This is a genomic window from Desulfosporosinus youngiae DSM 17734, assembly GCF_000244895.1.
GTDB classification, from domain to species: domain Bacteria; phylum Bacillota; class Desulfitobacteriia; order Desulfitobacteriales; family Desulfitobacteriaceae; genus Desulfosporosinus; species Desulfosporosinus youngiae.
Genome location: NZ_CM001441.1, coordinates 1,326,445 through 1,557,130, shown reverse-complemented (window position 1 = coordinate 1,557,130; position 230,686 = coordinate 1,326,445). Strand labels below are relative to the sequence as shown.

205 protein-coding genes, 9 pseudogenes, 2 riboswitches and 2 other annotated features (2 of these 218 running past the window's edge) are annotated in these 230,686 nt (G+C 44.5%); of the genes and pseudogenes, 64 read left to right on the top strand and 150 right to left on the bottom strand.

Features of this window, described 5'->3' with window-relative positions; genetic code table 11:
• The 11 genes from DESYODRAFT_RS07435 to DESYODRAFT_RS07390 all read right to left on the bottom strand — a co-directional run.
• A protein-coding gene (locus DESYODRAFT_RS07435; protein ID WP_007781357.1) for a molybdopterin-dependent oxidoreductase crosses the window boundary here: on the bottom strand, window positions 1–438 show its start. The gene continues 2,367 nt to the left of window position 1, outside the view; the window shows 438 of its 2,805 coding nt (coding positions 1–438); its start codon is at window positions 436–438; its stop codon lies beyond the left edge, outside the window.
• A complete protein-coding gene (nrfD, locus tag DESYODRAFT_RS07430) occupies window positions 435–1,475 on the bottom strand; it encodes an NrfD/PsrC family molybdoenzyme membrane anchor subunit (protein WP_007781355.1) in 1,041 nt (346 codons plus the stop codon). Before nrfD ends, DESYODRAFT_RS07435 begins: the two co-directional genes overlap by 4 nt.
• Window positions 1,475–2,071: a 4Fe-4S dicluster domain-containing protein gene (locus DESYODRAFT_RS07425; protein ID WP_007781353.1), complete on the bottom strand. Its 597-nt coding sequence runs from the start codon at window positions 2,069–2,071 to the stop codon at window positions 1,475–1,477. The genes nrfD and DESYODRAFT_RS07425 overlap by 1 nt, the downstream gene beginning before the upstream one ends.
• Before the next feature lie 275 nt (window positions 2,072–2,346).
• On the bottom strand, window positions 2,347–3,003 hold the full coding sequence (locus DESYODRAFT_RS07420; RefSeq protein ID WP_042338323.1) for a response regulator: 657 nt from the start codon (window positions 3,001–3,003) through the stop codon (window positions 2,347–2,349).
• A gap of 18 nt (window positions 3,004–3,021) precedes the next feature.
• Window positions 3,022–4,476, bottom strand: coding sequence for a HAMP domain-containing sensor histidine kinase (locus DESYODRAFT_RS07415; protein ID WP_007781350.1), 1,455 nt, complete (start codon window positions 4,474–4,476; stop codon window positions 3,022–3,024).
• Window positions 4,477–4,499: 23 nt separating this feature from the next.
• Window positions 4,500–5,441 (bottom strand): substrate-binding domain-containing protein, encoded by a 942-nt coding sequence (locus DESYODRAFT_RS07410; protein ID WP_007781347.1) that lies wholly within the window; start codon window positions 5,439–5,441, stop codon window positions 4,500–4,502.
• A 691-nt stretch (window positions 5,442–6,132) separates the two neighbouring features.
• On the bottom strand, window positions 6,133–6,579 hold the full coding sequence (locus tag DESYODRAFT_RS07405; RefSeq protein ID WP_242833557.1) for a DUF2703 domain-containing protein: 447 nt from the start codon (window positions 6,577–6,579) through the stop codon (window positions 6,133–6,135).
• Between the two features lie 553 nt (window positions 6,580–7,132).
• The gene (locus tag DESYODRAFT_RS07400; protein ID WP_007781345.1) at window positions 7,133–7,402 is read right to left on the bottom strand and encodes a helix-turn-helix domain-containing protein; all 270 of its coding nucleotides are present in this window, start codon (window positions 7,400–7,402) and stop codon (window positions 7,133–7,135) included.
• A 4-nt stretch (window positions 7,403–7,406) separates the two neighbouring features.
• The gene (locus tag DESYODRAFT_RS29875; protein WP_427854310.1) at window positions 7,407–7,856 is read right to left on the bottom strand and encodes a type IV secretory system conjugative DNA transfer family protein; all 450 of its coding nucleotides are present in this window, start codon (window positions 7,854–7,856) and stop codon (window positions 7,407–7,409) included.
• Window positions 7,816–8,724, bottom strand: a complete 909-nt coding sequence (locus DESYODRAFT_RS29870; RefSeq protein WP_427854309.1) for a type IV secretory system conjugative DNA transfer family protein — start codon at window positions 8,722–8,724, stop codon at window positions 7,816–7,818. The genes DESYODRAFT_RS29875 and DESYODRAFT_RS29870 overlap by 41 nt, the downstream gene beginning before the upstream one ends.
• Window positions 8,725–8,735: 11 nt before the next feature.
• On the bottom strand, window positions 8,736–9,020 hold the full coding sequence (locus tag DESYODRAFT_RS07390; protein WP_157137127.1) for a hypothetical protein: 285 nt from the start codon (window positions 9,018–9,020) through the stop codon (window positions 8,736–8,738).
• Between DESYODRAFT_RS07390 and DESYODRAFT_RS29055 the strand changes: the two genes are divergently transcribed.
• From DESYODRAFT_RS29055 to DESYODRAFT_RS07375, 3 genes and pseudogenes are all read left to right on the top strand, one after another.
• Entirely contained in the window at window positions 9,001–9,519 is a 519-nt protein-coding gene (locus tag DESYODRAFT_RS29055) for a hypothetical protein (protein WP_242833555.1), read from the top strand. The genes DESYODRAFT_RS07390 and DESYODRAFT_RS29055 overlap by 20 nt on opposite strands.
• The gene (locus tag DESYODRAFT_RS29050; RefSeq protein ID WP_052315248.1) at window positions 9,519–9,953 is read left to right on the top strand and encodes a topoisomerase DNA-binding C4 zinc finger domain-containing protein; all 435 of its coding nucleotides are present in this window, start codon (window positions 9,519–9,521) and stop codon (window positions 9,951–9,953) included. The genes DESYODRAFT_RS29055 and DESYODRAFT_RS29050 overlap by 1 nt, the downstream gene beginning before the upstream one ends.
• A 76-nt stretch (window positions 9,954–10,029) precedes the next feature.
• Window positions 10,030–10,446, top strand: a pseudogene (locus DESYODRAFT_RS07375) (arsenical pump-driving ATPase); the annotation flags it as partial.
• Window positions 10,447–10,697: 251 nt separating this feature from the next.
• Here the strand turns inward: DESYODRAFT_RS07375 and DESYODRAFT_RS26570 are convergent.
• From DESYODRAFT_RS26570 to DESYODRAFT_RS26555, 8 genes are all read right to left on the bottom strand, one after another.
• Window positions 10,698–11,240, bottom strand: coding sequence for an RNA polymerase sigma factor (locus tag DESYODRAFT_RS26570; RefSeq protein WP_007781339.1), 543 nt, complete (start codon window positions 11,238–11,240; stop codon window positions 10,698–10,700).
• A 178-nt stretch (window positions 11,241–11,418) separates the two neighbouring features.
• Complete coding sequence (locus DESYODRAFT_RS07365; protein WP_007781335.1) at window positions 11,419–12,651, bottom strand: MFS transporter; 1,233 nt, start codon at window positions 12,649–12,651, stop codon at window positions 11,419–11,421.
• A gap of 108 nt (window positions 12,652–12,759) precedes the next feature.
• On the bottom strand, window positions 12,760–13,008 hold the full coding sequence (locus DESYODRAFT_RS07360; RefSeq protein ID WP_007781334.1) for a carboxymuconolactone decarboxylase family protein: 249 nt from the start codon (window positions 13,006–13,008) through the stop codon (window positions 12,760–12,762).
• A gap of 226 nt (window positions 13,009–13,234) precedes the next feature.
• The gene (locus tag DESYODRAFT_RS07355) at window positions 13,235–14,149 is read right to left on the bottom strand and encodes a DNA adenine methylase (protein ID WP_007781332.1); all 915 of its coding nucleotides are present in this window, start codon (window positions 14,147–14,149) and stop codon (window positions 13,235–13,237) included.
• A 4-nt stretch (window positions 14,150–14,153) separates the two neighbouring features.
• Window positions 14,154–14,357 (bottom strand): hypothetical protein, encoded by a 204-nt coding sequence (locus tag DESYODRAFT_RS07350; protein WP_007781330.1) that lies wholly within the window; start codon window positions 14,355–14,357, stop codon window positions 14,154–14,156.
• Window positions 14,358–14,445: 88 nt separating this feature from the next.
• Complete coding sequence (locus DESYODRAFT_RS26565; RefSeq protein WP_157137125.1) at window positions 14,446–14,814, bottom strand: hypothetical protein; 369 nt, start codon at window positions 14,812–14,814, stop codon at window positions 14,446–14,448.
• A gap of 68 nt (window positions 14,815–14,882) precedes the next feature.
• The gene (locus tag DESYODRAFT_RS26560; RefSeq protein WP_052315246.1) at window positions 14,883–15,338 is read right to left on the bottom strand and encodes a hypothetical protein; all 456 of its coding nucleotides are present in this window, start codon (window positions 15,336–15,338) and stop codon (window positions 14,883–14,885) included.
• Complete coding sequence (locus DESYODRAFT_RS26555) at window positions 15,311–16,321, bottom strand: antirestriction protein ArdA (protein ID WP_052315245.1); 1,011 nt, start codon at window positions 16,319–16,321, stop codon at window positions 15,311–15,313. Before DESYODRAFT_RS26555 ends, DESYODRAFT_RS26560 begins: the two co-directional genes overlap by 28 nt.
• Window positions 16,322–17,222: 901 nt before the next feature.
• On the opposite strand from DESYODRAFT_RS26555, the gene DESYODRAFT_RS07330 reads away from it, so the two are divergent.
• A complete protein-coding gene (locus tag DESYODRAFT_RS07330; protein ID WP_007781328.1) occupies window positions 17,223–17,738 on the top strand; it encodes a DUF4352 domain-containing protein in 516 nt (171 codons plus the stop codon).
• A gap of 169 nt (window positions 17,739–17,907) precedes the next feature.
• Here DESYODRAFT_RS07330 and DESYODRAFT_RS07325 read toward each other — a convergent pair whose 3' ends face one another.
• The 4 genes and pseudogenes from DESYODRAFT_RS07325 to DESYODRAFT_RS07315 all read right to left on the bottom strand — a co-directional run bounded on the left by DESYODRAFT_RS07325 (window position 17,908) and on the right by DESYODRAFT_RS07315 (window position 20,247).
• Window positions 17,908–18,636: a hypothetical protein gene (locus tag DESYODRAFT_RS07325; protein ID WP_007781326.1), complete on the bottom strand. Its 729-nt coding sequence runs from the start codon at window positions 18,634–18,636 to the stop codon at window positions 17,908–17,910.
• 77 nt (window positions 18,637–18,713) lie between these two features.
• Window positions 18,714–19,253: a hypothetical protein gene (locus DESYODRAFT_RS07320; protein WP_007781324.1), complete on the bottom strand. Its 540-nt coding sequence runs from the start codon at window positions 19,251–19,253 to the stop codon at window positions 18,714–18,716.
• Window positions 19,254–19,372: 119 nt separating this feature from the next.
• Window positions 19,373–19,608 (bottom strand): annotated as a pseudogene (locus tag DESYODRAFT_RS29045) (TIGR01777 family oxidoreductase); the annotation flags it as partial.
• 12 nt (window positions 19,609–19,620) lie between these two features.
• Complete coding sequence (locus tag DESYODRAFT_RS07315; protein ID WP_007781322.1) at window positions 19,621–20,247, bottom strand: cysteine peptidase family C39 domain-containing protein; 627 nt, start codon at window positions 20,245–20,247, stop codon at window positions 19,621–19,623.
• 358 nt (window positions 20,248–20,605) lie between these two features.
• On the opposite strand from DESYODRAFT_RS07315, the gene DESYODRAFT_RS07310 reads away from it, so the two are divergent.
• Genes DESYODRAFT_RS07310 through DESYODRAFT_RS07295 form a run of 4 tightly spaced genes read left to right on the top strand, consistent with a single transcriptional unit; the run spans window position 20,606 to window position 23,911 of the window.
• Window positions 20,606–21,520 carry a helix-turn-helix transcriptional regulator gene (locus DESYODRAFT_RS07310; protein WP_007781319.1) on the top strand — a complete coding sequence of 305 codons (915 nt, stop codon included), beginning with the start codon at window positions 20,606–20,608 and terminating at the stop codon, window positions 21,518–21,520.
• A gap of 44 nt (window positions 21,521–21,564) precedes the next feature.
• Window positions 21,565–22,455, top strand: coding sequence for an ABC transporter substrate-binding protein (locus DESYODRAFT_RS07305; protein WP_007781318.1), 891 nt, complete (start codon window positions 21,565–21,567; stop codon window positions 22,453–22,455).
• A gap of 38 nt (window positions 22,456–22,493) precedes the next feature.
• The gene (locus DESYODRAFT_RS07300; RefSeq protein ID WP_007781316.1) at window positions 22,494–23,195 is read left to right on the top strand and encodes an ABC transporter permease; all 702 of its coding nucleotides are present in this window, start codon (window positions 22,494–22,496) and stop codon (window positions 23,193–23,195) included.
• Window positions 23,195–23,911 (top strand): energy-coupling factor ABC transporter ATP-binding protein, encoded by a 717-nt coding sequence (locus tag DESYODRAFT_RS07295; RefSeq protein ID WP_007781314.1) that lies wholly within the window; start codon window positions 23,195–23,197, stop codon window positions 23,909–23,911. Before DESYODRAFT_RS07300 ends, DESYODRAFT_RS07295 begins: the two co-directional genes overlap by 1 nt.
• A gap of 107 nt (window positions 23,912–24,018) precedes the next feature.
• Here DESYODRAFT_RS07295 and DESYODRAFT_RS07290 read toward each other — a convergent pair whose 3' ends face one another.
• The gene (locus DESYODRAFT_RS07290) at window positions 24,019–25,182 is read right to left on the bottom strand and encodes an iron-containing alcohol dehydrogenase (RefSeq protein ID WP_007781313.1); all 1,164 of its coding nucleotides are present in this window, start codon (window positions 25,180–25,182) and stop codon (window positions 24,019–24,021) included.
• A 490-nt stretch (window positions 25,183–25,672) separates the two neighbouring features.
• Here DESYODRAFT_RS07290 and DESYODRAFT_RS07285 point away from each other — a divergent pair, with 490 nt between their 5' ends.
• Window positions 25,673–27,661 carry a heterodisulfide reductase-related iron-sulfur binding cluster gene (locus DESYODRAFT_RS07285; RefSeq protein ID WP_007781311.1) on the top strand — a complete coding sequence of 663 codons (1,989 nt, stop codon included), beginning with the start codon at window positions 25,673–25,675 and terminating at the stop codon, window positions 27,659–27,661.
• Window positions 27,662–27,727: 66 nt separating this feature from the next.
• On the opposite strand, the gene DESYODRAFT_RS07280 is transcribed toward DESYODRAFT_RS07285, so the two are convergent.
• The 5 genes from DESYODRAFT_RS07280 to DESYODRAFT_RS07260 all read right to left on the bottom strand — a co-directional run bounded on the left by DESYODRAFT_RS07280 (window position 27,728) and on the right by DESYODRAFT_RS07260 (window position 33,773).
• Complete coding sequence (locus DESYODRAFT_RS07280) at window positions 27,728–29,635, bottom strand: molybdopterin biosynthesis protein (protein WP_007781309.1); 1,908 nt, start codon at window positions 29,633–29,635, stop codon at window positions 27,728–27,730.
• A gap of 38 nt (window positions 29,636–29,673) precedes the next feature.
• Complete coding sequence (locus tag DESYODRAFT_RS07275) at window positions 29,674–30,915, bottom strand: molybdopterin molybdotransferase MoeA (RefSeq protein WP_007781307.1); 1,242 nt, start codon at window positions 30,913–30,915, stop codon at window positions 29,674–29,676.
• A 29-nt stretch (window positions 30,916–30,944) separates the two neighbouring features.
• Window positions 30,945–31,631 carry a HesA/MoeB/ThiF family protein gene (locus tag DESYODRAFT_RS07270; protein WP_007781305.1) on the bottom strand — a complete coding sequence of 229 codons (687 nt, stop codon included), beginning with the start codon at window positions 31,629–31,631 and terminating at the stop codon, window positions 30,945–30,947.
• On the bottom strand, window positions 31,632–31,856 hold the full coding sequence (locus DESYODRAFT_RS07265) for a MoaD/ThiS family protein (RefSeq protein WP_007781302.1): 225 nt from the start codon (window positions 31,854–31,856) through the stop codon (window positions 31,632–31,634). It lies immediately after the preceding gene.
• Window positions 31,857–31,979: 123 nt separating this feature from the next.
• On the bottom strand, window positions 31,980–33,773 hold the full coding sequence (locus tag DESYODRAFT_RS07260) for an aldehyde ferredoxin oxidoreductase family protein (RefSeq protein ID WP_007781299.1): 1,794 nt from the start codon (window positions 33,771–33,773) through the stop codon (window positions 31,980–31,982).
• A 414-nt stretch (window positions 33,774–34,187) separates the two neighbouring features.
• On the opposite strand from DESYODRAFT_RS07260, the gene DESYODRAFT_RS07255 reads away from it, so the two are divergent.
• Window positions 34,188–36,056, top strand: a complete 1,869-nt coding sequence (locus DESYODRAFT_RS07255) for a sigma-54-dependent Fis family transcriptional regulator (protein ID WP_007781298.1) — start codon at window positions 34,188–34,190, stop codon at window positions 36,054–36,056.
• A 358-nt stretch (window positions 36,057–36,414) separates the two neighbouring features.
• On the opposite strand, the gene DESYODRAFT_RS07250 is transcribed toward DESYODRAFT_RS07255, so the two are convergent.
• The 12 genes and pseudogenes from DESYODRAFT_RS07250 to DESYODRAFT_RS07210 all read right to left on the bottom strand — a co-directional run bounded on the left by DESYODRAFT_RS07250 (window position 36,415) and on the right by DESYODRAFT_RS07210 (window position 44,482).
• Window positions 36,415–36,756, bottom strand: a complete 342-nt coding sequence (locus tag DESYODRAFT_RS07250) for a HesB/IscA family protein (RefSeq protein ID WP_007781296.1) — start codon at window positions 36,754–36,756, stop codon at window positions 36,415–36,417.
• An 18-nt stretch (window positions 36,757–36,774) separates the two neighbouring features.
• A pseudogene (gene fdhF, locus DESYODRAFT_RS07245) lies at window positions 36,775–38,409 on the bottom strand (formate dehydrogenase subunit alpha); the annotation flags it as partial.
• Window positions 38,382–38,474 carry a hypothetical protein gene (locus tag DESYODRAFT_RS28635; RefSeq protein WP_242833663.1) on the bottom strand — a complete coding sequence of 31 codons (93 nt, stop codon included), beginning with the start codon at window positions 38,472–38,474 and terminating at the stop codon, window positions 38,382–38,384. The pseudogene fdhF and the gene DESYODRAFT_RS28635, both read right to left, overlap by 28 nt.
• 338 nt (window positions 38,475–38,812) lie before the next feature.
• The gene (locus tag DESYODRAFT_RS27115; RefSeq protein WP_042338316.1) at window positions 38,813–39,004 is read right to left on the bottom strand and encodes a hypothetical protein; all 192 of its coding nucleotides are present in this window, start codon (window positions 39,002–39,004) and stop codon (window positions 38,813–38,815) included.
• A 27-nt stretch (window positions 39,005–39,031) separates the two neighbouring features.
• Window positions 39,032–39,157, bottom strand: coding sequence for a hypothetical protein (locus tag DESYODRAFT_RS29865; protein ID WP_427854321.1), 126 nt, complete (start codon window positions 39,155–39,157; stop codon window positions 39,032–39,034).
• Between the two features lie 45 nt (window positions 39,158–39,202).
• Window positions 39,203–39,382 carry a DUF3102 domain-containing protein gene (locus tag DESYODRAFT_RS29860; protein ID WP_052315244.1) on the bottom strand — a complete coding sequence of 60 codons (180 nt, stop codon included), beginning with the start codon at window positions 39,380–39,382 and terminating at the stop codon, window positions 39,203–39,205.
• Between the two features lie 101 nt (window positions 39,383–39,483).
• Window positions 39,484–39,951, bottom strand: a complete 468-nt coding sequence (locus tag DESYODRAFT_RS07230; RefSeq protein WP_007781294.1) for a hypothetical protein — start codon at window positions 39,949–39,951, stop codon at window positions 39,484–39,486.
• A 437-nt stretch (window positions 39,952–40,388) separates the two neighbouring features.
• Complete coding sequence (locus tag DESYODRAFT_RS07225) at window positions 40,389–40,835, bottom strand: hypothetical protein (RefSeq protein WP_007781292.1); 447 nt, start codon at window positions 40,833–40,835, stop codon at window positions 40,389–40,391.
• A 348-nt stretch (window positions 40,836–41,183) separates the two neighbouring features.
• Window positions 41,184–41,348: a hypothetical protein gene (locus tag DESYODRAFT_RS28630; RefSeq protein WP_007781290.1), complete on the bottom strand. Its 165-nt coding sequence runs from the start codon at window positions 41,346–41,348 to the stop codon at window positions 41,184–41,186.
• 527 nt (window positions 41,349–41,875) lie between these two features.
• The gene (locus tag DESYODRAFT_RS07220; protein WP_007781288.1) at window positions 41,876–43,018 is read right to left on the bottom strand and encodes a DegT/DnrJ/EryC1/StrS family aminotransferase; all 1,143 of its coding nucleotides are present in this window, start codon (window positions 43,016–43,018) and stop codon (window positions 41,876–41,878) included.
• 60 nt (window positions 43,019–43,078) lie between these two features.
• Complete coding sequence (locus tag DESYODRAFT_RS07215) at window positions 43,079–43,849, bottom strand: DeoR/GlpR family DNA-binding transcription regulator (protein ID WP_007781287.1); 771 nt, start codon at window positions 43,847–43,849, stop codon at window positions 43,079–43,081.
• 381 nt (window positions 43,850–44,230) lie between these two features.
• Window positions 44,231–44,482, bottom strand: coding sequence for a hypothetical protein (locus DESYODRAFT_RS07210; protein ID WP_042338315.1), 252 nt, complete (start codon window positions 44,480–44,482; stop codon window positions 44,231–44,233).
• A gap of 349 nt (window positions 44,483–44,831) precedes the next feature.
• Here DESYODRAFT_RS07210 and abc-f point away from each other — a divergent pair, with 349 nt between their 5' ends.
• Entirely contained in the window at window positions 44,832–46,757 is a 1,926-nt protein-coding gene (abc-f, locus tag DESYODRAFT_RS07205) for a ribosomal protection-like ABC-F family protein (protein ID WP_007781284.1), read from the top strand.
• Between the two features lie 217 nt (window positions 46,758–46,974).
• Here the strand turns inward: abc-f and DESYODRAFT_RS29855 are convergent, their stop codons facing one another.
• Window positions 46,975–47,157 carry a toxic anion resistance protein gene (locus tag DESYODRAFT_RS29855; RefSeq protein WP_042338312.1) on the bottom strand — a complete coding sequence of 61 codons (183 nt, stop codon included), beginning with the start codon at window positions 47,155–47,157 and terminating at the stop codon, window positions 46,975–46,977.
• A 75-nt stretch (window positions 47,158–47,232) separates the two neighbouring features.
• On the opposite strand from DESYODRAFT_RS29855, the gene DESYODRAFT_RS07195 reads away from it, so the two are divergent.
• Window positions 47,233–47,424 (top strand): hypothetical protein, encoded by a 192-nt coding sequence (locus tag DESYODRAFT_RS07195; protein ID WP_007781282.1) that lies wholly within the window; start codon window positions 47,233–47,235, stop codon window positions 47,422–47,424.
• A gap of 9 nt (window positions 47,425–47,433) precedes the next feature.
• A complete protein-coding gene (locus DESYODRAFT_RS07190) occupies window positions 47,434–47,802 on the top strand; it encodes a hypothetical protein (RefSeq protein ID WP_042339441.1) in 369 nt (122 codons plus the stop codon).
• A gap of 122 nt (window positions 47,803–47,924) precedes the next feature.
• Here the strand turns inward: DESYODRAFT_RS07190 and DESYODRAFT_RS27990 are convergent.
• From DESYODRAFT_RS27990 to DESYODRAFT_RS07140, 10 genes and pseudogenes are all read right to left on the bottom strand, one after another.
• Window positions 47,925–48,053: pseudogene (locus DESYODRAFT_RS27990) on the bottom strand (toxic anion resistance protein); the annotation flags it as partial.
• Between the two features lies 1 nt (window position 48,054).
• Window positions 48,055–48,603, bottom strand: a complete 549-nt coding sequence (locus DESYODRAFT_RS07185) for a PaaI family thioesterase (RefSeq protein WP_242833553.1) — start codon at window positions 48,601–48,603, stop codon at window positions 48,055–48,057.
• 204 nt (window positions 48,604–48,807) lie between these two features.
• A complete protein-coding gene (locus DESYODRAFT_RS26545) occupies window positions 48,808–49,947 on the bottom strand; it encodes an L-2-amino-thiazoline-4-carboxylic acid hydrolase (RefSeq protein WP_169315911.1) in 1,140 nt (379 codons plus the stop codon).
• 65 nt (window positions 49,948–50,012) lie between these two features.
• The gene (locus tag DESYODRAFT_RS07175) at window positions 50,013–51,116 is read right to left on the bottom strand and encodes a hypothetical protein (RefSeq protein WP_007781271.1); all 1,104 of its coding nucleotides are present in this window, start codon (window positions 51,114–51,116) and stop codon (window positions 50,013–50,015) included.
• Between the two features lie 339 nt (window positions 51,117–51,455).
• Complete coding sequence (locus DESYODRAFT_RS07170) at window positions 51,456–53,657, bottom strand: catalase (RefSeq protein WP_007781269.1); 2,202 nt, start codon at window positions 53,655–53,657, stop codon at window positions 51,456–51,458.
• Window positions 53,658–53,885: 228 nt separating this feature from the next.
• Window positions 53,886–54,641 carry a formate dehydrogenase accessory protein FdhE domain-containing protein gene (locus DESYODRAFT_RS07165; protein ID WP_007781266.1) on the bottom strand — a complete coding sequence of 252 codons (756 nt, stop codon included), beginning with the start codon at window positions 54,639–54,641 and terminating at the stop codon, window positions 53,886–53,888.
• A 23-nt stretch (window positions 54,642–54,664) separates the two neighbouring features.
• Complete coding sequence (locus DESYODRAFT_RS07160; protein WP_007781264.1) at window positions 54,665–55,366, bottom strand: formate dehydrogenase subunit gamma; 702 nt, start codon at window positions 55,364–55,366, stop codon at window positions 54,665–54,667.
• On the bottom strand, window positions 55,366–56,148 hold the full coding sequence (locus DESYODRAFT_RS07155) for a 4Fe-4S dicluster domain-containing protein (protein WP_007781262.1): 783 nt from the start codon (window positions 56,146–56,148) through the stop codon (window positions 55,366–55,368). The genes DESYODRAFT_RS07160 and DESYODRAFT_RS07155 overlap by 1 nt, the downstream gene beginning before the upstream one ends.
• Before the next feature lie 2 nt (window positions 56,149–56,150).
• The gene (gene fdnG / locus DESYODRAFT_RS07150) at window positions 56,151–59,183 is read right to left on the bottom strand and encodes a formate dehydrogenase-N subunit alpha (RefSeq protein ID WP_007781258.1); all 3,033 of its coding nucleotides are present in this window, start codon (window positions 59,181–59,183) and stop codon (window positions 56,151–56,153) included.
• A 173-nt stretch (window positions 59,184–59,356) separates the two neighbouring features.
• Window positions 59,357–60,508, bottom strand: coding sequence for a cache domain-containing protein (locus DESYODRAFT_RS07140; protein ID WP_007781255.1), 1,152 nt, complete (start codon window positions 60,506–60,508; stop codon window positions 59,357–59,359).
• A 190-nt stretch (window positions 60,509–60,698) separates the two neighbouring features.
• On the opposite strand from DESYODRAFT_RS07140, the gene DESYODRAFT_RS07135 reads away from it, so the two are divergent.
• Entirely contained in the window at window positions 60,699–61,154 is a 456-nt protein-coding gene (locus DESYODRAFT_RS07135; RefSeq protein ID WP_007781252.1) for a YbjN domain-containing protein, read from the top strand.
• A 206-nt stretch (window positions 61,155–61,360) separates the two neighbouring features.
• Here DESYODRAFT_RS07135 and trhA read toward each other — a convergent pair whose 3' ends face one another.
• Window positions 61,361–62,011, bottom strand: coding sequence for a PAQR family membrane homeostasis protein TrhA (gene trhA, locus DESYODRAFT_RS07130; RefSeq protein WP_007781249.1), 651 nt, complete (start codon window positions 62,009–62,011; stop codon window positions 61,361–61,363).
• Window positions 62,012–62,223: 212 nt separating this feature from the next.
• Between trhA and DESYODRAFT_RS07125 the strand changes: the two genes are divergently transcribed.
• Window positions 62,224–62,430, top strand: coding sequence for an alpha/beta-type small acid-soluble spore protein (locus DESYODRAFT_RS07125; protein WP_007781248.1), 207 nt, complete (start codon window positions 62,224–62,226; stop codon window positions 62,428–62,430).
• Window positions 62,431–62,529: 99 nt separating this feature from the next.
• Here DESYODRAFT_RS07125 and DESYODRAFT_RS07120 read toward each other — a convergent pair whose 3' ends face one another.
• The 4 genes from DESYODRAFT_RS07120 to DESYODRAFT_RS07105 form a co-directional block, all read right to left on the bottom strand.
• Window positions 62,530–62,727 carry a hypothetical protein gene (locus DESYODRAFT_RS07120; RefSeq protein ID WP_007781246.1) on the bottom strand — a complete coding sequence of 66 codons (198 nt, stop codon included), beginning with the start codon at window positions 62,725–62,727 and terminating at the stop codon, window positions 62,530–62,532.
• Between the two features lie 199 nt (window positions 62,728–62,926).
• Window positions 62,927–63,127, bottom strand: a complete 201-nt coding sequence (locus DESYODRAFT_RS07115; protein ID WP_007781245.1) for a CopZ family metallochaperone — start codon at window positions 63,125–63,127, stop codon at window positions 62,927–62,929.
• 200 nt (window positions 63,128–63,327) lie between these two features.
• Window positions 63,328–66,108 carry a heavy metal translocating P-type ATPase gene (locus tag DESYODRAFT_RS07110; RefSeq protein WP_007781243.1) on the bottom strand — a complete coding sequence of 927 codons (2,781 nt, stop codon included), beginning with the start codon at window positions 66,106–66,108 and terminating at the stop codon, window positions 63,328–63,330.
• Between the two features lie 29 nt (window positions 66,109–66,137).
• Window positions 66,138–66,482 carry a metal-sensitive transcriptional regulator gene (locus DESYODRAFT_RS07105; RefSeq protein WP_042338310.1) on the bottom strand — a complete coding sequence of 115 codons (345 nt, stop codon included), beginning with the start codon at window positions 66,480–66,482 and terminating at the stop codon, window positions 66,138–66,140.
• A gap of 148 nt (window positions 66,483–66,630) precedes the next feature.
• Here DESYODRAFT_RS07105 and DESYODRAFT_RS27095 point away from each other — a divergent pair, with 148 nt between their 5' ends.
• Complete coding sequence (locus DESYODRAFT_RS27095; protein WP_083842136.1) at window positions 66,631–66,843, top strand: hypothetical protein; 213 nt, start codon at window positions 66,631–66,633, stop codon at window positions 66,841–66,843.
• Between the two features lie 183 nt (window positions 66,844–67,026).
• Here the strand turns inward: DESYODRAFT_RS27095 and hutH are convergent, their stop codons facing one another.
• From hutH to DESYODRAFT_RS07075, 6 genes are all read right to left on the bottom strand, one after another.
• Window positions 67,027–68,586: a histidine ammonia-lyase gene (gene hutH, locus DESYODRAFT_RS07100; protein WP_007781238.1), complete on the bottom strand. Its 1,560-nt coding sequence runs from the start codon at window positions 68,584–68,586 to the stop codon at window positions 67,027–67,029.
• Between the two features lie 157 nt (window positions 68,587–68,743).
• Window positions 68,744–69,184 (bottom strand): histidine utilization transcription antiterminator HutP, encoded by a 441-nt coding sequence (hutP, locus tag DESYODRAFT_RS07095; RefSeq protein WP_007781236.1) that lies wholly within the window; start codon window positions 69,182–69,184, stop codon window positions 68,744–68,746.
• 115 nt (window positions 69,185–69,299) lie between these two features.
• Window positions 69,300–71,450, bottom strand: coding sequence for a heavy metal translocating P-type ATPase (locus DESYODRAFT_RS07090; RefSeq protein ID WP_007781234.1), 2,151 nt, complete (start codon window positions 71,448–71,450; stop codon window positions 69,300–69,302).
• A gap of 550 nt (window positions 71,451–72,000) precedes the next feature.
• A complete protein-coding gene (locus tag DESYODRAFT_RS07085; protein WP_007781233.1) occupies window positions 72,001–72,507 on the bottom strand; it encodes a spore coat protein in 507 nt (168 codons plus the stop codon).
• Window positions 72,508–72,557: 50 nt separating this feature from the next.
• Window positions 72,558–73,895 (bottom strand): methyl-accepting chemotaxis protein, encoded by a 1,338-nt coding sequence (locus DESYODRAFT_RS07080; protein WP_007781231.1) that lies wholly within the window; start codon window positions 73,893–73,895, stop codon window positions 72,558–72,560.
• 5 nt (window positions 73,896–73,900) lie between these two features.
• Window positions 73,901–74,803 carry an MBL fold metallo-hydrolase gene (locus DESYODRAFT_RS07075; RefSeq protein ID WP_007781228.1) on the bottom strand — a complete coding sequence of 301 codons (903 nt, stop codon included), beginning with the start codon at window positions 74,801–74,803 and terminating at the stop codon, window positions 73,901–73,903.
• Between the two features lie 435 nt (window positions 74,804–75,238).
• On the opposite strand from DESYODRAFT_RS07075, the gene DESYODRAFT_RS07070 reads away from it, so the two are divergent.
• The gene (locus DESYODRAFT_RS07070; protein ID WP_007781226.1) at window positions 75,239–75,469 is read left to right on the top strand and encodes a hypothetical protein; all 231 of its coding nucleotides are present in this window, start codon (window positions 75,239–75,241) and stop codon (window positions 75,467–75,469) included.
• Window positions 75,470–75,514: 45 nt separating this feature from the next.
• Here the strand turns inward: DESYODRAFT_RS07070 and DESYODRAFT_RS07065 are convergent, their stop codons facing one another.
• The 4 genes from DESYODRAFT_RS07065 to fadR all read right to left on the bottom strand — a co-directional run bounded on the left by DESYODRAFT_RS07065 (window position 75,515) and on the right by fadR (window position 81,667).
• The gene (locus DESYODRAFT_RS07065; protein ID WP_007781223.1) at window positions 75,515–77,287 is read right to left on the bottom strand and encodes an acyl-CoA dehydrogenase family protein; all 1,773 of its coding nucleotides are present in this window, start codon (window positions 77,285–77,287) and stop codon (window positions 75,515–75,517) included.
• A gap of 182 nt (window positions 77,288–77,469) precedes the next feature.
• Window positions 77,470–78,627: a thiolase family protein gene (locus DESYODRAFT_RS07060; RefSeq protein ID WP_007781220.1), complete on the bottom strand. Its 1,158-nt coding sequence runs from the start codon at window positions 78,625–78,627 to the stop codon at window positions 77,470–77,472.
• A gap of 12 nt (window positions 78,628–78,639) precedes the next feature.
• A complete protein-coding gene (locus tag DESYODRAFT_RS07055; protein ID WP_007781219.1) occupies window positions 78,640–81,027 on the bottom strand; it encodes a 3-hydroxyacyl-CoA dehydrogenase/enoyl-CoA hydratase family protein in 2,388 nt (795 codons plus the stop codon).
• A gap of 40 nt (window positions 81,028–81,067) precedes the next feature.
• The gene (gene fadR / locus DESYODRAFT_RS07050) at window positions 81,068–81,667 is read right to left on the bottom strand and encodes a fatty acid metabolism transcriptional regulator FadR (RefSeq protein WP_007781218.1); all 600 of its coding nucleotides are present in this window, start codon (window positions 81,665–81,667) and stop codon (window positions 81,068–81,070) included.
• Window positions 81,668–81,912: 245 nt separating this feature from the next.
• Between fadR and DESYODRAFT_RS28620 the strand changes: the two genes are divergently transcribed.
• From DESYODRAFT_RS28620 to DESYODRAFT_RS07035, 4 genes are all read left to right on the top strand, one after another.
• Window positions 81,913–82,083 (top strand): hypothetical protein, encoded by a 171-nt coding sequence (locus DESYODRAFT_RS28620; protein WP_007781217.1) that lies wholly within the window; start codon window positions 81,913–81,915, stop codon window positions 82,081–82,083.
• Between the two features lie 162 nt (window positions 82,084–82,245).
• The gene (locus tag DESYODRAFT_RS07045; RefSeq protein WP_007781215.1) at window positions 82,246–82,974 is read left to right on the top strand and encodes a (Fe-S)-binding protein; all 729 of its coding nucleotides are present in this window, start codon (window positions 82,246–82,248) and stop codon (window positions 82,972–82,974) included.
• Window positions 82,971–84,386, top strand: coding sequence for a LutB/LldF family L-lactate oxidation iron-sulfur protein (locus tag DESYODRAFT_RS07040; protein WP_007781212.1), 1,416 nt, complete (start codon window positions 82,971–82,973; stop codon window positions 84,384–84,386). Before DESYODRAFT_RS07045 ends, DESYODRAFT_RS07040 begins: the two co-directional genes overlap by 4 nt.
• Before the next feature lie 5 nt (window positions 84,387–84,391).
• Window positions 84,392–85,081, top strand: a complete 690-nt coding sequence (locus DESYODRAFT_RS07035) for a LutC/YkgG family protein (RefSeq protein ID WP_007781209.1) — start codon at window positions 84,392–84,394, stop codon at window positions 85,079–85,081.
• Here the strand turns inward: DESYODRAFT_RS07035 and splB are convergent.
• The 4 genes from splB to DESYODRAFT_RS29850 form a co-directional block, all read right to left on the bottom strand.
• A complete protein-coding gene (splB, locus tag DESYODRAFT_RS07030) occupies window positions 85,078–86,121 on the bottom strand; it encodes a spore photoproduct lyase (RefSeq protein ID WP_007781206.1) in 1,044 nt (347 codons plus the stop codon). The genes DESYODRAFT_RS07035 and splB overlap by 4 nt on opposite strands.
• A gap of 41 nt (window positions 86,122–86,162) precedes the next feature.
• The gene (locus DESYODRAFT_RS07025; RefSeq protein WP_007781205.1) at window positions 86,163–87,842 is read right to left on the bottom strand and encodes an ABC1 kinase family protein; all 1,680 of its coding nucleotides are present in this window, start codon (window positions 87,840–87,842) and stop codon (window positions 86,163–86,165) included.
• 126 nt (window positions 87,843–87,968) lie between these two features.
• Complete coding sequence (locus DESYODRAFT_RS07020; protein ID WP_007781203.1) at window positions 87,969–88,259, bottom strand: phasin family protein; 291 nt, start codon at window positions 88,257–88,259, stop codon at window positions 87,969–87,971.
• Window positions 88,260–88,794: 535 nt separating this feature from the next.
• Window positions 88,795–88,872, bottom strand: a complete 78-nt coding sequence (locus DESYODRAFT_RS29850; protein ID WP_427854320.1) for an HNH endonuclease — start codon at window positions 88,870–88,872, stop codon at window positions 88,795–88,797.
• Between the two features lie 540 nt (window positions 88,873–89,412).
• On the opposite strand from DESYODRAFT_RS29850, the gene DESYODRAFT_RS07015 reads away from it, so the two are divergent.
• The gene (locus tag DESYODRAFT_RS07015; protein WP_007781201.1) at window positions 89,413–89,904 is read left to right on the top strand and encodes an RNA polymerase sigma factor; all 492 of its coding nucleotides are present in this window, start codon (window positions 89,413–89,415) and stop codon (window positions 89,902–89,904) included.
• A 177-nt stretch (window positions 89,905–90,081) separates the two neighbouring features.
• On the opposite strand, the gene DESYODRAFT_RS07010 is transcribed toward DESYODRAFT_RS07015, so the two are convergent.
• The 3 genes from DESYODRAFT_RS07010 to istA are packed head-to-tail and all read right to left on the bottom strand — an operon-like array spanning window position 90,082 to window position 92,741.
• A complete protein-coding gene (locus DESYODRAFT_RS07010; RefSeq protein ID WP_007781200.1) occupies window positions 90,082–90,462 on the bottom strand; it encodes a hypothetical protein in 381 nt (126 codons plus the stop codon).
• A 1-nt stretch (window position 90,463) separates the two neighbouring features.
• Window positions 90,464–91,231, bottom strand: a complete 768-nt coding sequence (gene istB, locus DESYODRAFT_RS07005; protein WP_007781198.1) for an IS21-like element helper ATPase IstB — start codon at window positions 91,229–91,231, stop codon at window positions 90,464–90,466.
• Window positions 91,221–92,741 carry an IS21 family transposase gene (gene istA, locus DESYODRAFT_RS07000; RefSeq protein WP_083842239.1) on the bottom strand — a complete coding sequence of 507 codons (1,521 nt, stop codon included), beginning with the start codon at window positions 92,739–92,741 and terminating at the stop codon, window positions 91,221–91,223. Before istA ends, istB begins: the two co-directional genes overlap by 11 nt.
• Window positions 92,742–93,048: 307 nt before the next feature.
• On the opposite strand from istA, the gene DESYODRAFT_RS06990 reads away from it, so the two are divergent.
• The gene (locus tag DESYODRAFT_RS06990; protein ID WP_007781193.1) at window positions 93,049–93,801 is read left to right on the top strand and encodes a DUF4367 domain-containing protein; all 753 of its coding nucleotides are present in this window, start codon (window positions 93,049–93,051) and stop codon (window positions 93,799–93,801) included.
• Between the two features lie 1,275 nt (window positions 93,802–95,076).
• Here DESYODRAFT_RS06990 and DESYODRAFT_RS06980 read toward each other — a convergent pair.
• On the bottom strand, window positions 95,077–95,511 hold the full coding sequence (locus DESYODRAFT_RS06980) for a hypothetical protein (RefSeq protein ID WP_007781192.1): 435 nt from the start codon (window positions 95,509–95,511) through the stop codon (window positions 95,077–95,079).
• 590 nt (window positions 95,512–96,101) lie between these two features.
• Complete coding sequence (locus DESYODRAFT_RS06975; protein ID WP_007781190.1) at window positions 96,102–96,305, bottom strand: hypothetical protein; 204 nt, start codon at window positions 96,303–96,305, stop codon at window positions 96,102–96,104.
• A 383-nt stretch (window positions 96,306–96,688) separates the two neighbouring features.
• Between DESYODRAFT_RS06975 and DESYODRAFT_RS06970 the strand changes: the two genes are divergently transcribed.
• The 5 genes from DESYODRAFT_RS06970 to DESYODRAFT_RS06950 all read left to right on the top strand — a co-directional run bounded on the left by DESYODRAFT_RS06970 (window position 96,689) and on the right by DESYODRAFT_RS06950 (window position 102,508).
• Entirely contained in the window at window positions 96,689–97,534 is an 846-nt protein-coding gene (locus DESYODRAFT_RS06970; RefSeq protein ID WP_007781188.1) for a hypothetical protein, read from the top strand.
• A gap of 306 nt (window positions 97,535–97,840) precedes the next feature.
• Window positions 97,841–98,026, top strand: a riboswitch (cobalamin riboswitch).
• 137 nt (window positions 98,027–98,163) lie between these two features.
• Window positions 98,164–99,129, top strand: coding sequence for an ABC transporter substrate-binding protein (locus DESYODRAFT_RS06965; RefSeq protein ID WP_007781186.1), 966 nt, complete (start codon window positions 98,164–98,166; stop codon window positions 99,127–99,129).
• 284 nt (window positions 99,130–99,413) lie between these two features.
• Window positions 99,414–100,457 carry a FecCD family ABC transporter permease gene (locus DESYODRAFT_RS06960; protein ID WP_007781184.1) on the top strand — a complete coding sequence of 348 codons (1,044 nt, stop codon included), beginning with the start codon at window positions 99,414–99,416 and terminating at the stop codon, window positions 100,455–100,457.
• The gene (locus tag DESYODRAFT_RS06955) at window positions 100,454–101,245 is read left to right on the top strand and encodes an ABC transporter ATP-binding protein (protein WP_007781182.1); all 792 of its coding nucleotides are present in this window, start codon (window positions 100,454–100,456) and stop codon (window positions 101,243–101,245) included. The genes DESYODRAFT_RS06960 and DESYODRAFT_RS06955 overlap by 4 nt, the downstream gene beginning before the upstream one ends.
• A gap of 537 nt (window positions 101,246–101,782) precedes the next feature.
• The gene (locus tag DESYODRAFT_RS06950) at window positions 101,783–102,508 is read left to right on the top strand and encodes a C40 family peptidase (RefSeq protein ID WP_007781179.1); all 726 of its coding nucleotides are present in this window, start codon (window positions 101,783–101,785) and stop codon (window positions 102,506–102,508) included.
• Window positions 102,509–102,697: 189 nt separating this feature from the next.
• Here the strand turns inward: DESYODRAFT_RS06950 and hprK are convergent, their stop codons facing one another.
• Window positions 102,698–103,588, bottom strand: coding sequence for an HPr(Ser) kinase/phosphatase (gene hprK / locus DESYODRAFT_RS06945; protein WP_007781176.1), 891 nt, complete (start codon window positions 103,586–103,588; stop codon window positions 102,698–102,700).
• Between the two features lie 198 nt (window positions 103,589–103,786).
• Here hprK and DESYODRAFT_RS06940 point away from each other — a divergent pair, with 198 nt between their 5' ends.
• Together DESYODRAFT_RS06940 and DESYODRAFT_RS06935 are read left to right on the top strand one after the other, a co-directional pair.
• The gene (locus DESYODRAFT_RS06940) at window positions 103,787–104,074 is read left to right on the top strand and encodes a UxaA family hydrolase (RefSeq protein ID WP_007781174.1); all 288 of its coding nucleotides are present in this window, start codon (window positions 103,787–103,789) and stop codon (window positions 104,072–104,074) included.
• A gap of 85 nt (window positions 104,075–104,159) precedes the next feature.
• The gene (locus DESYODRAFT_RS06935) at window positions 104,160–105,317 is read left to right on the top strand and encodes a UxaA family hydrolase (RefSeq protein ID WP_007781173.1); all 1,158 of its coding nucleotides are present in this window, start codon (window positions 104,160–104,162) and stop codon (window positions 105,315–105,317) included.
• A 100-nt stretch (window positions 105,318–105,417) separates the two neighbouring features.
• Here the strand turns inward: DESYODRAFT_RS06935 and DESYODRAFT_RS06930 are convergent, their stop codons facing one another.
• From DESYODRAFT_RS06930 to trpB, 4 genes are all read right to left on the bottom strand, one after another.
• A complete protein-coding gene (locus DESYODRAFT_RS06930) occupies window positions 105,418–106,665 on the bottom strand; it encodes a mechanosensitive ion channel family protein (RefSeq protein ID WP_007781171.1) in 1,248 nt (415 codons plus the stop codon).
• A gap of 174 nt (window positions 106,666–106,839) precedes the next feature.
• Window positions 106,840–108,051: an NADP-dependent isocitrate dehydrogenase gene (locus DESYODRAFT_RS06925; RefSeq protein ID WP_007781170.1), complete on the bottom strand. Its 1,212-nt coding sequence runs from the start codon at window positions 108,049–108,051 to the stop codon at window positions 106,840–106,842.
• Window positions 108,052–108,309: 258 nt separating this feature from the next.
• On the bottom strand, window positions 108,310–109,113 hold the full coding sequence (gene trpA / locus DESYODRAFT_RS06920; RefSeq protein WP_007781167.1) for a tryptophan synthase subunit alpha: 804 nt from the start codon (window positions 109,111–109,113) through the stop codon (window positions 108,310–108,312).
• A complete protein-coding gene (gene trpB / locus DESYODRAFT_RS06915) occupies window positions 109,106–110,290 on the bottom strand; it encodes a tryptophan synthase subunit beta (RefSeq protein ID WP_007781166.1) in 1,185 nt (394 codons plus the stop codon). Before trpB ends, trpA begins: the two co-directional genes overlap by 8 nt.
• A 43-nt stretch (window positions 110,291–110,333) precedes the next feature.
• Window positions 110,334–110,583 (bottom strand) — a binding site (T-box leader).
• Window positions 110,584–110,859: 276 nt separating this feature from the next.
• Here trpB and DESYODRAFT_RS06910 point away from each other — a divergent pair.
• Complete coding sequence (locus DESYODRAFT_RS06910; RefSeq protein WP_007781163.1) at window positions 110,860–111,432, top strand: xanthine phosphoribosyltransferase; 573 nt, start codon at window positions 110,860–110,862, stop codon at window positions 111,430–111,432.
• A 171-nt stretch (window positions 111,433–111,603) separates the two neighbouring features.
• Here DESYODRAFT_RS06910 and DESYODRAFT_RS06905 read toward each other — a convergent pair whose 3' ends face one another.
• From DESYODRAFT_RS06905 to DESYODRAFT_RS06835, 15 genes and pseudogenes are all read right to left on the bottom strand, one after another.
• On the bottom strand, window positions 111,604–112,005 hold the full coding sequence (locus DESYODRAFT_RS06905; RefSeq protein WP_007781161.1) for a TIGR02328 family protein: 402 nt from the start codon (window positions 112,003–112,005) through the stop codon (window positions 111,604–111,606).
• A 170-nt stretch (window positions 112,006–112,175) separates the two neighbouring features.
• Window positions 112,176–112,892, bottom strand: coding sequence for a M48 family metallopeptidase (locus tag DESYODRAFT_RS06900; protein ID WP_007781157.1), 717 nt, complete (start codon window positions 112,890–112,892; stop codon window positions 112,176–112,178).
• A 143-nt stretch (window positions 112,893–113,035) separates the two neighbouring features.
• The gene (locus DESYODRAFT_RS06895) at window positions 113,036–113,623 is read right to left on the bottom strand and encodes a Uma2 family endonuclease (protein ID WP_007781153.1); all 588 of its coding nucleotides are present in this window, start codon (window positions 113,621–113,623) and stop codon (window positions 113,036–113,038) included.
• A 72-nt stretch (window positions 113,624–113,695) separates the two neighbouring features.
• Window positions 113,696–114,055 carry a DUF2695 domain-containing protein gene (locus tag DESYODRAFT_RS06890; RefSeq protein WP_007781150.1) on the bottom strand — a complete coding sequence of 120 codons (360 nt, stop codon included), beginning with the start codon at window positions 114,053–114,055 and terminating at the stop codon, window positions 113,696–113,698.
• Window positions 114,056–114,267: 212 nt separating this feature from the next.
• Window positions 114,268–115,603: pseudogene (dsdA, locus tag DESYODRAFT_RS06885) on the bottom strand (D-serine ammonia-lyase).
• Window positions 115,604–115,721: 118 nt separating this feature from the next.
• A complete protein-coding gene (locus tag DESYODRAFT_RS06880) occupies window positions 115,722–116,654 on the bottom strand; it encodes a DMT family transporter (protein ID WP_007781144.1) in 933 nt (310 codons plus the stop codon).
• A gap of 156 nt (window positions 116,655–116,810) precedes the next feature.
• Window positions 116,811–117,059, bottom strand: a complete 249-nt coding sequence (locus DESYODRAFT_RS06875) for a hypothetical protein (RefSeq protein WP_007781140.1) — start codon at window positions 117,057–117,059, stop codon at window positions 116,811–116,813.
• Window positions 117,060–117,278: 219 nt separating this feature from the next.
• On the bottom strand, window positions 117,279–117,476 hold the full coding sequence (locus DESYODRAFT_RS06870) for a YjfB family protein (RefSeq protein WP_007781137.1): 198 nt from the start codon (window positions 117,474–117,476) through the stop codon (window positions 117,279–117,281).
• An 18-nt stretch (window positions 117,477–117,494) separates the two neighbouring features.
• Window positions 117,495–117,731: a hypothetical protein gene (locus DESYODRAFT_RS06865; protein ID WP_007781134.1), complete on the bottom strand. Its 237-nt coding sequence runs from the start codon at window positions 117,729–117,731 to the stop codon at window positions 117,495–117,497.
• A 47-nt stretch (window positions 117,732–117,778) separates the two neighbouring features.
• Window positions 117,779–119,638, bottom strand: coding sequence for a putative ABC transporter permease subunit (locus DESYODRAFT_RS06860; RefSeq protein ID WP_007781132.1), 1,860 nt, complete (start codon window positions 119,636–119,638; stop codon window positions 117,779–117,781).
• Between the two features lie 3 nt (window positions 119,639–119,641).
• On the bottom strand, window positions 119,642–120,415 hold the full coding sequence (locus DESYODRAFT_RS06855) for an ABC transporter ATP-binding protein (protein ID WP_007781128.1): 774 nt from the start codon (window positions 120,413–120,415) through the stop codon (window positions 119,642–119,644).
• A gap of 322 nt (window positions 120,416–120,737) precedes the next feature.
• A complete protein-coding gene (locus DESYODRAFT_RS06850; RefSeq protein WP_007781126.1) occupies window positions 120,738–121,565 on the bottom strand; it encodes a dimethyl sulfoxide reductase anchor subunit family protein in 828 nt (275 codons plus the stop codon).
• A gap of 16 nt (window positions 121,566–121,581) precedes the next feature.
• Entirely contained in the window at window positions 121,582–122,154 is a 573-nt protein-coding gene (locus DESYODRAFT_RS06845) for a DMSO/selenate family reductase complex B subunit (RefSeq protein ID WP_007781124.1), read from the bottom strand.
• 12 nt (window positions 122,155–122,166) lie between these two features.
• Window positions 122,167–124,563, bottom strand: a complete 2,397-nt coding sequence (locus DESYODRAFT_RS06840; protein WP_007781121.1) for a DMSO/selenate family reductase complex A subunit — start codon at window positions 124,561–124,563, stop codon at window positions 122,167–122,169.
• Between the two features lie 175 nt (window positions 124,564–124,738).
• Window positions 124,739–125,410, bottom strand: coding sequence for a TorD/DmsD family molecular chaperone (locus DESYODRAFT_RS06835; RefSeq protein WP_007781119.1), 672 nt, complete (start codon window positions 125,408–125,410; stop codon window positions 124,739–124,741).
• A 303-nt stretch (window positions 125,411–125,713) separates the two neighbouring features.
• Between DESYODRAFT_RS06835 and DESYODRAFT_RS06830 the strand changes: the two genes are divergently transcribed.
• The 7 genes and pseudogenes from DESYODRAFT_RS06830 to DESYODRAFT_RS27080 form a co-directional block, all read left to right on the top strand.
• Window positions 125,714–126,307 carry a DUF3793 family protein gene (locus DESYODRAFT_RS06830; protein ID WP_007781117.1) on the top strand — a complete coding sequence of 198 codons (594 nt, stop codon included), beginning with the start codon at window positions 125,714–125,716 and terminating at the stop codon, window positions 126,305–126,307.
• 22 nt (window positions 126,308–126,329) lie between these two features.
• On the top strand, window positions 126,330–126,533 hold the full coding sequence (locus tag DESYODRAFT_RS06825) for a hypothetical protein (RefSeq protein WP_007781115.1): 204 nt from the start codon (window positions 126,330–126,332) through the stop codon (window positions 126,531–126,533).
• A gap of 332 nt (window positions 126,534–126,865) precedes the next feature.
• Window positions 126,866–127,411, top strand: coding sequence for an NADH peroxidase (locus DESYODRAFT_RS06820; protein ID WP_007781113.1), 546 nt, complete (start codon window positions 126,866–126,868; stop codon window positions 127,409–127,411).
• Window positions 127,412–127,830: 419 nt separating this feature from the next.
• A complete protein-coding gene (locus DESYODRAFT_RS06815; protein ID WP_007781110.1) occupies window positions 127,831–128,313 on the top strand; it encodes an RNA polymerase sigma factor in 483 nt (160 codons plus the stop codon).
• Window positions 128,307–128,678 (top strand): zf-HC2 domain-containing protein, encoded by a 372-nt coding sequence (locus DESYODRAFT_RS26535; RefSeq protein WP_007781107.1) that lies wholly within the window; start codon window positions 128,307–128,309, stop codon window positions 128,676–128,678. The genes DESYODRAFT_RS06815 and DESYODRAFT_RS26535 overlap by 7 nt, the downstream gene beginning before the upstream one ends.
• A 272-nt stretch (window positions 128,679–128,950) precedes the next feature.
• Complete coding sequence (locus tag DESYODRAFT_RS06805; protein ID WP_007781099.1) at window positions 128,951–129,787, top strand: prohibitin family protein; 837 nt, start codon at window positions 128,951–128,953, stop codon at window positions 129,785–129,787.
• 271 nt (window positions 129,788–130,058) lie between these two features.
• A pseudogene (locus DESYODRAFT_RS27080) lies at window positions 130,059–130,230 on the top strand (DUF3102 domain-containing protein); the annotation flags it as partial.
• Between the two features lie 245 nt (window positions 130,231–130,475).
• Here DESYODRAFT_RS27080 and DESYODRAFT_RS06800 read toward each other — a convergent pair.
• The 7 genes from DESYODRAFT_RS06800 to DESYODRAFT_RS06770 all read right to left on the bottom strand — a co-directional run bounded on the left by DESYODRAFT_RS06800 (window position 130,476) and on the right by DESYODRAFT_RS06770 (window position 137,801).
• On the bottom strand, window positions 130,476–131,114 hold the full coding sequence (locus DESYODRAFT_RS06800) for a phosphoribosylanthranilate isomerase (RefSeq protein ID WP_007781097.1): 639 nt from the start codon (window positions 131,112–131,114) through the stop codon (window positions 130,476–130,478).
• Window positions 131,111–131,902 carry an indole-3-glycerol phosphate synthase TrpC gene (trpC, locus tag DESYODRAFT_RS06795; protein WP_007781096.1) on the bottom strand — a complete coding sequence of 264 codons (792 nt, stop codon included), beginning with the start codon at window positions 131,900–131,902 and terminating at the stop codon, window positions 131,111–131,113. Before trpC ends, DESYODRAFT_RS06800 begins: the two co-directional genes overlap by 4 nt.
• Window positions 131,899–132,915, bottom strand: coding sequence for an anthranilate phosphoribosyltransferase (gene trpD, locus DESYODRAFT_RS06790; RefSeq protein WP_007781094.1), 1,017 nt, complete (start codon window positions 132,913–132,915; stop codon window positions 131,899–131,901). Before trpD ends, trpC begins: the two co-directional genes overlap by 4 nt.
• On the bottom strand, window positions 132,905–133,492 hold the full coding sequence (locus DESYODRAFT_RS06785) for an anthranilate synthase component II (protein WP_007781092.1): 588 nt from the start codon (window positions 133,490–133,492) through the stop codon (window positions 132,905–132,907). The genes trpD and DESYODRAFT_RS06785 overlap by 11 nt, the downstream gene beginning before the upstream one ends.
• Complete coding sequence (trpE, locus tag DESYODRAFT_RS06780) at window positions 133,492–134,958, bottom strand: anthranilate synthase component I (RefSeq protein WP_007781090.1); 1,467 nt, start codon at window positions 134,956–134,958, stop codon at window positions 133,492–133,494. Before trpE ends, DESYODRAFT_RS06785 begins: the two co-directional genes overlap by 1 nt.
• A 396-nt stretch (window positions 134,959–135,354) precedes the next feature.
• Window positions 135,355–135,607, bottom strand: a binding site (T-box leader).
• Window positions 135,608–135,924: 317 nt separating this feature from the next.
• A complete protein-coding gene (locus tag DESYODRAFT_RS06775) occupies window positions 135,925–137,292 on the bottom strand; it encodes an MATE family efflux transporter (protein WP_007781088.1) in 1,368 nt (455 codons plus the stop codon).
• 62 nt (window positions 137,293–137,354) lie between these two features.
• On the bottom strand, window positions 137,355–137,801 hold the full coding sequence (locus tag DESYODRAFT_RS06770; protein ID WP_007781085.1) for a MarR family winged helix-turn-helix transcriptional regulator: 447 nt from the start codon (window positions 137,799–137,801) through the stop codon (window positions 137,355–137,357).
• Between the two features lie 336 nt (window positions 137,802–138,137).
• Between DESYODRAFT_RS06770 and DESYODRAFT_RS06765 the strand changes: the two genes are divergently transcribed.
• The gene (locus DESYODRAFT_RS06765; protein ID WP_007781083.1) at window positions 138,138–139,208 is read left to right on the top strand and encodes a branched-chain amino acid aminotransferase; all 1,071 of its coding nucleotides are present in this window, start codon (window positions 138,138–138,140) and stop codon (window positions 139,206–139,208) included.
• Window positions 139,209–139,440: 232 nt separating this feature from the next.
• Window positions 139,441–139,590, top strand: coding sequence for a hypothetical protein (locus DESYODRAFT_RS27980; RefSeq protein ID WP_007781081.1), 150 nt, complete (start codon window positions 139,441–139,443; stop codon window positions 139,588–139,590).
• A 65-nt stretch (window positions 139,591–139,655) separates the two neighbouring features.
• Here DESYODRAFT_RS27980 and DESYODRAFT_RS06760 read toward each other — a convergent pair whose 3' ends face one another.
• Window positions 139,656–139,928 carry a hypothetical protein gene (locus DESYODRAFT_RS06760; RefSeq protein ID WP_007781079.1) on the bottom strand — a complete coding sequence of 91 codons (273 nt, stop codon included), beginning with the start codon at window positions 139,926–139,928 and terminating at the stop codon, window positions 139,656–139,658.
• A 266-nt stretch (window positions 139,929–140,194) separates the two neighbouring features.
• On the opposite strand from DESYODRAFT_RS06760, the gene DESYODRAFT_RS06755 reads away from it, so the two are divergent.
• Window positions 140,195–141,517, top strand: a complete 1,323-nt coding sequence (locus DESYODRAFT_RS06755; protein ID WP_007781076.1) for a radical SAM protein — start codon at window positions 140,195–140,197, stop codon at window positions 141,515–141,517.
• Window positions 141,518–141,764: 247 nt separating this feature from the next.
• Here DESYODRAFT_RS06755 and DESYODRAFT_RS06750 read toward each other — a convergent pair whose 3' ends face one another.
• The 7 genes from DESYODRAFT_RS06750 to DESYODRAFT_RS06720 all read right to left on the bottom strand — a co-directional run bounded on the left by DESYODRAFT_RS06750 (window position 141,765) and on the right by DESYODRAFT_RS06720 (window position 150,525).
• Entirely contained in the window at window positions 141,765–142,601 is an 837-nt protein-coding gene (locus DESYODRAFT_RS06750) for a dimethyl sulfoxide reductase anchor subunit family protein (protein WP_007781074.1), read from the bottom strand.
• A 21-nt stretch (window positions 142,602–142,622) separates the two neighbouring features.
• Window positions 142,623–143,171, bottom strand: a complete 549-nt coding sequence (locus tag DESYODRAFT_RS06745) for a DMSO/selenate family reductase complex B subunit (RefSeq protein ID WP_007781073.1) — start codon at window positions 143,169–143,171, stop codon at window positions 142,623–142,625.
• Window positions 143,172–143,187: 16 nt separating this feature from the next.
• On the bottom strand, window positions 143,188–145,755 hold the full coding sequence (locus tag DESYODRAFT_RS06740; RefSeq protein WP_007781071.1) for a molybdopterin-dependent oxidoreductase: 2,568 nt from the start codon (window positions 145,753–145,755) through the stop codon (window positions 143,188–143,190).
• 36 nt (window positions 145,756–145,791) lie between these two features.
• The gene (locus DESYODRAFT_RS06735) at window positions 145,792–146,508 is read right to left on the bottom strand and encodes a TorD/DmsD family molecular chaperone (protein ID WP_007781069.1); all 717 of its coding nucleotides are present in this window, start codon (window positions 146,506–146,508) and stop codon (window positions 145,792–145,794) included.
• A 160-nt stretch (window positions 146,509–146,668) separates the two neighbouring features.
• A complete protein-coding gene (locus DESYODRAFT_RS27075; protein WP_007781066.1) occupies window positions 146,669–147,205 on the bottom strand; it encodes a 4Fe-4S dicluster domain-containing protein in 537 nt (178 codons plus the stop codon).
• A 2-nt stretch (window positions 147,206–147,207) separates the two neighbouring features.
• Complete coding sequence (locus DESYODRAFT_RS06725) at window positions 147,208–149,259, bottom strand: molybdopterin-dependent oxidoreductase (RefSeq protein WP_007781064.1); 2,052 nt, start codon at window positions 149,257–149,259, stop codon at window positions 147,208–147,210.
• A 42-nt stretch (window positions 149,260–149,301) separates the two neighbouring features.
• Complete coding sequence (locus DESYODRAFT_RS06720; RefSeq protein WP_007781063.1) at window positions 149,302–150,525, bottom strand: PucR family transcriptional regulator; 1,224 nt, start codon at window positions 150,523–150,525, stop codon at window positions 149,302–149,304.
• Window positions 150,526–150,810: 285 nt separating this feature from the next.
• On the opposite strand from DESYODRAFT_RS06720, the gene DESYODRAFT_RS06715 reads away from it, so the two are divergent.
• A complete protein-coding gene (locus DESYODRAFT_RS06715) occupies window positions 150,811–151,692 on the top strand; it encodes a hypothetical protein (protein ID WP_007781060.1) in 882 nt (293 codons plus the stop codon).
• 83 nt (window positions 151,693–151,775) lie between these two features.
• On the opposite strand, the gene DESYODRAFT_RS06710 is transcribed toward DESYODRAFT_RS06715, so the two are convergent.
• The 5 genes from DESYODRAFT_RS06710 to DESYODRAFT_RS06690 all read right to left on the bottom strand — a co-directional run bounded on the left by DESYODRAFT_RS06710 (window position 151,776) and on the right by DESYODRAFT_RS06690 (window position 158,322).
• Window positions 151,776–152,903, bottom strand: a complete 1,128-nt coding sequence (locus DESYODRAFT_RS06710; protein ID WP_427854319.1) for an MBL fold metallo-hydrolase — start codon at window positions 152,901–152,903, stop codon at window positions 151,776–151,778.
• A 67-nt stretch (window positions 152,904–152,970) separates the two neighbouring features.
• Window positions 152,971–153,174 carry a DUF3006 domain-containing protein gene (locus DESYODRAFT_RS06705; protein WP_007781056.1) on the bottom strand — a complete coding sequence of 68 codons (204 nt, stop codon included), beginning with the start codon at window positions 153,172–153,174 and terminating at the stop codon, window positions 152,971–152,973.
• A gap of 133 nt (window positions 153,175–153,307) precedes the next feature.
• Complete coding sequence (locus tag DESYODRAFT_RS06700; RefSeq protein WP_007781053.1) at window positions 153,308–155,077, bottom strand: DUF2357 domain-containing protein; 1,770 nt, start codon at window positions 155,075–155,077, stop codon at window positions 153,308–153,310.
• Window positions 155,061–157,136 (bottom strand): McrB family protein, encoded by a 2,076-nt coding sequence (locus DESYODRAFT_RS06695; protein WP_007781050.1) that lies wholly within the window; start codon window positions 157,134–157,136, stop codon window positions 155,061–155,063. The genes DESYODRAFT_RS06700 and DESYODRAFT_RS06695 overlap by 17 nt, the downstream gene beginning before the upstream one ends.
• Window positions 157,123–158,322, bottom strand: a complete 1,200-nt coding sequence (locus DESYODRAFT_RS06690) for a hypothetical protein (RefSeq protein ID WP_007781048.1) — start codon at window positions 158,320–158,322, stop codon at window positions 157,123–157,125. The genes DESYODRAFT_RS06695 and DESYODRAFT_RS06690 overlap by 14 nt, the downstream gene beginning before the upstream one ends.
• A gap of 133 nt (window positions 158,323–158,455) precedes the next feature.
• On the opposite strand from DESYODRAFT_RS06690, the gene asnB reads away from it, so the two are divergent.
• Window positions 158,456–160,342 carry an asparagine synthase (glutamine-hydrolyzing) gene (gene asnB, locus DESYODRAFT_RS06685; protein ID WP_007781045.1) on the top strand — a complete coding sequence of 629 codons (1,887 nt, stop codon included), beginning with the start codon at window positions 158,456–158,458 and terminating at the stop codon, window positions 160,340–160,342.
• A gap of 75 nt (window positions 160,343–160,417) precedes the next feature.
• Here asnB and DESYODRAFT_RS06680 read toward each other — a convergent pair whose 3' ends face one another.
• The 4 genes from DESYODRAFT_RS06680 to DESYODRAFT_RS06665 all read right to left on the bottom strand — a co-directional run bounded on the left by DESYODRAFT_RS06680 (window position 160,418) and on the right by DESYODRAFT_RS06665 (window position 165,034).
• Window positions 160,418–161,731 carry a hemolysin family protein gene (locus tag DESYODRAFT_RS06680; RefSeq protein ID WP_007781043.1) on the bottom strand — a complete coding sequence of 438 codons (1,314 nt, stop codon included), beginning with the start codon at window positions 161,729–161,731 and terminating at the stop codon, window positions 160,418–160,420.
• 117 nt (window positions 161,732–161,848) lie between these two features.
• Entirely contained in the window at window positions 161,849–163,156 is a 1,308-nt protein-coding gene (locus DESYODRAFT_RS06675) for a hemolysin family protein (RefSeq protein ID WP_007781040.1), read from the bottom strand.
• A gap of 274 nt (window positions 163,157–163,430) precedes the next feature.
• Complete coding sequence (locus tag DESYODRAFT_RS06670) at window positions 163,431–163,928, bottom strand: hypothetical protein (protein ID WP_007781039.1); 498 nt, start codon at window positions 163,926–163,928, stop codon at window positions 163,431–163,433.
• Window positions 163,925–165,034: a ParM/StbA family protein gene (locus DESYODRAFT_RS06665; RefSeq protein ID WP_007781037.1), complete on the bottom strand. Its 1,110-nt coding sequence runs from the start codon at window positions 165,032–165,034 to the stop codon at window positions 163,925–163,927. Before DESYODRAFT_RS06665 ends, DESYODRAFT_RS06670 begins: the two co-directional genes overlap by 4 nt.
• Window positions 165,035–165,245: 211 nt before the next feature.
• Window positions 165,246–165,423, top strand: a riboswitch (cobalamin riboswitch).
• A gap of 113 nt (window positions 165,424–165,536) precedes the next feature.
• Here DESYODRAFT_RS06665 and cobT point away from each other — a divergent pair.
• From cobT to DESYODRAFT_RS06615, 11 genes are all read left to right on the top strand, one after another.
• Window positions 165,537–166,616, top strand: a complete 1,080-nt coding sequence (gene cobT, locus DESYODRAFT_RS06660) for a nicotinate-nucleotide--dimethylbenzimidazole phosphoribosyltransferase (protein WP_042339418.1) — start codon at window positions 165,537–165,539, stop codon at window positions 166,614–166,616.
• Between the two features lie 32 nt (window positions 166,617–166,648).
• On the top strand, window positions 166,649–167,284 hold the full coding sequence (gene cobU / locus DESYODRAFT_RS06655; RefSeq protein WP_007781033.1) for a bifunctional adenosylcobinamide kinase/adenosylcobinamide-phosphate guanylyltransferase: 636 nt from the start codon (window positions 166,649–166,651) through the stop codon (window positions 167,282–167,284).
• Entirely contained in the window at window positions 167,284–168,018 is a 735-nt protein-coding gene (gene cobS / locus DESYODRAFT_RS06650) for an adenosylcobinamide-GDP ribazoletransferase (protein ID WP_042338295.1), read from the top strand. Before cobU ends, cobS begins: the two co-directional genes overlap by 1 nt.
• Before the next feature lie 127 nt (window positions 168,019–168,145).
• Entirely contained in the window at window positions 168,146–168,286 is a 141-nt protein-coding gene (locus DESYODRAFT_RS27975; RefSeq protein ID WP_157137122.1) for a hypothetical protein, read from the top strand.
• Window positions 168,287–168,523: 237 nt separating this feature from the next.
• Window positions 168,524–170,152, top strand: coding sequence for a spore germination protein (locus tag DESYODRAFT_RS06645; RefSeq protein WP_007781030.1), 1,629 nt, complete (start codon window positions 168,524–168,526; stop codon window positions 170,150–170,152).
• Window positions 170,153–170,173: 21 nt separating this feature from the next.
• A complete protein-coding gene (locus tag DESYODRAFT_RS06640) occupies window positions 170,174–171,370 on the top strand; it encodes a Ger(x)C family spore germination protein (protein WP_007781028.1) in 1,197 nt (398 codons plus the stop codon).
• Between the two features lie 6 nt (window positions 171,371–171,376).
• The gene (locus tag DESYODRAFT_RS06635) at window positions 171,377–172,462 is read left to right on the top strand and encodes a GerAB/ArcD/ProY family transporter (protein ID WP_007781026.1); all 1,086 of its coding nucleotides are present in this window, start codon (window positions 171,377–171,379) and stop codon (window positions 172,460–172,462) included.
• A gap of 37 nt (window positions 172,463–172,499) precedes the next feature.
• Window positions 172,500–172,718, top strand: coding sequence for a hypothetical protein (locus tag DESYODRAFT_RS06630; protein WP_007781024.1), 219 nt, complete (start codon window positions 172,500–172,502; stop codon window positions 172,716–172,718).
• Window positions 172,719–172,828: 110 nt separating this feature from the next.
• Entirely contained in the window at window positions 172,829–173,545 is a 717-nt protein-coding gene (locus DESYODRAFT_RS06625; protein ID WP_007781022.1) for a putative ABC transporter permease, read from the top strand.
• Between the two features lie 44 nt (window positions 173,546–173,589).
• On the top strand, window positions 173,590–174,132 hold the full coding sequence (locus tag DESYODRAFT_RS06620; RefSeq protein WP_007781020.1) for an HD domain-containing protein: 543 nt from the start codon (window positions 173,590–173,592) through the stop codon (window positions 174,130–174,132).
• Window positions 174,133–174,195: 63 nt separating this feature from the next.
• Window positions 174,196–174,846, top strand: a complete 651-nt coding sequence (locus DESYODRAFT_RS06615; protein ID WP_007781018.1) for a TVP38/TMEM64 family protein — start codon at window positions 174,196–174,198, stop codon at window positions 174,844–174,846.
• A 26-nt stretch (window positions 174,847–174,872) separates the two neighbouring features.
• On the opposite strand, the gene DESYODRAFT_RS06610 is transcribed toward DESYODRAFT_RS06615, so the two are convergent.
• A complete protein-coding gene (locus DESYODRAFT_RS06610; protein ID WP_007781016.1) occupies window positions 174,873–175,490 on the bottom strand; it encodes an SGNH/GDSL hydrolase family protein in 618 nt (205 codons plus the stop codon).
• Between the two features lie 138 nt (window positions 175,491–175,628).
• Here DESYODRAFT_RS06610 and DESYODRAFT_RS06605 point away from each other — a divergent pair, with 138 nt between their 5' ends.
• Window positions 175,629–176,591 (top strand): cation diffusion facilitator family transporter, encoded by a 963-nt coding sequence (locus DESYODRAFT_RS06605; protein ID WP_007781013.1) that lies wholly within the window; start codon window positions 175,629–175,631, stop codon window positions 176,589–176,591.
• A gap of 579 nt (window positions 176,592–177,170) precedes the next feature.
• Entirely contained in the window at window positions 177,171–177,365 is a 195-nt protein-coding gene (locus DESYODRAFT_RS06600; RefSeq protein WP_007781010.1) for an aspartyl-phosphate phosphatase Spo0E family protein, read from the top strand.
• 23 nt (window positions 177,366–177,388) lie between these two features.
• Here DESYODRAFT_RS06600 and DESYODRAFT_RS06595 read toward each other — a convergent pair whose 3' ends face one another.
• On the bottom strand, window positions 177,389–178,672 hold the full coding sequence (locus tag DESYODRAFT_RS06595) for a [Fe-Fe] hydrogenase large subunit C-terminal domain-containing protein (protein WP_007781007.1): 1,284 nt from the start codon (window positions 178,670–178,672) through the stop codon (window positions 177,389–177,391).
• A 215-nt stretch (window positions 178,673–178,887) separates the two neighbouring features.
• Window positions 178,888–180,639: a cell wall-binding repeat-containing protein gene (locus DESYODRAFT_RS06590; RefSeq protein WP_007781003.1), complete on the bottom strand. Its 1,752-nt coding sequence runs from the start codon at window positions 180,637–180,639 to the stop codon at window positions 178,888–178,890.
• 299 nt (window positions 180,640–180,938) lie between these two features.
• On the opposite strand from DESYODRAFT_RS06590, the gene DESYODRAFT_RS06585 reads away from it, so the two are divergent.
• Both DESYODRAFT_RS06585 and DESYODRAFT_RS06580 read left to right on the top strand, forming a co-directional pair.
• Window positions 180,939–182,015 (top strand): DUF3231 family protein, encoded by a 1,077-nt coding sequence (locus DESYODRAFT_RS06585; protein WP_007781000.1) that lies wholly within the window; start codon window positions 180,939–180,941, stop codon window positions 182,013–182,015.
• A gap of 149 nt (window positions 182,016–182,164) precedes the next feature.
• Window positions 182,165–182,593, top strand: a complete 429-nt coding sequence (locus tag DESYODRAFT_RS06580) for a hypothetical protein (protein WP_007780997.1) — start codon at window positions 182,165–182,167, stop codon at window positions 182,591–182,593.
• Between the two features lie 455 nt (window positions 182,594–183,048).
• Here DESYODRAFT_RS06580 and DESYODRAFT_RS06575 read toward each other — a convergent pair whose 3' ends face one another.
• From DESYODRAFT_RS06575 to DESYODRAFT_RS06510, 14 genes and pseudogenes are all read right to left on the bottom strand, one after another.
• Window positions 183,049–183,444: a hypothetical protein gene (locus DESYODRAFT_RS06575; protein ID WP_007780994.1), complete on the bottom strand. Its 396-nt coding sequence runs from the start codon at window positions 183,442–183,444 to the stop codon at window positions 183,049–183,051.
• Window positions 183,437–184,060: a GTP-binding protein gene (locus tag DESYODRAFT_RS06570; protein WP_007780991.1), complete on the bottom strand. Its 624-nt coding sequence runs from the start codon at window positions 184,058–184,060 to the stop codon at window positions 183,437–183,439. The genes DESYODRAFT_RS06575 and DESYODRAFT_RS06570 overlap by 8 nt, the downstream gene beginning before the upstream one ends.
• A 168-nt stretch (window positions 184,061–184,228) precedes the next feature.
• On the bottom strand, window positions 184,229–186,037 hold the full coding sequence (locus DESYODRAFT_RS06565) for an ASKHA domain-containing protein (RefSeq protein WP_007780988.1): 1,809 nt from the start codon (window positions 186,035–186,037) through the stop codon (window positions 184,229–184,231).
• A gap of 36 nt (window positions 186,038–186,073) precedes the next feature.
• A complete protein-coding gene (locus tag DESYODRAFT_RS06560) occupies window positions 186,074–187,102 on the bottom strand; it encodes a methylcobamide--CoM methyltransferase (RefSeq protein ID WP_007780984.1) in 1,029 nt (342 codons plus the stop codon).
• A 25-nt stretch (window positions 187,103–187,127) separates the two neighbouring features.
• The gene (locus DESYODRAFT_RS06555; protein WP_007780981.1) at window positions 187,128–187,787 is read right to left on the bottom strand and encodes a corrinoid protein; all 660 of its coding nucleotides are present in this window, start codon (window positions 187,785–187,787) and stop codon (window positions 187,128–187,130) included.
• A 51-nt stretch (window positions 187,788–187,838) separates the two neighbouring features.
• Window positions 187,839–188,912, bottom strand: coding sequence for a uroporphyrinogen decarboxylase family protein (locus DESYODRAFT_RS06550; protein ID WP_007780976.1), 1,074 nt, complete (start codon window positions 188,910–188,912; stop codon window positions 187,839–187,841).
• 210 nt (window positions 188,913–189,122) lie between these two features.
• Window positions 189,123–190,001 carry a uroporphyrinogen decarboxylase family protein gene (locus DESYODRAFT_RS06545; protein ID WP_007780972.1) on the bottom strand — a complete coding sequence of 293 codons (879 nt, stop codon included), beginning with the start codon at window positions 189,999–190,001 and terminating at the stop codon, window positions 189,123–189,125.
• Window positions 190,002–190,439: 438 nt separating this feature from the next.
• Window positions 190,440–191,066, bottom strand: a complete 627-nt coding sequence (locus DESYODRAFT_RS29710) for a YcdB/YcdC domain-containing protein (protein WP_345788219.1) — start codon at window positions 191,064–191,066, stop codon at window positions 190,440–190,442.
• Window positions 191,067–191,615: 549 nt separating this feature from the next.
• Window positions 191,616–192,044: pseudogene (locus DESYODRAFT_RS29705) on the bottom strand (YcdB/YcdC domain-containing protein); the annotation flags it as partial.
• 165 nt (window positions 192,045–192,209) lie between these two features.
• Complete coding sequence (locus DESYODRAFT_RS06535) at window positions 192,210–192,761, bottom strand: Uma2 family endonuclease (RefSeq protein WP_007780969.1); 552 nt, start codon at window positions 192,759–192,761, stop codon at window positions 192,210–192,212.
• Between the two features lie 306 nt (window positions 192,762–193,067).
• Window positions 193,068–193,859 carry a DUF3102 domain-containing protein gene (locus DESYODRAFT_RS06525; RefSeq protein ID WP_007780961.1) on the bottom strand — a complete coding sequence of 264 codons (792 nt, stop codon included), beginning with the start codon at window positions 193,857–193,859 and terminating at the stop codon, window positions 193,068–193,070.
• A 160-nt stretch (window positions 193,860–194,019) separates the two neighbouring features.
• Window positions 194,020–194,532, bottom strand: coding sequence for a hypothetical protein (locus tag DESYODRAFT_RS06520; RefSeq protein WP_007780959.1), 513 nt, complete (start codon window positions 194,530–194,532; stop codon window positions 194,020–194,022).
• 114 nt (window positions 194,533–194,646) lie between these two features.
• Window positions 194,647–195,870, bottom strand: a complete 1,224-nt coding sequence (locus tag DESYODRAFT_RS06515; protein ID WP_007780957.1) for a hypothetical protein — start codon at window positions 195,868–195,870, stop codon at window positions 194,647–194,649.
• Window positions 195,871–195,895: 25 nt separating this feature from the next.
• Complete coding sequence (locus DESYODRAFT_RS06510) at window positions 195,896–197,131, bottom strand: hypothetical protein (protein WP_007780956.1); 1,236 nt, start codon at window positions 197,129–197,131, stop codon at window positions 195,896–195,898.
• A gap of 445 nt (window positions 197,132–197,576) precedes the next feature.
• On the opposite strand from DESYODRAFT_RS06510, the gene DESYODRAFT_RS06505 reads away from it, so the two are divergent.
• The 3 genes and pseudogenes from DESYODRAFT_RS06505 to DESYODRAFT_RS29845 all read left to right on the top strand — a co-directional run.
• Window positions 197,577–197,774, top strand: coding sequence for a helix-turn-helix transcriptional regulator (locus tag DESYODRAFT_RS06505; protein WP_007780955.1), 198 nt, complete (start codon window positions 197,577–197,579; stop codon window positions 197,772–197,774).
• Between the two features lie 2 nt (window positions 197,775–197,776).
• The gene (locus DESYODRAFT_RS06500) at window positions 197,777–198,190 is read left to right on the top strand and encodes a DUF2178 domain-containing protein (protein WP_007780952.1); all 414 of its coding nucleotides are present in this window, start codon (window positions 197,777–197,779) and stop codon (window positions 198,188–198,190) included.
• Between the two features lie 121 nt (window positions 198,191–198,311).
• Window positions 198,312–198,403 (top strand): annotated as a pseudogene (locus DESYODRAFT_RS29845) (DUF255 domain-containing protein); the annotation flags it as partial.
• A 244-nt stretch (window positions 198,404–198,647) separates the two neighbouring features.
• Here the strand turns inward: DESYODRAFT_RS29845 and DESYODRAFT_RS06495 are convergent.
• The 8 genes from DESYODRAFT_RS06495 to DESYODRAFT_RS06455 form a co-directional block, all read right to left on the bottom strand.
• Window positions 198,648–199,274 carry a response regulator transcription factor gene (locus DESYODRAFT_RS06495; RefSeq protein WP_007780950.1) on the bottom strand — a complete coding sequence of 209 codons (627 nt, stop codon included), beginning with the start codon at window positions 199,272–199,274 and terminating at the stop codon, window positions 198,648–198,650.
• Window positions 199,271–200,356: a sensor histidine kinase gene (locus DESYODRAFT_RS06490; RefSeq protein ID WP_042339415.1), complete on the bottom strand. Its 1,086-nt coding sequence runs from the start codon at window positions 200,354–200,356 to the stop codon at window positions 199,271–199,273. The genes DESYODRAFT_RS06495 and DESYODRAFT_RS06490 overlap by 4 nt, the downstream gene beginning before the upstream one ends.
• A gap of 521 nt (window positions 200,357–200,877) precedes the next feature.
• Window positions 200,878–201,657: a F0F1 ATP synthase subunit A gene (gene atpB / locus DESYODRAFT_RS06480; RefSeq protein WP_042338288.1), complete on the bottom strand. Its 780-nt coding sequence runs from the start codon at window positions 201,655–201,657 to the stop codon at window positions 200,878–200,880.
• A 209-nt stretch (window positions 201,658–201,866) separates the two neighbouring features.
• On the bottom strand, window positions 201,867–202,349 hold the full coding sequence (locus DESYODRAFT_RS06475; protein WP_242833661.1) for a glycosyltransferase family 2 protein: 483 nt from the start codon (window positions 202,347–202,349) through the stop codon (window positions 201,867–201,869).
• A 116-nt stretch (window positions 202,350–202,465) separates the two neighbouring features.
• Entirely contained in the window at window positions 202,466–203,365 is a 900-nt protein-coding gene (locus DESYODRAFT_RS26525; RefSeq protein ID WP_007780943.1) for an alpha/beta fold hydrolase, read from the bottom strand.
• A gap of 66 nt (window positions 203,366–203,431) precedes the next feature.
• The gene (locus DESYODRAFT_RS06465) at window positions 203,432–204,532 is read right to left on the bottom strand and encodes an ABC transporter permease (RefSeq protein ID WP_007780941.1); all 1,101 of its coding nucleotides are present in this window, start codon (window positions 204,530–204,532) and stop codon (window positions 203,432–203,434) included.
• Entirely contained in the window at window positions 204,529–205,653 is a 1,125-nt protein-coding gene (locus DESYODRAFT_RS06460) for an ABC transporter permease (protein ID WP_007780938.1), read from the bottom strand. Before DESYODRAFT_RS06460 ends, DESYODRAFT_RS06465 begins: the two co-directional genes overlap by 4 nt.
• 13 nt (window positions 205,654–205,666) lie before the next feature.
• Window positions 205,667–206,596, bottom strand: coding sequence for an ABC transporter ATP-binding protein (locus DESYODRAFT_RS06455; protein ID WP_007780937.1), 930 nt, complete (start codon window positions 206,594–206,596; stop codon window positions 205,667–205,669).
• Between the two features lie 334 nt (window positions 206,597–206,930).
• Here DESYODRAFT_RS06455 and DESYODRAFT_RS29495 point away from each other — a divergent pair.
• A pseudogene (locus DESYODRAFT_RS29495) lies at window positions 206,931–207,108 on the top strand (DUF255 domain-containing protein); the annotation flags it as partial.
• Between the two features lie 186 nt (window positions 207,109–207,294).
• On the opposite strand, the gene DESYODRAFT_RS27970 reads toward DESYODRAFT_RS29495, so the two are convergent.
• From DESYODRAFT_RS27970 to DESYODRAFT_RS06430, 4 genes are all read right to left on the bottom strand, one after another.
• Entirely contained in the window at window positions 207,295–219,903 is a 12,609-nt protein-coding gene (locus tag DESYODRAFT_RS27970; RefSeq protein ID WP_007780933.1) for an RCC1 domain-containing protein, read from the bottom strand.
• A gap of 116 nt (window positions 219,904–220,019) precedes the next feature.
• The gene (locus DESYODRAFT_RS06440; protein WP_007780931.1) at window positions 220,020–220,265 is read right to left on the bottom strand and encodes a hypothetical protein; all 246 of its coding nucleotides are present in this window, start codon (window positions 220,263–220,265) and stop codon (window positions 220,020–220,022) included.
• Between the two features lie 316 nt (window positions 220,266–220,581).
• Window positions 220,582–221,448, bottom strand: a complete 867-nt coding sequence (locus DESYODRAFT_RS06435) for a response regulator (RefSeq protein ID WP_007780929.1) — start codon at window positions 221,446–221,448, stop codon at window positions 220,582–220,584.
• Window positions 221,445–223,385 carry a sensor histidine kinase gene (locus DESYODRAFT_RS06430; protein WP_427854308.1) on the bottom strand — a complete coding sequence of 647 codons (1,941 nt, stop codon included), beginning with the start codon at window positions 223,383–223,385 and terminating at the stop codon, window positions 221,445–221,447. The genes DESYODRAFT_RS06435 and DESYODRAFT_RS06430 overlap by 4 nt, the downstream gene beginning before the upstream one ends.
• 138 nt (window positions 223,386–223,523) lie before the next feature.
• Here DESYODRAFT_RS06430 and DESYODRAFT_RS30060 point away from each other — a divergent pair, with 138 nt between their 5' ends.
• Together DESYODRAFT_RS30060 and DESYODRAFT_RS06425 are read left to right on the top strand one after the other, a co-directional pair.
• Window positions 223,524–223,604: a DUF255 domain-containing protein gene (locus DESYODRAFT_RS30060; RefSeq protein WP_486599014.1), complete on the top strand. Its 81-nt coding sequence runs from the start codon at window positions 223,524–223,526 to the stop codon at window positions 223,602–223,604.
• Between the two features lie 355 nt (window positions 223,605–223,959).
• A complete protein-coding gene (locus DESYODRAFT_RS06425; protein WP_007780923.1) occupies window positions 223,960–225,225 on the top strand; it encodes an ATP-binding protein in 1,266 nt (421 codons plus the stop codon).
• A gap of 101 nt (window positions 225,226–225,326) precedes the next feature.
• On the opposite strand, the gene DESYODRAFT_RS06420 is transcribed toward DESYODRAFT_RS06425, so the two are convergent.
• Window positions 225,327–230,686 carry the 3' portion of a cell wall-binding repeat-containing protein gene (locus tag DESYODRAFT_RS06420; RefSeq protein ID WP_007780920.1) on the bottom strand. It continues 5,479 nt past the right edge of the window, so only the last 5,360 of its 10,839 coding nucleotides appear in the window; its start codon lies beyond the right edge, outside the window — the gene reads right to left on this strand; the stop codon is at window positions 225,327–225,329.

Genomic DNA, 230,686 nt, shown 5'->3' with positions numbered 1-230,686 from the left:
ACTGATGGCTTGCCATTTGTTTTCACCGCGTTTACCAACCCTCTTAAGGGGTTGTTGAACTCGTAAAGGATCATATAAAAGCTGTAACCCCGCTTGACCTCTGGAGCATAGTTTACCGGCAGCTTTGCGAGCTTCTTGAGGATCGGCAGCATAGGGCAATGGATTATCCAGGGTCATCTGGCTATAGGGATTCCCATCAAGCTTTAAGAGGACACCGTCTTTAAGCTTAGCGCGAAGACTACAGTCGCTGCGGCAGCCTAAACACGTGGAATAGACTAATTGAACGCCGGGATCGGTATCTAACGTATCACTTACTGGGGAACCTTGTTTCCAACTGGGAATATCCGAATCCGACTTGGCAAAGGCCAATGGAGCAACGGCTAAGGAGGCACCTAAAGCAGCGGCTCCCTGTAAGAACTTACGGCGTGTGACAATCATTGAGAAACAACCCCCTTCTTGGTATTCGAGATGGTCGATTGCTTATTTGCGACGAAGGTTTTAAGAAGTATACCTATCGCGCCAAGTCCCACAATTGCCAAAACAATCGCAATAATAAGGTGGCTGGACTTAAGAGAGTATTCCATCAGCGAATTGCCCGTCATGGGGAGTGTTTGACCTCCGACGACAAAGGTAATTCTCATAACCAAAGCGCTTAAAATGACTAAAACAGCCGATACATTGACAAAGGACTTTTTTGAAGAACCAAGTGAGAGAAGAACAAACGGTAAAAGCAGACCAATCCCGTTTTCTAAGCCAATAAATGTAAGACCTTCTTGGTGAAGGAGATAGTATGCATTGGCATATTGAGCATCGTTTCCGTTAAGAAGAACAATGACAAGGATAACCATCAGTAAAAGATCTGCAAGAGTAAACCACTTGAAAAATTGGGCTAAGGTTTTTCGTTCATTCGCCAGGGAACTTCCTGACGTTCTTTCATAGAAATTCAGAACAACAAGAACCATTGCTGTCCCTGAAGCGAGAGCAGAGAAAAGAAAGATCACAGGCATTAACGCGGTATTCCAAAGGGCGTGAGCCTGGACGTTACCAATGAGGAAACCGGTGTATGCTTCTATGCCTAAAGCTAATACGAAAGAAGCCATACCAAAGGTTTTGATATTCTTTTCATTCCCTTGCTTCAAGTTCAAAAGATAGAAGAGTAACGCAATTCCATAAAGAAGGAGAATAAAGACTCCGTAGGACATAGGCGAAGTCGCATGGAAATTAAACAAGAGACTAATAAAACGTTGCGGCTGCTCCAAGTCGAAGATCAAATGAATCGGAGCAATGATGAGTAAGGAGAGTCCAATGATGGCACCGACTTGAGCCGTTTTCTTCAGCTCCTTGACCCCAAAGACAGGTCCTAAACTCGTAACTAATACCGCACCGGCACTAATTCCCGTGTAGAAAAGGTACATGGCGATCAGTAAGCCCCAAGGCATCTCATGGGTTATCTGGAACAAATGAATAGTAGGCATTATCTATTACCTCCCACTATCTCAGTATAGTTAGGACGAATCGCTTTTTCATCGGCCCCAATGTAATAGGTTTGAGGAGCGTTGTTGGTTTCCGGTTTTAAGACTTTCACCGGCTGGGTAGCGACTAATTTGGCAACCTCACTGGTCGGGTCATTTAAGTCACCGAAAACACGAGCCCCACCGATACACGTATTGACACAGGCGGGAAGCAACCCTGCTTCTAGCCGGGCGTAGCAGTAGTCACATTTTTCAGCTGTTTTTCTCTCAGGATTGATAAACCTTGCATCATAAGGGCAGGCTGCGATACAGTATTTGCACCCGATGCAACGACTGTAGTCAATAACCACCGTTCCGTCCTCTTTTTGTGTTGTGGCATTCACCGGACAAACCTTCACACAGGACGGGTTCTCACAGTGGTTACAGAGGCGGGGCAGACGATGGCGGGAGACATTGGGGAATTTGCCGGTCTCAAGCTCATCAACCCAGTTACGGAAGACGCCAAGGGGTACATTATTCTCGCTCTTACAAGCCACTTGGCAGGCGTGACAGCCTACGCATCTGCGCAGGTCAATCACCATAGCATACCGTTTTCCCATTTTCTCAACTCCTTAAGTTTTTTCGCCACCTTCGCCAAATACGGGCAGGCACAAAACCTTGATTTTGCACCCTATCGGCTCATTTCTACATTCGTTGAAATGAACTCGGAGGCTGATGAATGTTCTCATCAACCCTTATTCTAAATTTTTCTGTAGAGTTATGTAGCAGGTAAACTCCTATAAAAAGTTCCCCTTCTCCCGATAAAAAAAAGCGCTTAATGTCAGGTATTTCCCTGATATTAAACGCTTTTCCTGACTCGAACAGGACATTGCACTTATTCGATAATTCCATGATCTATCGCATAGCGTACCAAATCAGCACGCTTGCGCATTTCAAGCTTTTCCATAAGACGGGCTTTATACGTTTCGACCGTTTTAACACTCACATGAAGCAAGTCGGCGATTTCCTGATTGGTATGCCCCAAAGCTAGATACCGCAAAACCTCTTCCTCCCGTTCACTCAGCTGCTTGAGCTTCTTATCTTTCCTTTTCGGTTCAGCCGGGCCGACTAGCTGGCGATACATAAAAGCGGCTGCCATCGTAGGGTAAATAAACATTTCGCCACGAGCGACGGTACGAATGGCGGATAGAAGTTCGACATCTGCGGCCTTTTTTAAGACATACCCTTTTGCACCAACTCTTAGCACCGCCTTAAGGTATTCTTCATCGTCGTGCATCGTGAGTACTAAAATCTTCAGCTCCGGATGTTTCTTAACAAGGGTTTCAATGCACTCCACTCCGTTTAGCTTCGGCATCGTCAAATCCAGAAGCAGCAGGTCCGGTCGCAGCGCCTCCACTTGAGCGATTGCTTCCTCTCCATCAGCCGCTTCTCCAATCACTTGAAGATCCGGCTCGGCATTGAGAAGAACCTTTAAGCCAGCCCGAAGCACCGCATGATCATCTGCTAAAAGGATTCTCAATTTTTTATCCATCCTCATATCCCCTTTCCGCTACTCAGCAAGGTCGGCCTTGACAGGAATCTTGATAAAAACCGTGGTTCCTGCGCCGGGCTGCGATTCTATTTTTAGAGAGCCTCCTAATAAGGACGCACGTTCTTGCATGCCGAAAAGCCCTAATCCATGACTGGGACTCGATGTCACATTTCCCGGATCAAACCCAACCCCATCATCTTCGATAATGGCCGTAACCCAGTTTTCTCTCCAGTTTAAGAGGACGGAAATCGATTGAGCCTTCGCGTATTTGGCTGCATTGGTCAGAGCTTCTTGAATCATCCGATAGAGAGCAACCTCAGCAGGGCCTGAAACTCTCTGTCCCTCAAAACCGGTTGTATGGAAGTCCACCTCTGTGCCGTACTTCTGTGCATAATCCCGGATATAGCGTTCAAGCGCCGGAACAAGACCCATATCATCTAAAATACTCGGTCGAAGCTCACGGGCCAGATGATGAACCTCCTCCAACGTCTGAGAAACAACTTGCCGCATCTCTTGAAGCCGCTCACCCACTGACCGCAAAGTAGCTTCGGATTCAAGCACTTTTAAACTGACCATTAACGAAGTCAGTGCCTGACTCGTTTCATCGTGAAGTTCACGGGAGATTCGCTTTCGCTCTTCTTCCTGCGCTGTCATCACTTTTTCCAGAAGTTGAACCCGCATCTCCTCTTTTTCTCTAAGCTGTTGGAGCAGTTCCTCACGTTCTTGGTCGTTTTCACTTAAGCTTGCCGTCATCTGATTAAAGGCTTTCGTCAAAACGCCGATTTCATCTACCGAATGCACAACACCTTGAACCTTTAAATCGCCCTGAGCAACCTTTTGAGTGAGAGAAACCAAATTATGAATTGGATGGGTTAAAACCCGTGTTAAAATAACCGCTGCCATAATACCCACAGCCGACACAAATAAGGCAATGGCCAGGAAACTCCAAACCATCGATAAAACGGCCTTGCGCAGCCCAGCCTCTTCCATCCCCACCCGGGCTATCCCTAACTTTCCGTTAAGAATCGGAACCGCGACATCCCGTACAACCCCGACTTCCGTCTGAAAAGCCGTTAGGTGATATCTCTCTTGTAAATCCACGGGGTTGGCTTTCAGTAGTTCTGCCGGAAAAGCCTCCCCATAAGTATGGGCTAGAACATTTCCCTGAGGATCAACAATAAAAATATACAGAACGTCCTGATTGTTTTTAACAGTTTCTTTAATCATCTCATAGACCGAATACGTATTATTAATGAGCAAATCGTTAGTCGCCCGGGCAGCTACATCACTCCCAATTGAAACGGCCCGTTTATCCAGTTGATCCCGCAGATTCGTCGTTAAAACATTTCCCATTTGCCAAACCATCATAGTTGTTAAAAGCACAACAACCCCAACCACTAAACCGAGAATTTTATATTGAATTTTTATTTTCATCAAAAATTGAATTACTCGTTGAGTCATTCGTTGTTTCATACATCAACTTATCCTTTCGGCTCCTATTGAGCAAGGGCAGGAATGGCATTAACCATTGTTTCAATCGGCTCATAAGCCTTAGGGTTGGGGAGAACGAACCGATCATATATCAGTGCTTTTAAAGCCTTCCGCCCGATTGGATCACTATCCATCTGGAGTAAGGCTTCCTGTAAGGCTGTTTTAAGATTGGGGTCAATTTGATGATTCACGACAACAGGAGGACTCCCCACTTCCGGTGACTCACCGATAATCCTCAATTTGTTCTTTAGCGTTGGATCCTTGCTCACGGCATACTGATAGACTAAGGAATCCACCCCTGCCGCGCTTACGACATTATCTAAAACGGCTTTAATCGAATTATCATGACTGTAGGTATAAACAACTCGGCCAAAAAAGTCCTGAGGCGTTGTTTTATGCTGAGTAACCATATAAGTGGGAGCAATGGTCCCGGAAAATGAAATCGGATCAGTAAAACCAAAAACTTGACCTTTTAAATCCATAATTTGCTGGATCGAGCTATTGGCATTCACAATAATATATGATTGATAGGTTGATTTACCGTTTACTTCCGGGACTGCGAGCAACTCCAGATTATCCTTTTCCCCGACAACATAGGCACCCGAACAAATGAAAGCAACATCTACCTGTTGGTTCTTGACTAATTCATTAATTTCTTGATACGTCTGACGCTGCACCAATTGAACCGTACGTCCAATCTTTTTTTGGAGATAATCCGCAAAGGGTTGATAATTTTCAACCGTTTCTCTCGGCGAAAGTACGGAGGATATCCCCACCTTCAAGACATCCTTATTTTCAAGCGGTTGTGGATTCGTTTGGGAATGATCGGAGGGCTTAATACTCACTTGCGGCAAATTCGCCGTTCCTTGACAACCAGATAGAGTCAACATCGAAAAGACAAGCAGAATAACGAGCTTGACATAGAAACCGGATCTGCATTTATTCACCGGTACCAACCTTCTTTCTAGAACAGGCTTTAGCCGAGCCTTTATAAAGATTCTTTCCTTCTTCATAATACTTTCACAACAAGTATATCATTCTTTTTAGGCCTTAACTATTTGTAATGATAGGATACCAAACAGGGTCACAATTAACTCCGTGTAGTAAAGAACCCGAACCCAGTAGTTAGCTACGAGGCTCGGGCCGATCATCCTGTTTTTCAGCTCGCTACATTGTCATTTTGATCTTGCTGCTTATCTTTCATTTCATTTTTCAAAGCGTTTTCCCCATTCGGTTCAGCTTTGAACTCCTTAATTCCCCATCCTAAGGCCTTTCCAACATCGGAAAGCTTTTCAGCTCGCTACAAGGTTCTTTCTTTGTTCCGTGCCAATATCACAAGGGTATTTTAACGGATTTTTCTTCATTTAACAATTAGGGAAAAACCTGTCATGTCAGGATATCCCCTAATTCAATAAAGGCGATTTTTGATCAGTCTTAGTAATAAAAATAGCTGCCCTAGTGATGACACAAACCACTACTTTGCGTTTTCTATTATCTTGACAATATCTTTAGGTTTTAAACCTTCCTTTACGATACAACTTTTTTATTAATGCCGAGAGCATATTGTGCATACTGATTGACCTGCTCCGCTGATACGGTCAGCCAAGCGACAGCCACTTCCGTATCGGTTATAAATTTCTATTTATTCTTCATTGCTTCAACGATCATTGCTTTAGGTGGAACCGCATATTCCTTTCCTTGATATACCCAAACCCGGCAGTCAACATCTTCACCGCATAAATCGCCGCAAGATTCGCATAAACTCTCTTTGACCTCCATTTGAATATCATGACCGTTCACTCGAATGGTAGGGGAACTGACGAACTTATATTGCTTAGCGAGCTCTTCAGTATTTACATTTATTTTATTTACAACCACTTCAACATCCGTTGCCTTAAGAACCGTTGATACTTCTGAAAGAGCTTCATCAAGGCTTGTATCTGTTCCCTGACAGCGTGTACAGACACTTACATCAAGAAACAATGAATCTATTATGATGCGTCTTTTTCCCATTTTGACGTCTTTTGAGGCATCACAACAACTAGGGCCACAGCCACAGCTTGTGGAACCATTGCTCTTTAACACATGAACCAGCTCCTTGTATTATTTATTTTTATATGACGACACAGCAAAAGTAAACAGGACGCAAGTAATTTCTATTTTCCAAAACCTTCAATTATTGCAATTTCTCTTATAGCCGATTATTTATAATTGGTTTCCAATAAATTTCACCTCACATCTATTTCTATCGATATGTTATAGTATATGCTTCATATCGATCTTCGTCAATATGCTTTCTGCTTTTGTATTTGACTTAGATTATCTTAATAAAAAGCAATCCCCACTCTATTGCCTTTACCAACGTATGCAGAGTGACCTTTGTATTCCCGATTTCGATATGATTGGGGTTGTAATCAGGCAGAAAAAGAGGAGAGCATCTCCATCTATCTAAATATTACAGGGGTGGCGTCCATTAGGGAAAAAGCTAATCTCTAATAATCTACCTTTTATTATTCTTTTTCCGCTGATAAAATATCGTAAAGTGAGCGGTTCACCTTCACGGTTCATCGTGAACCCTTCCTTAGTTCACTTACAAGTCAGACCTTCCTCTTGACGGGAAGGTCTGTATTTTACCCGCCTACCCAGAATCTGGCCGCTTCAAATAGTACATATTACTGCTCTTTCCACCGTTTTCGCGCCACCGCTGCTCTTTTTGAAGATATCCGCTCTTCTCTAGGTCGGCAATGGCACGCTTGACGGTGCTCCGGGACAGCTTCAGCTCCCTGGCGATGGTACCAATCGCCGGATAGCATTTGCCTTCCTTGCCGGAGCGGTCGGAAAGATACATATAGACGGACCTTGCGCGGTGCGGCAATTCGGAGGAATAAAGCAAGGTAAAGTACCCCATAGCGTCACCTCCTTGTGGACTTCTGCTTTTGAACAAACGGATCGAGATTGATCGCTGGTCCCGGCGTATGAGGCATTCCACCTGACCCGGACTCAGTAGTTTTTGACTCTTTCGGCCCGTCATCATAGACGGCGTGGCGCCGGATGATTTCTTCCTCTAGGGTGAACCGGTCGGCGTACTCCACTTTTCGGGCGGATTGCTCCGCAATCTCATAGGGCTTGCCGAAGACGATCCCCCATGCAAGGAAGAGCTTTAGCCGTGTCCGCATTGGATAGGCCCCTGTTTTAGTCACGATAAAATGACCCTTGGGCATAGATTTCAGCTCGTCGGAGGTCATCAGCGGTCGTTCGATCATCTGCAGGGATTGGCTGGGATCGTTCTTCCCGCGGCTGACAGAGCCGCTCATAACCGTCTTACTGCCGAGGGCCTTCGATAATATCTGTGCCGATTTCATCAAGGAACATCATCACCCGGTTAGGGAGCTTGCCGCCATACTCGTCGTCTACCGAGAGAATTTCCCTGTAGAGCTGCTGAACGATCAGACTGATGATGAAATACTTCGTGTTATCTCTTCTGGCATAACTAGAAAAATAGCACTTTTTCAGTACAAACCTTTCAGGGTCGATGGCCGTATCAAAACACAGCACCTGCTCCAGTTCGGAGTCCAGAAAGGCGTTGAGCCTTGAAAGGGCAGTAGAGAGGACGCTCTGCATGGCCTGTTCCGCAGAATTAAGAGCCGCGCCTGCAAACCATTTGGTTTTGTGTTCGTCCGGCAGGTGAGCCAGAAGGAGCTGGAACAGGGTGCGTCCCTTAACGCCGCTGGGTGCCAGCAGATCCTGAATGAGCTTGAACACAGACACAATGTGCCGCTGCTTTGGTTCGCAGTATTCAGCAATCAAAAGAATGACAGATGTCAGAAGCCCTTCCGCCGCATCGTAGAAGAATGCGTTTTGCCCTGCGGACGCCACATCAAAGCCTCCGGAGTTGATGATGGTTTTGGCGGTGATCTTGGCGTATTTTTCTGCTCTGGCTTTGTACGCCAGATTCTGAGGATTGGTAAGGTACAGATCCATGTACCGGTTGACGAGATGGAGAAGATTATTGCCGTCCGAGCGGGTGGGGTTTCTCAGGTCAATGACGGCCACCTGGTAGCCATAAAGCTCCTCGGCAATGCTACCGTAATTGCGGTAGAGGTCACCTTTGGTATCCGTCGTGATAAAACTCATGCCGCAGGCACAGGTATATTCCAGGGATAAAAAGCCGATCACGCCGAACATGGTCAGCGCCACGACGACCAGTGTAATGATTTGGGATACCTGCACGGTGCTCCCCCTTACATTGTCATGGTTAAATTTCGGGTTTGATCTTGTTTCGGCAGCATAACCTGTGGTTCCCGTTCAATGAACATCCTCGTCCCAACACAGTCCAAAGCAAGACGAAGATAGGAACTGGCAAGGTACCGCTGATCTTCCACTCCCCGAATTCCAGGCTTATGTGCGATACGGTCTATATCTGTTAGATCCCGTCGTATATCCTCCATCCGGGTGCGCAGCCACCCCCTGTCCACATGGGGACGGTAGCTGGACTGCAGTTTTTTAATGAGCTGTTCTGCTGTCACAGGACGCCCCATCTGCCGGCATAACTCCTTGGCCAAAAGCAGCTCTAAGCATCAAAGTAATGCCTGTCCAGCCAGAGAGGTAAGCAATTATCGGATAAGAAACATAGTTTATGAAGGTTTTTATAATAGCCAACCCGACCATGATTATCAAAATGTCATTGAGAACTGCAAAAAACATCTCATTGAAATGAAGTACATACCTTTAGCACAACAGGGACAGGACGATTATATTTTTGTGGACAAGCCTTTGGACTTCCTCCTTCCCGGAGAACATGAAGCCTATTTAAAGAAATTTGGGATTGAGGAGCGGAGTCATTCAAAAGCTCAAGTACCTTATACTATTCAATACCACGCAATAACCGATAAAGACGTAGCGGCGCCTTGCTCAATCACATGTTTGATCCAGAGCATTATGACGATCCTTTTGAAGAAATGCACCCATCTGCCGCCGCTCCATCCAAGAATTTATCATGCGAACTGTGTGACGGGCACTATGTAGTGAGGCACGGGACGCATGGCGCTTTCTTCGGCTGCAGCAATTTTCCCCGATGCCGAAGCACGAAGACCATTGAAGAGCAAACATATGCCTGGTTTAAGGAGCAAGGAATTCGTATCTATGAGGTCGAACAGCCCTGCTGGAAATGTGGGAAACCGATAAAACTTCGCAGCTACTTTCCCCATCTTGATCTTCTGTTGGATCAGCCTGAACTGGCTCAAAAACTGGATTTAAGCATCATTCGGCTGAGTATTGTTGATACATTGGATGAGTATCTTTCCTCTAAGTACCAAGAAATATATTCGAGGTTCAGCAAGAAATTTGATGGCGAGTATGTGGCAAATAATTGCCCCTATTGTCACAGCCTACAAGGCAATACTATGTCACTCAAAACTGCCTATAACTATTTGACTGAGCGGATTAGAAAACGTCAGTGATGATAAGAGCGTTTTGATTTTGATCCTCTATACAAACTAAAGCACTCTTTCGTTCCAAGTGAAACCAAAGAGCACTAACAACGAAACAATCCGGACTGAGCAAATTCCCCCGCTCAACGATGTGATCGAGGATCTTGATCGTACGGGCAAAAAGGTCCACCTGACCACCACTGATCCCTCCGCCCATCTCAAATTCGTGCTTGATGAGAGCAGTGGTATCACCATGAGCCATATCGATGAACAGGCTGAACTGGCCAAGTATCAGGAAGAGGTTCTGGCCAAAGCCCGGGAAACCATGTCTGAGGCGGATATCACCTATATCGAAGAGGATTTGCAGCGAGCGGGAATTGCAACAAAGTGGTGGCTGATCAATTCTTCCCTTTACCGGACCGGTACCAGCAATCAGCTGTTGTCAGCCAAAGCCGGCCATGAAGTTAAGTGGATCAACAAAGTCGCTGAGCATTCAAACGGGCACTTTGCAGTTATTGCCTGAAGTGCTGATGAGATTAAAGGAGATAAACTGCTCAGTCTGTAAACTACAACCAATGCTTCCTCTTTGTTATGAGACCGGAAACGGTCTCTTTTTGCATATCCACCATCAATACTCTGACATAGAGCTGCAGGGAGAGTTACCCGGGTGTCTGGGTCAGATGTATTTAAAAATGATGAAAGCGGCCCAACGGCCGCCTTTCACTTTCTACTCTTCATCATATTAAATTATTTTATATTTCAGCGACCTGCTCCCTACTTCTTTTGAGAGCAGCATAGAACATTTCTTTCATCATAGTACATATTGCAATCATCATCCAGAATCTCTTTGATCTTTTTCTTGGCACGGTGTAATCGGATTTTGGCATTGTCCAGGGAACAATTAAGGATTTCTGCGATTTCCTGATTGCTATAGCCATTGATATCCAGATACAAAGGAGTGCGGTAATTTTCACGTAACAGCTGGATTTTGCTTCTAATACATTCCGACATCAGTTTTTGTTCTACTTCTTCAGCAGAGCTGTCTTCCGTAATCACTTGCCCCTCAAAGTCATCGATCAAAATGGGATTTTTCTTCCGCACGTGATCCAGAAACAAATTGTAGCCAATTCTGTTTAACCAAACGATGATGCTGGCTTCATGTCGGAACGTATCCAGCTTATTCAGCGCTCTGATAAAAGTCTCCTGAACCAGATCCTCAGTAAGAACAGGATCATTTGTGGCATTTAACAGAAATGAAAAAACCTTGGGGTAATTCTCTTGATAAAGCTCTGTAACCTTGGGGTCCTGCATGCTCATTGGATCTCACTCCTACTCTTCTCAGAAGCTCAGGTCCTACTCATCCAAACTTTTACCTGTGGGCATTAGTTATTTTCTCAATTGTATCATATAGAGCTTGTAGGCTACCATCTTTTGGGTCATCACATTTTTGAGCTTTATGAATTCATGACGTTCCATTAACTCCAGCACCAGTTGCTTATGCATTAGCCTCATTGCTTTGCTGACTCTCTGTTTTCAGCTCCGAGATTGGTCTTTCTTTAACTGGCAAATAACTGAGTGCAGCAACAAAACTCAAAAGTATTGCCGTTATCCAGATCGCCTGATATGAGCCGGTCCGATCGAACAGCACTCCCCCCAACCAGCCTCCGGCAAAGCTGCCGATCTGATGCATGACAAAGATTAGGCCCGAAAGGGTGGAAAGGTATTTGACCCCAAAGATAGTCGCTAAAGTCCCATTGGTCAGAGGTACCGTTCCCAGCCAGATCAGCCCAATCGCACCTGAGAACAGATACACCGTAGTTTGACTGATCGGCGTTAAGATAAATATCAGGATAATTATTGCCCGGAGAAAAAAGATGGCGCTGAGCAAATAAGGTTTGGGAAACTTGCCTCCCAAATATCCGGCCAGTAAAGAACCAAGCATATTAGTAAACCCAATGATCGCCAAGGCGTTTACCGCAACGGTTTGCGTAAGTCCCTGGTCTTGAACATAGGCCGCTAAGTGCGTAAGCATAAAAACAACCTGAAAACCGCAAACGGCAAACCCAATACCTAATAACCAGAAATCCCGATGCTTAAATGCCTCACTCAATGCTGAGCCTGTATCCCTTTTTTCCTGAAGCGGCTTCTTCTCCTCAATCAGCCCTATGGAGAGCACGAACATTAGGATACAGGTCATGGCCAGTATAATGATCGTCTTAAACCAGCCAAAAGAGTTGATCAATGACTGTGCAGAAGGGGGAACCACGAACATACCAAAGGATGCACCCATTCCTGCAATACCCAGCACCAGACTCCTTCTTCTCGCTTCAAATGCCCGGCCCAGTGCGCCAAAAATAACCGCAAAGCTGCTTCCGCCCAGTCCTATCCCGATCAGCACCCCAGCGCTGAGGGTTAGCCCTACACCAGTTGAAGAGTAGGCCATAAATGCCAGTCCCAGTACATAAGCTAAGGCTCCAATCAGCAAAGCCTTACTGGTTCCATATTTGTCGGCAATCCAGCCTGTAAAAGGCTGAGTAATTCCCCAAACCAAATTCTGTAGTGCCAATGCCAAAGAGAACGTCTCCCTACCGTATCCCAAATCGCCGGTCATAGGTTTTAAGAAAATCCCAAAGCTTTGCCGGAAGCCCAAAGCCAGGGCTAATATAATACTGCCGCATATCAACATCATGAGAGGTGATGCTGCAAAAGTCCGTTTATTATCCTTCATGCTCTTTCTTCTTTCTTTTAGAAATCATCCAGTATCCGCATGACTGAAATACTCCAGCCATGCGGACAGAATCTGCAGAACAATTTGCTTTCATTGGTCTCAAGTGATCTAGCAACATTTGCCGCTGCTTTTTGCCGGGTTGGCAATAAGCTCCGCAGGGTTTGAAACCAGTTTATCCATACTGTTAGCTGCCCCGCTTCTCACTGTTCTTCCGACTTCAATCGCCTCTTTGATTTCCTCTTCTGTAAGTCCAGCCTTTAAACCCTTATTGACATGGGTCTGGATACAGGGATGACAATTTGCTGCCACAGAAGCGCCTATGGCAATCAGCTCAACTGTTTTAACATCAAAGCTCATTTTCAATACACCTCCTTTTACCCTTATAGACGAAATAGAAATTAAAAGGATACACCCCAAAAACTGATCCATAAAAAGAACAGAGGAATGCAGCTTTTGTTACATTCCGGCTGGAAGGATGATCCGCCCTTCGTTATCTACGACAGCTTTCATTCCAATAATCTTCATAGAGATTTCCTCCTTAAAATTGACCCCCAGAATGGGGTTAGAGTTGCTAGTCAAATAACTAGTCGGCATCGAAAAGATTGATTTGGGATGGCATATCCCGGATCCGCTCTCCGGTGTCATAATTGGAAATCAGGACTTCAGCATATTCACTGCCGTTCTCGTAGCGCTGGGCCAGGTTATTGATGCGGCTGACCGCCTCGATGCTGAAGTCCTGATACAATTCCCTGATGAACTCGCAATCATTGTAGCTGAGCAGCCATTTCCCCTGGCAGCCGGCCAAGGTATCCCGCAGCCTGGCGTGATCTTCTTTCTTGAATTCCACAGCGTAATGACCTTCCGTCTGGTAATAGGGAGGATCACAATAGATGAAGGCGCTCTCCCGGTCGTACTGGCGAATGAGTTCTGCAAAGTCTTTGTTCTCGATCACCGTATTCTTGAGTCTCCGGCTTCCCTGCCAGAGCAGATGGAATGTTTTCCGGATATCAAAAGGCTGGCAGCTGTAACTGGTGTAACCGCTGCCGTAGCTGTAACGGATCAGTTTATAAAAGGCGGCAGCGCGTTTGACGTCGTTCATCTGAGCGTTTTCCAAAAGGATCGGCTTGATTTCCTCAAACTGCAGTTCTGAAAGATGCCGCTCGGCAAGCTCCAGTTCCTCCTGCAGGTACGGGTTGGTGAATTCATCCTTCTCCAGATATTTTTTCAGGACACTGAATTCATCACGGCCATTGAGAGGAAAGAAGTTCAGTTCCTTTAAGAAAGCCAGGGGACGGTCACGGACACAGCGGAACAGGTTGGCCAGGTCAGAATTAAAATCGTTGTAGACTTCCATAGGTGTGTTGGGCGGTTTGCCAAAGATCACCCAGCCACCGCTGCCGAACACCTCAATGTACCGTTCAAATTCTTTGGGCATGCGCTGATAGATCAGATCCCGTAGGGCTTTCTTACCGCCTACCCAGCTGATGATGCTGTTCATTCCATCACCTGCCTTCGCTTCGGCGGCTGATTTTCTCCACTTCGGTTTTCAGGCAGGAGCCGCCAGGACTCCAGCAGATAAAACCGACACTGGGATAGGAGCAGCCCTCACAGCAGGCAGGATTTTGGGGCTGGGGCACGGTGCATTTGTTGGGCGGACCAATCGTTCCTTCGCTGGTTCTTGCTTCTGGGGTTACATCATGGTTCATGATTCAGCTCCTTTCTCGGAAAAACAAAAAAGGCGCTGCCTTTTTTGTAAAGACAGCGCCTTCTCGTTCTTTAATTGAGTTGTATGGGCTACAGCATCTGCTGACCAAGCTGTGAATTGGAATACTCCAGCATCATCTCCCGGTCGTTACGACAAATGACGCCATAGTCTGTTGCGTGGACATTGGTTTCCCGCATCCATTTGAAACCGGAGCGGAAAAAGTCAATGAGCTTTAGCTCAGGAGCATCTTCGGGTATCTGATAACGATTCAGGAATTTCTGCATTGCATAATCCTCCAAGGAGGATAGCTCTGGATAAAAGTCAAAGCAGTCAAGGTTTTGGGTAAGGTCAAGCACATAATCGATGCCTTTGCCATAAGCAATTTCAAACACGGCTTTAAACTTCGGAAATTCACCCCTATGCTCCAGCTCACGAATGCGTTCTGCGAGCAAATTCATTTTATCGATATCCTCACTGAGAGAAAGGGCATACTCCAAAGAAGGGAAGGGACTCTCACATTGACAAATCACACACTCCTCAAGAGACTCACGCCTAGCTGTTCTATGGCCACAATGATTTCTTTTTCAGCAGCCGGCAGAAGAAGCGATACGGTATGCTCGAAATCAGGAACAGCGGGAGTTAAGGCGGCATCCATAAGCCGGAGCTTTAAAACATAGGGAGGCTCCTCCGGCAGATCAGGCAGATGAGTACCATCATAAACTTCATTCCAACCTCCGGACCCTTTTACTACATAGCATCCCTTGTAATAAATACCGCCCTCCGCTTCCCTCTCACGACGGCCGATTTTCTCGTAATCCAATAGTTCCAGCATCTCTTCTTGATATTCAGGAGGTATATGGTTGATTGCATCAATGAAGTCGTTGTATACGTAGAACTCTCCAAGTTCACGGTCATTCCTTGCCGAAATCACATGGACCTCGCCTAAATTGTAGGTCAGATTGATAAGGTCACGCATTCCCATTCTTTCATCGCCCTTGATGACGCATCCGGCAAAGGCGATCCTTTCATACTCATCCATAGTACTGATGCGCCAAGATAAACATTAAGCTTGAAAATATATTCTTTGTCATCGGCGGGACCAAGCTGTATTTGCATATTGCTTCTGGGATCAGGGGCCGTGTGTGGTTTCAGCTCCTGCTCGGACTTAAGAACGTGCTTGCCACTGTTCCAGAAGCTGACGGAGGTTTCATCGTCCTGTGTTTTGATGGGACGCTGCCCGGCTACTTCACTTCGGCCATCTGCATTTTGACCGATCACAAAATCCCGAGGCTTGGCTGTTTCCTCATCGGAAAAAGATGCTCTTAACCTAGCGGTCACAGCTCGCCACAATTCGCTGTCGATAATCCCCACTGACGGGCACACTCTGTAGTCCTTTTCTTTGAGAGTACCTCCGCCAATTTGTTCTTCTTCTGAAATGGTTTGAGTAGGATTGCTATCGTTTTTCACCACATATCCAAGGAGAGTATATGCTCCGCCATGGTTGGACTCGTATACCGCTGCCACCTTTTCATAATCCAGATAGGGCCACGCGCTATCATGAATATCAATGTCACCGCTTTCCACAAGGTAGATGCCCAGCTCTCTCGGAGTAGTGACATCCTGAAAGAATTTATAACTTTGCAGATTGCCTGTAATTCTCATAAGATCTTCAATCCCATTCACCGATTCCAAGTCCAGCGCGGCGGAGAAGATGGCCGCATCCCTATCGGACATTTTATTAATCACCGTTGCCAGGGTATCTAACTGTGCAAGGGAATCATCTTCATGAATGTACCTTTTCAAGTTGGAAACGGAAGATATGGTTGCCGATATGCGAGTGTTCAGGTTTTCTGAGTCAATGCCATCCAGTACTGCATGGACTTCGCCCATCTCTGCGGGAGATGTGGGCAGGTCAAGCCAGACACCTTGCCCTTGGTTACCCCTGGTCAGAAATACTTTTAACATGTTGGTTCCTCCAATTATTTTTTATTGAGTTCTTAAAAAAGGCATAAAAAAACGGGCATATCTTCGTTGCGAAAATATGCCCGCTCCTTTTGCTGTGTTTTCTATATTCAGTTGTTTGCGATGGAGCTGATGTCATCTATAAAATGGGCTAAAAATAGAGGCCAAAAAATGCGTTTTTTGGCCCCCATTTTTGCCTGTTTTTTGCTCCCCAAACGCTATATATGGTGTCTGAACCGTCTTATTTGCCCCTTTGGCCACTAGACGTCATCATTATTGTACTCTCAACGTGCTGTGCTTTTAAAAGGATATCCATGCTCCCATGTAGAGAGCGGCTATTACGGATCTTCTTTCTAGTGGAGTTGTTACAATTTCAATCCACGCTCCCGTGTAGAGAGCGACATAGGTACCTGGCGTTCCGCGATACTCCATGCCCGATTTCAATCCACGCTCCCGTGTAGAGAGCGACAGCAAAAACTAATAAAAACCGTCTTATTTCAGATAGTCTTACCCTATTTTATTCCGTTGTTCACCAAAAACCCAGCCATTCCCTAATAGTCTCTACATATTTCAGTAAATTCTCACACGCTTCGCGGTGCGAACCCCCCAGGAATTTTATGTTCACTACACATTCGCACTAAAATAATGCGTATATCCTCAATCTCCTTTTCTTGATATACCTTCGACCTAAATATTAGAAAAGACAGCGTTTTTATTTTAGATGCGAATGCATTTTTTACTCAATTAGAGCCACGCACTTGGAGAGAATAGTTCGTTTTATAATTAGTAAGGCCAATAGAAAACACCTCTTTTATTTGGTATAGTGGGTTTGACTAGAACACTGATTGGAGCTGCAAAAGTTGAATTATTAATGAAGCAACTACCCGAAGGGGGCACTATAAATATGAAAAGAAAATTAATCAACTGGATAATATTGGTCGCAGCAATTGGGATGATGCAATTTGTTATTTATCCCACATTTATTGCTCCATATACACCGATAAATACCGGCGATGGAAGTAGTAAGATTGGTGATACTGTGACCGTTGATAACCTGGAATATACTATTAACCAGACTAAATCCGATGCCTATTCTGGTGGGACTTTAGCCTATATTTTAGGAACTGGCAAGAAAACAGTCCATGTATCTGTAACAATTAAGAATTCCACGAAAAAGGATTATAGTTTTAATGTCAATCTCCATTTTGTGGTTATCGGTGCTAAGAAAGATTCTATCCCAATTCCTTTATCTACTACAAATTTAAATCAGACTATCCTGGCAGGAGGAACTATTCAAGGCGAATTTTCCTATGAAGCCCAATCTAACCACAAATATTTTATTATGAATATATTAAAGAACACAAATGATGAATTTGATCCTTCAGCAGAAATAGCCCTGATCAATTTAGTAACCCCATAGAATTCCGGCCGCAGCCCGAGCAGTTTCTCAAACTCCCGAACTTCAACATCAACCTGATAAATTTTCCGGAAAAATAAAATCCCTTTCTTCTCGCACCCTATAAAAAGGATGCTGCCTTCCGTCACAATCCAATATTATCTACAGAACAAAGGATTTACGAACTCGTCATTTAGACAGGCAAAACCGAAATAATATAGCCGCCGGCTATTAAGCTCAGAACATTGGCCGCAACAACATAAATCCTGACCCGGCAGGGGGAATGTTCCCGGATGAGATAAGCAAGGCCTATAAGTTCAGCCGCAAAGACAAAGAACTCGCCAACGATCAGATTGATCAGCAAATAACTGGGCAGCAGCGAACCCCCATAATTCAGCCAAATATTCAAGGCCCCTTGGGTCACCAGATTGACAGCCAGAAAGATCAGCCAGCTTCTCCCGCTTCTAAAGCCAAACAGCCAAAAGACAGCCCCTTCTATCATCAGGGTAAGCACCACCCTGATTGACACCAAAATCCCCCGGCGAAAAGGATATTGGCCGAGGGTAAGCTTTTGTTCCCCTAAATCTAAAGTGAAGACGTTATTGTAACCCGCCAGGGGAGTATCCAGACTGCATTCAAAACTGTTCCCCTCCGCTGGGACCTTGAACCTGTAGTTATCACCGGCCTGCATATCCCGGGAGTAGAAAACGTAATACCCTTCCCAGGCAGCCCTCCGCACCGAGGCTTCAGGTTTATTGTCGTTAGATACCATTACAATCGAAAGATCATCCGGCGGATTATTGATAAGAATAACCAGTGACGGCGGCTCCGCAGAATTTGCCAAAGCTGCCCCAGGCAGAATGGATATCAGCAACGCACATAATGCCATAACCAATAGGAAATATTTGCTGGATTTGTTCATCTCAAAACCCCTTATAAAAATCCTGCCTTGGGAAAACACCTGAGCTTTAATTCCGAAAAACCCAGAAATAGTTATTGTTAAGATATAGCCATACTAATTAAGTTGAGCTGCCACTTTCCGCCTGTAAATACTGCCTCATAGCTGGGAAAAACCGCTCCTGTATTTCCAAACCAGGATACTCCGGTTATTTTCGCCTTATCCTCATCATATTCCTTTATTTCTACCCACAACAAGGAACCGTCCAAGGTTCTTATTAACCTGCCGTCAGCATCAACTTCAAAGTGGCTATTATCGATCTTATCTTTATCAAAGCCGTAGACATTCTCGGACAGACTCTTTAACTTATTTAACACCTCTGATTTTGCCTCATCACCCAGCCCGGCCAAGGTATCTAATTTTACGGCAATAAATCCGTTGCCGCCATTCTCCTCTCGAAAGGCACCTTCCATCACGGCCAGGTATAAATCCATTCGCTTTCTTTCATCGGCACTGACTTTTTGATCAAAAACTTTATTGCCCTCATTATTGGCATTTTCCTCAGCCGAACTGCAGCCGGCAAGCAACCCGGTAATGACCGCCGTCATAATAATCAGCCCTATAAAAAGCCTTCGTTTCATTTCCTCACCCTTTTCACGTCATTTCTTAATATAGACGGAAACCGAGGCGAGTTTCTTCTGTCTTAATTTCATAATTTCAGCTTAACGTTCGAAATAGTCACCAGCCACTTCGAAAAAGCTTCCCACTTCCGGCAAACTTCAGCCGGAAAATCTTCTCCCGGAGCCTCACTCTCGGTTATCACTTCGTCCTGGTGAGGCCCATAGTATCCTACCGCTGAGGCGTTAAGGAAAACCTTCGGCTTTATTATCCCTCATTAATGGCCGTAACAAGCGAGCACGTACTCTTAATCCTGCTGTTCACGATCTCCTGCTTCACTGACTCACTCCAGCGGCGATTACCGATGGACTCACCGCTGTGGTCCCAGTCTCAAAGGCTTTTCTCCGTTGTTATGAAAATATGATTAAAAACAGGCAAACCGTTGCTCCACCATGTTTGGAAATAATCCTCTGTCATTGTCCTATTCCCTGAAAGGTCGGCATTTTCATCCCCATCCCTGCCGGAATCAAAAAAATACAACTCCTGTTTAACATCGTCATAACCTACCAATGTCATATAGTGCTGCCAGAATAGTCCATTACCCACCAGAACGATCAGCGGCTTATTCCCCTGCACAAGCCTCGTCTTTAAAGAATTGAGATCTCCTTGATAAATAGCCGGCTGATATCCCTGAGAGCGAAGATAGGTTATGATTCCCTTGGGCAAAACATAGCCTGAAACCGGAATTTTATAAGGAATGTCCGCATAGACCTCCGCTCCCCCAAGGTTTTGACCCAGATTTCTTAGAACAAAAGCAGTGGAAAATGCCGCACACTGACTTTTTCCCTGGCGTTCAAATCCGGTATTGATGGGTACCGCAAATTGAGTGGGCAACTTGTCCTCCGCTGTCAATTCTTTGGTCGGAAAAGGTGTCAGAACATGAATGATTCCAGCCAGGAGCAAAAACAGTATACCTACCAACAGCCATTTTATGCCCTTTTTCTTTTTTAATCTCATATCAGCCTCCAAGCTTTCGCTTCTGGTTGTTTTCTAAGTCTCCTTAATTATCCATCACGCAAAAAATGGTCCATCCCTGGGAATGCAAATACCGATATACTTGGTAATTCAACATCCTTACCGATTCCACCTTCCGGGTGGATATAAATGGGCACAATATTACTGAACAACCCTTTGGCAGGTGATATGATATGGACAATAACAAAAACCACAGGTACATTGTGAACGAGGGAGAATAAGAGGTACCAGATCTCTAAAGATCTAACCCGACCAAGTTAAACCAAGCAGTTTCAAACATCTATATTGACTAGCCGGTATAACTATTTTAAACTTAATTCAGACGAACGGAGGTGAATTAATGAGTGAAACCTTAACGGCTGCCGAAGCTGCTAAAATCCTGAAAGTTTCAACATACACCCTTTATGAGCTTGTTAAACGCGGCGAGATACCAGCCCACCACATAGGCCGACAACTTCGCATTAACCCGGCTGTTCTACAGAAATACCTACACGGAACAGCTGACAGTCCCACTGCACAGTCAACTACATCTCATAATTCACCTGCTTTGCCAATGCTTCGCTTTATTGGAAGTCACGATCCTGTCGTCGAACTGCTTTTTGAGTTTCTCAGGCATTCTGCAATACCTGTCGAGTCTTCTCTATCATTTAAAGGGAGTATGGATGGACTTATTGCCCTCTATCGCCGAGAAGCGGATATTTCGGGAGTACATCTTTGGGATGAATCCTCCAAAGACTATAATATCTCCTTTGTCAAGCATGTTCTTCCCGGGGAATCCTTTTGTATCGTGAATTTAGTTCAACGGGAACAAGGGTTCATCGTTGCCCCCGGCAATCCTTTTAATATCCGGACCTGGGCCGACATTTCAATAGAAGGTTTGCAATTTATCAACCGGCAAAAAGGATCCGGAACCCGTCTGCGCCTTGATGCTTTTCTTAAATCTGCTAAGATTTCTCCCGGCCGGATTTTAGGCTATGAACATGAAGAAACCACCCACTCCGGAGTTGCTTGCCTCGTAGCGAGTGGACAGGCCGATGCCGGCCTCGGAGTAAAATCAGCGGCCCAAAGGCTTGGCCTGGGTTTTATCCCTCTATTTAATGAGCGCTATGATCTCGTCTGTTTAGGGAAAACCGCTAAATCTCCTGTTTGGCAACGACTGCAGGAAGTTTTAAATTCCCCGGGATTCATTCAGGCTATTAACCAACAGCAAGGGTATGATACCTCTTTAACAGGCAGCATAATTTTAAAAACTTAATAATGAAGTTACTTAATTAATAAGGCGAAAGGAAATGACATTAAATGAAGATTAGACATTACATTAATTCTAGTTTCGCACTCCTTATTATTGCCCTTATGATACTCGCCGTAGGGTGCGGAAAAACAACTCCGGCACCTCAAACATCTGAACCTCCAAAACCTGCAAACCCCGACTTGATTTTAGCTACCACCACAAGTACCCAAGACAGTGGTCTGCTCGATGCCCTTATCCCTGTTTTCGAACAAAATACGGGCTATAAGGTCAAAACAGTTGCTGTAGGTACAGGAGCTGCTTTAGCCATGGGGGAAAAAGGGGATGCAGATGTACTATTAGTACATGCTCCCGCCTCGGAAAAAAAATTAGTTGACAACCAAACCGCCATCAACTACCAACTTGTTATGCATAACGATTTCATTATCGTAGGCCCTGCTGCTGATCCTGCTAAAGTTAAAGAGACAAAAACAACGACAGACGCCTTAAAAGCTATAGCTGCCAGTTCCTCAATCTTTGTCTCCCGCGGGGATGATTCCGGAACCGACAAAATGGAAAAAGCTTTATGGACCCAAGCTGCTGTTAAACCTTCTGAAGATAAATATCAAGCAACCGGGCAGGGCATGGGACAGACCCTCACCGTGACTTCTGAGAAAGAGGGATATACCTTAACAGACCGGGCAACCTTCCTGGCGACTCAGAAAAACTTAACCCTTGAGATCCTGCTTCAAGGAGATGCGTCCCTCTTAAATATTTATCACGTCATGCAAGTTAATCCTGAAAAGTTTCCTAAAGTAAATGCCGATGGAGCTAAAGCTTTTGTGGATTTTATGACAAGTCCGGACACTCAGACACTGATCGGTACCTTTGGCAAAGACAAATATGGCCAGGCCCTCTTCTTTCCTGATGCCGGCAAAAAAATGGAGGACCTGGGCAAGTAAAACACATTATTCAACGTAAGGAAGGAACTGTCGCTTAAGTGGAAATGATTTGGGAAGGAATCCGAGCAGCCATTCACCTCCTGTTGACCGGAGATCCCGAAGTTTTGGAAATTACCTGGCTAACCCTCAAAATTTCCGGTGCCGGAACACTAATCAGCCTCCTCATCGGAATTCCCTTTGGTACACTCCTAGCTCTCAAACCCTTCCCGGGACGGCGCTTTATTCTAAGCATCGTCAACACCGGGATGGGTTTGCCTCCGGTAGTCGTTGGCTTATGGGTTTCCATCTTTCTTTGGCGCTCCGGCCCTTTTGGTTTCTTAAACATCATCTATACTCCAACCGCCATTATCATTGCCCAAGCTATTATTGCCTCTCCTATTATCGCCGCCTTGACCTGTGCCGCTCTTCAACAAACGGATCCAAAACTAAGACTTCAAATCCGGGCGCTGGGGGCTACCCGTCTGCAATATATCGGGCTGCTTCTCAGGGAAATCCGTTTTGCTCTTTTGGCCGCCATTATTGCCGGATTCGGCGCTATTGTCTCTGAGATCGGGGCATCAATGGCTGTCGGAGGAAATATTAAAGGACAGACCCGAGTACTTACCACGGCAACTGTCCTGGAGGTCTCGAAAGGCAACTTTGACATTGCCATTGCCTTAAGTATAATTTTATGCCTCTTAGCCTATGGGGCCACCTTATGCTTAACTTTACTTCAACAGAAACAACAAGGAGGCTCTTAATGCTCAAAGCTCAGGAGATTACTTGGGTACAGGATCATAAAACTATTTTACAGAGTATAAATTTCCATTTGTTGCCGGGAGAATGTGCTGGTCTCATCGGTCCGAATGGATCCGGCAAAAGCAGTTTGTTGAAAATCCTGGCTTTTTTAGAGACTCCATCCTCCGGACAGCTCTTTTTTCAAGACCAACCCGTACCTAAAAACGTCCCCCTCGCTATTCGGCGAAAAATCGCTATTGTCTTTCAGGAGTCCCTCTTACTAAATACCCGTGTTTTTGACAATGTGGCTGTCGGCTTAAAACTTCGCGGTGTCTCCGGAGCAACTATCAAAAAACGAGCAGACTATTGGCTGGAGCAATTTGGAGTAAGCCATCTTGCTAAGCAGTCGGCACGCTCTCTCTCAGGCGGAGAAGCCCAGCGGGTCAGTTTAGCACGGGCCTTTGCCATTGAACCGGACGTTTTGTTTCTGGATGAACCCTTTTCTGCCCTGGATGCTCCCACCAAAGAGGGACTCCGGGTCGACCTGGCCAAAGTTTTTAAATCCACCCAAACTACCACCGTCTTAGTAAGCCATGATTTTAAAGATATAGCTCATTTAGCCAACCGGGCTGTGATTCTGCTCCATGGGCAAGTCGCGGCGGAAGGTGCTCCTGCTGAACTGCTAAAAAATCCTCAGCAAGAAGATGTCACCCGTTTTCTCGCTCACTTTACGTTCTGAGTAGGTTAAGGCATAGAAAAAAATAGAGAGTAAGATCAGCCATTAGTTTGCCGGTCTTACTCTCTCTCGGTTCAGGCAGCTTTTAAATTATCCTTGGACACTCTATGTTACATTGCGTTCTTATAGATTTGAATCACTTGTTCAAGTGTGGCAGTACGAGGATTAGTTAATTGACAAGCATCTAATTTCGCATTGGTGGCCATCACAGTTAAGTCTTCTTCTTTAACATTCAATTCATTTAACCCGGAAGGAATTCCGACATCAGCGGACAATGTGGCGATGGCGGTTAAGCATTTTTCTGCAGCTTCTCTGACCGAAAGTCCATCAATATTTTCTCCCATTGCCTCAGCAATCTCAGCAAAACGATCGAGATTACCGATCATATTGAAGCGACAAACGTGGGGAAGAAGGATCGCGTTACAGACACCATGAGGCAAATTATAGAATCCGCCTAATTGATGTGCCATCGCATGAACATAACCTAAGCTCGCATTATTAAACGCCATACCAGCCAATAATTGTGCATAAGCCATCTTGTCACGAGCCTCAAAATCATCGCCATTTGCTACAGCACGGCGCAGATATCTGGGGATAAGTTTAAACGCCATTAAGGCAGCCGAATCAGTCACCGGCGTGGCAGCTGTGGAAACATAAGCCTCGACAGCATGAGTAAGAGCATCCATCCCGGTAGCGGCAGTTAAGCTGGGCGGTTGTTTCATCATTAACAAAGGATCATTAATCGAAACATTCGGGGTTACATGCCAGTCAACAATAGCCATTTTTATATGTCGCTCAGCATCCGTGATAATACAGAATCTTGTCATTTCAGCGGCTGTACCGGCCGTCGTGTTAATGGCAATCATTGGAGCCATCGGCAATGGAGATTTATCGACCCCTTCATAATCATTAATTCTTCCGCCATTACCTGCCACCAGGCCAATCCCTTTGGCGCAATCATGGGAAGATCCTCCGCCTACGGAAACGATCAGGTTACATCCTTCTTTCGTATAAATGTCATATCCATCATGCACGTTTTTATCCGTCGGATTTGGTTCAGCACCACCAAAAATTACAACTTTGACGCCTTCTTTTTCGATGATATCAGCAATTTCTTGGGCCATTCCTATTTTTTCGAGAAAGGCGTCGGTCACCAGCAGAACTTTTTCTCCACCCAGTAATTTTGCTTGTTTGCCAGTTTCTTGTGCTGCTCCGGCACCCATTAGGTTAACTGTAGGCATGTAATACCCATACACTTGATGAATAATTGACATTTTTCTTTCCTCCCAAATGTTTATTATATAATGTTGCATATTTATAATTGCAATATCCATGCCAAAATTCTGAAAATTTTAGTAATAAAATTCACAAACCTTGCTATTCCTATAATTCTTTATGATCTACTTCTAAATTTATAAGATTATATTTATCTGTAAATTTAATCTACTCAGTTTTTTTGCTCTAATTTGATTCACTTTGCAATGGAACAGCGTTAAATTTTGGAACACTTTTTGGATATTCGTGAAAATTTAAACTATCAACGAGGTATAATTTGAAACTTAATTTTGCAGCTAAGATTTGTGAAATTAAATATTAGTTAGAATATAACCTTAGCTTGACCTCCTATTAAGAATAGGATAGTATGCAAGTAAGAGATGGTTTGCCCAAATTAGCTGAAACTAAGTTCCCCTGAAAAGCACCTCCCATGATTTGGGATGGTGCTTTGATTGGTTAGAACTATAGAGAATTAACGGAGGCTCATCTATGGAAGCGACTAGAGAGCTGTTTTGGAATACCGGCGGAAAAGGCCTTATGTATCTTTTAGCCTTACTGTCCATGGTGATTTTTATACAAGGTCTTGGCAAGAAGATTAGGAATTGGTCAAAAGGACGACCCGTTAGTTATAATGACCTGGGTCCGCGGTTCATTAGGTTTTTATCTGACCTAATCAACCACGACACGAAGATTTTCAAAGGAACGTTTCGCCGGTTTATGCATTTAGGGATTTTTTATGGCTTTGTTATTTTAACGCTTGGAACATTAGTGATTGCCATCCAGGAGCATTTCGGATTCCCCTTATTTTACGGTCGATTCTATCTGATCCTCAGCTTATTGATGGATTTATTTGGCCTCTGGGCTATGATTGGCATTGGAATGGCTGCCTATAAGCGGTATATTGATAAGCCGGATCATGAAGATTACACCTTTGATAATGCTTTTTTACTGATTCTCATTTTTTCAATTCTCTTTACGGGTTATGTTTTAGAAGGCCTGAGAATTTATGCCACTCATGACCCCTGGGCTTGGTGGTCACCCGTTGGTTTGTTGTTTTCCGCGGCCGCTCAACTATCCGGCTTGTCTGAGCTGTCAGCCCTGACTGTTCATACTTGGTTATGGTATTTTCATATGTTGCTGGTCTTTGGCTTTATTGCCTACATCCCTTACTCCAATTTGTTTCACATGATTGCTTCTTCACTGGCCATTTTTTTTAAATCTTCTTCTCCAATCGGAGGGTTGACCCCAGTCAGCCGGCTATCCAAAGAAGTAAGCAATCCGGGCGCTGCCCGCCTTGAAGATTTCACTAAGAAGCAGCTTCTTGAATTAGATGCCTGCATTTCCTGCAAGAGGTGCCAGAAAGGCTGCCCCGCTAATATCTGCGGAGCTCCTTTATCACCGAATGTTATCATCCAGGATTTAAAAAGACACTCCCAGGCAAAGACTTTATTTTTAAGGCCTAAAGGCAAGGATTTTGACCCCTCTATTCTTGATAAGGTAATCTCAAAAGAGACCTTAATGTCTTGTACTACCTGCGGACTCTGTGAAGACAAATGCCCCATCCAAATAGAGCATATTAAAAGAATCGTCGATATGCGAAGAGCCCTGCGTCCCGACGACCCCAGCTATCCGCCGGAGCTTCAGCGGGTCTTTAAGAACATCTCGGAAAGCGGGAATCCCTGGGGATTAAGTTTAGACAGCAAGTACTATCTGTCCGGAGAATCACAAGCCCCTTTGCTTAATAAGAACCAACCGACAGATATCCTCTACTGGGTAGGGTGCTTAGGTTCTTATGAAACCCGAAACCAGAATGTCTCTCAGGTAATGTTCAAACTCTTCGAGAAAGCAGGCGTCAATTACGCAGTCTTAGGCAGAGAGGAAAAATGTTGCGGAGATTCAGTAAGACGTCTTGGCAACGAAACGCTTTTTCAACAGTTAGCTCTGGAAACTATCAGGAATTTAAACCAATATCAATTCAAAACCATAGTCACTCATTGTCCCCATTGCTATCATACGCTTAAAAATGATTATCCGCAGTTCGGCGGACATTACCAAGTGCTGCATCATTCTGAGTTTATCCTGGCACTCATTAAATCCGGCAAGCTTGAACCGAAGCCGACGAAGAATCTCAGAGTCAACTATCATGACCCCTGTTATTTAGGCAGATACAATAATATTTATCAGGCGCCCAGAGATCTTTTAACCTCGATTCCGGGACTCCAATTAATTGAGATGAAAAACAATTACTCCAGAGCCTTTTGCTGCGGGGCAGGCGGAGGGCGAATCTGGCTGGAAAATCCCCAGGAGCATTTAATCGGCCGGCGGCTGGTCGCCTATGCCTCAAAAAATAAGCCGGATATCCTGGCCAGCGCCTGTTCTTTATGTTTAAAAACCTTGGCTGAAACCTTAAGCTGTTCCGACTCAGATATTGAAAGCCTGGATATTGCGGAAATTGTGTATAAGGCACTACAGGCATAGATAAAGAGATAGATAAAAAGACCCTGAAGCAGCTTATTGAAGTCTGTCTCAGGGTCTTCAGGCTATTTAAACCAGGAACTTTCCTGTCTCCCGGACGTCATATCCGCCAAGAGCCAGCACATCTTCTTGGAAGGCTTTACTTTGAACAACGGAAATCATGGCTTTCATGCGGGGTTCGTCCAGATATTCCCGGGGAATAGCCAGATCATATCGTTCCTCCCCAACCAGCACATAATCCAGCCCCAGAGCTTCCGCAGCACTTTGAATACCCAGCCCGACATCGGCCGCTCCCGAGGCGACCGCTACGGCAATTGCCAAGTGAGTAAATTCCTCCCGGTCATACCCCAGGATTTCCCCTTGGTTGATGCCTTGCTTTTGGAGCAGGTAATCTAAAAGCACCCGCGTACCGGACCCGCCCTGACGATTAATAAACCGGACCCCCGGTTTTACTAAATCTTCAAGAGTCTTAATATTCAGGGGGTTTCCTTTCGGTACAATCAAAACCTGGGTTCTATAGACTAAATTCAGCAAAGCCACCTCTCTGCCCGGTAAAAACCGCTGCAAATAGGACCGGTTATACTCCCCTGTCTCCGGATCAAGGAGGTGAATCCCAGCGCAATGTGCTTCCCCTTTGCGCAGGGACAGAATCCCGGCCAGACTTCCTACATGAGCCGAGGCTATGCCTCCCTGCCCGCCCCTGGCCTTCATATGGCTGCTTAGCACATCTAAGGTCAGATCATGAGAACCTATGCAGACGAGAGTATCTTCCAACTCCGAAACCGGCCGCAAGAGTTCAACAGGTACGGTTTCACCCTCATGAAACCCTTCCTGCAAGCGCGGAACCCTCAGGATGCCATCTGCCCGCACCAGACTCATAGTCACGCCTGCACCCCGGCTCAACGGAGCGGCCACCCAACGTTCTCCGACTCTTCCTACTTTAACCCGCACAAATTCTTCACTGCCTAAAGAAGAAAAGACTTTTTTGCTAATGACGGTATCCAGAGAAGCCTGTGAGTCTCTGCTTAGACCTTGCAAATGCTTCACCCAGGGCTCTAAGAACAAATGAGCCGTCAAATAGGCGGATACCGGGTAACCGGGGATGCCGATGGCCGGCTTTCCTTGAACCTCTCCTAAGACCACGGGTTTACCGGGCTTAATGGCGACTCCATGCGAATAAAGAGTTCCAAACTTCTGCACCATCTGAGCTGTGTAATCATCCCGTCCTTGTGACGATCCGGCGATGATTATCAGAATATCCTCCGAGGCAGCCATCTTGAGTATTGCTTCCTCCAGCAGTTTCGGCTGATCCGGGATGATCGGCGAAACAGTTGCCGTTCCGCCCCATTCCTCTACTAAAGAAGCCAGCACCGTAGAATTACTATCCACAATATCCCCTACCTGAAGTGCGGCCTCCGGCGGACGGATTTCGTCGCCCGTCGGCATGATCCCCACCCGCGGCTTAACCCGGACCTCGACTTCCAATACCCCGGCCGCCAGCAGTGCTCCCTGGTCCTGGGGGCGAATACGATGATGAATGGGAAGCAGCACTTCCCCTTCCACGATGTCCTCCCCTACCGGCCGGACATGATTCCAGGGAACGACGGGGGACTGAAGCAGGATTCCCCTCTCACTCAATTCCAGGACTTCTTCGATCATGACGACGGCGTCCATTCCCTCAGGAATTGGGTCCCCGGTATCAACTTGAATTGCCTGAACACCCAGTTCTAACCAGCGGGGCTCCCGCTCCGAAATCCCGTGAGTATCCCTGGCCCGAATTGCATAGCCGTCCATGGCCGAGGCCGCGAAATGCGGTGAACTTCTTTTGGCACGAATGATTGTGCCGGTAATTCTGTGCAGGGCTGAGCGCACATCCACAAACTCATTTTTAGGTACACAGCGCTCAGCGAGCTTGTCCATCATCAAAGCCAGCCCCTCTTGCCAAGCCCTGTTTTCCAGATATATTTGGCGTTCCACTTGCCATCGCCTCCCCGTTCCCAAGAAATTTTATCTAGTTATCTCAACGGCCTGAAGGGTATCTCCTTTCCCGCTTCAATTCCCTCTGTATCCAAGGGAATATGCACTACAGCATCTGCCAGTACCATAGTTCTGATTAAGCCGGATTTTCCTCGAATCGGTTCCAGCAGGCCTTCTTCTCCATCGGGTACAAAGCGTGCACGTACAAACTCTTCGCGTCCGCTGCCCGAATATAAATTCTGAGTCATCTTCCCTTTAGGAAGAGGATCAACCCGGGGAGATAACAGGGAGCCATCCAGCCACGGGCGAACGATAGCGTCAAAGACAACCATAGCTGAGGCCGGGTGTCCCGGCAGCCCAAAAATAAGCTTGCCGTCGGCAACCCCGCCAATAGTCGGTTTGCCGGGTTTCAGGGCCAGACCATGAAACAGCACTCCGGGTTCCCCCAATTCCTCGATCAGCTGGGCGGACAGGTCACGGGTCCCTACAGAACTTCCTCCGGAGAGTAAAACCAGATCATTTTCCTTGAGCATTCGGCTCAGGATGGTACGGAGTTCTTCAAGGTCATCTTGCACTATCCCATAATAATGGGCTTCGGCACCGCTCGCCAGGGCCTGTCCGAGCAAAGTATACCCGTTAATATCCCTTGACTGACCCGGCAGAGGTTCTTGATCCGGAGGTATTATTTCATCCCCGGTGGAAAGAATCCCCACCCGGAAACGGGGCAGCACCGAAACATCGCTTTTCCCAAGGGCCGCCAACAGCCCCATTTCCTGGGCTCTGATTCGCGTAAATTGCTTAAGAATAACTTCCCCAACCGTGACATCTTCCCCAATGTCGATAAGATTTTCCCCAGGGGCTACGGACTTCGTGACTCCATAAAGTTCTTCTCCAAAGTGTTCGAGATGTTCAACCATTACGACAGCATCCGCTCCCTCAGGAAGCATTCCCCCAGTAGGCATTAAGATTCCCGTCCCCTGCCTCAAAGCTTCTCCGGGAGCTTCACCCATTCGTACTTCTCCATAACACTGCACCAAGGCAGGCATACTTTCGCTGGCTCCAAAGGTATCTATTGCCCGGACGGCCATGCCGTCCATGGTTGATTTGCGAAAATGAGGTATAGCACAGGCTGCCGGAATGTCCTGAGTAAGAATACGTCCCAGGGAATCCGCCAAAGGAATGGTTTCGGCGCGCTGATAAAATGTCTGAACATAGGGTCTTAATGAATCCATGGCCTCTGCCAAAGTTTTTACTTTAAATAATTCACTATTGTTTCCCATGCTCCATCCCACCTTTCGCGATCATTATATTACTGAATCTCAAATCGTTCAAACTCCATACTGAGCAGATCCACTTGCAGCCAGGCATGGCGCAGAGAGGGCAGCCGTCCCACCAGGATTTTCACGGCCTCAGCCACACTTAAGCTTGCTAAAGCAGCCGGCGTAAAGGCTGGATTTCCCCAGGTACTTTCAACCCCTTGTCCGCCGCGGCCAAATAAGCGCCGAACACTGAAATCCCCCGGCAAACTTACTCCCAATAGGCCAAACCAGCCGGCGATACCGGCATAAACCAGAGGCCGCTCCATTTGGTGACAGACTCTCTCCAAGGCGACGCGCGCTGATAACGAATCAAGAGCGTCACACACCAGGTCGGCATCCCGCAATAATTGGGCACCGTTCTCTTCCTCAAACCAACCCCTGATGACCTCCACTTGCACTTCCGAATTCACACTTCTCAGTCTTTCCCGGGCGGCGTCCACTTTCCACTGCCCGATATTGAGTTCGGTCGCCATAATCTGACGGTTAAGATTGCTGACTTCCAGACGGTCGCCGTCAATAAGCACTAATCTGCAAACCCCTATCCGGGCCAGTTCTTCGGCGATATACCCTCCAAGCCCTCCGCATCCTACGATAGCGACACAAGAATTGGCCAGCTTGTGCTGGTCCTGATCAGATAACGTCTTTTTATTCCGCACATAGCGGCCTGCAAAGATCATTCAGCCCCCTCCCACCGGCGGAAAAAGTGCCAGGGTATCTCCATCTTTTAACACCGTATGCTCCTTAGCGTCTTTTCCGTTAAGAAGGCAAATGGCAATTTCCTCAGGTTTAATGTTCAGTGGCTGAATAATATCCAAAACACACGTCCCTTCAGTAAGTTCCCTCTCCTCAACCTTAAACCGGCCATCCCGAAAGGTCGCGAATAATTTAATGGTCACACGCACTTCGGTCCCTCCTTTCAATGATCCGCAGGCTGACCTAAGCCTAAGTTCAATGGGGGACCTTAAAAAAGGCCCCCCTATCATTGTCTTTTAATTTTATCAAGGTTCAATTAATGCTATACAGTCCTAAATTCCCAGGTTTTTAAGAGTTTCGGCTGTTGGCACACCGGACTCATCCCAGCCCCGTTCAGTGTAGTAAGCAGGTAAGAGCTCAGGTAATCTGTGGACACTCCCCTTGGAAGGACCGGCTGGAATTTCAACCTTTAATAACCGTGTCGGAAGTGTATCATCCGCCTTAGTCATGCCAATCCGTAAATTTTGCAAACGTTCAAGATTCCAGATCCGTTCTCCACAGGCTAAGAGCTCAGCATCTGTATAATCCGAACCCGTCACCGCATTAACGATTGCTCTGTAATCAGACAGACCAAGAGCAAAGGAAGAGAATAAGCACAAGCCAAGGGAGTCAATGACAGCCGTGAGATCCTGGAAAATCTTAACCCAGGCCGCTTTCCCCTCCAGGGAGTCCTTATCAAGTTTTTCGGGGAGGCCTAAGATTTCCGGAGAAACCATATACCCACGAACATGGCACCCGCCTCTGTTGCTCGTAGCATATTGCAGACCGTGGCCTTGGATACCTCGAGGGTCATAGGCTGGAATATCCAGTTTCTTAACCGACATGGACAGTTCCGGGACGCCATAGCTTTCAGCTAAGCGATAAGAACCCATGGCCAATTTAGCTCCAAATCCTTCACCGAGACCCATTTTGCGAGTCCATTCTACCATCCCCTGAGCGTTTCCGAACTCCAAGGGGATCCCTTCAAGTTCTTCCGGCTTCACAAAGCCGCGCTGAACCAGTTCCATAGCCGTAGCAATGGTGCAACCGGCCGAAATGGAATCCATGCCTAATTTATTGCATAAGTCGTTAGCCACATGAACGGCGTCAAAATCGTGAATCCCACAGTCCGCACCAAAGCTCCAGACAGCTTCATACTCAGGACCTGCTCCTTCGCCGCCCTCCCATTTACTATAGCGGCCACAAGCAATGGGACAGCGATAACAAGCGTCTTTTTTGATCAAGTGGTTAGCGGTCATGGTTTCCCCGCTGATTTTATCCGCCTCCGGATCATAGGACTCCTGGAAATTCTTAAAGGGCAAGATACCGTTTTCATTAATAATATTCACAAGTACGGCTGTGCCGTAGGTGCCAAGTCCTTGACCGGTTACACCATTCTCCTTGAGTTTTCCCAAGGCCTCACTTAAAATTTTCTTCATTTCATCCGGGTCGGCATTGTCAACCTTTCCTGTTCCGCGAACAACAATGGCCTTAAGATTCTTTGACCCCATGACCGCACCAACACCACTACGCCCAGCCGCACGGAATTTGTCATTCATAATTGAGGCCAGTAAGGAACGATTTTCACCTGCCGGGCCAATCGTTAAGACTTTCGCCTTTTCATCCCCAAATTCCTGCATTACAGCCTTAGTCGTGGCATAAACATCCTGACCCCATAGATGGCCGGCATCTTTGATCTCCACTTTATCGTCATTTATGGCTATATAGACAGGGTTGGCAGCTTTACCTTCAAGGATAACCATATCATAACCGGCAAACTTCAGCTGAGCTCCCCAATATCCTCCTGAGTTGGAAGCAGCAATAGCTCCGTTAAGGGGGGATTTTGTCACAACCATATACCGTCCGGAAGTTGGAGCATTGGTTCCTGTGAGTGCTCCGGTAGAAATAAAGATTTTGTTTTCGGGAGCAAGAGCGTCTACATCAGTATCTACCTCATCAAACCACATTTTCCCCCCAAGCCCGCGCCCACTCAGATAGTTCTTTGCAAGTTCCGGGCTTAAGGGCTCAGTACTAACTTTCCCCTCTGTTAGATTGATGCGCAAAATTTTACCAGCATACCCACCCATGAATCTTCCTCCTCGTTTTTACTTTCTAATTTCACAAAACGTTCTAAGTCGTCTACAAAAGATATATAGCAATTATTGTGCCAATTCAGACTGACAATTATTTTTTTCTATGACCGTACCGTTTATTGTTCGTTTTACATTGTTTTAATTTGATTTGGTTTTGTTTGATTTGGTTTTGTTTAAGACCCTTGCAGCAAAAATAGTTCAATTATTTGCTCAACTTAAGCTTTAAATAGACTCCACGTCTTTAATTTTGTTCCACGATTGAGCATTTTTACCTTTTTTGTGTTCCAATATGGAGCACTTTGACGTGGCGATAAATTTTTTGACCCTGTTGTTTCCTTTAAACATGTATGATATTCTGTCAACATCAGGATAAGTATTCTTTATGCCTGGAGGGGAGGAAAGAGTTATATGCACAATCAGTGGAGACGTTTTATTGATGGCGAGAGCGTTGAATCGGAAGTAACTCCTTCCATCTATCGCTCCTGGCAGAGAAGTTTAGAATATCGAGTAGACCATACCCTAATTTCCAACCAGGACATTCTATCTACTTCGCGTCTGAGAGAGCGGCGAGAGGCCCAAGAATCCCTGATTCGTGCGGGTAAACCTGTCCTGCCTTACATATTCAGCTTGCTGGGAAATGCCAATTATACTGTTTTGCTGGGTGACAAGGATGGCTATATTATCGAAGCCATGGGTGACGCACCCTTTATGAGTAAAGCACAAAAGGTCAATTTAAGTCCCGGTGCCAGTTGGCGCGAAGAAATTCGGGGAACCAATGCCATCGGAACCTCTCTCCAGGACAATAACCCCATCTCAGTCTACGGTTGGGAGCACTTTATTCAGGATAATCACTTTCTGGCCTGCTGGGCTGCCCCGATTCAAAACAGCGAGGGTTCACCCCTGGGGATTTTAGATATTAGCGGGGAAGCCAGTCAAGACCGGGAAAAGATCCTAGGTATTGCAATGATGGGAGCAAGTATGATTCAACAAAACTTGCGGCTTCTTGAACTGGAGAAGCAGCTGAAGTTTTACCAAGAAGGAGCCAAGTTAGCTTCTTCTCTTCTGCAACAGGGGTTTATCTCCATTGATCATAACGGCATAATCACTTACATCAACGCCTTAGGGGCTGCTCTCCTGGGACGCAAGCAGGAAGACATCATCGGAGGACTCGCCGGAGATATCTTCAGTTCACCCAAAGGATGGATGCTGAGTGAGCATTCTCTTGATCTGCGCATCAAAGATGGCGGCGGGAAAGGGATTTCCTCTCACTTGAAGCGTGTTGTCAATGAGGAGGGCGAGTCATTGGGGGCCGTAGGAACACTGCAAATCACCCAGGAATCTCCTTCCCATACCCAATGGGTCGGACATAGCCTGCCAACTCAACAAATTCTGGAACGGGCTTCGAAAGTTGCAGCGGCTCATTCTTCCGTTCTCATTCACGGAGAAAGCGGGACCGGTAAAGAAATAATCGCCCGGATAATCCATCAGCTCAGCCCCCGGCGGGAAGGGCCTTTTGTTGCTTTGAATTGTGCCTCATTATCTCCAACCTTAATTGAAAGTGAGCTATTCGGCTATGTTGAGGGTGCCTTCACCGGAGCGCGGCGAGGCGGGAAACCAGGCAAATTCGAATTGGCGGATAAGGGAAGCATTTTCCTTGACGAAATTGGAGATATGCCTTTAAGTGTTCAAGTAGCCCTCCTTAGAGTTCTTCAGGAAAAAGAAGTTTCCAGAATCGGAGATACTAAAACCAAAAAAATTAATGTGCGGGTAATTACCGCAACCCACAAAGACCTTAATGCCCTGGTCGAAAAGGAACAGTTCCGCTTAGATCTATACTATCGTTTAAAAGTAGTTACCCTCGAATTACCTCCCCTCCGCGAACGATCTGAAGACATCAAAGATTTAGTTCCTCATTTTATACGCAAAGCCTGCCAATCCTTTGGCGGCCCGATCTTTGGGATTGACGAAGAAGTTTATTCCTATTTATTGGCTCACACTTGGCCCGGCAATGTCCGGGAACTGGAGAACTGTATTGAAAGCATGATAGCTTTGGCAGACAGCCCGGTCCTAACCGTGGCAAACTTGCCGGATGAATATAAACAAAACCTTGCCAAGCCCGAACCTGCCGCCGAAACTTTGCTGAATCAGCAGGCTAAACAGACCATCCTCTACGCCTTAACCCAAACCAGAGGAAAAATCTCGCCGGCGGCTAAAATGTTAGGAATCGGACGAAATACTCTCTATAGGAAGATAAAGGAATTGGATATTAAATTTTAAAGAGGTTGTGCGAAGACTTAATTCTCAAAGTTCAAAGTGGGTACAGGTAACCAGAAGCGTTCTGTGGGTTATGACATAAATATTTCACTCAATATTTATGAAGGGGAATACTTTAATCAGTTGTCAACAATGCATGTACCTTTTGTAAAAGGACCTGAGATAATCCAGTGATTATGATGATTTCTATCTCACTAGATTTTCGACAAATAACCTGCCCGGGCAAAGCCCTGAGGCAAATCACCGCTCAAAACGAAAAAGGCCCGAGAGGCGTTAAGAAGCGTCCTCTCGGGCTGATTTCGTGCAAATTATTTTCCGTTATCAAAAACATCAATGCTCTAAAGTTGAACAGGCAAACTAATTAGCAGTTTCCTCCACAACCGCTGCAGCAGCCACTGTCACACCCTCCACCGTTATTGGTATTAGCTGTTCGTATTTCAAATCCCCCGCCGCTACTTGACTCGACATAGTCAATGACGGCTCCCTCTAAATACATGGACAGCTTTTTATCTATGACCATTGATACACCAAATTCTTCATCAAGAATATCGTCCTCCGACTTTAACTCCTCCAGCGTCATGCCAAAGCTCGGCCCGCCACAGCCCATGCCGGCCAGATAAAGCCGAAGCAGAGCATCCTCTTTATTTTGGGCTTTTAACACTTCTTTGACCTTTTGGGCCGCCAGTTCGGTAATGTTTACCATAACAGTCACTCCTTTCATTCAGGCGATTTTAGTGATTTGTACTCCACAAGCTTTATACTCATACGTCTTGGAAACCTTATCAGCAGCTCCATTGGTCAAGACGTTAGTGGGAGTCTCCATATAGTGGAATGTTATAAAAATCATTCCCTGAGGCACGCGTTCAGTGATTCTGATTTTCGTTGCCAGTTCTCCTCGCCGGGAGATCACTTTTACCCGTTCCCCCTCTTTAACATCGAGTTGTTCAGCATCTAAGGGATTAATCTCAGCAAGTTCTTCAGGAGCATAACTTTCCAAAGCTTCTGAATTTTGGGTAAACACGTTGTAATGAGAGAGTTTGCGTCCGGTATTTAATAAGAAGGGATACTCTTCATCCGGCAGTTCATTGGCTGCCTGATATTCTATGGGCATTAAGAGTCCTTTGCCACGAGAGAAGGTTTCTTGATGAAGGACCTTGCTTCCGGGATGGTCCGGACTCGGCACCGGCCACTGCAATCCCTGCGTTCCCAGACGTTCGTGAGTAATTCCTGCATAGAGAGGGGTAAGGCTGGCTATTTCCTGCATAACCTGTTCAGAAGAAGGATAGGAAGATGGATAACCCATACGGTTGGCAAGTTCAATAATGATCTCCCCATCCGTCTTAGCCTTGCCAATCGGCTTGATCGCCTGATTAACCATTTGTACCCGCCGCTCCGCATTCGTGAAGGTGCCGGTCTTCTCGGCAAAACTGGCTCCCGGCAGCACCACATCCGCCAGTTTTGCCGTCTCTGACATAAAGATGTCTTGCACGACAAGGGAATCAAGGGATTCCAAGCCTTTGCGGACATGATTGGCATCGGCATCAGTGATGACAGGATCCTCACCCATTATATACATAGCACGCAGATCTTTGTTAATCGCTGCCTTGAACATATCAGGAAGCATGAGCCCCATATTGGGATCGAGGGAGACACCCCATGCTTCTTCAAATTTCCTTCGCGCCTCCGGATTTGTGACCTTCTGGTACCCGGGATAGTCGCCAGGCAATGCTCCCATATCACAAGAGCCTTGCACATTATTTTGCCCGCCCAAGGGATTAACTCCGGAACGCTCTTTACCTACATTGCCCGTCAGCATAGCCAGGTTGGCCAGGCTCATTACATTGTCCGTGCCAGTGGTGTGCTCCGTAATCCCCAACGTATAGAAAATCATGGCGCGTTAAGCAGTAGCATAGATTCTGGCCGCTTCCACCAGCTGTTCCACAGGGACCCCAGTGATTTGACTCACTATTTCCGGCGGATACTTTTCCAGATTCTCCCGGAACTTAGCAAAACCTTCCGTCCTTGCTTCAATAAAGGAACGGTCTTCCCAGCCATTCGCCAGGATAATGTTCATGATGCCATTAATAAGGGCAACATCCGTACCCGGACGAAGTCTTAACCATAAATCGGAACTCTCCGCCAGCTCAATCTGCCGGGGATCGACAACGATCAGCTTGGCCCCTTTGGCTAAGGCTTGTTTCATCTTTGTCCCAACGATGGGGTGGGCTTCCGTAGGATTTGCTCCGATGACAAACATAACCTCGGCATTGGGGATTTCGGCGAAGGAGTTGGTTGACGCTCCCGAACCAAAGGAAACGGCCAAACCGGCTACTGTGGGAGCATGACAGACTCTGGCGTAGGGATTGAAATATCATGCATCCGACAGGCTTCAAGTACGGTCGTTCCCTTGGGTACGCTCACTTCGCGTCCATCAGTTAAGGTGAACCACTCCAAAATGTCTCACTCCTCATTTGCAATGTTATCAATATAGCCTATTACTTAAAAATCACCAATACGTTGTTTTCTGCTTAAACAAGGTATTGGTGATTTTTAAACGTTAGTTACACAAGGAGAATTGGCCTATACTCCATAAACATATGTGCCTCTAAGCAACCAGAAAAACTTATTCCTTTGAAACCACTTTATAATATAAAAATTATATTTATTCATAATATATTAATTATATAACCTATTATAGCCTGTTTCGAAGATACATGCTAGTCATTACTTTGATTTTTATAGGAAAATTCACAAAAGAATCATATTACATTGCCTTCCATAAAATCCCGCTGTAAATTCATAAAGACGGTTTTGCTATACTCTGCAGAAATTCTCCCCCTGATGGGAAGGATCGCCTGGTCATAGGCTCTGAGATAATCTTCCTTGCAGGCTTTGGCTTCCTCAATCGTCTTACCGGTAAGCATAGCGTCAAGATCCGGTCGTCTGATCACAACCTCGCTGACTGCACCGAATTAATATCATGTTCCAGAATCCCCAGAAGGAAGATGGCAGTAGCCCAAATTCGTCAGTACTGACGAATTTAGGCTACTGCAGTCATCGCTGGAAGCGAATAGTTTATCTCCATATTCTGCAAAAGGCTGCATCAGCCTTTTGGCTGTGCGCTGGGAATAGCTCACTGATTCCGCCGGCTATTTTCCCCATTTTCCATGAGGGAGCAGGGCTTTTGCCTTCTTCAGTCCCCTGCCGGTCTCGATGGCATTGGTTAGCATGATTTTACCAGTCCGTTGTCTAATTGATGCCCCACTTTCCTCAATAGGATAAGACGTTCGGCTAATACACCTTCCATCATTCACTCCCCATCTAGCCATATAATCTCCTGCTCATGTTTAGTGAAGCTGTTCTTTAGAATACACTTACTTCCTCCTCCCAAGTTTATGAAAACGATGTTAATCGAATAAGCATGCATCGATTATCTCCCAACTGACAGCCCCGTTATTAAGCTTATAGCTGAGCAGCAGGGACCCACTGATGTGCCCGTCGTCAAAATAGGCACAAGCCCATTGATCCGTAAGAACATAGATCTCGTCCAAAAGCCCATTCTCCCGCCTAAAACTCCCTCATAAGGAATCAGTTCGGGATGTTTTATCAGGTCGTCAACAATATCCTGAACGCCACCCTCAAAGCCCTGCTCCGCCAAGCTATTCATAATATTGGTATTGTTGCCAGGAAAAGCCACTACCTGTCTTGTATACCTTTCTGTTCGGGCAGCAAGCTCCGAAGTCAGCTCTGAAATCCTTCCTTGCAGATTCGCCTCTTCCCGGCCCCAGGCAGCCTTCTCCCGCTCCCCGTTTACCAGAACAAGCGTCAATACAGCCAAAATAACGGTCACTAGGGAAATCCATAGAATTCTTTCCCTATTCCCTACCTCTCTGACCATACCTTCCCCCTCCTTCCCCAAACTACCTCTCTCAGCACTATCCACTGAATCACTCAAAATTATTATTACCTCAATGATAATTATGGAAATTTTTGTTTATTAACAGATATTCGACATATTACCAGAATAGTCCTTCTGAATTTAGCAAATATACCTTCATTGAATGTACGGGCAAATATGTTCCCATTGTAGGAATGGGACGAAATACTTTCTATAGGAAGATAAAGGAATTGGATATTAAGTTTTAAACCCCAAATCAGCTGAAGCAAAACTAACCTGGTTTTGCTTCAGCTGATTTGGGGCCTGTTGCCATGAATTTATATCGTTAATACTTTAAGGCAATGATTGCCTCCATTTGCCTGGACAACATGAGGTGCCTGGTTTCCTGCGCGACGATAAGCAGAGAGAGTGGATTTTTAATAAAAATACAGCTTATGTTACAAATCGAATTTCTCCGTCAAGGCTTTCCAAACCATGCCGATATTTAAGCCAATTAAGCTGCCTGAAATTGAGTATTTTAATGGTTCCCAATTAATTTGTTTAGGAATTGATGGAGGATATACCATAACAAAAATAAAGCTTATAATCACTATTACAGTAAAAATCCTATCCTTACGTCTTGATTTATCGGATGCCGGCTTCTGTTGCTCATAGTCACACAGTGGTTTCATAAACGGTAATAGCCTAACATAAATAAGCCTTTTCACTCGTTGAGTAAATATGACGGAACATAAAAATAGTACAAAAATAAGACTCATAATAACGCGTGATGATAATCCTATGTACAGCGGCATTACCCAGAACAGTAACATCCCTATTAAAAACGGGATATTCGCAAAAATACCTTCGATTAATCTTAATCGTCTTAATAATTGCTTATGCACTTATAGTATCGCCTCTTCTTTAATTTACTGCTTAAGGATTTCTTGCAAATTACTGACTTATTAAACTTCCACAAGCGCCCAATTATTTCCTCTAATTTTTCCCAAATTGTTGAGTGGGAGGAAGCATGAACAAGGAAAACTTTCTCCATCTGCCGCTTTATGGTATTGATCCATCCTCTCCTGCACCTGGCAAATTTTCTGTAGGTTCTATCCATAGCATATGATCCGCCCGCTAAGCGTGACAACCGGCATAAAAATGTCCCAAAACACAACAACGTTGCCGTGTTTTGGGCTATAAGCGGTGCCATCACCGGAGCCAAAGATGCGAAGGTCATTGATCAGCCTTATCTATTCGGAATCACGGTTTTCATCTTTAATGGTAATGACTTTAAGCCCAGGAAACGGATCTCCATCTAAGAATTCAGATTCTCCCTCCTGCAGTGCTTTTAAAAGGATATCCAGGGCATCGGCAACTTTAGCCGCCAGCTGAAAATACATCTTTTTATAATCCAAGTCTATCCCCCCTATTTCAAGCAGCGGCAAGGCTCCGGGTCATGACCCGGTCCTGCCGTCTGCTTTTAGAGGGGAAATTAAAAAGCGCATGCGAGGTTTGTTTTTTTTCCCCTACACATGCGCTATGCTTCGTAATTTGCTGAATCCTAAACACTAACCCCCATCAACCGGAATCAAACCGGCTGTGAACAGAAAAACGGTCCGCCTAACCGGTACGCGAACAGTTCCTTTCCGCTGCCTGGGTCAGGAATAGGCTGAATCTCCTGCTGCGTGAAGCCGCACAGTCTGCTCCCTGCCGACGCCTTATTACACTCGCTTAACCTGCAGCACAGGCAGCTTGCTTGTGCATAAACAGGCAACGTTGTATAATAAAAATGTCGTCGTGAACAGTCTGTTACGTGTAGGTGCTCATACCACCTGCGCGTGCCTGGAAGTGCTGCAACACTTTCAGGTCACGGCGACTTTTTAATTTCCACCTATTCCTAATTATAGCTTTTTTGACGGGGATTGCAAGGTATGGGAGAGGATTAAGAAATCTTTTCAACACACTTAATCAGCTCTTTAGCAACATATTCAGCCTCATCTACTGATAACTTCGAATAAAGCGGCAGTGTTATTTCATTTGCATACTGGGCAAGTGCATTTGGGTAATCTTCAACTCTGTAACCCAGGCTCTTATAAAACGTAAACATGGGCAGCGGCATAAAATGCACATTTGTGGCAATATTTCTTTCTCCCAGCATTTGAATCAGACGATCTCGTTGGTCTTCACTGAAATCCTTTAACCTTAATGTATATAAATGATAGTTGGTTTCCATTTCACCGTTTTTGGCAAAAGGTAAAATCGCCCATTCTTTTCCGCCTAGGATCTCGCTATAAACTTCATGAAGCTCTGCTCTTCTTCTCAGCATTTCTTCATACCGGCGAAGTTGAACACGACCGATTGCCGCCATAATATCCGTCATATTGCATTTGAATCCATCCGTTAAGATATCGTATTTCCAGGCTCCTGCTTGCATTTTTGATAGAGCATCCTTATTTTGCCCGTGTAAGGAAGTATACTTAAACTCCTTATACAAATCCTCTTTACCTTTAAACCTGTTGTCATTATAAGTAATTGCTCCTCCTTCCGCCGTTGTAAAGTTCTTTACGGCATGAAAGGAAAAAACATGGAAATCCGCTTGACCCCCGACTTTTTGCCCTCTATAGGAAGCGCCAAAAGAATGAGCGGAATCGGAAATCACCGTAATATCTTGCCGGTTTTTGGCCTTTAAGACCTTTTTGATAAGATCATAATTAACAGGTACACCTGCTATGTCAACGGTCAGGATAGCCTTCGTTTTCGGCCCAATAGCCTCATAAATCTTTTCTTCATCGATTGAAAAACTATCCTTCTTAACATCGGCAAATGTTGGCTTTACACCACGATGAATCAAGACATTTGCAGTTGCCGCATAAGTATAAGGCGTTGTGATTACCTCATCATCCCCACCTATATCTAAAACCTTTAAAATCAGTTCCATACCTGCCGTGCCGCTATTTAAGGCAACAGCGTACTGAGTACCGCAAAAATCTGCTAATTCCTGCTCAAATAAAGCGGTGTTTGGTCCTGTGGTAATCCACCCGGACCTAAGAACTTCTGAAACAGCAGCAATTTCCTCCTCGCTTATATCAGGCGGTGAAAAGGTATTTTATACATTATTAAAATTCCTCCTGTGAAATTTAAGCATTTAATTTTCCTTTGCGATTAAGACCTTAACGCCCAACTGTTCGATTCTGGCAATTTCCTCATCTGGTGCTTCCCAATCAGTTATAAGCATATCCAAGTCCTTGAGATCAATCGTTTTGGAAAAGAACTCCGTTCCCACTTTGTCAAAGTTAGCAAGGCATACTATCCGGCGCGAAACCTCCGCAACAGTTCTTTGAAAAATCGCTCCTTCCGGAGTCGAACTGCTCAATCCATGTTTTACAGAAATTCCTCCACCTGTTAAGAAAGCCGTATCTAAGCGTAAAGTTCTTATAAATTCAATCGCTAAAGGATCAACGATTCCTTCTTCACTTTTCACTTTTCCACAGACGATATATGTTTCGATATTATTGTAATGTTGAAGTTTTTCCGCAATAATGAGTGAATTCGTAATGACTGTATAATTACGATCCAAGGGCAGGTATTTCAATAATACATAATGGATGCTGGCCCCACCGACAAATATAGTGTCGCCATCTTCTATAAAAGATACGGCAAGCTTTGCCACTGCGTTTTGATGTTCTGTTCCCTCACTGTACCTAATACGATCGTCGATTGGAAACCTTCTGACTTTGGATAAAGGAACTGCCCCACCGTGAGTTCTTTTCAAAAGACCGTTCTCTTCCATCGTTGTGAGGTCTCTGCGAATAGTATCGATGGAAACCTGAAATTCTTCCGCCAGTTCTTTAGCAAATATCCTTCCGAGAGACTTTAGCCTGAAACGGATTAGCTCTTGACGTTCTTCAGCAAACATACTTAACCCCCCTAGCCAATTGTAGCACAGATATGCTGTTTTATACATCTATTAATGCAATTTTATACAAGTATATGCTGTTTTGCGTATTGTCATTGCTGTTAACACGGTTGATTGGATGCCTGCCAGGAATTGATCCCCAATAAAAAAATGCCCCTGACGGGTGCATTAATTCGTAACAACATACACCATATGTACAGTGGCATAGAACGGAACCCAAGTGTTAATCCCCCAAGCCGGATTCAAGCTCTAAAGTGTCTCAGATTTACAGGACGTCCTGACAGGTAATAATGTTTCTGAATCCGGGCAGGCAATTAGTCCTATCCGCCCATTATTCCATGGAGTGTGCCTTAACCGTGAAATGAATTCATAGCAGTGACACTACTCAAAAATAAAAATCTCCTCGATTGGTATTAGCAGCTCTTCGAATTCACTGACTATACTATTATAGAGAAAGCTGACTTTGCTGACCGTCAGCTTGAGCCGAGCGGCTTTAATGACTTTTTCCCAGAGCGGTGACTTTCCCGGCCGGAGCTTCGTTCTCCTTGGCTGCGACCAGTTTTTCCTGCAACGTCTTAATGTTAACTCTTTCGTTTGGATGGCCGCTTGAAGCCCTGAAGCCTGTTTTCCCAACTGTCCCGCTCAGAGGTTATTTAGAATTTGGTTGATTATTCCACAAGAATTATGTTAATATATTCGTATTAATTCACTGAAGGAGGTGTGGTAGGATGAATCGCGATTTTGCAATGCTCCGTCTTGAACAGTTGCCGATAGCAATCTTTGGAATTATGTATGCAGTTTCATTTAACAGGATAGCTATGCCCATTTTTAAGCAACCGAGTACGGACCAACAAAATTGCGAAATGACACACCTACCATAACCGCAACAAAATTTGAAGCTGCGACCGTAGGGACATTTCCCTGCGGTTTTTTTATGCTTAAATCCGTATTATAAGTGTCATTTCCCCTGAGGAGAATGAACATGATTATTGATTTTCGACACATCAAGCTATCGTTTGGCGCCAATGAGGTGCTTACCGATGTCTCCTTTGAAATTAAGCAAGGAGAACGAGTCGGTCTAATAGGCCGTAACGGAACAGGAAAGTCCACAATTTTAAAGTTAATCATCGGATCCCTTCAGCCTGAACAAGGGCAAATCGCCATACGCAGAAATACCAGGATTGGCTTCTTAGCTCAGGCCCCTGAATATGATGACAAAATGAGCGTCTATGAAGTATTGGAACAGTGCTTTCAAGAAGTAAAGAAATGGCAGCAGCAACTGGAAGGATTAGAGCAAAAAATGTCCGCCCCCATGAACGCCGGGAATAATACACTTAGTCAGCTTATGCTGGAATATGGCAGACTTCAGGAGAAGTTCGAAGAGGCGGGCGGATACCAAATCTCTTCCCGCATCGACGGGATTGCCAACGGACTGGGTATCAGGTTGGATGACTATCCACGGCCATTTTCCTCTTTATCCGGCGGAGAAAAAACGAAGGTGGGTTTAGCAGCCTTACTATTGACGCAGCCTGACCTTTTAATACTGGACGAACCCACCAATCACCTGGATATTTCTTCCATTGAATGGCTTGAGACTTTTTTAAATAACTATAGGGGCACCGTCATCGTTGTTTCTCATGACCGCTACTTTTTAAACAGTGTGATCACTAAAATCATTGAACTGGAAGACGGGGAAGCCGTAACCTATCAAACGAACTATACCGGCTATCAGAAAGAAAAAGAGAGCCGCCTGCTCTCAGAGTTTACAAATTATCAGGAACAACAGAAAAAGATTAAAAAGATGCAGGAATCCATCAAACAATTAATTGAGTGGGGCAACCGCTCCAATCCACCAAATCCCGGTTTTCACCGCCGCGCCGCATCCATGCAAAAGGCCTTAGATCGCATGATTAAGTTAAAGAGGCCGACCTTAGAACACAAAAAAATCGACCTGCATCTTGAACAAAGTGACCGTTCCGGAAAGCAAGTGATTTCACTGGAGGGAATCAGCAAAGCCTATGCTAACCGCTCGCTTTTAAGCCAAGTCAGTGCCCAGCTATTTTACGGCGAACGGATCGTCCTCATCGGAAAAAACGGCTGCGGGAAAAGTACTCTTCTAAAATTGATCTTAGATCAGGAAAACCCGGATCAAGGTGAAATAAGCCTTGGCTCACGAGTTGACATCGGCTATCTCTCCCAAGACAGTGCACCCCTCAAGTCCGACCAAACCGTCCTTCAATATTTCCGCGCAGAACTGGATATGGAAGAAGGTGAAGCTAGAAAACAGTTAGCAAAATTTCTCTTCTACGGTTCCGACGTTTTCCAGAAGATTGGCTGTTTGTCCGGCGGAGAATGGAGCCGGCTGCAACTGGCCTTACTCATGTATCAAAAGCCCAACCTGTTATTGCTCGATGAGCCTACGAATCACCTGGATATTGACTCCCGGGAAGCTCTGGAAGAAGCCTTGGAAGAGTTTCCCGGCACGCTGCTGGCGGTCTCTCACGACCGGTATTTTATCAATCGTTTGGCTCACAAGGTTTGGGTACTTGACCAAGGCGAGATTACTGCCTACTTGGGTAATTATAATGACTATCTGGAGAGAAAGGCCAAACAAATTATTAAGATCGTAGGTAAAACGGACAGTCCGGCAAGTCTTACTAATAAACGGGGGCAGCCAGTTAAAGCGTCTGTCGCTAAGGCGGCTGATCCGTGTCTGGCAGCCACTCAACTGGAAAAGGAAATAAACGCACTGGAACAGCAAATTCTTGATATTGAGGCTCAAATGTCTGATCCTGTAATTTCTTTTGACTCAGCAAAACTTGCTTCGTTTCAGCATGAACGGGAAACTATTGAAAGTCGGCTTAATTTATTATATGACAAGTGGGTTATGATATCTGGCAGGTCCTAGAAAATAGGGTTCAATTATTACTTTCCTTTTAGCTATTGATTTTAATCAATGGCTTTTTCTCCATCTAGAACCCTCATAAATCTCTAGAAGTTATCTGCTGTTGCGTCTTATTTTCTTTCAAAGACGTTTATCATTCATATCATCTCAGATTTTGGGAATTCGCTATTATATGAAGCCATTGAGCCCCATATTTATTCTACTCCTTGGGTTCTATAATTTAGATTCGGTAAAGCCCCCTTATCATGAAAAAGGTCTTGCAAAAAACACCCTTATCCCAGGTTATGGTCTGCCTCATTTCATCCTGAATCGCCTTCGTTTCCTCGATCCCCTTGACAATGGTCTGCCAAAACTGCTCCAGGGCTTCGATACTTACGGAGCTGCCCAAGGCCAGCTTAGCCACCTATAGATTTATCCTCTTCTAAATTGGCAAAGCTAGACATAAAGTCTTGTAACGGTTCGGTGGAGGTGGTAAGATATGGACAAGAATACTCCTCAAGAGGAGCGTGAACAAATGCCTTCATTAGTAAAAAAAGAAGAAAAACCATATAAAGGTTTATCTTTATCTGAAAAAAAACTAAAGGATATAACTATAAGCCCTAAAATTAAAAATGGCAAAATACAATTAGACAAAAATAATCCCGATCATCGTTATATTTATGAGGATTGATTGATAAGAATGGAGTTTAGTGTTGGAGATATTTTTTGGTTAGATGTTGAATTTGAAGATGATTCATTTAGTAGCAAAAGAAGACCATCAATAATTGTTGGTGGTACAGCAGATGAATTATTTGTTTTAGTATCAACAACTTCTCAACCTCCAAGCAATTCTTCCTCCTATTACGATCAATTCAAGATCCCAATTTTGAATTGGCGCAACAATGGTTTTACTAAGCCATCGTGGGTAAAAGGTCTATTTTTGTTGAGATATTCCAGTGAGTATCTTATAAGTGTAGTTAAGCCTGAAGATTATATTATAAAGATGGATGAAAATAGCTTTAATTACTTAGTAAATGAGCTTGAAATAATACATGGAAGAAACAAGTAGGTCCTCCAATAAGGAGGACCTTTTCACATTCATACCCCCCCAAAAAGAGCGTCCCCCTCCAGGTTTCCCACAAACCCAAAGCGGCACGCTCCCCAAACGTTCTGCCGAATAATCCCCCGATTAACAAAATTCTGCTTCAGCATAATCGCCTGCACCAAACACTGCTTAAAAATCGGCAGGGTAATGGCAAAAGCTGAGTTGATTTTGCGGATCAGGTTATAGTTGCCGTATTCAATGGCTTTAATGGTAGGCTCAATTAACCTTGAAAATCAGACATGTACTCACTCCATGAGCATATAATTCATCATTTCCGCCTTTTATGCGCCCTTCAACAGTAGCTAATTTTCTTCCGCTATGGATAATCTTGGCCTCACAGCGCACCAATTTGCTTTCAGCAGTGACAGGTTTGATAAAGTTCACTTTAATCTCAACCGTGGAACAAGTTATATTCTGCGGAAGGGTTGTAAGCACCGCAGCAGTCATTGCGGTGTCCAGCAGCGTAGAAAGAATTCCACCATGAACGGTGGCAAAAGGATTATAGTGGTGCTCTCCAGGATGAAGTTCAAATGCCGCAAAGCCATAGTCAACATCTTTGAGCTGATAGCCGATCAGTTTTGCAGCCGGCGGCGGGCTGATTTTACCGTCCCTTATACTTCTCAGGTAATCCAGTCCGGAAATGGCTGACACCGCATCTCTTTTGTTTATTTGAGGGTCATCCCAGACGATGGTCCTTTTTCTTTCCCTGTCTCTTCCTGAGTCATCCAGAGTATCCATCAAATACACCCGCCTCTTATTTTTCAAACTGAATCCCTGCTAAAACAAACTGAACTGCCGCCGCTTACGGGATTTGACCTTTCTGTCCGTGGTTTTTTCCCCTCTCCTATTGAACCGCAAAGGATGCCGCTGTCCGGCCGGTGAGAGTTGTATCCCTCCAGAGCGGCAGCCGGACTATGATTAGCGTAACAATAAACACGGCCGTTGGGGCAGGTATTATCCGGCACATTCCTATAGGAATGATTTTCGCAAGACATGATATACGGAACAAAACTGTTCAGGGTGGTTTTTAATGTCGGAGATTTCACCTAGTTCCTTTTCATACAGCGAAATAGTCTCCTCCCTTTGAATTAAAGCTTCAAGGCAAGCAAAATAACCCTGCCACCACACATTGGCATCCAACTCAAAGGTCTGGAGCACTTCCAAATGATGCCTGGCAAAAATCCTCTGCTTTGCTTCATCATCCGTTAACTCATCATGGATAATCAAATATCCTCCGGGCTTGAGAAACCGGACCAAAGCCGGTAGCCCCTTCTCAAAACCTACCACATTGAGCATCCCTTCAGCTAAAACGATATCAAAGGACTCCCCGGGCAAACTGACATCAAATAAAGATGCCCGGATGATGTTTATTCTGGCGGCAAGGTTTCGAGCCTGAGCTTTCTCCCTGAGCCATTCCAGGCTTTCTGCATCCGTATCCACAGCCCAAAGGCGGCCGGGATAAGTTTCCAGCAACGTTAAGGCGGGTACCCCTGATCCGCAGCCCATGTCCAGGATTTGGGGGTCCTCCATTGCCGGCAGCTCGGCAAAGGCTTTGAGGGTATACGGAATTAATCTTTTCCGGCAATCATCTCTTATTTGTTTAACCTTAGCCATGGCCTGTTTTTGCCGGCATACCATTTCACAGCACTCATCACCGTCCAGCCTGTTTTTCAGGTGAATATACTCACTGTCCGGGTGAAAAGCTTCATACTTAGCCTGATCAACGCCGCAATAAAGACGCCCTATCTTGGCTGCTCCCTTCTCTTGCCAATATTCGGCCAAAGGGCAGTAGGTAATTTTTATATGTGTCTTATTTTCCTCAGGCACCACCTTTTCAACATCCCATCCTAAGTAAGGAAGGTCACCCAGCTCTACATAATTTTCCGGCAGATGTTCTATTCCCGCTGCCAAAACACGTTCCCTGTGCTGCTCTCCTCGTTCGCTGCCATAGGCTTTTATGGCTCTCCCGACCAGTTCCGTGCCCCGCACCTCACCCAGCTCGCTAAGAACTTCCTTTGCCATATGGTAAAATAACGAAGCCATCATTTTTCCCATTTGCCGCACTTGCAGCGCCGCCTCTTCCCGCTTTATGACATCCTCTTCCGCCAAAATCTCTCCCCCCTCTGTAAACTCTTTACCTGCGAATGTACCCAGCCTCATTCCAAACACTTTTCCTAATCAATCATCAATATCCCTGTGTAGGTTTGAATACTGCCCTCTTCCTGAGTACGCAGCAAAAACAGATAAGATCCTTTATCCTTTGGCAAGCTGATCCGGCTCTTTTCATCTGCCTGTATTAAAGCAAGGTTATCCTGCCCTATTTCTTTTTCAACCTTTTCTCTCGTCAGCTTCAGAAGGCGACAATCCATAAGCGCTCTTTTTCCGGGAAACTTTATGGTAACTGTCTCACCTGCCGAGAAATGTGCCAGTCTGCGGCTATGATCTGAAAGATACAAGGGTTTTATATCCTGAGGGAGGATATAGGAATCCGAGGGACTCATATGCCCGGCCGCCTGCAAAAAAAGAGCATTGCGGTTGCCGTTCCAATCCGTCTGCCCCTCAAGGCAAATCTCCCCATCCTTGTAACCTTTATCCCATTCCAGGGGAGTCAACATCGGGGTAAAGGTAAAAGCAAAGGAATTATAGACCTCCGCCTGCTTGGACTTAAGATAATCCGGCCTATATTCTGAATTGCGGCCGGTATGGATTTCTGTAAGAGATTTCTTTTCTCCATTGTTGAGAACAACCACTAGATTTTCAGGGATATCCCTGCCCGGAACAGGCATTATATACCCTTGGGGATTATCAATCCGCCTGCCCCTCTCGCTAAGATCCCTGTTTTCAATGACCCTATTGCTGGGTGATACACTAATGGTTCTATCCGGGAAAAAAGCCTCCAGTCTTTCCGCAAGAGTCGGGTTACCTCCGTATTGACGTGTTTCAACCCCTGCCAGCCCGAAATAGATGTAATGTCCTCTGAACTGTGTATAATTCAGGGTCCAGCAATAGCTGCCCTGTGTAAGGTGGGTCACCTGGTTTTGATCATCAACAAAATGAAGATCGGGATAGTTTTCTCCATCCATCAACCTTTCGGCCAGCACCAGGGTGCCGCCTTCAAAAGAAACCTGCTCAAAGATCAGGATAGGTTCACGGGTATTTCCATAGAACTCCTCCAATACCTCAAGCATTGATGTTTCCTTATTTAAGGCAGACTGTTCTAAAGAACAACCGGCCAGCAGTGTGAAAAAAATCCCCAGGACTCCTAACAGTTTCCTCATAAGACATCCCCCTCTGCCAATAGATTAAATAATTCATTACCCTCATAACCTTTCCCGGCATAACTTTACAGATAAACATGACCTACGCCCTGTGCGCGGTGGCTATATTATATTAAAATTCCACATCCAGCCTGTATATACCTTCCAATTCACACTCAATTACAGATCTTTTAAAATCAGGGATTTCCTGGAGCACACAGCAAAGCAGTTATCCATTGCCTAAAACAACGGATAACTGCTCTGAAAAAAGACTAAAGACATGCAGAAGAATCCCCAGACCCGCAAGCAAGTTAACAAGGTCCGGGGACATACTCACTGTCCCCGGACCTTTATCCTTTCCTAATGCATCCTGCCCTGATCCTCTTGCATATTGTCGGGCGGTTTGGAGAATACCCCGGGATTGAGTGGCTCTGCCGCAGCTGTGATAGGATAATCAATAAGTCTGCCCCAATGCCTGTGCCCGGACAGCTGGTTTATAAATTCCGCACAATAAGGCTGAAGATTGTCCGCTCCCTGAATCAGTACAACCCCCTGATTAACCCAGGGTGTACCTTCAGAGCCTGTAAAGTTGGAAATCAACCCGGCCGCATCTGTCATCAAAAGCAGCTCAGCCGCCTCGTCCGCGGCACCAACGGTCTTCATATGGCGCAAGGCTTCGTTAATAAACAACCTGACATCAATATTTTGGGAAATGGCGTCGGCATGATTGGCTCCGCCGGGAATAAAAACGGCGTCATAGACCAGGGAGCTGGTGGTTACAAAGGATTTATTCGGCTCCAACATGGTACCATCCTTGCCGGTAATGGGTGCCAGGCTGCTGCTGACAGTCTCGGCAACCGCACCGGCCGCTTTAAGCTCATTGAGCATGGTATTAACCGCCAGCGGGCAGAAGCCGTTTTCCACCAGCACAGCGACTTTTCTGGTTCTGGCCGATTTTATGGTATTTTCCTGGCTGAGTGCCGCTGAAGAGGCTTTCATATCGTTGGCCGGCACCGACGGAGGCCGGTTCACACCGATGCCCACGGCAATCTGTTCTCCCAGCTCGGGGGCGACATGGGCGAACATATCGGCTACAGCCTGTTTAACCTCTTTATTTTTGACACTGCCGGCCTCATAATGAAAGGCATCGACAATATGAGCTTTTTCCGTTGGAGACATACTGTTCCAGAACAGCGTGGCCTGCCGGAAATGATCCCTAAAGCTCTGACTGCGGGCGCGCACCTTATGAGCGTCAACCCGTTCGGCATAATGAACAAAGCCGCCTTCGGCCTCGTCAGCCGGAGAAGGGGAATTTTGCGCCAGCATATTGGGGAAATAACTGACATTGCCCTGATGAATTCTCATCTGATGGCCGCCGTCGCGCTGGTCATTATGTACCGGTACCACCGGGCGGTTAATGGGAATCTGCCGGAAGTTGGGCCCGCCTAAGCGGCTCAGCTGCGTATCTTCGTAAGAAAATAAGCGTCCCTGCAAGAGCGGGTCATTGCTGAAATCAATGCCGGGAACGATGTTGGCTGGGCAGAAAGCCACCTGTTCCGTCTCAGCAAAGAAATTATCCACATTTTTGTTAAGGGTCATCTTGCCGATGATTTTAACCGGAATCAATTCCTCAGGCCAGACTTTGGTTGGATCGAGAATATCAAAGTCAAAACTGAATTCCTGGCTTTCTTCAATGATCTGTACCCCCAGCTCATATTCGGGGTAATTGCCCTGTTCAATGGCGTCCCACAGGTCGCGGCGATGGAAATCCGGGTCCTTGCCCGAGAGTCGTTGCGCTTCGTCACGCAGGAGGGAATGGACGCCCAACAGCGGCTTCCAGTGGAATTTTACAAACCGCGCCTGGCCCTGAGCATTGATCAACCGGAAGGTATTAACCCCAAATCCCTCCATCATGCGGAAGCTCCGGGGAATAGCACGATCCGACATGAGCCACATGACCATATGGGCTGTTTCCGGTGTGTTGACCACGAAATCCCAGAAGGTATCGTGGGCAGAGGTTGCCTGGGGCACTTCATTATGGGGTTCAGGCTTAATGGCATGAACTATGTCAGGGAATTTGATGGCATCCTGAATGAAGAAGACCGGGATATTATTGCCCACAATATCAAGATTCCCGTCTTCGGTGTAAAACTTAGTGGCAAAGCCGCGCACATCGCGCACGGTATCAGCCGATCCCCGTGAGCCGACGACCGTTGAAAACCGCACAAACACCGGGGTTGTCAGATTGGGGTCCTGCAGGAATTTAGCCTTCGTGTACTCGGACATGGATTCGTAGAGCTGGAAAAAGCCATGAGCGCCAAATCCGCGGGCATGGACTACCCGTTCAGGGATACGCTCATGATCGAAATGAGTAATCTTCTGGCGGAAATGGAAGTCCTCCAGCAACGTAGGCCCTCGTTCACCCAGCTTCAGAGAATCATCGGTATTGGAGATCTTGAGCCCGTTGTCGGTGGTTGCTTTCTGCCCCATATCATTCTCCAGATAGGGACTGAGCTGATCCATCTTTTTCCTGCCGGTATCCACGGAGTTATTCGTATCCAATAAAAACCTCTCCTTTCCTGATCAAAGGTACTCATGCCAGTTAGTATCCCAACCCCATGGTCTTTTATTCCGGAATCATGAGTATCATTTCTTTTAAATATGTCCAAAAGAAAAATAAGCAGCCGGTTAAGGCTGCTGTCATTATTATTTAGATCATTGTCCGAAGCAGCCAAGTTCAGCCGCCTCGGACATCCTTTTTGCTTCGGAGATCCCCCCCAAGGAGGATGCTTACTGAACCTTGCCTAGCAATTGAGCCTGTTCAGCCAGCCAGCTTTCTGCTGCATAATCCAGAGGAAGAGTCCTGATCGTTTCCCAATTAACATCCTCAACATTCATCACGCGCAAATCATATTCCTTGGAATACTGACCACAAGCCTGGCAGATAACCATCTCTGTGCCCGGGTACTCCTCTGACTTGAGATAGTTTAATTTCGAAGCCTCCTCAGTCCCGCAGCGAATGCATCCCACGCGCTTAGCCAACCATTCATGTTCGCATATCAAACAATGCAAGAACCGTTTACCATCAGGCGGAGAAAGAACGGATACCCCCGCCGGCTCTCCACAGATTGGACATGTCAGGCTTTGAGCGGATTGGCTATTCGCTGAACTACTTTCCGTTTTAACCATTGTCTCTTGAAACATCTGAGCAACGCCGCATAAGGCGAGCTGCAAACGGCTGTAGAGTTCCGCGTTAGTCACAAGCCGAAAGGCTTTAAATTTCTTCCAGGTTTCCAATAATTCAATATCGCCGACTACAGTATCACTGACATGGTTTAACCTTTGGCATAATTCCAGAATCGCATTCTCAGGTAACCCCTTGACCGGATAGTACGGGGGGACCCGGGCAGGGCTGAGCCTTTCGGTCCAGAACGCACCTCGCTCGGCCTGCCATTGCCTGACTTCTTGCTTAAGGAGGTTATACATCTGCAAGGCGTTGTCCGTCATAGTTTCTCCTGACTGCTTCATTTTAAGGTTGTTATTCATGAAGGACCTCTCCTCACCATCTATTAGAGATTCTGCTGCTCATTTTTCAGTCGTTCATACCATTTAGCATGATGGGCCTGAGCAAACTTTGCCGGCACATAACCATTGAGCATGCCGGACATAGCAACTCTGGAATCCGGGTGTAAGAGACTCAAATATATATGTCCCAGAGCAGCTGCGGTCATAATAAACATGGAAAGATCATGGACCGGATAAGCCCACCGAACCAAACCCGGCGGAAAATGCGGTGCCCACCACATGACAATACCACTAAGAGTAATGAAAATCGTGCCAAAGATCGTGATTAAGGAATTAATTTTTTCTCCCCCATTGTACTTGTCCTGGGGGGGATAGTTTCCATGTCCGCCGAAGAATTCTTTGGGAAAGGCACTGACATGCTGCAAATCTGATTTCGTAAAGTTAAAGGTAAACTTTAACCATCGCCAATGAAACCTGGGGTTTCCGATAAAGAAAAGCAACCCAACCACGACCACAAAGAAAATAGCTGCAATACGATGAATCACCTGAGCAACATGAATTCCCCCGAAAATAGCCATTGCCGGCTGAAAAAACGTACTGTAAACCCCCAGGCCGGTAAAAAGCAAAACAAAGAAAGAAACCGCATGAACCCAATGACTAAGGCGTTCTCCTTTAGTAAACCGCAAAACCTTGTCTCCAACAATTCGTTTCGGCGCTTTATTTCCTGTTTCAACGTTAGGTGCCATTAGGCTTTCCCTCCTCCTTTATAGTTTCCCTTTAAGAGGTTAGCAAAAACCCCAAAAACAACGGCCGCAGCAGCACCGCCTACAGCAACACTGCCAACCGGACGAATCACATCTTTCCACAGAGTCAGAGAAAGCGGAACGGTCGGATTAGCCGGAAGACTATAAACCTCGGGACTGTCGAGCAACAAGTAAAGAAAGGTCATACCACCCATTTCCTTTTCCCCGTAAAGCTGGGCCTTAGGATGCGTCGTTTTCACCTCAGCAAGGCGCATCTTTGCTTGAAGCAACATAGCATCACGTTCTCCGAAACTTAAAGCACCCGGCTGACAGGTTTGAACACAAGCCGGCAATAGGTTATTTTCAACTCTCTCGATACACCCCGTACATTTATAGGATTTTTTCTTGACCGGGTCGACCTTCGGGACCCCAAAAGGACAGTTCTCAACACAATACCCGCAGCCAATGCATTTGTCCTGATTAATTAAAACATACCCCGACTCTGTCTGAGTAATTGCACTGGAAGAACAGGCCTTCATACAGGCAGGGTCGGCGCAGTGAAAGCATTGTGCCTTGCGCATGAACCAATTCATTGTTTGATTTTCGTATTTTTCGATGAAGGTCATATAAGTCCAGGTTGTCGGTGTAAAATCCTTTTGAGTTTGATAACTGGTAACCAACTGAGTTTTCTCCGCCGGAAGCTCGTTCCATTCCTTACAAGCTACAGAGCAAGCTTTACACCCCGTACATTTTGAAGTGTCGACAAAAACCATTTTTCTTGTCATAGCTATGCCCTCCTTATATCGACTAGGCAAACTTTATACTCTGGAGTACCGGCTCCAGGATCCAAGGCTGCAATCGTTAATTCATTGGTACTCGGCCCGGGACTCAATGAGGCAAAGCCCCAGCTCCATGGCATTCCAATGGTTTCGGTGTCCTTTCCGTTGACTTTATAGGACTGCAGACGGTCCGTTACCAAGGCCCGAACCTTGATTTTGCCGCGGGCTGAAGAAACCTCGACCATATCCCCTTCTTTAACCCCGATCTTTTTGCCCAGGTTTTTACTGATCTCAGCAAAGGGTTCCGGCATAATTTCATTAAGCCAGGGAATATTGCGTGTAATTCCTCCGGCGCAGAAATGCTCAACGACTCCATAGGTGGTCAAAACATAGGGGAATTCGTCCGCCTTACCGATCTGACTCGATACGATCACGGCCACCGGACTGATTGAAACCCCGGGATGCAGGATATTCGTTGTCGGGCTTTCAGTCGGTTCATAGAATTCCGGCAAGGGTCCGTCAACACATAACCCCGCAGGACGTATTCCTATGGGCGGGAATCCATCAGCAGGTGGTTCTGCGGGAAGTCCGCTCATATATGTGGCTGCAAACAACCGCCCTACACCCTCAGGATTCATCCGGAAACTCTGCATACCTTCAGGCGTATCCGGTCCCTTCGTCTTATCCACAACGTCCCCACCGTCATTTCCTGCCCATACATTGGCTGCCGCATCCCACCAAATAAGTTTGCGTTTAGGATCAACCGGCTGACCCAATTCGTCACACGAAGCCCGGTTATAGAGAATACGAACATTTCCCGGCCAGGCAAAACTCCATTCTTTAAACAGTCCCAAGCCTGAGGGGTCATCATTCTTGCGGCGAGCCGCAAGATTTCCATTACCGGTTACGCCGGCATAGATCCAACACCCTGTCGAAGCCGTACCGATAGGTGCTTTAAGATAATCCCCTATAGTCGGCAGGAGCTTACCCGTCGTTTCGTCATATCCGCTCAGCTCCTGAAGTACTTTCAAAGCGCTGGTATGCTCGCCATAGTCCCAACGGGCCTTTAAGATCGGAGCATCCTTGAGATCTGTGCTCCCTTCATATAATTTGCGAATTTTCTTGAAGAGGCGGTCCAGCATATCAAGATCTGGCAGGGATTCTCCGAGAGGCTTAATCGCAGCTTCTTTCCACTGAATCCAACGGGAAGAATTGGACATACTGCCTGCTTTCTCATAGACGAACGCTGCGGGGAGCATAATGACTTCAGTCTTAATGTCGGCCGGGTTGACCCCTGGCTCGCGCCAGAACTGGGCAGTTTCAATTTCAAAAAGGTCGGATACAACCAGCATATCGAGTTTTGTCAAAGCTGAACGAACCAGCTTTCGGTCCGGAATAGAAACCAACGAATTAGAGCCAACGTTAAAGAGAAGCTTAAACTCTCCTTTATTCATCATCTCAAAGAGTTTAACGATCGTGGCATTGATTGAGGGATTGTTCTTTGGCAAGTAGTTAAATCCATAGTCATTTTCTTTAGTAGCGTTTTCACCAAACCAGGCTTTAAGTTGGGCAACCAGATGTCTTTCATTGAACGACCCATTGCGCACAAGGTAATCACGCAAGGTCTTATCCGTATTAATGGGGTTCGGTAAATACCCCGGCAAGTTACTGACCAAGTTGGCCATATCTGTCGAACCCTGAACATTCGGTTCTCCGCGCAGAGCATTAATGCCGCCGCCTGCTTTTCCGATGTTGCCCAGCAATAACTGAATGATGGCATAAGCGCGAATCCCTTGCACGCCTGTGGTATGTTGAGTCATTCCCAGGGCATAAAGAATACTTGCCGGTTTTCCTTTACAAAAGACGTCCGCAATTTCCTGAATTTTTGCTGCCGGAATCCCCGAGATTTTTTCAGCGGTTTCGAAGGTATATCTGGAATAGTGGACTTTGAGCTTTGAGAATACACTGTCGGGATCATCTATACTATCGGTTTTAAGGGGCTTATTATCGGGTCCAAGTTGATAGCCCCAACTCGTTGTAGAATACTTCCTCGTTTTAGCATCATAACCGGAAAAGAGACCATCCTCCAATTTATAATCTTGATTAACCTTCAAAAGTGCATTAGTATAATTTAAAACATATTTCTCATCATATAATTTCTTCTCAATGATATAATTTATAATTGCGCCGAGATAGGCAATATCGGTTCCCGGACGGATTTGGGCGAAGATATCAGCTTTGGCGGCAGTCCGCGTAAAGCGTGGGTCCACAACGATTATTTTGGCACCGTTTTCTTTTGCCCTATTTATCCATTTCATGGCAATCGGATGGTTTTCTGCACAGTTGCTTCCTGCTATTAAAAAGACCTCAGCATTTTTTAAATCAGACCAGGAATTGGTCATGGCACCCCGGCCAAATGAAGGTGACAAACTTGCCACCGTAGGAGCGTGTCATATACGGGCCTGATGCTCGTTATAAGGAGTCCCGATCAATTCGCAGAACTTTTTAATCAGGTACGATTCTTCATTGTCAACTTCTGCGGAACCCAAAAAGGCAATACCCTCAGCACGGTTGACCGCCAGGCTTTCTGTCAGTCCGGTTTTAGCATTGACAACCTCATCGGCAGCTTTCCAACTGGCATCCCTGACTTCTTTCGTTTTTTTGGCAACAATGTCTAAAGCCTCTTCCCAACTGATGTCCTCCCAATGATCTGCTCCAGGTGCCCGGCGTCTTGGTTTTGTTACACGATCAGGCGAATTGGCAACGCTAAGTAAACTTGCCGCTTTCGGGCACAGAGTTCCTTCATTCGTCGGATGATCGGGATCCCCTTCAAGATGAATCAGCTTACCATCTTTCACATATAAGAGCATCCCGCATCCACCTGAGCAAAAATGACAAATACTAGGAATTTTTTGGCATCCTTCAACTTTTAGAGCATAACCTTTGGCCTGAGCGGCAGCCGGGTCAAATCCCAAGCCGGCAGCTAACGCAGCGATGGAAAGCCCTGATAGTTTTAAGAAACTCCGACGCGAAACAACCATCTCTTTTTCCTCCCCTTTTAAATGTTCATAAACCAACTTAGTTGAATTTTCTGATAATTACTCCATTCCAAGCTTATCTCTGTTTTCCTCTTTAGTCATCATTATGTTAATAAAGTAAATAAAAAAACTATTCTGTAAATTAAAATTTTTTTAAGAAAACAAGCCCCTCACATTCACTCAAAATCCTTAATACTTAGATTAAGCACCGGATGGAACAATTTTACTGGTCTCCCTACAGTTCCATATTTTAATTCAGATGTCACGACTCTGCCCTGTTCCAGAAACTCCAGATATCTGCGCACGGTAACTCTGGTCAAATTTACTCCCTCGGCAACTATTTCAGCCGAAACCGGTTCGTTTGTTTCACATAAAAAGGATAATATTTGCTTGAGTGTAAGCTCATTTAGTCCTTTAGGCAAGACTTGTTGACTGAAGTTGAAATTATTATTCTTCTGAACTTCAGTCATACTTTCTTCTGCCTCTTCGATTTTCTGAGACGAGGAAGTTTCTTTTTCTATGGGCAAGTCTCTGTGCATGGAAACCTTACTCATTTCATCAGCAATATCACCCAGACGTTCAACCATTTGGTTAAAGGCAAGCGCCAAATCTCCAATCTCCTTAGGACCAGTGACATCAACTTTCCCAGTGGCATGTCCGGTAGCCACATTACGCGTTCCCAGGGTAATGTCCCGGAGAGGATTAATAATAACTTTTTGGATGAAGAACCAAGTTAATAAAGCAACGATTAACGTCGCTCCTAAGCCAATCACAGCTAATAGAATCAACGAATTAACTATGAAAGCCTGAGTATAGCTTCTTGAAATTCCCACATAAAAGATACCGATAATATCCCCGTTGCTATCACGAATAGGCTCATAAGCCGTCTGATAATGTTCTCCGACAACGTTTGCTTCACCAAGGTAAACCTGCCCATTTTTTAAAACCGTTTGTGCTACCGCATCCGAGACCTTGGTTCCGATAGCTCTTTCACCATGTATATTCCGCACAGTCGTGGCAACTCTGGTATCCCCAAGAAAAAGAGTAACCGTATCTCCTGTCAGTTCCGCTAAATAATCTACAAGTTCTGTTTGATGAGAAATTTGAGCTTCCCCTTTGTAAAGCAGTCCACCTTTTACATGCCAGGGACCAGGATTTTTTAAACGAATAATTTCCATGCAGGTTGCCAGGTCGGTTTCAGCTTTGACGATGGCCGCATCGACCGCCCGAAGTTTCAAATGCCAGCCTAATACGAAGATTAACGTCGTTGCCAGGACAACCAGTGAACCAATCATCAGCATAAGAATTTGATGTTTTATTGAACTCAAAAAGGTCACACCTCCTCAGAGAGGGATCATATTCAATAAATTGACTATATTCAATCAATTCGTGATTCTTATTAAAAAACCTTTCTCTTTGTTAAACTATTTTATTTATACCTTTCATAACGGGAAGGAATTTCAGAGCTTTACGTGGAATTTGTTAACTAACAAGTGCCATAGAGGAGGCTGCTGAAACATGTCCTTATTTCGGGTGCTCTATGAGATTCTAAGTCAAAACGGTTGGGAATTTGATTTTGACAACAAAAATGGAATCATCAAACTTGAGATTCGCGGCATAAATACAGATTTTCACGCTTTCCTTTTTGTTGATGAAGAGCAGGAATCTCTGCTTTGCAACACCCATATTAAGCAAACGATCCCCGCCTCTAAACGCCTTGAAGTCTGCGATTTTATGAGCCGGGTTAATTACGAACTAGCCAATGGCAACTTAGAAATGGATATGGAAAATGGTGAGATACGATATCGCACATTCCTGGATCTCTCTGACGCACAGCCTTCTCAAGATCAAATACTGAATATTGTTTGGAACGGGGTACTGGGATTTGATACCTATTACCCGGGCTTAATGAAGCTCGTCTATGGAGATTACAGTGCGGAAGAGGCGGTAGCCTTTTGCATTGAGGATATTTAAAAAGAACCGCTGCAAAATGAATTTGCCTAGCAATTTGCTCAGGTATTTTTTAGGATAAGGTATTAGGATAAGATATTAAAAAGACCCGAAAGGCGTAAAAAACGTCCTCTCGGGCTGATTTTTTTGTACATAGTATTTTCCGAAAGCTGTTTTGCAACAGCCCTGCTTTTTTATCCAAATGTATTCATATCAGGTTAAAACCCTGCCTACCCCGCCATCGGTATGATATATAACAATATCATAATATAATGCACGATACTTCCGACTCCAATAAACAGATGAAATATTTCATGAAAACCAAACCGTTTCGGAAAGAAATCAAAGATCTTTGTGGCATATATGATGGCACCTATGGTATATGTAACTCCGCCTACGGCCATAAGAATGATCGCACCAATCGGCAAATTCTTAACCAGCTGGAAGAAGGGAACTAACGCGATCCAGCCTAAGGAAACATAAAAAGCTGAAGAAACATATCTTGGGGCACCGATAAACCAAATTTTCAAGAGCATTCCAATGATCGCCAAAGCCCAAACAACACAGAGCATCGCCCAACGCCACGCTCCTTCTAATCCGTAGTAAAAAACCGGTGTATAGGAGCCGGCAATTAACAAATAAATGGCTATATGGTCCACCTTTTTCAGGAGAAGTTCTTTTTGAGGGGTGGTTCGAACCCAATGATAAAGGGAGCTCGCCCCGTAAAGCAAAATCATACTTACTCCATAAATCGTCATGGTAATAAGTTTGGAGATGTTATGCTTACTTAAGATAATCAGAAACACAAGTCCTACAATTGCCGCCATAAACAGGACAAAATGTGTCCAAGTGTTCACCGGTTCCTTCATTTTCAAGCTCATCCGGAATTCTCCCCCACTAAAGTAATTCTGTATAACTTAATTCTAATCGTAAAATTCTCTAAAATCAATAATAATTGTTTTTCGGACATTGGTCAATAATAAAAAGGAAACCTCTTTATATTGTAGCAATAATTACCTGAGTAAGAAAAGCCTTAAAACATATAATAAGGATGTTCCAGTACACAAACATAATTTAAAGGAGGGTACCTATCATGGCAGGAGAAAGAAGTACTAACACACCAGCAACTCAAGGTGCAGCACAATCATTGGATCAGTTCAAGTATGAAGTAGCAAATGAAATGGGCCTTCAATTAGGCGGCGACCGCACAAGCCGCGAGAATGGATCAGTAGGCGGTCAAATGACCAAACGTATGATTCAGTTTGCTGAGGAACATCTTAAGGGTGGAACCAAAATCTAACTAAATAGGGTTAGGTGATTAAGAGGGATATCGCGAGATATCCCTCTTATTATATTCAACGATAGAACGAAAAGCAAAATTAAAAGGAGCATTTCGCTCCTATTTAATCGTCCCATCTATTTCTTCAAGATGCTTTTTCTTAGATGCCAAATGAGCTTTAACATCTTTAATTTGATGAGCACTTAATTCCTCGGCATTCTCTAATAAAAATTCTTCATTTTTATGAATGTTGCGAAGGGTTAATTCAATTTTCTTGAGATCTTCATTCTTGCATTTATTGCCATCGTTTCTTGGCATTGTTCATCACCTCATGGAATAGTCTATCCAAAGATGACGTATTCATCCGATTCTTTGAATTCTTCGCTTGAATAAACTTCTCCTTAAACAGCTATTCGTCTTAGACATCAAACCCTTGAAAAAAATAAAGACCTGTATCTTCGATAAATAACTATCGAAGATACAGGCCGCTCATGATTAAACTACTGAAAACGAACGATTAGTCTTTAACACTATAGCCGGCATTAACGACTGCTTTAACAAGATCCGCACGCTCAGCATCTCCGGTTACAATAGCTTCCTTGTTTGCCAGATCAACATTCACGCTTTCAACACCGCTTACCCCTTGCAGAGCTTTTTCTGCTCGCATTTTACAATGGTTGCAAGTCATACCTTCAATCTTCAGGATGGTTTGGCTCATTTTTTCACCTCCTAACACAGAAGCATCCAATAACTTCTTAAAAAATCAAATCTCTTTCTCTTGCATGGCAACTTTAATTTACCATATAAGCTTGTATACTTATCCCTCCCCAGATTCTGCAAATCAGTATCTAATTGGAAGGAAACTACACTCTAGAACCGATTTTGTTTTCTTAACATTCAGCCAGTCAAGACCACACTCTAGTCCGCCAGCCTCGTGTCATACCTTCTTAACAAGAGAGAACTTGTCACCACGGACACGGACGAAAACGCCATCGCCAGCCCTGCCCATTCCGGGGGCAACAGTTGTCCGGTTACCGGATAGAGAACACCCGCTGCAATTGGAATACCAATCGCATTATAAATCAAAGCCCAAAAAAGATTCTGTTTTATTTTACGCAAAGTTCTTCGGCCTAAACGAATGGCCCGTTCAACATCAAGGAGGTCGTTGCGAACCAGGACAACGTCCCCGGTTTCTTTGGCCACATCCGTCCCTGATCCGATGGCAATTCCTATATCTGCTTGAGCCAAGGCCGGCGCATCATTAATGCCATCCCCTACCATGGCGACTTTAAAACCCTGGTCCTGATATTTCTTAATAATACTAATCTTATCTTGGGGCAATATTTCCGCGATCACATCATCTATTCCAACCTGCTCGCCAACAACATTGGCGACTTTTTTATTGTCCCCGGTAATCATGAACGTCTTTAAGCCCAGGCGATGAAGCCTTGCTACGGCCTCTTTGGTACTTTCCTTCACGACATCGGCTAAGGCGATAAGTCCGATGACCTGGCCGCCTAAGGCAATAAAGCTCGTCGTTCTGCCCGATTCGGCAAGACGCAGAAAATCCTGTTCCGAGTCTTTAACATCTACCTTGTACTTGTGCATTAATTTAAGGTTGCCAATGAGCAGGGGCTGCCCTTCATAGACACAGGCAACACCATATCCCGCCTCTTCATGATACTCTCCAACTTCGTGCACTGGAATTTCTTCCTTCTTAGCTTCTGCGACCACAGCCTGAGCCAATGGATGAATCGAGGGATTTTCACCGGCGGCCGCAATTTTAAGAACCTCGTCTCTTGTGTAATCTGAATAGGGCAAGATATCCGTTACTTCGGGTGTTCCCTTAGTCAGCGTTCCCGTTTTATCAAATCCAACGGCTTGCAAATGGGCAATCCCTTCGAGTACTGCAGCAGACTTAAATAATATACCCCGGTTTAATCCTACGCCGCTGCCAACCATAATCGCTGTAGGAGTAGCCAAACCCAGTGCACAAGGGCAAGCGATCACTAAAACCGCAATTGCCGCCGTAAAGGCAAAGACAAACGTACTATCTAACGCAACATACCAGATCAGATAGGTCAGCACTGAAATGGCAACCACCGCCGGCACAAAATAATTTGAGATCTTATCCGCCAAACGCTGAATCGGTGGCTTTACGCCCTGAGCATCTTCTACCATTTTAATAATTCCGGAAAGAACGGTATCCTTACCTGTTTTAGTGGTTTTAACTTTGATGCTGCCCGAACGATTAATGGTAGCCCCGATTACAGGGTCCCCTACCCCTTTGTCAACGGGAATGGATTCCCCAGTCAGCATCGCTTCATCAATGCTCGCAGTTCCTTCAATAATCTCGCCATCGACAGGTATTCGTTCCCCGGACTTAACAATCGTAATATCCCCGATTTTCAGCTCGGAGGCCGCCACTTCCTTAACTTCACCATCGACCAATAAATGGGCTTTGTCGGCCTGCAATTCCAACAGCCGTTTCAGGGCCTGACCCGCTCGTCCTTTGGCTTTAGCCTCCAGATATTTTCCAAAGCGTACAAAGGTTATCAATAAAGCCGATGTATCAAAGAAGTTGGGTCCTTCAAAAAATAGTGAGGGAATAAACATATGAAGGGTTGTCATCAAACTGTAACCATAAGCGGCTGTAATCCCAATGGCCACTAAGACATCCATATTAGCGGAGCGGTTTTTTAAGGCATGGTAAGCACCGCGATAAAATGTCCAGCCAGCCGTAAACTGAACGATAGTTGCTAAAATAAGCATTGTATACATTAAGGAAGCAGACATGGGCAGAAACATAAGCGGCATGATAGGCAACGAGAGAATTCCGCTGAAAATGAGCCAATTGCGCTGTTTGACCGCAGCCCGGTCATCCTGATTATCCTCTTCATTCTCAATGGGAGTATATCCGGCATCCCGAACCTGTTCGAAAATTTCCCTCATAGTCACAACACCGGGGTCAAACTCCACTGTCACAGTTTCGCTCGCTAAATTAACAGCCACGCTCCGGACTCCCTGAGTACCCTTAAGTTTCTTTTCAATGGCTAAGGCACAATTTGCACAGGTCATACCGCCCACTCTAAATTGCTGCTTTCCTTCATCTGCGCTCTGAGCAGCATAGCCCAGATCCTTGATCTTCGCCAGGAGATCATCATCGTTTACAACATCAGGGTCTGTTTCCACTGTAAGTTTTTCGGAAGCAAAATTGACAGCGGCCGATTTTACACCAGGCATGGCCTTAAGACCTTTTTCAATGGTCAAAGCACAATTAGCGCAAGTCATCCCACTAATTTTAAAGAGCTGCTTTTTTTCCGCAGCGGCAGTCACACCCATTGTTTCAGTTGCTTTCTCCGGGTTATCGGGCTTTGCCAAGTTCTCCTGGTCATCCTGAGGCATCTGATTCTTTTCATCAGGATTATCCCGGTTCTCTTGATCCAGCTTCGGCTCATCTTGTCCATCTGCCGGAGGCACCAAGGAATAACCCGCCTCCACTATTTCTTTCTCAACATCTGCCAGATTGACCTGAGCGGGATCCCAAGTAAAGGCAACCTTCGAATCCTCTAACGATACCTGAACTTCCTGCACACTGGGATACTTTTCAAGAATCTTAGTGACATGGTTGACACAATGCTGGCACATCATCCCATAAACATGAATTTCTTTAGGTTCTTGTTTCGCGTGTTCCGTCATTTTTCATCCCCCAAACTATGATCCGTATTTTAGCGAATCATGCGAAAGATTGTCTTCAAAACCTCATCTACAACCTGATCCTCGCCCCCTTGGAGCCGCTCCTTAACACATGATTTCATATGTTTTTCCAGCAGCAGCCGGGCAGCCCCATCCAAAGCAGATTGAGCGGAAGAGATCTGATTCAGGATATCGTCACAATAAACATGTCGTTCGATCATACCTTTAATACCACGTACTTGCCCTTCAATACGATTCATGCGAGTTGTAAGTTCTTTAATCGTTTTCTCGTCATGATGACTTTTCCGTTCCCCTTGACCCATGGATTCATTGCCACAAACTGAGCAGGTATGTGCCTGCTTTTCATCAGAATTCATAGAACCACCTCTAAGCAATATAGTATACCCCCCTATACAATATGTCAATCCTTTATGTTCCTCAGAAAAACGCATCCTAAAAAATACTTCCTAAAACTGCCCTAAAGAATCCCACAGACCTCAAAGCCAGGCAGCTTCTCCCACAGGAGTGAACTCATCGCATGGAGAGGCGGTAAAAGCCCACAAACCGGTACGGGGAAACGGAGCCACGGGTTCACATCAGGTACTAACCGGAGGTTTGGCGGAGTCCCGCGCCGGTGAGTGGGCGAGCCTCGGAGTGCTGAGTGAACGGATGTGGGAGAAGCTGCCCGACCCAAAGGACGTATTTTCATCCTCTAATGGTGCTGCGGTAGCGGCATGAAAGGCTTCTCTGAAAAGGATCAAAACCCCATTTATTACATTTCCCACTTAATGGCATACTATCCATTACCAAATTCTCCTGTTCACCTTAACTCAACCACAGCATTGACAGTAACTCCAAACAAAAATGGGTGCTTCCTCCAAGAAGCACCCATTCCAGTTTATCCCTGATTCAACTCAACCTTCAATTCCCTTTTCGGGCCAATTCAAAACCCACGGAAGCAACTAACTTCCCCGAGGAAACCAACTCTTTAGCCGCATTAATATCCGTATACATAACACGATCTTCTTCAAGAGCAGCCACTTTTGACCGGACAAGCCGATAAGCACCTTCGCTTCCTTTTCCGAGTTTAAGTTCTCCTTTCCCGGCTCTCAGATCCAAGCCCTGGCAGGCAGCTAAAAGTTCCATCCCCAATACATGAGCCGTATTCTCTATAATACTTCGAGCCTTACGGGCTGCAATCGTTCCCATACTTACATGGTCTTCCTGGTTACCCGAAGAAGGAATGGAATCGACACTGGCCGGATGGGCTAAAACCTTGTTTTCGGAAACCAACGAGGCTGCAGAATACTGCACAATCATAAACCCGGAATTCAGCCCTCCGTTGGGGGTCAAAAACGCCGGCAGGCCACTTAGGTTTGGATTAACTAAACGCTCCAGGCGGCGTTCAGCGATATTAGCAAGCTCTGCCACCGCAATGCCAAGAAAGTCCATGGCTAAAGCAATAGGCTGACCGTGAAAATTCCCTCCCGAGAGCACGGTATTTTCTTCCGGGAAAATCAAAGGATTATCTGTGGCAGAATTGATCTCGATTTCCACGATCTTTTTGGCATACGCAACTGCTTCCTGGGAAGGGCCATGAACCTGAGCAACACAGCGGAGTGCATAGGCATCCTGCACTCTGGGGTGCTGTTCATCCGCGACAAACGTGCTGCCTTCCGTGAGCCGACGGATTTGCTGCGCCACAGCAATTTGTCCCTGGTGAGGACGTGCCGCATGAATTTTCGGATCAAAAGCCTTGAGAATACCCTCAAGGGCTTCAAGGGTTAAAGCGGCTGTAATGGTTGCCGATTCACAAAGAATCTCAGCATCCCAGACGGCCAAGGCTGCGATGGCTGTCATGACCTGAGTACCGTTAATAAGAGCCAGCCCCTCTTTTCCTTCCAGAACCACAGGTTCTAGCTTGGCCAGGGCCAAGGCTTCCCGCCCGCTCATGCGGCGCTCCTTATAGAACGCTTCCCCCTCTCCAAGCAAAACTAAAACCATATGGGATAAAGGAGCTAAATCACCGCTTGCGCCAAGTGATCCTTTCTCTGGTACAACAGGCACAATTCCTGCATTCAGCATGTTAAGCAAGGCCTGCAAAGTTGAAAGACGAATACCTGAAAAGCCTTTTGCTAAAGCATTTGCTCTCAGAAGTAAAATTCCTCTCACGACCTCCGGCGATAGGGGCTCCCCTACTCCGGTTGCATGACTCATAATAAGGTTGCGTTGTAACTTCTTAGCATCATCTTTGGAAATCAGGACATCGCTGAACTTGCCGAAGCCCGTGGTAATTCCATAGACTGTTTGATTTCCTTCAATTAACTGATCCACATACTCCCGGGATTTCAGGACTTTTTCCTTAGCTGCAGGATGTAATTCCACCTGGGCACCGTACCGTGCAACCGCAACTACTTGCTCTAAGGTAAGGGTTTCACCATCTAAAGTCACTTTGGCTTTTTCTGCTAATACTACGCTCATATTCGGCCTCCTTCTAGAGCAATGAAAAAGAGGATTAAGCTATAAACCTTCGTCTATAGCTTAGCCCTCAAACATCTAATAACTCTGAGCATACCCTATTTTATTGCAACTTTCATAGTTCAATACATTTCTGAAAATAAGAGCAAACTGCAAATCTTTACAAATGATTTATTCCTAAACCGCAAACCTCATGTTCATGCCCTTTAATCGGGGCGCCAATCATTCCATACATGCTGACAGCAATCCAAAGGTCATCTAAATCCTCCAGCGTGCGCGGCCCTTTGACAATAGCAAAGCGAAGTCCTACTGTACGCAAAATATTTCCCAATTGAAGAGGCCCCCGGCCCAACCCCTGCAAAGCATCAAGAATAGCATGATAAAGTGCATGTTGAGAACGATAACTGTCATCGGTCAAACCCTGGCGTTTAGCTGCAGTTTCAACGGCCGCGATAATCTTTTGCACGTCCATAGAGCCCACCTTACCCGTTACCACATCGAAACCCTTTTCCCGAGCAAGAGAAACATAATCGTCAGTTTCATTTCCTTCGGCCATAGCAATCAGTAAGGCCGTTTTGCCTAAAGATGAACAATGAATCATAATAACCCCCAGGTTTAATACATGAACGTTCTTCTTCTATCTATATCAGCTCTGCTTTAACTATCAGCAGCTGACCCTACTAATATCATAGTCGAGAAACGCCCATCATTCAATACTAATTTTTTATCATATCTATCCCCGGGCTGGTATACCGGCTCACGCGGGTTGCATTCAAAACAGCTAAGAGAGCAACTCCCACATCAGCAAACACCGCTTCCCACATAGTGGCCATTCCTAAGGCTCCAAAGAAGACAAAACCCAGTTTAATTCCCAAGGCAAAGAAAATATTTTGCCAAATAATCTTCTTGGTAAAACCGGCAATATTAATGGCGGTCAGAAGTTTAGTGGGCTGGTCTTCCATAAGGACTACATCAGCAGCCTCGATTGCGGCGTCCGAACCCAATCCGCCCATCGCTATTCCAACATCCGCACGGGTGAGGACCGGCGCATCATTAATCCCGTCCCCCACAAAAATAACCTTCTCACTGCGGTCCTTTCCCGCCATCAGCTTTTCTAACCATGCCACTTTGTCTTGGGGCAGCAAATCTGCATGGTATTCGGATATCCCTAAATCATCTGCGACACTTTGGGCAACCGTTTGCAGATCTCCTGTTAACATAACCGTTTTAATCCCAGAGTTCTCCAACGCTTTAATGGTTTCCTTCGCGCCGGATTTAAGGCGATCAGCAATAAGAAGATCTCCCGCATAGTCTCCCGAAACCGCAACATAAACCAGAGTTCCTTGCCCATTGGCCTGGGTAGCGGGAATCTGAATTCCGGCTTCTTTTAATAAAGCGGCCTTTCCTACTAAAACCTCAAGCCCTTTGATTTTGGCCTGGACTCCCTTCCCGCTGATCTCCTTATAATCTTCAACTACCTCCGGGTCAAGAGGTAAAGCGTAACTATTGCGAATAGATTTGGCAATCGGATGACTGGAGTGAATTTCCGCGGTTGCCGCAATCTCCATGAGGAATTCGGAGCTGAATTCCTTGGCTGGGTTCACGTTTACTACTTCAAAAACTCCTTGGGTCAGGGTTCCTGTTTTGTCAAAAACGACGGTTTTCACCTTAGTCAGTGCTTCCAGGTAGTTGGCCCCTTTGACAAGAACCCCATGTCGTGAAGCTCCGCCGATCCCGCCAAAATACCCTAAGGGAACCGAGATTACTAAAGCACAAGGACAGGAAATGACGAGAATTGTTAAGGCCCGATAAATCCATTCACTAAACGCCCCCCCGCCAAGCAGAGGCGGAACTATGGCAATTCCCAGGGCAATTAACACAACAGTAGGGGTGTAATATCGGGAAAATGTGGTTATAAATTTCTCCGTAGGGGCTTTACGCGCACTGGCATTTTCCACAAGATCAAGAACTTTTTGCACAGAGGATTCCGCATATACCCGGGTAACTTTAACTGTGAGGACCCCGCTGGAATTGACCATTCCAGACAAAACAGTGTCTCCTGCTTCAACTTTCCGTGGAACAGACTCTCCTGTCAAAGCAGATGTATCTACAAAGGAAGTGCCTTTAACCACTTCCCCATCCAGAGGAACCTTTTCCCCGGGACGCACCATGATGAATTGTCCAATTTGAACATCTTCAGGGGCAACCTTCAATACCTCCAATTGATGAACGAGATTTGCATAATCCGGTCTAATATCCATTAAAGCCTGAATTGAGTGCCGTGAGCGGTTGAATGCCAAGCCTTGTATATACTCGCCAACCGTATAAAATAACATTACCCCAACCGCTTCAGGCAATTGGTTAATGGCAATTGCTCCGAGGGTTCCAATGGACATTAGAAAGTTTTCATCAAATAGCGCCCCTCTTGTCATATTTCGCAAGGCTGTAACCAGGACTTCATAGCCAACCAGAAGATAGGCTGTTAAAAAAAGCGGGTATTCTATGATCCTCGGAAGATTTACCCCAATTATGGGCAATAACAGTCCTATGGCAAGCAAAGAGCCTGCAGCAAGCATGCGTACTTTTTGCCGGCCGGCGTCTGAAGCATTCTCTTCTTTTTGCAGACGCCTGCTTATTTGGTCCAATGGTTTTAAGATAACACCTGGCTCAATCCGGTCAACAATACGTTGAGCAAGTTCAAGCGCCGCAGGAGGCAGGTAGACCGTTTGCGTAGCAAAATTCAGGGAGGTTTCTCCAATCATTTCTTCAGAGCAAAAGGCTTTTTCAATTTTAATCGCACAATTTGCACAACATAAACCTTCTAACCGGTACTTAATCCGTTTTTGACCTTCTTGTTCTCCATTCATTCTTTTCTCCTCCAAATCAATTATATCTGTAAATTTCTATCCGCGGCCTTCTGAGATAAGCTCCAGGCCATCACGATAAAGGGATTTGACATGCCCATCATCTAAAGAATCATAAACCGGCTTTCCTTCTCTGGAGTATTTACCAGACTGTTGCTCATGATAACACGCAATTAAAGAGATGCAGAGGATTGATATACCTGCCCACTTGATATTCAGTGTTTGACTAACTGACTCGCTCAAATCAGTATAGACACATACTGATTCACAAATCGGACTATCCAGGGACAGTTCTAAGAACGATTATTTCCAAGTTCCTCCTTCTTTTTTGCCATGACCAAGCATTTTTCATATATGATCATATGCTTATGTGTTCATATTTTAATTATATTCAAAAACTTGCTTAATGCAATATCTTATATAAAAAAAACTAACTTTGTTTCTCAGGCAAAGTTATTGTTTTTATAACCCAATAAAGCATAAATTAAGCGCGGCTTTCTTAAAAAAGCCGCGCTTAACATGGATCACGCTATGTCAAATCAATTGATCTATCCTAGTGGACTTGATACATCCCATGACCCTGCATATATTGGAAAATTCCTTCGCCGTGTTCCTGTTCTTCCTTTTGGATATGATTGAGGATCTGACGTATATTAGGATCTCTGAATTCAAATATCGCAGTATCATATGCACCGGACACATACTTCTCAGTCATTAACATGTCTGTACAAAGTTTAGCATCCACTTGATTATAAGCTTGATTGCCGCCGGCCATCTGTTGCGGGTTTGGCATTTGCTGGGGCTGAGCTTGTTGTCCTTGCTGATTTTGCCCTTGCTGACCTTGGTTTTGTTGCCCCCCCATGTTAGGCATCTGTCCGCTCAATAACTGATTGATTGTATCTAAGTGTACTTGCTCTTTACCCGAATAAGAGTTAAATAACTGCTTCAATTGAGGATCTTGAGCTTGGTTAGCATATTTGGCGTATTTGTCGACACAGATTTCCTCATGAGTTTTTTGGTCCATTAATAGTAATTTTTCCTTCTCGGATAATTGAATCAATATAAAGCACCTCCTTATTCTGCTTTATATTGTTTTCCATAATCGGGATTCTATGCATTTACCGTTGGTTTTAATTCCATCAGTGGTCGTGTTTCTACCTTAAATTGTTCAACCACATCTTGTATCTGGTTTGCACTGTGGGCTAAGGTTTGAGCTGTTGCGGCAACACTTTGCATTGTTGCCGTCACTTCCACAGTCGACTCCCTGATGGTTTCTGTTTTAAATACCGCTTCTTCAGAAACTTGCCTGACTCTGTCAACATATTGATTTATTTCTTCTATACTGCTAAGCATTTGCTCGCTGGAGGCTGCAATATCAGAAATATCGCGGGACACTTCCTGAGTCGAATTGGCTATAGTAGTTAACGTTTCTTGTGCCTCCTGAATAGAACGCACACTTTCTTTAACTTTAGAATCGGTCTGCATCATTCCTTGAACAGAGTGGCCGATACTCTCTTGGATAAGGGTCGTGATAACGGCAACTTCCTGAGTGGATGAGGCTACATTTTCTGCCAGTTTACGAATTTCATCGGCAACAACGGCAAAGCCCTTTCCGTGTTCTCCCGCTCGTGCAGCTTCTATGGCGGCATTAAGCGCTAAAAGATTGGTTTGGCGTGCCACCTGAGCAATCGTCTCCGTGATTGTACCGATCCGATTTGATTGCTCAGCCAGATCTTCTATTGTCCGCATAGAATTAGTTACCGATTCATTTGTCTCTTCCATCGTATTCACAATGATTAAAAGTTTGGCCAAGCCGTCCCCCGAATGCTTCTCAGATCCGATGGCCTCATGAGAAACAGACGTAGCCCTTTCCGCGATCATTTGAGCAGCATTTTCGATTTCTCTGACCATTACCAGCAGCTGTTGTTGATTCCTTGCTTGTTCCTGGGCATCCGAAGCCATTTGAGTTGTATAATCCGCGACACTGCTGTTGGAAGCAGTCACTTCTTCCGAGCTTGCTGATAATTCCTCAGAGGAAGCAACCCAAACTTTTGACATCTCGCGTAACTTAGTAATAATCGTTCCGAAGTTATTCATCATGTGATTAAATGAGCGCCCCAACTCAGCAATTTCGCTTTTTTCTGAAACCTTGACTCTTTGCGTCAGATCCCCCTGGGCTACCAGAAAAATCTTTTGCTGCATACTATAGATGGGTTTTAAAAACCGAATATAATTCTTTAACGAAGCAAAGATTCCTACCAGAATACCTGATAAGATAAAATAGATCACCATTAAAACTGACTTAGACCGGTCGAGCTGCATTGCATAAGCAATGACAACTCCCATGGCTGAGATCATAGGAACCACTGTTACTAATGTTTGACCTATATACTTAACCAAGCTAATTGTTTGTTTTTTTGGTTTTCCTTTCTCATTAGCAACTTCCATATTTATCATCCCACCTGTTTTTTCAGTTGCTTCCACCCATAAACATAGTGTAATTGTATGAAAAGCACCCCTGGGTGAATCCTTTGCTCCCCTATGCTTGTGGCACTTAAATAGACGGTCTCCGCTGCCGAGAAATCATTAATTTGGCGGTACAACTGTTCTCGAATTTCATGACAACGTGCTGCCAGGTTTTCACTTGCCGACCCATGTCCGGGAAAATACTGCTGAGTACCGAGAGCTTCTATTTTCTTGAGGCTTTCTAAATAACTTGGCAAACCGCTCACCGCTTGACCGTTTTCCTGCCAGATCCCCGGATAAGGAATCTCATCCGGCAGAAGCATATCTCCGGAAAAGAGGATGGAATCTTTCTCATTATAAAAGGAGAGATGCCCGGCCGTATGGCCAGGTGTGGCAACCGCGCGCAATAAGTTATCACCCGCCATAATGGTCTGTTCCGGTTCGATAAAAGTCACCTGCTCAGGTAAGGCAGTTAAGTGCTGAAGCCGTTTGGATATTTTAAGCATTCCTGAAATTTCCGTCTCCGGGACACCCCACTCTTTAATTGCCCATTCATTAAGCAGGGAAAAGGCATCTCCATGTACAAAACTTGCCCACTCCTGGTGATCCCTTGAACTAACAAGAACTCTTGCCCCTTCTTTAGCAAAGGTATTTGCTGCTCCTGCATGGTCAACATGCCAGTGGGAAACCACTACCTGTTCCAGCCGTTTAATCCCCACCTTTTTCATTCCTTCATTGACTGCTTCGATGACTTCCGGAGTATTCGTCCCGGCATCTAACAGCGTTGGAACCTCCCCCGCGAATAAATATAGGTTAACAGCCTCAACATTGATGGGAACAGGAATTGTTAACTTATAAACATTCTGAGAGACTTCTTTAATGTCTGGCATTTTGTTATTCCCTCCTGTGAAAATGAATATTCATTCATTGTTAGGCAAATAGACCCTCATGCCGCTGTCACATTACCATCAGAGGATGAAAAGAGAGTACTCCCGGGCCGGGCAGCTTCGCCCACATCCGCTCACCGCAGCATTCCGAGGCTCGCCCACTCGCCGGTGCGGGACTCCGCCAAACCTCAGGGTAATACCTGATGTGAACCTGTGGCTCCGTCTTCCCGCACCGGCTTGTGGGCTTTTACCGCCTCTACATGCAATGGGTTCGCTTCTGTGGACGAATCTGCCCTGCTTGCGGGTCTGGGGATTCTTCCGCATGTCTTTAGGGTCTTTTTCGGGGTAGACTATAAAAAGTGATTACAGTATGATAAACCTAATCTAAACTGTCTCTTACAAATCTCCGGATAAAGAATTACAGTCAGGAGGATACCAATGATTGATAAAACTCAAACCGCCCAAGAATTTATTCCTCTTCCATATCAGGTTGTATGTGAGTATTGCCGCAAAATGATATTTTTTCCGGCACTGACAAGAGAGAAACCATCTATGCCTTATGCGAGAAATGCTCTCAATTTATGGATGAACCCAATGTCTCGGAATCTTAAACTTCAGGGATTAGCAGAGAAGGCCATGTCATTAACTGACTATGGCCTTCTGTTGTGATACATGTTCATTTAGCACTTAAGGCAAGTCGCCTGTTAAAGGGTTTTAGTAGTTTACCGGATATCCCTCTTTTTCGATAATATATTTAGAGATTTCCTGGCGGAGTCCGATCATATCTACATTGGGTCTGCGGACGAGCTTACGCATTCCGGCTAAGACAGTGTTGAGGGCATCCCCCTTCTCGACTGCACAGAGTACTTCTTTAGCCTGCTGCTCAAGAATATTAAAGGCAGTGTAGGCTCCTAAGGTCGCTGCTTTCTCAACGAAGGCTTTATGCTCCTCAGAAACATCCATGGTTTGAACTTTTTGCGCCCGAAGAACGCCGCTTTCCATGGCATAGACTTGAAGGACCATCTCTGCCATGCCTGTTAAGACATATTGGTTCTCCTGCAAAGCCATGCCAACGTTTTGAGCTGCTAATCCGGCTGCCATTAAACATAATTTTTTCGCTTTTTGGGTCATTTGGTTAAGAGCTTCCAACCCTTCTGCCTGACCGCCCATTCCCGCAGAAATAAGGTCTTTACTTACGGCAGCAGCTGCTTGGAGCAAGGGCAGTTCACCGGTCATAGCCCGTTTCAGGAGAGTTCCCGGTACAAGAAGGCGATTGATCTCGTTCGTTCCCTCAAAGAGACGATTGATGCGGGAGTCGCGATACATACGCTCAATCGGATATTCCTTAATAAAGCCGTAACCGCCATGGATCTGGACTCCTTCGTCCACAACGTAATCCAGAACTTCAGATGCATAGACTTTATTAAGAGAGCATTCCACAGCATATTCCTCTAAGGCCTTGCCAGCCTCTTTGCGGCAGTCTCCGGTCAGATCGAGGCCATGGAATCCAGCCTGCATAAGGCCGGCAGTACGATAAACAACGCTCTCTGCCATATAGGTCCGAGTCGCCATTTCGGCAACCTTACTTTGAATTGCTCCGAAGGCATTGAGTGCAGTTCCGAATTGTTTGCGCTCAGAGGCATATTTTAAGCTTGTTTCGATAACCGTATGAACAGCCCCCATGGCCGCAGCTGCCAGCTTAAAGCGTCCGACATTCAATATATTAAAGGCAACAACGTGCCCGCGGCCGAGTTCTCCGACTACATTTTCAACAGGCACCATGACGTCTTCCAAGATAACTTGCCGGGTAGAGGAGCCTTTAATTCCCATCTTTTGTTCTTCAGGTCCGAAAGACAGCCCCGGCATTTCCCGCTCAACAATGAAATTGGTCATTTTTCCGTCAACTTTGGCATAGACCAGAAAAATATCCGCAAATCCGGCATTCGTGATGAATTGCTTTGTCCCATTCAGGCGATAGTGGGTTCCCTCTGCATTCAGAACCGCCGTCGTTTTTGCTCCCAGGGCATCGGATCCCGAACCGGGTTCAGTTAAGCAGTAAGCCGCAATTTTAGAACCGTCGGCCAGCCCCGGCAGATACTTGGCTTTTTGCTCCGGAGTACCAAAATAGACGATAGGCAAGCTGCCAATTCCTGTATGTGCCGCGTAAGAAACTGCAAACGAACCTCCGCGGGGAACCTCTTCACCCACGACCACAGTAGAGGCTTTGTCCATGTCCAGCCCGCCGAACTGTTCCGGAACTTCCAGCCCCAATAAGCCTAATTCCCCGGCCTGACGCATAAACTCCCGGACAACACCATCTTTTTGCTCCTCCATCTCTTCGATTTTCGGAGCAACCTCCTTGGTCATAAAATTGTGGGCCATTCTCTTAAGCTGCTTATGATCTTCATTTAACTCCTCACGGACATATACCTGATCCGGAGAAACTTCAGTCAGTAAAAACCCGCCTCCGCGTAATTCTAATTCCATAATTATGCCTCCTCTTTATCGAGGTACGAGGTTCGGACCCAAATGCTCTGCTCTGCACCCCGTATCTTTTTCTTGTTTTCAAAAAATAACGTTCTGCCGGCTGGGACGGTTCCCCGGGTTTTAGCCATGCGGAGAACCGTTCCCACGCTTCCTGTACTTCGTCCTGTTTGGGGAACTTCATTTTACAATAACTCGTATATCCCGGCTGCTCCCATGCCGCCTCCGATACACATGGTGACCATACCGTACTTCAGCTTACGCTTGGTCATTTCGCTCAGGAGAGTAGCGGTCAGCTTTGCACCCGTACAGCCCAGCGGATGTCCGAAGGCGATAGCTCCCCCATTGACATTGACCTTAGCCGGATCAATTCCTAAGGTCTTAAGGATCGCCAAGGATTGGGAAGCAAACGCTTCATTTAATTCAAATAAGTCGATTTGGTCAAGGGTCATGCCGACTTGCTTTAATACTTTAGGAATAGCCTTTATCGGACCAATGCCCATCAGTTCCGGCTCCACGCCTGCAACAGCGTATCCGCGCCAAACAGCAATGGGTTTCAAATCCAGAGCCTTGACTTTTTGTTCAGACATCAGAAGAGTCATAGCTGCACCGTCACTAGTCTGGGACGAGTTCCCTGCTGTTACGGAACCTCCGTTTTTAAAAGCTGTCCTTAATTTGGCAAGGGACTCTGCTGTGGTCTCGGGACGAATCCCCTCGTCTTTGGAGAACCACTTCTCCCCCGGTTTTCCATACATGGGAAGAGGAACAGGTACAATCTCATCGTCAAAACGACCGCTGCTCTGAGCAGCCCAAGCCTTTTGATGGCTTGCCGCAGCAAACGCATCTTGTTGTTCACGGGTTATCTCGTATTTCTTGGCCACATTCTCAGCGGTTATACCCATTGAGACATAGGCCTGAGGAACATGCTCCACTAAATAAGGATTGGGTGCAGGTTTCATACCGCCGAGAGGAACCGCTGACATGCTCTCTGCTCCTCCGCCGATCATCACGTCTGCTTCGCCTAAACGAATTCGGTCGGCGGCCATAGAAATCGCCTGCAGACCCGAAGAGCAAAAACGATTGATGGTTACCCCTGGGACATCAATGGGCAATCCAGCGCGCAGAGCCATGATCTTGGCCATATTCATCCCTTGCTCTCCTTCAGGAAAAGAGCAGCCAATAACACAGTCTTCTATCTCAGCCGGATTGAGAGAAGGAACCCTTTTCAGAATATCTTGTATAACATAAGCACCTAAATCGTCCGGTCGAACCAGAGCCAAGGCACCTTTGACCGCTTTACCGATCGCTGTCCGTTTAGAATCTATAATGAAGGCTTCTTGCATGCTTTTCCCCCCCTAATTCCGTAATGGCTTGCCTTTGGCGAGCATATGGCGGATACGATCCTGGGTCTTTGGTTCTCCGACTAAGCTCATAAAGGCTTCACGTTCGAGATCTAAGAGATATTGTTCATCCACGAGCATTCCTGCCGGGCGATCTCCGCCGGTTATGGCGTAGGCAATTTTTTTGCCGATGTGCTGATCATAATCGGAAATATAATTCCCTTCCCGCATACCATTCAGAGCCATTTCCAAGGTTGCCCGCACGCCGGCACCGCCGATTTTATACTTCGTTGGCAAATTAGGTCTGAAATTACGAGCCATGTCAATAACCCGTGCTTTGGCATCCAATATCACGTGATCCGGATTCATGCTGTAGCGGTCATGGGCTCGCAGGAAACCAAGCTGACGCGCTTTTTCCGCACTTGTTGAAACTTGAGCCATAGCTACTATTTCAAACCGTTTGGCAAAGAAATAATCAGGAGATACTTGTACTCCCGGGAGAATTCCTTCCATAGCCCGTATAGCCATTTCCTTGGTTCCTCCGCCGCCGGGAATTAAGCCGACTCCAACCTCAACCAGACCCATATAGGTTTCCGATGAAGCTTGAATAGCGTGGGAGTGCAGGCAGACTTCCGCACCGCCGCCGAGAGTCATTCCGAAAGGAGCTGCTACCACAGGTTTTTTGGCAAATTTCAGAGCCATTGTTCCGTTTTGGAATTGGCGAACCATATAGTCCAGGTCATCCCAGTTTTCATCTTCTGCTTCTAAGAGAATCTGCATCAAATTAGCGCCTACGCAGAAATTCTTACCTTGATTGCCGATGACCATTCCCAGATAGTTCTTCTCGACTTCTGCCAAGGATTTATGAATCATGGTTAAAATATCTTCGCCGATCGAATTGCTCGGAGAGTGAAATTCGAGGCAGGCTACCCCATCACCAAGGTCAATCAGGCTTGCTCCGGAATTGCCCAGAATTTCCTTGCCGTCTTTATGGGCCTGCTTAAGGGAAAAGGCATAGGGACTGACTGCTTTTTGATGATACTGTCCATCTCCAAAGTAAGAGACCTGGCCGGATTCGGATTTTTGATAGAATCGCCCGTCTCCTTCCGCAAGAACCTTTTCAACAAGAGGAGGCAGGGTTCCGCCTTCGGCGACCACACGATCCGCGACTGCTTTGACCCCCAGGGCATCCCATATTTCGAAGGGTCCCATCTGCCAGTTAAAGCCCCAGCACATACCTTCATCAATTCCGGAAAGGTTATCGGCAATATCCTCAGCAATCGTCGCTGCATAGAGCAGGACTGGTTTTAAAACATTCCAGGCAAACTCTGCCCCCGCATCTTTGCCATTTACCAAGGTACGCATCTTTTCCGTCAAGCCGCCGGCTGCTTTAGCTTTATCTAAGGAAGCAAACTTGACCTTTTTCTTGGGAACATAGGTCATCGTCTGAGGATCGAGAACTTCAACGACTTTGCCTTGAGGTCCTTTGGACTTCTTATAGAAGCCCTGCTTGGTTTTATCCCCCAGCCAGCCATTGGCCAGCATTGTATGCACAAATTCAGGTAAGGTAAAATTATCTTTTTCCTCAGGTACTCCTACAGCCACAGTATTAGCTGTGTGAATAAAGGTATCAAGTCCGACAAGATCAACCGTTCTGAAGGAGGCGCTCTTCGGACGCCCCATCACCGGACCGGTGAGAGCATCGACTTCATCGATGGTTAAACCGGAACGGATCATTTCCTGAAGAGTTATTGCCAAACCGAAGACACCGATGCGGTTAGCGATGAAATTCGGTGTATCTTTGGCCAGGACAACCCCTTTTCCCAAGACTCTCTCGCCAAACTCGGATAAGTAAGCAACGATTTCCGGGTCGGTGTCGGGGCCAGGTATAATTTCCAGAAGTTTCATGTAGCGCGGCGGATTAAAGAAGTGGGTTCCTAAGAAATAGCGGGTAAAGCTCTCTGGCAAATCACTGACCATTGCCTTCAAAGAAATCCCTGAGGTGTTCGAACTGACGATTGTCCCCGGGCGGACATGGGCAGCGATTTTCTTGAAAAGATCCACCTTAATGTCCAGGCGTTCCACCACAACCTCAATGACCCAATCGACTTCGCTTAAGCGAGCTAAATCGTCGCTCAGGTTTCCAACCTCAATGCGATCTGCAAATTCCGGGACAAATAATGGCGCGGGATTCATCTTTAATAACTTAACCTTATTGCCCTCTGCAATACTATTTCGAACCTTTCGATCCTCCAATGTTAATCCGGCTGCTTCTTCTTTAGCCGACAGCTTGGAAGGAATAATATCCAACAACAGACTCGGGATTCCTGCATTGGCCAGATGTGCCGCGATGGTGCTGCCCATCACGCCTGACCCTATGACCGCAACTTTATGAATCTGCATTTCCATCCTCCTCTCGTTTCTGCTCATCTGCACCTCGTTTTTATAGTTTCGGTTTTTCACTTAACCGAAGTGCGCCCTCAAACAAAGCTAACATGGGCTTAATACCACTTGTAAGTGTCCGTGGACTTCGGGCCATCACCCAATCGGTTGTGGCCTCATCTAAAGATCCGAAGATCATTTGACGAGCAATCCGTGTATCAATTTCAGGAACTTCTCCACAATCGATACCTTGCTTGATCACCCCCTCAATAAGGTTGAAATAATCTGAGACTGTACTATTTATGGGTAACCGTACACGCCGATCAGACTGCCTGAGCTCCAATTGAGTCACAATGGCAATCGTCCGGTTTTCCTCCATATAGGAAAAATGGGTTCTGACAATCGTCTCTAGCCGTTCTTCAGTCGTCTTACACCGGGAGAGTTCCCTGCTCATACCAGCAATAAATTTCCCCATCCGATCCTGAAAAACCTTTATGAGAATATCTTCTTTGCTTTTGAAATATAAGTAAATCGTACCATCTGCGACTCCTGCCAAGCGGGCAATCTTATTGACTTGACATTGGTGGAAGCCGGATTCTGCAAAAGCTTCAATGGCAGCATCGAGAATCCGCTGGAATTTAACCTCGCGCTGCACGTCCATGAAATCTGCACCTCACCTCTCATACTAGCAATTATTCCCTATGAATGAATGACCATTCACTTACTTTATCTATAATACCATAGCTTCTCAAAAAAATAAATAGAGTTTTCAGAAATTTTAGCCTGCTTCTCGAAATTTTTTTCAGCCTTGACAAGAAACCTGTCTGCTTTATGATTAAGTCATGACATACTTCAATCAGACCAAACCCTTATCAGTGAACGATAGTTATGGAAAGGACGATCCAGATGAAGGTCAAAATTTTCAGTTCCCCGGATTCCCGCATACTGGAAAAAGAGGTAAACCAATGGTTGGAAGACAACCGTTGGGTTAAGGTGATCAATATTACTCAGAGTACGGGAGCAAGCACTGTCCTCTCTATTTGGTATGAGGAGCCCAATGTACCGATTCTGGGTTAAAGGACTGTATCAGAACTCATACAAAATTAAGCGGAAGCGCCGCCTACTCTAAAGTTAGGCGGCGCTCTTTTTATTATTCTCAACTCGCATCAAAACCTAATTTATTAGGAAATACTAAGATCTAATCCAGAGATTATAGTGATTTACAAAAGGATGGTGTTTATGAAGGTTTCCCTCTTTGCAACCTGCCTTACGAATGCCTTCTATCCAGAAGTGGATCTGACGATGGCCAGAATACTCCAACACTTGGGGCATACCGTCGATGTCCCCGAAGGGCAAGTATGTTGCGGGCAAATAGCTTTCAATTCCGGTTACATAGACGATGCCCGGGAAGTTGCCCGGACACTTATCAATGCTTTTGAACGCAGCGAAGTGGTAGTCGGTCCCAGCGGGTCGTGTATCGCGATGATTCATCACTACTACCCCACCCTCTTTGAGAAGGAACCGGCTTACCTGAAAAAAGCAGAAGACCTTATCCATAAGAGTTATGAATTCACCCAATTTATCGTCGATGTCTTGAAGAAGCCTGACCTGGGAGCACACTACACAGCAAAAGCTACCTATCATCCTTCCTGCCATGCAACCCGGCTTTTAGGCATAGGCGAAGCTCCCCTGAAATTGCTTCAAAACGTGAAGGGACTCGAACTCCTCCCCCTGCCTGAGGCCCAGCTTTGCTGCGGATTCGGCGGAACCTTTTCTGTAAAAATGCCTAAAATCTCGGAGGCAATGGTGGCCGAAAAAGCTCGGCATGTTCTCGAATCCGGCGCAGATATCCTCCTGGGACTTGATATGGGTTGTCTGATGAACATTTCCGGTTATTTAGAAAAAATCAACAAGCCCGTGAAGACTATGCATATCATTCAGTTATTGGGGGAGGGAATGAAATCATGACTATGTATAACCTGACCACTGATCAGCGTGTGGATAAGGCCCTCGCCAATGATTTCTTACGCCAGGCCACGCGCCGGGCTACCGATCGTTTAAGAGCGAAAAAATATCAAGCCGCCGATGAACTGGGCAATTGGGAAGACTGGCGTGCCGCCGGGGAAGCCATCCGCAAACATGTTGTTGCCAACCTGGATTACTATTTAAATCAACTCATCGAACAGATGGAAAAACGCGGCGTCCATGTTCATTTAGCCAAAACCCCTCAGGATGCTGTCGCGGTTGTACGTAAAATCGTGAGCGATCAGGATGCTAAAAATGTACTCAAATCAAAGTCCATGATCTCTGAAGAAATTCATCTCAATCATGCCTTAGAACAGGATGGCGTAGCTGCCATTGAAACCGATTTAGGGGAATATATTATCCAAATTGCCGGTGAGCCTCCCTCTCACATCATTGTACCCGCCATGCACAAAACCCGCCAGCAAGTTGCGGATTTATTCGAGCCCATCGCCGGTCACGCCTTAAGCTCAGACACCCCCACTCTCACCCGCTTCGTCCGCCAGCAAATGCGCGAGAAATTTCTCCGCGGGGATATCGGGATAACCGGCTGCAATTTTGCCGTGGCAAATACGGGAAGCATCGTCATGGTGACCAACGAAGGAAACGGACGAATGGTAAGCACACTTCCCCGGGTTCAAATCACGCTCATGGGCATGGAGCGCATCGTCCCCTCCTTCCGTGAACTTGATATTCTGCTGAATTTGCTCGCCCGCAGTGCCACAGGCCAGCGTCTTTCCAGTTATACAACCATCCTTACTCCCCCCAGGCACACAGCCGATCCGGATGGTCCGGAAGAATACCACCTGGTGATCCTCGATCACAATCGCTCGGAAATTCTTGGCGACAAACTGTTTCGCACAGCCTTAAACTGCATCCGCTGCGGAGCATGCTTTAATGTCTGCCCAGTCTACCGCCAGCTTGGCGGGCATGCTTATGGTTCCGTATACTCCGGCCCCATCGGATCTGTGATCACTCCCTTATTGGAGAAAGACTGGAAAAAGTGGGGTCATCTGCCCTATTTCTCCTCATTATGCGGAGCTTGTTCAGAAGCTTGTCCCGTACGAATCCCTCTCCATGACCTCTTAGTAAGACTTCGGATGCGAAAAACCCAGAGCGGACACACTCCTCAAATCGAGCAGCAGATCTTTAAAGCCTACCGCTACTTCTTTACCCGTGAAAAAACCTTGCGCAGAGTACTTAAGCTAGGTGCCCGGCTGCAATTTCCCTTTGTCCGGAATCACCGGATCTCCGGCGGTCCCCCGCCGCTTTCCAACTGGACCAAAAGCCGCACTCTTCCTATGGTCGCACCTAAACCCTTCATGCAGATGTGGGCTGATCTAAATAAAAAGAGGTGAGAGCAATGAGCAATACCCATGAGTTTATCAAGCAACTTTCGTCTAAATTAGGGCGTCCTACCCCTACGCAAACTCCTCCTCCCGTAGAACTATCCGTCCCTCAGTTTCGATTAGCCAGCGTTGAAGAACGCACCTCTATCTTTCTGCAAAACTGGGAAGCTCTGGGAGGAAAAGGAGCCATTGTCAGATCAGCCGACGAAATTCTTCAGTCTTTAAAAGAATGGTTTGGAGATGAACCAATTTCCTGGTTAAAAAATAATCCCCAAGCCCTAATAGCTTGGGATAAGCTCCCTCCGGCAGCCGAGTCAGCTTTTTCCAGCTTGGATTGGCCCCTCACCCGCTATACTCAATCAGCCGAAGACTCCCGAGGCCGGTACTTTACTGCGGCTAATGCAGAGCTTGGCATTACGAGCTCTGATTGGGGAATAGCCCTGTCAGGTACGGTGGTAATGCCCAGCGGCCCTCAGCGGGGACGGGCGGTAAGTCTTCTTCCTCCCCGCCATCTCGCTGTCATCGAAGCGGCCAGAATTAGAAATAACCTCTTCGAAGTTCTGGAAGAGGTGTCGGCCTTAGGAACTCCTCCCGCAGCCGTTGAAATGATTTCCGGTCCGAGCCGTACATCGGATATCGAGATGGATTTATCCATCGGAGTACACGGCCCCATCGAAGTTTACGTTATAGTGCTTGACTGTTAAACAAAATACTCTACCTGGGCCCAGGGAAAATAAACCTTAACCTGCTCCAGGAAAAACTCCTTCATTTCCTTCATTTCTTCCGGTTGGTAAACATATTTTCCGTAGCCGAATTGCCCGTACTTAAACTTACGCTCAGTCTCTTCCATGGGTAAAGAAGAGTTCGGAAAAACCCCTAATATATTGGTTTTTGCTCTCGAAGTAAAGCGATGGGAGATAAATTCCAAGGTCAACTGCTCGGAAGACCAACCGGACGGAGCCCTTTTCGTTAATTCTTCGGCTGAACGTTCCATGAGCCGCCGATACGCTTCCTGCCATCCGTCAAATCGAAAAATCGGTGCAAAAATAAAACCCAACGGATAACCAGCCTTCAAGACGTTTCCCGCGGCAATAATCCGCTCTTCCGGAGAAGGTGTCCCATGTTCATACCTCTCCACGACTTCGGAACAATTTAAACTAAAGCGAAAACGAGTATGCCCTTCATGTTTGGCATCAAGCAAACTATCCACATCCGTGTACTTTGTGACAAAGCGAAAACGGCCGTTGGACTCCCGGCCAAAAAATTCAATAGCCTGCCTCAACGCCCCGGAATATCTCTCCACAGGAAGTGGATCAGAAGTGGCAGCCCCTTCAAACTGGGTAATCTCAGGAAGCCGTTCCCGGATCAGCTCTGAAGCGATACCTAAGATCTCTTCGAGATTGACATAAATCCGCACATAAGGTTTTTTCCCTAATGTGGTGGCTAAATAGCAATATTCACACATACCCGGGCAGCTCGTTACCAAGGGCAGCTGATAATGGGCAGATGGTTTACAGGTTTGAAATTTTTCACCGCGGCGTACCCCGATCACCAAGGTCCGCTTAGCTTCCCGATACTGAGCCGCCGGGGTATTGCCCGGAATTCCTGTAATCCGGTTATGGGAGGTCGCAGGACTCAGCGGTATCTTCATCTGCCGAAAATCCTCAGCTAAGCTTTTTCCTAAGGGATAATCCAGCGCACCCGGCTCGTAAAATACTCGGGCAGGTATAAATTCTCGGGTCATTTTTGCTCACCTCAGGAATAGGTTGCCCTAAGAGCGGGCAACTAAAACTTCCCTGATTTAAAAATAGAAATAAACAGCCAGAGCAGCATAAGACCTGCCATTCCGGCACCAATCTCGATCACGGATATCTGCCAAAACATAATCGGCTGCTGACCTAAGGCGGAAGCAATAATAATCCCTGCCATAACAATACTAAAGGAAAGCAGCACTATACTGAAAGATATCTGATTTGTAATACGGTCTAATTTCCGCAGGAAACTATCCAGTTCCGGAACACTGACCTCAATGCGGATACGTCCCCGCACCAGATTCCTCATCAAATCTTTCATTTGTTTAGGCAGATCCACTAACAGATCACCATAATCCGAGACATTATGCCAGAGCCTTCCCGCAATCGTTCTTGGTCTGAAACGTTCTTTTAAAAGCTGAATTCCAAAGGGTTCGGCCATATCCATAATGCTCAGATTAGGATCCAGCTTTTCCACGATTCCTTCCATAATCAGCAAGCACTTGGCAACCATGGTGAAATCAGAGGGAATCCGGATCTGATGACGAAAGGCAACCTCAAAAAGATCGCTGATCGCCTCACCCAGGCTCATCCGGCTCAGGGGCACATCCATGTACTTTTCCCGCAGTTCATCAACATCATTGACTAAACTGGGCAGGTTGACATCTTCCGGAACGATCCCTATGCGCAAGACCGCTTTTATCATACGGTCTGTATCCTGACGCATCATAGCAATTATTAAGGAGGCAAAATTATGCTTCATATCTAAGGTGAGTCTTCCCACCATGCCAAAGTCAATAAAGGAAATCACGCCGCCTTGCAAGATGAATAGATTCCCGGGATGCGGGTCAGCATGAAAAAACCCTTCAATTAAAATCTGCTGGAAGAGCGCTTGAACAAGTTGTTCAGCTAATACCTTATGGTCATACCCTTTCTTTTCAAGTGCTTCAAACTGATTGAGCCTTAACCCTTCAACAAACTCCATTGTGAGTACCTTTTTTGTCGAATAGTCCCAATAAATCGAAGGAATGTGAACCGACTTATCATTCTTAAACTGCTTAGCAATTTTCTCCGCATTTCTGCCTTCGATGGTATAATCCAGTTCGCTGCGAAGGGACTTGGCAAACTCCTCTACAACATCCCGTAATTGCAGCCGTTCCATCCGTTTCATACGGTTTTCAGCCAACCCGGCTAAGTCCAGGAGGATCTCTAAATCGGTTTCTATCATACCCTTAATCTGAGGGCGCTGCACCTTAACCGCAACCAGCTCTCCTGTTGACCGTAATGTGGCACGATGAACCTGACCAATCGAGGCTGCAGCCATCACATTTGCATCAAAGGAAGAAAAAATCTCCTCCAGAGGGGAGCCTAATTCCTCTTCAATAATCTCCGAGACCTCCTCAAAAGAGAAGGATGGCACGTTTTCCTGGAGCTTTTCCAGTTCATTAAGAATCCCCGGCGGGATAATGTCCGCCCGGGTACTGGCTATCTGTCCGATTTTAATATATGTAGGACCCAGTTCCTCAATCACCAGGCGTATCCGTTCCCCAACCGACATGGGGTCCAGCTCTTCCGTATGGGTAAAAAGCCGTTTCGGCAAAGAAAGCATATGTAAAAGCCCCACCTCCTCCACGAAAAAACCAAACCCGTGGCGAGCTAAGACTTTAGCGACATCCCGATACCGTTTAATATGGCGTATTCGTTTCCCAATCATAAGAATTTATCCCCTTTATTCAAGGTTCATTGTTTGCAGCTCGATGACAACCCGCTGAAGTCTGCCAATAGAGGGCCCGAATGATTATTCAGGCCCTTGAATTGTTCCAACCATCATTTGCTTAGATCACTGCTTATTCTCCAGCTCTTCAATTCGTTTTTCCAAACGCTCTAAATCCGCTTTGCTTGGCACGTTTAAATCTTTGAGTACTTTTTCCAGCTGCTCATGAATCCGGGCATTCATTTGTTTCTGTTCCGCTTGCCCCTTCTCTACCAGTTCATTGATAAGGTCCTTAGATTCTGAAGCAGAAACCTCCCCTTTTTTCACCAATTCATCCACAAGCTTCTCGATCTGCTCCTTACTTACTGCAGCTAAACCTAAACCCAGGGACAATCCCTTTTTAATAAGATCTTTCATAATCGATCTCCCTCCCTAATCTGATTTGACCTAAATTGATTTATACGTATCATTATAACGTAAATATCTTTAGTTACACTAATGATTGTTTACAAAAACCGTTCAACTTATTTATGCGATGGTTAACGATTACTCTAAAAAAGATCCTCTAAAAATAACCTGAACAATCCGCAGACCTTAAAGCCAGGCAGCTTCGCCTACGAGGAGTGAACCCATTGCAGGTAGGGACGGTAAGGCCTACAAAGCTGGCGTGGGGAAGTCGAGTCAAGCTGGGGAATCCCACCCTCAACTTCTCACGGAACCGGACTTGAAGTAGAGTAGGCACCCAACGAGTTACTATTTTAAAATAGTACTTTTCCAAATGCCCCTCTCAGAACGGAGCATGCAAGTTTCCTGTGCACTCCGCTCGCCAGCGATTAACTATCAGCCGACATGAGCGCTTATAAGTCTTTTGCTGTCATATTACCCAAGTGGATTTTGGCGTGGCAATCAAGACATACGGCGAGTGTTCTTCTTCTCATTGCCATCATTCGTTTCATTCGAGGTCTTTCAATTTCTTGACGGGGTGTATTTCAATATTTACACTTGATCCACATAACTCCGCCTTATGCAAAGAAAAGGATTATGCAAAGCTTAGCATAATCCTCCTTGAGGAGTACCAACTTCGCTCTCCTGTATTCCTTCCGTTTTCCATAACTCCAGCTTTCAGCCATCAGTTTATCATTGAGTAATATGATCCCTTCACCTCCTCTGTTCAAAAACTTCACAAGAAAGGCAAGACCACAAAAAGACGTCAGCGACAAGATTTGGAACGAGTCTACGAAGAAACGATGAATCGAGTACTTTCTGGAGACCTGGATGACCTAATTTATAGCACAGAGATTCCTTAAGATCAAAACCAATAAATGCAGATATGGACTACACCCTAAGTGGTGGCCAAATTCCTCAGTGTTGAAAATAGTCTTTGCGTGTATGTACCAAATAAGGGTTAAGATTACTGGGTGGATATGCTACATTTATCGTCTTGACATAGATAAATCATTTTAATGCAACTCTAGTGGCTTATGGTAAGTAATTACATTAATTAATTATTCTTCATTTAAAGGATTTATTTAATAATTCCTCGAATTATACATTCAAAGGAGGGCTGACAATGTCATTTTCCGGTGCGAATTTAAATATATTCGAGATCCTTGTTAAGCAACATTATAAAAAAGTCTACCAAACAGTTTATACTTATACTAAAGATAAATATATATCCGAGGATGCAGTCCAACAGGCATTTTTGATAGCCTATAAGAAACTTCATCAATTAAATTCTAAGGATAAATTTGCTTCGTGGGTAACTTCAATTGCATTAAATGAAGCAAAACGAATGCTAAATAATAAAAACAATACTACGATTACCTCAATTACGGAATTTCACTTAAACAGGCTACAAGATAGTAAGGAATTTGATATAGAACTAAAAGAGGATGTTGGCAATGTCCTTAAAAAATTAAAGCAAAAAGATATGGAAATCTTAGTATATAAGTATTATGCTTGTTTTTTGCAAGACATTTTTCATGAAAGTTGCAAACTATTTTTCCATAGTATTGCAACTCCATTTTCCACAAAGTTGCAAGTTCCGTTTCATACCCATTAAAGGATAATCTATGAATTGCAGGCATTAATTGGGTACATTGAAGTTTAAAACAGACATATTTGGTCAGGATAGTTATCCACAGTATCCACAATATCCACAGATCAATCTTGAGGTTAAATTTTAATTGGATATTAGTGGACTTCTACCCCAACCAACATCATTGGTTATCTTCTTGGTTTAGAAAGACACATCTCCTTTCTCCAGTCGATGGTTTGCCATTCTGGGCGTTTCCAGGCCATTCTCCGCAAGCACGTGTTCTAGCTCCAGGATATAGTCTTCACGATCGCGTATCTTAGAGGATTGCTCTCTACAGAGAGTTTGCAGATAGTCACGCTCTTCCTGCCAGCGTTCGGATGGACTCTTGACGGCAATGTCCAAGTTCCCCTGGTCATAGTCGCGGATATCACGCCGGATGTGCTCATAAAGGTCCTGCTCGCTGTATTCGTAAGGGAACGGCTCTTCAGCATAGTTTACCAGCACATATTGTTTGAATTCTTGGGGGAACGACTTTCTGTAGTTTTGTTCTATCTCATTTAGCATTTTACGGGTTATGATCATGTCAGTTATCCTCCTTATGAACAGTCGGTGCTATTGAGCCGTAGATTTCATGGATACTGGATTCTCTTAACCGGTTGTTCTCTCCGGGAAACAGAAGAAGATAGCAGTTATGCATCAGCCTGCCGATCAGGGCAGCCGTCATTTGCTCATCATAAAGCACGTTAACCCAGCGTGAAAATTCCAGGTTCGTGTTCAGTATAATCGATTTCTGTTCGTGGATCTCGGAGAGAAAGTCAAAGAGTAACTGGGCACCGATACGGTCATAAGGAACATAACCCCATTCATCAAGAATAATGACAGAGGCTTTTCTCAGCTTTTTCAGCAGCAGTCCCAAGACTTCACCTTTCTTAGCTTCCGAAAGCTGGTTGACCAAAGCCGCAGTTCGGTAGAACTTAACGGGAATTCCTTTCCGGCAGGCCTCAACGCCTAGTGCAGTAGACAGCATGGTTTTTCCTGTTCCTGTTCTGCCGTACATAATGATGTTCTTTTTTTCGCTAATGAAATCAAGGGACTTCAGACTTTCAGGTGTCAATTGGGAGGGGAGATTAATTTCATCAAAGCGGAATCGGTCAAAGGTTTTGATGCTATAAAAACCGGCACTGTTAATCAGCTTTTCGGTCCGCCCTCGTTCGCGGTTTTTCAGCTCTGCAACCAGCAATTGATGCAGATAGTCCTGGTGGGTATTACCCTGCGTTGTCTGGGCCATATCCGCTAGATTGCGGCTCAGCTTCAGATTCTTGCAGCAATCTCTGAGCTCATCATCGAGCATTCATGACACCCCCTTTTCCCAGAAAGACATCATAAGCCATGAGGTTCGCTGACATCTGACCGATGTTGGGCATTTGGGGACCGGTCGGCATGGGGGGCAGCTCTGGAACATCCGCATAAAGGCGGCGGTAAAGATTCTGCAGGCTATCCGCATCGGATGCTCCGTAAGTAAGAGCCTGGTTAATTGTATTCAGAGCACTGTCAAAGCCGGTTCGATCCGTAAGTTCGGCCAGTACTTTAAGCACCTTTCCGGTTTCTGAATGAGAGCATTTTTCCAGAAACTGCTTCAGGGAAGGCGGCATCATGTCGTAGACACCGGAATATTTCAAGGCACGTGGACGGATGGAAAGCTGTTTAAGATAGGGGAGCCACTCCATACTCTGCTGCTTGGTATTACCGTATAGTCGGCGGTGCCTGACGATTTCGCGGTAATTTTCATCCATGACAATGATGTGTGAGGACGTGAGCTTCAAGTTGACCACTTCGTTGGCATGCTTCGGGGAAGCCGAATATTCGTGCATACCTTTATGCCGATAAAATTTCCCCCAATTATTCGTGACGATGCTCTGCTTACCGCTTAAGTCAAAGTCAATGTTAGGGAGGGGATGACAGTGCAACAGATCTTCCTTGAATAGCTCTTCGATGGTTTCATTATGGCGGTAGTGCTCTCTGGCTGCATCGTCATCGCATTGCTTAAGAAGTTGCCGGTTGAAACCAGCCAGCGCAAGGAAACGGGGTATCGGAACCAGGAGATTGCGCCGATGGTAACCTACTTTATTTTCTACATTACCTTTTTCCTGGCCCTCTCCAGGGTTTGTGAACACACTCTGAAAGCCATAGTGCTCCTGGAACCGCTCAAAGCGCTCTGTGAGAGCACGGCCGCCCCGAAGGATCTTGGTCACGATGGTTTTGGTGTTGTCAAACCATACCTCTGCCGGGACCACTCCAATGTGACGAAAGATGGTATCCATTCCTTCCAGAAGGCATTCCATGTTTTCCCCATAAAACAACTGCAGATACCCTTTATTGCTGTGAGGAAACGATACTTCAAGATATTTCCCGGTCCTCCGCGTCCCGTTTTCGTAAAAATCGGCGGTCCCGAAATCAACTTGCGCTTCGCCGGGACGATGATCTAAGGGCAAATACCCCTTTTTAGCCTGGCTGAATAACCCCTGATGTTTAACAGCATAATAGGCGGCGACGGTTCGATAGGAGCAGTTAAAATCAGGAAACTCTTGTTTAAGCCGGTTAAAGACTCTTTTGGCAGTATGCCGCTGTTTGCGTGGTGCTTGCTTGTCTTCCTCAAGCCATCGATTAATGGTAGCTTTGTAAGGATCTAGTTTAGGACAAACCAGCTTTTCAGAAGCGGGTTTAGGGGCTGGCGCGTTGAAGTCGGTCATATCGACATACTTCCGTACGGTCTTCCAGTCTAGGTTCATATCCTGTGCAATTTGGGAAATTTTCTCTCCTTTCACGTGAAATCTAAATCTGATAGTATGTATCTTGTCCATTGTGAGCATTCTCCTTTCCTCCTTGCATTCTTTGGTCAGATACAAGGATAGAGGTTTGGGTTAATGCCTGCAATGGATTTTGCAATACTATGGAATTTCCACTTGCAACTTTCTGGATTTTTCATTTGCAACTTTCGGTATTTTTATCTTACAACAAACATATTATGCTGACTTAACAGTGCAACAAATAGCGGATTTACTAGGCAATAAGCTCTCAAATACGAAAGTACGATTACATAGGGCAAAGGAAGCATTTAGGAAACTTATCAATAAGGATATGAATGAAAATATGGGAGGTTGAAACTTAATGGCATTATCTGAAAAAGAACTTGACCAACTAATAAAAAGTCAGCTGTCAAAAGATTTAGATGCCAATATTGAGGTTCCAGATATTGAGGACCAATGGCAGAAGATTAAAAGTAAACTATTAAAAGAAAATCAAGTAATCGGAAAAACTTCTCCAAATCGAACTAGAATTGTGGTGGCTGCTGTAATTGTCATTTCAATCGGTTCTATGAACTTCTTATATCCTAGCAATGCAAATGCCGTAGGGGGGAAGATCGCTAAATTTTTTAATTATATAGTTGGAAAAACAACACAAAATAAAACTGAAACTTATACGGCTATCGACCCTGGTGTACCAAAAATAGAGGATATAGGGGATATTTTTGAAAAAGAAGTTACTCTATCTGAGGCGCAAGCCTTGATCCCTTTTAAGTTAGCCACCCCAAGCTATCTCCCCCATGGAGCTAATACTAGAAAGGTTGTCATTGCATCTCTAAGTGCAGAAGTATATCAGATTTCTATCGAATATAATCATAATGACGGCGTAATCGTTTTTAGCCAACAAATTAGTTCTAATGGAGCTTCACGTGGAACATTATATGATACAGATGATACTGTTATAAAAGATCTAACAGTTAACGGTAGCCCCGCTATCTTATTCATAAGAAAGAACGGTATAAATACTTTGAATTGGCAATCAAGGGGTTTGATACTACAAATAAAAGGAGAAATAACCGAAGAAGAGATTACAAAGATGGCACAATCTATTAACTAAAGAAGAGGGCTGTCTTCACAGTTTAATTTATATGAAATGGTACTCTTTTTACTATATAAAAAAAATGAGAGAGTAAAATCAGCAGAAGTCCTTGCTAATTTTACTCTCTTGACATGTTTTAGATCATTATGAGACAGACAATCATGATGAAACATCAGCCACATCGTATGAAAACGGTTTGTCATCAAAAGTTTTGACAGTACTACAATAAAGGAGCCGGTATAAGGTCGTAAGGTGATTGGAACTAACCAAGTCCGTGGAGACCTGATTAGATCGTCAAGCTTTCCATCCTGGAGATCCTGAGGAAAAGAAATTAAGCTTGATGGCAAAGGGAAAGGGCAAAAGTAAAATTCCTGAACTACAGCGTGCCTTAAAGGGGAGCATTGGAATCCATCAGCAACAGATGTTGGGGCATCAACTACGTCATATTGGATTTCTTGGAACAGAAATCGGAAGACTGAACGATGAAGTCCTTAAAAAACAGAATTCGCAAAGGAACAAATAGAACCCCTGAATGAAATGCATGGAATAGGCATCCGCAGCGCGGAACGTATTATATCAGAAGTCGGAATTGTTATGGAGCAGTTTAAAAAATGCAGATCATTTTTGAATCATGGTCAGGGATTGTGCCTCAATGCAACGAAAGTGCCGTTAAAAAAGTACACGTATCTGTAAAGGAAATAAATTCTTGAAAGCAACTATCGTTGAATATGCTAGAGCCGCATACGGCATAAGGACAGTTATTATTATGCAAAATACTGTAAAATTGCTGCAAGGCGCGGAGCAACAGAGCATTAATTGCGGTTGCACACGGTGTGCACCTAGCTATTTACCACATTTTGAAAGATAAAAAGCATTTTATTGATGTAAGAAGCAATTATTTTAATGAGACAAACGCTGAAAGAATCACGCGAAGGAAGGTTAATTCATGGAAAATACGAGTTGTAAAGTTTCTCTGCTGCGCGAAAAAAGGTAATAGCTTAAATTTGAGAAAGGTCTCTGATGAGAATTCTCAGAAATAAAAAACCCATCTAAATGGACAGGCTTGTTTTGTTGTGCTTTCACAAGGGGCTACCTTGAATGTTTTCAGGACAGCCCTTTGCTAACTGACATTCACCCTTAGTCAAAAGTCCTTGATTTAAGCGGATTCACAGGTTTTAGTGAAAATAAGCCCCCCTGAAAGCCGCATCGCATCTCGTTTTCTTACGAAGGGTGCTGAAAAAGAGTTACTAAAGGCTTTGATTATTTAGTTCCTAGTTTGGTTGCATTTAAAACTTATTGAACATAGATACTTTCCGAGTATGATTGACCGCTCTCGTTTACAGTACCATTCAATGCTGTGTGTTGTGCCGTTACCCTGTAGTTATATCCCCTTTGTACACTAATTCCCTTACCTCCAAAAACATAATCCGAATTAGGGTTACTGTAACTATAGCTACTTAATGTAGACCACTTTCCGCCGGAGTAATATTGCAAGCTAATAATTACCCCTATTTCCTTAACCACATAGTTGGTTGATGTTGAACCAGTAATCCCGATTGTCCCATTACCGTTGTTAACAATATGGCATTGTCCATCCGAAATTAATTGGTATGCAGCTGGGCTTATCACACCACTCCCACTCATTTTGACTACCACAGATCCCAAAGCCACTTGTACGCCCAGTAACATCATAAAGATAGTTAGAAGTATAGGTATTAGTTTCTTCATTACAATCGCCCCTCTTTCTTTTGTTCTGATATATAGAGGGGCAAAGTGGTACAAAAGGTTACAGATTAAATCTTTTATTTTAAACCTTGGTATTTAGAGGTTGTATAAACTTACTTCCGATAAGGCTTTAACCTCAAATTTAGACTGACGGGAAAGGGTTACAACGCTCGATGCTGGCCCGAAGGAATATTTTCCTCTGAGGAGGAAAATATTCCTTCGGGCCTCTAGCCTGTTACATGAGCTGTTGTCTATGGGATGCCAACGAGCATATCCTCGCCTTCAGCTCCGGTATCCCTCGTGGCACCCTGGCAACTAATCCGATAGTTCGATCAACAACCTAGGACATACTGGCTACGTTGTATACTATGAATAATACGTTGTTTATTTAGTATAGTTAAGCTATTAATACAGTAAAGAAATAAAGGATAGTTTATTCATTTTGTACTATGAATCCCATCCTTTTTCTTAGTATAGATAATGACGGCTTCGCTGGTACTGGGTCTAAAAGGTTATGAATTAAATTAACTAAGACAACATTCTATAATTCCGGTGAGATCTTCGTCACTTCCTTGCCGCTGATCGGCTTAGAATTAAAGACCTTTAATTAATTTCGCAAGATAATAAGTACATCCAACAATTAAGCCGCTTAAGACGATTATTCCCAAATATATTGGATGATAATAAGAATCTGGACCACCACGATTTAGAAAAATGGCGCTACTAATAGGTTCCCCAAAAATAAAAACCAAGATGTAAAATAGCACCATTGTCATTGCAACTGTTATTATCGCCACTATTTAACCCCCCTTATTTAATCGAAAGTTACTTCTTATATTCAATTTAAAGTATATAAATTACGATTTTGTGCTTTGTTAGGTTATGGGTAATCTATTACTTATTACTAGGGCCAGCCTTTATACCTATAAATACATATTCAAGAAAATCAGAAGAAATCCTTCTAACTAAGAAAATTATTAAAATAATTTTGTAACCTTATTACATGTTCAATCCCTCTATAGTATGTAGGAACAATAAACTATATCGCAGTCTTTAAGTGAAAGGAGTGTTATGAGGTATTGGAAAATATCGGGTTAAGGCTTTATTGCCGGATAGGAGGTGGTAGTTTTATAAAATTCAGTTATCTTAAAACTACTTTTATTGAGGAGCGTGTTATTTTATGAAAAAACTCTTAGCATTGTTGTGTACGCTACTTCTCTCGATTTCGTTAGTAAGTCCGGCTTTTGCTCAAGAAAAAGTAATTGAAAGCAAATCCATTAATGAATACCAATACATTAAAGAACTTAAACAAAAATCTGATATTGAATTAAAAGACATGGGTTTAGACGACAACCAAATTACTGAACTTAAAAACCTTGATTATGGTAAAGGATTAAAAGAACGGTCTAAACTTGATAAAAAAATTCTAAAAAACATGGGCTATAGTAATGTTCAAATTGAGCAACTTCAGGATTTTCAAGGCACAGAAGCAGAGATTATTGCTTTAGCAGCTTCTGTGAACCTTAATGTTGAAAACAACGGCCTGACTTATGATTCTGCCCTTGACAGATCGTATTGGACAGTTTCTTTTGACTGGTCTTGGTCCAGCGAACCATTTTGGCTGTTGCAAGATATAATTGGATCAGGCTGGTCCCCTGACTTCTCATTAGTTACATCAACTTCAAGCTCATACCAAAAAGTTAGATATAAGCGAAACACAACTGGTGCCACATGGACAAGCACCAAGCCCTTTACCCTAAGTAACTTAAATTGCGCCCAATCTTCGTTCGCTATGTCTGGTGGACATGACCCCAATTGGGATTGGTATGATTGGGCTGATTCAGGATCTGGTTATGTAAAAGTTACTAAAGCTGGCAAGGTTAGAGATATGCAAATGAGAATTGCTTACGGACATAGCCAAATTACCACATCCAATCCTTCGTTAGGTTATCCTTGGGGCATTTACTTCACATTTTCTTCAAGCGTAAATCAAGAAGCTTCTAAGACAATTCAATATTATTATTAGAAATTGTTACTTTTAAGAAGGGCATTTAAAAATACAATGCCCTTCTATTTTTAATTTATTGCTTATTTCTTAAAAAATAGTATTAGTTTAGGCTGAAACAGCAGGTTAGCCCCCCCGTGTCTTTTAGTTAGACGAGGGGACTTGACGTAACCAGTGTATTGGACTCAAAACGACAAAGGGAAGCCCGTGCTGCCTGCTTGACGGCGCTACTCTAAATCACCCGCCAAATCAAATTAAGAAATATTGGCAATTCATGCTCCAAATTCTTGGCTATTCACTCAAGATAGACTACAATAGAAGGAATAGCATATCCTCTGATAAATAGGTTTCCTTACTTACGCTGTAAGAAGGATGAAAAGGGAAGTTCGGAAATACCGACGCGGTCCCGCCACTGTAATTGGAAGTATTCCACAAAGTCCACTGTCGAATGATGGGAAGGCGTGGAACTACAGAGCCATAAGCCAGGAGACCTGCCTATTTATCAAAACGGGCTTATATCCTTCGCGGAAAGGGATTAAGGCGCTATAGGCTTAAACGCAGTCAGGCACCATGATTTACCCCCCTTTTATCGCAAACGATAAAAGGGGGGTTCTATTGCCGCAGCTAAATGAAATGAAAGGATGATAACTATGTTTAAACATAAGCTGTGCTCACTCCTAATCCTAATAGTTGCTCTTACCTTGCTGGCCGGTTGCGGGAGCACAACACCCAAGTCAAACCCACAGGCCGAAGTCCCTAAGGCGCAAACAACTCAGACAACCTATCCCTTAACCTTAAAGGATGATTCCGGAGCCAGTGTGACTATAGCTTCCCAGCCGAAACGGATCGTTTCCCTGGTTCCCGCAACCACTGAAACCCTCTTTGCCTTAGGATTAGAAGAAAACGTTTTGGCCGTGACCAAATGGGATGACTATCCCGCGGATGTTCAGAAAAAGGTCGAATACGTCTTCCAGGACGGCGTCAATCCCAATCTCGAACAGATTTTAGCCTTAAACCCCGACCTGGTTGTGATGGGCATAATGGGCACGAACCCTAAAACCGTTGAATCAATCCGTAATCTGAACATTCCCATCTTTGTCGTTGATCCTCAAACCATCGAAGCGACCTATCTGAGCATCGAGACCTTCGGGCAGCTTACAGACACACAAGAGCAGGCCAAACAGCTGGTTTCCGGCATGAAAGAAAAGCAACAATCCATTGCCAAAAAAGTAGCCTCCATAGAAACTTCGGACCGTCTGAGGGTATGGACAGAAGTGGATGAAAACCTCTTCACTCCCGGGCAAGGTACCTTTCTCAATGAATTACTGACCAAAGCAGGCGGAATCAATATTGCCGATGATGTCCAAGGCTGGGGGCAATATAATAGTGAACAAGTCATCAGCAAAAATCCCCAAGTTATTTTCGAAACCTACGACTACTATCAAAAAGATGCTATAGCCACTATTTTGGCGCGTAATGGTTGGCAAACCATCGATGCTGTCAAAAATAAACGTGTCATAGGTTTAGACAATAATCTGGTATCCCGCCCCGGACCGAGAATTGTCGATGGATTAGAGTCCATCTCCAAAGCTCTATATCCGGACCTTTATAAGTAAATCCGATCAAGTGATTCTTAGCTTCAGATGGAGTTTGCCCAAGAGGATACTTACTCCAGCTGAAGCTTAGAAGAACTTATCCAGGGACGTAGCAGCCGTTATCTCATCCTCACCGCTAAAGTTGTTCTGTCTAGTTTGCGGTTCGGCGAAAGCGTCCACTGGATGCTTTCGTACTTATAGAAGATGGGAGTTTTACGGCTGGCAGTCATCGGATAAAATCAGGATTCTCATCTTAATCAAGCTCACAACTCTAAAAAACGCTGATCCTTAAGGGTGGAATTATTATGGAAAAAGTTCTAAACATCAAACGAATAGCATGGACGGGTGCTCTTTGGGCACTCCTCCTTTTCTCTGTAGTAGCGAGTGTTATGATCGGCTCTGTTCATTTACCCTTTACTCTATCGTTGAAAATTTTAATCAGCCACCTTCCGTTCCTGGACTTGACCCCAACCTGGTCATTAGCACAGGAAGCCATCGTCTGGGACCTGCGCCTTCCCCGTATTTTCCTGGCACTTGTTATCGGTGCCTTGCTGTCTTCCACAGGGGTTGCTTTTCAAGGCATGCTGCGCAATCCTTTGGCTGATCCATACATCTTAGGTGTTTCTGTGGGTGCCGCTTTCGGAGCGGCAACCTCAATCCTCTTTTTCCGACAGTCTTCATTGCCGGGATACTTAACCACGCCGCTTTTTTCGTTTTTGGGTGCTTTGCTCTCTCTTTGGTTTGTCATGGTATTGGCTAAGCATCACGGTCAACGTGACCGTGAAACCTTAATTCTTGCCGGAGTCGTTGTTCAATCATTAATTGGGGCATTTCTTTCCTTCTTGATTGCCATATCCGGTCAGCAAATGCAAGAAATCGTGTTCTGGATGATGGGAAGTTTAGCCAACCGTTCCTGGCAGGATGTGGGGATGCTGATTCCCTATCTCGCCCTTGGGTTCCTCTATTTATCCCTCCAAAAACGCGACCTTAATCTTATTTCGCTGGGTGAAAGTGCGGCAACCCATCTTGGCATGGAGGTTGAAAAAAAGAAACTCTGGGTACTGATCGTTGGTTCTTTGCTGACAGGGGCAGCCGTTTCGGTTGCCGGAATCATCGGATTTGTCGGTCTCATTGTCCCTCACTTAATGCGTTTAATCGTTGGCCCTGACCATCGGATTTTGATACCAATATCCACACTGGCAGGAGGAATCTTTCTATTATGGGCAGATACCTTGGCCCGAAGCATCATTCCCTCACGGGAAATTCCCATCGGCGTTATAACCGCATTTATCGGGGCACCCTTTTTTGCCTACTTACTGAAAAAAGGATTGAGGAGGAAGCAAGCATGAGCCTTTTCGATATAATACAGGTTCAGCACCAGTATGGAACAATCCCCGTGCTTCAGGATATCCAATTCCAGGTTAAGGCAGGCGAAACGTTTGGGATTATCGGCCCCAACGGCAGCGGGAAATCCACCCTGATTCATGCCATGAGCGGCTTCTTAAAACCCAGCCAGGGGAAAATTCTCTTAAATAATCGCTTGATTGGCTCTTACCGGAAACGGGACCTAGCAAAATTCATAGCCGTTTTAGAACAAGAAGGCATCCCTCCCCTATCCTTCACGGTGGAAGAAGTCGTTGCCATGGGACGTTATCCATGGTTAAATCCCCTTTCCGACCTATCACGTGAAGACGAACAGATTGTCGAAGCCGTACTGAAAAAGCTGAATCTCTGGAACTCACGTACCAAACCAGTTAATAACCTAAGCGGCGGACAACGTCAGATGGTTTCCTTGGCAAGAGCCATGGCTCAACAGCCACAGATTTTAATTCTTGACGAACCGACCACTTATTTAGATATCGGACATCAAATGCTGGTAATGGAACACGTCAGAGAATGGCACCGCTCCCAGGGAATCACCGTGATTATGGTATTGCATGACTTAAACCTTGCCAGTCAATACTGTGAGCGGCTTCTGCTCCTGGATCACGGGCGCATTAAGAGCTGCGGAGAAGTCCACACTGTGCTGCAGCCCGCTGCGATTTCTGCCGTTTATAAAACTGAACTGATTATGATTAATCACCCTGTACACCACGTACCCCAATTCTTGCTCACCGACAGGCAGCCGCAGCCTTGATCTTAATAACCTAAGTGCACCATTTTAATCGTCATAGATCATCGCTGCAATTTAATCTTTATAACAAGTATACTTTTCGGCATTTATGCGAGTTTGGAAGCTACACGTTATAAAATTCCGGCAACTTAGGTAATAAACCTTTCAGCACGGTGAACGTGTGACAGAGGGAGGGGGTTGTTGACACATTCTTTGAATGTGTCAACAACCCCCTCCCTCTCTGTCTCCTCGTCCTCCTGTCTCCCAATCACCTTGACTGGCGTAAGTCACAGACTCAGGCGGCAGCCCTTAGCCGCACTTACTTCAGAGAAGGATATAGGCAAATCTGTCCTTTCTGAACACAGAACAAGAATGTTTTCATTTTCTATTAAACCCAACATGTACCAAGGACAAGTTCCTAAATATACGATATACTAGGAAACAACTTCAGCCAAGCCATTCAGTTGTGAGTTAGACCTCTTTCAGGATCCGATTCCCTTTACAATAAAATTCTTAAACTTTATCTGGTTAAACTTTATCAGCGAAAGGAATTGAAAAACATTGAAAACATTTAAAACTATAAAATGGTCTCTGATCGTCATTCCAGTCATTTCTGTATTCTCCTTTGTGACAATTATCACAACATCTCCAACAACGATCACCGAAAAAATGGACAATCAAGAAATTCAAACCATTGCTGTCGTGCCGGCTGAAGCTGCCAAGAATGTCCCAGAACCCCAACCCACTCCCAGCCCTCAAGTGGCTGCAACTGCACCTTCCACACCAGCCGCGCCAGCCCCGGCTCAAACCGCTTCAGCTCCGGTGAAAAAGGTACAGCCACAGCCTTCACGATCAACGAGTACGAGCAGTACAGCAAAGAAATCGGCAACAACAGCAAGTACCGCCGCCGCCAAACCTGCCTCAAAAGCCAGTGCGGTTATTGCGACCGGTAAGCAATATATTGGAGTAAACTATGTATACGGCGGAACTACACCCTCAGGATTTGACTGTTCCGGTTTCACCCAATATGTTTTTGCTAAAAATGGCATAAATCTTCCCAGAGTTTCACGTGACCAATTTAAAGTCGGAACTTCAGTCTCCTTTAACAACCTGCAAGCCGGAGACTTAGTCTTCTTCTCCCTGGCCAAAAACGGAGTGGTGGATCACGTGGGAATCTATGTTGGCAACAGCCAGTTTCTTAACGCTTCAAGTTCTAAAGGTGTGACCATTTATACCTTAGGAGCCTATTGGAAATCTGCTTTTGTAGGAGCGAAACGAGTACTATAACCAGCTCTTTGCTCAGACTATAATTCTCCAACTTCAAAGCGGGTACAGGTAACAAGAAGCGTCCTTCTCTCACGATAAACGTGTAGATAAGGACGCCTTTCTTTCATGATTATTTAAACGAAAGCGGGGGTGTGCTAAAACGATCAACAAGTTTTAGCACACCTCCTTTCATATCAGTTACTGGTCAGATCAAACTCTAAATGAAGGATTGGCTTGCCTTTTGGAATTATTATTCCAATTCTGAATCACAGCAACTTCAATAAGTGTGGCAAGATTACGCCCCGGCCGGACCGGAATTGAGATCTCAGGAACCGAGATCCCTAAGAGTTCCCGTGTATTGGGAGGATCAATGCCCACACGATCATAGATTTTATCATGCTGCCATTCTTCTAGGTGAACAATAAAGTTAATAGCCTTTTCATCCCGCACAGAACCAGCTCCAAAAAGCGTCGTGACATCAAGTATGCCTAGGCCGCGGACCTCAAGCAGATGCCGGATTTTGTTGGGAGCAGTACCCAGTAACCGTTCTTCATCAAGCCGGCGAACTTTCACGACATCAGCCGCAACCAACAAATGACCGCTCTTAATCAACTCTAAAGCAGCCTCACTTTTACCGATTCCCCGTTCCCCGGTGATCATAACTCCTACCCCATAAACATCAACCAGCACTCCCTGAATAGCCGTGCTGGGAGCCAACTGGTTAATAAGGTAACGAATCAACAGATAAAAAAGCTGAGTCGTAGAGCGGGGAGTGGTCAGGAGCGGGATCTTCCGTTCACTGGCCAATTCGATGAACTCCAGGGGAATGGTTAAACCCCGGGTAATAATCACACAAGGAACGTCTGCAATCATGACCTGAGAGAGTTTAGAGCGGCGGACAGCATCATCATATTGCTGAAGCAGCCCTAATTCAGTCCGGCCGTATACTTGAATTCGTTTGGGGGTTAAATGTTCTAAGTATCCCGCCAATTCTGCACTTGGACGTTTTAAACTATATTCCGTAATAGCTTTGTTTAGCCCCACATGCCCTGCCAGTACCTCAAAATTAAATTTATCAACCAATTGGTTTACGGTAAGCAATCAAACCATCCATCCTTCCAAACAAGAGCTATTCCAGCGTTTTCCTAAGTTTCTGATAGTTTAAACCTATAGTTTAGACCTTATTATAAACCATTTTAGGAGTTCACGCCTACTTTTATTTGAAGTATTTACAATACCCTGTTGTTTCCGATATTCTAAGGTTAAGGATATAATCTGAACCAATTAGGAGGTAACCCTTTGAAAAAACAAGCGGTCGTCATAAACCCCAAAGATAACGTTGCCACAGTAGTGGACGACTTCCCGGCCGGTACGATCATCCATTTTTTCAACCATCAAGCAGAACAGTCGATCCAATTAATTGAAGACATTCCCCTTGGCCATAAAGTCGCTATTAAAGAGATCAATGCCGGGGAAGACATCCTCAAATATGCGAAGAGTATCGGGACAGCCACTGAGAAGATTCTGCCCGGACAGCATGTTCATATTCACAACATGGAAAGTCAGCGCGGCCGCAATGACCAATGAACTCCAATTTACAGATGCTGAAAATCTTAAACGCATGCTCTAGTGTATGCTAATCCTTCAGAGTTTATCAATAGGAGGGGTACTCGTGGAAATATTAGGTTACCGGCGTCCTGATGGTAACGTAGGCATTCGTAATCATATTTTAATTGTTCCCACATCCGTCTGTTCGAGCACTGTCGCCATGAACCTTGCAAATCAGATCCCTGAAGCCGTAGCCCTTCCTAATCAGCATGGCTGCTGTCAAATCGGTGCCGATCACCTGCAAACAGTCAGAACCTTGATAGGTTTCGGCAAAAATCCAAATGTGGCTGCTGTTCTGGTAGTAGGACTTGGGTGTGAAGGGATACCCATACGTGAAACAGCCGCTGAAATTGCCGCTTCCGGTAAACCGGTGGAAGTCATCGTGATCCAGGAAGCCGGCGGCACCTTGAAAGCAGAAGCTGAAGGCCTGCGCAAACTAAGTGAATTGGTCCGCCAAGTCGCTCACCTCCACCCGGAAAAAGTCCCTGTCAGTGAACTAAGTCTGGGCATTGAATGCGGGGGATCTGACTTTACCTCAGGGCTCGCCTCTAACCCGGCAGCCGGGATTGCTGCCGATTTGCTAGTCGCGGCAGGGGGCAACGTCATGTTGTCGGAAACCACAGAATTCATCGGAGCGGAGCATGTCCTGGCACGCCGCGCTAAGTCACAGGAGGTTGCTGAGAAACTTTTTAAAATTGTGCATGACTGCGAAGAACGCGCAAAATTCTCAAACGTCAATCTTCGTGAGGGACAACCCACACCCGGTAATATTGCCGGAGGTATAAGCACTATTGAGGAAAAATCCTTAGGATGTATTTACAAAGCAGGCCATGCACCCATTCAGGATGTTCTCAGCTATGGGGAAATTCCTCAGGGAAAAGGGCTTTATATCATGGATACACCCGGTCAGGATATTGAATCCATAACAGGAATGCTCGCCGGCGGGGCGACTGTTGTGATATTTACAACAGGGCGGGGAACTCCAACCGGTTCACCGATTGCCCCCGTCATTAAAATCACGGCTAATAACCGTACGTATAAAATGATGGAAGACAACATCGACCTTGATGCATCCCCAATTATTACTGGGGAAGAAACCATAGAACAAGCCGGACAACGAATCTTTGAGGAAATTATTGCCGTAGCCAATGGACGAAGAACCAAAGCAGAGAGTTTAGGCTATAAAGAGTTTGGCATCTATCGCATAGGCTCAACGTATTGATACCATTTTCTTCATTATAATACCGATAATGATGATGAAAGCGGGGCTGGGATAAAACGATCACCAAGTTTTATCCCAGCCCCTGCCAACTTTCCGATTATTAATCTCTTAGACTGCTTAAAGAGCATCTAAAATCATAGCCAGTGGGTTTCTGGAAAACCCGCAGGCCAAATTGAGGAACAACAGCCAATATATGATCGAAAATATCTGATTGTATGCTTTCATAATTGACCCAAACCGTATCATTGGTAAAGACGTAAATCTCCAGAGGGATCCCGTGTTCTCCCGGAGGCAATTGTCTCACCATCTGGACCATTTCTCCATATATCTTGGGATGGTTTTTCAGATAACTCTGGATATAGGCTCTGAAGGTGCCCAGGTTTGTAAGGCGCCTGCCATTAACCGGGTGATTTGTATCGATCTGATTCTCTAAATTGTATAAGGCTATTTCTTGTTTCTTATTCCTTATATAGTCCGTCAGATAATGAATTTTTTCGAACTGGTCCAACATTTCTTCCGTACAAAAATCAATACTGGTAGTGTCTATATAGATAGAACGATTGATTCTTCTGCCGCCGGACTGGGTCATGCCGCGCCAGTTTTTAAAGGAATCTGAGACGAGTGCATAGGTGGGGATGGTCGTAATCGTCTTATCAAAGTTCTCAACTTTAACCGTATTCAGAGATATATCAATCACAGTCCCGTTTGCGCCGTATTTAGGCATTTCAATCCAGTCATCCAGGCGGACCATGTCATTTGAAGACAATTGGATACCGGCAACCAAACCTAACAGTGAATCTTTGAATACCAGCAGCAAAACTGCTGTTAAGGCTCCAATACCGCTTAGCAGCAATAATGGACTCTTTCCGATGATCGTGGCAATCATTAGGATTCCGCCGATGATATAGACAAAAATCTTGGCTACCTGAAGATATCCTTTAATTGGTTTATTTTTGGAGACCTCATAGGTTCTATAAATATCGTCTACCGAATTCAATAAGGCATCCATAACAAAAATCCCGGCCAGAATTATGTAAGCTGATGAAAATCTCTGAATAACAAGGCCTATCTTCTCCGGAAATGCCGGAGCAAACGAATAAATAATCAGGGCCGGAACAATGTGGGATAGTTTATGAAAAACGTTTTTTTCATACATGACATCGTCCCACTTGACCTTATTATTGCTGATGATATGAGAAAGGGCCCTGAGGACAATTTTTTTGGTGATAAAATTGACAATTAGACTGAGCAGAACGATAATCAGCAATAATATTCCGGCGGCAAGGTTTCTTGCCGTACCCTCATTAATGCCATAGCCAATAAACCAATCCATGATAAATTCGATCATCAATACCCTCCTCGGCTGCGATTTATATAACATCTCTTACCCATTAACAGCCTCAAAAGCATTCTAACATCTTTACCCTCAGTTATACAATTTTAATCCCATGTTCAAGCATAGAATCCTAACCTAAATTCAGAAGCCGGCTAAAGCATTTCAAACACTTTAGCCGGCTCATTATTATTGGCGCATATTGTCAAGAGTCTTCTTAATTTCTATAAGAAATTGTTCCGTACTAACCGTTTTCTTATCCGGAAGATCTGAAATGAGAGCCAGATCTTTTGTCATAATTCCCGCCTCAATGGTTTTTAAGGAAGCAGCCTCTAATTGATCCGCAAACTCAACCAACTCATTGATCCCATCGAGCTCTCCGCGTTTTTTTAAGGCACCTGTCCAAGCAAATATGGTGGCCATGGAATTCGTCGAGGTTTCTTCTCCTTTAAGGTGTTTATAATAGTGCCGTGTAACTGTACCATGGGCAGCTTCAAACTCGAAATTACCTTCCGGTGACACTAATACTGAGGTCATCATTGCCAAACTGCCGAAGGCCGTAGCCACCATGTCTGACATGACATCCCCGTCATAGTTTTTGCAGGCCCATATATATCCTCCATCGGAGCGGATAACCCGGGCGACGGCGTCATCAATCAGCGTATAGAAGTATTCAATGTTTGCTTCCTCAAAACGGGCTTTGTACTCTTGATCATAAATCTCCTGGAAAACATCCTTAAACCTATGATCGTATTGTTTAGAAATCGTATCTTTAGTAGAGAACCATAAATCCTGCTTTACTTCAAGGGCGTAATTAAAACAAGAGCGGGCAAAACTTTCAATAGAGCGGTCCAGATTGTGCATTCCCATGAGAATGCCCTTTCCCTGAAATTCAAAAATTGTCTGCCGGGATTCTTCCCCTTTTTCATTGGTAAAGACAAGCTCTGCCTTACCAGGCTCACCAACTCTATATTCAACATTTCTATAAAGATCGCCATAAGCGTGACGTGCTATCGTAATCGGTTTTTTCCAGGTAGGTATTAAAGGCTGAATGCCCTTGGCAATGATTGGCGCACGAAAAACAGTTCCATCAAGAATCGCCCGAATGGTACCATTAGGGCTTTTCCACATCTGCTTAAGCTTATATTCTTCCACCCGCTGAGCATTGGGTGTAATCGTCGCACATTTAACCGCTACCCCATAGTTCTTGTTAGCCATAGCAGCATCGATGGTGATTTGATCGTTTGTCTCATCCCGTTTCTGGAGTCCCAGATCATAATACTCTGTTTTTAAGTCAATATAGGGCAGGAGCAAGATTTCTTTAATGGATTTCCAGATGATTCGAGTCATCTCGTCTCCATCCATTTCAACTAATGGGACATTCATTTGAATTTTCTGCACGATTCCGTTTCCTCCTTAGTGATGCCTCCTAGAATAACTAGGACTAGGACTAGGTCCTAAAATCTGATCTTATATACTTCGACAAATATAGATATTCTCCTTTTCATTTAGGCTTGTTTCGTAAGTATACAAGAATTTTGTCATAACTGTCTATCATTGACATTAGAGGCATTAGGCATTATTCCCGTATTATTAATTAGCTTTGTCCAGTAAAACCCTTATTATTCTTATCAAGAGGCAACTGCTTGGAGGCTAAACTTAGTTAGAGTCATTACTTGCTTCATGGCTCGGTTCCGTAACCGCTTGCTTCATCCTTCGCACATACTCCGCTACATAAGGCACACAGTCTGCACCATATTGCTCAACGATCTTTACAATGGCGCTTCCCACAATAGCGCCGTCAGAAAACTGAACCATCCTCGCCGCTTGTTCAGGCGTGGAGATACCAAAGCCAACGGCACAAGGAATATCCCTTGCCTGTTTAACAAGCTTAACCATTTCTTCCACATCGGAACTGATTTCCTGCCGCACGCCGGTTACGCCCATGGAGGATACGCAATAAACAAATCCCTGGGCCTCACTGGCAATCATGCGAATGCGATCCTGAGAGGTCGGCGCGATCAGGGAGATCAAGTCAACACCATAGTTTAAAGAAAAAGGCCTAAGTTCATCTTTTTCTTCAAAGGGAACGTCAGGAACAATCACTGCATCAATACCTGTCTCCTGACAGTTTTGCATAAATCGCTCAGTACCATAGGTAAAGATCGGGTTCATATAGGTCATAAACGCCAATGGAACCTTGCATACCCTGCGGACACGCCGCACCATATCAAAGATCTTGTCGGTGGTTGCCCCGCCGGACAACGCACGCTCATCTGCTCTCTGAATAACAAGCCCCTCCGCAATCGGATCGGAAAAGGGAATGCCCAGTTCGATCAGGTCCGCGCCTTCCTCTGCCATCTTTATCACCAATTGTTCAGTGATTTCCAGGCTTGGGTCGCCCGCCGTGATAAATGGAATAAACGCCTTACCCTTGGCAAATGCCTGTTGCACTTTACTCATAGATCTCTCCCCCTCTGTAACGCGCTATTGCAGCGACATCTTTATCTCCTCTGCCAGAAAGATTTATGACCATAATTTGGTCTTTGCCCATTGCAGGCGCAAGTTTTCTTGCGTAAGCAACGGCGTGTGCACTTTCGATGGCCGGAATAATTCCCTCCATACGCGAGAGGTATTCGAATCCCTCCACTGCTTCATCATCATTGACCGGCACATATTCCGCCCGTCCAATATCATGCAGATTAGCATGTTCAGGACCCACCCCGGGATAGTCAAGTCCCGCCGAAATGGAATAGACCGGCGCAATCTGACCATATTGATCCTGGCAGAAATATGACTTCATTCCATGGAAGATACCAACGGTTCCGGTTGCCATGGTAGCGGCGGTCTTATCTGTATCGACTCCAAGCCCGGCTGCCTCACAGCCAATTAGACGAACCCCTGAATCTCCGATAAAATCATAAAATAATCCCATGGCGTTGCTGCCGCCGCCAACGCAGGCTATAAGCGCGTCAGGCAGCCTGCCTTCCTTTTGCAGCATCTGTTGTTTGACTTCGCGCCCGATGACGCTCTGAAAGTCACGCACAATGATTGGAAACGGATGCGGCCCCATAACTGAACCGAGTACATAATGAGTATCTTCCACCCGCGCCGTCCATTCTCGCATCGTTTCGTTCACCGCATCTTTGAGGGTTTGCGTACCGCTCGTCACGGAATGCACCTTAGCACCCAGCAGCTCCATGCGATAGACATTGAGCGCCTGGCGGTCTGTATCCTCTTTTCCCATGTAAATCTCGCATTTCATCCCCATAAGAGCTGCAGCAGTGGCAGTGGCAACTCCATGCTGCCCCGCGCCGGTCTCCGCGATCACGCGGGTCTTGCCCATTCGTTTAGCCAGGAGAACCTGGCCGAGAACGTTGTTAATCTTGTGCGAGCCGGTATGATTGAGATCTTCCCGCTTAAGATAAATCTTCGCACCACCGAGGTCTTTGGTCATCTTTTCCGCATAATAGAGCAGAGAAGGCCGACCCGCATAATTATTGAGGAGATCCTCCAATTCTTGCTTAAACTCAGGATCGTTTTTGCAGCGGTTATACGAGTCTTCCAACTCGATCACTGCATTCATGAGTGTCTCTGGAATATATTGCCCGCCATGAATTCCGAACCGTCCTTTTGACATAAACACATCTCCTTTTTTAAAAATAAAAAAGCCTTTATCCCCCTAAAGGGACAAAAGCTTATAACTTCTGCGTTACCACCCAAATTGACGATAAAAACCGCCCACTCATTTTGCATACCATCATATGCACCCCACTGATAACGGACAGGGTTCCCGTCAGCGTCTACTCCTGTATCACAGTTTCAAGCTGCCCTCGCAAGTCCATTCGGAAAAATCTGTACTGCTGCATCACACCATTTACAGCTCTCTGGATATACCCGATCCTTCGTACTTCTCTTGCTCAACGGTTTTATTATGTTTTTAATACTATAGTCCAGATTTGCCTGGTTGTCAATCGCCATAAAGCGATATTAAGTATACGCTAGATGAATGAGATATCTAAAAACCATTTAAATGCCTACAAGAAGAAAATATTTTCATTGATTTTTTAGGATTATCGCGATATCCTATACATTATACCTTTTCATACTGTTTTCATAGTGTTTTAATTTTATGATCTGATTTTCAGTCGGCTTTATAATGTTTTATAATTTTATAATGGTTTATAATCAGGAAGGAGTATTTATCACATGCAACTCTTGAAGGACAAAATTCGCAGAGACGCAAAAATAGTAGAAAATCGAATAATTAAAGTTGATAACTTTTTAAATCATCAATTAGATATTACATTGTTCAATGAAATAGGCAAAGAATTTAAGCGCAGATTTGCTAATAAAGAAGTTACAAAGATTGTAACCCTCGAAACTTCCGGTATTGCTATTGCTAGTATCACCGCTCAATATTTTAATAATGTCCCTGTTGTTTTTGCAAAAAAACACGCAGGTCTTAATATGAATCAAGATGTTTACGAAGCTAAGGTTTATTCTTATACAAAAGATCAGGAATATACTATAAAAATATCAAAGAGCTTTTTATGCCCCAGTGATAAAGTATTGATTATCGACGATTTTCTGGCGAGCGGAAGTGCTCTTATGGGGTTGTATAGTTTATTATCTCAGAGCGGCGCTGAAATCTCCGGAGTGGGTATCGTTATAGAAAAAACATTTCAAGAGGGCCGAAAGCTCATAGAAGAAAAGGGCCTGCAATTAGAGTCTTTGGCCATCATTGAATCCTTTAAAGATGGTCAGGTAGTTTTTAGGTAAACGCTCCGCATTCTTGACCGGCAAGTTTTGGAATAAGGATGATCCACATTCTATTTGGATAAAGATACCGAAAACGAGGGTTGCATCTTTAAGATTTGACCCTCGTTTTAAGTTTACTCCGCTCTTTTCGGGGTAACCCAGGATAGTCTTTCAATCAACGGAAGCCCTAATTCAAACCGTATCAGGGCAAATGATTATCTCTTTACCGCGTAGGTTTACTAAACACTCAGTAAGGTACTCATTGTTATGTTCGGGATACACAAAGGATATCCCACTTTCCTCGTCTTTCAGCCGTTGAAGTTCTCTAGGATCCGGCTCGAATCGCGGCGCTGATTTTCCCCGGTATCCCGGATCAAGCCAACAACTGTCAGGAATGTACCCGCGCCTCTGCATCTCGGACATTACCCGCATGTGATAGGTCCAGAGCCGCTCGCGGGAATAGCGAAAAACATAATTAACCACGGAATGAGGTTTTCCCCAGCTGTTCCCGCGCAGGGCACAACATTCTCTGTGCTGCCCCAAAAGTTGTTGCCTTGGCAAAAGCGAGAGCAGATTTTCATGCCATAGACGCATATTAAGTACTCTCCCTGAAGTGTAGTTTTGTCGGTTCGGTATAATACGGGATTTTCCAATGACGTTCGTTTTTATACTGTTCATTCACCCATTTGGTCATTGCTTCATAAGCAGGCCCCATTTTCTTATAGGGTCCTTTGTACATAATCTAATATGATCTATGCTCTTTTTCAGACTGACAATTTCTGCCCATGATCCTTTAACCACTTCCTCCACTGCTTGTACTCAGGCATAAACTGGGCAACCCTTTCCCAAAACTGCACGGAATGGTTGAGATAGGTCAAATGAGCTAATTCATGAATAATAACATAATCGATTACTTCATCAGGAGCCATGATAATCCGCCAATTCAAGTTAATGTTTCTTTTGCTGGAACAGCTCCCCCAGCGGGTCTTTTGTGCCTTCAGTCGGAAGGTCTGAAAGGTCACTTCCATTCGCTTGGCCTGCTTATCAAGCTTGTCCTGGAGCACCTTGCGTGCCTGATCTTTGTACCATGATATGAGCGCCGCCTGGATATTTGGAACCCAGGCTTGCACCGGCAAGTCCTCAGGTATATAAACCCTCAGCACCTGGCCTTCCGGAGAAACTCTCAGCATTTTGCGTTTATGCCTTTGAATTCTTAACTCTAGGTTTTCTCCTTGATACAGAAACTGCTGCCCGTCGTGATACTCCGCTGGGGGTTTCTGCCTGTCTTGATTCTTGAGCCATGATTTTAAAATCCACTCTTGTTTGGTAAGTAATAATTCCTTTAGCTGCTTAGCGGATACATTCTTAGGCGCTGTAATGCGAAGACGATCTTCAAGAATAGTCAGCGTAACTCTTCGATAACGTGCGCTCCGTCGTTCTTCATACGGAATCATTTGATCTCTAATACACAGTTGGTCCAATTAAAAGTGTTCCTCCCCATTTAAAATCTTTCCCGAAATACAGCATTTCAATAAAAAAATGCCCATTTGGGCTTGATTAATCTTGAAAAAATAATTATTTGCACCCCATCCATGCATCCAAGTGGGGTGCAGCAATGCCATATTTAAAGCAATGCATCGCGGAAAACGGACTCCAGCGGTATAACAAAACCTTCGAATAACCCTACCGGAATCATGTCTGGGGCAGAATAGACCGTAGGTTTTCCATACTGACCGTTCTGAATCTGGAATACCAGGACTGTTTCATCCATGGGATGAACCACCCAATACTCTTGAACCCCTGAACTTTCATAAAGAGCAAGTTTTATTCCCAAATCTTTTTTAAACGTTGAAGGGGAGAGTATCTCTATAATCATGTCCGGTATACCTAAACACCCTCGCCCATCAATCTTTTGTGGATCACACACAACCGTTATATCTGGCTGAACCACTTTATCTATCATTGAATCTATCGTCTCGGACTCAACAAGCCGAACATCAAATGGCGCCATATAGGCTTTGCATTTCTTTCCTTTGAGCCAGTTAGCCAATAGTCGAAAGATTTCTCCCAAAATCTCCTGATGTTTTGGCGTAGGTGCCGGGGTCATATTATAGGGAACTCCGTTAATCAGTTCCCAGCGCTCGTCTTCCGGCCAGGTCAAGTAGTCTGTATAGCTATATAACAATGGCGACCCTTTTGGAGTAGACGGCATATCGACATCCCCTTTGGCTTTTCCATATTATAACACGAAACCAATAAAACTTTGAACCTTAAAAATAGGAACTCAGGCCTGGTTGCCAATTAATTGACTCTCCACATAATAAATAACCTCACAATCACAATGCCCGCCATTCTTTTTGAAAATCTCTATAATTTCATTTATTTTTCCTCGTTTGAACTGCATCTGTGTAAGTATCTGCTCACTCAGACGAAAGGTATGATCGCATACTAATCCTGAGAGTTTTTCATTCAGCTTATAGAAAAACATTCTATGATAAAGCAGACTTAATAGATCAAAGTCCTTGTTTAAACGAGCCTTCTCTTCATTAAATAGATTGTCATACTGAAGGTTTTGGGTTTTTAAGCCGGACACAAGTCTCTGGGTGACTTCTTCTCTGATTAATTTCCGGTCTTTTAAAACCACTTCTTCAGAGTCTGGTTTTTCTCTAAGTTCCCGTCGATTTTCTTTATTGGCTGTTCTTTTACCCTTCCCAGCGACATGAACACCAACTCCTTATACCAAAAGTTACTAATTTATATTACAGGTCAACTTCTCCGTCCTGAAGCATTAGCTATACCATTCCCCTTTTTCCATAGGTTCACCCATTGGGGATCGCAAAAGAGGATGATCATTGCCTAATCTATTCGGTTCAGATAGTGATCCATAATTTCTTTTGGAACTAGGCTCCCCCCGGTCCCCCAGACAATATGGCTGGCTTGGGACATTTTTTTCTCCAGATCAAACCGCTTCAGATATTCCAGTCCCGATTCGGTTTTTAACAACCTTGCCGGTCCGGGCATTCCGGCAAGTGCTGACGGCTCAAGCCGGAGGTTCTCGGTTTTACTTAAGGCCTGAAGCAATACGAATAACTCTTCGTCTTTAATGGTGCAGGCTCCGCTCAGCAAAGTTTCGATCGCTTTTCCTACGAAACCAGAGGGCCTGCCTACGGCTAAGCCATCAGCTTCTGTCCTATTATCCAAACCAATATCCTGAACCGATATTTGATCATGCAGACCCGTCGCAAGCCCTAAAAGCATACACGGAGAGTGAGTCGGCTCAGCGAAGAAACAATGAACATCTTGTTTAAATACTTGCTTCAGCCCATAAGTTACTCCTCCCGGCCCGCCTCCTACACCGCAGGGCAGATAAACAAAGAGCGGGTGATTAGAATCTACTGCTATCTTTAACTCAGCCAATTGATTTTTCAAACGATAAGCGGCCACAGCATAACCCAGGAACAGATCGCGGGAGTTCTCGTCATCGACAAAGTGGCAGCTGGGATCGTTTTCAGCCTGTCTTCTCCCCTCTTCGACCGCTTTGCTGTAATCTGAGGTGTATTCAATTACCTGGACTCCTTTGGAGCGTAGAAGTTCCTTTTTCCAGGCTTTCGCATCAGAGGACATGTGGACGGTGACACGAAAGCCGAGCTTCGCTCCAATCACACCGATACTTAAGCCAAGATTCCCTGTCGATCCGACCGCGATGGAGTAGCGGGAGAAGAATTCTCTAAACTTCGAAGAATTTAAGACAGCAGTCGTCATCGAGTTTGAGCAAACCATGAGCCAGAGCCAATCTTTCGGCATGCTTGAGGACTTCGTATATTCCGCCGCGAGCTTTGATCGAGCCGGAAATTGGGAGATGACTATCACATTTGAGCCACAGATGACCAGGAATTTCAATATTATAACGTTTACCAAGGTAACCTTGCATGTTCGGGATAGGAATAAGAGGGGATTCAATGAATCCCCCGGTACGTTGAGTTTCCGGGAAGGCTTGGGCGATATAGGGAGCGAATCGGATCAGCCTTGTCTCCGCTTCCTGGATCTCTGTCTCTTTGATGGGAACAGGGTTGTTTGATGGTTTGTACCCTGGATTTGTCCAGAAGACTTCTTGGGCAGAAACCAGATCCGCAAGTAAGGGATGTTTCAATTTCCATTCTTCAAGAGTTCTGCCCATAGAATTATTGTTCATTAGCATATGTACATTTATCCCCCTATAAGTTTTCTCAATAATTTAGTATTGGTAATCTGATCATAAGGTTTCTGAAGTTTTTCCCCAAATACGTTCATCTGGAATAGTATCCGGAAACTTAGCCCTTTTTCCCCCGCCCGAGAAAACTATGCAAAATCATGCCCAGAACGACTAGAAGCATTCCCGGGATAGACCAAAGCGTAGGATACGGTCCATGAAGGATTAGCAGTTCTCCGAGAAGAGCAAAAATCACTTCCCCGGACTGGGTTGCTTCCACAGCTGCAAGCTTGCGGACATTGCCCTTTGTCATATCCGTTGCCGAGAAAAAAAGGATCGTAGCTATGACACCGGAGGAAAGGGCAACAATCACCGATTGCAGCATCTGATTGCCACTCGGGAGTCCTACTTTCGCCACCCCGATAAGGGACAATATGAGCCAAAAAGGGAGACTGGCCAGGGTCATTCCAAGAACTCTTTGATAAGTGTCAAATCGTTCCCCGCAAGCAGCCATCATTTTACGATTACCCAAAGGATAAGCAAAGGCAGCCATTAACACGGGTAAAATTCCGAAGGTGATCTCTTTAGCCGTAAGAACCTGAGCCTGCTGCAGCTGAATCAGCGCAATTCCCAAGAGGATGATCAGGGAAACAGCCAGCCCTTTCACAGGTATAGATGAACGGACTATCTTCAATCCCGATTCGGTTTGGATTGCGGTATGAAAGAATGGAGCAAGCAGAGAACCGGCTACAATCGTAATCTGCCACATGCTTGCGACCAGCCAAGAGGGTCCATAATCTGCTGCGAAGCAAAGGGGTGCATAAAAAATCCCGAAGCCTACAGTACTCCAGACAAGCCAAATCATGGGTCTTTGACGCATATCTATTAAGAGCGGTTTTAGATTTCTTCTTGCCAAGACAAGAATAAGCAGAGGCGGGACCATGAAAACATATCTGAGAACTGCACTCCATATCCAGCTCCCGCCCGATAAATCCATAGCACGGTTTAAAACAAAAGTCACTGCAAAAAATAGTGACGCCAATATCCCAAGCATAATTGCCTTCAAGTATCTCCACCCCATCGATCTTTCTATCTCTTTATAGGATAACACAAGTTGCTTCATCGGTGAAAATCGTTGAAAACAGAGGGACAGGTACGGTGTTTTGAAGCACGTACCTGTCCCTCTGTTTTCACGACTATTACGGTCAAACTAATTTTGACTTTGTTTAAATGCTTGTTGCTTCTGATTCATTTCCGCTTGGGTCATAGTTTGGTTTTGCTGTTGGGCAGCGCTTGTAAATTGAGCTTGTTGTGCCTGACCTTGTTGACCGCTCTGACTGCCGGAATTTTGAGCGTTAAAGTTTTCAGCTTTTTGCTCACCTTGCCGGGCCTGCTGAGCTTGTTGTTCGAATTGTTGAGGAGTTTGTTGTGTTCCTTGAGAATTAGTTGTCTTATTCATTAAAGAAGCCTCCTAATTGTTTATTTCCAAAGCTTATTCTTGCCTAAACAGCTAACATTATGTTGGCAATAAAGCCCAAAAGTATTGTCAGCAAAAAAGACAGGTCTGTTGCTTTTTCAAAAACAACAGACCTGTCTTAAATGTTTCTCTTTACCAGGAACAGCTACAACTAACCATTCCCATGATTCTTACCTGAAACACCTCACCTGTCCCCCTGTTTCACGTTCTGATATCCAGATTTGCTCCAAGGAAAGGCTGAATCGATGTTTCCATGGCTTTAGTCTGTATCCCTTGAGATGCTATCAGGGAATCGCTTTGATTTTGGGCAGCATCCATAGCCATCTTCATAACGGCCAGACTCGCTTGTTCTTGAACTTTGTTTTGATTATGGACAATTGACAGTGCGGCAATATCCACATTCACTCCTCCTTAAAATTAGTGGGCATCAAGCCAGAAGGTTTTACTTTGTTCATCCAAAAAGATAACTTCTTGCCGGTATCTATGCAGTTTAGCGTTTATTTGTTCAATTTGCTTGCTGTTAAGTTTATAGTCTCTGGCAAATTCAGCAAGCTTTTTCATCATTTTAAGTTTTGCCTCGATTTGGTCTAAGGCATCCATTCGGCGTTGACTCCATTCTAATTTTGAATTCAAATAGTCTTCATTTTTCGGCATAAGCACCATACCTTATTTTACTAATTCCTCTGACCTATTACAATCCTTTATCTCCGCTTCTTCCTGGTCTTTTTACCAGTCACGATCGCAACCCGGAAACCTTTCCTGCTTTGCCGGACGGTAGCAGCCATAAAGCCGAAGAACATTAAGGACCATACTCCCAGGGTCACGATTATTCCCAGTAAAATCCGCCAGGATGCCGCCCACAGCAATGGCCTGCTCAAGAGATACAATCCGTAAATTATCCCTGACAGAAAACCCCCTTCAAAGGAAACCGGCGGAATTTCCCGGACAATTCTGACCAGCTCATCCGGCTGAAACAGGTAGATAAGACCCAGTGCTAAGAAGAGGATAAAAAACAAGTTAATGAGATACATAATTAAGGAAGCACCGGGGGAAATCCTTTGTTGCGGAGTGTCCGGATTATAGCGGCAGTTATTAATGGAATAAAAGAGCCCGATCGCGCTGGATCCCAAGGAAAGAAGCACCGCTCCAAAGGCCAGGGCAACTATGAGAGTCGGGGAAACGCCAATTGCTAACGCAGTACCGACTAATAGAGCCTCCATTAAGACTAGGGTTGGAAGAATTGCGGCCACTAATTTCCCCCATACCACCGGCCAGCCGGCAAGGGGAACACTGTTTAGGAGCCAGTCGGATTCTCCCTCCCGGCCGAAGGATTGCAACGCCATATTACCGCTGAACATAATGGTGTACATTATTAAAACGGTTATTAAGCTGCTATTGCTGGATTGCACCTTCAGAAACAGGTGTTGGCCAATAAAGAAAAGCATGATAATCAAAGGAACCATATAGCCAAACCATTCCCGGGTGTCACGTTTCATAGACAGTAAATCTTTCTTGGCTACTGCCCACATTCCCAGCCAAGGCGAAGCAGAACGGGCGGCTTCTTCCTTAAAGACTAAATAATTAGTCTCCTTTTGCCGATAGGCTTCTCCATTGACCGCAGCAACCCTCTTTTTGCGGCGTCTGCCGCCTTCTCCTTGGCTGAGGGAAATAAATCCGCGCCGGAAGCCCCGCTCGACCAGATTGAATGCCAGCACAAAAAGGAACACGCCCATACAGAGGATCAGCACGCTCCACCCGAGTCCTTCAAGAACGTTTCCTGAAATCCCCGCCACTAAAGCCCGTGCGCCCCATCCCCAGGGGAAGAAGTCCATTACGCTGAGCAATTGCTCCTGTCCTGCCAGCCACGCTCCGAGGTTGAATTCCTCTTCCCTATTGATCAGCATATTGGGGATCTGAAAAAGGATTGCAATTAAAATACCTGCTAAAGCACCGATAAAGCCAATCGCTTCTTTGCTCCGATGAGGGGGTACAATACGCATCACCAGCAGATTGATTAGTTCGGCTACGGCAGTTCCGCTTGCCCACAATCCTAAACCGACTAAGAGTACCAGACCATAAAATGAGGCTCCGGCTTGAAAGAGTAAGCCATAAAAAACTCCCGGCAGGAAGGCAAACAAAAGGGCTGTCAATAAGTTGCTTCCGATCACCGACAGGGACTTTACAGCAAAAACCACCTTGAGAGGTACGGGGGCCATGAAAAGCAGTTCCAGATCATCAGACATGTATAGGGTAGCAAAGGCCGCAGTAATGCCAAAGAAAATCTGACCGCCTAATCCAACCATAAATAACAAGGAGAGAAAACCCTGGACTGTTTGTGGAGGCATGGTCTGTAAAGCTCCATAGGCAAAATACCCCAAGGAACCGATCATGGCGCTTAACCCAATCAACACGACAACCATTCCGATTAACGCACCCACCGACCTATGTCGCATCTTGTTCCAGCTCACCCGCAGCTGGTTTTTTAGCAGCAACATAAAGTCTTGTCTGAAGGATTGCTCCGGCGGTGGGTCCATCAGAGGAGGTGGAAATAATAGTTTCATTCGTTATCCCTCCTCTAAGCTTCTGATGAGTTCCGCATTTTCGTTACCGCCCGTCAGCTCCAGGAAGATATCCTCCAAGCTTTCTCCGCCATGTCCGACCTTTTGACGCAGTTCATCCGGGCTGCCCTGCGCGATCAGTTGACCGTCTTTGAGGATAGCGACACGATGGCACATTCTTTCAGCGATCTCCAGAATATGAGTCGACACAAAAACGGCGACTCCCTGTCGGGCCATCTCCTGCAGGACATCTTTCAACAGCCGCGCACTGGCGGGGTCAAGACCGACGGTCGGTTCATCGAGAAGGATTACCTTGGGCTGATGGATCAAGGCCGACGCCAATACGACCTTTTGCCGCATACCGTGAGAATAGCCCTCCAATAACTCATCCGCCCGGTTCTGAAGCCCAAACATGGCTAAAAGCTGCTCCGCTCGTTCCTGCATGACATTTTTAGGTACCCGGTAAAGGGCGGAGACGAGATGTAAAAATTCTCTTGCCGAAAGTTTGCCATATAATTTCGGCTGATCAGGCACATAGGCCATCATTGCTTTGGCTTGAGTCGACTGCCGGCTAATATCGTAACCGCAAATATAAGCCTCTCCTTCACTGGGATCCAGCAGGCCGGTTAACATTTTGATGGTGGTTGTCTTACCGGCACCATTCGGTCCCAAAAAGCCGAAGATTTCTCCGCTCTTAACCTCCAGGTTTAGACCTTTGACAACGGACACAGGGCCATATCGTTTTGTTAACTGATGGGTTTTTATTAAGACATGTTCCATGAATAGCTCTCCTTTATTCTCACTTCATCCTTGGTTTAAAGATTCAGTGAGTTTTATCTTCGGACTAACTGATGCGAAGCTTCTGCGTTTAGTATCGTACATCTTAGTGAGGAATAATCACTGAAGCTGAATTTATTGCATTAAGAATTCGCCTTTGTCAGCAAGATTCCCTTTAATTAAGTTTTGAAAAAACAAATCAGCCAATGTTTCCCAATATTTAGTTGAATCTTACGTCTGATAGAATAAGAAAACCCGTGAACATGACCTTCATGTTCACGGGTGAAGTATATTTTCCTTGATTTAACCTTAAGACTTCTGCTTGCTACAAACCAATACCCGAGGCTACACCGGTAGCATAGAAGAGATATCTGCCAATGAACATACCCACGATCAGAACCCCGGAAGCCACATATAAAGTACCGGCTTTCCCGGCTAATCGTCCGCTTTGTGAGATCAGCATCAAGAATACGCCGCCCAGAACCAGGACCCAGCGAACTACAAAGGCTACTCCGTAAGCACCTGTCAGCAAAGCTGCACTCTGCTGAGCCGCGCCGGAGGCTGCGCCTAAGCTTGCCATGAAGCTGGGGACTAATGCCATCTGCACCAGCACGACTACGAGCATAATCAAGTCTAATCTGAACATTTTTTCCGTTTTATGTTCACATGTAGTCAGCAGAAAGACCACTGCCCCCAAGATGAGGGTCGCTGCATAAAAGTCCACCAGCGTGTTCCAGCTCTGCCAAGCCGAAAAGACCGTATTCATATAGACGATCGCCATGGAATTGACAGCTACCAATCCTACAAAACTAGTGACAACGCTCCATATCGCCTTAAGTTTGTCATTGATTTGGGCAGATCGTTCAAAATAGTAAGCAATGGCTACCAAGACAAAGAAACCGCCACTGAAGAAAATTTCCTGGCTTAAAGGTGAACTGAACAGTTTACTCAAACTGCTAAAAGCCATGAAGGGCTTTCCCAGGTGAAAGAGGGAGAAAATAATGCCGACCGTTGTTAAAATCAGTGCGGTTAAGGTCGTGGTTTTGGCATAGGGCACTTCCTGATTTCTGAGGCGTGAAATAGTGGACCACAAGAAGACCCCGACCGCTGCTTGTACAGTTAACGTGAAAATAATCAATGGCAAATCATGCATAGTTACGCCCTCCTTTCTATTTAATCGAGTCCTTATGAGGAGTAATGGTCACTGACGGGCCTGTAACACTGGAGGAAGGAAGTCCTTTAACATCGGCCAGAGCACCATATTTAGCTTTCAGCTCATCAATAGGACCGTAGTCCAAGGCTCTCATAAAGCAGGCTCCGACACAGGCAGGCTGTTTACCTTCTTCAAGCAGGTCGATGCAGAAATTACACTTACTCGAAGTTTTGTTGATTAATTGAGGAGCTCCATAAGGACAGGACCATACGCACATGCCACAGCCGATGCATTTCTCCTGGTCGACTAAGACAATGCCGTCTTCCTCTCGTTTATGCATAGCACCCGTCGGACAGTTGGCTGCACATTTTGGCCGCTCACAGTGATTGCAGGCCATGGACAACCAGTAAGCATAGACATTGCTGCGAATGACACCGTTTTGTTCCTCACTGCTGCCCCCTGTAAATTCATGAACTTCACGCCAGTATTCTCCGGCTTCTAAACCATTTTTATCTTTACAGGCAATTTGACAAGTAAAACAGCCTATACAGCTTTGTTGATCAATGTGAAATCCTAATTGTTTAGTCATTCAGGTCACCTCCTAAACGTTTTTCACTTTTTCGATTTGAACTAAATTGGTGTGCTGAGGATTACCCCAGGCTAATGGAGTATGCTTCCAGGTTGTTAAGGTGTTCATGCAGCCTCGGATGTCGACACCATTTTTGTCCGGCGTATACCAGGCACCCTGAGGAATACTGCAGACACCGGGGGTGATTCGGGGAGTTACTCTGGCTGGGATCATAACCGTTCCACGCTCATTGAAGATTTTCACCAGGTCTCCATTCTTAATGCCCCTTGCTTCGGCATCCTTGGTATGGATCCAGACTCTTTGCGCCTCTGCTTCTTCAAGCCAGGGAATATTATCAAAGGTGGAATGGACCCGGCGCTTGGAATGGTGACCGATACACTGTAAAGGATAGGTAGCCTTTAAGGGATCTTCCGGACCTTCCCAGGCAGGAATATATTTGGGAATCGCCGGAATTTCTTTAGGATTATTCATATCAAAGAGTTGTTTCGAGAATAGTTCAATCTTGCCGGAAGGAGTTTTCAGGGGGTTAGCCGCCGGGTCTTCTCTAAAGTCCTTATAAGCAACGACTTCCGTTGGTTTCGTCTTGTAAATTCCTTTAGCCTTAAACTCTTCATAACTTGGGAAGTCCTTGTGAGCTGCCTGAGCAGCGGCAACTGCGGCCTTAAGGAAATCTTCCTCTGTTTTCCCTTCGGTAAACTGATCCTTTAGACCAAATCGATCGGCTAGGTCAGTGAAAATATCATAAGGTGTACGACAATCATAGAGCGGTTCTACGAGTTTATGGCCGAAGACCGCCATGCCGACGCTTAGTGAACGGCTGCAGATATCTTCGGACTCGAACTGAGTGGTTCCGGGCAGGACAATATCACAGTACTGCATGCTCGAGGTCATAAAGGTATCCATACCGAGAATAAATTCACATTTACTGGTGTCTTTTAAGAGTTTAGCCGTTCGACCCGTATCTCCGTGCTGATTAATCAGAGCATTACCTGCATAATTGAAGATGAATTTAATATCAGTGCTTAATTTATCCGCTCCCTGTAAGCCGGCATTAGCCTTCGTGAATTCTTTTCCGCGTTCAATGGCATCTGTGAAGAGATAAAAGGAGATTTTAGTTTTCACAGGGTTTGTTCCTGTGGGAAATGATCCCATTTTGATGGCTGGACCACCTTCATACATTCCCGGATTTGATCCCGGAATTCCGACGTTGCCTGTCAACGGACCGAGCAATGCGACGGAGAGAGCCATGGTTTCTCCATAAGCATGCCGCTGCATTCCCCGTCCTTGGAGAATAAAGCAAGGTTTCGCTCCACCAATTTCTCTAGCCAGCTTGATAATTGTATCCGTAGGAATACCACAACGCTTAGACGCCCATTCAGGAGTTTTTGGTTCGCCATCGCTTTCTCCTAAGATATAGCTTTTGTAGGAATTTCCTGCAGGGACTCCTTCCGGCATGTGGGCTTCATCAAAGCCTACACAGTAGTTGTCCAGGAATTCCTGATCATGCAACCCTTCAGTAATCATGACATAAGCAAGAGCCGCCGCTAAAGCACTATCTGTGGTTGGGCGAATAGGAATCCATTGATCTGCAAAGGTAGATGCTGTATCCGTATGAACAGGATCGATGACGATAATTCTGGCCCCATTTTTCTTGGCTAATTTCAAATAATAAGATGAGTTTAAGCCGCCTACCCGGGTATTCGCCGGGTTATCTCCAAACATTACAATCAGCTTCGCCTTAAGGAATGTGGTGGGAGAACTTCCTCCGTAGGCTGCACCAAACATGTAAGGGACGGCATACATATAATTCGCTTGACTATAGTTTCCGTAAAAACTGAGAAATCCGCCAAGCATGTTGAATAATCTTGCAGCAGGTCCGCCGACATAGCTTTGATTGACAACACCGCCTGCTCCGGAAGCATAATTAAAATAGAGGGCCTCATTGCCATAAGTGCTAATAACTCGTTTTAGTTCAGAAGCGACGGTATCCAGCGCTTCATCCCAGGAAATTTTCTCAAACTTGCCTGATCCGCGCTCTCCAACGCGCTTCATAGGATATTTCAAGCGGTCTGGGCTATACAAACGCTGACGCTGTGAGCGGCCCTTGGGACAAGCGCGTGCCTGGGGATTCTCCCATGTGTCATCTCCCACATTGTCGGTGCTAAAACTTAGGACCACTCCATCTTTTACCCAACCCTTAAGCTGACAGCGACCGCCGCAGTTATGCCAGCACATTGATGGCAATTCTTTGGCACCCTCATGTCGTTTTCCGGCCTGAGCAAGTGCAGGTTCCGAACCTCCGCCTTGACCGGAAGGCATACATCCAACCAAGGAGATGGAGCTTCCCACTGCAGCGCTCCATTTCAAAAAGGAGCGGCGGCTAACTGTGAAGTCTTTCTTCATTCCCATTTTTCAACCTCCATTTGCAATCTTCTATAGGAAAATTCTGATTAGGCTCTTGGATTACAAGCCTATCGAATTTTCTTTCTTTGTTAAGCAGTCTTTTCTCAACTAGTTTTATATCTCATTTCTTGAGTCTCTTAACTTTGTAAAACCAGTCCGCTGTAAATCCTTAAAAACTTTTTTATGACGTTTTCAAACGTTCAAAGTCCCATTGTATATAAGCTGAAGCGAGACGTGCCAATCCACCAAAATAATCTGTACGGGCATTACTTATAACATCTTGAGTAAATTCAAAGGCCCATTTTACTAAGTGCTCACTTAAAAATTCGATTTGGTCGTCCATCAGAAGTTTTGCTTCCTCATAGTGCTTAAGCTCAAGGGCTTTATACTGACGACCAATCAGCTCAGCCATAAATTCTAACTCCGCCCCGAAATGATCATCAGGTTCAATGTTTTTCTTAGCAACTTCTAAACCATGACGCCGGTAAAATTCCCTCACTTCCAGAGTAATGGCGTCAAAGGTGAGTTTTTCTTCAGACCGATAAACAGATTCCCAGGGCGGCGCTTTAAGTTTATGAGGTCCAACAAACAACGTATTAAAATCATCGTTAAGCTCCGTTAGGACTTCATTTTTGTTGCTTTCTGTAATATTCGCAGCCCACTGACATAGCTGGTCTAAGCCTTGCCGAAAAACCTCAGCGTCTAATTCTAATGGAAAAGATTCAAAAAGCTTTTCCTCCAGAATGATATCGACTTGGTCAATGCTTGGAGGAGTAAGGAAGACCGAGCCCAATATGGAGTAGATTAACTCCCGAACTTCTAAGAGGCTTAGTTCTTCATTGTTATCAATCATCAATTAAGTCATCCTCCATAGTCCTATTTGTGATTGTTTTCACCAACTCAAGTAGGTTAGTTGTTTATAAGAGCTTAACTCTTAACTATAATTCATGGATTGGTAAAATGAGCTGTTATTGTTATCACTAATACTATCATACCTAATAGTTCTTGGTAATTGAATAGAAAGCCTTTGTATAAAGCTACAAACAATTAAGTGATTTTTTGTATCGCTGCTGACAATTAACACTAAAAGGAATAAATAAGGTCTGACTGTTAAAAAATACTAATGTTAGCGACAAATTGTTATAAGGAGATCAACATGCCGGAACAGATGGATCATCTTGACACTAAGCATTTGACGGAACTAATAGACTGGGCTAAAAACAAAACCAATCAGCATAAGCATCTCTTTCTCGTCGAGAGCCTTGCCCCTCTTGTCTTGAGGTTTAAACCATCTGTGCTCCTAAATGTATCCTTAGAGAATGAAACAGCCTGGAAGGAATTCAAAGGATTATTTACCCAACCAAAAGCCCTGCAGATCAAGACTATCCGTAAACTAAACGGACGGCTGCAAGTGATTTTTTATCAAAAAGAGCTGCTTGATTCTGTATTGCGGCAAAAGCCAATTCAAGAATTTCTAAAAACCTTAAGCTATCCTAAGCAATATTCCCTAAACGCCTATCTGAGTTTTCTAAAGCATAGAATAACATCTCTGGCATTCCCTCATGAGGTCGGAGTTTTCTTAGGCTATCCATTGAAGGATGTCTTGGGTTTCATGGGACTTCTGCCCCTTCCCTATAAGAGAACTCAAGGCTGGCGGATTTATGGAGAGGAAACTCCGTCTAATGAAATCTATGAAAAGTACAGGCAAGCTCGAAGTATGATGAGAAAATTAGCCGGTGATATTGATTAACCATTGAAAGCGAGAGATGATTATGAATTATAAATGCCCTTACTGCAATACTGTTCATTCTGGGATTGAGTGGGACTCAGCCACCTTAAAGGAATTGGGCATGAACAAAATCAATGACTTTAGTGACAATGATATTGAATCCATCGAGATGAGCATCCCCGGATATCATTACATCTGCCCGAGTTGCGGAGCAGAGACAGCTATTAGTGACATTAAGGAAATGTAATCAGAGGAAGAGGAAAAATAATTACCGGACCAGAGACCAAGTATCGTTGATATTGACTTTGCAGCACCCTTGAGGGTAAGGCAAAGGTCTTATTTTTATTTGTATAAGTTTCTGGAAAAATTACGCGCTGGAGCATATCCTCTGGCAAATTCTACATCACCAGAGCGGATTAAGGTTATTACGTCCCAAAGCTGGTGTCTAGGACTAATTTTTTTTATTAGTTTTTTTAAAAAGTCCTTGACATCTATAATAATTATAATATAATAATAAATGTAAACAAACACAAGCGCTAACCCAAAATAAATAAGAAATTGAGATAGGAGATGTTTTTAATGAAGAAATTTGTTTGTGCTATCTGCGGGTACATCTATGAAGGAAATGAGGCTCCCGATCAGTGCCCACAATGTAAGGCAGCGAAGGATAAGTTCTCAGAAAAAGTCGAAGGAGTTCTGGAGTGGGCTGATGAACATAAAGTAGGAATCGCCCAAGGAGTTGATCCGGAAGTCCTTGAAGGATTGAGAGCTAATTTCACCGGTGAGTGTACAGAAATCGGTATGTATCTGGCAATGAGCCGCCAAGCGGATCGGGAAGGTTATCCTGAAGTCGCTGAAGCTTACAAACGAATTGCCTGGGAAGAAGCAGAACATGCTGCCAAATTTGCTGAACTTCTAGGCGAAGTCGTTTGTGCAGATACTAAGAAGAACCTGCAACTGCGGGTAGATGCAGAATTTGGTGCGACTCAAGGTAAGAAAGACCTTGCCACATTAGCCAAAAAGCTGAATTTGGATGCGATACATGATACCGTTCACGAAATGTGTAAAGATGAAGCCCGTCACGGTAAAGCCTTCAAAGGATTGCTTGACCGTTACTTCAAATAATAGCGAAACAGAGGGACAGGTTCGTTGTTTCATAGACGACGAACCTGTCCTTTCCCATAGGAACATAATGTGAACCATAGGTAATTTAGCGAGGCAGACAGCAGATTAAGCTGTCTGCCTTTGCTATTGCTCGCATACTTTCCCGGCTTCTTTTCTGTTTTGGAATTCGTTGAAATGCGATATAAGAATATAACAGCTACTGTCAATAAAAATCAAAGAGTATGAGGATGATTCAAAACAATAGATTATACGGATAATGAGTATAATACTCATTTAGCAAAATCAGAACTTTATAAAAGACAGAGTATTGAGCGGAAGAACTATTTCTCTCTGCTTTTGTTCAAAATAATTCTTTCCTCCGTAACGAAACAATCGTTTTCGGGATATATAAGTAGAACCGATTGAAAGGAGGCGAGCTAGTGAGTGACCGCATTGAAGAAATATACAAAGAACACGCCCGAAGCGTGTACAAGTTCTTGCTCTCCCTGTCTCACGATGCGGATACGGCGGAAGAACTGACTCAGGAAACTTTCTATCGCGCCGTCTATTCTATCGACAAATATGATGGCATCTGTAAAATATCGGTTTGGCTCTGTCAGATTGCTAAGCACGTCTGGTATCAAGAATTGCGGAAACGAAACCGGCAGACCGCGCAAGAACTGACTGAAGATATACCCGACTCGTCAACGCCCGAACAATCTGCTCTGCTGGCCCGTGATAAGTTATCCTTATATAAGGCAATCCACACCTTGAGCGAACCGATGAGAGAAGTTGTCCATATGAGGCTTTCCGGCGAGTTCTCCTTTTCGGAAATCGGGGAAGTCCTTGGCAAAAGCGAAAACTGGGCGCGGACAACTTTTTATAGGGCAAAGCAAAAAATAATGGGGGTGTTGTCATGCTGAAATGCTATATCGTCAAAGACTTATTGCCGGGTTATGTCGACGGACTGCTCGGCGAAGAAACGACAGCGGAGGTCGAACAGCATTTGAAGGAATGTGACGACTGCCGCTCAGACTACGAAAAGATGAAATCCCCTGTCCAGACACCACTGCCGCCAACAACAGATAAAGAGGTGGACTTTTTGAAGAAAGTTAGGTGCAAGGCGTGGTGCATCGCTGTCTGTCTTTTTGTCATCGGTGTATTGATTGGCATCGCTGGCATTTACATTGGGGAAACCGATGACGCGCCCGGCGCTGCGCTAATTGGTATCCTGCTGATGATAAGCTTGATGGTGCTTGGCGTGAGAGCCGCTTGGCGCAGACGCTGATGGCAAAGGAATTAATTCGTTATCCCTCCTCTAAGCTTCTGATGATTTCCGTATTTTCAGTGACATTAAGGAAGTGTAACATGAGAGATGCCTTTAGCTTAATGTGACTGTAGATATACGAAAACTGGAGTTCCCTATCGCCGGGGATACTCCGGTTTTTGATATTTTCATGCGAAAAATCCAGATTTAGCATAGCATTTTACTAGCAGCGTAAGGTATAGTAAGTATAGAAGTAATATTCTTCACAATTAAACGTAAGAGGAGGAAGCGATTTGGATTCTGGAAAAGTTATTAACATGGTTCCTAAATTTAAAATGAGTAAAGGCCTCATCACGTTTGGCCTTGTTGCACTGATTCTTCTTATTGTAACGCTGAATGCATTTGTCATTATTAATGCAGGCCAAAGAGGAATCGTTCTTCAATTAGGAGCAGTCCGTCCGGTTGTATTAACTGAAGGTCTTCATTTTAAGATCCCTTTCATTCAAGACGTGGTACATGTTGATGTACGAGTTCAAAAGTCTCAATCCGATCAAACGGCCGCTTCGAAGGACCTGCAAATCGTCACCACAACAGTCGCTGTTAACTTTCACCTTGAGCCAAATCAAGTAAATAAGCTTTATCAGAATGTAGGGTTAGCCTATGGAGAACGAATTGTTGATCCCGCCATTGGAGAAGCGGTAAAAGCCATAACTGCCCAATACACTGCTGAAGAGTTGATCTCCAAGCGTTCCGAGGTTAGTGCTAAAATTAAAGAAACTCTCGCCTTAAAATTAGCTACCTATTATATGATTCTTGATGAAATTAACATTACTGAATTCAAATTTAGTGAGGAATTCAACAATGCGATTGAGCAAAAACAAATTGCTGAGCAGCAAGCTCTAAAGGCTAATCTAGATCTTCAAAGAATTGAAATCGAAGCTAAGCAAAAAATTGAACAGGCAAAAGCTGAAGCAGAATCTCTTCGACTCCAAAAACAAGAAGTGACTACAGAACTTGTTAAACTCAGAGAAATTGAAGCACAGATTAAAGCCATTGAAAAATGGGATGGCAAACTCCCGAATGTTACCGGAGGCGCTGTTCCGTTTGTCGATGTCAATAGCGCTCAATAAAACCCTTAAACATACTAAAACCCCAAAAGTGATCCTACGTGTTATCACTTTTGGGGTTTTAAATTTTTTCCTAACGTGAGACTCCCATTTCTGCAAGTGGGAGTGCCGGCTCGATACTCTCCAGCGGAGAGTTCGTCGAAGCCGCGATGTTCGGCTTAGCTAAACGAATTCACTCTTACTGCCATAATATACAGGAATCGCAGTGAGATTGATCTTCTATGTACTGCACTATCCGAAGCCCGTCTACGTATACTGTAATTAAAACTATTAAAGCTATTCCCGGCAAACAGCCACAGGCTGATGCAGCTCTTTGAAGAATACGGAGATCAACTGTTACTTCCGGCGATAACGACAGCAGGTCAAATTCGTCGGCGCAGACGAATTTGACCTGCTGCCAGGCCCTTCTCCTGCTGGGGATTCCAGAAGATGAGCGGGAGAAATTTTCCATCTTAATTGTCACTGGACGAACAGAGATGTCTTTAGTTTTTTAGTTTTTGTAATGACAATGATGTTTCTCTATATCCTTGGTCTTTTGGAGCAACACCCATGTTCTCGTCCTCCTCAATGGCTTGAGGGCGTTTCTATTTCTCAAATAAATAAGCGATCAATCGTCAACTTTTCAATAAATATCGATCAAAGCACGGTGAATTAAAAGACACAATTTCATGTTTGAAACAAGGGGACAGGTTCATTGTTCCCCTGTTTCTCCTCCTCCTGTTTCCTTTCTTATTAAGTCCACTATTTCTGCTATCTTGTCTCTATCCTTAAACCCATCGATTTCTACACCGCTGCTGATATCTACTCCAAACGGCTTAACGGTTCTGATTGCCTGCAAGATATTAAGGCTATTGAGTCCGCCTGCCAGGAAAAAAGGGGTTCTGACTTCGTTGATAACCTTCCAATCGAAGGTCTCCCCTGTTCCGCCGGCACCCTTGTCAGAATAGGAATCCAGCAGGAGATAATTGCAGTTCAATGTCTCCGCTGCCTCAATGGTTTCCCTGGAACGCACCCGGACAGCCTTGATGACAGGTTTGCCAAGCTTCTCTTGAAGCCGTTCAATATAGGCCTGATTTTCATGCCCATGAAGTTGAATGACATCTATAATACCCTTTGCACAAATGTCGTCAATCTGCTCGATACTCTCATCGACAAATACACCCACGGTCTGAATTCTTTTACTAAGACGCTCTCTAAGTTTAAGTGCAGCCTGGGGGGTGATCCGCCGTTTGCTGTCTGCAAACACAAAGCCGACGTAGTCCGGATAAGCGTCATTAACCGCGTCGATATCACACTCTCTAGTCAGACCGCAAATCTTTATTTTGGTCATACGCCCCCCTGTTTGCCCTTTAAATTCTTCATAAATGCAGCTTTGTCTGCTTTTCTCATAAAGGCTTCCCCAATCAATACCCCATCAACCTTGCTTTGTCTCAATCGTTCAATATCATCTGGTTCCCGGATACCGCTTTCAGAAATAAGCAGAATGTTTTCCGGCACCAAATGGCGCAGGGAAGTGGTCGTATTCAAGTCGACCTCAAAGGTTTTCAAATTTCGGTTATTGATCCCAATCAGCCTTGCGCCGGCTTTCAGCGCAAATTTAATTTCCTCCTCCGTATGAGTCTCTACCAGCGCCGAAAGCCCCAGACTTTCAGCAATCCCGATATATTCCCTCAGTGTGTCTGCATCCAGCAAAGTGCAAATGAGCAATACCGCATCCGCACCTATGACTTTTGCCTCGTAAATCTGATAGCTGTCAACAATAAAGTCCTTACGCAGAACAGGAATGCTTACCCGAGCCTTTATTTCACTCAAATAGCTGTCCCTGCCGAGAAAAAATTTCGGTTCCGTCAGTACGGAAATAGCACTCGCACCGGCTTGTTCATAGTCCTGAGCAATTTCTACATAAGGAAAGGTTTCAGCAATAATACCCTTCGAAGGAGAGGCCTTTTTCACCTCGCAGATAAAAGCCATCCCCTCATTTGCCAACGCCTTTTCGAATGCGAAAGGCTGTTGGGTCTTAATCGCCAGTGCTTCATTTTTGAGTTCATCAAAAGATTTTACTTGTTTTAAAGCGTCAACTCTGTCTTTCGTATAGTGTGCTATCTGGTCTAATATCATGACCTTACCTCATTTGACAGGGCGATGAACCTTTCCAGTTGCGCCTTGGCTTTTCCGCTATCAATGATTTCTGCGGCTAATTTTACGCAGTCGCGAAGAGTTGTGTGACTATAGAACATATATAGACACACAGCCGAATTCAGTAAGACAATATCTCGTTTCGGCCCCTTCTCTCCATTCAGGATATCCAGGGCGATCTGAGCATTTTCCTCAGGGTTTCCCCCCACCAAATCCTCCGGTCTGCACTTTTGGAACCCTAGCTGCTCGGGATCAAGAAAGAAGCTGTTCAGCCTGCCTTCAAAAACTTCGCAAACCGTGGTCGTACTGCACAGCGTGACCTCGTCCAGTCCATCATGCCCATGCACCACCATAGCGCGTTTAACCCCTAAATTCAAAAGGACTCTGGCCAGAGGTTCCACCAAATTTTCGTCATAGACGCCGAGCAGCTGAGTATTCGCTCCAGCCGGATTCGCCAGGGGACCCAGGATATTGAAAATCGTACGTATAGCCAATTCACGTCTTACCGGCGCGGCATACTTCATCGAAGCGTGGTAGGTCGGCGCAAACATGAAGCACAGGCCGATCTTACGCAGTATTTGTTCACTTTGGGCCGCGTTAATATCGATTTTGACCCCTAAAGATTCTAAAAGATCAGCGCTTCCGCATTTGCTGGAGACGGACCTGCCTCCATGCTTGGCTACCGGTACACCCGCTGCAGACACAACTAAAGAGCTGACAGTTGAAATATTAAAGGTATGTGCTTCGTCTCCGCCTGTGCCCACAATGTCCAGCACATCCATCCCCGGATTGAGCTTAGTGCACTTCTCGCGCATGACCATAGCACAGGCTGTTATTTCCTCAATGCTTTCTCCTTTCATTCTCATGGCTGTCAGAAAGGAGCCAATCTGGGCATTGCTGGCCTCACCATTCATAATTTGTTCCATGACAGCTTTCGTTGTCTCCAGATCCAAATCCTGACCATTAACGATCTTATAAATCGCCTTAGCAATCATTTCCTTTCACCTCCAGGCCAAGAAAGTTGGTTATGATTTGTTTTCCTTTCGGTGTAAGTATGGATTCCGGATGAAACTGAACCCCATACACCTCATAATCCCGGTGCTTAACCCCCATGATCTCACCGTTTTGATCCTCTGCTATCACCAGAAGCTCATCGGGAATGCCTTGTTTTTCCGCAATAAGCGAGTGATATCTGGCCGCTTCAATGATCGGCGGCAGCCCCCTGAAAATCTCATTACCGTTCGCAATATGGATACTGCTTTTTTTGCCATGCATCATGGTTTTGGCATGGACTATCTTAGCGCCAAAGGCTTCACATATCGCTTGATGCCCAAGACAAACACCCAAGATGGGCGTTGTTTCTTTCAGCTTCAGAATAACCTCTTCACACACTCCGGCATTGATAGGGAAGCCCGGTCCGGGTGAAATAACAATATGACTGGGATTCAGCGCTTTGATTTCTGCAGCGCTTAGCTCATCATTGCGCACCACTTTAATATCGTCATTAATTTCTCCGATAAACTGATACAGATTATAGGAAAAGCTGTCATAGTTGTCGATCAGTAAAACCATTAGTCCATCACCTCCTGGGAAAGCTTCAAAGCACGTATGACTGCCATAGCTTTATTTTCACACTCCAGATATTCATTTTCAGGAATACTGTCAGCGACGATGCCCGCCCCTGCCTGAACATAAACCTTATCCCCTTTTTTTACGGCCATTCGAATGGCAATGCAAGTATCCATATTCCCGGAAAAATCGATATAACCTACCGCCCCGCCGTAAATCCCTCTGCGCACCGGCTCCAGCTCATCAATGATTTCACAAGCCCGGATCTTCGGTGCTCCTGAAAGAGTACCTGCCGGCAGCACGGACATAATTGAGTCCATGGCATCTTTATCCTCTTTTATCTCACTGTTTACCTCCGAAGCAATGTGCATCACATGAGAGAAACGCAGGATTTTGAGATAATCACTCACCTTAACGCTGCCAAACTTGCTGATCCTGCCCAAGTCATTTCTCCCCAGATCCACCAGCATGTTGTGTTCACTGAGTTCCTTTTCATCCTCGATTAATTCCTGCTCAATCAGCTTATCCTCCGCGTCCGTTGTTCCCCTCGGCCTGGTCCCGGCCAGCGGAAAGGTCGATAATCTGCCATTCTGAAGTTTTACCAGGGTTTCAGGGGACGTCCCGGCAATCTCTACATTATTCGTCTTGATAAAGAACATATAGGGCGATGGATTGGTGGTCCTCAAAACCCGATAGGTGTCCATCAAACTGCCTTCCATTTTAGCCGTAAAACGTCTCGATAAAACGACTTGGAAAACATCACCATTGTAGATATACTCCTTCGCCTTTCTGACCATTGCTTCGAACGTGTTTTTTGGGATATCCGGCTGAATATCAGACTTTAAGACCGGTTTGCTCTCTGGTTCCGGGAAATTTTGCTTAATTAGCTTAGTAATACTGTCAATTTCAAAGCTCGCCTTTCGATAGCCTTCTTCAAGAGCATCCGTTTTGACATTGATGATAATAATGATCTTTTGTTTTAAGTGATCATAAGCGATTACCTTGTCAAAAAGCATGAGCTCCATATCATTGAAATTGTCTTCATCTGGAATTTTAGACTGGAGGGTCTTTTCAAAGTATTTAATGAAATCATAAGCAAAATAACCGACAAAACCTCCCGTGAATGGGGGGAGAGAATCAAACTGGGGTGTTTTATACTGGGATAAAATATCACGAACGACCGTTGTCGGATCTTGTCCCTCAAGCTTGATGATGGTTCCATTATTTATTTCCACCCGATTATCTTTACAAGTCACCTGAGTGACCGGATCAAACCCTAAAAAAGAGTACCTGCCCCAAACCTCACCGCCCTCCACGCTTTCCAGAAGATAGTATCGGTGGCTGATGGTATTGATCGCTTTCAGTAAAGCGATCGGGGTTTTTACATCGGCGTAAATTTCCCGACTGACAGGTAAAATTGAGTATCCTTGGGCTAGTTTCTTGGCTTCATCCAGGGTTGGTCTTAACATATGATTCACTCCTTTCTTTTTCATTCATGGTCGAGTATCTGTAGGGTATACATTCTCTTAATACAAAAAACACCCGCCCATTGACAATTATTGTCAAGGACGAGTGTTTCCTCACTCGCGGTACCACCTTGCTTTGCGGCATTCAAAATGCCCGCACATCTCTTTAAGAATACTAACATATTCCTCACAAGCTAACGTCTGTGTTACGTCGCAGGATACTCCGGAAAAAACTCCGTTTCATTGCGCCCTCTGCGGTCCATTTGCTCTACTGCGTTCTGCGGGGTTCTCAGCCTCCCCCGCTCTCTGTAAGTGCACTTTACAGCGTTATCTCCGCTTCAATGGTTTAAATTCCTTTATTAAGTTTAAAGTGGTTAAATAAAAAAGCTTTTGTCCCCTTAAAGGGACAAAAGCTTTTAAACTTCTGCGCTGCCACCCTGATTGACGATAATAAATCGCCCACTCATTTTGCATACCATCATATGCACCCCTCTGATAACGGTCGGGGTTCCCGTCAGCGTCTACTCCTGCATCACAGTTTCAAGCTGCCCTCACAAGCCCATTCGGAAAAATCTGTGCTGCTGCACTCCCACCACCGGCAGCTCTCTGGTTACACCCAATTTTTCGTACTTCTCTTGTTCAAAGGTTTCGTGTTTTTGTTATTGTATATTGTTACTTCAGATCTGTCAATAGACTACTGCAATTAATGTTACTAAGGGCATAACGGAAAAAATGTATCTCGGTCAGATATATATTCGGCAAAATCCGGAAAGTACCATTAGATTGGGCCCTTGATTGAGTGTATCAATCATTTAGTCGTTTAACGTCTTCTTCCGTCATACCCGTTGCTTTAGCCACCATCGAAATCTCCATCCCAAAGTTCAAGAGATTCTTCGCAACTTCCGCTCTTCCCTATGATTATTTGGCAGATTGCTGCCGCATTGCGGAAAACACCATCAGGTCATGATTTCAGTTTTCTTCGGCAGTGAGTACTTTTTTATTCGCTGATTTATTCCTTAACTCATAAAAGAGGAATATAGTCGTAATTGTCACAGCCAGAACATCCGCGATAGGAGCCGTAATCCAGGCACCATCAATCCCCATATATTTAGGCAATATTAACAAGAGCGGAATAAAGATGATCACTTGTCTGGAAAGACTTAAGATCGTCGATTGAACAGGTTTACCAACTGCTTGAAAATAGTTGGCTCCAACAATCTGATAACCTACGATCGGAAGAACCACAAAGAACATCGACATCGCATGAACCGTTAATTCGGTTAGGGCTGTATCCCCCTCGCTAAAGAGTCCCACGATAGGGATCGCAAAAACCCGGATTATAACAAATCCTATGGTTGCAATGGAAAAGCCGGCGATGATTGCCTTCTTTAATGTTTCACGCACTCGGTCATGCCGCTGAGCACCGTAATTAAAACCAATCAGAGGCTGAGCACCCTGACTAATTCCCACCACAGGCATTAAGAGAAGCATTGCCACACTCATAATAATTCCCACCGCAGAAAGTGCCAAATCTCCCCCATAAGTCAAGAGAGTTTTGTTCATGATCGTTTGCTGAACAGTGTTAGCAATCTGCATTGCAAAGGGTGCAAAGCCAATGGTAACTATCTTGGTAACAATCGGAACATAGATTTTAAAATTCTTCAGTTTAATTTTTATCTTGCTGCGGCCAGAAAGGAAGTAACCAAGCACACAACATGCCGACACCGTTTGTCCAATGATTGTGGCCAGGGCTGAACCCTTAATACCCCAACCAAAATTGAAAATAAAAACATAGTTCAAGATTATATTGACCACTGCACCAACAATTTGGGTAAACATGGCATAGCGGGGATTCCCCTCAGCCCGGATAAAGTTATTGATTCCAAAAGCAATCGCCATGGCGGCTGAGCCTAACATGATGATACCAACATAATCCCGGGCATAAGGAAGAACTTCCAGACTCGCTCCAAATAGCTTTAAGAACGGATCAGCAAAAAGAAAATAGATCCCGGAAAGAAGTAACGGTAATACTATTAAGAGGAGAGTGGCATTACCCGCTATTTTTTCTACCTCTTCGTGTTTCTGCTCACCAAGACGAATCGAGATTAAAGCTGTCGCGCCAATCCCAATGAGCATGGCCACTGCGGCTAAAAGTGTCATAATCGGGAGGCCTACCGTCACTGCGGCTATAGCAATAGAGCCCACACCCCTGCCCACAAAGATTCGACTAATGATATTATAGAATGCATTCACTAACATACCGATTATTGCAGGAATGGAAAATTCCCAGAGAAGCTTACCAATATTTCCACTGCGCAAATCCAGTTTCTCATTCATATAAACACTTCTTTCTCTCTCTATCGTTCTCTGTAAATATAGTTCTCTCTATATCGTTCTCTCTACAATTTTTTCATTAAATCCACGACATACTCTAAGTTGTTTTGAAATTTCTGGATTTCATCCGAACTAAACTTGTGCAAGGATTCATTCATCCTTTGCGCAAAATAATTCATGACCCGCTCCATCTCTTTTTTGCCATTATCGCTGAGTGAGATCAGAGATTTTCTTCGATCTGCAGGGTCAGTTAATCGGGTTATATATCCCTTCTCTTCCAGAAGATCTATAAGAGTGGTTAAACTCCCTTTTTCAATATCACTTAATTTACTAATCTCTGTTATTGTTAGTTTGTCATGCAAATAAAGAATATTTAAGATCTTCTTATGATTCTTTTTTAAAGAGGAGTCACACTTCGACTCTTGCCGAAAACCTATGAATACCTTCTCATAAAATAAGCCTACGAAGGAAAATAATAAACAATGAATTTGTTTCGCTTTGTTGAAATCCATCTTAAAACCTCCGATTCAATCAAACTAATAAAAATTAATTAGAATTCTAACAGTAAGAATACTGAATTATTTTATACGATTACCCAAACTGAATCAAGAGTAATCGCCTAAGATTTTACTCGAAACTGATTCCTATATTTACCAGACACTCTTGCTGAATTGTGTTTGTTCCGCCTAAGTTTGAATTAATTCTATTTATGGAGTTATTCATTGCGGCTAAGAACACAGTATACATGATTATTCATCCAACTTTCCTATTCTTTGGTATTGAACAACTGTCTTGATAGGATTATTATTGAATTATAGGTACTTAATAGAGTTTTGGAGGCAATAGTTATGACTGATATTACCATTAACCAGGTAGACAAGGCTGGAGTACTGCCCACTGATAAACAACTCGGTTTTGGGAACATTTTTACAGACCATATGTTTGTCATGGACTATGAAGCAGGCAAAGGGTGGCATTCCCCACGCATAGTTCCTTATGGCGAGTTTCAATTCGTCCCTGCAACCATCGTATTTCATTATGGACAAGCAATCTTTGAAGGAATGAAAGCCTTTAGAGCAGCAAACAACCAAATTGCCGTGTTTAGAACAAAGCATTATCTAAATCGCTTCAATCGCTCCGCAGGTCATCTTTGCATACCCCCTGTTGATGTTGAGGAAGTCCAGGCCGGCTTATTTAAATTATTGGAATTAGAAAAACACTGGGTCCCCGACACCCCGGGTACATCTCTTTATATAAGACCATTTATTATTTCTACCGATGGTTACATTGGGGTTAGAGTATCTAATACCTATAAGTTATTTATTATTCTCTCCCCTGTCGGAGCCTACTATGAGACTGGCTTTAATCCGGTCAGCATTAAAGTAGAAGATAAATATGTTCGGGCTACTAAAGGAGGTCTGGGTCAGGCCAAAACTCCGGCCAATTATGCCATGAGTCTCCCTGCTCAGGCCGAAGCCCATACAGAAGGTTTTGGCCAAGTATTATGGTTGGATGCAGTCCACCGAAAGTACATTGAAGAAGTGGGCACCATGAATATCTTCTTTAAAATCAAAGGTGAGATTGTCACACCGGAGCTCAACGGCAGTATCTTAGGAGGCATCACTCGTCAAACTGTCCTGGAATTAGCTCGAAATTGGGGCTTAAAGACAAGTGAACGTCAGATTTCTATCGAAGAGATATATGAAGCACATGCCAAAGGAGAACTCGAAGAGGTATTTGGTTCCGGTACTGCCGCTGTCATATCCCCTGTCGGTGAGCTTTCCTGGAAAGGGCAAAGAATTATAGTCAACAATAACCAGACGGGGGAATTCGCCCAAAAGCTGTTTGACTTTGTGACAGGCGTTCAGTACGGCAGCGTTCCTGATGAGTTCGGCTGGATGGACAACGTCAGCAATTAGAACCTCACCAAAGTATTTTCGTTATAAGGAAAAAGGCTTAGGAAGACACAGACCGTTCCTAAGCCTTTTCGTATGGGCAAAAAGAAACCATAGTTTCTTCCTCCTACAGCAATTCCTCGAATAGGGACGAAGGGTCTTATACGCTGTCTGTATGCATCCCATTATCTACCCTTATTTTATGAATATCTTGCTGTATCGAAGAAAATACTGTTTATACGAGGGAGGTTACAAGATGACAGTATTAAAGGCAAGTAATGTAGTCAAACGGTTTGGCAAGTTTACAGCGTTAGATGGAGATGGAGTTAACATTGAAGATATAAATTTCGCCAAAATCTCAGTAATGACTGCTATCGCACCGATGTTGATTGTTATGGCTTTATAGGATACATATACTTTCCTAAACAATAAAAAACACCCGCCAAGCGGGTGATGAATTTTGTTTTCTATTTATAGATTTGCTGTTTTTTTCTCTAAAGTCTTAATCCTGCTTTCATAGTCATTAAAACTATTATCAGCAGCGATAACGAATGACTTAATTATTTGCAGATCAGATTTTACTTTCCTCATATCAGATTCCAACAATTTCTGTCCATTTTCCAGTGCTTTCTGTCCTTCTTCTACCTTGCCCAACCTATTTTCAATAATCTGCTGTCCCTCAGCCAAGGTTTTGAACATACTCCGAACTTCTTCAAGTATTACACCTACTTGATTTTCATTCATAAGTTCACCGCCTTACAGTACGTTCTTGCTTTTTTATTATACCATAAGTGTGGTTTGCAAATGGTGGTATATTTAAGCGTGATTCAACTCTTTAACCCTTAATTCCTGTTGATCTTAAAGCGGTTGATTTGTACAAGCCACCAAAGATCAATCAATATTCTTGTTCTCTGATAACAAGGTATCTATCCTAGTAGAAACGAAGTAATAAATTGAGTCTTAAGCAGCAAATACTCAACTTAGTATCAATATCGAGAGGGGCTTATGAAATGCTCAGGAATTTATCACCGGAACAATTAGCATCCGTAAAGAATCCTGTACTTAGAGACTATGGGCAAATTTATGTAAAAATCGCCGATAGCTTTAATGAATGGGTGGTCCAAACAGGGCTTGAACTAGATAAGGATCTTTCAGAGGAAACTGAGACACTCCTTAAACGTCTCCAGTCAAAAGGTGCGCTCTTTAGAAATGAGGGCAAAAGTATCTACGTAAACCAAATCTCACCTGCCTGTGTGGCCTGTCAAAAAGGAGTGGGCAGCGTTTCCCTATTTATTTCTCTGATGTGTCATCGGGATTGTTACTTCTGCTTTAATAAAAACCAAGATAATTACGAGCAGTTTTCCAAGCACAAAAGAAACTACCGCGATGAACTCGATTCCTTATCTCACAAGGGAGGCAAACTGGTCCACTTGGGTTTAACCGGTGGCGAGCCCTTGCTTCACAAAATGGAAACCGTCGATTTCTTTCAACAGGCAAAGGCCAAATTCCCAAAAGTTTATACTCGGTTATATACCTCCGGAGATTTGCTTGATGAGGAGATACTGAAAGAGCTTCAAAAAGCCCAGCTCGACGAGATCCGTTTTAGCATCAAAGTTGATGACCCCCACGCCTTACAACAAGACATCTTTGCCAAAATTGCCTTGGCCAAAGCCTTCATCCCGGCTGTCATGGTCGAAATGCCCGTCATTCCCGGAACCTTGGACACGATGAAAGACTTACTTTTAAAGCTGGATTCTATCGGTATTTTTGGCATTAACCTTTTAGAGTTCTGCTTTCCCCTCAACAATACTGAGGTTTTTATGAAAAAAGAGTTCAAGGTAAAAAATCCCGCCTATCGGGTTCTGTATGACTACTGGTATGCCGGAGGGCTGCCCATCTCCCGCAGCGAAATGGAATGTCTTCAGCTGCTTGAATTCATCCTTGATCAGAAATTAACTCTCGGTGCCCAGTATTGTTCTTTGGAAAACAAGCACACTGCTCAAATTTATCAGCAAAATCACGGACAGCGGGTAAGTAAAACACTCATGTTTTCTAATAGAGATTACTTTTACAAATCGGCTAAAGTGTTCGGTGCGGACATACCCAAAGTCCTTAAAGTCTTTAAAAAGCTGCACAATACAAATTATATCATTAATGAGGACTATCAATTTCTTGAGTTTCATGTTGAGAAGATCAAAGATCTGGCGAAGTTGGATATTGAAATAGGAATCTCTTACAATGTCATGGAAAAACGAGATAACGAAAGTTATCTCAGAGAATTAAGACTCGATGTGACTTCTCCAAAGCAATTTGACCTAAAGTCCGACATATAATATCACTTGTAGCTGAAACCAGACTCTCTATTTTCTCCAAATCCCCCCTATCTTAGCTGTATCATATGCTTTTTCCGCGAACTCACCTTGGACAGTTAAGTGCCAAACAAGAGTATTGCCCAGCTGCAAGGGTATTATTACTAAGCAGAAGAGTTATAAGCAAAAAATCCTTTCCCAAATGGGAGAGGATTTTTTGCTTATACTGTGAATTGGGGTATTTAATGATATTCCTTTTTGATTCCAAGAATTATCCAATCATCACTGAGCCTGCGGAAGCGTAGAACAGGTAACGACCAATAAAGGTTCCGGCAAAAACCATTAAAAATCCCAGGTTAATAAGATTGACTGGCATTGCCGCCTGATTCCCGCCCACTTTACCTAACGAATATAGGGCGACAGCCACGCCCAAGAGGGAGAGCAGACCTTGAAGAATCCAGGGCAGAAGGGAACTTTCCATGAGAAGTTGGGACGAAGATGGAGTCATCAAATAGGCTAGGGGGAGCAGGACCGCGATCAAAGCGACAATACCCATCTTCTTAGCAAGCGCCTTGGTTTCTGAATCGGCTTGTCCTTTAGCCGCAAGGGCCAGAAAACTCATCGTTCCCGCGCCGCCTAAGGCAAACGTAGCCCCATAAAAGGCAATATAGGTGTTGGAGTTCGCCCAGGCCGGAAAAATAGAGGAGACATAGATACTTGCCATACTAAAGATAACCGCTAATCCAAAAATAGACGTCACTATGGCCAGAATACTTCCTGACTTGCCTTTCCTATACGCATTGTAAGTCAAAAGCCAGAAGACGAAAAAGCCCCCTGCCGTTACGATTTCACGGCTTAACCAAGACGTTCCTAAATTGGAAATCGAACGATAAGCTCCCAGCGGTGTCCCCAAGTGAAACAAGGAGAAGATCAGCGCCAGACCCATGATTGGCCCGACTGCCAAAATTCCAAAATTCGTCATTTTAGCTGCCAATTGAGAGTCTCTGGAGCTCAGCATAAATCGAATTAAAACTAAAAGCAAAAAGCTGCCAACGGCTAACTGAGCAAATAGGGTAAACATCATTAAGGGCCATTCTTCTGCAAACATTCTATTCCTCCTTATCTGTCGTTATTTCTTTGCTTCTTTAGTGGGCGTAATAACAAATGACGGCTGAGTCATCCCTGAATCCGGCAAACCCTTAATATCCGATGTACCGTCCTTCATCATTTTAAGATCTTCAAGTTCCCCAAATTTCAGGGTTCTCATGAGACAAGCATCAACACAAGCCGGATTTTCGCCCTTATCCAAGAGGTCCGCGCAAAAATCACATTTTCCGACCTTGCCCCGCTTTTCAATGTATTTAGGAGCGCCATAAGGGCAAGACCAGGTACACAATTTACAGCCAATACATTTATCTTTATCATGGGTTACAATTCCGTCCGCTCTCTTGGACAGTGCCCCCGTCGGACAGTTTTCCGTGCATTTTGGTTTGGCACAGTGGTTACAGCTTAAGGAGAAGGCATAAGCCCAGGGCTGGGGGTATGATCCTCCTTCAGACTCATATACTTTTCGGAAAAGGGTTCCTGCTTCCAGGTTGTTTTTATCAGAACAAGCGATCTGACATGTTTTACAGCCGATACAAGTTGTCATATCAAGATAAAATCCCTTTTGTCCCATTGTTTAGTCCACCTCCTTAAAAGATGATTCTTTGCGGCCATTTATAATCCGGGAGTAATGGTTTATCCCATTTTTCGACCTTGACGTTACAGGAGTTTGCACCCATATGCCCTTGGCCGGTGGGGATACCCCCTTCTAAAATGTTAACCGTGCCTGAAGTACAAATACCGGTTTCTTCATCCATTTCAATCCAGGCACCTTCACCCAGCGTTGTTACACCAGGCATCATACGTTCCGTAAGATACACCGGACGCACCACTACACCGTGCCTGCTTGTAATTTTAACGATATCCCCGTCCTTAAGTCCAAGTTCTGCTCCGTCCTTAGCATTCATCATAAATTCTTGAGGGAAAGCTTCACGCAGCCAGGGCAAGTTATCAAAGATAGAGTGAGATCTGCGCCGGTAATGAATGGTGTACATTTGGAATGGGAACTCACCCTTGACTTTGCCTTTCCAATCCTTGAACGTATCTTCATAGCCTTCTTCAGGTTTATCATACTGAGCAATCGGGGATTTAACCGTCCATCCGTAGTTGGTAATTTTATCGGCTAATGTCTGGCAGTGAATCTCAACTTTTTTACTGGGAGTCTCACGGGCATACTTCTCAGGGTCATTGCGATAATTTTCCAACTCAGTGAAACCAAGCTTATCTCCCGGTGTGCGCGGTACCTGATAAATCCCTTTTTCTCTAAATTCTTTAACAGCGATCCGGCCGGTTTGCGCTTTACCCTTAACACCCATTTCGGCAATATCCGCATCCGTAATCATTACCAGCTTTTCAAAGCCTGATCCATCCTCTTTAGCAACGGTTGCACCTGCTAATTGGTTAAATACTTGTTGTTTTAAGTCAAGAGGAGCAATCTTTTCAGGATCGAGCCCCAGTCGTTTACCGATTTCCGCAGCAACCCAGATATCATCTTTGGATTCAAACATGGGCTGGATAACCTGGCTATACCAGATGAGGATCTCACGGTTACCTGTCAGAAAACCGCCGTATTTTTCCCACTGGGTTGTAATCGGCAAGACAATATCCGAGAATTTCGCCTGGGTATTGAAACTAAAGGCTTGGGTAACGACGAATTCCAGTTTGGTTCTGTGAGCTTCAATACCTTTGGTTGCTCCCATTTTTTGATTGAGCAGGGAGACTGCATCATAGTAAATACAACGAATGTCAACATCCTGGATATCGTCCTTCTTAGCGGTGTATTTTCCGGTCAAGACGGAACTCCATATTTCGTTTTGGTTTATTTTAATACTCACGGGATTTTTGATAGCGGCTACACCGCTACCACCGGCTTTCACAAGGGAAGGTCCTGCGTTTCCTGCACGATTATGGCAGCTCAAGCCCGTTCCTGCTCCCGGGATACCAATGTTGCCTGTCATACAGGCTAAGGTAATGAAGGCCTGAGCCGTTTGTTCTGCTCTGTGAGTTCGGCTGGAAGCACCACCGCAGATGACAGCTGTCGGCTTTGTTGTAGCATATTCAATGGCAAGCTCCCTGATTTTCTCCGGAGCAACCCCACAAATTTCTGATGCCCATTCAGGGGTTTTGGGCTGCCCATCAGAGGTACCTAAGACATAATCCTTGAAGTTCTCCTTTGGATCTGCCCCTTCCGGCATGTGGTCCGCATCAAAGCCCACTGTACACTTATTAAGAAAATCCCAATCAATCAAAGGATTCGCCGCGGAATCTTCCTTGATCATGACATAGGCCATACCTAATAACATGGCCGCATCAGTGGAAGGTCTGATGGGAATCCATTCATCCGCTAAAATTCTGGCGGTGTCAGAGTAGAGTGGATCAACAAAGATGAACTTGGCACCCGCTTTCTTAGCCTGCAGGAAATTATAGGTTGGATTACCGCCTGAAGACCAGGCCGGGTTTGCCCCCCACATAATAATCAGCTTCGACTTTCTCAAGGTCAATCTGTCATTTCCCGTATTGGAATAACTATCACCATAGGGCCCCATGACTGCGGGGCCTACATCTACCCACGTTCCCCAAGAAGTGGAACCCCAAGTGCTTACATAACCGCCATAGAGCGCCAGGGTCCGTTCCATGCCCTGGTTAACCTGCCCCATGATCGATTCGTTGCCATAGTTTTCTTTAATTCGTTTGAGCTCTGTCGCGACAAGATCTAAGGCTTCATCCCAAGAAATCCGCACCCATTCGTCTTTACCGCGCAATTCCTTTTTTCCGCCGCCCGGTTCCCAATTCTTACGCTTCATAGGATATTTCAGACGATCTGCCCCTTGGCACTGCTGACGCTGGGAATGTCCCCGCCAACAAGCTCTTTGTTGGGGAAAATCAGGACTGTCCGGGTGTGTGTCATCCGTTTTTTGCTTTAGAACGACACCGTCTACAACATAAGCTTTGTTTAAGCAGCGTCCCCCGCAGTTATGCCAGCAAGCCGCCGAAATCCATTTTCCTTCTCCTTGGGATAACTGAGCAGCCGTATCGGCGTCAACCTTCTGCAGCCCGCACCCCGGAAGGGCGATGGTCGCAACTGCACCTGCCGACAAGCCAAGAAAAGACCTTCTGCTTAATTTATGGGTTATTGCTTTATCGATCAGATTTGCCATATTAGACTCACCTCCATAGAAATTAACCACAATTACTTAGATTGCCAAGAGTTCCCCGAGAGCTTTTTGATCTATCGACAAATAACCTGATAAGATAAGTGCCATCCCTCTGTAAAAATCCGTCCTGGAATTTTCGATAACATCCCCGCAAAACCGATTAACCCAAGTTAAGAGATGCTGCTCAAGGAAGTTTTTCTGATCCTTTAATACCTCTGCATAGCTCAAATCACCGGACTTGATCTTCTCAAAAAGGATAAGACATAGATGATACATAAAATCCAGTTCCAAACCCAGATGGTCGTCCGCCTCCTGTTGAAATTGAACCGGGAGAAATAAATACTTTAAATAGGCCTCTCTTACCTCTAGTGTCTCCTTTTGAAAAAGCAGTCTGCCTTCATTGGCATAAGCTGACTCCCAAGGGGGGGCAGCTAATTTATGGGGACCGATAAACATACGAGTATAATCCCAATGCAGTTCATCTCTGTCATCATCCCTAATCTCGGTGCTTCGGTTAAGTGATTCATGAACGGCTTCAATGCCCTTGCGAATGTCTTCACTTTCTGAAGCAAACGGAAATTGTTCTATGGTATCCTTCATCAAAACCAAATACTCTTGTGATGGTTCCAAAGCAAACGTCCGCCTTAAGACGTCATAGGCGTAGGCCCTCAGCTCGATTAGGGCTAAAACACCTTCGCTATCAGGGGGAATGGATTTTTGAACTTCCATGCTGTCTAACGTAAAATCACCTCCCATTAAGGATTATTATCGCATACTCAGCTTTGTTAATGGCTACATAAATCCCCTCATTATTTTGTATACAAATACAAAGGCTGCTGTTTTTAAATATGTTCAGGAAAACGTGCAGGGGATTCTCTTGCTTCCTCAGGTAAGCAAAAAGAATCCCCTGCACGTTTTATTTTATCCAATATCTGGACTTTTTCTTGACCGGCTGAAACCGGATAGATGGTTTAGTGAGCCGGATATCCGGAAAACCCGCTATAGTAGGTATGGTATCCCCCGGAGGCTCATCAAGGCTGATCATGCTAAGCGCCCCTGTGTGACAGGCACTTACACAAGCCGGCAGCAGACCTTCTTCTCTGCGCGGCAAACAAAATGTGCATTTGCTGGCCTTTTGTTTATCCAAATCAAATTGAGGTGCTTGATAGGGACATGCCGAAACACAATCCATACAACCATTGCAGCGATTTACATTAATCATAACAATGCCGTCCCTGCGCTTGACATAGGCTCTTTGGGAGCAGACTCTAAAGCACTCCGGGCTTTCGCAATGATTACATGATACGGACAGATTATTTCCCAACCCTAAGGATGATACCCTGCGCCAATTAACATTGAGGGGTGTGGAGTTCTCATTTTTGCAAGCCGTCTCACAGGACTTGCACCCTACGCACCGTTCCGGGCTGAACAAAAAACCCATTTGCTCATTCATAACTAGTTCCTCACGATCTTTTCCACATCGACAAAGGCATTATAAAAGGCAACCCCTTCGCTTCCGCTGGATTTTCTCCCCATATCCGCAGATAAGCCGGAAAGAAGACGATTCACAGGTTCTTTGCCCCCTTGGTATATAATAATCACGCCTGATAATACTTCAGGATCTATTCTCACCTTCCTAGTAATCTTTCCCTGTGCGTTATAGATCCAGACCTTATCCCCATTCTGAATCTTTCTCTGAACTGCGTCGAAGGGATTTAAAATAACTTCATCTGCCCCTACATCACCCAGCCACTCAACGGCCCAGTTTTGGGAATGAATGCCGGCAATGCTTTGCGGGGTTAAAAGACGCAGTGAAAACGGAGAATCGCTGCTCCCCGCCCAAAACCTTGGCAAAGCCGGCAGTTTATCGTCTTTGGCATCCTGAGAAAATATCTCAAATTTTCTCGTTTTAGTATTAAACTTAAAATCCGGTCCCGGATTATGACTGAATCCCAGTTTTGCCGGTGCTTCAGCTAAATCTCTCCAACTCGACAACCCGTAACATTCTAATACGTTCGGTGTAAACTCACTCTCAATCCATTCCTCTGCCGTTCGTTCGCAGGGGAAATTAGAAAAACCTGGCTGCAAATCGTTTAACTTCCGAGTCAACAACCGGGCAATTTCCAAATCACTCTTGGCCTCATAATAGGATTCAATGGCTTTTTCATTAAGAGCTAACCAATAATGCCAGTAACTTGTATTTATATCAATCTCTTCAAAATGGCTCGCAGCCGGAAGTACAATATCCGACATTTCTCCGGTTTTCGTCATAAATAAATCGACCGTCACGACTAACTCCAGCTCCCTAAACAGCCGGGCCCAATTTTGAACCTCATGGTCCTGACTCAATGGATTTCTTCCGGCAATCCATAAAAACTTCACGGGCGGGTCTGCTAAGGACAAGGCCTGAGATGGATAATAATTGATATCGATCTCACGGGACACTAATCCATCCTTCGGGCCCTGATAATTTAATAAATTCAGCGGAAACAACTCTGTACTGGGATGAAAATAATAAAACCCTCCGCCTGCTTTAGCGATGTTGCCTGTTAATGCGGTTAAGGCATGAACTGCTCTGACATTCTGTCCGCCATTCTGATAACGCTGCAAGCCGAATCCGGACCAGTTTGCTGCGGGATCGCAGTTATCGTACAGGTCTGCCAGTACCCGTACCGTTTTTTCAGCAACTCCGGTAATGGTTTGTACCTCTTCTAAGGTTACTTTCTCGCGAAGATAGCTTCGAAAACTTTCCCATCCTTCAACATGGTCAGCAACAAATGAGACATCATACCTGCCTTCCTCAACCAAAACCTTGGCAACCCCCAGCGCAAGCAGACCATCTGTTCCAGGGCGGATCTGGATATAATGGTCCGCTATAGCCGCCGTCGGAGTACAGACCGGGTCGATAACGACCAGGACGGCACCCTTATCTCTGGCCTGATTAATAAAGTTTAACTGATGAACCGCCGTCCAGGCCGGATTGGCTCCCCAAAGGACGATTAACTTTGAGTCTTTCATGGCTTCAGGGTCCGGGCTTCTCCCCTCGCCGGAACTATACCTTATGGCATCCATGCCTGCAGACATGCAAGGATTGCCTTTTAATTTTGTATGAGAACCAAAGCTGTTAAACATTCCTTCAGTAGCATAATGCAAAAAACCGACATTGCCGGAGCACTTGTTGAAAGCTAAGGAAAGATTTGAACCATAACGATGATTGAGCTCTAATATCTTAGCGGAGATAAGCTTAAAAGCCTCATCCCAGCTGATACGTTCCCAATTTCCTGAGCCTCTGGGGTACTGTCTGAGGGGATAACGCAGCCGCTCAGGATTATAGACATAGCGCGTATAAGCATACCCTTTGGCACATAGACGTCCCTGGCTGTATCCATGCCGAAGATCTCCCTCTACTTTGGTCAATTTTCCATTGACTACATGAGACAGCATTCCGCAAGTATTGTAACAATTACGCGGACAAACATTCTTGTAAAGCTTAGCCCCATCTGCCAACTGCCTCTCCCCCCTCCCCAATGCTTCCGGATGTCATACAGGCTACTTATCAAGCTCAGCCTTCTTCAAAAATTTAATTTTGAAGGCAACCATAAGATTAAGTTTAGTATCGAAATCATCCAGGTCAACATCTAGAATTTCTTCGATCTTCTTCAAGCGATAACGTAACGTGTTGGGATGTACAAAACTGACTTTAGCAGTCTCCTTTAAATCACAGCGGTGTGCTAAGAAGGTTTCTAAGGTTTTCATAAAATCGGTATTGTGCTGAAGATCATAACGCTCAAGTTCCCCTAAAGTCTCTTTGTATAGTTCTGCTAATTCATGCCGGTCATGATTATATAAAATTCTGGCTAACCCTAATTTAATAAAAAAAGGAGTTTGCAATCTCGAATCCATCAGCTTACCCAATTCCAAGGCGACTTTTGCTTCTTGGTAACTCCGAAAAACATCTTTGGCATTTTTGTAGATTCTTCCAATTCCCAGACGAAGTACTTTAGAGGGAATTCTATGTTGTACAAGGCTTTTGATCTTATCGACTAATAACTTGGTATATTCTCTTTGTTCCTGCTTGCTGTCCTTGGACTTGAAAAGGATCGCAATTACTTCTCCCTTTTTTTTGGTCAGAATAGGTTTTTCGCTCATTTCGTTCATCACAGCTTGCACGCTGTCAAAAAGTACCTCAAGCAGCTTTCTATCTCCCGAAAAATAGTCGTAATCATCCAATTCGAATACTATGACACATTGAGGTCGGCTTAAATCCCATCCCCAAAGTTCCCCTCTGGAGATGATATCCTCTCCGGATTCAATATTGCCATAAAGCAAGTCAAACATAAAGGCATCGATATACGTCTTCTCCGTCAAGGAAAACTCCTTTTCCTTCGCCAACTGAACCGCTAAAACGAGAGACACAGCCTCACCTAAGGTTTGAATGTCCGCCGAATTCGGTGTTTCGCTGAACACAAACAGAAAACCGAGTAATTCATTCTTTATAAAACTTGGAAAGACATAAGCTTGATTCATCTTGCTGCCCAGACTTACCTGACATAATCCCGGGTTCTTTTCAGTTCCAATAGTACTGCTTCTAACAAATGAGTTTCTTGGGTAGTCCTCATGGCTGGAAGCGAGGACTTTATAAAATTCATTCGTCACAACGACTGGGGCTTCAGTCACTTTAATAAGGGCCTCAGCAATCCCTGTGACTCCGGCTCCTTCTGCAACAATCTTTAATAAGTCAGATTGCACCCTTTGCACCTCATAAATATCCATAACATTCCTCCTCTGGGACAAGGGGACAGATTCGTTGTCCTTTTCTAGAGTATGTTTATAATAATAAAGCATTTTAACTATTATATCAGATTTCACTCGTTTTGTTGACGATATTGTCAAGTATTGTCGAAACTAAGTTTCGGAGTCAAGAACTCACTTTTGTTCCCACCTGAATTTAGCACTGAAAGTTCAAGTTTTCTTTCAATATTCGGCAAAGTCTCCTTAGGGTTAATGGTATAATTAGGGATACCAAGCATCTGATATTAAACGAAGGAATGAGGAATTATGATTAAACACCTTTTCAAGTTTAACCGGGTGATTTTGATTTTCTTTATTATTGCTATTCTCATTAGTTCCGTATTAATAACCTACAAGGCAAAGGAAGCAACAGGGAAAGAGATACTTAATGCGTACGATGTTATTCGGACGTTTAAAATGGAAGGGATCTCCTTTAAGCCTGCAACCTTACTTTACTCAAAGGATTATATGATCGAAGATACTGAACCGACGATCTACACTGATTCTCGTGGAAACTATCTATTTATATATACATTTAATTCCTTTGTCGAGAGAGAAGCAAAGTTCAAGGATGAGTATGGGCTGATACAAAAGTTTGCGTTTACGCTTAAAGAAAAAACTTACTATCCCAGACTATTCAGGGTGAAAAACCTTCAGCTAGTCTATGCCATACCCTATCCGAACGAGGAAAGTGATCAAGCAATTTATGATTATCTAAAGAAGATCAATCGGGTAATCTTCACCGGCCTTAATGCCGGAAAGGAGATTGTCTTCACCGGTGAGAGCCCAAGTTGGACGGCCAAAGTTTCTATAAAATATTATGAACATTTCTGGACTGATAGTGAAAACAAGGTCCGGTATGAGAGGTATCATACTAAAGCCCCTACTATCACTTACAAAGGCCAAATCCCCGAGAAGCCAGTTCCGCTTGAGTATAGCTTCAGCACTATCGCAAGCCACATGGGCGGCACACGCGATGAAATAACCCCTAAAGAGCTTACAAAGGTTATCACACTTGGTTCAGGAGGAGGCAATGGCTTAATACCCAGCAACCAAGCATACCAAGTAAAAATAACCTTGGATGGTAAAACCGAAGAATTCGAAGCCAAACTTGGAAACACAGCTAACTTAGTCAACTTCTTCTACTAAAATCAAAAAACAGGGGGACAGGTGCCGTGTTTCGTTTTAACGAAACACGGCACCTGTCCCCCTGTTTTCCTTTGCCCCTGTTTTTATCGTTTGGATACCAACTTTCCTTGACTATCGTAAAGTGCTCCGGGATCACCATTATTGTTCCAAATATTTGATTGGGTCCAAACCAGTGTATCCGCTCCTGCCCCTGCATTTTCCCCGCTGACAACTTTAAGCGATCCCCCTGCTGTCACCGTCGTACCCGATGGAAAATGATAGGTTTGATCACCGACTTCACTCACTAATTTCCACCCTGACAGATTGACCTCCGAATTACTGCGATTAGTTATGGTCACTACTTCCCCATGGAGATCAATATCTGACAGCTCAATTGAATCCGTCTTATTAATTTTTATAGATTCTCCATCCGTTGTGACAATAATCGTTCCTGATTGATCCGTTCTGTAAACGTTGGTTCCGGCCTTAGCTAATCTATCCAAGATGGCAGGCGTTGGGTGACCGTATTCATTATCAGCCCCCACTGAAATAATGGCATGTTGTGGAGCTACAGCTTTCAAAAATCCGCTGGTTGTTGAACTGTTACTCCCATGATGGCCTACTTTAAGCACATTTGCTTTCAAATCTTGTCCGTTCTTCAGCATTTCTGCTTCTGAAATATCTTCGGCATCTCCTTCGAAAAGAAAGGCTACTTTGCCATAGGTCACTTTTAGAACGGCACTGAAATTATTCAGTTCTTTATAACCGCTATTATTTGGTGCCAGAAACACCCCTGTAAGATCCGGAATGTTCAGGTTTACTCCTGATTTGGCCTGAATTTTTTCTGCGCCACTGGTATTGACTGCCGCAATAAAGTCTTCGAAGGTTCTAGTATTAGAAGCAGCATTTGGCATATAGACGGTTTTAGTAGGTATGCTTTGAAGGACTGAATCCAATCCTCCTATGTGATCTTCATGAGGATGAGTTGCGACGATGGCAGAAAGCTCTCTGACCCCCTGTGCTTTTAAATAATCAACCACCTTTGGTCCATCGTCATTGTTTCCGCCATCAATAAGAATCGCCTCTCCGCCGGGAGAAATTAAGAGAGCACTATCCGCCTGACCGACATCCAGGAAATGAACTTGTAATATTCCATGATTTACAGAAGGGGTTGCAACAGGAGCCGTTTCCCCTTGGCTGCATCCGGAAAGAACTAATACGGCGAGAACGATACTGGATAAAATGGTTGGGATCAACCACTTTCTACGACATGACAATTTATGCAGACCCCTTTCTGATTCACTCACCGAAAAAGTTATCCAACAGACTTTTAGCTTTATCCGAACGCTGCTTTGTTGCTTCAGAATTAATACTGACCTGAATGTTTATGACATCCCCTTCTTTCAGATCGATTGGCAATATACTGCGGGGTAATTTAAACATGGTACGATTTTCGGTTTCAATAATAGCCCAGTTCTCTTCAAATCGATCAACAATATACAAATAATCCCCTCCTTGCCTTGGACGAAAAAAATTGGACATCAAACTTTGTTGACGGAACTGCCTGGCAAGACAAAATGACCAGACATCATAACTGACCCCTCGGCAAAACAGTGCACCTGTCCCCCTGTTTCGCCTAGCCTTGGATCAAACCCTGCAGATAGCCGGAGTAGTGTGTCAGCCGTTCTTTCGGCCGCAGTTGAATAATACTGACATTTGTATCTTCGATTTCCTCAATCTCAGATCCATAACTGGGATGTAAGGCGATAACTTTAATTGCCTTGGATACCCCTGCAGGATCTCCGACGTACTTCAGGGAGTTCGAATAATTCTGCAGGGTGTTCATATTTTTCGGACGGTTGTCATCTTCGACCCTGTCATTGTTCCAAATATTTAATCTCTTACGATACTTGGCATCAACGACAATAGAACCTTTATACACATCTCTTATAAAAATATCAATTCGAATATCGGGTTTATAATTCGTTCCTTCCATATAGAGGATCCGGCTGTTTCTTATGGCACTTCGCTTGGCGCGCGGCATTTTCTCATTAAAGGACACTGCGAGCCGGATTAAGCCTTTTACCATTTCCACTATAGTATCCTCTTGAAGGACCGGAAACATTATCTCTTGATTTGTCCGATAAGATGCATCATAAATCCAACCGGCAACCGGGGCGAATCCCACCTGTTCTAACGCAATGATGGTTTTTATGTAACACCAGTATTCATATAAAACATCCGTACGTTTCCACTGCACTTTGAAATCGTGACATTGGGGAATTTCGAAGCCCTGATCTCTCAGCTGCTTCCACCAGGAAGCTACTTTCTTGTAACGCCAATCCCGCTGCATCTTCAGAGAGAAATGACTGAAGGTTTTTAACGGTTTAAGCCCTCTGAATACAGGGTGATCCATAAAAGTTTGTACGTCGAATATTCCCTTTTTCATTTCCCGTTCCATGGATTCAAGCCGTTCAATTTTCACCTGCGAAGCTCTCACTTCATGGCTTGTGGATTTTTGCAAGTCGGCATAGGGGGCTCTTGAATAGATGGCCCGTTGTTCTTCGGCAATCGTCTTCCTGATTGAGCGTAAGACAAATTCCATTTGAGATGAAACACACTGAAGAAATCCCAGAACCATCCGGTTTTCAGGGGTATCGTAGGTGAGGTGTTCGATGACGCCTAAAATCACCTCAGGCTGAGCCATACTTTTAGCCGCTGCATTAGCCCGCTGCCCTTGAAGGGATAACAACCAGCGATAGGACTTGCCATCTTGTTTACAATTCACGTTAGACTTCACTTCACGGTACTGGCGTTCCAACAATGGCTCCGGGTGACGCGCCAAGTCCTGTAGGGGTAAGCCCAGTTCTTTAACCATATACTTCAAAAGGACATATTCGGCTAACACGACCGTAGGGAGTAAACCGTTCTCCCCCCAGAGTTTAATCCCATGACTAGTACGCATCTGATCATAGGCTAACCCCTGAACCATGTCATTAAGCTCATTGCGCATCACATCCAGCTGGTCTTCAGTGATGTTATTCGGTCTGACCCGCAATGTAGCTTCAATTAAATCACTGACTTCCCCTTTTCGTTTTACAAACACCATATAATCCCCGGGGATCAGCGGGTAATCTTCATTGGCATCACAATAGAGAGGAAAATGATAGGTGCCTGATCTTAAACAGGGAATCCCTTCTTCATCAAGATGAAGCAGCGAAGAATCATAGCCGTCTAACCCATCGATATACAGGTAGGCATCCTTCTCGTCTGAACTATAAGAAACGTAAAGGTTTTCCCGTTCAAAAACTTCAATTACGCTGTGCTGACTAACCAGACAGGGACTGTCTTGCCTTCCTAAGTAAAAAACGATCGAAATTCCTTTGTCCTCAAGATGCATAGCCATGATCCAAAAGTTCCTTTGCTTTTTTATGGCAAACATCCCGGGAATAGCTAAAGGTCGAAACTTCGGAATACTTATCAAATAATTTAAGGATTTGACTGGCAGCTTGTTCGCGTTCCGGGTATTTACCTAAGAATGGTTCCAAATCGGATTCCGAGCCTTTAAACTTGGTCATGATTCGCTGTACCAGTTGAAGATCAAAGGCCTTACCGCGGTCGAGAAGCCCCTTCCCTTCGTTGCTGGAAGGAATGTTCTTGAGGTAGGATCCAATTTGACGAATAATCCGATAACCTATTACCCGGTCTTTATCAATTTTGCGCAGCGCTGAATTCAACTCATCCAGAAAGTCAATTTCAAGATCAGTCAAGCCAATCTCGGTCACTGAATTATTACACCAGGAAGAAAAGACATTGCCCGGTACAGGGGATAGTTGTGCCCCTTCTTCGGATGTTTTGCCGACGGTTTTCTCTTCAAACTTCATTTTCCAAGCGCGTAAGGACTCAAAAATTTTGAGGTTAATGACATTCGCCCGGTCAAGAACCTTATCACTAAATTGAAAGGAAGATTCATCAATATTGACCGTGCCCACAAAAAATACATTATTCCCAATCGGAACCCGCGGCGAATACTCGTGCCGGTTATACACCTCGGGAGCCAGCTTTTCGCTGTATAAGGTTAAATAGCGATCATCTACAAGCTCCAATATGCTTAAAAATTGACTGAAGTAATGTTCAACCCGGGCCAGATTCATTTCATCAAAGCAAATGAGATAGAGTTTATCTTTGTTATCTTCTTTCGCTGCTTCTATAAGCAAATCAACGAGTCCGGTTTCCGCCGGTCTGTAAATTTTGTGAATTGCATCATAAAAGCCGATTAAATCCGCGTCGTCATTCCAGCTGGGACGAACCGGAATAAATAAAAACTGTTTACGTTCTTCACCGGCTTCATCCACTCCTGAGAGACCTAACGCTCGGGCATAGTTAATGACCAGCTGAGATTTGCCAACCCCGGACATTCCGGCCAAAACAACTAAGGAACCGGTTTTAATCGCTATATGAAAATTGACAAGGTCCTCCATATCGTACACCAACTGATTTGATAGGGCTACGTGATTCAGATCATTAATAAATGTCTGCTCCCCATTATCCACTATGACAGGGGGCTCGGTTTGACCTTCATCAGACCCCTTACTCCTGCCCTCATCGGTCATTGAAGGGAGGAAAACAGCGGTTGCTTTAGGCTCAGCTTTTTCTGATTGCAGCGCACGGTCTGCTGTATTGGCTTGAGCCGCCGCACCAAAGCACTTGATGAATTCATTACTTGGAAAGGGCTTGCAATTTAAGATTTGCTGACTGATTCCATTTAAATCCTCATCCAGTAAAAAGGCTAAGGTACCACGCCGGAGAATTTGACTTTCCGGTATTTGAGCCGGGACACAGGTCACTTCTTCCCCATCCGGACAATAGATGCGCCAGTGCTGCTTAAGTTCACCCAGCCAGCCGGACTGGCATCCAAAAAAATGTTTCTGATAGCCAATGACTAAGGGCGGATCCTCAGGGTATTGATAGGAAATAAAGTCAACCGAAGGGTGCTTCTCGTAAAAAATCTTGCAGACATGCTCAACCGGCACGTCTTTAGCAATAATAGGTATGGGTGTGAATTGAGATGTCAACGGATTAAATTGAACGGGAGTCTCATGAAAGGCAACATTCTTTCCGTTAAAATACACTCGGTAGGTGTCTTTCTTAACAGCTTCTACTGTAAACGAGAGTAGCCGTGTTTTAAAAAATTCTTTGGCTCGTGCTTTGCGGCCTTCATTGATTTCATACTGCCGAAAATGAGAGGTCGTCACAAGTTCGTCCGGAAATCCGGCTAACATTAAATCCTTGCCCCAAATGGTTATTTGCCGTCTTCCATCTAAGGCCTTGTGTAAACTATCCGGTAAAATGGAAATCATATTGACTTGCATGCGCAGCGACTGGGAGTTTATATCGACATCAATGCTCTCAATAACTGGTTTCCCAATAATAATTGAGTTCCAAATTCTGCTATCTCTGATCATCACTGCCTCCTACTACATCCAAGAGCTCGCTGCACGGAACATTCAGGTACCTGGCGATTTCTCGAATCTCTTCAAGTTTTTTTAGTTTCTCGCTATCCATTTTATAAAGAACTATTTGACAAGTTGACATTCTGCGTCTTGGACGATTCCAATCAATTTCCATGGCCCAGATTGGGATGATACCCAAGGCATTCAGTCTGCTGTCCAGATCATGATCATGTTCGGCAAAAATCAACGCTTTCCTGCCGTAGTAGGCCGCAAGGTCCAATTTAGCATTTTGTTCAATCCTAATCTGCAGCAGGTCATTGTATTGCAATTGTTCCAGTTTCTTTTTCAATAATTCTATTTCTCTGTTTTTTCCTATTCGTTCCGCTTCAAGCACTTGAACCTGATGACGATAGTTTTCATTTTCCTCTTTTTCCTTATGCAATTGAACTCTTAAGGCGGTCAATTCACCTTTCAGATTTTCCAGTTGCTCTCTGGTACTTAGTCCTTCCGAATATGTTTTTCTCAATTTCCGTTCCAGATTCTTTAGTTTCTTTTGGAGTTCGAAGGTTTCTGTTGTCCCCTGTCGTCTGGAATACACTTTATCCTTTGTGTTGCTATTTATCATTTTTGGTTTGTCCTCTGCACCTTTAACTTGCTTCATTTCAACTTCCGGAACCTCTAACGAGCTTCTCACTTCTCCGACAATAGAGTCTATGACCTCACTTGCTTCTATTTGTTCTATTTCATTTTTTTCAGCTATCAAGCGTTCATCTCCAATGCGGGGCAATTCTCCCAGCTTGCCGGCCATTACCTCCGGTCTTATATATTCGTCCTTCTCCGGCTCGGCTTCCTGGGCCTGACAATATAATTTTTCTCCCGCTGCTCTAATCTCAGGGTTCGAGCTCAAAGTGAACATATAACTAACCTTGAATTGCTCCTCTTTTGGCATTTCAATGGGAGGAAAAACTTCGCTTCCCTTTAGGGAGAACTCTTCCAATTCCCTTCTTAAACTTCGATTGATTTCTTGCCAAACCTTGCCTATGTCAGCAGGTTTGCCTTTAGGCAGAGCTAAAATATCCTCAATGACATCGCTTTTTTTAACCCTTATTCTTCGTTTCAACCGCTTTGCTATATCTTTCAGACTTTCTTCAGTAAATCCATTGAGAATCCGCTCAGGGTCATAGTGAATGTTTGGCAAAAAACTCCCCTCCTCTAAGCCGTAATCCCGAACGTTTAATTTAATCCGGTAACCCTTTGCCTGTAAGAAACATAGATTGTATCGTGGTTAGTTGATAATGATTATCTTTACCAAGATGAAGGAGGACATTAAAATGTGTGGTATTGCAGGCATCGTAAATTGGACTCATGATTTAACTCTTCAAGAAGACGTTCTGATAAACATGACCCATACTCTAATCCCGCGAGGTCCTGATGCAGAAGGATACTGGCTTTCCCCTCGTGCGGCTTTCGGACATAGACGGCTGGTTGTCGTTGATCCTCAAGGAGGCCGTCAGCCCATGATTCGCCGGCGTGGTGAACATACCTATACCCTCATCTATAACGGTGAGCTTTATAACACGCCCGAAATCCGTCAAGAACTTCTGAGCCGCGGTTACCGTTTCGAAGGTCATTCGGATACAGAAGCCGTACTGCTATCCTACTTGGAATGGGGCCCCTCCTGCGTCGAGCGTCTCAATGGAATTTTCGCCTTTGGAATTTGGGACAGTAAAGAACAACGATTGTTTGTTGCCCGTGATCGCTTAGGGGTTAAGCCGCTCTTTTACTCTGCACAAACTAATTCCCTGGTTTTCGCTTCCGAGCTGAAAGCATTATTAAAACACCCTGATATTTCTCCCATTCTCGGCAAAGAAGGCTTGTCGGAAATCTTCCTCGTCGGACCGGCCCGCAGTCCCGGGACAGGTGTCTTCGAGGGGATATCTGAATTAAAGCCGGGGCATGTCCTTTTATATTCTGCCAACGGACTGCAGATTCGCAGATATTGGGCCTTACCTAATAACCCCCATGAAGATGATTTAGAAACGACCATAGCCAGGATTCGTGAGCTTTTTCTCGATACTGTCCAGCGTCAACTGGTCTCAGATGTGCCGATCGGCACCCTGCTCTCCGGAGGTTTGGATTCAAGTGCGATTACTGCGATCGCTGCCAAATCCCTGGCCCAAAATGATCAAGAGGTTTTGCCAACCTTTTCTGTCGACTTTGATGAGAATGATAAATATTTTCATCCTAATGCCTTCCAACCTGGTGCGGATGGTCCCTGGATTGAGCGAATGTCCCAAGCATTCGGAACCCAGCATAAGAACTGTAAATTTAATATTCCCGAACTAGTTCAAGCACTCAAAGAGTCAACACTTGCTCGGGATCTTCCGGGAATGGCCGATGTAGATGCTTCATTACTGCTCTTTTCACGTGAAATTAAGAAAACGGTGACTGTCGGTTTGTCCGGTGAATGTGCCGATGAAGTGTTCGGCGGATACCCTTGGTTTCACCGCCGGGACTCACTGGAGGCACAAGCCTTTCCCTGGGCCCTGAATGTGGAGAATCGTCTGGAAGTGCTTTCCCCGGACCTTATTGAACATCTTCAGCCTCATGATTATTTGCAGGAACGTTATGAAGAGGCCCTTGCCGAGATTTCCGGGTTACCAGGTTCCTCCATTGTTCACCAAGACAGCCGGACTGTCAAGGGGGATCTTCAGCGGGAAGCCCGCATTCGCGAAATTACCTATTTAACCCTAACCCGTTTCATGCCCACTCTCCTTGATCGGAAAGACCGCATGACCATGGCCGCGGGATTAGAGGTACGTGTTCCCTTCTGTGATCATCGCTTAGTCGAATATGCCTGGAATATTCCTTGGGAAATGAAAGCCCTGGAGGGCAGAGAAAAAGGACTCCTGCGACGTGCTCTCACCGGGGTCTTACCCGACGATGTGCTTTGGCGTCGCAAAAGCCCCTATCCAAAAACTCATCACCCCAGTTACCTCTTAGCTGTCCGGACATGGCTGCAAGAAATCATGGCAGACAAAAGCTCGCCGATTCTTCCCTTTCTGAATCTACCTGCTTTAAAGGATTTAATGAAGCTCTCAGATACGATCCCTTCAGGCCGTCCTTGGTTTGGCCAATTAATGGATCTTCCGCAGCTCTTCGCCTATTTGATTCAAACGAATTTCTGGTTACTGGAAAATAAGATCAGATTCCATTAAGGATGTCCTAATCTTACAAGTGGCAACTCGCTTAAATTAACCTTGAACGAGTTGCCACTCTCACTTGAAAGCGGCTTAATCCTCGCCGGATTCTTCCCTGGCCTTTGGTTCGGGGGGCTTTCTCAGAACCTTTACTTTAGTAATTCTAAATCCCATAACCTCCATAACTTCAAACTGAATCCCCTCAAAATAGATGACATCCCCTTTGACAGGCTTGCGTCCCAACCTGGAAAATACATATCCCCCAATGGTGGTGACAGTTTCTTCCTCTAATTGAATATCAAGCATTTCAGAAACTTCTTCCATAAGGACACGCCCATTAAGCACATATTCGTTTTCCGCAAGCCGCTGAATAGGCGGCTGTTCCATCTCAAATTCATCATAGATTTCTCCGACTAATTCTTCCAGCATATCTTCAAGGGTGACCAGTCCGGCTGATCCTCCGAATTCATCCACGACAACCGCCATATGGGTTCGTTGACTCCGCATTCTTTGTACCAGATGAGAAATCGGCATACCCTCAGGAACGGCCAGGATATCCCGCTTAATCTGAGTAATATCCTTAGCGCCTGATTGTTCCTGCAAGCGAATAATATCCCGCATATGGACCAGGCCAAGCACATTGTCCTTATCATCATCACAGAGCAGATAACGCGTATGCCCATGCTTCTTAATAACCTCAAGAATCTCCTCAAAGTCGTCCTGTATGAAGAGACATACCATATCTTGCCGTGGTACCATGACTTCGCTGGCATTGCGATCGGAAAATTCAAAGACGTTGTCCAACAGTTTACCCTCTAATTTATCCAAATAGCCGTGCTTCTGACTGGCATCGACTAACATTCTCAGTTCTTCTTCGCTATGAGACAGATCAGCCTCGTTAGCAGGTTCAATTCTTAACAAACGCAAGACAAGATTAGCTAAGCCATTGAGTGCCCGAATAACCGGATAACAGATCCAGTAAAAAGCTTTCAAAAACCCGGCTGTGGCAAGTGCCGTACTCTCCGACTTTTGAATTGCCAGTGACTTAGGAACAAGTTCACCCAAGACAATGTGTAATAATGAGATGATCGAAAAGGCTATAGTTATTGAGATAGTATGGGTGTAAATAGAGTTCCAACCGGCTATCCCGGCAAACAGCGGTTCGATGAGTGAAGCAATCGCCGGTTCACCAATCCAGCCTAAACCCAAGGAAGCGAGGGTAATCCCCAGTTGACAGGCAGAAAGGTAAGCATCCAGGTGCGAAGTAACATCAAGGGCAGTTTGTGCTCTCGAAGAACCATTCTCCGCAAGTTCTGCTAAACGTGTCTTCCGTACTTTAACCAGGGAAAATTCGGCAGCCACAAAAAATCCATTTAACCCGACTAACAAGAACGCAATCAGGATCATTATGACACTCCAAAACAGTCCGTCTATAATTCTTTATCCTCCTTTTATCCTTAAACCATACATAATTGTTCTTACTTATTTTATTGTTCATTAATCAGGTAATAATTATTCAGGCAATCAAACCGCTTCGTGTACTTCACTCACCCCACGGGGATTATCAGCTTCTTGATCTTTGTTTTTTACCATTACCTTCGTAATTCTAAAGCCCATAACTTCCATAACCTCAAAATGGAAGCCATCAAAATAAACGGCATCCCCTTTGACAGGCTTGCGCCCTAACCTGGAAAATACATATCCTCCGATGGTAGAGACTGTTTCTTCTTCTAATTGAATGTTAAGCATTTCTGATACTTCTTCCAAAAGAACACGTCCATTAAACACATATTCATTCTCCGCAAGCTTCTGAACAGGCGGTTGTTCCATCTCAAATTCATCATAAATTTCTCCGACTAATTCCTCCAGCATATCTTCAAGGGTGACAAGTCCGGCTGATCCCCCAAACTCATCCACAACAACCGCCATATGGGTTCGTTGACTCCGCATTCTTTGTACCAAATGAGAAATCGGCATACCCTCAGGCACAGCCAGAATATCTCGTTTGATCTGACTAATATCCTTACTGCCCGGCTGTTCCTGCAGCCGGATAATGTCCCGCATATGAACCAGGCCAAGTACGTGATCTTTATCATCATCACACAGCAGATAACGCGTATGTCCATATTCTTTGACGATTTCCAGGATTTCCTCAAATGAATCCTGTATGAAGATACATATCATATCCTGGCGCGGAATCATGACTTCACTGGCAATCCTGTCCGAAAACTCAAAGACATTGTCTAAAAGCTTTCCTTCTAATTTATCCAGATATCCATGCTTTTGGCTGGCATCGACCAACATTCTCAGTTCTTCTTCACTATGAGATAAATCGGCTTCGTTGGCCGGTTCAATTCCCCAAATGCGCAGCACGACATTAGCTATGCTATTAAGAGCCCAAATAACCGGATATAACAGCCAATAGAAAAACTTCAGGAATCCTGCACAAGCCAGGGCAATGCCCTCGGCATTTTGAATTGCCAATGATTTGGGAACAAGCTCTCCCAGGACAATGTGTAAGAACGAGATGATCGTAAAGGCTATTGCTATGGCAATCGAATGAGTGTAGATCGGATTCCAGCCGCCTATCCCCGCGAACAAGGGCTCGATCAGGCTCGCGATCGCCGGTTCTCCAAGCCAGCCCAGACCTAACGAAGCAAGGGTGATCCCCAGTTGACAGGCTGAAAGGTAAGCATCGAGTTGCGAGGTCACGTCAAGTGCGCTTTTTGCTCTCCGGGAACCATTCTCTGCGAGTTCTGCCAAACGGGTTTTACGTACTTTAACCATCGAAAATTCAGCAGCTACGAAAAGACCGTTTAAACCCACCAACAAGAAAGCAATTAGAACCTTTATGCTACTCCAGAGCAGACCGTCTATGATTATTCTCCTCCTTTTTAATATACGAAAACCTAATCAATTGTCTATGTCTATCTATTATTGTTATTTGTACTTAAGCCAGACAATAATTATACATCTATTAATACATATATCAAAGGTATTTCTCTCTCTTTTTACCTTATATACCATATTGTATCTAACGTTCAGCTCTTAGTTCTATTTCTATAGTCTGACCTTTTCTTCTGAGCACTGACTTCCAGACCGGCCTTCAGTATCCTGACCTTCCCGGTTTCTGATCTTCGTTTTGCCCCGCGCTTCCCGCCCTCCGGTTTAAAACCCTTAAAACCGCTTGATCATCTTCTGTTCCGATAATATGCTTCATTAAATAGTCAAAACCAGGGGGCCGGTTCCGGATTGGCAGTTCCGCTTCGTATTCAGGCACAAGCATAGATTTCTCATTGGCATATGGGATATCCGGCTGAGAAAACAAATCCTCTAAAGAAAACATCTCTATTTGTTTAACAGGATCTTCCGGAGCTTCATCAGCTTCAGCTTGAGCTCCACATTGAGCTTCGCCATTAGCATGATTGCCGTCATTTTGAATCTCCGGCAGGTCCCCCCTATCAGTTCCTAATAGCGCCTGTCTCAAGGTTTCTATAATAAAAGAACTTCTCTTCTCCGGTTCAATCCGTTGTAAGGCCAGCCAAAGATCTGCTTCAGCTTCATCTATATAGAGGGGAATAAACAAGGGCTGAGCGGTGATCATGCTGAAGGATTAGCTTTCTTAGTAATGTTATTGACCAGGGTTGCAGCCATAATCCGGAATCCCGTGGCATTACCAAACTGCGGATCATTAATCAGTGTCTTGTTTTCCATCTGAATATGCTCATAAACCATTTCCCCTACTTTTCCGGCGACAAGAACTGTGTGCAATTTGCCCAGCATCGGTTTCAGAGCCTTCTTCACTTCCCGGGTGATGTCCGTCCCCAACTGCTTAAGCATGCTTTGCATAATCGGATTAAGATTAATCGTGCCATTATTCCAAGGATATAATCCTCCATTGACTCTGAAAATCTTATCCAGTTCTTTGTCATCCGTTTCAATGGGATTGGCGTGGTTACCGGTTAATTCTTTGAGCTTTTCAGCAACCCCTATATACGCCCACTTTAACCCTTTTTCAATACTAAACGAATTCGGCGGGTCGAGCATAACACCATCATAGAACGTGGCAATATCTGTCGTCCGGAAGCCCGGATCGATAACCACGACATACCCGCCAAATAATTTGGGATTTGTGGGTATTCCATATTCATTGAGGGTTTCTTTAATAAAGACACCATAACTTTGCGGGAGCACACGTGAACGAAGTATGTTAAGCTGGCGGGTCATTCCTGCCATGGGACCTGAACGAAACACAACTGAAAACGATCCCTTTAACTCTGATTCATACTTGTCCTTTAAACTGGCATAATATTTAACCGGAACACCTGTGCCAAGATAGACATTTGCCTTTAGGTTTTGCTGAGCGAGAGCCAGGGCAACCACCAGTAAAGCGGTAGCCTCTTCATCAGAGGATTTGTCTTCATCCCAGCAATAATGAGCTTCATTGGGATTTAAGCTTTCAGCCAAACTGCCCATAAAATAATGCTTCTCCACACCTGTGGCATTATCTTTGACAATAACGTCTAAGGATGCTATCTGTGTTTCTATGTCGGATCCTTTATCAAGCAAGACATTTCCTAAGGTAGAGAAAATTCGTTCATTCCCCTTACAAATCACTGCGGGAAATAAGATCTTTGTATCCCCTGTGTCCAGTTTTATCGCTCCGAATCCCGGATCTGCCCCGGCTACGAGGATATCGCTTTCTAACACACTTGTTCCCCCTATTCACTCGTCAATATTGGCTGTTAAACTCGTCAGCTTAAAACTAAATCGAACTTCGAAGAAAATTGGATACATACTGCTAATACCTACCATTATATACGAAGGAAACACGCTTGTAAAAATGTTGTTGCAAACTATTCTCTTAAAATTCCCTCAAATATTCCTTGAGATTCAAAAAAAGGTGTGCTATGCTTAGTAAAAAAATATTTCCATTTTAGGTGCCCTTTTGAGGGAGAATAGGGAAGTTCGGCTAAGACCGACGCGGACCCGCCACTGTATACGAGGAGTTTCGTCATCACTGGTTTTCTATACCGGGAAGGTGACGAGTTAAGCAATGATTCGTTAGCCAGGAGACCTGCCTAAAATGTTAACGTCTTTCCATAGTATGGAGAGCGGCGGTGATGACGGTAAAGTCCCGACCACAGTTATTTTTGTGGTCGGGACTTTTCTATTCTTTAAATTACGATATTATATAAGAGGAGGAACCAGCATGGAAAACTTAACGGAAGAGCAACTCTATACTCGACTGCAAAAACTCACAGCGGCCATTTTAGATCTCGACGGGGAAGCAATGGCTCAGATCCAGGTGCGCTTAGATTCTCTCACAAAACCTCAGGGAAGCCTGGGCCAATTAGAACAGCTGGCCAAGCAGCTTGGCGGCATTCAACGAACTTCCGGTCCTAAAATTCTCAAGAAAGCTGTCCTGACAATGGCCGGAGATCATGGGGTAGTCGAAGAAGGAATAAGTGCTTTTCCCCAGGAAGTAACCCCTCAGATGGCCTATAATATCATGAATGGCGGCGCTGCCATCAATGTTCTCGCCCGCCAGGCCAATGCCGAGGTTATTTTAACCGATGTGGGCATTGCCTTTCCCGTAGAAGGCAGCCTTATCAATAAACGGGTTGCCAATGGAACTCAAAACATGACTAAAGGTCCGGCAATGACCCGCCGGCAAGCTTTGCAGGCTCTTCTGGCAGGGGCGGAGGTCGCTGAAGAAAAAATCCGCGAAGGCTATAATCTCTTTGCCACAGGAGAACTGGGGATTGGCAATACCACTCCGAGCTCAGCTATTGTCTCAATTTTGACGAATTCCGCCGTTGAAGATGTGGTTGGCCGCGGAACCGGCATTGATGACGCCGGAGTCATCAGAAAACGCCGCGCCATAGAAAAAGCAATTGAAGTCAATCAACCCGATAAAACGGACGCCCTCGACGTCCTCTCCAAAGTAGGGGGCTTAGAAATCGCAGCCATCGCCGGTTCAATCCTCCAGGCTGCCGCCAGCCATGTTCCGATTATTATTGATGGGTTTATCTCAACAGCCGGCGCACTGATCGCGGCAAAGCTTGCTCCTAAAAGCATGGCCTATATGATTCCTTCCCATGGTTCCGTCGAAATAGGTCATCGCAAAGCTTTAGCAGGCTTGGGTCTTGATCCAATCCTTAATCTTGATATGAGACTTGGGGAAGGAACAGGCGCTGCCATCACCTTTTACATCGTTGAATCCGCGCTTCATATTCTTGAGGAAATGGCTACCTTCGCTGATGCCGGAGTCACCGAAAAAACCGTATAATTCACACTACACTTAGGGAGTCGATGAACGTAATGTCTCAATTCACACTCATTACCGGCGGTGCCCGCAGCGGCAAAAGCACTTTTGCCGAACTTCTTGCCGCTCAGGCCAAACGTCCAGTCATTTACATTGCTACCGCTCAAATATGGGATGCCGAAATGGCTATACGTGTAAAAAAGCACCAGGAACAACGACCTTCCACTTGGCGGCTCATCGAGGAACCCTTGAACATCCATGCTACCTTAACTCAGCTTAAAGACGAGGAGGCCGTGATCCTCCTTGATTGTGTCACACTCTGGCTTACAAATATGCTGCTGGCCGGACAGGCTGATCAATCTGCTCAACCCGGTCAAGAGGCACCCTCTGAATCTCAAACCTCCTCTCATCTATACAAACATATAGAACCACAAATTTTGGCTAACGTTCAAGAGGTTGCTCAACTTGCCCAAGAGATCAAACCTAAAGTAATCTTTGTCACCAACGAAGTAGGACAAGGAATCGTCCCGGAAAACCCTATGGCCCGGGTTTACCGGGATTTGGCCGGACGAAGCAATCAGATCCTGGCCCGCAAGGCTGAGCAAGTTTATCTGGTCGCAGCCGGATACCCCATAGAACTTAAACCCTCCGGCGAGAAGCTGCTTGCTTCTCTGCTCAAGGGCGATCTATGATGCGTGGATTTCTGATTGCCCTTACCTTTTTCACACGGATTCCTCTGCCAATCCCCAAAGATGTTACTGCGGAGGAATTTACCCGAAGTTACCGGTTTTACCCTCTCGTAGGTCTGGTCATAGGTCTGCTTCTCTGGCTGCTGGCCCAAGCCTTAGTACCTTATTATCCCCCCTTAGTTCTGGGCGCTCTCCTGCTGGCAGCTGAGTTAATCCTCACCGGCGGAATCCATCTCGATGGGTTTATGGATAGTATGGATGGTTTACTATCCGCCCGCAGCCCGGAAAGAATCTTGGAAATCATGAAGGACAGCCGGGTTGGCGCCCATGCCTCCATGGCTCTCGTCGGCTTACTGCTTCTGAAATTCGCCTTTCTGGCCAGCCTGACTCCCTCCGCCTTTGCCGTCCTCATCGTGATGCCTATGCTCTCACGCTGGGTCTTTCAAATCGGGGTTATCCGGTTCCCCTACGCCCGCTCTCAAGGGCTGGGCAAAGGATTTCATGAGTCATCCGGCTGGATTCCGTTTCTTCTCAGCGGAGGATTAATAGGCGGAATTTCCTATTTCCTTCTCGGCTTAGGCGGACCGCTTGCCCTGGGAGTAACTGCTCTGCTAATAACCTTCATGGCCTCCAAAATATCCAAGCTTTTAGGAGGCTTAACAGGAGATCTATACGGAGCCTTTATCGAACTTGCCGAAGTTATCTGCCTGTTAGCGGTTTTTCCTTTTCTGTCCTGACATCACAGCTAATCCCGCTATTTAGTTATCACAGCCCTACCTTCGTCCAAATAATCATTTTAAAAAACACCCCAAAAACATTCAAAGAATCTGTAGACCTCAAAGTCAGGCAGCTTCTCCCACAGGAGTGAACTCATCGCATGGAGAGGCGATAAAAGCCCACAAGCCGGTGCGGGGAAACGGAGCCACGGGTTCACATCAGGTACTACCCGGAGGTTTGGCGAAGTCCCGCACCGGCGAGTGGGCGAGCCTCGGAGTGCTGAGTTAACGGATGTGGGAGAAGCTGCCCGACCCGAGCGACCTATTTTCAGTAGTGCCGCACAACGGCATAGAACTCTGATAGTATAAAAAAGCGTATGGCTATGAACCATGTTCATAACCCTACGCTTTTTCGAACTTTCACTGACATTTCACTTAGGACAATTATCCCCGGACATAAATCATAAATAACTTCCGGCTTCATTGGTCATATTAACAAGAAGGTGCCATGAAAGGGAGGGGGGTTATGCTTCGTTACATATTCAGCAAGTTAAAATATCTGAAGTTACTAAATCAAAGCTATGCCGCCGGCCGACAAAACCAAGCCGCTTCTGACGATTCCCAAAACCATCCAAAAACTCTCTCGCCAAGTCTCAATACAAACCTGGAAATTTTCAAAGGACTTTTAGGCGATAACTATGATCTTGTCATTCGAAACTTCACTTTAGGAGAGCACGGACAGGAACATGATGCTGCACTGATTTATCTTAACGGGATGACGGATCTGACGACAATTAATGAAAGTATCCTTAAGCCTTTATTGTTAAAGCCGCCTCCTAATACCAATAAGGCTGATTCAACTCAAAGGTTTATAGAACTAGTTACAGCAACCATGCTCTCGGTAGGAGAAGTTGGCAAATCCACTTCTATCCAGGAAATTATTAATCGATATCTTTCCGGGGAAACGATTTTGTTGGTCGATGGCTGTGAAGAAGCTTTAATAATTATGACTGCCGACTGGAAGGCCCGAAGCGTCACTGAACCTAGAACTGAATCCGTCGTCCGAGGACCTCGCGAGGGCTTCGTCGAAAGTTTACTGACTAACACAACCTTAATAAGACGAAAAATCAAAAGTCCGGATTTAGTCTTAGAGTCCATGAAAATCGGTGAGCGTACCATGACAAATATTTGTATTGCCTATATCAAAGGTATCGCTAACCCTTTACTCATTGAAGAAATCAAGCGCAGGCTAAAAGACATCAAAACCGACTCAATCCTCGAGTCAGGTATGATAGAACAATATATTGAGGATGCACCTCTTTCCATATTTTCAACAGTAGCCAATACGGAAAAACCTGATAAGGCTGCTGCCAAAATCCTTGAAGGACGGGCAGCTATTCTGGTTGACGGTACTCCCTTTGTGCTCACAGTCCCCATGCTATTTATCGAAAGCTTCCAGAGTTCGGAAGATTATTATTCCCGCCCTTACTTCGTAAGCATAATTCGAGTGTTCCGCTATATTGCCTATGCTATAAGTATCCTTGCCCCTGCTACCTATGTAGCCTTAACGACGTATCATCAGGAACTGATACCGACCGCCTTGTTGTTCAGCATGTCTGCAGCTCAGGAAGGAGTACCTTTTCCCGTGCTGCTGGAAGCACTGGGAATGGGGATTATATTTGAGATCCTGCGGGAGGCCGGCGTAAGATTACCCAGACCTGTCGGTCAAGCCGTAAGCATCGTAGGAGCCTTGGTCGTTGGACAATCCGCCGTATCGGCAGGGCTGATCGGAGCACCAATGGTTATTGTCGTGGCCCTGACAGCCATAGCTAGTTTCGTAACTCCTGCGCAAACAGATTCAGGAGGTATCTTGCGAATTATCTTTACGCTCCTGGCCGGCTTTTCCGGCGGTTTTGGCATCATGATCGGTCTAATCGGTGTTTTCATACATCTGGCATCTTTAAGATCCTTTGGAACACCCTATCTATCCCCTTTGGCTCCGCTTACTGTGTCTGACTTAAAAGATACCTTTATCAGGGCGCCGCTCTGGGCCATGATAACACGACCAAGAACCATCGGGTGGCGTGATCCTCAACGTGAGGAGTTTCGGTTAAAACCCGGACCTCCCTCCAAAGAAGATACCCCGCCAAAATAAAGTAAAGATAGGGATTATTTAATGAAGTATTTCAACAAGATAGCCGTCACACTTCTAACCTTTATCATTCTTACCTTAGGCACCACAGGATGTTGGAATCGCCGCGAACTGCCAAGCTTGGCGATCGTCTTGGGTGTTGGCATAGATAAGTCCGAAAACACGGATAAAAAACAAATAGAAGTGACTGCGCAAATCATAAAAACCTCCGAGCTGAAAACGAGTGCTCCCGAAGATAGCAGCACTGGGGAAAGCGGCAGTACCGGTGCCTATTCGAATGTCAGAAACAGAGGAGAGACCATGTTTGCAACCATCAGAGATTTTACCCATAAAGTTAGCCGCAAGTTATATTTTCCTCATAATCAAGTTATTATCTTTGGCCGTTCGTTAGCCGAACAAGGGATTCGCAGTTACCTTGATTTCTTTTTTCGGGATCAGGAAACCCGCTTTGAGGTCTTGATCTTAGTCGCTGATGATAAGGCAAGGGATGTATTTGATGTCAGACCAAGGCTTGAGAAAGTTCCTGCTATGGAAATTGCCGAACTAATGGACGCCCAAGCCGCTAACTCTATGACCAGCGTTGTCAGGCTAAATCAGCTTGGTAATCGCTTAATGAGTGAGACAACCGCTCCGATTGCACCTATCATTGAAATTCTCGGAAAAGGTGAAGAAAAGGAAATATCAGTGAAAGGTACGGCCGTTTTTAAACAAGATAAATTGATCGGGCAAATGAACAAAGAAGAAACCCGCGGCTTGTTATGGGCTATTGATGAGATAAAGAGCGGAATTATTGATGTCTATTGTCCAGAAATGAAAAATTTTGTGAGTTTAGAAATCATTCGCGCCCAAAGCAAAATCTCCGCAGAAATCATTGATGATAAACCCTGCTTTAAAATTGAAGTTAAGGAAGAAGGAAATATTGCGAGTCAATGCGGCATGAAGAATTTGACAGCTCCTAACCCCGTCTCAGAGTTAGAAAGGCTGAAATCTGAGGTTATCGAAGCCGAAATCAAATCTGCTTTAAGTAAGGCTCAGAAACTTAACGCTGATATTTTTGGGTTTGGAGATGTGCTGCATCGAAACTATCCTAAGGAGTGGCAAGAGTTGAAAAAAAGCTGGGATGAAATCTTTCCTGATCTTGAAGTAGAGGTTGTCGCCGAGGCTAAATTACGGCGATCAGGCTCCATCGGACGACCAGTAGCACCAGCAAAGGAGCAATAACCTTTCATGAAACTTGAAAAAGGCGAAATATCGAGTTCTCAATTGATGTTTTTAATTGGAGCTTTTATCCAGGGGGGACTCTTGTCCGTATCCTATGCCTATCCCATTTCCAAACAGGATACCTGGTTGGCCGAGGCAGCTGCCTTAATCATTGGCTTACTATTTGCTCTCGTTTATATTGCGCTTGCTAATAAATTTCCGGGCAAAACCTTAATTCAGATCCATGATCTTATTTACGGGCCCTATCTTGGCAAGCTGGTTTCCCTGCAATATCTCTGGTTATTTGTAACAGCTTTATCCGCATACCTTTGGTTTATCGGGGATTTTATTCTAACCTATATGATGCCTGAAACTCCCATGCTCCTAATCATGATCATGTTTACCTTCGTCTGTGCCTGGGCGGTACGCGAAGGGATCGAGGTTATCGCCAGAATGAGTATCGGGAGTGTCTTCATGACATCCTTTATTCTCATTTTAACATTTATGCTCTTATTGAAAGATATGGACTTTAATAATTTCTTACCGATTCTTGAAGTTCCGCTCGGCGAATTGATTCAAAGTACTCACATTATACTGCACGTTTCATTCAGTGAAGTTATCATTTTTATGATGATCATTCCGTTTATCAACAAACCGAACCAAACCAAAAAATCCGTCCTCCTGGGAATAATTATAGGAGGGCTTGGACTAATAATTGGTACAACCCGAAATATAGCAGCTCTGGGACCCCTTAGTACCGTTGTTTCTTCTCCTTCTTTAGAAGCAGTACGCTTGATCAACATTGGAAAAATTATCAGCCGCCTGGAAGTTCTCGTGGCTATGGCCCAAATTCTGCTGCTATTTATTATTTCTAGTGTTTATTATTATGCTATCGTGTTAAGTATAGCTCAGATTACAAAGCTGCGTTCCTACAAACCGCTGGTTTTGCCGATTGGTATGCTTACCATGGCCTTAGCCTTTATATCCTTCGAATCTAAAATACAATTAAACTACACTATGAGGTATATTACTCCCGTCTTCACTATGTGGTTTTACTATGTCATTCCTCTGATATCCTTACTCGTCGCTAAACTACGCAAATTGCCAAAGTAAACTCGATTACTTAAACTCTAACCGGAGGAACAAAGCAATGATATTTTTATTAGTGTGTGCTTTTATTGGAGTCATCCTCTTTGAAGTTCCAAGCTTGATCAGAAATAAACACTGGCGTGAATTAATCGTATTCTCTATTTTCTTATCTATGGCTTTCCTAATGTCTCTCTTACCAGCTATAGGTGTGAAACTCCCCAGTCCTGCTAAAGGAATCGATTATCTCATAGAGGATATCTTGCATTTAAATTATCAGTGAAACACCCGCACGTTTCCGATCGACTCCATTTATATACTTTGATACGAATTTAAGCTAAATTATAGTATAATGGGTATACCGTGCGAATATTTGAAAAAGCTTAAGAAAGGGTGACTATACTGACAAACTTTATTCTCACTTTTTCTATTTACGCTTTTGCCGGCTGGGTCATGGAAGCCATATACCGTTCATGCCTCCAACGCAGAATGGTCAACCCAGGGTTTCTCTCCGGCCCCTTCCTGCCGATTTATGGACTCTTCGCGACCTTGGTAATTTGGTCTTCGGGACTGATAGGTAACCTCACTTGGCCATGGCTGTTTATCTGGTTTGTCTTTTTAAGTACCTTGCTGGAATATGCAGCGGGTTGGTTTTTCGAACGTTTTTTTCACTTACAACTTTGGGACTATCATTCCATTCCCTTTAATCTTCATGGGCGGATCTCTCTTCCCTTCAGCTTGCTCTGGGGAGTTCTGGGGCTTATATTCTATCTCATCATACACCCGGTTGTTCAAATTCAACTATACCAGATTCCCACGACGGTTCGTTCTATTTCAGCGCTCATCTTAACTGGATACGTTATTGGGGATCTTATTCACTCCAGCCTCTTACTTCACCGCTTGGAACGCTTTATATCCGTATTCCAAGAGCGTTATGAACGCTTAGAATTTCCTTCGTTCCATTCAGAATGTTCTCCCTTTTATCGCCTCCTGCATACTTATCCGAAAATGCGCCATACTGTCACAGAAAAAATGGCCTTACTTCATAATAAGCTAGAGGCACTGGAACACTTTTTAAATCAGCAGCGTAAAAAATTCTATAATTCCTAAGACACGGATAACTTCCGCTCACTGGACTAGGAAGGTGAAACAGATTGAATTTGCCCAAACATGTGGAGGAGATCTTAAATCATGAAGAATATCAACAATTAGCCTTATATACGCATCATCGCCCCTTTACCACTCTGGAACACTCTCTCCGGGTCGCCCAAATAGCCTATAACTGGTCGGTACGCCTCGAAAAAAAGGTTCATTTGGATACTCAAGCGGTCACTAGGGGGGCCCTCCTCCACGACTTTTTCCTCTATGATTGGCATAAGCTTCGTCCGGACGGGTCTCGTTGGCATGGTTTTCGCCATCCGCGTATTGCCTGCCAAAATGCGGAACGCTGTTTTGACCTAAGTGAAAAGGAAAAAGACATTATTCTAAGCCATATGTGGCCGCTAACCCTCCGCTTGCCCCGAAGCCGGGAGGCCTTTCTGGTTATGGTTGCCGATAAGATGGCCTCAATCCAGGAGTTTCGGTTTAAATTCAAACGCCATCTTCCGCCTTCTGAGAGATATACATCACTTCACCTTTCAGAACATGGAAAACTTGTTCAATTAAAAACGAAAGATACAAAACCCTACCAGCACTAGTAGCCCGTTACTAAAGAACGGCATGCGTTTTCAAGCATGCCGTTTATTAAGGAAGGTGACCCGTTGTCCAAAAAATATTTTTCAGTCTTTACGTTAGCTTTCTCCCTAACCGTTGTTATCTTGCTTTATCCCAAACTTCAAAATCCCACTGATTTGCAAGCTTTAGTCACCCAGTGGGGATGGATCAGTATCTTTGTTGACCTGTTTATAATAGCCCTTTTGGCACTTTTTCCCGTAGTACCCTTTGCTTTAATGGCCGGAGTTAATACCCTTGCTTTCGGTTGGGTTGGTGGTTTTCTGCTTTCTCTGGCAGGAAGTTTACTAGGTGCCTCTTTAGGTTTTGGGCTATCTCGTACTCTGGGACAAGATTGGGCTCAGCCCAAGATCGGGAAATTAGGAAAATGGGGTACTCTTATTGAAGGAAATAGCTTTTCTATTATCCTGATCTCAAGGTTTATTCCGATTCTTCCCTCCGCAGCCGTTAATTATGCCGCTGGTTTATCCCTGATCTCCTTCCCGATGTTTTTACTCGCCTCCTTGATCGGCAAGATCCCCATGATTCTTTGGGAATCTTGGATAGGGCACGACTTTTGGCAGCTCGCTGAAAATCCAAGCCGCTTTTTGCTGGCCTTAATGATTGGGGCTCTCCTTTTTGGCTCAGCAAGTCTCTATTGCTATTACTCAGTAAAACGTTTCAGGGATTCTTCACTATGATTCGCCCCAGATCCCTTTTAAAACCTCTAGTATCGAGCGAATGCCTTTGCTATCATCTGATACCCGGCAGCATTGGGATGGGCATAATCCTTGCTGATAAACCACACTTCTTTGCCTTTTATCTCACGATCTAAATTGACAACGACAAATCCGTAACGTCTTGCCCAGAGGGTAATCATGGCATTGGCATTGTCGATAATGGCCTGAACCTGCGGATAGTAATGGGCATAGGGCCCCGCCGGCAAGGGATTATAAATTGTAGCTACTTTAACGATGGCTCCTGGATTTAAAAACCTAATCTCTTGTCCGATTTCCATTAGAGTTTTTATCATGCTTCTCTGGATGATGGGTAACTGAGATAGTCTAAAGGGTTGATTAGGATTGCCAATAAGACGAAGCAAATCATTAGAGCCGATTGTAAGAGTAATTAAGCAAGCTTGAGCTACAGACTTTCGAAGGCTGGGATTTGACGTTAATTGATTAAGCAAACCTCTTGTTGTTAAGCCGTTTACACCTAAATTAAGCAAGCATAAATCCGGATTATGCCGTCTGAGAAAGCTGGCATATATAGTCGGAAAGGAAAAAGGGCTTGCTACACCATATCCTGCAGTTATTGAATCCCCTAAAGCCAGATATAACTTCAATATTAATCACCGCTTTCAAATGCATCAATGAGATTATTATAAGGTATGTTTACATATTCTTCTCTGACACGCCCTGAAGAATAAACCCTCAGGATTTATGAGAAGATAATCGAAAAGCATTTGAATGGTGTGAATTAGATGAATAAGACATTGGAGCTCATTAAAAAAGGGAATGCCTCATCCTTTTACGCAGTACTGGGTAATATCTTCCTGGTCATTTTCAAAGGAATTGCTGCTTTCTTAAGTGGCAGCGGTGCTATGTTTGCTGAAGCAATGCACTCAGGTGCGGATGCCGTCAACCAGCTATTTGTTTTTATAGGCAGCATTCTGTCCGAACGAAAACCAACTTCTCGTTTTCCATCCGGCTTCGGTCGCCTGATCAATGTATTCTGCATGGGCGCTGTGATTGTCATAACCCTCATGGCCTATGAAACGATTCTGGAGGGAATTCAGTTAATCCGTCATCCGGTATCCATCGGGAATCTATGGCTTATCTTTTTCAGTTTAGGTGCCTCTATGGCTATTGACGGATATGTTTTGCTCAAGGCTATGCGCGAGATTGTCAAAGAAACCCGGGCTGAAGGAAAGGGGTTAAACTTAATCTGGATTGCTCTGAGAAATGTAAACCGGGCCTCTCCGGCCACCCGTCTCGTCTTTTACGAAGACCTGGTTGCCACCTCCGGGGCAATTCTGGCCCTTGGCGCAATCTTGGCAACACGCTTCACTCCAATCAAAGTATTCGATGGTATTGCCACCATTATCATCGGAATTCTGATGGGCGGTGTAGCCTTTCGAGTGGGATATGACAACATGGTCGGACTCATCGGCGTATCCGCTCCCAAGGAAGTTGAAGACAAAGTATCACAAATCATCTTATCCATGCCTGAAGTTACAGATATCAATAAAATGCGCATTCTTCAAGAAGGACGGTTTTATCATGTTGAAAGCTACATTGAACTGCGTCCAGGCCTGACCTTGGCTCAGGCTGACAGCATTAAATTAAAGATTCGGGATCAGTTATTGGCCTCTAAAGATGTCACAGATGTCACTTTAGGGATTATTGAGGATAACGGGGTTCGGGATTGGCCAAAAATCGGATAGGTTTTGACCGGTCATGGTGTCGGCACTATAAAGAGTATCTAATGGGTCTGCTTTTTTCATGGTAGCCCTCCATGCCGCTGCCGCGGCACCATCAGAGGATGAAAACGGGGTCGCTCGGGTCGGGCAGCTTCGCCCACATCCGTGCAAGATTAGTTAATTCGTGCGAAGACAGTGTCTTCGTGTACCGCAGCATTCCGAGGCTCCCCCACTCGCCGGTGCGGGAGCTACCTTCAGCGGATAAGTATTCTTTGGAGATAGCCGCTTCGGCGAAACTGTCCACCGGACACTTTCGTGCCAAACCTCAGGGTAGTACCTGATGTGAACCCGTGGCTCCGTGTCCCCGCACCGTCTTGTGGGCTTTTACTGCCTCTCCATGCAATGGGTTCGCTTCTGTGGACGAAGCTTGCCCTGCTTGCGGGTCTGGGGATTCTTCTGCATGTTTTTAGGGTCTTTTTCTGAGCAAATGAATTCATATCCTTTAAGTGCGAATTAAATCCGATTATTTATATCCGAATTGAGATCTGAATCACACTTTCGATCCCTAATATTTGCTATTCTAAACATAGGAGGGGAGGAAAGGTGAAGGATTATAACAACGATTTAAAAACCCTACTTGTGACTATAGAAGATTTACGGGAAGAATTACACCGCTTCGTGGGACAAGGGAGAAGTATTCTAGATCCCCTCGTCCTTAAACTAAGCCAGAATCTTGATGAAGAACTCAATAAGTATTATAGATTGACGAACGAACAGAAGAGGGCGTCTAACTTTTGAGAATCTGGTATTGAATAGGATGACTAGCCGGCGGTAAAATCCCGCTGAAAAATGGCGGCAGATTCTCCTTCAAGCAAGCTGTTGACATCCTTTATATCGAGGCGGTTAAGCAGTTCTAAAATATACGGGTTATTTAAGGGGGTATGAGCCTCCGCAGAAAGACCGTAAGCGTTGACATGTATGGTCCCTAATTCAGATTTGAGAAGAGCTTTAGGCCCGCCGACACACCCGCCGGCACAACCCATTCCCTCATAAAAATTGGCCTTGATATCTCCGCTGTTGATTGAACGCAGGAGTTCTTTACACTCCTGAATCCCATCGGCTTGAACTGCTTTGATCCGTATAGGCTTGTCCGGTCTAAGTTGATCCAAGGTATCTGAAATAGCTTTCGTAACACCGCCGGTTCGGGCATAAATGCGTCCGCCGGCTGAAGAATGCCCGCTGGGGATATCCTCCATATCCGCCGGGTTAATACCGGTCGCCTCAAAGATTTGTTTAACTTCTTCAAAGGTTAACACGGCATCGACTGCGTCCCGGATATCCTTTTCTTTAGCCTCCGCCTTCTTGGCTATACAAGGGCCCACAAAAACAACTTTCGCTTCCGGATGAAGCCGCTTTATTCCCCGCCCGCAGGCAACCATGGGTGATACGGAAGGCAGGATGTGAGGGGTTAATTTATGATAAACTCTTTTTACCATGCCTACCCAGATGGGACAGCAGCAACTTGTTAAAACAAAATCTTCCTCAGTATGAACGGCATGATCAAATTCAAGGGCTTCTTTGAGACTTAGGATATCAGCAAATAAGGCCACCTCCACCATTCCATAAAAACCCAGGTGTTTGAAAGCGGCTCGCAGCTGACCCATTGTGACCTGATCACCAAACTGCCCAACAATCGCCGGCGCAACAATAGCATAAACCGCAACTTCTTTTTTCTTAAGAAGATCAATTAACGGAATAAATTCTTTCTTATCGATCAGTGAATTATAGGAACAAGTATCGATACACTGCCCACAATGAGTACAATTCCGATCCTGGATCACTACCTTTCCTTCCATATCCCGTATAATAGCATCAAATAGGCACGCCGCTTCACAATTATGATCTTCCTCCGGGCATGTCCCTTCACAGCCATTAATTTGAAAAACTACTTTTTCCTGATCACCATTTCCCATAGCATAGTAAATATATTCCTTGGTTGTTTCATTTCCGCCGGCTTCAATCTCTTTGATTTCCTGCTCAAGAGTTCCGTTATAAGATGCTTTGACTAACCGGCTGAAAATCTCATTATAGGTCATTTGACTCATCCAATATTCCCCCATGTATCATCTGGTTATACCGCTGCTTATTGTTATAGTATGTCCGGCATAACCCTAGAAAAACGTGAACTCACTATAAAGACCTGAGCGAAACCATAATTCTCAAAATTCAAAATGAGTACAGGTATTTAGACGAACGTGGGCTGTGCAGAAAACTATCAACAAGTTTCTGCACAGCCCCTTACTTTTTATCTGGAAAGCTTCTAAACTTCTACTTTTTGATAAATCCAAAAGTTTAAAGTATTTTCTTCGACTAAACTACGAATTAAAAGATAATGCTTTAGACTATTTTTAAATTTAAAATCCAGGAAAGGGTAGGCAACCGTTGCGTCCTGCCCGGGAGGAACATAACTAATGGGTAAGCTGTGAGCATGCCTTTCAACAATTTCCAAATTCCCAAGCAGCACCGCATTATAGAGGGTTGAAGAGACCTGGCAGATTCCTCCTCCAAGCCCTGGGGTAAAGACATCTCCTTCAATGATCAGAGCCTCTTTGTAACCTGCCTCAGCAGTTCGTTCTCCCACAACGGCATTGAAGGAGAATCGTTCTCCTGGTGCCAATAGCTTTCCATCGATCGCTTTTGCCGAAATTCGTATGTTTTCCGTACGGTTTACCTGGGATGAATCAAAGTGAGTGGAGTATTTTGAGATTAGAATAGGTTCCGGTTCTTTGACAGTAAGATTCAGTTTGATTAGTTTGCCGTATCCTTCTACCAGACCATCATAAACACTCAGCCCTGTGTTGTTGGTATCGACAGCTATGGGATTCCATCTCACAGGCACCTCAATCCTATCGCTATTGTAAAGATTAGCTTGAACAGTTGCAGGTAACAAATAATTTTCCTTTTGTATAACCGTAATATTGAGATCGTCTATCCCATAAATGCTGGTTTCATTCACAGCTCCCACAATCAAGTCACTGGTGATTTTCATTATCTCATCTGTTACAACTCCACTTCCTCCGAATGAAACTATGCCGGGACTTATAATGTTTGCGTAAAGTTTCCCAAAGTATCTGGCCACGGATTTAGGCAAGGTCGGGACGGAAGGGTCTATAAAGATAATGGGGTCTCCATTTTTGGCTGCCACTGTACTGCCTGCCAAAGCATCGGCAAAGTCGTAACCTGTCGCTAAATAAACCGTCAATGGCTTTGGAGCAAAGGTTTCTGCAATAATAATATTCGTATCAAACTGAGATTCTCCCATCAAGCGTTCGACACTAGCCTCTGGCAGGAGGGTCGTTATTTCGGACAATACATTATTTGATATTACGCCTGCTCCCCCAGTGATATATACTTTCGACGGCTTCCTGTCCAGCAAAAAGTTTTTTATGTCTTGAGGAAGTGCATCGTAAGAAGATAACAGAATCGGCCAGCCTTTATTGGCGGCAAAACTTGAGATACTTAAGGCATCCGGATATTGTTCTCCCGAGGATATCACGACTGTAGATACAGTTGTGTCTTTAAGTGCTCTGGCGACCTTATGGGATGTATCATACCTGTCCAGGCCTGCAACCCTAACCACATTTTTGAATCCAAGATCACTTAGTTTAATCTCGAATTCCGTGCCTATGATTCCCGTACCGCCAATGATGTAAACCGTTCCCGCTGGATCAAGATGTTGAAAGACATAATCAAACGCATCCTTAGAGCCGTCAACCGTAGAATCAACTAATAGTATAGGGGCTTCCTTTTCATGGGCCAGGACACTTGCCGATAAAGCATCTGCAAATTGATTTCCAGTTGCAAGGATTACGTTCTCAACCTGTCCGTTGCCATAATACTCTGAGATAACTTTGGCCGTCTCAAATCTTGTCAGTCCAAAAAGCCTGTTCCTGGTAATTTGCTGTGGCGTAGTAACTGAGCTTGAATTATCTGTAGTATTAGCCAAAGCGGGTGTTCCGACCAAAAAGGCGCAACATAAGATTAAGATTAATGCAATTATCTTGTTGTTCATCAAATACTACACTCCTTCAATTTCTGTCTTGTTAATTATCTCATGTTGAAGAAGTAAAGTATGTCGAAAAGAGCCTCAGACCAACATAATTTTTAATCACAAAAATGTCTTAATCAAACGAATAGCTAGCATATTTTTTATATACCTTCAAATATTTTGAAATTTAGATTCTAATTCCCATATTTTATCAAAATTTTAACTATTATTTTGAATTTAATTCTAAACGAATTCAATAAATAGGAATATTTGTAATCGACAAAGGAGATATTAGATTAGATTATTTAATAAGGAGTATTACAATGAATAATTTAGATCAGAGAAACAACGGTATGACTGCTGAGCAAGTCCCTTTGGGGTATATACAACATAATTTGACCGATATTAAGCCGATGGCTTCTGAAATCGCGCACCTTTGGTCAAGTTATTTGGCAGAAAATATGTCAGTATGTATGCTTAAGTATATGGTTTCTAAATCAAACGATATTGATATTCACAACGTTTTGCAACTGGCTTTAGATATCTCAAGTAAACGCGTAAGATCAATGAAGGATATTTATAATTCAATACACAATCCAATCCCGGATGGTTTTAGCGAAAAGGATGTCAAAGTTGATGTTAAAGGGCTTTTCTCTGACTCGTTTTCTTTAACATATACAAGATTAATGACCAAGTTTATCATGCAATACTACTGTATATCATTAAGTGAATCCGCCCGGACAGATTTTCGAGACTTTTTTTCGGAAGCGATAAACACGTCTCAAGAGGTCATGGTAAGAGCTACTGATGTACTTTTAGCTAAAGGTCTTTTGAATAAGTCGCCTTGCATCGAAATTCCGGATAAAGTCTCATATGTCCATGAGAAAAATTATTACGGCTCTTTTTTTAGAGGAAGTGACAGACCTCTTAACGTTATAGAGGTTGACAACATCTACTATATTATGGAACTGAAAATAGCCATGAAAACTCTAAAGTCAGGTTTTAGTCAAGTTGTCGAGTCGGAGAAACTGAGAAACTATTTAATTCAGGGACTAAACATCGCTGATAATCAATTAAAAATTCTTGGTACCTTTTTGGAGAAAGAGAATTTACCTATTCCAGAAGACACCAATTACCAAGTCACTAAATCCCAAGAATCTCCGTTCAGTGACAAGTTAATGATGTTTCATGTAACTGTTACTATGGCTTATGTTTTAACCGCTTATGGTTATTCTTTGACGAATACGTCCAGAAAAGATTTAGTTACATCTCTCAGCCGTCTCATAGCGGAAATCCTTGACTATTGCAAAGACGGCATGGACTTGATGATAGAGAATGGCTGGCTGGAACGAGTACCAGAAGCCACCAATCGTGAAAAATTGCAATCTCCGATTCACTAAAGCAATAATTAACGCCAGTCGGAAACTTAACCTATAATGTTCTTGATTAACTCATCATCTAAACGCCAAGAGATTAATGAACTTAACACAAAGCTATAAACTATTTTAAAGGTTGTATAGGCCATACTCACATTAAGGAGGTAAGCCATTTGAAAGATAGAGTTTTCGCAGGATTTATCGGAGGAATATTTGGGGCAATAATAATGAATTTGATTGACTGGTCTTTATATCTAATTGGCTATCATCAAGAAAGACTATTCGATTGGGCTTGCGTAGTATTACTCGGCAGAACAAGTACCGGAACAGGTGAATTAATCTTTGCCCAATTAGGTCAGATCTTTTTCTCAGGATTTATTGGCATTCTCTTTAATATAATAATACGAAACGATAATTTAATATTTTTCAAAGGTTGGGTTTTCAGCATACTCGTATGGTTTTTCTTATATGGAGTAGCCATTGGATTTAGGTTGCCTCACTTGGAAGACCGTACTTTTATAGCCGGCCTGTCTCATTTTCTCTCTGCTTCTTCTTTTGGTCTGGTACTGGCATATTATCGAAATAGAACCCTTCATGTATAGTATCAAGCAATAAACAGTACCTGGATACTCGATTAAACGTCTATCTTCCACTCTGTAGTTTCATACTAAAATCACGTATGAAAAATTAGATGTTAATTGGTATAAGAGCCAGTAGCGATTTATCACTTTGCTGTAAACATGTAATAAGTTATTGGCAACTCAGTATCAAACGTAAATTTAAACAAAAAACCTTAATCATTAGGACGGGACTGCTGCAAAATGAGTTTGCTCAAGTTTTTTAGGATAAGGTAATAAAAAGGCCCGAGAGGCGTTAAAAACGTCCTCTCGGGCTGATTTTTTGTGCATATTATTTTCCGAAAGCGGTTTTGCTACAGCCCCGTTTTAGTTTTTGATACAATTCTAATCTCTTTAATATTATCCTGTCCAAACATCTACAGTCACTTTACTAACCTCTTTTTGTTCGGAATATCAAACGGAGCGATTCTCAGTTGGCTCTAAGGTATCAAATTCAGGCAATTAAGACATGCTCTGAGCCTCTCTTGGGCTGCCTCCCTCAAAGCTGCTTTTGACGAGCCAAAAATAATGGCTGTCACGCTCAGGACAGCCTTATCAGCAGACCATTCACTCCACCCCTCGGAGCGTTTAATATTGATGCTCCTGCCTGTAGATGACAACCATAAATTCTCCCGACCTTCAAGGAAGACTTTAATATGTCCAACAAAATATGCATTATCCTTTGCCCAATCCCTGATCTCTTCAACCCAGCGAGTGAGGGATTGTTGAATCGTTTCCGACTTTACTTTTTCTGAAAAAATCAAACTAAGGCTTTCTGAAAAAATTGCCGGGTCAGGATGCTTTGTTAAGCACCCGAGGGAATTCTGTTCACTCACTATCAGTCACCGCCGTACGCCAGATTTGCGGATCAACTTTATCATGCGCGGATATTGCATAAAAACGTGCCGAAGAATTTATGATTCTTATACTTTCTTCGACTTCGCTCATTTGCTCAGGTTCCAAACAATCGATTTTGTTCAAGAGAACGATGTTCGCTTCAGCGATTTGCTCTTCTATCAGCCCCGGCATGATCGTTATAAGATCATCCCAGCGCTCTGCATCAGTCACAACAATCGTTTTCAGATTATCGATACCCTTCCCGAATTTAGTGATCGTTTCTGCGATTCTGCTTGGGACGGCCATCCCTGTTGTCTCAATGATCACCCATTCCGGCGACAACTCCTCCTGAATTTCATTGAGACAGACTGTAAGCTCAGCGTTTAGGGTGCAGCAGATACACCCGGCAAAAAGTTCCCGAACACTTAGCCCTTCAGCTTTAAGGATTTTATCATCAATACCCGCTTCCCCAACTTCATTTTCGATAATAACCAGGGACGGTTTCCCACTATCCTGCCGGCTTGCAGAAACTTCTTCCGCAAGATATCTCGCGACCTGCAAGATGACTGAAGTTTTGCCGGAACCTAAGAATCCGCCAAACAGTAAAACCTTCATTACGTTTAACTCCTTACGAACAACTAAAATAACCCTTGGATTTTACATAAGACTTCATCGTCATTAAAGGATCAACTGCTTTGCCGTTACCTCTTCTCCCGTTGGGATGAATACAAACTCTTCACGACGGACCAAGTATAAGTTTCTCGTATAAAGGAGTTTCAGGCTCTAGTTCACGTTAAACTGGGAGCAGTCAACAAATAATCGTTCATACCCTTTTGTTACGCTTAGTTCGATATATTCGAAAGCCCTGGCCAGCGCTGCCATCTCCTGACGGGTTTTAAGAGACATCAAGGCTAAATAGGCCCCTGTTTTTGAAGAATTGCCGATATAGGTAATCTTATCGTTTACAGCCCCGGGCAGAATACCCGTGCCTACTAAGCTTTCTACAGGAAGATGCGCGCCGAACTGACCGGCGACGATTACCTCATCCAGCTCCGGCAATGTGAGGTCCATAGCATTTACCAGTGCCACAAACCCTGATAAAATCGCACTCTTTGCCAGTTGGACCTGGCGAATATCCCCTTGGGTAATCAGGATTTTGTCTGAACCCTTTCCAATACAAATTCGTCGTTTCCTGCCGTCAAGATCAATATAGGGCAGCCTAGGGTCCCCCGCCTCCAGTTCCTCAGGCTTAAGGATATTTCCCCGGGCATTGACGAAATGATGTTTCAATAATTCCCGGATAACTGCCAATATCCCGCTGCCACATAAGCCCACTGGTGCTTTATTTCCGATAACCTTTAGATCAAAGCCCTTTTCTCCGGCGAAGTGAACGTCCTCAATGGCCCCATCGGCGGCACGCATACCGCTGCTGATATTCATCCCTTCAAGGGCCGGTCCTGCTGCGCAGGAACAGGACACTAATTTCCCCCCGCTGGACAGAACAATCTCTCCATTAGTACCGATATCGATAAAGAGCACTTTATCCTTCCGGTCATGGAGCTTTGCCACATAAGCCCCGGCTACAATATCTGCTCCAATATAGGAGGAGACCGCCGGCAGGCAATAGACCCGGCCAAAAGAGGAAAGGGCCGTCAAGCCAATATCTATCCCCGGAATATCTTTCTCATCGACAAAGACCGGCGCATAAGGAGATTTGCCAATCGACAGGGGATCAACCCCCAGAACCATATGCATCATCGTGCAATTAGCCGCAACGGCAATTTCATAGATAAAGGAAGGCGAAAGCTGCTGCCTTTCACACATGGTCCGGATCATCTCATTTAAGGAGTCGACAATGGCCTTCTGTAACTGATCCAGTCCGTTCTTACCATGATCGAGAACATAGGTGATGCGGGTCAGCACATCCTGCCCATAATTTTTCTGGGCATTGATCCCAGCTTCGCTATCAATTTCTTCCCCTGTCCTTAAATTTATGAGGGAGGTTACAACCGTGGTCGTACCGATATCGACTGCAACTCCGTAAATCCTCTCAGTGGTATCCCCTTTTTCAATACCGATAAGCTGATCCTGATTGAAAACCGCAGTGTAAGTCCCCTCCCCCATGGTGATTTGGCGGAGCACATCCCAGGGCAGGCGTTTGATCCCCAGGGCTTTTTCGATTAGAGCTTCATAAGGGGTCTGGTCTTTAAGGGTAGGCTTTCTGATCTCGATGGTCTTTTTCCAGATCGCCGGGTTGGGTTGATAGTCCGGCACATAGCCCCCTGTCAGAACCTGGTGATTTTTCTCCTGATCAATAATGTCGATCTGCAGATCCGTTGTCGGATAGATGAGGCAGGCTAAACGGATGCCATCCCTGATCTCCTTTTTAGAAAGAAGCTTTTCCTCATCAGCAGACAGAGGCGGAAGATCCCCTCCTAAATGTTTGATTTTACACTTGCCGCAGCTTCTTCTTCCGTTACAGGGGCTTTCAATGAAAATCTGCTGGGCGACAAGAATAGCTAAGAGGCTTTCCTCCGCCTTTATATCATATGGAAACGTTAAATCTAGTCTTGGCAACTTAATTGTATGCATTCTTAACCTCGTCTTCCGGTACAAACTCTCAAGATCCTAGGCTTTATGACTGCTTTCCTGCACGGTCTGTAACATCGCCTGAATATTTTCGAGAGAGGACTTGGTTCCCAGACCACAAGCAGGCGCGATGATATCTGACCCATCAGCCATCACCTTACGGGTCATGAGGCGAATGCGGTCAGTATCAGCAAACTCCAGAGCATAGGTACTTACATTACCGATCATAACCTTGGCAGGCATCATTTTTTTCGACTCTTTGATGCTGACAACCGAGTCAAAGCTATGGGCATCGGCGCGTATTTTATTCAGTTCCCCATAAACTTTATGCATTTTCCCGCAAATGTGCACAATGACTGGCAGTTCCGGATTCATCTCGTGAAGCCCATCAATCAACTGATTCACATAGGTCACCACATATTCATCAAATAAACGGGGACCTAGGATTTCCCCTGTGCCGCTGGGATCAGAGACAGCTATTACATCTGCTCCCGCTTCGATCTGAGCCTTGCCGAAATCAATGAGCGCTTCAGTAACAAACTTCATGAAGGCATGGGCATCCTCTTTATTGCGTCTCAACGCTTTGTAGTAATTTACCGGTTCCATCAGAGAAGCGGCAACACTTACAGGCCCGGAGAGATTACCGATAATAGGTACATGGTCCTCAGCTTGTTTGAGAATTTTAATAGCCTCCAGCACCACTTTGGTCCGTTCGCCATAGGGATTAAACGGTGTTAATTCCCTCCATTGGGAAGGGTTATCGATGACATAGCCTGTAACATGAGGTTCGCAGATAGTGGAACCTAAGTCCACGACGGCACCCAGCTGTTCTGCTTCGATGGTCATACAGAAGGGCACACCATAATTTTCAAAGCAGCCATAATCATAGACTGCCTTAGCTAATCCCGCCATTTTAACAGGATCTGTATGTGCTTCAGGCCAGCGAATATTTGCTTTTTCCATCAAAGCGGTGACCACCATATTCATCATTCCGCCTGGGCAGATACATGGTGAGCGATCGGTCTTCGCACCTTTTAAAGCATTTAATAATCTTTCCTTTGAATCCATAGGTAGTCCTTCCTTGCTCTAATGTTTAAGCCATTCCCACCAATTCTTTGGCCAGGGAAACCGCTCCGATAGCATTGACGGCATAACCATCAGCGCTGATTTGATCACAATAAGCCTGGGAAATAGGCCCGCCGCCGATCATGACTTTTACTTTATCTTTAAGTCCTTCTTTTTTTAGCATATCTACGACTTCTTTCATGCCAGGCATGGTGGTAGTCATAAGGGTGGAAAGACATATCAGCTGCGCATTCACGTCCTTAGCTTTTTCTACGAAACTTGGCAGCGGCACATCTCTGCCCAAATCGTACATTTCAAATCCTGCCGTCTCCAGCATAATCCGCACAAGATTTTTACCGATATCATGGGTATCCCCTTCTACCACGCCGATAACGCATTTGTAATTGACAGCGTCGGCACCCTCCTCCTTCGGCAGATGAGGCTTTAAGACTTCTAAACCGTTATACATCGCATCGGAACACACCAAAAGGTCGGTGACGAAATACTCTTCCTCTTCATACATTTGGCCGGCACGGTTCATCCCGTCAACAAGCCCTTTAAGAACCCCGTCAAGCGCTTCATAGCCTGCATCTATATATTCGTTGGCTACATCTGCCGCAGTATCATCTTCCATTTTGAATACACAATCCGATAATTGTTGTAATAATTCTTCTTTTGACTTCGCCATAATGTTTACCTCCACCTTACTTTCTAAAATCAGTTCTATTAATGATCAGTTTCAGTCCTTTAACAACGCTTCATCAATAGGGTAACGTCCGTATTTGCGAACCGCTTCCATCATATAGTCGATATTTTCTATGGGAACATTTTGGGTAACATCACAACCGGAAGCAATAATATACCCTTTCGGGCTGTCTTTTCCCTTGCGGATGCAGGTCTTAACCGATTCGAAAACATCCTCTCTTGATCCCAGCATAAGCACGTCGACAGGAGGTACATTCCCTAGTATGGGTAAGCGCTCTCCCACTTGTCCTTTCACATATTCCAGATCCACAAGGTTATCGATGCTGAGCATGTCCGGTCCTGTATCCACCATTTCAGTGACAATACTCCTCGTATTACCACAGATGTGATAACAACACATACCTCCCAATTCATGAATGTGCTCCATCAATTCCGTGGCATAGGGCTTTACGAATTCTATATACTGGCTTTTCTTAAGGAGGGTCCCCGAGGCAATGGGATCACACATCGCAATAATAATGCCGCGTTGGATATATTCTTTGTAGATATCTTTAAGAGCATCAGTACATAAGCGCAGCAGTTGATGGATAGCCGCGGGATTTTTACGGGTTGCCCTTAAAAGATTTTCAGTGGGATAAATACTTGATACAGCTGTAAAAGGCCCTGCAATCAGCACCCCAGTCGGAACCTCGTGTCCCACCGTTTCCTGGCAGATTTCACAAGCCTCTAAAGTTTTGGCAAGCCAGGGGTCATTTTCCTTTTTTGTCTTATTGAAATCCAGTTGATCAATATCTTTAAGGTCCTGTAAAACATGATTCACAATTGCAGGCAGACTATCCTCAGGGTCATTCATTTCTGTCCCCAGAGCGGTTCCTACACCATGAAGGCCATATTCAATAATCATCAGATCATTTCCATACCGTTTATAACAATCGATCTGGGACTGAGCCTGCTTTGCTGCCGAAGCACGTTTTTCCCGATGGGTCATCCCGGAAACTCTGTGAGAGATGGAAACTAAAATCGGCATCGCAAGGATGCGATCCATCTTTTCTCCTTTTATGAAGGCCTGTAATCGTTGATTGGGCGTCATTTGGTCCTGTGGATGCATAGCAAATCCTCCCTATACTATCGTTTGACTTCCTTTGATTTTCCTTAGTTTTCGATGCTTTCCTAGAATTCCTTACTTATCAAACAACTCAACAGGGATAGAATTGGCATAGAATGCTTCATTCGGATTGAGTATGGCAAAGCCAACGTCTGCTGTCTTTGACAGGCTGGCCGTGTATTACCCACTCCTTGATATCCGTTGATTTTGAAATTAAGGTGTTAGAAGCCTTAGCGTCTTGATCTGAGCATCTTTAAGTATGCGATCACGATTATGGATACAGACATTACCTACCAAGTTGACTTTACCGCGAAGTTCCAAGCAGGCTTGGGCATAGGACATGGGCTCCGGTAATGTATGATTTTCCCACTCAGCCATTCCCAGCCCTACTAACTGAAGGGCGGTCTTGGGACAGAGATGCATCACCAGCTGTCCGCCGATTATATCCAGTACGTCTTCCACAAAAGGTTTTGAAAAATGACGCCCCTGCTGTTCAAAGTATTTGGGGCCGAGGATATTGAGTCCCCCCACCGGATCTTCAAAGGCTATGAAGTCCACCCCTGCTTCCAGGGATTTTTCAGTATAACGTAAGAGCTGGAGGCGCATCTTCTCTACTACCTTTTGAATCACTTCCGGATTCTTTCTCCAGATCTTAAAGAGCCTGCCAATATCGATTAAATTATTTAAGATCGTCATTGGGCCGCAGATCTCGATGCCAACCGCTTCTTTTGCCGCTTTAAGACGTTTAACGGCTTCGAGAGTCTCTCTTAATCGGCCTTTCTCGAAATCCAAATCCGGCAACCCCAACAAATCTTCTTCATTTTCACACACCGGTGCCTGACAGCGCGGCCCAATCCCTGCCGTTCCCAGCTTAATACTGCCGCCATAGCCCTCCGCTTCAACGGTATGACAGAAAGGCACCATACAGAGGGCTCCGCCTTCTACTTCCCGTACGGTGCAAGCAATCTTTGCTATCCCTTCTCCATAAGTGTAAGCTTCCGGAAAAGGCAAACCTACCTTTTCCACCACTCTCTCTGTAAAACCGCTGGTATCTGACCCTTCAGGACATTTGAAATCTGTAAATGCGATCATAGGATTCTCCTAACCATATAAAGTGGTGGGTATAATCATTATAATCATTTATTAATGTATCTATTTAACTTAATGATTATACCATAACTTTTTACGACTTTAAACGACATTATAATATTCCCTGCATCGGCGAGAAACCTTGGGCTGACTTTGGCGTCATAACCCGTCTGTCACTGATGCCGCGTGAATTTTTGCATCAAATTGTCATACTATGGTTATTGTATTAACCTTCTTTATGCAAAACTTATTGACTCATTTTACTCATCATAATGCCCCATCGCTGGGCGATGGGGCATTATTGCCGAAATAGGATTAATAGTTTGCACATAGCCTGCTAAGATTGATCGGCTTCTTGATCTCTTCCAGGCAAACCTCTATTTTCTATTTTGATTATCCCGAGATCCGGCATCTCAATTTTAGTCAGGCATCACGAGGTCCTCATAATATTCTCTCCCAAATGGGCTCACCACTGTAGGCATCGATATATCTTAGTCTTTGATTATGACCGGCATCTCTGGGGAATCTGTCTCGACGAATGGTTGTAGGCTCATAGAGCAGCCGGTAAACCGGCAGATTCTCATCCTCCAAGTCTTTAAACCATCTAAGCCGGAATCTGACATATTCAACGTATAGGTCAAACGCCTTTTCCGCTGTCAGAGTCGGATAGGGGAAATCACGCTCTTCCAGCTCACGAATCATTTCATAAGAGACGCCCATATAGACGCAGATTTTCCCGGTTGAAGTGCTGACACTAACCATAACCCGTTCATGATTAACAGGAATATTGCGGATATAGACCGGCAGATAGAAAAACTCACGCTCACGTGGCTGCCTGTCCGTATCCTCCTGATCAGCTTCGATTTGGAGGTAAGATGTGTAATCCGGGAATACCTGTTGTAAGAACTGTTCCGCCTTCTCCCAACACTGCTTTCGAGTCAGTGACGGCTCAGCGTCTTTCCTCCGCTCATTCCGGTGGAACCCTGCCAAATGCCCCGTCGATTTCTCAATTTGAATCATAAACGGGGCTTCCAGATTCCGCAGCGGATCTCCCCATTTACGTTTCATATAAGCGTCCACAGAAAGTGCTTCCGGTTCCGGTTCCGGCTCTTCTGCCTCCGCTCTGAACTTATACAACATTTTGATCCTCTCACCGTCATCCTTAAATTTTTCAAGCAAGAATAACTCTGGATCGATACCCAACCGCATCTCCAAAGCCGCGATGTCTTTGTTCGAACCTGAAGGCAGATCATCCAGTTTCAGTTGCTTTCCGAACCTTAAGCTTTCACCGAAGGTTTGCATTTCATCCAAGCCACTAACCCCCTCTGCCTGCCTTGGAGCAAGCGGGTGACTGGGAGGCATCTTATAATGTTCAAGTCCAAACAGATCAAGGCCTGTAACCGCGTCGATTGACCGATGACCGGGAATCGGTTCATAGACGAGCCGGTATTCAGGCTCTGTTCCCTCCATTTCATACATGGACGGATACAACATAACAATCGTCAGCTCCATCCGCATATTTTTCAACACATCTTGCCTCACAGACTCCACATCAACGATGATGCCAGGCCATTCTGGTTTAGGAGCAGCTTTTTGTCCGGATCTTTCCAATTGGTAGCGGATGACATTCAGCCTACTGTCCAGTGTAATTTTGCAGCCCGTATCGGGAAGGGGCAGTCCTCCCACTTCCTCCTTATAGGTGATAAAGCGCAAGTTTCGTTTTTCTTCGCTATTTACCCAAGTGAATGCCCCATAATCAGGGGCATGTTTCCTTAAAAAAGCGTCAGTAATCGCCCTCGCTTCCTCTGCCGGGCTATCTCGGCCAACGGAATCTTTGGCTTCCATATCGATATCCAGTCTAATCAACTATCCCGTTTCAATATCCAACGTAATTTCAATTTGGCAGTCATCGTTTCCTGGATCTTCCCAAATGAAGGACCGTTCCTGCCCATCGCGAGTATTAGCTTCCATTTCCAGTCGGTAATGCTCCGGAATCTGAACAATGGCTTCTGCTTTTGTTCTGAGCTCCCCATAGTCAAATGACATAGTTACCTCCCCAATCTAATCCTATGATTTTCTTTTTCAGAGTAACCTGACATGCTGCTGCCGCGGCACCACAATTTACATTGCAAAAACCCCGACCAAGGCCGGGGGTATCTGCTTGAAATATCTTTAGTATTTAAATCATTCATATACCGTCAAACACGGGTTTTAAATCAACAATGAAATTCGGAAAAACAGATAATTGCACCTTGTCTCCTCAGTATACGCTTCCATGCGGCCGTATCGATTGTTTTCCTGTAATGTAAATACGTTTATATATTTACCGTCCGGTTCCACAATCCAATATTCTTTTACGCAAGCCTTTTCGTACCTGTTGAACTTTACTACTCTATCCTGCCTTGCAGTTGATGGTGAAGAGATCTCAATGATTAGAGCAGGTACTCCAAAGTAACCGGTTTTTCTTAGTTTTTTCTCATCACAAACTATAACCAGGCCTGGCTGTATAATATTTATAATGTCATCGTCTTTTTCATTATCTTCTGCAAGACATAAGTCGAAGGGTGCTGCGAACGCTTTGCCTGGTTTGTCGATTAGTAAGTTTGATAGCTGCCTGTAAAGCTCACCAGAAATGCTTTGATGTTCCCATTTAGGAGCAGATTGCATATAGGATACTCCATCAATTATTTCCCAGCGTTCGTTTTCCGACCAAGTTAAGTAATCCGCGTAGGTATGTTTTTTATCTTCCTTTGGTAATGACATAACTCGAACCGCTCCTTCTGATTCTTCTATATATTACCATAACGATAAATATAATCAAAGCTGTAACCGGTGGAACAAATAGCGCAGCACTAAAAACTCGCCCCAATTTTCTGCTCTTGAAAATCAGGGCGAATTTAACATTTTTATATAAATCTTTCACTTGCAGCATCTTTGCCCTATTTATACTGTTTTTTGAATCACCCTCTTGCACTGGGCATCAGCTAGCTCATCGAACTTATTGGTTTCTTCTTCTGCTAAACATCAAGACAAGGCAAAGCCGCCTTCCGGATAAAGGCGTTGGCGATTTTACCACCGTTCATAGGTGGCATAGGTTTCAACCGTCGTCATATTCGTCCTGGGAACAGGCGGCCACTCTTTAAGCCTTTCCACCATATATTCGGCAAGCTGACTCGCATTTTTACTGCATTTCTCCTTCACCTCCGGATCAAGTCTGGCCAGTTGACCGAGGGTTTCCAGCAATTCCTGGAATGTATCGGCGATCGTTTGGCAGCAGGCGGTGCATCTTTCTTCATACTTTGTAGTAAAGGCTTGGGAGGCTGCAGTTTTTGGCCTGCTTCTTGGTTCGCCGGTTTTTTTGACGGTTCGATAGTCTATCTTGATTTCCCCAGGATTATCAGGCATGGGGGTGACTAGGGCCTGCCCTTTCTCCTGAGGGGTTTGCTTCTGTTCTTTGAGAGCCTGATCCAGCTCCCGGGTGGTCATATTCTTAACATCATGCTCCAGGATAAATTTCTCTCGCTCATCTTCCGGAATCCCCAGAAAAAGAAGGGCCTGGAAGTAGGTCAAATTCGTCAGCGCTGACGAATTTGACCTGTCGCCGTCATCGCTGGCAGCGAATAGTTTATCTCCATATTCTTCAAAAAGCTGCATCAGCCTGTTGGCTGTGCGCTGGGAATAGCTTACCGATTCCACCAGCCATTTCCCCCATTCTCCATGGGGGAGCAAGTCCTTGGCCTCCTTCAGGCGCTTGCCGATCTCGATGGCATTGGTAAGCATGATTTTACAAGTCTGTTGTTTGATCCTGTTAATCTCAGCAGCAATGACCAGGGGAGTACGTTCAGTAAATGCTTCATTCATTTTGATTCCCGCCTTTTTGATAGCTTTAATTACAGCATACGTAGACGGGCTTCAGATGGTGAAGGCTTGGGTATAAACCTAGCTGCCAAATAGTGTCTTTTTATATGGAAATACAACAGTTAAAAGGACCCTTCCACCTTTGCGGTACCACCTTTTGGCATCAAAGTTCTAAACCCAATGCTGTCATGGTAAGACAACCCACAATTTCCGCACCGATCCCGGAAGCAAGCTGCGCGGTTAGAGTATAAACTGTCTTCGAGAATTCTCTGAAACCGGCATCCACATGTTCGAAAGATGTAACCTTATAATTGGTGGATTTGCTTTCTCCCCCGTCTAGAAGACTACATATTAATTCACCTGTCACCGGCTCACCCCGCCATATCTTGAACATGACTGTGCAAGAAGTTTCATTTTCAACATTCTTAATCCTCCAGCCGACTGACACTCTGACAATAATCACCTTATTTATCCCGGTTGCAACCTGGACATAAGCCAGGGGCTGGGGGGATTCAGTTATGGGTATTAATGCAGAATCAGAAATATTATTAGGCAACACATAATAACCAAATCCTTCGCTATTCATTGTTCGGGCAGTTGATTGTGGAATCAAGGGTTTCTCTTCTATGCGAACGTTCTTCGCAATGCCATTACCCTGTTGAATTACCCAACCCATACCTATACTGGACCTCCTATCCTGACTTATTTTACAATACGTTATGTACCTTAATGAAAAACGGTTAAATAAAAACTCCAGAAATATCTGGAGTTTTTATTTAACCTTTGCGTCTTAACTCTCAGGATCAACTGTAAAGGTGAGAGGACCTACAACATTGGCCGCTATTCCCGGATTTATCAGTTCGACCGTAAGGGTATAGGTTACCGGCCCCGAAGCGGTAAATCCACTGTCAACATGGTTTAAAGCGGTGACTTTGCGGTTGTCCCAGTTACCCTCTCCACTGTCCAGAGCGCTGTATACCAAAGTGCCGGTATCAGGAGCCCCACGCCAGATTTTAAAGAGAACGGGAGTAGCTGTCTCGATGGGAGGACTTGGAGTCGCCCAGCCAATACTGGCGCGCAGAAAAACATTAAGCTCAGGCGTCTCCACAGTAAGCGCAGCTAAGGGGGCTCCGGTGGAAATAATCGGTATATTTACACTGCCGGCGGTATTTTGAGGCAGGGTATAGAAAGCGCCAACCGACGGGAAAGCACCGGTTAGAGTCATGGCACCCACAATACTTGCCCTATGATCAGGATCGGGAGCTTCTGCAGTGAGAACATAGGCTATGGTCTGGGCTGTAGTAAATCCGGAATCCACATGGGAAAATGAGGTAACCGCCATTTCTTCCCGATCCGCACTATCGTCCGCACTGGCCACAAGAACCCCAGTGACAGGGGCACCGCGCCACAGTTTGAAGAGCACATCTACTTTAGGATAAAGGTCGCCTGTCGCTTTCCAGCCGACAGCCGGTCTTAAGACGACAACCTGGCTTGGTTGAACAGCAACTTCAAAAACAGCTACCGGTACCGGGGTTTGCGCAACGGGAATGTTAGCTCCACCAACAATATTATTAGGAAATTCGAAGTACCTCAAAGCACTCAAATTAGTACCATAGGCGGCAAAAGTCAATGGCCCGATAACTTCTGCCAAAGTGTCTGCAGCAATGGTTTCTGCAGTTAAGACAAAGGTAATGGGCTGATTGGATACCAGGCCGGCAACCACATCACTGAAATCCGTGATTGCAAATTCATCATGCAGGGCTTCCGCGCTGTCCTGAACACTACAGATCAAATCGCCGCTAACAGGGGCACCGCGCCAGATTTTAAATAACACTTGTACTGGAACTAAGGTGTCAGACAGAGAGCGCCAGCCGATATTTGCCCTGAGTGTTGCGAGATCATTGCCGGAACCGGCTGCAAGGGTAATACTGGCCAGTGGAGTAGGTGTATTGAAAATAGGGATATTAACTGCCCCAGAGGTGTTTTGAGGCAGAGTGTAGTATTCGTAACTCATAATGTCGTTGTCACTCCTTTGTGTCTTAATTCTCGGGAACAGCCGTGAACGTGAGAGGGCCTGTTACATTGACTCCTGTTGCCGAGGTTGCCAGCAGTTCGGCGGTAAGGGTATAGGTTATCGGCCCTGAAGCGGTAAATCCACTGTCAACATGGGCTAATGCGGTGACTTTGAAGTTATCATTCCTGATTTGTCCGGAATCCACAGTGCTGTAAATCAAACTACCCGTACCGGGCGCCCCGCGCCAGATTTTGAAGATAATGCCAATATCACGGGCGCCAACAATAATTCTTGGACGCAGCCAACCGATAGCAGCGCGCAAGGATATTTTAAGGCCAGGGTAGGTCTCTAAAGTGATCGCAGCTAATGGCGTCCCGTGAGCAGTGATGGGAATGCTTACGCTTTCAGCGGTATTTTGGGGCAGCGTGAAGAAAGCACCAACCGGCTGAACAGAACCTGTAAGAGTCAGTGCACCCACAATACTTGCCGTATGATCAGGATTGGGGGCTTCTGCGGTAAGAACATAAGTTAGGGTCGCTGTTGTGGCAAAACCGGTATCCACATGGGAAAATGAGGTGACAGCTACTCTTTCCAAATCCACACTATCATCTGCGCCGGCGATAAGAACTCCGGTGACGGGAGCGCCACGCCACAGTTTGAAGAGTACATCTGCATTGCGAGTGATGTCGCCTGTGGCGATCCAACAAGCGGTGGATCTTAAGATTACATCTTGACCCGGTTTAACATCGACGTTAATAGCGGCTACCGGCACCGGGGTCTGCCCAAGGGGAATGTCAGCTCCGCCAAAAGAATTGTTAGGAAGTTGAAAATGACTCAAAATGTTCAAATTTGTACCATAGGCGGTAAACGTCAGAGGGCCGCTAATATATGCATTGTCCTCCTCGGTTTCTGCAGTCAAAACAAACGTAACGGGTTGATTAGGGGTAAGTCCGGAAACCACACCACTGAAATCTGTGGTTGCTACATTATCACCACTTATTAATATTAATTCCGTACCATCTTGAACACTGCAGATCAGTTCACCGGTAACAGGGGCGCCGCGCCAGATTTTAAATAATACGCGTGTAGCCAACGATGAAGTGTGGAATTTAAACCAGCATACATTTACTCTTAGAGTTACGAGATCATTGTCTGAACCGGCTTCAATTGTCAGACTTGCCAGGGGCGTGGGTGTATTGGTAATAGGAATAAAGGCTGCTCTGTAAGTGTTTTGAGGAAGAGTGTAGAACTCGTAACTCATAATGTTGTCACTCCCATTTCATTTAATGATGGCTTATATTGCATCTATATGTCCATTTGCTAAAATTTGCTAAAAAATCTAAAGGGTTGCTAATGAGCAGCCCTTTTTGCTTAAGCCGATAAATTTTGATAACAATCCAATTTATAACAATTATAGGATACTTATATTATAGTGAATCATGCTTGAGACAGATGCGAACAAAGGCTATATAAATAAACGATACACAGCTTCGTTTATTTGTAGTTATACGAAACCGTACGCGAATGACGCCGCGCCTCCATGCACGGATTTTCTTAGAAACTATGGATTATGTATTGATAGGGTATTACAAAAAATCCTTATTACTTTTTAGCCAAATGGAAAGTTAGCTTGACAAAAAAATTAATAAGTGTTATCTTTTTGATGTAAAGCATGCTTTCCATAAATAAAGAAAGGGATGTAATTTTTGAAAAATAGATTAGAAGAAATTCGAAAGCAGCGAGGAACTAAACAAGAAGAATTGGCGGCTGCTTTAGAAGTATCTAGACAGACGATTGGCTCTTTAGAGAATGGTCGATACAATCCATCGATCATATTAGCATTTAAAATAGCACGATATTTTAATATGTCAATCGAAGAAATTTTCATTTATGAGGAGGAATAATAATGCTAAAGAAAACGTCATTTTATGTCTTTAAACTTTTATTGGGAATGGGGCTGATCGGTGCAAGTTTTTTGTTTTGGGCAGAATATAAAAATATTTCAGCAGTCTTGATTGGGATTGGATTATCATTAGTTGGTAGCAGTCTTTTTTATTTATATACGAAATACTTCCAGCAAAAACACCCTGAAATTAAGAAACAGTTTGAAATTGATTTTAATGATGAACGCAATAAAATAATTCAGAATAGAGCAAAGGCAAAATCGGCTGATATTATCCAGTGGTTTATTATAGGATTAGCATATGTTATGCTTTTATTTGATTATCCATTATGGCTATTTGGAATTACCGTTGGGATTTTCCTTTCATATTATTTAATATCAACTTACTTTGCGGTCAAATATCAAAAAGAAATGTAAGATTTCAAGGAGCCAATCAGATGTTTATAAATCGGAAATTTATATATAGGAATAGCTTTTAATGGCAAAATACATGGTATAAGAAACATCTTGCTACCTCCTCCAGCACGCCCATAACCCCATGGATTGGTATCCTTGGGGCAATGAGGCCTTTGCCAAAGTAAAGCAGAAGACAAGCCCATCTTCCTCTCCATCGGCTATTCGACTTGTCACTGATGGCAATCCAATTACTATAACCAAAAACTTATTTTTCTTTATACCATAATATATTGTTTTTAGCTGATAGATAAAAGGACTCTTTCACCCGCATGAAAGAGTCCTCTTATCTATTTTGGAATATTTACAGATAACTATATTTCCCAAAATACTGTTAACATTAAGGATTTTACATTGACTGATCCTTTTCTGCTTTATAAGAACTGGAATCTATACTAACAAACAGCTTATACCAAAAATACTATTCACAATTTCTGATAAAGAAAATTGCAAGCTGGGTTCTGTCCCTAAAGCCAAGTTTCTCCAGCAAGCCCGTGACATAATTTCTAGTTGTACCTTCACTTATGTTAAGGCTTTCAGCAATTTCCCTATTTGATAGACCCTCTCCTACCAATTTTAATATCTCAAATTCACGTGGCGAAATATTAAGACGTTCGGGAGTAGCCTTTTTACTTTCCTTAAGCATGGAAGAAAGAGTATTGGCTACTTCTCGCTCTAAAACAATATTACCTTTACCAACAGTCCGTAGGCTTTCGATTATACTGTCTGCCGGTTGATTTTTAAGGATGTATCCTTCCGCTCCGCTTTTTAAGGCTTCTTTTATATACTCATCATCTTTAAAGGTTGTAAGAATCACAATTTTGATTTCCCGGAATTGACTTTTAATTAGCTTGGTACCTAAAACTCCATCCATTACAGGCATCCTGATATCCATTAGAACAAGCTCCGGTTTTTCTTTACGGCACATTTCCAATGCTTCATGCCCGTTACTTGCTGTGCCTACAACTTGGAAATCATCTTCAATCTCCAAGAGTATCTTCAATCCTTCTCTGATTAAAGCATCATCATCTACAATAAGAACTTTCAAACTACATCACACCCTTCCTGATTAGCCATCGGTAAAAGGCATACTATCAAGAAGCCATTATTCGAACTAATAGAAATAGTCCCCCCTAAATTCAGGACTCTTTCCCGCATCCCGCTTATACCTAACCCTTCCTTTAATTCAACATAGCCTACCCCGTTGTCTTTAATATATAACCTTGTATATTTTTCATTGATATCAATTGTGATATCAACCTTAGTTGCCTTAGAGTGCTTGGCGGCGTTGGTAAGAGCCTCTTTAACAATCAATCCTAGGATCTCTAATTGACTTGAAGCAAGAAGACCAAAATCCCCATAAAACTTAAGCTCAATTGGGCAAAAACCAAAGTTATTAATAACGCTTTTTATATATTCTACCCCCAGAGTCTCTTGGGGTTTTATATTGTGAACAGTATTTCGCAGCAAAGTCAAAGCATCAGAAAGGTTTTCGATGGATTTTTTCAGGACTTCTTTAGATTTTTTCTCATTTCGGTCAAAGAGCTTATCAGCCGCCTGTAATTGGATAAGAATACCGGCGATACCATGACCAACATTGTCGTGGATTTCCCTGGCGATCCTATTTCTTTCACTGACCTCGGTAAGATGGGCAATATCTTTTGCCGAATTGAGCAGTTTAACTTTTGTCAGCTCAAGCTCGTACCTTAATCGTCTTTCCTCGTCAAACTTATTCTTATAGTCTGATTCCTTAGCTTTTGCTTTTTCCATTACCAAGGCCAGGATTCCGCATAGACTCATGATCAAAATCAATGAGGGAAATTCTGATTCCGGGGTGAAATATAGGCCCATAATGGCCACCGGAAAGACACCAAGATATCTCTTTTGATATATGAAATCAAATATAGGAATACAGAGCAGGAAAGTAAAATTTCTGTCCAGCCAGATAGCTATACAGATCAGGATAAACGAAGCTAGCGTGGCATAGACAGTATCATAAAATCTTTCTTTAAATACATTAACACCTATCATGAGAATAAAAACCAGCACTGCCCTGTCCGGCACATCACCTTGTATAGCGAATAAAACAATTATGTAGATAAGAAAAAGAAGTTTGATTATATGTTTCACGGCCACCTCATCTAATTTAGGGTAATACAAACCCAAACTACTTATCACCTTACATTCCACGTCTTTCCCAAATATTCCTCCCTTTGGAGAATATTAGCGAACTCTTAGAATTTAGACAACATTCCGTTTTAAAGTTTCCACTGGATATTCAGTGCCCCGCCATGTAACGCTACCGGTTTTTAAGGTTTTAAACAATGCGATACAGGAATCATAAATGCTAATTAATCCTTCCAACGGATGGAAGAAAGCATGCCAAGCGGGATTAGAAGAGTATTTCGAAAAAACTCCGTACATGGCAAAGATTACAAGCACAACCCAAAGACAACTTAGTCTTGTGAAGAGATTTCCCGTAAACAAGCCGACGAATGGAAATATATTCATAATAAAACCAAAAGGATATGATAATATTGCTAAGAATGGCCGGTATTCAGTCATAGAAAGACAAGTTTTTTCAAATCACTTTATGACCTGTCTAAGATTTTGATACCATTCAATTTGGAACAAGAATATATTTTAAGTTATTAATGTTCAGAAGGAGTTACGGCCTGAGCAACATAAGCTGTGGTTAATACAGTGAAAACGTAAGCCTGAATAGCACCAATAAAAATGCTAAAGGCCAGCCAAATTACCTGAGGTAATATCCCGGGTAAAACGCTGATTCCCGGTAACATCCAAATAACTTTCACGAGAATTTCACCGGCAAAGATATTTCCAAATAGACGAAAGGCCAGCGTTAACGGCTTGGCAAGCATGTCGATCAGGTGAATAATAAAGAACGGCTTGTAAGGTTCAAAAAAATGATGGAAATAATGCATTCCTTTTGTCTTTACACCTAAAACAAGTACCAAAGTGATGGTTAGTAAGGCAAGTGCCGCAGTAACATTGATATCCGAAGTGGGTGCAGCTGAAAAATACTCCTTGGCCTCAAAAATCTTGTTTAATTGAGCAAAGTCGATGTGAAAATATTCAAAAAGGCCAAACGTTAAGTTCGGGATCACACTTACCATATTGGAAAAGAAAACAAACATGATCAACGTTAGTAAATAACTTAGAATCGGACGTCCTTGTTCATAATTCATATTATCTGAGACAATTTTTTTAACAAAATCCACAAGCCATTCCAAAACGTTCTGCATTTTACCCGGCTTACCACTGGTTAGATGACGAACCCCCAGCCGGCAAAATATATAGACAGAGGCCATCACAAGCCAAGTATTGATTAAGGTTCTTGCATGAAAGGACATAAATCCTAAATGCCAAATAACTGCTTCTTCGTTCACTTTTTTTACCCCTCTCCCCATTAATTAGAGTCTTTCTTTGAAGTTCTCTCTTATATCATAAAATATCTCGTCTGCATATTTCTCAACATTCCCTTTCAAATAAGCCCGAACCCATTTTGGATGCTTGAATAACATCCACTTTCCAACCATATCCACTTTTCTTGACGAAACCACCATCTTTGCTTTCGTTATTGTTCCATACTTTTTACCACATTTTAAGCCCCATTTTCTTAGACGAAAAGCAAATTCAGCATACGCTGGTCCTCGTTAAAGCCATTAATTGATTCAAAATCTCTCTTATAACACCAGAAAATTCCGCAGGACGAGCATCTAAACTTTATTAGTAATGGAATCAAGATAAGTACCACAAAAAATGTTGCCAGTGTCGTTGAAAATTTTGCACATATCGATGATGAAGGTCTCTTATCAAACTTCCACATAACCCCCCCGCCAATATACTTCCCTGTCTGCAGTTTTTCTTCGATCTCAGTCAGCATGTTATCTGTCATCCGGCTGTCAGCATCGATGGTCGCGATGATCTCTCCCCGGGCAACTTTTGCACCGGCATTCCTGATAATAGACATATTCTTTCTGTCTTCCTTGATAATAACGCAATCGTAGGATCTGGCTATCTCTTCGGTTCGATCTGTACAGCGGTTCAAGACTACGATGACCTCCACCTGATCAGGATAAGGGGTTGACGCAGCTACGATAGAATCCAGGCATCTTTCTATGAATTTTTCTTCATTATAGGCAGGTATAATAATTAAAAACTTTACATTTTTTACCTTTCATTCTTTATCAGTTCCTAAACTGTGGTTGTTTTTTATCAAATGAAATTTTCCTTTGCCATTTCAATTCCTTTCAGAAAGTCAATTATTCGGTTGTTTACAAAATCGGGATTTTCAATATTCATCGCATGGCTTCCGGCGGCCATAAACTCTAATTGATTATTAGGAATCATTTTAACAGCTCGGTCAATGTCTTTCTGCTTGTTGAAAGTAGGATCACTTCCACTTACAAATAACAATGTCGGGGCTGAAATTTGTTTCAGTTTTTTACTAGAAAACTTTGAAGGCCAAGAGTATTTAGCACGGCAATTCATACTTGTAATAAGAATTTCATCTAAAAGTTCGCAAACTAATGGGTTATTGCCCAGAGACCAGCGCAGAAATTTTACTTTTTCTGAATCCGTTGGATGAAATCCCATCATTAAAATAGTTTTTAATATAAACCCTAGGAGAGAGGATATTCCTACAGGAGCTAGAAGCACGATTCCCTTAACTCTTTCTGGAGCATATATAGAGAGGTTTATTGTTATCCAACCTCCCCTTGATTCTCCAATAACAAAAGTCTGGTTAATACCAAGTTCATTAAATACATCTCCAAGCCACTCGCTATAATTCCGACCATTTTTTGGGTATATATTTAGGTCGTCTAATTCGCTCTTACCTAAATCACCTATCGTATCAATCGCATACGTTCGATAATCGCGACTTAGAGCAAGAATGTTCGGCAGCCACATTGTGGCAGTACCGCCTTGTCCGTGAAGTAACACAATGGGAGGCCCTTCTTTAGGACCACTAGCAATGATATGTGTTCTCCCGTATCTCGTTGGTACATCGAGAGACTCGTATGGTACAGGCCACTGGGAAAGGTGTTTATTATAAATGGACATTATCTTTGCTTTGTTTTTCGGATTAACGTAAATTGATGATATTTTAGCCAAAATAACCCCTCCAATCGATGCAATTGGAATCTGGATTTCAGTCCCGCTAAATCAAAGAACCAGTTACTATTTGATATCTTCTTTTCGCCACGTCCCTAAGAAAAAGAACACCATCGCAAATAAAAGCGCTATCAATATATCCCCGCTTATCGCCAATAAACCCTGTTCCTGTAAGACTTTGCTAACCGCATCCATAACCCAATAAACGGGTGTAAACTTACCAATCGTTCTTATTAGATTTGTCGTCAAGTCGTGTTCCCAAAGGCAGCCACCTAACAAGGCCAGGATAAAGGTGCTAAATAGACCCAGAAAAGAAGCTTGGATAATACTTTTGGAAATCGAACTTACGACAACTCCGATGGAAACAGCTAAAACCGAAGCTGTAAAGAGAAGCAAAAACATTAGCAAGCCGGAACTTCCCATATAGATTCCCATTAAAACCTTCAGTACCATAAATCCCAAAATTACCTGGATCATTGAAACAAGTAAAAAACTTAAAATGTTCTGGAACATGTAATTTCTTAACGATACCGGAGCAGTAATCGTTCTGTAAAAAGTCTTATTTTCTTTGTCAGTTAGGATCAGCATAATGAACATTACCGAGGTCATAAGGATAATTTCAATAAATGTTCCAAGTAAGTAATAGGATTTTTGCCTTTCAATTTTAGCAAAGACTTTGTATTCCGATTGGAGATACGCAGCACTATTATTCTGCAGACCTTCATAAAATCTTTGTTCGTCGCCAACCGTTGCTACAGCAATTCTCTTGGCAGAACTAATATAACTTTGGACATAATTTTGGACAGGCAGGGATTGAATTGAGTCCTTGAGATAATAACCCTTAGCCTCTACGTCTTCACCCTTAAGCAATCTCGCCGTAAAACCCTTATCAAAAGCGATTACGTAGTCAACCTTGGAATTGAATATTTCGTTGTTTATTTGGTCTTGAGTTATATCCACTATCTTAGTTTGTAAAGCAAGGTTTCTTTTAAGCAATGTCGTAAATTCTGTTTTATCTTGATCTGCAATGCCGATAATTAGGGTTTGACCCCTATCAAATATGGACGGACTAATAAGCAATAACGCAATTGCAGGTAAAAGTACGATAACAAAAACCCGGAGCTTTCTTTTGAATATCCTCCTTAGATTACCAATCAAAATTGTCATACTGCTTTCCTCCTGCCCATCAGAAGTGTCATTGGGGTTAAAACTGCCGCAAGTATGGCCAGCGAAATTAATGACCCATGTATCCTGGAAGCTGGACCGTCAAATATCGTATCCGTAATAATTATATAGATGTGATTTTGCGGGCTAAGGAAGAGAATCCCTTTCAAGAATCCTTGAGCAGTACCAAGTGCCTGTACAAACGCCGCTGCTGTAAGGAAGCAAACAGAACATACGGTAACTAAGGCACCCAAGCCTGTTTTTTTCGTCAAATAACCGGCAATCATACCCAAAGCCGTCATAATAACCGTAAACAGCAAAAATGCCATAATGAAGGTTAAGATATTCCCCTTCATGAACGCCCCCCATACATAGTAAAAAAAGGCAATTAACAATCCATAACTGGGGCAAAGAGTTAGAAAGTTACTTAAAAATTGTCCGCTGACATAGGATAAGCTGTTGATCGGCGAGATTTTAAATCTGATCAGGGTATTCTTTTTAATACTGTTGACGACGGAAAAGCAACCTAATAAAGCTCCAAAAGAGATCATCTCCAATAACCCAAGAAGGGAAAATTTGTCCGCATCTTTTAACATTTTCCCAGTCGGCGAAACGGCAATTTGCTTGATGCCACTGGAGACTCCCGCTATTTTACTATTCCCTCCGCTTTGATGAAATGCCGTAGAAGCGTTGACCGAATTGATAAAGCTTTCAACTATCAAACGAGTTGGCGAATTTTCTCTATTGCTCACTATCTCGATAATTGTTTTTTGGCCCCCCTTTGGGCTTGGGGAAGAATTATTTTCCAGATAAATTAAGGCTTCTATTTTTCCACTTGTCACCAGCCGATTCCCTTCAGCCAAAGAATTTACCCTCTGGACTTCGAAAGAAGTCAAGATTTCCTTGGTATGGAGAAACTGATCAAGCTCTGCGGCGACTGAGCTACTATCATCGTTAAAATAAGCGATCTTAGCCTTTTCAAACTTTAGACCTTCATTCCTATTAGTCATGAGATTCGCATCCATTATGCACGTCAGCAAAGGTACTATTACAAGCAAAAGCAATAATTTCCAATTTCTAATATTTCTAAGTAGTGTATAGTAGGTAATTTGGAAAATACTCACTCATTTCACCCCCTTAATCCCTTAATGACCTGCCTGTTAAGGTCAAGAACACTGTTTCCAGGCTGGGCTGTTCTACATTGAGTGCTATAATTTCACTGCTTTCGGTTACATAGTCAATGATTCTGTGAAGATTCTTGCTGTTCTTCTGGGAAACAACTGTTAACTCATTGCCATTGACGCAGGCCTCTTTCACTCCTGAAAGCTTTTTAATATTGTCCACTAAGGTATAGTTCAGAGCGGAAAGCACTATGACTACCCTTTGATCACTTGTCATCAGGGCCTTAAGTTCATCTTTGGTTCCTTTAGCGATAACCCGCCCCTGGTCCATGATGACGACTCTCTTACAGATCTCTTCTACCTCCTCCATATAATGGGAGATATAAATGATGGTGGCGCCCATTTTGTTTAGATGTTTAACTGATTGGAGGATGTGTTTTCTGGACTGGGGATCTATTCCTACAGTCGGTTCATCCATAATGATCAGCTTAGGATGATGGACAATGGCGCAGGCAATATTAAGCCTTCTTTTCATCCCATTGGAATACTTTCTAGGGTACTCTTTCTTCTTCTCCAGCAGACCGGTCAACTTCAGGGCTTCCTCCACCCGTTCCTTAAGGAGTGATCCTTTTAAACCGTAGAGCCTTCCAAAATAGCAAAGGTTTTCATGGGCGGTGAGGTCTTCAAATATGGCCAAATCCTGAGGTACAACACCCAAATCCCTCTTGATATCCAACTCATGATCCTTAAAATTCTTGCCAAAAATTTTTATTTCACCGCTGTCCAACCTTGTCATCCCAATTAAAGCATTTATGGCAGTGGTTTTACCCGCCCCGTTTGGACCTAAGAGGCCAAAAATCTCACACTCTTCAATGGTAAAGCTGACATTGTCAACAGCTAGCAAATCTTTGTAGCGTTTAACCAGATTTTTCACTTCAACTAACATTGCTAACCCTCCTCGTCTTCTGTATAGAATTCTGATGAACCCATGTTTATGATAAAACAAGACGGAATAAGATGGTAGTGAGCAGAAGCATGACTAGATATGACATATGTCATAATGAAAGCAAGTAGACAAATCCAAGATATCCCGCCAAATTCATGAAAACGGAATTTGGATTAAACAGAAACAAAAACTCAAAAGCGCAAATTTAGCGACTTAAGTCAATCTTCTTAATTGAGTATTTCTGCTTCACTATACAAGTCCTTTGCTAAATTTCTGTGCTTATAGATATACTAATAGCATGTCATGTTTAATAGCCAACAAAATGGAGGTTACTATGGTACATGCTAGCGAACATACCAACAAACTGATTAACGAAAAAAGCCCGTATCTTCTGCAACATGCCTATAATCCAGTAGACTGGTATCCATGGAATGAAGAAGCTTTCGAAATAGCCAAGGAGAAAAATAAACCAGTCTTTCTAAGTATTGGCTATTCCACCTGTCATTGGTGGCAAACTGCTTACTATAACCAGTTCGGGGAAAAACGGGTTCAGCGATTATACGCTGAACCCGTTCGTTATCCATTCTATAGATTTCTTAATAATTTCAATTCCATTTTCACTTTACCCCCAGGAAGCAACGAAGCATTAGAAGATGATTAATATCGATTTGTCACATTATATCACTTATGCTTATTTGTTAATAAATCTCTAGCTGCTCTTCAATGTCTTTAGTGATGACAGCCTCTCCTCCGAATAGGGTTGCTCCGGTCATTTTCAGGGTCTTCAAATAATTGATTTGATTATCTGACAAGCTTCCATCGACTAAAAGAATAGGTGCCTTTAAATTAGCAGCATAAACGCTTCCTGCCAGAGCATCCGGGAAGTTGCTGCCCGTTGCTATACAGACATTCTGTCCACCTAAATTAAAGTATTGTGCTACAGCCAGTGATGTTTCATATCGATCAGCACCGCCGATTCTAATGATATTCGCTGGATCTAGAGACGTAATCTGAGCAACATCGCTTTCTACTGCTGCGCTAACAACTCCTTCAAGACCGATGATATATACTTTTGTGGGCATTATTGTGGCTATCTTTCGCTTGACTTCCTCACTGATTCGATCTTTTTGAACTAACAGAATTGGAACCTGCATAATACCTGCTGCGCTGCTTATGGACAAGGCATCCGGATAGTTTTCTCCACTGACCAGCACAAGGGGGGTTCCTGTCTTAACTTCTAAACTATCAGCAATTTTTACTGATGTTTCATATTGATCTGTTCCTCCTAATCTGGTTATGTTTTTGCATCCAATGGCCGTTATTTTTGCTTCCATTGCGCTGCTGACGACTGCTGTGCCTCCAAGAATATTGACTGTCCCTGCCGAATCCAGGTTTTTCTTAAGGTAATCTAATACTTTTTCCTGGTCTGTTTCTGTGCTGCCAACCAGCAGGATCGGAGCCTTCATTTTATAGGCAAGTACACTTCCAGCTAAAGCATCGGGATAGTTTTCCGCTGTTGCCAATACGACGTTGGAAACCTTTCCTTCATAACTTGCTTTGGCAATTTCCAGGGCCGTATCGACTCTGTTTACTCCTGCGAGTCTTTTTACGCCTGTTTTTTTCATGAAAACAGCCTTTATTTCGTGTTTTTCGTTATCTGTAAAGGTATATGTCGAAGTTGCGCCAACGCTCTTGCCATCCACCAGTACATCGAAAATTATATAGCCCTCCTCGGGGGTAATGGTAGCGGTCTTTTGATCGCTGCTGACTGTAACCTTTCCACCTGTATTGCTGTCAGTTGTAATGGTCGGTGCAGTGCTTGAGCCGCCACCTTTACCGCCGCCACCTTTGCTTGGTGTTGAAGCCGCTGTGTAGCCAATGGCATAGGTGGAGAATTTTTTGGTGTGGAGCTTTATCGACTTACCGTCAGCGCTTAACTCAATATACTCACCATCGGTATTTGTTTCAGTGATGGTTTGAACCTCTGTACCATGATAACGATAAACTACATAATTGCTCTTGCCTTGCAGCTCAGCAGGAAGGGGTATGTCAATGATTAAGGCATCATCTAGCTCCCTTATTGGAATCGGCTGTTCTGCTGTACCACCGGGAATCGGTGTTACAATTTTGCTTAAGCTTAAATTCAGAAAAATCCCGATTTCTTTTCCGCTTCCTGCTGCAGCTATAATGCTCTGCGCATTTTCAGCGGAATTGTCGCCACTTTCAACCCTTTGCTCAACGATTAGCCTAATCTCAACCGTTCCGCCGGCATCGATAACATTGCTATCATCCTGAGTAAATTGATTGCTAGTAAAGAAGTCATTGAGTTTATCCACAATTATATCTGGAGTACCGGACTTAACCTCTACGACACTATTTTTATTACCCTTTGGCAATGTAACCGATCCGGTTGTAGTATTACCTGAAACTGTGATGGTTAAGGTTATTGTTTGGTCGGTGCCTTTGCTGATTACCAAGTTATAGATGCCGCTTGGAATTCCGCTGATGGTGAAAACGCCGTTAGCGTCGGTGGTTGCTTGGACAACTTCTCGACTACCTGCCATAAGCTTCACTGTGGCACTGTTTACATTGGCGTCATCTTCATTCTTGACATTACCGGTGACTTCGTAGGTGATTTGCTCCCACTTGGCGTGAAGGGTTATATTTTCCGCACCCATTGTGTTTGAAAGATACGAGGTTGCAAAGCCGCTGTCCCTATACCAGCCGGCAAAGTTAAATTCTGGTTTTGTGGGGGTTGGGAGAATTATAGCCGTGCCGTAAGTTCCGCTAATGGCCGCAACATTACTTCCACCGTTTGAGTTAAATCTTATCGTGTAGGTTTGCGTTGGTATTAAAACACCTACTGCTGTGATTGATAACTCCCCTGTCACATTGTAAACCGTTAAAGTTCCTGTTGTTGCTGATGTCTTTATATAGATGTAATCAACACCGGGCACAAGGGTCATTCCGCCCATTGTAATGGTTATGCTGCTGGGCAAGGTGTAACCACTGGCTGCGCTTAGGGTTGTGGTGTAGTTTTGGTATTGTGTTGCGCTTGTGTTGTTTAGGGTAATGTTACTTAATGAACTGCCACTTGCTGAAACATCGTAGGTAGGTGCTGGTGCCGCAAGTACAATCACCGTTTTAATACTGCTGGTGTTGGTTGAGGTTTTTGCTTCGCCCCCGACGGTCGCTGTATTGGTAACTACTACAAAGTAATAGGTTGTGCCAACGATGTCGGTGGGTGGTGTGTAGCTTGAACTTGTTTGACCGCTTATGGGAGTACCGCCGGTTGTTGAATTTTTTGTGCTTTGGTACCACTGGTAGGTAAGGGCACCACTATCGGTTACTCCTGCTGTTACTGTAAGCGGTGTTAGAGCAGCATTTATAGTAACTGCTTCAATTCCTCTTACATTGCTGGCACTAAATACTGGGGTTTGCGCGGTCGTTATGGTTGGCGGGTTTACAGTTATATTCCCGCTGCCACCCGTTACATCACCATCGTTAACTGTCACATTGCCACTGCCGCTACCGAGGGTTTCGCTTCCTTTGGTTACGGTAATTGTATAGGTCCCATCAGGTACACCGGAAATGCTGTAATTACCGTCCGCATCCGTTGTGCCTGTGTAAGTCTTGCTGCTGTCGTTTGCATCCGTCAAGGTTACTGTTGCTCCGGATACTGGGCTGTTGTTCGTGTCCTTGATTGTGCCGCTTACGGTGTGGGTCGAGATGGTCGGTGGGGTGACGGTTATATCTGCGCTTTCATCCGTTACATCGTCGCCTTCAACTGCAATACTGCCGTTACCCAGGGTTTCGCTTCCTTTGGTTACGGTAACTGTATAGTCTCCATCAGGTACACTGGGAATGCTGTAATTACCGTCCGCATCCGTTGTGCCTGTGTAAGTCTTGCTGCTGTCGTTTGTGTCCGTCAAGGTTACTGTTGCACCGGATACCGGGGTGCCGTCAGTGTCCGTGATTGTGCCGCTCACGGTGTGGGTCGAGATGGTCGGTGGGGTGACGGTTATATCTGCGCTTTCATCCGTTACATCGTCGCCTTCAACTGCAATACTGCCGTTACCCAGGGTTTCGCTTCCTTTGGTTACGGTAACTGTATAGTCTCCATCAGGTACACTGGGAATGCTGTAATTACCGTCCGCATCCGTTGTGCCTGTGTAAGTCTTGCTGCTGTCGTTTGTGTCCGTCAAGGTTACTGTTGCACCGGATACCGGGGTGCCGTCAGTGTCCGTGATTGTGCCGCTTACGGTGTGGGTCGAGATGGTCGGTGGGGTGACGGTTATATCTGCGCTTTCATCCGTTACATCGTCGCCTTCAACTGCAATACTGCCGTTACCCAGGGTTTCGCTTCCTTTGGTTACGGTAACTGTATAGTCTCCATCAGGTACACCGGGAATGCTGTAATTACCGTCCGCATCCGTTGTGCCTGTGTAAGTCTTGCTGCTGTCGTTTGTGTCCGTCAAGGTTACTGTTGCACCGGATACCGGGGTGCCGTCAGTGTCCGTGATTGTGCCGCTTACGGTGTGGGTATTTGGTACGTTGGCTGTCCACTGCGCTGTAAAGGTTACATCGTTTGCTGGCATGGTATACGTTGTATCCGCATCATAAGTCGTCGTGCCATCACTCCAGCCTGCAAAGGTATAACCAGTTTTTGCAAATGTATTGGCTGGCAATGAGAATGTACCATATGCTCCTGTTGCTGCTTGGATCGGTGCCACACCTGTTGCGCCTGCTCCACCTATGAAGGTTACGGTGTAAGTATCAGGTGCGTCGGCTGTCCACTGTGCTGTAAAGGTTACATCGTTTGCTGGCATAGTATATGTTGCACCCGCATCATAAGTCGTCGTGCCATCATTCCAGCCGGCAAAGGTGTAGCCGGCTTTTGTGAATGGGTTAGTTGGCAATACCACTATACTGGCTGCTGTTGTTACTGTTTTGGTCGGTGCCACACCTATTGCGCCTGCACCACCTATGAAGGTTACGGTGTAAGTATTAGGTGCATCGGCTGTCCACTGTGCTGTAAAGGTTATATCGTTGGCTGGCATCGTATATGTTGCACCCACATCATAAGTCGTCGTGCCATCACTCCAGCCTGCAAAGGTGTAGCCGGCTTTTTCAAATGTATTGGCTGGCAATGCGAATGTTCCATTTGCTCCTGTTGCTGCTTGGATCGGTGCCACACCTGTTGCGCCTGCACCACCTATAAAGGTTATGGTGTAAGTATCAGGTGCGTTGGCTGTCCACTGCGCTGTAAAGGTTACATTCTCTGCTGGCATGGTATACGTTGTACCCGCATTGTACGTCGTCGAACCATCACTCCAACCGGCAAAGGTATAGCCGGTTTTTGCAAATGGGTTGGCTGGCAATGCGAATGTTCCATTTGCTCCTGTTGCAACTTGGGTCGGTGCTGTACCTGTTGCGCCTGTACCACCGATGAAGGTTACGGTGTAAGTATTAGGTGCATCGGCTGTCCACTGTGCTGTAAAGGTTACATCGTTTGCTGGCATAGTATATGTTGCACCCGCATCATAAGTCGTCGTGCCATCATTCCAGCCTGCAAAGGTGTAGCCGGTTTTTGTGAATGTATTGGCTGGCAATGCGAATGTTCCATTTGCTCCTGTTGCTGCTTGGGTCGGTGCTGTGCCTGTTGCGCCTGTACCACCTACGAAGGTTACGGTGTAAGTATTAGGTGCATCGGCTGTCCACTGTGCTGTAAAGGTTACATCGTTTGCTGGCATAGTATACGTTGTACCCGCATCATAAGTCGTCATGCCATCATTCCAGCCCGCAAAGGTGTAGCCGGTTTTTGTGAATGTATTGGCTGGCAATGCGAATGTTCCATTTGCTCCTGTTGCTGCTTGGGTCGGTGCTGTGCCTGTTGCGCCTGTACCACCTACGAAGGTTACGGTGTAAGTATTAGGTGCATCGGCTGTCCACTGTGCTGTAAAGGTTACATCGTTTGCTGGCATAGTATACGTTGTACCCGCATCATAAGTCGTCATGCCATCATTCCAGCCCGCAAAGGTGTAGCCGGTTTTTGTGAATGTATTGGCTGGCAATGCGAATGTTCCATTTGCTCCTGTTGCTGCTTGGATCGGTGCCACACCTGTTGCGCCTGCACCGCCTGTAAAGGTTACGGTATACGTGGTTGCTGCGTTTTCTGTCCACTGCGCTGTAATGGTTACCTCATTTGCGGGCATCGTAAAGATTGTGCTTGTAAGGGTAGCGTTTGCAAATGTACCGCCATTTGAAGTTGTCCAGCCGCTAAAGGTGTAGCCCGCTTTCGTTCCGGCGTCGATAGCAACCTCTGCACCGGCGATGTAATTTCCTCCTGTTATGCCGCTATTACCACCGTCCATGTTTACGGTTAAGGTGTAGGTACTTGGTGCTGTAAAGACGAAGGTGGTAGGTGCTCCGGCAGTATGGGTTGCTGTTTCTGCCACTCTAACCTGTAAAGCCACTGTTCCTGTCAGATCAGGGAGGTTTGGTGATTCTGCATTATACGCTGTCCAGGTTGTCCCATCCGTTGAGAATTCCATGGCTGCAGTCATATCTGTCATTGTGTTTGCGGCATCATCGCTTGTAACACCGACTAAATCTGGTCCGTCTGCTTTGGCTACAGCTATTGTATACGTTATTGTCTTGCCACCGACTGTCACTGTCAGTGTCTGAGTAGCAGCCACCGCCGTGCTATCAAAACCGCTTACGTTTGCGTGTGTTATAGTTTCTTCTTTTGTACTGTTGTCACTGTATGTTCCCGTTACTACCATGCCAGTGATGTCAAGCTCATCGCCAACATAGTATGCTGTCTTCGAAGCTGGGGTGGTAATCGCTATACTGATTAAAGTTGGTGCCGTCGTTGGAAACACCGCAGTTACTACTCCAGCATTCCCAGCATTCGTTGCCGCTGCGCCTGCTACTGTAAAGGAGTTTGCAGCTACTCCGTCCAATGTAAATCCTTCTTTTGCTGTTAACACGATGTTGGCTGTGTAAACTGTGCTTGCTTCAAACTGGTTATGGTCTGGTGACCAGGTTACTGTTCCTAAGTATTGTTCTGTATCAATTCCTGTTGTTACTGGAGCTACACCTAATACCGGCGCTACTACTCCTGGTATATCTAGCAATGTGATAGTTTCTGCTGCTGTCGCTGGGAATACCGCAATTACTACCCCTGAATTAGCAACATTCGTTGCCGTTGCGCCTGCTACTGTAAAGAAGTTTTCAGCTACTCCGTTTAGTGTAAACCCGGCTTTTGGCGTTAGGGTAATTGTCGCTGTGTAGGTTGTGCCGCCCTGGAACAAAACATGGTCTGGTGACCAGTCTACTGTTCCTGTGTATTGTGCTGTTTCTGTTATTGTTGTTACTGGTTCTGCTCCTGTTACGGGTACTGTTACGCCTAGGATGGCTGCAATATCTTCGGTCTTGATCCAATCAGATTGTGATGATACTTTTACCGGAGTGATTTGGCTGTATAAATAGCCACTTCCCCCATCTCCAAGCTGTCCATCGCTTCCGCCTCCCCAGGCGTAGACTTGGTCATCTTTAAGGGCTAAGGAATGAAACCCACCTGCTGCGATTGCAATGACACCTGTATTGCCCATTGCTCCTGCAGATACTTCTACCGGAGTGGCTTGATTTTCATATGATCCATTTCCCAGCCGTCCACCACTTCCCTCACCCCAGATGTAGACCCGGCCATCTTTAAGGGCTAAGGAATGCTCTCTAACTGCTGCGATTGCCGTGACATTTTCATTAGTGCCCATTGCTCCGCCAGATACTTTTACCGGCCTATTAGTGGAGTCATGACCTGATGATCCATTTCCAAGCAGTCCACTACCAAAATAACCCCAGGCGTAGACCTGGCCATCCTTAAGGGCTAAGGAATGATTAGCTCCTGCCGCGATTGCCGTGACATTCTCATTAGTGCCCATTGCTCCGGCAAATACTTTTCCCGGGGTGCTTATAATAGAGTAATCAGTTCCAACCTTTCCAAAACCGTTATAACCCCAGGCGTAGACTTGGCCATCTTTAATGGCTAATGAATGCTCATCACCTGCCGCGATTGTTGTGACACCTGTATTAGTGAAATCTGAATATTCTCCATCGGATACTTTTACCGGAGTGGTTTGACCTGTAGATGAAGTTACTGCATTTCCAAGCAGTCCATTCAATTGAGCGCCCCAGGCGTAGACCTGACCATCTTTAAGGGCTAATGAGTGTTTACTACCTGCTGAGATTGCCATGACACCTTCATTAGTGAAGTCTTGACCTGTTCCTACTCCGTCAGATACTTTTACCGGAGTGGTTTGCTCTGTAGGTGAATCTACTTCATTTCCAAGCCGTCCATCCGATTGAGCACCCCAGGCGTAGACCTGACCATCTTTAAGGGCTAATGAATGCTCCTTACCTGCTGAGATTGCCGTGACACCTCTATTACCCATTGCTCCGTCAGATACTTTTACTGGAGTGGTTTGTAAAGTAATACTTCCATTTCCAAGCTGTCCTCTACTTCCACTACCCCAGGCATAGACAACGCCTGTGTTGGTAAGTGCCAGGCTATGCGAATTACCTGCTGCTATCTGTACAATGTAAACACCTTCGCCTAAAGAACTTTCCCACGACGGCAATGTCACGGTACTGCTCAAAACATCGGCTAATTCCACGGCGCTAAAGGCGATTTGTGCGTCCGTTATCTGATCCAGGTTGACGGATCTCAGGTTTGTAAAGGCCACCACGCCGTTTGCTGCCGCTATCTTTGTGGTGCCTGTCAGCGTCCAGTCGCCTGAGTCTTTCTTTGAGGCTGTAACCTCGGTAGTGGTGTCATTGGTACAAATATTGCCATAGGCATCCTGCAAGGTTAGTGCCGGTTGCTTGGCAAACCGCCCTCCATTTGTCTCGGGGGCAAGTATATCTGTGGTCAGGGTCATGGTGCTCGCAGTTGCCGGCACTGGAACGATAGTTAATGTAGTCTCCAGCACTGCCACACCGGCTATGCTAAAGGCGATGGTCTGGCTACCCGCCTTGTTTAAGGACAAATTAACTGTGGCCACGCCCCCGCTAAATGCTACGCTGATGGTTTGGCCTGCTCCTGCTGCCTCGGCTGTGAGGGTTGTCCCGTTAAAGCTGCCGTAGCTGCCGTTGGGCGCAGCTAATACGCCGGAGATGATCACGTCTTTTGCTCCGCTGAAGTTTGTGTCGGTATTACCGGCACCGTTGTTAACTGTTAGGGTTATTGCGTTGTTTGCCCCGGCCACGGGAGCCGTTGCATCTGCCTGGGCTGCAGCCGCCTGGGCAGATGCAGCTGCTAATGTCACAGTACGGCTCACAACTTCGATTAGACCGGGAGCGTCAAAGGCTACTTGTGCGTCAGTTATCTGATCTATGTTAGTGGCTCCCAAGTCTGTATAGGCTACAACGCCGTTTGCTGCCGTTTTTGTTGTGGTGCCTGTCAGGGTCCAGTCTCCTTCGCCCTTCTTCGAGGCTGTAACCTGGGTAATGCTGTCATTGGTACAATTATTGCCATAGGCATCCTGTAAGGTTATTGTCGGTTGCTGTGCAAACTGCTCGCCGTATTCCGCGGGGGCAATTACATCTGTGCTCAGAGTCATGGTGCTGGCTGCTGCCGGGTCTGGAACGATAGTTAATGTATTGGTCGCCGGAACTGCCACACTGGCAATGCTAAAGGCGACGATCTGGCTTTCGGCCTTGTTTAGGGACAAATTAACTGTGGCCACGCCATCGATAAATGTTACGCTGATGGACTGGCCTGCTCCTGCGGCCTCGGTTGTGAGGGTTGTCCCGTTAAAGCTGCCGTAGCTATCGTTGGGCGCAACTAATACGCCGGAGATGGTCACGCCTTTTGCTCCGCTGAAGTTAGTGTCGCTAGCACCGGCACCGTCTTTAACCGTCAGGGTGATTACGTTGTTTTCCCCGGCCACGGGGTTAGTTGTAGTTAACTCGGCTGTAGCCGTCTGGGCAGCGGCAGCTGCTAATGTCACTGTACTGCTCAATACATCGGTTAGCTCCACAGCGCTAAAGGCTATTTGTGCGTCAATTATCTCATCTGAATTGGTGGCTCCCAAGTCTGTAAAGACCACCACGCCGTTTACTGCCGTTTTCGTTGTTGTTCCTGTCAGGGTCCAGTCTCCTTCATCCTTCTTCGAGGCTGTAACCTGGGTAGTGCTGTCATTGGTACAAATATTGCCATAGATATCCTGCAAGGTTAGTGTCGGTTGCTTGGCAAACTGCCCGCCATTTGTCTCGGGGGCAAGTATAGCTGTGGTCAGAGTCATGGTGCTGGCTGGAGCCGGCACTGGAACGATGGTTAATGTGTTGGTCTCTGGTACTGCCACATCGGATATGCTAAAAGCGATGGTCTGGCTTCCCGCCTTGTTTAAGGACAAATTAACTGTGGCCACGCCGTCGATAAATGTTACGCTGATTGACTGGCCTTCTCCTGCTGCGGCTGTCAGGGCTGTCCCGTTAAAGCTGCCGTAGCTGCCGTTGGGCGCAGCTAATACGCCGGAGATGGTCACGTCTTTTGCTCCGCTGAAGTTAGTGTCGGTAGCACCGGTACTGTCTTTGACCGTCAGTGTGATTGCGTTGTTTGCCCCTGCCACGGGGTTAGTTGTAGTTGCTTGGGCTGTGGCCGTCTGGGCTGCAGGTATTTCTATCTTTAATGGATCACTGACTCTTCCGTCGACATCTTTCACTATTATATAAATATCTTTCGTTCCTGCCGTTAAGTCACTTAGATTAATCGTGTTTTCCCCGGAAAGAGCCTCGCTTCCTGCTCCGCCTGTGTCAACATTGGGGGCTGCTGCTCCTGCTTCCACTATTCTATAGTAATAATTACCGGCTTCGCTGGAAGTAAACTTAACTGTTGCATCTGTATGGGAAGTCCTGTTTACTTCTCCTGCTGCAAGGGCAGGGCCTGTCCGGTTTATGGTTACTGCGTAGTATTTTACTGTTGTGTTATCCTGTGCAGTTACTTTTACATATACTGTTGTATTTGCTGCCGATGCCAGGGCTATTGTGTTTGTTCCCGTTATTTCTGTTGTGAAGCTGCTGTTTGAGTACAGGCTCTTTGTTGCATTTCCTGCTACTACTATATCTGATAGCCCTACACTTGCTTTTGCATTAGCTACATTTACACTCCATGTAATTGGAGCTCCTGCGGTTCCATTTCCTCCTCCAGGCGAGCTGTCTATTTCCATTGCAATACTGGTCAATCCCGCATCACTGCTGCCTGCTCGGTTTATGGTTACTGCGTAATAATTTACTGTTGTGTTGTCCTCTGCAGTTACCTTTACATATACTGTTGTATTTGCTGCCGCTGCTAGGGCTATTGTGTTTGTTCCTGTTATTTCTGTTGTGAAGCTGTTGTTTGAATACAGATTCTTTGTTGCGTTTGCTGCTACTACTATATCTGATAAACCTATACTTGCTATTGCATTAGCTACATTTACACTCCATGTAATTGGAGTTCCTGCTTCGTTTCCATTTCCTCCTGCAGGCGAACTTGTTTGTGCTGCAACACTGGTTAATCCTGCATCACTGCTGCCTGCCCGGTTTATTGTTACTGCGTAATATTTTACTGTTGTGGTATCCTGTGAAGTTACTTTTACATATACTGTTGTATTTGCTGCCGCAGCCAGGGATATTGTGTTTGTTCCTGTTATTTCTGTTGTGAAGAGGTTGTTTGAGTACAGGTTCCTTGTTGCGTTTGCTGCTACTACTATATCTGATAGACCTATACTTGCTTTTGCGTTAGGTACATTTACACTCCATGTAATTGGAGTTCCTGCTTCGTTTCCATTTCCTCCTCCTGGCGAACTTGTTTGTGTTGCAACACTGGTTAATCCCGCATCACTGTTTACCCAAGGTTGAGAAAAAGTTTTAACAGGTGTCCACCTGTCGGTCGAACCATTGTCGCCTAATGCACCTATAAGTCCCTGTCCCCAGGCATACACTGCTCCATCCTTTAGCGCTAATGAGTGTAGTATACCCGCAGAAATAGCTGTTACGCCCGAGTTAACCATTGCTCCATCTGATACTTTAACAGGTATGCTTTGGTTGGCAGTAGAGTTATTGCCTAGCTTTCCAAGCAGTCCATTCCCCCAAGCATACACTACTCCACCTTTTAACGCTAATGAGTGGCTTCCTACAACAGCCGCAATGGCTGTTACGCCCGAGTTAACCATTGCTCCATCTGATACTTTAACAGGTGTGCTTTGGTTAACAGTTGAGCCATTGCCTAGCCTTCCGTCCGATCCGTCTCCCCAGGCATACACCACTCCACCTTTTAGCACTAATGAGTGCGAATTACCCGCAGAAATGGCTGTTACGTTGGAGTTTTCACCCATAGCGCCAGCTGATACTTTAACAGGTGTTGATCCCGCCCCCCCCCAGGCATACACTACTCCACCTTTTAGCACTAATGAGTGCCAATGACCCGAAGAAATGGCTGTTATTACACCCGGGTTTCCTGCCATATCGCCAGCTGGTACAGCAAAAGGTATGTTTTGTCCTCCACCCCAGGCATACACCACTCCGCCTTTTAACGCTAATGAGTGAGTTCCACCAGCAATGGCTGTTACGTCAGAGTTACCCATTGCTCCATGGGCTACTTTAACAGGTATGAGTTGGTTATCAGTTGAGCCAGTGCCTAGCCTTCCGTTTTGTCCGTATCCCCAGGCATACACCACTCCATCTTTTAGCGCAAATGAAGTGTACTCTCCCGCAGAAATGGCTGTTACACCGGAGTTTGTAAATATATCTCCATTATCTGATACTTTAACAGGGCGGTAAGATGCGCTGGTACTACCTCTGCCTAGCTCTCCGTAAGTGCCTTGCCCCCAGGCATACACTACTCCAGTATTGGTCAAAGCCATTGAATGATAGGTTCCCCCTGCTATCTGGACTATTTTTACGCCTTCAGCCAGCACACTTTCCCATGAGAAACCAAAAAGCTCTAGCTCTTCCATGCTCATGGGAACATACTCAGCCGCTCCCAGAATCGTGACCTCTGACACCGGATAACTGGTTCCATGCCCAACAGAAACTAAACGGTCACCCATTATCCGTTTCACAATTTTTTTGCCATCTTCTAGCTGGGCAACTACCATGTCGCCGTCTTCATACGTTTCAGATACAATTTGAATCGTATCTCCGTCTTTAATAACAGGATTCATAGAATCCCCCACTACCTGATAGTGATTATTGGCGGAGACTAATAAAGGATTGGTTATAAGCCCCAGTATCATAACTAGTATTAATAACAGTCTTTTCATGTCAGACTTACCTCCCATATAATATTTGTTTTATTTTGTTAGCATGATTGCTGCTAATGTTAAAGAAAGATGATTGTTTTGCCGTTTTGCTTCTTCGGGTCGACAATGATAATATTTCATGAAGTATTTCCCCTTCTATATGGGTTCATTTTCCTATTATTTTTAACGTATAAGAAAAGAGAGCCAATTACTGCAAAAAGGATTGCTAAATCAAAATATACCGTTGCCATTGAAATAGAAATAGTATAGTCATATGTTGTTATAGGTTCAGGAACCGCGTTCCTAATGACCAACGTTTTAAAATTTCCCATTCCATAAAATAATAAGGTAAAAAAACAACAAATAGCAGTTACCTTTTGCATATTATCCCTCCCATATGCAAAGACGATATTTAATATTTTCTGAGAATTTTAGAGGCCCTGGCCACTTGTTATTCCATTTTCATTCGCCTTAATTTTTTCACCAATTCTCGGCAATATAATATATTAATGAGTTATTTTCTCTTCAATAGGATTTCATTTTCCATCATAAAACACGAACCCTGAATAAACCCTAAATGAAAAGTGCCCTATAAGACGAGGCGTCCTATAGGGCATTCCATGCAAAACCTTATGCATAAAGGGGTTGCGCACTTTTTTATAAAATTATAACTATGTAATGTCATCGCAAAAATACTATTTATTTGCTTTCTATAACATCATCCATAACTCTTCTACACATTTCGTCAAGTTGAGCCGCTTTGGGATAGGCCCAAGCATACCCGTCCTCTTCCAAATATCCACTTTGCTTCAACCGTTCCAGTAAATGAATATCTTCCTTTCTTTTAAACCGATTGTTCTTGACCATTTCCTCCAGTTGATAGAGATCACAGTTGACTTCGTCTGTTACAACGCTATATTTCCCACGGCCGTTTTGCAAGATCTGCGAAAGGCCTGCTTCCGCCAATCTTTTGCGCAGCAAATAAGTGGTGGCATGAAAATTTGTCTGAGCTTTTTCGGAGTCATAGTCCGGCCAAACTGCATCCGCTACCTTTTCCCAGTTTACCGGCACACCTCTTTTATGGACTAGAAAAGCCAATACTTCCTTAGCTTTGGAATTTTTCCAGGTCAGTGCTTCTCCATTTAAGAACACTTCGAAGCCGCCGAAGCATTGAATAAACGGTTTATTAGATTGCCTAACCGTTCTTTTAGTTTGTAATAATCGCCTGACTGTTTTCCCTAGTCTTGCTTCCGTTAAGGGCTTCAGAATATAATCCATAGCTTGTAGCTCAAAAGCCTCCACCGCATATTGATTAAAGGCGGTGACAAATATAATATCAATAGTTTCGTTCAGGTCTAAGATCTGCTCAGATAACTGAAGCCCATTAACCCCTGGCATTTCAATATCCAGAAAAACGGCATCCAGAGACTCTTTTGTTAAATAATCCAAAAGCTGTTCTCCTGTTTCAAACAAACCACATAACTCTAATTCCTTACTTTCCACAGTCATTCTCTGGAATCTTTCCAGCACATGCATCTCATCATCGACTGCCGCTATCCTGATCATCTCTCTTTTCTCCTTTCCGGTATTAATAGTCTCACGCAGGTTCCATGCCCCTCCTCACTGCTGATCGTCAGACCTCTGCCATACAATCGAAGCAGCCGATGATGGATATTAAGGAGACCTACGCCTTGTCCTTTTCCCTCATTCGTTAAAAGGTTGGGCAGCTTTTCACGAGGGATACCCACACCATCATCTTTAATCTCAATATTGATCCCTTCGTCGATCTGATTCATTCTTAATCTTACTGTACCGCCTCCCGGTTTTTTGGAAACACCATGGCGAACTGCATTTTCCACTAAGGGTTGAAGGATAAGAACCAGGATTTGGTCGTTGAGGGGGATTTCAATTTCTTTTTGCAGGCGTATTTTAAGCCCAAAGCGTGCTTGCTCAATGTTGAAATACGTATCTATAAATTCTAGTTCTTTTTTGATCGTTTCCATTTTATCTAGGTGATTAAATTCTAAACTTTTTCTTAAATACAAGGCTAAATCGATAATGAGTTTACCCGCCTTTTTTCCATCCATTTCGCAGACATTGGCAATGGCACTTAAGGCATTGTAGAGAAAATGCGGCTTAATCTGCGCTTGTAAAAAGGACATTTCTGTCGCCATTATTTTGTCCTTGAGTCGGTCTGCCTCTATTAAATTCTGGTTATACAAAATAAGTTTTTGTTGGGTACTGGCCTGTTGTCTGGCTTGAATAAAGGACATCGCCATAACAACGGCAAAATTCCCATATAAAAACATATAGGAGAGGTTAATGCTACCCATCCCCTTATAGCGAACCAGATCTGCTAGGATTGTAAAATTAAAAACACTAATAACCATAAACAGCAATAGAGCATTGTCTCTTCTCCTGTGTACTGCTTGTATGAGTACACATAAAATATAAATCATTTGGAGCAGCATGAGTATGGTAAAGTAACTGTTGAAAGAAGCCCTAAATCCAGCCGGTGCCAGCAATAGTGCCCCAAAAAACAGATTTGGCAGCAAGATCAAAGTAAGGCTCTTTTTATGATAATCCATAGGATACAAGCTGATAACAAATAAGATTATTAGCGGCAATAAACTATAAATTGTAATATATTCAATGAATACCCCATCTTGGATGCGCAACTTAGGAAATAAGACCATTAGAGGCGTTTCGCCCCACACAGAAGCACGTAAGGCAGTGGTGAAACAAAGAATACTAAAAAGCAGGGCCGTCTTATTCATCCTCTGCAAAAGAAAGAGTAGAAAATAATAAAGACCAAACCCAAAGACAATGCCGATAATGATTAACTGGATAGCAGAAAGAAATATCTTTTGCTGGACTAAAACCTGTTTTGAACCAAATACCAAACTATCGCGAAGTCCGCCCCTAATATAATTCAGGTTAGCTACCTGAACAATCAACTCAAGTTCAATTGGGCTATTTGGCAAATCTACAATCAGCTGCTTATAATCTGCTTGGAAGTGGGAAAGTTTATCTGACACCTTTCCCACTTCTGTTATAAGCTGTCCATCGGCATAGAGCTTATAGGCTGCGGAAACTGTTTTTAGGCTGAGTGCAGGATCCTTAAGAGAATCCGGGTAGGTTAGAATTAAACGATAGGTGGCAACTCCATGATTGGGATATGGCTTAATTCCAGCTTCTTTATCATTCCAACTGCCTGGGACTTTGATAAAAGAATCCATCTTTGGAACATGCTCCGTCATAAAATCTTCCGATGTCAACAGGCGATCCCAATAAAATTCCCACTGTCCATTCAAATCAATAGTTTCATTTTGTGCAAAATCAACCCTCAATAAATCAACCTTACCGTTAGCAACGAGTCCCGAAACTGGAGAATACATCTTACTCAGGGCAAAAAGCATCAAAGAAATAATAAAGAAGACGATTATTATTCTCCAATTTGAAATGGTTTTTTTCCATATTCTTCTTTGATCCACTGTTATCATTCTCTTTCGCGTAACTTTGTGATTAAAAAGATCTACCTTATTACTTCGGCTAAACAAGAGAAAAACTATAGGTACTAGATCGTCAATCTCAAAACTGCCGAATTTTTAAACTGAAGACTGTACTTATAATCCCCTCAATTGGTTACGTGGAGCGAAGAGGCTTTTCAGATAGCGAAAACAGAAAACAAGTCTGTTTTCTTATCTATTGGGTACTCGTAGTGTAGTTTAGCGACCTGTCACTGGTGGTAATCTGATTACTATAACCCTACATAAACAAATGGGGCTGTCTCACATAGAAATTCAATTTCTATGAAGAGGCAGTCCTGAGTACAGGTGCTTAATCATCTGCTTCATTTGCCTTTACCATCACATAATACTCATACATTATGGTCTTCTAATCAATCAAAATGCATCGCCTACATGAAATGTCATTTCCTCGTCATGAAATATAAATTTATCCGTTTTTCGTTACAGTTCTGGTATAATGGATAAAAAATATAGGATGGTACTCACCTTTTGCAGATCAACTGGCTTGCGGATGATTATTAAAAGTTGATAGGAGGAACCCACAGTGATGGATTATATGCGATCGGTTCTAACCCTTATTTTCGCAATCAGCATGATGTATCTGCTTTTGGATTGTGAGATTAAGGACAAAAAGAACCGCTATTGGTTGGGGCTTTATGTAACTGTCGTACTAATTTGTGATGGGTTTGTTTTGCTGAAGATCGGGTATCCAAGTTTTATGAAACTCTATCCCCTTCTTGTCCACCTTCCGGTATTTTTAGCATTTGTGTTTATATCAAAGTTCAAACCCATCAAGGTATTTTTTGTTCATTGGACTCTCGTCGCTATTACCTCGTCCTTCTCTTTGATAGGACTGATTATTTCATATTTTATGGGCTACAACAGGGAAATCGTGATTATTGTTTGTTATATTCTGTATCTGCCTGTGGGGTTTCTGATTTTCAAGTATATCCGTCCGCTGTTTCTTTACATGATGCGCAACACGGATAAAGGCTGGATAGGCTTTTGCATGATCCCGATTTCATACTCTGTGCTACTTTATACTGCTAGTATGTATAGTTTGAACAAGGCGATGGTTGATAATGTTTTGTGGAGAGCTACGCTGATCTTTATTTTGACTCTCTCAGCTTATTTTCTGATTCTGCGCTTTTTCAAACAAACCAGAGAACAGATCGCCCTGCAGAACGAACAGAATCTACTCCAAACGCAAGTGGCCGCAGCACAGGTTCATTTTGAAGCATTGGAAGAATCACAAGAAAAGACAATGCTGTACCGACACGATATGCGACACCACTTGAATCTGATTAATTCCTATCTTGAAGACAACAACAAGGAAGCGGCCCAAAAATATATTACTGAGGTCGAAAAAACCATCGAGGGTGCTGTAGTTGAAAAATATTGCAATAACTATACTGTTAATTTGCTTCTATCGTCTTATATTGCTAAGGCCAAAAACGAACAAATTTCTGTTGAAACTCAGATCAATCTTCCGGAGAAAAACGCAATCTCCGACATGGACCTTTGCGTTATTATGGCCAATGCCCTTGAAAACGCCATTAATGCCTGCAAGAGCATTAACAGTGCCAAGGACAGAAATATAAAAATCGTCTCCAAACTCAACAATAATAAGCTCTACATACAAATTACCAACAGCTTTGATGGCACGATCATATTTGTTGACGATATGCCGATAAGTACGGATGAGAATCATGGCCTTGGCACGAAAAGCATCGCAGCAATAGCACATAAATACGGCGGAATGTATTCCTTCACTGCCGAAGACAGAGTCTTTAAGGCAAGCATTATTCTGTAGTGCCGCACAGTAGTATTTAAAAGCACCCATTGTGATTAAAGTGAATCACAACGGGTGCTTTTTTAACACATTTACAAAGATGTCACTGATGATCTTCTTTCCTATTTCCCGAGCAATTGTTCTAGCTGCTGCTCAACGGCTTTACTGATGACGAACTCTCCTCCGAAAATGGTCGCTCCAGTCATTTTTTTGGTCTCAAGATAATTCAGTATAGTTTCTGAGAGCTTGTCATCGACTAAAATAATCGGAGCATTGAAGTTTGCTGCATAAGCACTACCTGCCAGAGCATCCGGGAAGTTCTCGCCGGTTGCCACACTAATCGTTCGCCCGGCTAACTTGAAGTAGTTTGCTACGGCAGATGAAGTCTCATAGCGATCCACGCCACTGAGTCTTACAATAGCACTTTTTCCCAGGGGTATCAGCTCAGACACTTGATCCTCAACGGCTCTGCCTACAACCGCTTGCCCCCCTATGATATAGACCCTGATCGGCTTTAGTTCCGCGATTTTTTCCTTGACTCCCTCGCTGATTCCATCTTTTCCTACTAATAGTATGGGATACTGCATGGCCGCTGCCGCGCTGCTTATAGATAAGGCGTCTGGATAGTTTTCCCCATAGGCCAGTACGACGGGAGTTCCTGTCAAAAGATCTAATTCATTGGCAATTTTCAGGGCTGTTTCATATTGGTCGAATCCACCTAATCTCTTGATCTGAGAAAATCCACTAGCCAAAATTTTGCCTTCCACAGCAGCACTGACCGCTGCCCTGCCCCCTAAAATATTGACTGTTCCTTGGGGATCCAGGTAGTCTTTCAGATAAGTAATGACTTTGGTATGATCCTCTTCACTGCTTCCAACCAGCAGGATGGGTGCATTCAGCTTATAGCCTAGGACGCTTCCTGCCAGGGCATCGGGGAAGTTATCGGCAGTTGCCAAGATCACGTTGGAAATCTTTCCGGTATAGCTTGCTTTGGCAATTTCCAGAGCGGTATCCACTTTCGTTAAGCCGGCAAGTCTGGTTACACCAACTCTGGGTTGATTCATTTTAAAGTCTAGTTTTACAATGTCTTGTTCTACTGGTATGGTCGGACTCCTGAATTGATCATACCCATCCTTTGTTGCCACAATATAGTAGTCTGAAGTGGGGAATACCATGAATCCATAGGCGCCGCTTAGATCACTGATTTGGGGATTTTTATTATCGTTTGGCTCGAACCCCTCAATAATAGGCAGTTCTACTAATGAATCCGGAATTTTTCCAGCGGCTTTGTTTCGCTCAGTATCGGCATAATACAAGGTTACATCAGCACCGGTGATAACCGCTCCGGTAGCAGAATCCGTTATGATCCCATAAGGGTCGATTAAGGTAGTGGTTAGTTGGACATTTCCATTGCTGTCCATATTAATGTCCATGGTTCCCAGAGTAATCCTTTGTCCGTTGCCCAAATAATAGGAGATAATAAAATGATTATCGGTTCCTTTAGCCAAGTTCTGTACCTGGATGGTTCCATCGGCAGAAATTGTGGCCGGAGAACCTGTTGCCGTTGTGATAGCCACTTTAGAGAAATCACTGAATGGGCTTGTTGTTCCGTCGGGTTGTTTTAGGATTAATACCTGCACAGCATTCATGGAAATCGTAACATTGCCCTCACTATCCGTCGTTACGGTAACTGCGACATTGGAAACCTGAGCGCCTGTTCTACCGTCAATGACACTGCCTGTAACAGTCGTGGATGTTGGGGTCGTCGGGTTTGTTGGCTTCGGGGTATGTGAGCCCCCTCCGCCTGACGATCCACCAGGATTACTCGAGCCAGTGGAAATCTGGGCAGTATTTCCTGCGAGATCAGTTGCCACAATGGTGATAACACCAATGATATTTGCCGTAATGTCAGCAGTATAGGTATCTGTATCCCCTTGTTTTTGCATCGGGTATGTTGTACCGCCACTTGTCATCACCACGCTGTGAATGCCGCTTAAAGCATCGGTCACCTCAGCAGATACAGTCAGTGTATCTCCTGCCAGAGCTGCTGACGTTTTGTCTGCCCTAAAAATAGGTGCTGTTCTGTCCACTTTTACGGTCAAACTGCTGGCTGTCAATTTGTAATCATTGGCATCTTGAAGTTTGGCACTGATGAAATGAGTGCCCTCAGTTGTGATGTTTGTTACATCAATAGGGCTGCTTGTATAGGCTTTGCTCATCCAATCCCCATTATCCACTTTGTATTCCACTTTTGTTGGAGTGAAGTTAGTCAGGCCAGTGGCTGTCAAGGTGACAGGTACCGAGCTGCTATTCCACCACCCTCTTGGGCCAGGCTCTGAAGCAGAGAGTGTCACACTTCCGCTGGCTGGAGCTGCATTGGCAACCGTCAGAGAGTAAGTTTTCGGCAGTGCTCCTGCACCGTCCGGCTCAACTGTCACCTCAAAAGTGTTGCTGCCGGCTGCCAGTGGCAGGGTATAGGCCACAGCACCTGTTTCCTCAGCGAGGACAGTGTTACTGGCATCCATAAGCACCACTTTAGCCTTTGGGTTTGCGGAAATCGCAGTTAGGTTGGTGGATTTTAAACCATTGGCGCTTAGATTATCATAGGTTGTAGTATCCTTGTCAAAGTTTACTCCCAAACCGGTAGCACCCAAAACCAGCAGGTCTGCGTTCATGGAGTCCGCTGCAGCGTTAAAATAGTAGGCTTCCACATCCGCACCCAAAGTGTCAAACACAAAGGTTTTATTGATGACTGCCTCGCTGTCTAAAGCAACAAGCCCCTCCGCCGTATTTGACAGATATTGGGTTGAGATAATATTTCCGCCTTCGTCCAGAAGGTTAACAGCTACATTACCATTAGTTACTGCTTTCATGGCTAAATTTTGCAGAGTCAGTACTGCTGTGGTTTTTGTCTCAGAATTTGACTGTTTAACGTCAACCTTTATGGGGTTTCCGCCGTTACGCTTGACCAGATTGTCACAAACCAGGGTGCTGAAATTGTTTTCACCCACAAACTCCGGGAGCTCTTTGTCTGAGCTGTCGACAATCCAAGCCTTGACATACAGGGTGACACCGTTAGCCGGGATTTCGTCTTTTCCTTGACCTGCTAGATAGGACTTGAGATCAAAGCTTAGATTGGCCGTATAGGCGCCGTTGTCAATGAGGGATAATTGGTCAGGAGCGGAAATGCTCACAATCGGAGCCACCTCGGTCCCTGAGGTATAGGCTGAATTATCGTAGATTGCCAGTTTTACTTGTTTGCCGCTGGTCTTGAGCTTATAGTCACTGCTGTTGTACAGACTCACGGCAAACTGACGCTGACCATCCTGCTCTTTAACGGTATCAATCTTAGTAAAGCCCACATCGGCCACTGCCAAAGGCAAAGTCCCATTGCCGGTCAGAATGATCGGCGAATCACCAAAGCTTGCTGTACCGCTGTAGGATAAATCGGCTATGTTGACAGGCACACTGTAATTGACAATCAAGGTTTTGCTTGTGCCGGTTAAAACTGTCAGCTGATCAAAGGTTTTACTTTCTGTGCCGTCGCCATCCCTATAGTCTAGGGTGACGCTGGTCATCACCTCTTTGCCTTGATTTTGCACTGTAAAGGCGATGGGCAAGCTAAAACCTGACTTAATTCCAGTATAGTCAAACTCTGCCGCTGTTATCTGGGCTTTATTCTGATAGGCTTGGGTTGCCGTGAACATCTTGCTTTCTGTCTTGGGCACCTGAATTTCAACGGTATTTCCATCCTCGTCGGTATCCGTTTCCGTGTCAAATTCCCCATCTTTCGCTTCAGTCCCTAAAATGATCACCTTGACTTCGTCGTTGGCAGCATTTGAAACATAGGCATCGAAGCTGTCGATGACGGTTTTCTCCGGCATCTCTGCAACGTCGACGGCTGCTGAGGTCAAAGTGAGGTTTGTTCCGTCTACTGATTCCTGCATAAATTTGATAGCCTTTAAAGAGTCACTTCCCTGAGAATTAGGTTCAACCCATAGAAGGGAAAGGTTCTTAAAGTCATTATTTGTTTGACTGGTGTTAACGAACTTAAAGTTGCTGCCAATCGTGTTACCGCTGGACACTGCCTTCAAGCTGTCCACAAAATCTTCTTTAGGACTGCCGTCCTCGCTAAAGGTTGCCAGGCGAATATCGGAGTTTTCTCCCTCCATTTTGTACCAGCCAAGCATGAATCGTTCCTCATCTCCGATTTTAGCAACGGTTAGCTGAGGATTTTCATCAGGTGTGTCATCGTTAGTCAAACGAACATTCTTGACGATAGCACCGCCCTCATCAAGCACTCCATAGACAATTTCGTAGCTATTAGCTTCTCTGGCCTCACTTGGATCAATAATGTAAGCAACAGCTGAGGTTCCGTCAGACATCATAGCTGCTTCTAAACCTACGACACTCCCTGACACACCGTTGTAAAGCGACTTGGTTTCACTCCAGTTTCTTCCGTCATAAATACGGTAAACCAGGGTGTCTTTGCTGCTGAAATCCGTGGGATTGGCAGCATCGCCGGCATAGACACTCCGCCAGACAGCAAGCGCCTGCCTGCCGTTTGTGGCAACCACCGGAGCCATGTCCGGGGTGCTATTGTTGGTCAGTCTTTCCGTCGTCCATGAACCGGCCTTATAAATACTGGTAAAAATCTCTGTGTTGTTTGTCATCATGGCTATTTCGGCAGTGCTGAGTTCTTGATCGCCGTTTTTCTCCAGCTTATCTGCTAACCTTACCCAGGCAGATATAGCCAGACTACCATTACCGGCAAAGGACAACTGGGAATCACCAAAGCTTTCTACAGATGGGTTGATCTTGCCTTGGTCAACATAGCTGCCGTCATGCTTAAGGGCATAGTTTGCGGTGGTATCCCAAACATTTGAACTATTGTTATCGGATAAATACACAAACATCGATCCATCACTGGCCAGCAGTGGATTGGCATAAGGATAGGCATTTGTCTGGAGTGTGTTGGGGGCAAGATTCTCGGTATCCAGTGACAAGGCTCGCATCATTCCACTGGGTGATCCCCAAACACGAGTATACTCCTTAAGATACTCCCGACTCTCCAGCTCAGGTGCCTTAGTAATAACCACCAAATCCTGTCCTGTTGCTGCGGCATATAAACGTGTCGCCAGACTCATATTATCCTCCGTCAGCATGTCTCCCGTAGTCTCTTTCCAATAGGCCTCAATTTTGTTCCAGTTGCGATAGGTCCATTCTTTTTCGAAGCTGGCTGAGGCTAAGGTTTTCTTATAGGAAATCAACAGTAATTTGGCTACAAACTTAATTCCGATCTTCCCCTGCAGATTAAGCCTGGAACCGGATAAGGCCTTTTCTGTTTGGTTATGACCTGCCGGCAGATCGGCTATAGCCGCATCTAGATAGTTACGGTTAAGGAACTTATTTTCATTTTCCAGGGTTAATTGACCAAACACGCCAATTTTCAGCGCCACAATCGTAGCATCAAAGCCCAAGC

What these genes read in the sequence shown, in the direction of transcription:
- DESYODRAFT_RS06565 (WP_007780988.1), bottom strand. Translation starts at nt 186,037, where the DNA reads ATGCATACAATTAAGTTGCCAAGACTAGATTTAACGTTTCCATATGAT.
- DESYODRAFT_RS26570 (WP_007781339.1), bottom strand. Translation starts at nt 11,240, where the DNA reads ATGAGCATGCAGGACCCCAAGGTTACAGAGCTTTATCAAGAGAATTAC.
- DESYODRAFT_RS07155 (WP_007781262.1), bottom strand. Translation starts at nt 56,148, where the DNA reads ATGACAAGAAAAATGGTTTTTGTCGACACTTCAAAATGTACGGGGTGT.
- DESYODRAFT_RS06980 (WP_007781192.1), bottom strand. Translation starts at nt 95,511, where the DNA reads ATGAAGAAACTAATACCTATACTTCTAACTATCTTTATGATGTTACTG.
- DESYODRAFT_RS07035 (WP_007781209.1), top strand. Translation starts at nt 84,392, where the DNA reads ATGAGCAATACCCATGAGTTTATCAAGCAACTTTCGTCTAAATTAGGG.
- DESYODRAFT_RS06525 (WP_007780961.1), bottom strand. Translation starts at nt 193,859, where the DNA reads ATGAATGAAGCATTTACTGAACGTACTCCCCTGGTCATTGCTGCTGAG.
- DESYODRAFT_RS07420 (WP_042338323.1), bottom strand. Translation starts at nt 3,003, where the DNA reads ATGGATAAAAAATTGAGAATCCTTTTAGCAGATGATCATGCGGTGCTT.
- DESYODRAFT_RS06835 (WP_007781119.1), bottom strand. Translation starts at nt 125,410, where the DNA reads ATGATTGATAACAATGAAGAACTAAGCCTCTTAGAAGTTCGGGAGTTA.
- DESYODRAFT_RS06745 (WP_007781073.1), bottom strand. Translation starts at nt 143,171, where the DNA reads ATGGGACAAAAGGGATTTTATCTTGATATGACAACTTGTATCGGCTGT.
- DESYODRAFT_RS07285 (WP_007781311.1), top strand. Translation starts at nt 25,673, where the DNA reads ATGGAAGCGACTAGAGAGCTGTTTTGGAATACCGGCGGAAAAGGCCTT.
- hutP (WP_007781236.1), bottom strand. Translation starts at nt 69,184, where the DNA reads ATGATTCATTGTTCATCTTTAGGCAAAACGGCCTTACTGATTGCTATG.
- fadR (WP_007781218.1), bottom strand. Translation starts at nt 81,667, where the DNA reads ATGGACGTGCAGCGCGAGGTTAAATTCCAGCGGATTCTCGATGCTGCC.
- DESYODRAFT_RS07255 (WP_007781298.1), top strand. Translation starts at nt 34,188, where the DNA reads ATGCACAATCAGTGGAGACGTTTTATTGATGGCGAGAGCGTTGAATCG.
- DESYODRAFT_RS07215 (WP_007781287.1), bottom strand. Translation starts at nt 43,849, where the DNA reads ATGTTTGCTGAAGAACGTCAAGAGCTAATCCGTTTCAGGCTAAAGTCT.
- DESYODRAFT_RS07125 (WP_007781248.1), top strand. Translation starts at nt 62,224, where the DNA reads ATGGCAGGAGAAAGAAGTACTAACACACCAGCAACTCAAGGTGCAGCA.
- DESYODRAFT_RS29860 (WP_052315244.1), bottom strand. Translation starts at nt 39,382, where the DNA reads ATGGCTAGATGGGGAGTGAATGATGGAAGGTGTATTAGCCGAACGTCT.
- DESYODRAFT_RS06500 (WP_007780952.1), top strand. Translation starts at nt 197,777, where the DNA reads ATGCTAAAGAAAACGTCATTTTATGTCTTTAAACTTTTATTGGGAATG.
- DESYODRAFT_RS06590 (WP_007781003.1), bottom strand. Translation starts at nt 180,639, where the DNA reads ATGAACAACAAGATAATTGCATTAATCTTAATCTTATGTTGCGCCTTT.
- DESYODRAFT_RS07320 (WP_007781324.1), bottom strand. Translation starts at nt 19,253, where the DNA reads ATGAAACGAAGGCTTTTTATAGGGCTGATTATTATGACGGCGGTCATT.
- DESYODRAFT_RS28620 (WP_007781217.1), top strand. Translation starts at nt 81,913, where the DNA reads ATGAAGGTCAAAATTTTCAGTTCCCCGGATTCCCGCATACTGGAAAAA.
- DESYODRAFT_RS07160 (WP_007781264.1), bottom strand. Translation starts at nt 55,366, where the DNA reads ATGGCACCTAACGTTGAAACAGGAAATAAAGCGCCGAAACGAATTGTT.
- DESYODRAFT_RS06555 (WP_007780981.1), bottom strand. Translation starts at nt 187,787, where the DNA reads ATGGCGAAGTCAAAAGAAGAATTATTACAACAATTATCGGATTGTGTA.
- DESYODRAFT_RS26555 (WP_052315245.1), bottom strand. Translation starts at nt 16,321, where the DNA reads ATGTTAAAAGTATTTCTGACCAGGGGTAACCAAGGGCAAGGTGTCTGG.
- DESYODRAFT_RS07135 (WP_007781252.1), top strand. Translation starts at nt 60,699, where the DNA reads ATGTCCTTATTTCGGGTGCTCTATGAGATTCTAAGTCAAAACGGTTGG.
- nrfD (WP_007781355.1), bottom strand. Translation starts at nt 1,475, where the DNA reads ATGCCTACTATTCATTTGTTCCAGATAACCCATGAGATGCCTTGGGGC.
- DESYODRAFT_RS07360 (WP_007781334.1), bottom strand. Translation starts at nt 13,008, where the DNA reads ATGAGCTTTGATGTTAAAACAGTTGAGCTGATTGCCATAGGCGCTTCT.
- DESYODRAFT_RS07115 (WP_007781245.1), bottom strand. Translation starts at nt 63,127, where the DNA reads ATGAGCCAAACCATCCTGAAGATTGAAGGTATGACTTGCAACCATTGT.
- DESYODRAFT_RS07290 (WP_007781313.1), bottom strand. Translation starts at nt 25,182, where the DNA reads ATGTCAATTATTCATCAAGTGTATGGGTATTACATGCCTACAGTTAAC.
- DESYODRAFT_RS07250 (WP_007781296.1), bottom strand. Translation starts at nt 36,756, where the DNA reads ATGGTAAACATTACCGAACTGGCGGCCCAAAAGGTCAAAGAAGTGTTA.
- DESYODRAFT_RS07065 (WP_007781223.1), bottom strand. Translation starts at nt 77,287, where the DNA reads ATGGAATTAGAATTACGCGGAGGCGGGTTTTTACTGACTGAAGTTTCT.
- cobT (WP_042339418.1), top strand. Translation starts at nt 165,537, where the DNA reads ATGGAAAACTTAACGGAAGAGCAACTCTATACTCGACTGCAAAAACTC.
- DESYODRAFT_RS06720 (WP_007781063.1), bottom strand. Translation starts at nt 150,525, where the DNA reads ATGGATATTTATGAGGTGCAAAGGGTGCAATCTGACTTATTAAAGATT.
- DESYODRAFT_RS07325 (WP_007781326.1), bottom strand. Translation starts at nt 18,636, where the DNA reads ATGAACAAATCCAGCAAATATTTCCTATTGGTTATGGCATTATGTGCG.
- DESYODRAFT_RS07425 (WP_007781353.1), bottom strand. Translation starts at nt 2,071, where the DNA reads ATGGGAAAACGGTATGCTATGGTGATTGACCTGCGCAGATGCGTAGGC.
- DESYODRAFT_RS26560 (WP_052315246.1), bottom strand. Translation starts at nt 15,338, where the DNA reads ATGGGAATGCGTGACCTTATCAATCTGACCTACAATTTAGGCGAGGTC.
- DESYODRAFT_RS07165 (WP_007781266.1), bottom strand. Translation starts at nt 54,641, where the DNA reads ATGAATAACAACCTTAAAATGAAGCAGTCAGGAGAAACTATGACGGAC.
- trpB (WP_007781166.1), bottom strand. Translation starts at nt 110,290, where the DNA reads ATGTCAAAAGGACGGTTCGGAATTCATGGCGGGCAATATATTCCAGAG.
- DESYODRAFT_RS26565 (WP_157137125.1), bottom strand. Translation starts at nt 14,814, where the DNA reads ATGAATTTGCTCGCAGAACGCATTCGTGAGCTGGAGCATAGGGGTGAA.
- DESYODRAFT_RS27075 (WP_007781066.1), bottom strand. Translation starts at nt 147,205, where the DNA reads ATGAATGAGCAAATGGGTTTTTTGTTCAGCCCGGAACGGTGCGTAGGG.
- DESYODRAFT_RS06960 (WP_007781184.1), top strand. Translation starts at nt 99,414, where the DNA reads ATGGAAAAAGTTCTAAACATCAAACGAATAGCATGGACGGGTGCTCTT.
- atpB (WP_042338288.1), bottom strand. Translation starts at nt 201,657, where the DNA reads ATGGGGAGAGGGGTAAAAAAAGTGAACGAAGAAGCAGTTATTTGGCAT.
- DESYODRAFT_RS06800 (WP_007781097.1), bottom strand. Translation starts at nt 131,114, where the DNA reads ATGACCAAAATAAAGATTTGCGGTCTGACTAGAGAGTGTGATATCGAC.
- DESYODRAFT_RS29710 (WP_345788219.1), bottom strand. Translation starts at nt 191,066, where the DNA reads ATGAAACGTAAATGGGGAGATCCGCTGCGGAATCTGGAAGCCCCGTTT.
- abc-f (WP_007781284.1), top strand. Translation starts at nt 44,832, where the DNA reads ATGATTATTGATTTTCGACACATCAAGCTATCGTTTGGCGCCAATGAG.
- DESYODRAFT_RS07195 (WP_007781282.1), top strand. Translation starts at nt 47,233, where the DNA reads ATGGACAAGAATACTCCTCAAGAGGAGCGTGAACAAATGCCTTCATTA.
- DESYODRAFT_RS06865 (WP_007781134.1), bottom strand. Translation starts at nt 117,731, where the DNA reads ATGCCGAAAAATGAAGACTATTTGAATTCAAAATTAGAATGGAGTCAA.
- DESYODRAFT_RS07025 (WP_007781205.1), bottom strand. Translation starts at nt 87,842, where the DNA reads ATGATTGGGAAACGAATACGCCATATTAAACGGTATCGGGATGTCGCT.
- DESYODRAFT_RS07075 (WP_007781228.1), bottom strand. Translation starts at nt 74,803, where the DNA reads ATGCCAGACATTAAAGAAGTCTCTCAGAATGTTTATAAGTTAACAATT.
- DESYODRAFT_RS06930 (WP_007781171.1), bottom strand. Translation starts at nt 106,665, where the DNA reads ATGATCGAATTTATCATGGATTGGTTTATTGGCTATGGCATTAATGAG.
- DESYODRAFT_RS07040 (WP_007781212.1), top strand. Translation starts at nt 82,971, where the DNA reads ATGACTATGTATAACCTGACCACTGATCAGCGTGTGGATAAGGCCCTC.
- DESYODRAFT_RS07080 (WP_007781231.1), bottom strand. Translation starts at nt 73,895, where the DNA reads ATGGAAGTTGCTAATGAGAAAGGAAAACCAAAAAAACAAACAATTAGC.
- DESYODRAFT_RS07315 (WP_007781322.1), bottom strand. Translation starts at nt 20,247, where the DNA reads ATGAGATTAAAAAAGAAAAAGGGCATAAAATGGCTGTTGGTAGGTATA.
- cobU (WP_007781033.1), top strand. Translation starts at nt 166,649, where the DNA reads ATGTCTCAATTCACACTCATTACCGGCGGTGCCCGCAGCGGCAAAAGC.
- DESYODRAFT_RS07070 (WP_007781226.1), top strand. Translation starts at nt 75,239, where the DNA reads ATGATTGATAAAACTCAAACCGCCCAAGAATTTATTCCTCTTCCATAT.
- cobS (WP_042338295.1), top strand. Translation starts at nt 167,284, where the DNA reads ATGCGTGGATTTCTGATTGCCCTTACCTTTTTCACACGGATTCCTCTG.
- DESYODRAFT_RS07175 (WP_007781271.1), bottom strand. Translation starts at nt 51,116, where the DNA reads ATGAGGAAACTGTTAGGAGTCCTGGGGATTTTTTTCACACTGCTGGCC.
- DESYODRAFT_RS06560 (WP_007780984.1), bottom strand. Translation starts at nt 187,102, where the DNA reads ATGGATTCAAAGGAAAGATTATTAAATGCTTTAAAAGGTGCGAAGACC.
- DESYODRAFT_RS06455 (WP_007780937.1), bottom strand. Translation starts at nt 206,596, where the DNA reads ATGTTAGTTGAAGTGAAAAATCTGGTTAAACGCTACAAAGATTTGCTA.
- DESYODRAFT_RS06430 (WP_427854308.1), bottom strand. Translation starts at nt 223,385, where the DNA reads ATGATAACAGTGGATCAAAGAAGAATATGGAAAAAAACCATTTCAAAT.
- DESYODRAFT_RS06585 (WP_007781000.1), top strand. Translation starts at nt 180,939, where the DNA reads ATGAATAATTTAGATCAGAGAAACAACGGTATGACTGCTGAGCAAGTC.
- DESYODRAFT_RS06510 (WP_007780956.1), bottom strand. Translation starts at nt 197,131, where the DNA reads ATGAGTTACGAGTTCTACACTCTTCCTCAAAACACTTACAGAGCAGCC.
- DESYODRAFT_RS07105 (WP_042338310.1), bottom strand. Translation starts at nt 66,482, where the DNA reads ATGAATTCTGATGAAAAGCAGGCACATACCTGCTCAGTTTGTGGCAAT.
- DESYODRAFT_RS06910 (WP_007781163.1), top strand. Translation starts at nt 110,860, where the DNA reads ATGCAACTCTTGAAGGACAAAATTCGCAGAGACGCAAAAATAGTAGAA.
- DESYODRAFT_RS06855 (WP_007781128.1), bottom strand. Translation starts at nt 120,415, where the DNA reads ATGGAACATGTCTTAATAAAAACCCATCAGTTAACAAAACGATATGGC.
- hutH (WP_007781238.1), bottom strand. Translation starts at nt 68,586, where the DNA reads ATGAGCGTAGTATTAGCAGAAAAAGCCAAAGTGACTTTAGATGGTGAA.
- DESYODRAFT_RS06840 (WP_007781121.1), bottom strand. Translation starts at nt 124,563, where the DNA reads ATGGGAATGAAGAAAGACTTCACAGTTAGCCGCCGCTCCTTTTTGAAA.
- DESYODRAFT_RS06955 (WP_007781182.1), top strand. Translation starts at nt 100,454, where the DNA reads ATGAGCCTTTTCGATATAATACAGGTTCAGCACCAGTATGGAACAATC.
- DESYODRAFT_RS07355 (WP_007781332.1), bottom strand. Translation starts at nt 14,149, where the DNA reads ATGAACAGCATCATCAGCTGGGTAGGCGGTAAGAAAGCCCTACGGGAT.
- DESYODRAFT_RS06465 (WP_007780941.1), bottom strand. Translation starts at nt 204,532, where the DNA reads ATGACAATTTTGATTGGTAATCTAAGGAGGATATTCAAAAGAAAGCTC.
- DESYODRAFT_RS27980 (WP_007781081.1), top strand. Translation starts at nt 139,441, where the DNA reads ATGACAGTATTAAAGGCAAGTAATGTAGTCAAACGGTTTGGCAAGTTT.
- DESYODRAFT_RS06440 (WP_007780931.1), bottom strand. Translation starts at nt 220,265, where the DNA reads ATGCAAAAGGTAACTGCTATTTGTTGTTTTTTTACCTTATTATTTTAT.
- DESYODRAFT_RS06770 (WP_007781085.1), bottom strand. Translation starts at nt 137,801, where the DNA reads ATGGATTTCAACAAAGCGAAACAAATTCATTGTTTATTATTTTCCTTC.
- DESYODRAFT_RS06550 (WP_007780976.1), bottom strand. Translation starts at nt 188,912, where the DNA reads ATGCATCCACAGGACCAAATGACGCCCAATCAACGATTACAGGCCTTC.
- DESYODRAFT_RS06830 (WP_007781117.1), top strand. Translation starts at nt 125,714, where the DNA reads ATGCCGGAACAGATGGATCATCTTGACACTAAGCATTTGACGGAACTA.
- DESYODRAFT_RS07350 (WP_007781330.1), bottom strand. Translation starts at nt 14,357, where the DNA reads ATGAACCATGATGTAACCCCAGAAGCAAGAACCAGCGAAGGAACGATT.
- DESYODRAFT_RS06845 (WP_007781124.1), bottom strand. Translation starts at nt 122,154, where the DNA reads ATGACTAAACAATTAGGATTTCACATTGATCAACAAAGCTGTATAGGC.
- DESYODRAFT_RS06750 (WP_007781074.1), bottom strand. Translation starts at nt 142,601, where the DNA reads ATGTTTGCAGAAGAATGGCCCTTAATGATGTTTACCCTATTTGCTCAG.
- DESYODRAFT_RS07015 (WP_007781201.1), top strand. Translation starts at nt 89,413, where the DNA reads ATGTCATTTTCCGGTGCGAATTTAAATATATTCGAGATCCTTGTTAAG.
- DESYODRAFT_RS06640 (WP_007781028.1), top strand. Translation starts at nt 170,174, where the DNA reads ATGAAGTATTTCAACAAGATAGCCGTCACACTTCTAACCTTTATCATT.
- DESYODRAFT_RS07310 (WP_007781319.1), top strand. Translation starts at nt 20,606, where the DNA reads ATGAGTGAAACCTTAACGGCTGCCGAAGCTGCTAAAATCCTGAAAGTT.
- DESYODRAFT_RS06755 (WP_007781076.1), top strand. Translation starts at nt 140,195, where the DNA reads ATGCTCAGGAATTTATCACCGGAACAATTAGCATCCGTAAAGAATCCT.
- trpE (WP_007781090.1), bottom strand. Translation starts at nt 134,958, where the DNA reads ATGTTAAGACCAACCCTGGATGAAGCCAAGAAACTAGCCCAAGGATAC.
- DESYODRAFT_RS07415 (WP_007781350.1), bottom strand. Translation starts at nt 4,476, where the DNA reads ATGAAACAACGAATGACTCAACGAGTAATTCAATTTTTGATGAAAATA.
- DESYODRAFT_RS07190 (WP_042339441.1), top strand. Translation starts at nt 47,434, where the DNA reads ATGGAGTTTAGTGTTGGAGATATTTTTTGGTTAGATGTTGAATTTGAA.
- DESYODRAFT_RS07120 (WP_007781246.1), bottom strand. Translation starts at nt 62,727, where the DNA reads ATGCCAAGAAACGATGGCAATAAATGCAAGAATGAAGATCTCAAGAAA.
- istB (WP_007781198.1), bottom strand. Translation starts at nt 91,231, where the DNA reads ATGCTCGATGATGAGCTCAGAGATTGCTGCAAGAATCTGAAGCTGAGC.
- DESYODRAFT_RS06970 (WP_007781188.1), top strand. Translation starts at nt 96,689, where the DNA reads ATGAAAAAACTCTTAGCATTGTTGTGTACGCTACTTCTCTCGATTTCG.
- DESYODRAFT_RS07090 (WP_007781234.1), bottom strand. Translation starts at nt 71,450, where the DNA reads ATGAATGGAGAACAAGAAGGTCAAAAACGGATTAAGTACCGGTTAGAA.
- DESYODRAFT_RS06520 (WP_007780959.1), bottom strand. Translation starts at nt 194,532, where the DNA reads ATGGGTTGGGTAATTCAACAGGGTAATGGCATTGCGAAGAACGTTCGC.
- DESYODRAFT_RS06680 (WP_007781043.1), bottom strand. Translation starts at nt 161,731, where the DNA reads ATGATCCTGATTGCGTTCTTGTTAGTCGGGTTAAATGGATTTTTTGTG.
- DESYODRAFT_RS07305 (WP_007781318.1), top strand. Translation starts at nt 21,565, where the DNA reads ATGAAGATTAGACATTACATTAATTCTAGTTTCGCACTCCTTATTATT.
- DESYODRAFT_RS07055 (WP_007781219.1), bottom strand. Translation starts at nt 81,027, where the DNA reads ATGCAGATTCATAAAGTTGCGGTCATAGGGTCAGGCGTGATGGGCAGC.
- DESYODRAFT_RS06535 (WP_007780969.1), bottom strand. Translation starts at nt 192,761, where the DNA reads ATGTCATTACCAAAGGAAGATAAAAAACATACCTACGCGGATTACTTA.
- asnB (WP_007781045.1), top strand. Translation starts at nt 158,456, where the DNA reads ATGTGTGGTATTGCAGGCATCGTAAATTGGACTCATGATTTAACTCTT.
- DESYODRAFT_RS29865 (WP_427854321.1), bottom strand. Translation starts at nt 39,157, where the DNA reads ATGCAGCCTTTTGCAGAATATGGAGATAAACTATTCGCTTCCAGCGAT.
- DESYODRAFT_RS07400 (WP_007781345.1), bottom strand. Translation starts at nt 7,402, where the DNA reads ATGGGGTACTTTACCTTGCTTTATTCCTCCGAATTGCCGCACCGCGCA.
- DESYODRAFT_RS06570 (WP_007780991.1), bottom strand. Translation starts at nt 184,060, where the DNA reads ATGAAGGTTTTACTGTTTGGCGGATTCTTAGGTTCCGGCAAAACTTCA.
- DESYODRAFT_RS06735 (WP_007781069.1), bottom strand. Translation starts at nt 146,508, where the DNA reads ATGGGAGGTGATTTTACGTTAGACAGCATGGAAGTTCAAAAATCCATT.
- DESYODRAFT_RS06760 (WP_007781079.1), bottom strand. Translation starts at nt 139,928, where the DNA reads ATGAATGAAAATCAAGTAGGTGTAATACTTGAAGAAGTTCGGAGTATG.
- DESYODRAFT_RS06895 (WP_007781153.1), bottom strand. Translation starts at nt 113,623, where the DNA reads ATGCCGTCTACTCCAAAAGGGTCGCCATTGTTATATAGCTATACAGAC.
- DESYODRAFT_RS06425 (WP_007780923.1), top strand. Translation starts at nt 223,960, where the DNA reads ATGGATTATATGCGATCGGTTCTAACCCTTATTTTCGCAATCAGCATG.
- DESYODRAFT_RS06740 (WP_007781071.1), bottom strand. Translation starts at nt 145,755, where the DNA reads ATGGCAAATCTGATCGATAAAGCAATAACCCATAAATTAAGCAGAAGG.
- DESYODRAFT_RS06775 (WP_007781088.1), bottom strand. Translation starts at nt 137,292, where the DNA reads ATGAATGAGAAACTGGATTTGCGCAGTGGAAATATTGGTAAGCTTCTC.
- DESYODRAFT_RS07270 (WP_007781305.1), bottom strand. Translation starts at nt 31,631, where the DNA reads ATGATCTTTGCAGGCCGCTATGTGCGGAATAAAAAGACGTTATCTGAT.
- DESYODRAFT_RS07020 (WP_007781203.1), bottom strand. Translation starts at nt 88,259, where the DNA reads ATGAAAGATCTTATTAAAAAGGGATTGTCCCTGGGTTTAGGTTTAGCT.
- DESYODRAFT_RS06850 (WP_007781126.1), bottom strand. Translation starts at nt 121,565, where the DNA reads ATGCATGATTTGCCATTGATTATTTTCACGTTAACTGTACAAGCAGCG.
- DESYODRAFT_RS06630 (WP_007781024.1), top strand. Translation starts at nt 172,500, where the DNA reads ATGATATTTTTATTAGTGTGTGCTTTTATTGGAGTCATCCTCTTTGAA.
- DESYODRAFT_RS29875 (WP_427854310.1), bottom strand. Translation starts at nt 7,856, where the DNA reads ATGAAATCGGCACAGATATTATCGAAGGCCCTCGGCAGTAAGACGGTT.
- DESYODRAFT_RS07045 (WP_007781215.1), top strand. Translation starts at nt 82,246, where the DNA reads ATGAAGGTTTCCCTCTTTGCAACCTGCCTTACGAATGCCTTCTATCCA.
- DESYODRAFT_RS29055 (WP_242833555.1), top strand. Translation starts at nt 9,001, where the DNA reads ATGAGCTGTTCTGCTGTCACAGGACGCCCCATCTGCCGGCATAACTCC.
- DESYODRAFT_RS06880 (WP_007781144.1), bottom strand. Translation starts at nt 116,654, where the DNA reads ATGCTTGGGATATTGGCGTCACTATTTTTTGCAGTGACTTTTGTTTTA.
- DESYODRAFT_RS07330 (WP_007781328.1), top strand. Translation starts at nt 17,223, where the DNA reads ATGAAAAGAAAATTAATCAACTGGATAATATTGGTCGCAGCAATTGGG.
- DESYODRAFT_RS06875 (WP_007781140.1), bottom strand. Translation starts at nt 117,059, where the DNA reads ATGAATAAGACAACTAATTCTCAAGGAACACAACAAACTCCTCAACAA.
- DESYODRAFT_RS06700 (WP_007781053.1), bottom strand. Translation starts at nt 155,077, where the DNA reads ATGGCTATGCATCTTGAGGACAAAGGAATTTCGATCGTTTTTTACTTA.
- DESYODRAFT_RS07275 (WP_007781307.1), bottom strand. Translation starts at nt 30,915, where the DNA reads ATGGGAAACAATAGTGAATTATTTAAAGTAAAAACTTTGGCAGAGGCC.
- DESYODRAFT_RS07260 (WP_007781299.1), bottom strand. Translation starts at nt 33,773, where the DNA reads ATGGGTGGGTATGCTGGTAAAATTTTGCGCATCAATCTAACAGAGGGG.
- splB (WP_007781206.1), bottom strand. Translation starts at nt 86,121, where the DNA reads ATGACCCGAGAATTTATACCTGCCCGAGTATTTTACGAGCCGGGTGCG.
- DESYODRAFT_RS07230 (WP_007781294.1), bottom strand. Translation starts at nt 39,951, where the DNA reads ATGGTCAGAGAGGTAGGGAATAGGGAAAGAATTCTATGGATTTCCCTA.
- DESYODRAFT_RS06820 (WP_007781113.1), top strand. Translation starts at nt 126,866, where the DNA reads ATGAAGAAATTTGTTTGTGCTATCTGCGGGTACATCTATGAAGGAAAT.
- trpC (WP_007781096.1), bottom strand. Translation starts at nt 131,902, where the DNA reads ATGATATTAGACCAGATAGCACACTATACGAAAGACAGAGTTGACGCT.
- DESYODRAFT_RS06695 (WP_007781050.1), bottom strand. Translation starts at nt 157,136, where the DNA reads ATGATCAGAGATAGCAGAATTTGGAACTCAATTATTATTGGGAAACCA.
- DESYODRAFT_RS06645 (WP_007781030.1), top strand. Translation starts at nt 168,524, where the DNA reads ATGCTTCGTTACATATTCAGCAAGTTAAAATATCTGAAGTTACTAAAT.
- DESYODRAFT_RS06825 (WP_007781115.1), top strand. Translation starts at nt 126,330, where the DNA reads ATGAATTATAAATGCCCTTACTGCAATACTGTTCATTCTGGGATTGAG.
- DESYODRAFT_RS07295 (WP_007781314.1), top strand. Translation starts at nt 23,195, where the DNA reads ATGCTCAAAGCTCAGGAGATTACTTGGGTACAGGATCATAAAACTATT.
- DESYODRAFT_RS06545 (WP_007780972.1), bottom strand. Translation starts at nt 190,001, where the DNA reads ATGATCGCATTTACAGATTTCAAATGTCCTGAAGGGTCAGATACCAGC.
- DESYODRAFT_RS06765 (WP_007781083.1), top strand. Translation starts at nt 138,138, where the DNA reads ATGACTGATATTACCATTAACCAGGTAGACAAGGCTGGAGTACTGCCC.
- trpA (WP_007781167.1), bottom strand. Translation starts at nt 109,113, where the DNA reads ATGAGTAAAGTGCAACAGGCATTTGCCAAGGGTAAGGCGTTTATTCCA.
- DESYODRAFT_RS06595 (WP_007781007.1), bottom strand. Translation starts at nt 178,672, where the DNA reads ATGAGTCAAATGACCTATAATGAGATTTTCAGCCGGTTAGTCAAAGCA.
- DESYODRAFT_RS06635 (WP_007781026.1), top strand. Translation starts at nt 171,377, where the DNA reads ATGAAACTTGAAAAAGGCGAAATATCGAGTTCTCAATTGATGTTTTTA.
- DESYODRAFT_RS06435 (WP_007780929.1), bottom strand. Translation starts at nt 221,448, where the DNA reads ATGATCAGGATAGCGGCAGTCGATGATGAGATGCATGTGCTGGAAAGA.
- DESYODRAFT_RS26535 (WP_007781107.1), top strand. Translation starts at nt 128,307, where the DNA reads ATGCTGAAATGCTATATCGTCAAAGACTTATTGCCGGGTTATGTCGAC.
- DESYODRAFT_RS06715 (WP_007781060.1), top strand. Translation starts at nt 150,811, where the DNA reads ATGATTAAACACCTTTTCAAGTTTAACCGGGTGATTTTGATTTTCTTT.
- DESYODRAFT_RS07060 (WP_007781220.1), bottom strand. Translation starts at nt 78,627, where the DNA reads ATGCAAGAAGCCTTCATTATAGATTCTAAACGGACAGCGATCGGTAAA.
- DESYODRAFT_RS07010 (WP_007781200.1), bottom strand. Translation starts at nt 90,462, where the DNA reads ATGATCATAACCCGTAAAATGCTAAATGAGATAGAACAAAACTACAGA.
- trpD (WP_007781094.1), bottom strand. Translation starts at nt 132,915, where the DNA reads ATGATTGCTAAGGCGATTTATAAGATCGTTAATGGTCAGGATTTGGAT.
- istA (WP_083842239.1), bottom strand. Translation starts at nt 92,741, where the DNA reads ATGGACAAGATACATACTATCAGATTTAGATTTCACGTGAAAGGAGAG.
- DESYODRAFT_RS27970 (WP_007780933.1), bottom strand. Translation starts at nt 219,903, where the DNA reads ATGAAAAGACTGTTATTAATACTAGTTATGATACTGGGGCTTATAACC.
- DESYODRAFT_RS06605 (WP_007781013.1), top strand. Translation starts at nt 175,629, where the DNA reads ATGAATAAGACATTGGAGCTCATTAAAAAAGGGAATGCCTCATCCTTT.
- DESYODRAFT_RS06860 (WP_007781132.1), bottom strand. Translation starts at nt 119,638, where the DNA reads ATGAAACTATTATTTCCACCTCCTCTGATGGACCCACCGCCGGAGCAA.
- DESYODRAFT_RS06905 (WP_007781161.1), bottom strand. Translation starts at nt 112,005, where the DNA reads ATGCGTCTATGGCATGAAAATCTGCTCTCGCTTTTGCCAAGGCAACAA.
- DESYODRAFT_RS06965 (WP_007781186.1), top strand. Translation starts at nt 98,164, where the DNA reads ATGTTTAAACATAAGCTGTGCTCACTCCTAATCCTAATAGTTGCTCTT.
- DESYODRAFT_RS06785 (WP_007781092.1), bottom strand. Translation starts at nt 133,492, where the DNA reads ATGGTTTTACTGATCGACAACTATGACAGCTTTTCCTATAATCTGTAT.
- DESYODRAFT_RS06990 (WP_007781193.1), top strand. Translation starts at nt 93,049, where the DNA reads ATGGCATTATCTGAAAAAGAACTTGACCAACTAATAAAAAGTCAGCTG.
- DESYODRAFT_RS07365 (WP_007781335.1), bottom strand. Translation starts at nt 12,651, where the DNA reads ATGAAGGATAATAAACGGACTTTTGCAGCATCACCTCTCATGATGTTG.
- DESYODRAFT_RS06515 (WP_007780957.1), bottom strand. Translation starts at nt 195,870, where the DNA reads ATGAGTTACGAATACTACACTCTGCCTCAAAACACCTCTGGGGCAGTT.
- DESYODRAFT_RS07110 (WP_007781243.1), bottom strand. Translation starts at nt 66,108, where the DNA reads ATGACGGAACACGCGAAACAAGAACCTAAAGAAATTCATGTTTATGGG.
- DESYODRAFT_RS06670 (WP_007781039.1), bottom strand. Translation starts at nt 163,928, where the DNA reads ATGATCACCGCTCAGCCCTTGTTTATTCCCCTCTATATAGATGAAGCT.
- trhA (WP_007781249.1), bottom strand. Translation starts at nt 62,011, where the DNA reads ATGAGCTTGAAAATGAAGGAACCGGTGAACACTTGGACACATTTTGTC.